At 44.8% G+C, this 230686-nt stretch carries 222 protein-coding genes, 6 pseudogenes and 2 riboswitches (1 of these 230 cut by a window edge); of the genes and pseudogenes, 112 read left to right on the top strand and 116 right to left on the bottom strand.

What is annotated here, in order from left to right; translation table 11 throughout:
• Together R7F64_RS10015 and R7F64_RS10010 are read right to left on the bottom strand one after the other, a co-directional pair.
• A protein-coding gene (locus R7F64_RS10015) for a DUF3541 domain-containing protein (protein ID WP_085569244.1) crosses the window boundary here: on the bottom strand, positions 1-119 show its start. The gene continues 970 nt to the left of window position 1, outside the view; the window shows 119 of its 1089 coding nt (coding positions 1-119); the start codon lies at positions 117-119; its stop codon lies beyond the left edge, outside the window.
• A gap of 69 nt (positions 120-188) precedes the next feature.
• Positions 189-794, bottom strand: coding sequence for an alpha-ketoglutarate-dependent dioxygenase AlkB family protein (locus R7F64_RS10010; protein WP_005374161.1), 606 nt, complete (start codon positions 792-794; stop codon positions 189-191).
• 132 nt (positions 795-926) lie between these two features.
• On the opposite strand from R7F64_RS10010, the gene R7F64_RS10005 reads away from it, so the two are divergent.
• Complete coding sequence (locus R7F64_RS10005) at positions 927-2282, top strand: diguanylate cyclase (RefSeq protein ID WP_021035911.1); 1356 nt, start codon at positions 927-929, stop codon at positions 2280-2282.
• A 387-nt stretch (positions 2283-2669) separates the two neighbouring features.
• Here the strand turns inward: R7F64_RS10005 and R7F64_RS10000 are convergent, their stop codons facing one another.
• On the bottom strand, positions 2670-4226 hold the full coding sequence (locus R7F64_RS10000; protein ID WP_005384164.1) for a DUF3612 domain-containing protein: 1557 nt from the start codon (positions 4224-4226) through the stop codon (positions 2670-2672).
• Between the two features lie 174 nt (positions 4227-4400).
• Here R7F64_RS10000 and R7F64_RS09995 point away from each other — a divergent pair, with 174 nt between their 5' ends.
• Complete coding sequence (locus R7F64_RS09995; RefSeq protein WP_005374156.1) at positions 4401-4979, top strand: malate synthase; 579 nt, start codon at positions 4401-4403, stop codon at positions 4977-4979.
• Positions 4980-5069: 90 nt separating this feature from the next.
• Here R7F64_RS09995 and R7F64_RS09990 read toward each other — a convergent pair whose 3' ends face one another.
• Complete coding sequence (locus R7F64_RS09990; protein ID WP_005374150.1) at positions 5070-6083, bottom strand: GGDEF domain-containing protein; 1014 nt, start codon at positions 6081-6083, stop codon at positions 5070-5072.
• 349 nt (positions 6084-6432) lie between these two features.
• Between R7F64_RS09990 and R7F64_RS09985 the strand changes: the two genes are divergently transcribed.
• The 3 genes from R7F64_RS09985 to R7F64_RS09975 are packed head-to-tail and all read left to right on the top strand — an operon-like array spanning position 6433 to position 10036.
• Entirely contained in the window at positions 6433-7785 is a 1353-nt protein-coding gene (locus R7F64_RS09985; RefSeq protein ID WP_005384162.1) for a DASH family cryptochrome, read from the top strand.
• Positions 7785-9329 (top strand): cryptochrome/photolyase family protein, encoded by a 1545-nt coding sequence (locus tag R7F64_RS09980; protein ID WP_005374147.1) that lies wholly within the window; start codon positions 7785-7787, stop codon positions 9327-9329. The genes R7F64_RS09985 and R7F64_RS09980 overlap by 1 nt, the downstream gene beginning before the upstream one ends.
• Positions 9329-10036, top strand: a complete 708-nt coding sequence (locus R7F64_RS09975) for an SDR family oxidoreductase (RefSeq protein ID WP_017819732.1) — start codon at positions 9329-9331, stop codon at positions 10034-10036. The genes R7F64_RS09980 and R7F64_RS09975 overlap by 1 nt, the downstream gene beginning before the upstream one ends.
• A 61-nt stretch (positions 10037-10097) precedes the next feature.
• Here R7F64_RS09975 and R7F64_RS09970 read toward each other — a convergent pair whose 3' ends face one another.
• Both R7F64_RS09970 and msrB read right to left on the bottom strand, forming a co-directional pair.
• Positions 10098-10244, bottom strand: a complete 147-nt coding sequence (locus R7F64_RS09970; RefSeq protein ID WP_005374142.1) for a DUF2256 domain-containing protein — start codon at positions 10242-10244, stop codon at positions 10098-10100.
• Between the two features lie 33 nt (positions 10245-10277).
• Positions 10278-11420, bottom strand: coding sequence for a peptide-methionine (R)-S-oxide reductase MsrB (gene msrB, locus R7F64_RS09965; protein WP_005374134.1), 1143 nt, complete (start codon positions 11418-11420; stop codon positions 10278-10280).
• 202 nt (positions 11421-11622) lie between these two features.
• Here msrB and R7F64_RS09960 point away from each other — a divergent pair, with 202 nt between their 5' ends.
• Positions 11623-12021, top strand: coding sequence for an OsmC family protein (locus R7F64_RS09960; RefSeq protein ID WP_005374132.1), 399 nt, complete (start codon positions 11623-11625; stop codon positions 12019-12021).
• A 129-nt stretch (positions 12022-12150) separates the two neighbouring features.
• A complete protein-coding gene (locus R7F64_RS09955) occupies positions 12151-12705 on the top strand; it encodes a sugar O-acetyltransferase (protein ID WP_318071654.1) in 555 nt (184 codons plus the stop codon).
• An 87-nt stretch (positions 12706-12792) separates the two neighbouring features.
• Here R7F64_RS09955 and R7F64_RS09950 read toward each other — a convergent pair whose 3' ends face one another.
• The 6 genes from R7F64_RS09950 to R7F64_RS09925 all read right to left on the bottom strand — a co-directional run bounded on the left by R7F64_RS09950 (position 12793) and on the right by R7F64_RS09925 (position 17170).
• Positions 12793-13173 carry a hypothetical protein gene (locus tag R7F64_RS09950; protein ID WP_005374128.1) on the bottom strand — a complete coding sequence of 127 codons (381 nt, stop codon included), beginning with the start codon at positions 13171-13173 and terminating at the stop codon, positions 12793-12795.
• Positions 13161-14222, bottom strand: a complete 1062-nt coding sequence (locus R7F64_RS09945; RefSeq protein WP_241669997.1) for a glycine zipper family protein — start codon at positions 14220-14222, stop codon at positions 13161-13163. Before R7F64_RS09945 ends, R7F64_RS09950 begins: the two co-directional genes overlap by 13 nt.
• Positions 14223-14735: 513 nt before the next feature.
• On the bottom strand, positions 14736-14918 hold the full coding sequence (locus R7F64_RS09940) for a hypothetical protein (RefSeq protein ID WP_064369688.1): 183 nt from the start codon (positions 14916-14918) through the stop codon (positions 14736-14738).
• A 164-nt stretch (positions 14919-15082) separates the two neighbouring features.
• A complete protein-coding gene (locus R7F64_RS09935; RefSeq protein ID WP_318071653.1) occupies positions 15083-15769 on the bottom strand; it encodes a YafY family protein in 687 nt (228 codons plus the stop codon).
• Positions 15770-15816: 47 nt separating this feature from the next.
• Positions 15817-16131: a hypothetical protein gene (locus R7F64_RS09930; RefSeq protein ID WP_104973374.1), complete on the bottom strand. Its 315-nt coding sequence runs from the start codon at positions 16129-16131 to the stop codon at positions 15817-15819.
• A gap of 115 nt (positions 16132-16246) precedes the next feature.
• Complete coding sequence (locus R7F64_RS09925; protein WP_053307145.1) at positions 16247-17170, bottom strand: LysR family transcriptional regulator; 924 nt, start codon at positions 17168-17170, stop codon at positions 16247-16249.
• Between the two features lie 138 nt (positions 17171-17308).
• Between R7F64_RS09925 and yjjG the strand changes: the two genes are divergently transcribed.
• A complete protein-coding gene (gene yjjG / locus R7F64_RS09920) occupies positions 17309-17983 on the top strand; it encodes a pyrimidine 5'-nucleotidase (RefSeq protein WP_005374109.1) in 675 nt (224 codons plus the stop codon).
• Between the two features lie 51 nt (positions 17984-18034).
• Positions 18035-18574 (top strand): NUDIX hydrolase, encoded by a 540-nt coding sequence (locus R7F64_RS09915; protein ID WP_318071652.1) that lies wholly within the window; start codon positions 18035-18037, stop codon positions 18572-18574.
• A 79-nt stretch (positions 18575-18653) separates the two neighbouring features.
• Here R7F64_RS09915 and R7F64_RS09910 read toward each other — a convergent pair whose 3' ends face one another.
• The 4 genes from R7F64_RS09910 to R7F64_RS09895 form a co-directional block, all read right to left on the bottom strand.
• On the bottom strand, positions 18654-19088 hold the full coding sequence (locus R7F64_RS09910; RefSeq protein ID WP_318071651.1) for a hypothetical protein: 435 nt from the start codon (positions 19086-19088) through the stop codon (positions 18654-18656).
• A gap of 20 nt (positions 19089-19108) precedes the next feature.
• Positions 19109-19660 carry a YtfJ family protein gene (locus tag R7F64_RS09905; protein WP_318071650.1) on the bottom strand — a complete coding sequence of 184 codons (552 nt, stop codon included), beginning with the start codon at positions 19658-19660 and terminating at the stop codon, positions 19109-19111.
• 79 nt (positions 19661-19739) lie between these two features.
• The gene (locus tag R7F64_RS09900) at positions 19740-20459 is read right to left on the bottom strand and encodes a carbonic anhydrase (RefSeq protein ID WP_213885411.1); all 720 of its coding nucleotides are present in this window, start codon (positions 20457-20459) and stop codon (positions 19740-19742) included.
• A 78-nt stretch (positions 20460-20537) separates the two neighbouring features.
• Positions 20538-21881 carry an OmpP1/FadL family transporter gene (locus tag R7F64_RS09895; protein WP_301577303.1) on the bottom strand — a complete coding sequence of 448 codons (1344 nt, stop codon included), beginning with the start codon at positions 21879-21881 and terminating at the stop codon, positions 20538-20540.
• A gap of 772 nt (positions 21882-22653) precedes the next feature.
• On the opposite strand from R7F64_RS09895, the gene R7F64_RS09890 reads away from it, so the two are divergent.
• The 3 genes from R7F64_RS09890 to R7F64_RS09880 are packed head-to-tail and all read left to right on the top strand — an operon-like array spanning position 22654 to position 27186.
• Positions 22654-23829 carry an efflux RND transporter periplasmic adaptor subunit gene (locus tag R7F64_RS09890; protein WP_085569216.1) on the top strand — a complete coding sequence of 392 codons (1176 nt, stop codon included), beginning with the start codon at positions 22654-22656 and terminating at the stop codon, positions 23827-23829.
• Between the two features lies 1 nt (position 23830).
• Positions 23831-25795 carry a MacB family efflux pump subunit gene (locus R7F64_RS09885; protein WP_318071649.1) on the top strand — a complete coding sequence of 655 codons (1965 nt, stop codon included), beginning with the start codon at positions 23831-23833 and terminating at the stop codon, positions 25793-25795.
• 14 nt (positions 25796-25809) lie between these two features.
• Positions 25810-27186 carry an efflux transporter outer membrane subunit gene (locus R7F64_RS09880; RefSeq protein WP_318071648.1) on the top strand — a complete coding sequence of 459 codons (1377 nt, stop codon included), beginning with the start codon at positions 25810-25812 and terminating at the stop codon, positions 27184-27186.
• A 96-nt stretch (positions 27187-27282) separates the two neighbouring features.
• On the opposite strand, the gene R7F64_RS09875 is transcribed toward R7F64_RS09880, so the two are convergent.
• Positions 27283-27825 (bottom strand): carboxymuconolactone decarboxylase family protein, encoded by a 543-nt coding sequence (locus tag R7F64_RS09875; protein ID WP_005374097.1) that lies wholly within the window; start codon positions 27823-27825, stop codon positions 27283-27285.
• 111 nt (positions 27826-27936) lie between these two features.
• Here R7F64_RS09875 and R7F64_RS09870 point away from each other — a divergent pair, with 111 nt between their 5' ends.
• Entirely contained in the window at positions 27937-28539 is a 603-nt protein-coding gene (locus R7F64_RS09870) for a TetR/AcrR family transcriptional regulator (protein WP_318071647.1), read from the top strand.
• Positions 28540-28690: 151 nt separating this feature from the next.
• Here R7F64_RS09870 and R7F64_RS09865 read toward each other — a convergent pair whose 3' ends face one another.
• Positions 28691-29947: an SGNH/GDSL hydrolase family protein gene (locus R7F64_RS09865; RefSeq protein WP_017635085.1), complete on the bottom strand. Its 1257-nt coding sequence runs from the start codon at positions 29945-29947 to the stop codon at positions 28691-28693.
• 466 nt (positions 29948-30413) lie between these two features.
• Here R7F64_RS09865 and R7F64_RS09860 point away from each other — a divergent pair, with 466 nt between their 5' ends.
• Both R7F64_RS09860 and R7F64_RS09855 read left to right on the top strand, forming a co-directional pair.
• Positions 30414-32444 carry a S8 family serine peptidase gene (locus tag R7F64_RS09860; RefSeq protein WP_238967318.1) on the top strand — a complete coding sequence of 677 codons (2031 nt, stop codon included), beginning with the start codon at positions 30414-30416 and terminating at the stop codon, positions 32442-32444.
• A 9-nt stretch (positions 32445-32453) separates the two neighbouring features.
• The gene (locus R7F64_RS09855; protein WP_318071646.1) at positions 32454-32816 is read left to right on the top strand and encodes an ATPase; all 363 of its coding nucleotides are present in this window, start codon (positions 32454-32456) and stop codon (positions 32814-32816) included.
• Between the two features lie 85 nt (positions 32817-32901).
• Here the strand turns inward: R7F64_RS09855 and phnX are convergent, their stop codons facing one another.
• The 3 genes from phnX to phnW form a co-directional block, all read right to left on the bottom strand.
• Entirely contained in the window at positions 32902-33717 is an 816-nt protein-coding gene (gene phnX / locus R7F64_RS09850; RefSeq protein WP_213872746.1) for a phosphonoacetaldehyde hydrolase, read from the bottom strand.
• An 80-nt stretch (positions 33718-33797) separates the two neighbouring features.
• Positions 33798-35177, bottom strand: a complete 1380-nt coding sequence (locus R7F64_RS09845; protein ID WP_318071645.1) for an aspartate aminotransferase family protein — start codon at positions 35175-35177, stop codon at positions 33798-33800.
• Between the two features lie 26 nt (positions 35178-35203).
• Positions 35204-36307: a 2-aminoethylphosphonate--pyruvate transaminase gene (gene phnW / locus R7F64_RS09840; protein ID WP_167415749.1), complete on the bottom strand. Its 1104-nt coding sequence runs from the start codon at positions 36305-36307 to the stop codon at positions 35204-35206.
• Positions 36308-36572: 265 nt separating this feature from the next.
• On the opposite strand from phnW, the gene R7F64_RS09835 reads away from it, so the two are divergent.
• The 5 genes from R7F64_RS09835 (at position 36573) to R7F64_RS09815 (ending at position 42369) form a co-directional block, all read left to right on the top strand.
• A complete protein-coding gene (locus R7F64_RS09835; protein ID WP_005384363.1) occupies positions 36573-37583 on the top strand; it encodes a putative 2-aminoethylphosphonate ABC transporter substrate-binding protein in 1011 nt (336 codons plus the stop codon).
• Between the two features lie 260 nt (positions 37584-37843).
• Positions 37844-38950 carry a putative 2-aminoethylphosphonate ABC transporter ATP-binding protein gene (locus R7F64_RS09830; RefSeq protein WP_318071644.1) on the top strand — a complete coding sequence of 369 codons (1107 nt, stop codon included), beginning with the start codon at positions 37844-37846 and terminating at the stop codon, positions 38948-38950.
• A gap of 8 nt (positions 38951-38958) precedes the next feature.
• Positions 38959-40683, top strand: coding sequence for a putative 2-aminoethylphosphonate ABC transporter permease subunit (locus R7F64_RS09825; protein WP_318071643.1), 1725 nt, complete (start codon positions 38959-38961; stop codon positions 40681-40683).
• 9 nt (positions 40684-40692) lie between these two features.
• Positions 40693-41397: a phosphonate utilization transcriptional regulator PhnR gene (gene phnR, locus R7F64_RS09820; protein WP_005374048.1), complete on the top strand. Its 705-nt coding sequence runs from the start codon at positions 40693-40695 to the stop codon at positions 41395-41397.
• A 66-nt stretch (positions 41398-41463) separates the two neighbouring features.
• Positions 41464-42369, top strand: coding sequence for an EamA family transporter (locus tag R7F64_RS09815; protein ID WP_005384368.1), 906 nt, complete (start codon positions 41464-41466; stop codon positions 42367-42369).
• A 68-nt stretch (positions 42370-42437) separates the two neighbouring features.
• Here R7F64_RS09815 and R7F64_RS09810 read toward each other — a convergent pair whose 3' ends face one another.
• Both R7F64_RS09810 and R7F64_RS09805 read right to left on the bottom strand, forming a co-directional pair.
• Positions 42438-42989 carry an outer membrane beta-barrel protein gene (locus R7F64_RS09810; RefSeq protein WP_005374044.1) on the bottom strand — a complete coding sequence of 184 codons (552 nt, stop codon included), beginning with the start codon at positions 42987-42989 and terminating at the stop codon, positions 42438-42440.
• Positions 42990-43001: 12 nt separating this feature from the next.
• Complete coding sequence (locus R7F64_RS09805; RefSeq protein ID WP_318071642.1) at positions 43002-43928, bottom strand: VirK/YbjX family protein; 927 nt, start codon at positions 43926-43928, stop codon at positions 43002-43004.
• Between the two features lie 412 nt (positions 43929-44340).
• Between R7F64_RS09805 and R7F64_RS09800 the strand changes: the two genes are divergently transcribed.
• The 5 genes from R7F64_RS09800 to R7F64_RS09780 all read left to right on the top strand — a co-directional run bounded on the left by R7F64_RS09800 (position 44341) and on the right by R7F64_RS09780 (position 50061).
• A complete protein-coding gene (locus R7F64_RS09800) occupies positions 44341-44700 on the top strand; it encodes a DUF3316 domain-containing protein (protein WP_017819758.1) in 360 nt (119 codons plus the stop codon).
• Positions 44701-44917: 217 nt separating this feature from the next.
• Positions 44918-46318, top strand: coding sequence for an FAD-dependent oxidoreductase (locus R7F64_RS09795; protein WP_042523350.1), 1401 nt, complete (start codon positions 44918-44920; stop codon positions 46316-46318).
• Positions 46319-46431: 113 nt separating this feature from the next.
• Positions 46432-47556 (top strand): M14-type cytosolic carboxypeptidase, encoded by a 1125-nt coding sequence (locus tag R7F64_RS09790; protein WP_318071641.1) that lies wholly within the window; start codon positions 46432-46434, stop codon positions 47554-47556.
• 454 nt (positions 47557-48010) lie between these two features.
• Entirely contained in the window at positions 48011-48991 is a 981-nt protein-coding gene (locus R7F64_RS09785; RefSeq protein WP_005374035.1) for an OmpA family protein, read from the top strand.
• A gap of 200 nt (positions 48992-49191) precedes the next feature.
• Positions 49192-50061 carry a LysR substrate-binding domain-containing protein gene (locus R7F64_RS09780; protein WP_053349355.1) on the top strand — a complete coding sequence of 290 codons (870 nt, stop codon included), beginning with the start codon at positions 49192-49194 and terminating at the stop codon, positions 50059-50061.
• Between the two features lie 68 nt (positions 50062-50129).
• On the opposite strand, the gene R7F64_RS09775 is transcribed toward R7F64_RS09780, so the two are convergent.
• Positions 50130-51005: a LysR family transcriptional regulator gene (locus R7F64_RS09775; RefSeq protein ID WP_318071640.1), complete on the bottom strand. Its 876-nt coding sequence runs from the start codon at positions 51003-51005 to the stop codon at positions 50130-50132.
• Between the two features lie 248 nt (positions 51006-51253).
• On the opposite strand from R7F64_RS09775, the gene R7F64_RS09770 reads away from it, so the two are divergent.
• The gene (locus tag R7F64_RS09770) at positions 51254-51490 is read left to right on the top strand and encodes a hypothetical protein (RefSeq protein ID WP_005374030.1); all 237 of its coding nucleotides are present in this window, start codon (positions 51254-51256) and stop codon (positions 51488-51490) included.
• Between the two features lie 121 nt (positions 51491-51611).
• Here R7F64_RS09770 and R7F64_RS09765 read toward each other — a convergent pair whose 3' ends face one another.
• Positions 51612-52982 (bottom strand): L-serine ammonia-lyase, encoded by a 1371-nt coding sequence (locus R7F64_RS09765; RefSeq protein ID WP_053349354.1) that lies wholly within the window; start codon positions 52980-52982, stop codon positions 51612-51614.
• A gap of 131 nt (positions 52983-53113) precedes the next feature.
• Between R7F64_RS09765 and R7F64_RS09760 the strand changes: the two genes are divergently transcribed.
• The gene (locus tag R7F64_RS09760; RefSeq protein WP_161440985.1) at positions 53114-53956 is read left to right on the top strand and encodes a YdcF family protein; all 843 of its coding nucleotides are present in this window, start codon (positions 53114-53116) and stop codon (positions 53954-53956) included.
• On the opposite strand, the gene R7F64_RS09755 is transcribed toward R7F64_RS09760, so the two are convergent.
• Positions 53946-54602, bottom strand: coding sequence for a hypothetical protein (locus R7F64_RS09755; RefSeq protein ID WP_005374025.1), 657 nt, complete (start codon positions 54600-54602; stop codon positions 53946-53948). The genes R7F64_RS09760 and R7F64_RS09755 overlap by 11 nt on opposite strands.
• Before the next feature lie 249 nt (positions 54603-54851).
• A complete protein-coding gene (locus R7F64_RS09750; protein WP_005374023.1) occupies positions 54852-55118 on the bottom strand; it encodes a DUF333 domain-containing protein in 267 nt (88 codons plus the stop codon).
• 277 nt (positions 55119-55395) lie between these two features.
• Here R7F64_RS09750 and R7F64_RS09745 point away from each other — a divergent pair, with 277 nt between their 5' ends.
• Positions 55396-55914, top strand: a complete 519-nt coding sequence (locus tag R7F64_RS09745; protein ID WP_017635106.1) for an NUDIX hydrolase — start codon at positions 55396-55398, stop codon at positions 55912-55914.
• Between the two features lie 435 nt (positions 55915-56349).
• Here R7F64_RS09745 and R7F64_RS09740 read toward each other — a convergent pair whose 3' ends face one another.
• The 4 genes from R7F64_RS09740 to flgA all read right to left on the bottom strand — a co-directional run bounded on the left by R7F64_RS09740 (position 56350) and on the right by flgA (position 58750).
• Positions 56350-57096: a lytic transglycosylase domain-containing protein gene (locus R7F64_RS09740; RefSeq protein ID WP_025768021.1), complete on the bottom strand. Its 747-nt coding sequence runs from the start codon at positions 57094-57096 to the stop codon at positions 56350-56352.
• On the bottom strand, positions 57077-57514 hold the full coding sequence (flgN, locus tag R7F64_RS09735; protein WP_005374018.1) for a flagellar export chaperone FlgN: 438 nt from the start codon (positions 57512-57514) through the stop codon (positions 57077-57079). The genes R7F64_RS09740 and flgN overlap by 20 nt, the downstream gene beginning before the upstream one ends.
• 20 nt (positions 57515-57534) lie before the next feature.
• Complete coding sequence (gene flgM / locus R7F64_RS09730; RefSeq protein ID WP_017635108.1) at positions 57535-57816, bottom strand: flagellar biosynthesis anti-sigma factor FlgM; 282 nt, start codon at positions 57814-57816, stop codon at positions 57535-57537.
• 136 nt (positions 57817-57952) lie between these two features.
• Positions 57953-58750 (bottom strand): flagellar basal body P-ring formation chaperone FlgA, encoded by a 798-nt coding sequence (gene flgA, locus R7F64_RS09725; protein WP_005384406.1) that lies wholly within the window; start codon positions 58748-58750, stop codon positions 57953-57955.
• 77 nt (positions 58751-58827) lie between these two features.
• Between flgA and flgB the strand changes: the two genes are divergently transcribed.
• From flgB to R7F64_RS09665, 12 genes are read left to right on the top strand one after another with little or no spacing between them, the layout of a single operon-like run.
• Entirely contained in the window at positions 58828-59190 is a 363-nt protein-coding gene (gene flgB / locus R7F64_RS09720) for a flagellar basal body rod protein FlgB (protein ID WP_005374013.1), read from the top strand.
• A gap of 2 nt (positions 59191-59192) precedes the next feature.
• Positions 59193-59627: a flagellar basal body rod protein FlgC gene (flgC, locus tag R7F64_RS09715; RefSeq protein WP_005374012.1), complete on the top strand. Its 435-nt coding sequence runs from the start codon at positions 59193-59195 to the stop codon at positions 59625-59627.
• Positions 59627-60310, top strand: a complete 684-nt coding sequence (gene flgD / locus R7F64_RS09710) for a flagellar hook assembly protein FlgD (protein WP_005384410.1) — start codon at positions 59627-59629, stop codon at positions 60308-60310. The genes flgC and flgD overlap by 1 nt, the downstream gene beginning before the upstream one ends.
• Before the next feature lie 27 nt (positions 60311-60337).
• On the top strand, positions 60338-61534 hold the full coding sequence (gene flgE / locus R7F64_RS09705; RefSeq protein ID WP_017635110.1) for a flagellar hook protein FlgE: 1197 nt from the start codon (positions 60338-60340) through the stop codon (positions 61532-61534).
• A 12-nt stretch (positions 61535-61546) separates the two neighbouring features.
• A complete protein-coding gene (flgF, locus tag R7F64_RS09700) occupies positions 61547-62278 on the top strand; it encodes a flagellar basal-body rod protein FlgF (RefSeq protein ID WP_005374009.1) in 732 nt (243 codons plus the stop codon).
• Between the two features lie 24 nt (positions 62279-62302).
• Positions 62303-63088: a flagellar basal-body rod protein FlgG gene (gene flgG / locus R7F64_RS09695; protein ID WP_005374008.1), complete on the top strand. Its 786-nt coding sequence runs from the start codon at positions 62303-62305 to the stop codon at positions 63086-63088.
• A gap of 32 nt (positions 63089-63120) precedes the next feature.
• Positions 63121-63792 carry a flagellar basal body L-ring protein FlgH gene (gene flgH / locus R7F64_RS09690; RefSeq protein ID WP_213972258.1) on the top strand — a complete coding sequence of 224 codons (672 nt, stop codon included), beginning with the start codon at positions 63121-63123 and terminating at the stop codon, positions 63790-63792.
• Entirely contained in the window at positions 63777-64913 is a 1137-nt protein-coding gene (locus R7F64_RS09685) for a flagellar basal body P-ring protein FlgI (RefSeq protein ID WP_086026720.1), read from the top strand. The genes flgH and R7F64_RS09685 overlap by 16 nt, the downstream gene beginning before the upstream one ends.
• 10 nt (positions 64914-64923) lie before the next feature.
• The gene (locus R7F64_RS09680; RefSeq protein ID WP_005374002.1) at positions 64924-65472 is read left to right on the top strand and encodes a rod-binding protein; all 549 of its coding nucleotides are present in this window, start codon (positions 64924-64926) and stop codon (positions 65470-65472) included.
• Complete coding sequence (gene flgK, locus R7F64_RS09675) at positions 65473-66846, top strand: flagellar hook-associated protein FlgK (RefSeq protein ID WP_005374000.1); 1374 nt, start codon at positions 65473-65475, stop codon at positions 66844-66846.
• Between the two features lie 13 nt (positions 66847-66859).
• A complete protein-coding gene (gene flgL, locus R7F64_RS09670; RefSeq protein WP_005373998.1) occupies positions 66860-67759 on the top strand; it encodes a flagellar hook-associated protein FlgL in 900 nt (299 codons plus the stop codon).
• Positions 67760-67777: 18 nt separating this feature from the next.
• A complete protein-coding gene (locus R7F64_RS09665; RefSeq protein WP_042523339.1) occupies positions 67778-68818 on the top strand; it encodes a flagellin in 1041 nt (346 codons plus the stop codon).
• A gap of 88 nt (positions 68819-68906) precedes the next feature.
• Here R7F64_RS09665 and R7F64_RS09660 read toward each other — a convergent pair whose 3' ends face one another.
• A complete protein-coding gene (locus tag R7F64_RS09660) occupies positions 68907-71570 on the bottom strand; it encodes a DUF2339 domain-containing protein (protein WP_318071659.1) in 2664 nt (887 codons plus the stop codon).
• Positions 71571-72010: 440 nt separating this feature from the next.
• On the opposite strand from R7F64_RS09660, the gene R7F64_RS09655 reads away from it, so the two are divergent.
• The 4 genes from R7F64_RS09655 to R7F64_RS09640 all read left to right on the top strand — a co-directional run bounded on the left by R7F64_RS09655 (position 72011) and on the right by R7F64_RS09640 (position 76176).
• A complete protein-coding gene (locus tag R7F64_RS09655) occupies positions 72011-73810 on the top strand; it encodes a cation:proton antiporter (RefSeq protein WP_005373994.1) in 1800 nt (599 codons plus the stop codon).
• Positions 73811-74048: 238 nt separating this feature from the next.
• Complete coding sequence (gene fni / locus R7F64_RS09650; RefSeq protein WP_042523335.1) at positions 74049-75068, top strand: type 2 isopentenyl-diphosphate Delta-isomerase; 1020 nt, start codon at positions 74049-74051, stop codon at positions 75066-75068.
• Positions 75069-75262: 194 nt separating this feature from the next.
• Positions 75263-75526: a DUF3012 domain-containing protein gene (locus R7F64_RS09645; protein ID WP_005373992.1), complete on the top strand. Its 264-nt coding sequence runs from the start codon at positions 75263-75265 to the stop codon at positions 75524-75526.
• A 251-nt stretch (positions 75527-75777) separates the two neighbouring features.
• Positions 75778-76176 (top strand): GFA family protein, encoded by a 399-nt coding sequence (locus tag R7F64_RS09640; RefSeq protein WP_042523333.1) that lies wholly within the window; start codon positions 75778-75780, stop codon positions 76174-76176.
• Between the two features lie 93 nt (positions 76177-76269).
• On the opposite strand, the gene R7F64_RS09635 is transcribed toward R7F64_RS09640, so the two are convergent.
• Complete coding sequence (locus R7F64_RS09635) at positions 76270-76620, bottom strand: rhodanese-like domain-containing protein (protein WP_042523331.1); 351 nt, start codon at positions 76618-76620, stop codon at positions 76270-76272.
• Between the two features lie 267 nt (positions 76621-76887).
• On the opposite strand from R7F64_RS09635, the gene R7F64_RS09630 reads away from it, so the two are divergent.
• The 3 genes from R7F64_RS09630 (at position 76888) to R7F64_RS09620 (ending at position 79119) form a co-directional block, all read left to right on the top strand.
• Positions 76888-77178: a co-chaperone GroES gene (locus R7F64_RS09630; RefSeq protein WP_005373989.1), complete on the top strand. Its 291-nt coding sequence runs from the start codon at positions 76888-76890 to the stop codon at positions 77176-77178.
• A gap of 33 nt (positions 77179-77211) precedes the next feature.
• Positions 77212-78810 (top strand): chaperonin GroEL, encoded by a 1599-nt coding sequence (gene groL / locus R7F64_RS09625; protein WP_318071639.1) that lies wholly within the window; start codon positions 77212-77214, stop codon positions 78808-78810.
• Between the two features lie 99 nt (positions 78811-78909).
• The gene (locus R7F64_RS09620) at positions 78910-79119 is read left to right on the top strand and encodes a hypothetical protein (protein WP_005373984.1); all 210 of its coding nucleotides are present in this window, start codon (positions 78910-78912) and stop codon (positions 79117-79119) included.
• 131 nt (positions 79120-79250) lie between these two features.
• On the opposite strand, the gene R7F64_RS09615 is transcribed toward R7F64_RS09620, so the two are convergent.
• The gene (locus R7F64_RS09615; protein WP_017635118.1) at positions 79251-79862 is read right to left on the bottom strand and encodes a LysE family translocator; all 612 of its coding nucleotides are present in this window, start codon (positions 79860-79862) and stop codon (positions 79251-79253) included.
• Positions 79863-79971: 109 nt separating this feature from the next.
• Here R7F64_RS09615 and R7F64_RS09610 point away from each other — a divergent pair, with 109 nt between their 5' ends.
• On the top strand, positions 79972-80862 hold the full coding sequence (locus tag R7F64_RS09610) for a LysR family transcriptional regulator (RefSeq protein ID WP_017635119.1): 891 nt from the start codon (positions 79972-79974) through the stop codon (positions 80860-80862).
• A 59-nt stretch (positions 80863-80921) separates the two neighbouring features.
• Positions 80922-81293, top strand: a complete 372-nt coding sequence (locus tag R7F64_RS09605; RefSeq protein ID WP_005373979.1) for a VOC family protein — start codon at positions 80922-80924, stop codon at positions 81291-81293.
• A 98-nt stretch (positions 81294-81391) separates the two neighbouring features.
• Here the strand turns inward: R7F64_RS09605 and R7F64_RS09600 are convergent, their stop codons facing one another.
• Positions 81392-81613 carry a hypothetical protein gene (locus tag R7F64_RS09600; protein WP_017635120.1) on the bottom strand — a complete coding sequence of 74 codons (222 nt, stop codon included), beginning with the start codon at positions 81611-81613 and terminating at the stop codon, positions 81392-81394.
• Positions 81614-81735: 122 nt separating this feature from the next.
• Here R7F64_RS09600 and R7F64_RS09595 point away from each other — a divergent pair, with 122 nt between their 5' ends.
• The gene (locus tag R7F64_RS09595; RefSeq protein WP_042523328.1) at positions 81736-82263 is read left to right on the top strand and encodes a TetR/AcrR family transcriptional regulator; all 528 of its coding nucleotides are present in this window, start codon (positions 81736-81738) and stop codon (positions 82261-82263) included.
• 44 nt (positions 82264-82307) lie between these two features.
• On the opposite strand, the gene R7F64_RS09590 is transcribed toward R7F64_RS09595, so the two are convergent.
• Positions 82308-83258: a helix-turn-helix domain-containing protein gene (locus tag R7F64_RS09590; RefSeq protein WP_042523326.1), complete on the bottom strand. Its 951-nt coding sequence runs from the start codon at positions 83256-83258 to the stop codon at positions 82308-82310.
• 184 nt (positions 83259-83442) lie between these two features.
• Between R7F64_RS09590 and R7F64_RS09585 the strand changes: the two genes are divergently transcribed.
• From R7F64_RS09585 to R7F64_RS09570, 4 genes are all read left to right on the top strand, one after another.
• Entirely contained in the window at positions 83443-84855 is a 1413-nt protein-coding gene (locus R7F64_RS09585) for an ethanolamine ammonia-lyase subunit EutB (RefSeq protein ID WP_005388715.1), read from the top strand.
• The gene (eutC, locus tag R7F64_RS09580; protein ID WP_104980409.1) at positions 84848-85732 is read left to right on the top strand and encodes an ethanolamine ammonia-lyase subunit EutC; all 885 of its coding nucleotides are present in this window, start codon (positions 84848-84850) and stop codon (positions 85730-85732) included. The genes R7F64_RS09585 and eutC overlap by 8 nt, the downstream gene beginning before the upstream one ends.
• Positions 85733-85743: 11 nt before the next feature.
• Positions 85744-87147 carry an ethanolamine permease gene (gene eat / locus R7F64_RS09575; protein ID WP_213872737.1) on the top strand — a complete coding sequence of 468 codons (1404 nt, stop codon included), beginning with the start codon at positions 85744-85746 and terminating at the stop codon, positions 87145-87147.
• Between the two features lie 187 nt (positions 87148-87334).
• Positions 87335-88390, top strand: coding sequence for an NAD(P)H-dependent flavin oxidoreductase (locus tag R7F64_RS09570; protein ID WP_054579243.1), 1056 nt, complete (start codon positions 87335-87337; stop codon positions 88388-88390).
• A gap of 38 nt (positions 88391-88428) precedes the next feature.
• On the opposite strand, the gene R7F64_RS09565 is transcribed toward R7F64_RS09570, so the two are convergent.
• A complete protein-coding gene (locus R7F64_RS09565; RefSeq protein WP_318071638.1) occupies positions 88429-88908 on the bottom strand; it encodes a peptide-methionine (S)-S-oxide reductase in 480 nt (159 codons plus the stop codon).
• 217 nt (positions 88909-89125) lie between these two features.
• Here R7F64_RS09565 and R7F64_RS09560 point away from each other — a divergent pair, with 217 nt between their 5' ends.
• Positions 89126-89866: a DNA-binding transcriptional regulator YciT gene (locus tag R7F64_RS09560; protein ID WP_017635127.1), complete on the top strand. Its 741-nt coding sequence runs from the start codon at positions 89126-89128 to the stop codon at positions 89864-89866.
• On the opposite strand, the gene R7F64_RS09555 is transcribed toward R7F64_RS09560, so the two are convergent.
• The 4 genes from R7F64_RS09555 to R7F64_RS09540 all read right to left on the bottom strand — a co-directional run bounded on the left by R7F64_RS09555 (position 89867) and on the right by R7F64_RS09540 (position 92712).
• On the bottom strand, positions 89867-90760 hold the full coding sequence (locus tag R7F64_RS09555) for a DMT family transporter (RefSeq protein ID WP_025768008.1): 894 nt from the start codon (positions 90758-90760) through the stop codon (positions 89867-89869). It lies immediately after the preceding gene.
• Positions 90761-90914: 154 nt separating this feature from the next.
• A complete protein-coding gene (locus R7F64_RS09550) occupies positions 90915-91271 on the bottom strand; it encodes a VOC family protein (protein WP_042523322.1) in 357 nt (118 codons plus the stop codon).
• Positions 91272-91300: 29 nt separating this feature from the next.
• Positions 91301-91954, bottom strand: coding sequence for an isochorismatase family protein (locus R7F64_RS09545; protein ID WP_033906301.1), 654 nt, complete (start codon positions 91952-91954; stop codon positions 91301-91303).
• Positions 91955-91986: 32 nt separating this feature from the next.
• Positions 91987-92712 carry an NUDIX domain-containing protein gene (locus tag R7F64_RS09540; protein WP_005373953.1) on the bottom strand — a complete coding sequence of 242 codons (726 nt, stop codon included), beginning with the start codon at positions 92710-92712 and terminating at the stop codon, positions 91987-91989.
• Positions 92713-93010: 298 nt separating this feature from the next.
• Here R7F64_RS09540 and pncB point away from each other — a divergent pair, with 298 nt between their 5' ends.
• The 4 genes from pncB to R7F64_RS09520 all read left to right on the top strand — a co-directional run bounded on the left by pncB (position 93011) and on the right by R7F64_RS09520 (position 96684).
• Positions 93011-94321, top strand: a complete 1311-nt coding sequence (gene pncB, locus R7F64_RS09535) for a nicotinate phosphoribosyltransferase (protein ID WP_021035923.1) — start codon at positions 93011-93013, stop codon at positions 94319-94321.
• Positions 94322-94641: 320 nt separating this feature from the next.
• Positions 94642-95001, top strand: a complete 360-nt coding sequence (locus R7F64_RS09530; protein ID WP_005373947.1) for a hypothetical protein — start codon at positions 94642-94644, stop codon at positions 94999-95001.
• A 214-nt stretch (positions 95002-95215) separates the two neighbouring features.
• The gene (locus R7F64_RS09525) at positions 95216-95734 is read left to right on the top strand and encodes a glycine zipper 2TM domain-containing protein (RefSeq protein ID WP_064369415.1); all 519 of its coding nucleotides are present in this window, start codon (positions 95216-95218) and stop codon (positions 95732-95734) included.
• A gap of 170 nt (positions 95735-95904) precedes the next feature.
• Positions 95905-96684: a methyltransferase domain-containing protein gene (locus R7F64_RS09520; protein WP_054730619.1), complete on the top strand. Its 780-nt coding sequence runs from the start codon at positions 95905-95907 to the stop codon at positions 96682-96684.
• 63 nt (positions 96685-96747) lie between these two features.
• Here R7F64_RS09520 and R7F64_RS09515 read toward each other — a convergent pair whose 3' ends face one another.
• Positions 96748-97629, bottom strand: coding sequence for a DMT family transporter (locus tag R7F64_RS09515; RefSeq protein ID WP_005373940.1), 882 nt, complete (start codon positions 97627-97629; stop codon positions 96748-96750).
• A gap of 93 nt (positions 97630-97722) precedes the next feature.
• Here R7F64_RS09515 and R7F64_RS09510 point away from each other — a divergent pair, with 93 nt between their 5' ends.
• The 3 genes from R7F64_RS09510 to R7F64_RS09500 all read left to right on the top strand — a co-directional run bounded on the left by R7F64_RS09510 (position 97723) and on the right by R7F64_RS09500 (position 101230).
• On the top strand, positions 97723-98607 hold the full coding sequence (locus tag R7F64_RS09510) for a LysR family transcriptional regulator (protein ID WP_262656165.1): 885 nt from the start codon (positions 97723-97725) through the stop codon (positions 98605-98607).
• Positions 98608-98787: 180 nt separating this feature from the next.
• Positions 98788-99402, top strand: a complete 615-nt coding sequence (locus R7F64_RS09505) for an outer membrane beta-barrel protein (protein ID WP_005373936.1) — start codon at positions 98788-98790, stop codon at positions 99400-99402.
• Between the two features lie 160 nt (positions 99403-99562).
• Entirely contained in the window at positions 99563-101230 is a 1668-nt protein-coding gene (locus R7F64_RS09500) for an ABC transporter substrate-binding protein (RefSeq protein ID WP_017819787.1), read from the top strand.
• Between the two features lie 75 nt (positions 101231-101305).
• On the opposite strand, the gene ompV is transcribed toward R7F64_RS09500, so the two are convergent.
• The 4 genes from ompV to R7F64_RS09480 form a co-directional block, all read right to left on the bottom strand.
• Entirely contained in the window at positions 101306-102082 is a 777-nt protein-coding gene (gene ompV, locus R7F64_RS09495) for an outer membrane protein OmpV (protein ID WP_054576164.1), read from the bottom strand.
• A 222-nt stretch (positions 102083-102304) separates the two neighbouring features.
• Complete coding sequence (locus R7F64_RS09490) at positions 102305-102838, bottom strand: copper resistance protein NlpE (RefSeq protein WP_005373930.1); 534 nt, start codon at positions 102836-102838, stop codon at positions 102305-102307.
• 261 nt (positions 102839-103099) lie between these two features.
• The gene (locus R7F64_RS09485; protein ID WP_005373928.1) at positions 103100-104329 is read right to left on the bottom strand and encodes a quaternary amine ABC transporter ATP-binding protein; all 1230 of its coding nucleotides are present in this window, start codon (positions 104327-104329) and stop codon (positions 103100-103102) included.
• A complete protein-coding gene (locus R7F64_RS09480; RefSeq protein WP_005373926.1) occupies positions 104322-105221 on the bottom strand; it encodes an ABC transporter permease in 900 nt (299 codons plus the stop codon). The genes R7F64_RS09485 and R7F64_RS09480 overlap by 8 nt, the downstream gene beginning before the upstream one ends.
• Before the next feature lie 499 nt (positions 105222-105720).
• Between R7F64_RS09480 and R7F64_RS09475 the strand changes: the two genes are divergently transcribed.
• Genes R7F64_RS09475 through nqrM form a run of 3 tightly spaced genes read left to right on the top strand, consistent with a single transcriptional unit; the run spans position 105721 to position 106725 of the window.
• Positions 105721-106011, top strand: a complete 291-nt coding sequence (locus R7F64_RS09475) for a DUF134 domain-containing protein (protein WP_005373924.1) — start codon at positions 105721-105723, stop codon at positions 106009-106011.
• Positions 106008-106514, top strand: a complete 507-nt coding sequence (locus tag R7F64_RS09470) for a NifB/NifX family molybdenum-iron cluster-binding protein (RefSeq protein WP_005387209.1) — start codon at positions 106008-106010, stop codon at positions 106512-106514. The genes R7F64_RS09475 and R7F64_RS09470 overlap by 4 nt, the downstream gene beginning before the upstream one ends.
• Position 106515: 1 nt before the next feature.
• Entirely contained in the window at positions 106516-106725 is a 210-nt protein-coding gene (gene nqrM / locus R7F64_RS09465; RefSeq protein ID WP_017635136.1) for a (Na+)-NQR maturation NqrM, read from the top strand.
• Here the strand turns inward: nqrM and R7F64_RS09460 are convergent.
• Entirely contained in the window at positions 106703-107515 is an 813-nt protein-coding gene (locus R7F64_RS09460; RefSeq protein WP_318071637.1) for an aminoglycoside phosphotransferase family protein, read from the bottom strand. The genes nqrM and R7F64_RS09460 overlap by 23 nt on opposite strands.
• Before the next feature lie 187 nt (positions 107516-107702).
• Between R7F64_RS09460 and R7F64_RS09455 the strand changes: the two genes are divergently transcribed.
• Positions 107703-107897 (top strand): hypothetical protein, encoded by a 195-nt coding sequence (locus tag R7F64_RS09455; protein ID WP_005373920.1) that lies wholly within the window; start codon positions 107703-107705, stop codon positions 107895-107897.
• Positions 107898-107972: 75 nt separating this feature from the next.
• On the opposite strand, the gene fusA is transcribed toward R7F64_RS09455, so the two are convergent.
• The 5 genes from fusA to R7F64_RS09430 form a co-directional block, all read right to left on the bottom strand.
• Positions 107973-109997, bottom strand: a complete 2025-nt coding sequence (gene fusA, locus R7F64_RS09450; RefSeq protein ID WP_318071636.1) for an elongation factor G — start codon at positions 109995-109997, stop codon at positions 107973-107975.
• Positions 109998-110290: 293 nt separating this feature from the next.
• On the bottom strand, positions 110291-111283 hold the full coding sequence (gene dgcA, locus R7F64_RS09445) for an N-acetyl-D-Glu racemase DgcA (protein ID WP_213903205.1): 993 nt from the start codon (positions 111281-111283) through the stop codon (positions 110291-110293).
• A 50-nt stretch (positions 111284-111333) separates the two neighbouring features.
• Positions 111334-112338, bottom strand: a complete 1005-nt coding sequence (gene dgcN / locus R7F64_RS09440) for an N-acetyltransferase DgcN (RefSeq protein ID WP_262671753.1) — start codon at positions 112336-112338, stop codon at positions 111334-111336.
• A gap of 101 nt (positions 112339-112439) precedes the next feature.
• Positions 112440-113321 (bottom strand): LysR family transcriptional regulator, encoded by an 882-nt coding sequence (locus R7F64_RS09435; protein WP_047102778.1) that lies wholly within the window; start codon positions 113319-113321, stop codon positions 112440-112442.
• A 153-nt stretch (positions 113322-113474) separates the two neighbouring features.
• Positions 113475-114683: an MFS transporter gene (locus R7F64_RS09430; RefSeq protein ID WP_318071635.1), complete on the bottom strand. Its 1209-nt coding sequence runs from the start codon at positions 114681-114683 to the stop codon at positions 113475-113477.
• A gap of 201 nt (positions 114684-114884) precedes the next feature.
• Here R7F64_RS09430 and soxR point away from each other — a divergent pair, with 201 nt between their 5' ends.
• Positions 114885-115319: a redox-sensitive transcriptional activator SoxR gene (gene soxR / locus R7F64_RS09425; RefSeq protein WP_005373898.1), complete on the top strand. Its 435-nt coding sequence runs from the start codon at positions 114885-114887 to the stop codon at positions 115317-115319.
• Between the two features lie 9 nt (positions 115320-115328).
• Here the strand turns inward: soxR and R7F64_RS09420 are convergent, their stop codons facing one another.
• Positions 115329-115724, bottom strand: a complete 396-nt coding sequence (locus R7F64_RS09420; protein ID WP_318071634.1) for a DUF2391 family protein — start codon at positions 115722-115724, stop codon at positions 115329-115331.
• Between the two features lie 13 nt (positions 115725-115737).
• Positions 115738-116583 (bottom strand): tetratricopeptide repeat protein, encoded by an 846-nt coding sequence (locus tag R7F64_RS09415; protein WP_005373890.1) that lies wholly within the window; start codon positions 116581-116583, stop codon positions 115738-115740.
• Positions 116584-116783: 200 nt separating this feature from the next.
• On the opposite strand from R7F64_RS09415, the gene R7F64_RS09410 reads away from it, so the two are divergent.
• Entirely contained in the window at positions 116784-117254 is a 471-nt protein-coding gene (locus R7F64_RS09410) for an ASCH domain-containing protein (protein WP_318071633.1), read from the top strand.
• A 55-nt stretch (positions 117255-117309) separates the two neighbouring features.
• Here R7F64_RS09410 and R7F64_RS09405 read toward each other — a convergent pair whose 3' ends face one another.
• Together R7F64_RS09405 and R7F64_RS09400 are read right to left on the bottom strand one after the other, a co-directional pair.
• Positions 117310-117897, bottom strand: coding sequence for a class I SAM-dependent methyltransferase (locus R7F64_RS09405; RefSeq protein ID WP_318071632.1), 588 nt, complete (start codon positions 117895-117897; stop codon positions 117310-117312).
• 90 nt (positions 117898-117987) lie between these two features.
• Complete coding sequence (locus tag R7F64_RS09400; protein WP_132936994.1) at positions 117988-119505, bottom strand: phospholipase D family protein; 1518 nt, start codon at positions 119503-119505, stop codon at positions 117988-117990.
• Positions 119506-120023: 518 nt separating this feature from the next.
• Here R7F64_RS09400 and R7F64_RS09395 point away from each other — a divergent pair.
• The 4 genes from R7F64_RS09395 to R7F64_RS09380 all read left to right on the top strand — a co-directional run bounded on the left by R7F64_RS09395 (position 120024) and on the right by R7F64_RS09380 (position 126203).
• Positions 120024-121181 (top strand): efflux RND transporter periplasmic adaptor subunit, encoded by a 1158-nt coding sequence (locus R7F64_RS09395; protein WP_318071631.1) that lies wholly within the window; start codon positions 120024-120026, stop codon positions 121179-121181.
• 13 nt (positions 121182-121194) lie between these two features.
• Positions 121195-124353 (top strand): efflux RND transporter permease subunit, encoded by a 3159-nt coding sequence (locus R7F64_RS09390; protein WP_149192154.1) that lies wholly within the window; start codon positions 121195-121197, stop codon positions 124351-124353.
• Positions 124354-124677: 324 nt separating this feature from the next.
• Entirely contained in the window at positions 124678-124944 is a 267-nt protein-coding gene (locus R7F64_RS09385) for a hypothetical protein (protein WP_005373876.1), read from the top strand.
• Between the two features lie 395 nt (positions 124945-125339).
• Positions 125340-126203, top strand: a complete 864-nt coding sequence (locus R7F64_RS09380) for a hypothetical protein (RefSeq protein WP_054577715.1) — start codon at positions 125340-125342, stop codon at positions 126201-126203.
• A gap of 483 nt (positions 126204-126686) precedes the next feature.
• Here the strand turns inward: R7F64_RS09380 and R7F64_RS09375 are convergent, their stop codons facing one another.
• From R7F64_RS09375 to R7F64_RS09335, 9 genes are all read right to left on the bottom strand, one after another.
• Positions 126687-129788: an efflux RND transporter permease subunit gene (locus R7F64_RS09375; RefSeq protein WP_318071630.1), complete on the bottom strand. Its 3102-nt coding sequence runs from the start codon at positions 129786-129788 to the stop codon at positions 126687-126689.
• Positions 129785-131113, bottom strand: coding sequence for an efflux RND transporter periplasmic adaptor subunit (locus R7F64_RS09370; RefSeq protein WP_262642759.1), 1329 nt, complete (start codon positions 131111-131113; stop codon positions 129785-129787). The genes R7F64_RS09375 and R7F64_RS09370 overlap by 4 nt, the downstream gene beginning before the upstream one ends.
• Complete coding sequence (locus tag R7F64_RS09365) at positions 131100-131756, bottom strand: TetR/AcrR family transcriptional regulator (RefSeq protein WP_005387092.1); 657 nt, start codon at positions 131754-131756, stop codon at positions 131100-131102. Before R7F64_RS09365 ends, R7F64_RS09370 begins: the two co-directional genes overlap by 14 nt.
• Positions 131757-131948: 192 nt before the next feature.
• Positions 131949-132608 carry an HAD family hydrolase gene (locus tag R7F64_RS09360; protein WP_213895374.1) on the bottom strand — a complete coding sequence of 220 codons (660 nt, stop codon included), beginning with the start codon at positions 132606-132608 and terminating at the stop codon, positions 131949-131951.
• A gap of 2 nt (positions 132609-132610) precedes the next feature.
• The gene (locus R7F64_RS09355; RefSeq protein ID WP_005373862.1) at positions 132611-133630 is read right to left on the bottom strand and encodes an ABC transporter ATP-binding protein; all 1020 of its coding nucleotides are present in this window, start codon (positions 133628-133630) and stop codon (positions 132611-132613) included.
• Positions 133627-134415, bottom strand: coding sequence for an ABC transporter permease (locus R7F64_RS09350; RefSeq protein ID WP_005373859.1), 789 nt, complete (start codon positions 134413-134415; stop codon positions 133627-133629). Before R7F64_RS09350 ends, R7F64_RS09355 begins: the two co-directional genes overlap by 4 nt.
• Before the next feature lie 2 nt (positions 134416-134417).
• On the bottom strand, positions 134418-135308 hold the full coding sequence (locus R7F64_RS09345; protein ID WP_130546422.1) for an ABC transporter permease: 891 nt from the start codon (positions 135306-135308) through the stop codon (positions 134418-134420).
• The gene (locus tag R7F64_RS09340; RefSeq protein WP_318071629.1) at positions 135305-136129 is read right to left on the bottom strand and encodes an alkaline phosphatase family protein; all 825 of its coding nucleotides are present in this window, start codon (positions 136127-136129) and stop codon (positions 135305-135307) included. Before R7F64_RS09340 ends, R7F64_RS09345 begins: the two co-directional genes overlap by 4 nt.
• Before the next feature lie 12 nt (positions 136130-136141).
• Positions 136142-137209, bottom strand: coding sequence for an ABC transporter substrate-binding protein (locus R7F64_RS09335; RefSeq protein WP_005373851.1), 1068 nt, complete (start codon positions 137207-137209; stop codon positions 136142-136144).
• 210 nt (positions 137210-137419) lie between these two features.
• Between R7F64_RS09335 and R7F64_RS09330 the strand changes: the two genes are divergently transcribed.
• On the top strand, positions 137420-138148 hold the full coding sequence (locus R7F64_RS09330) for a UTRA domain-containing protein (RefSeq protein ID WP_005387087.1): 729 nt from the start codon (positions 137420-137422) through the stop codon (positions 138146-138148).
• A 62-nt stretch (positions 138149-138210) separates the two neighbouring features.
• On the opposite strand, the gene R7F64_RS09325 is transcribed toward R7F64_RS09330, so the two are convergent.
• Complete coding sequence (locus tag R7F64_RS09325) at positions 138211-139797, bottom strand: BCCT family transporter (protein WP_005373846.1); 1587 nt, start codon at positions 139795-139797, stop codon at positions 138211-138213.
• Positions 139798-140100: 303 nt separating this feature from the next.
• Between R7F64_RS09325 and R7F64_RS09320 the strand changes: the two genes are divergently transcribed.
• On the top strand, positions 140101-142509 hold the full coding sequence (locus tag R7F64_RS09320; RefSeq protein ID WP_318071628.1) for a beta-mannosidase: 2409 nt from the start codon (positions 140101-140103) through the stop codon (positions 142507-142509).
• A 101-nt stretch (positions 142510-142610) separates the two neighbouring features.
• Here R7F64_RS09320 and R7F64_RS09315 read toward each other — a convergent pair whose 3' ends face one another.
• Complete coding sequence (locus tag R7F64_RS09315) at positions 142611-142865, bottom strand: hypothetical protein (protein ID WP_318071627.1); 255 nt, start codon at positions 142863-142865, stop codon at positions 142611-142613.
• A 167-nt stretch (positions 142866-143032) separates the two neighbouring features.
• Here R7F64_RS09315 and R7F64_RS09310 point away from each other — a divergent pair, with 167 nt between their 5' ends.
• Complete coding sequence (locus R7F64_RS09310) at positions 143033-143392, top strand: DUF6559 family protein (protein WP_253657270.1); 360 nt, start codon at positions 143033-143035, stop codon at positions 143390-143392.
• Positions 143393-143529: 137 nt separating this feature from the next.
• Entirely contained in the window at positions 143530-144564 is a 1035-nt protein-coding gene (locus tag R7F64_RS09305) for a spermidine/putrescine ABC transporter substrate-binding protein (protein WP_318071626.1), read from the top strand.
• 105 nt (positions 144565-144669) lie between these two features.
• Here the strand turns inward: R7F64_RS09305 and tyrS are convergent, their stop codons facing one another.
• The 4 genes from tyrS to ppsA all read right to left on the bottom strand — a co-directional run bounded on the left by tyrS (position 144670) and on the right by ppsA (position 150334).
• Positions 144670-145929 (bottom strand): tyrosine--tRNA ligase, encoded by a 1260-nt coding sequence (gene tyrS, locus R7F64_RS09300; protein ID WP_318071625.1) that lies wholly within the window; start codon positions 145927-145929, stop codon positions 144670-144672.
• Between the two features lie 82 nt (positions 145930-146011).
• Positions 146012-146818: a response regulator transcription factor gene (locus R7F64_RS09295; RefSeq protein ID WP_021707696.1), complete on the bottom strand. Its 807-nt coding sequence runs from the start codon at positions 146816-146818 to the stop codon at positions 146012-146014.
• 193 nt (positions 146819-147011) lie between these two features.
• Positions 147012-147791, bottom strand: a complete 780-nt coding sequence (locus tag R7F64_RS09290; protein ID WP_318071624.1) for a hypothetical protein — start codon at positions 147789-147791, stop codon at positions 147012-147014.
• 170 nt (positions 147792-147961) lie between these two features.
• Complete coding sequence (gene ppsA, locus R7F64_RS09285) at positions 147962-150334, bottom strand: phosphoenolpyruvate synthase (RefSeq protein WP_005373822.1); 2373 nt, start codon at positions 150332-150334, stop codon at positions 147962-147964.
• 251 nt (positions 150335-150585) lie between these two features.
• Between ppsA and R7F64_RS09280 the strand changes: the two genes are divergently transcribed.
• Entirely contained in the window at positions 150586-151422 is an 837-nt protein-coding gene (locus R7F64_RS09280; protein ID WP_005373820.1) for a pyruvate, water dikinase regulatory protein, read from the top strand.
• Positions 151423-151498: 76 nt separating this feature from the next.
• Here the strand turns inward: R7F64_RS09280 and ansB are convergent, their stop codons facing one another.
• Together ansB and R7F64_RS09270 are read right to left on the bottom strand one after the other, a co-directional pair.
• A complete protein-coding gene (gene ansB, locus R7F64_RS09275; protein ID WP_318071623.1) occupies positions 151499-152563 on the bottom strand; it encodes an L-asparaginase 2 in 1065 nt (354 codons plus the stop codon).
• Between the two features lie 369 nt (positions 152564-152932).
• Positions 152933-154189 (bottom strand): adenylosuccinate synthase, encoded by a 1257-nt coding sequence (locus R7F64_RS09270; protein ID WP_318071622.1) that lies wholly within the window; start codon positions 154187-154189, stop codon positions 152933-152935.
• A 105-nt stretch (positions 154190-154294) separates the two neighbouring features.
• On the opposite strand from R7F64_RS09270, the gene R7F64_RS09265 reads away from it, so the two are divergent.
• From R7F64_RS09265 to R7F64_RS09255, 3 genes are all read left to right on the top strand, one after another.
• A complete protein-coding gene (locus tag R7F64_RS09265; RefSeq protein WP_005373812.1) occupies positions 154295-155164 on the top strand; it encodes a LysR family transcriptional regulator in 870 nt (289 codons plus the stop codon).
• Between the two features lie 19 nt (positions 155165-155183).
• On the top strand, positions 155184-155576 hold the full coding sequence (locus R7F64_RS09260; RefSeq protein ID WP_054577722.1) for a ribosome recycling factor family protein: 393 nt from the start codon (positions 155184-155186) through the stop codon (positions 155574-155576).
• A 77-nt stretch (positions 155577-155653) separates the two neighbouring features.
• Positions 155654-156268, top strand: a complete 615-nt coding sequence (locus R7F64_RS09255) for a LysE family translocator (RefSeq protein WP_017633575.1) — start codon at positions 155654-155656, stop codon at positions 156266-156268.
• A gap of 92 nt (positions 156269-156360) precedes the next feature.
• On the opposite strand, the gene R7F64_RS09250 is transcribed toward R7F64_RS09255, so the two are convergent.
• The 6 genes from R7F64_RS09250 to doeA all read right to left on the bottom strand — a co-directional run bounded on the left by R7F64_RS09250 (position 156361) and on the right by doeA (position 163027).
• Positions 156361-156882: a DUF2058 domain-containing protein gene (locus tag R7F64_RS09250; RefSeq protein WP_053307193.1), complete on the bottom strand. Its 522-nt coding sequence runs from the start codon at positions 156880-156882 to the stop codon at positions 156361-156363.
• A gap of 171 nt (positions 156883-157053) precedes the next feature.
• Positions 157054-158457 (bottom strand): aspartate aminotransferase family protein, encoded by a 1404-nt coding sequence (locus R7F64_RS09245; protein WP_053304591.1) that lies wholly within the window; start codon positions 158455-158457, stop codon positions 157054-157056.
• 41 nt (positions 158458-158498) lie between these two features.
• Positions 158499-160019 carry an NAD-dependent succinate-semialdehyde dehydrogenase gene (locus R7F64_RS09240; RefSeq protein WP_137282805.1) on the bottom strand — a complete coding sequence of 507 codons (1521 nt, stop codon included), beginning with the start codon at positions 160017-160019 and terminating at the stop codon, positions 158499-158501.
• A gap of 155 nt (positions 160020-160174) precedes the next feature.
• Positions 160175-160654 carry an Lrp/AsnC family transcriptional regulator gene (locus R7F64_RS09235; RefSeq protein WP_033906328.1) on the bottom strand — a complete coding sequence of 160 codons (480 nt, stop codon included), beginning with the start codon at positions 160652-160654 and terminating at the stop codon, positions 160175-160177.
• Positions 160655-160777: 123 nt separating this feature from the next.
• Positions 160778-161785: a N(2)-acetyl-L-2,4-diaminobutanoate deacetylase DoeB gene (gene doeB, locus R7F64_RS09230; RefSeq protein WP_005373782.1), complete on the bottom strand. Its 1008-nt coding sequence runs from the start codon at positions 161783-161785 to the stop codon at positions 160778-160780.
• Between the two features lie 54 nt (positions 161786-161839).
• On the bottom strand, positions 161840-163027 hold the full coding sequence (doeA, locus tag R7F64_RS09225) for an ectoine hydrolase DoeA (protein ID WP_005373780.1): 1188 nt from the start codon (positions 163025-163027) through the stop codon (positions 161840-161842).
• Positions 163028-163312: 285 nt separating this feature from the next.
• On the opposite strand from doeA, the gene R7F64_RS09220 reads away from it, so the two are divergent.
• Positions 163313-164746 carry a PLP-dependent aminotransferase family protein gene (locus tag R7F64_RS09220; protein WP_005387040.1) on the top strand — a complete coding sequence of 478 codons (1434 nt, stop codon included), beginning with the start codon at positions 163313-163315 and terminating at the stop codon, positions 164744-164746.
• A gap of 20 nt (positions 164747-164766) precedes the next feature.
• Here R7F64_RS09220 and R7F64_RS09215 read toward each other — a convergent pair whose 3' ends face one another.
• Positions 164767-165789, bottom strand: coding sequence for a helix-turn-helix domain-containing protein (locus R7F64_RS09215; RefSeq protein WP_318071621.1), 1023 nt, complete (start codon positions 165787-165789; stop codon positions 164767-164769).
• A 131-nt stretch (positions 165790-165920) separates the two neighbouring features.
• Here R7F64_RS09215 and R7F64_RS09210 point away from each other — a divergent pair, with 131 nt between their 5' ends.
• The 3 genes from R7F64_RS09210 to R7F64_RS09200 are packed head-to-tail and all read left to right on the top strand — an operon-like array spanning position 165921 to position 168298.
• Positions 165921-166682 carry an SDR family oxidoreductase gene (locus R7F64_RS09210; RefSeq protein ID WP_318071620.1) on the top strand — a complete coding sequence of 254 codons (762 nt, stop codon included), beginning with the start codon at positions 165921-165923 and terminating at the stop codon, positions 166680-166682.
• A 40-nt stretch (positions 166683-166722) separates the two neighbouring features.
• The gene (locus R7F64_RS09205; protein ID WP_064354540.1) at positions 166723-167235 is read left to right on the top strand and encodes a 2,4'-dihydroxyacetophenone dioxygenase family protein; all 513 of its coding nucleotides are present in this window, start codon (positions 166723-166725) and stop codon (positions 167233-167235) included.
• 4 nt (positions 167236-167239) lie between these two features.
• On the top strand, positions 167240-168298 hold the full coding sequence (locus tag R7F64_RS09200) for a zinc-binding dehydrogenase (RefSeq protein WP_053307200.1): 1059 nt from the start codon (positions 167240-167242) through the stop codon (positions 168296-168298).
• Positions 168299-168380: 82 nt separating this feature from the next.
• Here the strand turns inward: R7F64_RS09200 and R7F64_RS09195 are convergent, their stop codons facing one another.
• Together R7F64_RS09195 and grxB are read right to left on the bottom strand one after the other, a co-directional pair.
• On the bottom strand, positions 168381-169505 hold the full coding sequence (locus R7F64_RS09195; RefSeq protein ID WP_318071619.1) for an alkene reductase: 1125 nt from the start codon (positions 169503-169505) through the stop codon (positions 168381-168383).
• Between the two features lie 10 nt (positions 169506-169515).
• On the bottom strand, positions 169516-170145 hold the full coding sequence (gene grxB / locus R7F64_RS09190) for a glutaredoxin 2 (RefSeq protein ID WP_318071618.1): 630 nt from the start codon (positions 170143-170145) through the stop codon (positions 169516-169518).
• A 198-nt stretch (positions 170146-170343) separates the two neighbouring features.
• Between grxB and R7F64_RS09185 the strand changes: the two genes are divergently transcribed.
• The gene (locus R7F64_RS09185) at positions 170344-171279 is read left to right on the top strand and encodes a LysR family transcriptional regulator (RefSeq protein WP_318071617.1); all 936 of its coding nucleotides are present in this window, start codon (positions 170344-170346) and stop codon (positions 171277-171279) included.
• On the opposite strand, the gene R7F64_RS09180 is transcribed toward R7F64_RS09185, so the two are convergent.
• Entirely contained in the window at positions 171232-172143 is a 912-nt protein-coding gene (locus R7F64_RS09180) for a LysR family transcriptional regulator (RefSeq protein ID WP_213876869.1), read from the bottom strand. The two genes, R7F64_RS09185 and R7F64_RS09180, sit on opposite strands and share 48 nt — an antisense overlap.
• A gap of 220 nt (positions 172144-172363) precedes the next feature.
• On the opposite strand from R7F64_RS09180, the gene R7F64_RS09175 reads away from it, so the two are divergent.
• A complete protein-coding gene (locus R7F64_RS09175) occupies positions 172364-175243 on the top strand; it encodes an MGH1-like glycoside hydrolase domain-containing protein (RefSeq protein ID WP_318071616.1) in 2880 nt (959 codons plus the stop codon).
• A gap of 106 nt (positions 175244-175349) precedes the next feature.
• Here the strand turns inward: R7F64_RS09175 and R7F64_RS09170 are convergent, their stop codons facing one another.
• Complete coding sequence (locus R7F64_RS09170) at positions 175350-176918, bottom strand: DEAD/DEAH box helicase (protein ID WP_025767967.1); 1569 nt, start codon at positions 176916-176918, stop codon at positions 175350-175352.
• 285 nt (positions 176919-177203) lie between these two features.
• Complete coding sequence (locus R7F64_RS09165; RefSeq protein WP_149192141.1) at positions 177204-177914, bottom strand: biotin/lipoate A/B protein ligase family protein; 711 nt, start codon at positions 177912-177914, stop codon at positions 177204-177206.
• A 224-nt stretch (positions 177915-178138) separates the two neighbouring features.
• Between R7F64_RS09165 and R7F64_RS09160 the strand changes: the two genes are divergently transcribed.
• On the top strand, positions 178139-178477 hold the full coding sequence (locus tag R7F64_RS09160) for a DUF4156 domain-containing protein (protein WP_285335142.1): 339 nt from the start codon (positions 178139-178141) through the stop codon (positions 178475-178477).
• A gap of 67 nt (positions 178478-178544) precedes the next feature.
• On the opposite strand, the gene R7F64_RS09155 is transcribed toward R7F64_RS09160, so the two are convergent.
• Both R7F64_RS09155 and R7F64_RS09150 read right to left on the bottom strand, forming a co-directional pair.
• Positions 178545-179573, bottom strand: a complete 1029-nt coding sequence (locus R7F64_RS09155; RefSeq protein WP_062731060.1) for a hypothetical protein — start codon at positions 179571-179573, stop codon at positions 178545-178547.
• A 411-nt stretch (positions 179574-179984) separates the two neighbouring features.
• Complete coding sequence (locus R7F64_RS09150) at positions 179985-181133, bottom strand: PLP-dependent aminotransferase family protein (RefSeq protein ID WP_017819834.1); 1149 nt, start codon at positions 181131-181133, stop codon at positions 179985-179987.
• A gap of 125 nt (positions 181134-181258) precedes the next feature.
• Between R7F64_RS09150 and R7F64_RS09145 the strand changes: the two genes are divergently transcribed.
• Both R7F64_RS09145 and R7F64_RS09140 read left to right on the top strand, forming a co-directional pair.
• The gene (locus tag R7F64_RS09145; protein WP_005387011.1) at positions 181259-182128 is read left to right on the top strand and encodes an AraC family transcriptional regulator; all 870 of its coding nucleotides are present in this window, start codon (positions 181259-181261) and stop codon (positions 182126-182128) included.
• 80 nt (positions 182129-182208) lie between these two features.
• Positions 182209-183111, top strand: coding sequence for a LysR family transcriptional regulator (locus R7F64_RS09140; protein WP_086047522.1), 903 nt, complete (start codon positions 182209-182211; stop codon positions 183109-183111).
• A 77-nt stretch (positions 183112-183188) separates the two neighbouring features.
• On the opposite strand, the gene R7F64_RS09135 is transcribed toward R7F64_RS09140, so the two are convergent.
• Positions 183189-183992 carry an SDR family NAD(P)-dependent oxidoreductase gene (locus R7F64_RS09135; RefSeq protein ID WP_318071615.1) on the bottom strand — a complete coding sequence of 268 codons (804 nt, stop codon included), beginning with the start codon at positions 183990-183992 and terminating at the stop codon, positions 183189-183191.
• Positions 183993-184220: 228 nt separating this feature from the next.
• On the opposite strand from R7F64_RS09135, the gene R7F64_RS09130 reads away from it, so the two are divergent.
• Positions 184221-184460 carry a YdcH family protein gene (locus tag R7F64_RS09130; RefSeq protein WP_005373737.1) on the top strand — a complete coding sequence of 80 codons (240 nt, stop codon included), beginning with the start codon at positions 184221-184223 and terminating at the stop codon, positions 184458-184460.
• A gap of 73 nt (positions 184461-184533) precedes the next feature.
• Here the strand turns inward: R7F64_RS09130 and R7F64_RS09125 are convergent, their stop codons facing one another.
• Complete coding sequence (locus R7F64_RS09125; RefSeq protein WP_318071614.1) at positions 184534-185205, bottom strand: cupin domain-containing protein; 672 nt, start codon at positions 185203-185205, stop codon at positions 184534-184536.
• Positions 185206-185413: 208 nt separating this feature from the next.
• Here R7F64_RS09125 and R7F64_RS09120 point away from each other — a divergent pair, with 208 nt between their 5' ends.
• The 4 genes from R7F64_RS09120 to fabG all read left to right on the top strand — a co-directional run bounded on the left by R7F64_RS09120 (position 185414) and on the right by fabG (position 189289).
• Positions 185414-186556, top strand: a complete 1143-nt coding sequence (locus R7F64_RS09120; protein WP_086047622.1) for a hypothetical protein — start codon at positions 185414-185416, stop codon at positions 186554-186556.
• On the top strand, positions 186546-187472 hold the full coding sequence (locus tag R7F64_RS09115) for a metal ABC transporter solute-binding protein, Zn/Mn family (RefSeq protein ID WP_238952752.1): 927 nt from the start codon (positions 186546-186548) through the stop codon (positions 187470-187472). Before R7F64_RS09120 ends, R7F64_RS09115 begins: the two co-directional genes overlap by 11 nt.
• A gap of 3 nt (positions 187473-187475) precedes the next feature.
• The gene (locus tag R7F64_RS09110) at positions 187476-188270 is read left to right on the top strand and encodes a metal ABC transporter permease (protein WP_005373725.1); all 795 of its coding nucleotides are present in this window, start codon (positions 187476-187478) and stop codon (positions 188268-188270) included.
• Positions 188271-188569: 299 nt separating this feature from the next.
• The gene (gene fabG / locus R7F64_RS09105) at positions 188570-189289 is read left to right on the top strand and encodes a 3-oxoacyl-ACP reductase FabG (protein WP_318071613.1); all 720 of its coding nucleotides are present in this window, start codon (positions 188570-188572) and stop codon (positions 189287-189289) included.
• A gap of 261 nt (positions 189290-189550) precedes the next feature.
• Here the strand turns inward: fabG and R7F64_RS09100 are convergent, their stop codons facing one another.
• Complete coding sequence (locus R7F64_RS09100) at positions 189551-191155, bottom strand: S8 family peptidase (RefSeq protein ID WP_213905970.1); 1605 nt, start codon at positions 191153-191155, stop codon at positions 189551-189553.
• Between the two features lie 394 nt (positions 191156-191549).
• Between R7F64_RS09100 and R7F64_RS09095 the strand changes: the two are divergent.
• The 9 genes and pseudogenes from R7F64_RS09095 to R7F64_RS09060 all read left to right on the top strand — a co-directional run.
• A pseudogene (locus tag R7F64_RS09095) lies at positions 191550-191874 on the top strand (IS1-like element transposase); the annotation flags it as partial.
• A gap of 271 nt (positions 191875-192145) precedes the next feature.
• Positions 192146-193135 (top strand): annotated as a pseudogene (locus R7F64_RS09090) (IS110 family transposase).
• 140 nt (positions 193136-193275) lie between these two features.
• On the top strand, positions 193276-193416 hold the full coding sequence (locus R7F64_RS09085; RefSeq protein ID WP_318071612.1) for a hypothetical protein: 141 nt from the start codon (positions 193276-193278) through the stop codon (positions 193414-193416).
• Between the two features lie 30 nt (positions 193417-193446).
• Positions 193447-193625, top strand: a pseudogene (locus R7F64_RS24515) (transposase); the annotation flags it as partial.
• 46 nt (positions 193626-193671) lie between these two features.
• A pseudogene (locus tag R7F64_RS24510) lies at positions 193672-193839 on the top strand (IS5/IS1182 family transposase); the annotation flags it as partial.
• A 486-nt stretch (positions 193840-194325) separates the two neighbouring features.
• Complete coding sequence (locus R7F64_RS09075; protein ID WP_318071611.1) at positions 194326-195030, top strand: hypothetical protein; 705 nt, start codon at positions 194326-194328, stop codon at positions 195028-195030.
• A complete protein-coding gene (locus tag R7F64_RS09070) occupies positions 195014-195727 on the top strand; it encodes a hypothetical protein (protein WP_318071610.1) in 714 nt (237 codons plus the stop codon). The genes R7F64_RS09075 and R7F64_RS09070 overlap by 17 nt, the downstream gene beginning before the upstream one ends.
• A 579-nt stretch (positions 195728-196306) precedes the next feature.
• Positions 196307-196932: pseudogene (locus tag R7F64_RS09065) on the top strand (winged helix-turn-helix domain-containing protein); the annotation flags it as partial.
• A 678-nt stretch (positions 196933-197610) separates the two neighbouring features.
• Positions 197611-198984: a carbohydrate porin gene (locus R7F64_RS09060; protein WP_205461122.1), complete on the top strand. Its 1374-nt coding sequence runs from the start codon at positions 197611-197613 to the stop codon at positions 198982-198984.
• A gap of 63 nt (positions 198985-199047) precedes the next feature.
• Here R7F64_RS09060 and R7F64_RS09055 read toward each other — a convergent pair whose 3' ends face one another.
• Positions 199048-200034, bottom strand: coding sequence for a LacI family DNA-binding transcriptional regulator (locus R7F64_RS09055; RefSeq protein WP_005373712.1), 987 nt, complete (start codon positions 200032-200034; stop codon positions 199048-199050).
• Positions 200035-200269: 235 nt separating this feature from the next.
• Here R7F64_RS09055 and R7F64_RS09050 point away from each other — a divergent pair, with 235 nt between their 5' ends.
• From R7F64_RS09050 to R7F64_RS09040, 3 genes are all read left to right on the top strand, one after another.
• On the top strand, positions 200270-201709 hold the full coding sequence (locus R7F64_RS09050) for a sucrose-specific PTS transporter subunit IIBC (RefSeq protein ID WP_025767958.1): 1440 nt from the start codon (positions 200270-200272) through the stop codon (positions 201707-201709).
• Between the two features lie 166 nt (positions 201710-201875).
• Positions 201876-202799, top strand: a complete 924-nt coding sequence (locus R7F64_RS09045) for an aminoimidazole riboside kinase (RefSeq protein WP_170893111.1) — start codon at positions 201876-201878, stop codon at positions 202797-202799.
• A gap of 31 nt (positions 202800-202830) precedes the next feature.
• Positions 202831-204285 carry a sucrose-6-phosphate hydrolase gene (locus R7F64_RS09040; protein ID WP_318071609.1) on the top strand — a complete coding sequence of 485 codons (1455 nt, stop codon included), beginning with the start codon at positions 202831-202833 and terminating at the stop codon, positions 204283-204285.
• A 64-nt stretch (positions 204286-204349) separates the two neighbouring features.
• On the opposite strand, the pseudogene R7F64_RS09035 reads toward R7F64_RS09040, so the two are convergent.
• Positions 204350-204469 (bottom strand): annotated as a pseudogene (locus R7F64_RS09035) (dihydrofolate reductase); the annotation flags it as partial.
• 253 nt (positions 204470-204722) lie between these two features.
• Here R7F64_RS09035 and yghU point away from each other — a divergent pair.
• The 3 genes from yghU (at position 204723) to R7F64_RS09020 (ending at position 208551) form a co-directional block, all read left to right on the top strand.
• Positions 204723-205580 carry a glutathione-dependent disulfide-bond oxidoreductase gene (gene yghU, locus R7F64_RS09030; RefSeq protein WP_005373705.1) on the top strand — a complete coding sequence of 286 codons (858 nt, stop codon included), beginning with the start codon at positions 204723-204725 and terminating at the stop codon, positions 205578-205580.
• 1181 nt (positions 205581-206761) lie between these two features.
• On the top strand, positions 206762-207931 hold the full coding sequence (locus R7F64_RS09025) for a D-alanyl-D-alanine carboxypeptidase family protein (protein WP_053304564.1): 1170 nt from the start codon (positions 206762-206764) through the stop codon (positions 207929-207931).
• A 212-nt stretch (positions 207932-208143) separates the two neighbouring features.
• Positions 208144-208551: an SPOR domain-containing protein gene (locus R7F64_RS09020; protein WP_005373701.1), complete on the top strand. Its 408-nt coding sequence runs from the start codon at positions 208144-208146 to the stop codon at positions 208549-208551.
• Between the two features lie 50 nt (positions 208552-208601).
• Here the strand turns inward: R7F64_RS09020 and R7F64_RS09015 are convergent, their stop codons facing one another.
• The 5 genes from R7F64_RS09015 to R7F64_RS08995 form a co-directional block, all read right to left on the bottom strand.
• Positions 208602-209075: a peroxiredoxin gene (locus R7F64_RS09015; protein ID WP_053304562.1), complete on the bottom strand. Its 474-nt coding sequence runs from the start codon at positions 209073-209075 to the stop codon at positions 208602-208604.
• Positions 209076-209200: 125 nt separating this feature from the next.
• Positions 209201-210217: an adenosine deaminase gene (locus R7F64_RS09010; protein WP_005373696.1), complete on the bottom strand. Its 1017-nt coding sequence runs from the start codon at positions 210215-210217 to the stop codon at positions 209201-209203.
• A gap of 89 nt (positions 210218-210306) precedes the next feature.
• Positions 210307-210406, bottom strand: a riboswitch (purine riboswitch).
• A 237-nt stretch (positions 210407-210643) separates the two neighbouring features.
• Complete coding sequence (locus tag R7F64_RS09005) at positions 210644-210784, bottom strand: PA3496 family putative envelope integrity protein (RefSeq protein ID WP_017633782.1); 141 nt, start codon at positions 210782-210784, stop codon at positions 210644-210646.
• Between the two features lie 50 nt (positions 210785-210834).
• Positions 210835-211044, bottom strand: coding sequence for a hypothetical protein (locus tag R7F64_RS09000; RefSeq protein ID WP_005373692.1), 210 nt, complete (start codon positions 211042-211044; stop codon positions 210835-210837).
• 240 nt (positions 211045-211284) lie between these two features.
• Positions 211285-211494, bottom strand: coding sequence for a cold-shock protein (locus R7F64_RS08995; RefSeq protein ID WP_005373691.1), 210 nt, complete (start codon positions 211492-211494; stop codon positions 211285-211287).
• A 401-nt stretch (positions 211495-211895) separates the two neighbouring features.
• Between R7F64_RS08995 and R7F64_RS08990 the strand changes: the two genes are divergently transcribed.
• Positions 211896-212744, top strand: coding sequence for a pirin family protein (locus tag R7F64_RS08990; protein ID WP_017635146.1), 849 nt, complete (start codon positions 211896-211898; stop codon positions 212742-212744).
• Between the two features lie 142 nt (positions 212745-212886).
• Here R7F64_RS08990 and R7F64_RS08985 read toward each other — a convergent pair whose 3' ends face one another.
• From R7F64_RS08985 to R7F64_RS08940, 10 genes are all read right to left on the bottom strand, one after another.
• Positions 212887-213735: a patatin family protein gene (locus R7F64_RS08985; RefSeq protein WP_213963456.1), complete on the bottom strand. Its 849-nt coding sequence runs from the start codon at positions 213733-213735 to the stop codon at positions 212887-212889.
• Between the two features lie 257 nt (positions 213736-213992).
• Positions 213993-214331, bottom strand: a complete 339-nt coding sequence (locus R7F64_RS08980) for a hypothetical protein (RefSeq protein WP_017635147.1) — start codon at positions 214329-214331, stop codon at positions 213993-213995.
• 692 nt (positions 214332-215023) lie between these two features.
• Positions 215024-215455: a YccF domain-containing protein gene (locus tag R7F64_RS08975; protein ID WP_005373685.1), complete on the bottom strand. Its 432-nt coding sequence runs from the start codon at positions 215453-215455 to the stop codon at positions 215024-215026.
• 218 nt (positions 215456-215673) lie between these two features.
• Positions 215674-216606 (bottom strand): Gfo/Idh/MocA family oxidoreductase, encoded by a 933-nt coding sequence (locus R7F64_RS08970; RefSeq protein WP_318071608.1) that lies wholly within the window; start codon positions 216604-216606, stop codon positions 215674-215676.
• A 123-nt stretch (positions 216607-216729) separates the two neighbouring features.
• Entirely contained in the window at positions 216730-218385 is a 1656-nt protein-coding gene (locus R7F64_RS08965) for a phosphoethanolamine--lipid A transferase (protein WP_318071607.1), read from the bottom strand.
• A 21-nt stretch (positions 218386-218406) separates the two neighbouring features.
• Positions 218407-218763, bottom strand: coding sequence for a diacylglycerol kinase (locus R7F64_RS08960; protein ID WP_017635149.1), 357 nt, complete (start codon positions 218761-218763; stop codon positions 218407-218409).
• A 127-nt stretch (positions 218764-218890) separates the two neighbouring features.
• Complete coding sequence (locus R7F64_RS08955) at positions 218891-219283, bottom strand: hypothetical protein (protein WP_005385575.1); 393 nt, start codon at positions 219281-219283, stop codon at positions 218891-218893.
• Between the two features lie 119 nt (positions 219284-219402).
• On the bottom strand, positions 219403-220701 hold the full coding sequence (locus R7F64_RS08950) for an ATP-binding protein (RefSeq protein ID WP_213879782.1): 1299 nt from the start codon (positions 220699-220701) through the stop codon (positions 219403-219405).
• A complete protein-coding gene (locus R7F64_RS08945) occupies positions 220701-221414 on the bottom strand; it encodes a response regulator (protein WP_104980484.1) in 714 nt (237 codons plus the stop codon). Before R7F64_RS08945 ends, R7F64_RS08950 begins: the two co-directional genes overlap by 1 nt.
• A gap of 213 nt (positions 221415-221627) precedes the next feature.
• On the bottom strand, positions 221628-221924 hold the full coding sequence (locus tag R7F64_RS08940) for an isoamylase early set domain-containing protein (RefSeq protein ID WP_005373671.1): 297 nt from the start codon (positions 221922-221924) through the stop codon (positions 221628-221630).
• A gap of 278 nt (positions 221925-222202) precedes the next feature.
• Here R7F64_RS08940 and R7F64_RS08935 point away from each other — a divergent pair, with 278 nt between their 5' ends.
• Both R7F64_RS08935 and R7F64_RS08930 read left to right on the top strand, forming a co-directional pair.
• Positions 222203-222583 carry a hypothetical protein gene (locus tag R7F64_RS08935; RefSeq protein WP_005373669.1) on the top strand — a complete coding sequence of 127 codons (381 nt, stop codon included), beginning with the start codon at positions 222203-222205 and terminating at the stop codon, positions 222581-222583.
• Between the two features lie 83 nt (positions 222584-222666).
• Entirely contained in the window at positions 222667-223266 is a 600-nt protein-coding gene (locus R7F64_RS08930) for a thiol:disulfide interchange protein DsbA/DsbL (protein ID WP_005373667.1), read from the top strand.
• 70 nt (positions 223267-223336) lie between these two features.
• Here R7F64_RS08930 and R7F64_RS08925 read toward each other — a convergent pair whose 3' ends face one another.
• The 9 genes from R7F64_RS08925 to R7F64_RS08885 all read right to left on the bottom strand — a co-directional run.
• Complete coding sequence (locus tag R7F64_RS08925) at positions 223337-223582, bottom strand: hypothetical protein (RefSeq protein WP_005373664.1); 246 nt, start codon at positions 223580-223582, stop codon at positions 223337-223339.
• Positions 223583-223734: 152 nt separating this feature from the next.
• A complete protein-coding gene (locus R7F64_RS08920; RefSeq protein ID WP_005396352.1) occupies positions 223735-224178 on the bottom strand; it encodes a DUF3429 domain-containing protein in 444 nt (147 codons plus the stop codon).
• Positions 224179-224188: 10 nt separating this feature from the next.
• Complete coding sequence (locus tag R7F64_RS08915; RefSeq protein WP_005373657.1) at positions 224189-224734, bottom strand: glutathione peroxidase; 546 nt, start codon at positions 224732-224734, stop codon at positions 224189-224191.
• Between the two features lie 104 nt (positions 224735-224838).
• On the bottom strand, positions 224839-225495 hold the full coding sequence (gene ribB / locus R7F64_RS08910; protein ID WP_005373655.1) for a 3,4-dihydroxy-2-butanone-4-phosphate synthase: 657 nt from the start codon (positions 225493-225495) through the stop codon (positions 224839-224841).
• 113 nt (positions 225496-225608) lie between these two features.
• Positions 225609-225749, bottom strand: a riboswitch (FMN riboswitch).
• A 104-nt stretch (positions 225750-225853) separates the two neighbouring features.
• On the bottom strand, positions 225854-226471 hold the full coding sequence (locus R7F64_RS08905; protein ID WP_005385580.1) for a cob(I)alamin adenolsyltransferase/cobinamide ATP-dependent adenolsyltransferase: 618 nt from the start codon (positions 226469-226471) through the stop codon (positions 225854-225856).
• A 117-nt stretch (positions 226472-226588) separates the two neighbouring features.
• A complete protein-coding gene (locus tag R7F64_RS08900) occupies positions 226589-228442 on the bottom strand; it encodes an MFS transporter (protein ID WP_258456922.1) in 1854 nt (617 codons plus the stop codon).
• Between the two features lie 146 nt (positions 228443-228588).
• Positions 228589-229347, bottom strand: coding sequence for a helix-turn-helix domain-containing protein (locus tag R7F64_RS08895; RefSeq protein ID WP_054574577.1), 759 nt, complete (start codon positions 229345-229347; stop codon positions 228589-228591).
• A complete protein-coding gene (locus tag R7F64_RS08890) occupies positions 229348-229986 on the bottom strand; it encodes an HD domain-containing protein (protein ID WP_115386528.1) in 639 nt (212 codons plus the stop codon). It lies immediately after the preceding gene.
• 228 nt (positions 229987-230214) lie between these two features.
• Positions 230215-230686 (bottom strand): IS3 family transposase (locus tag R7F64_RS08885; RefSeq protein WP_318071606.1); only part of this gene is annotated, 472 nt, incomplete at its 5' end.

The following is a 230686-nucleotide window of genomic DNA, read 5'->3' as shown; positions in this document are numbered from 1 at the left end:
CGAATCAACTGCGCTGATTGAGTATTATCGAGAAGCGGTACGTCTTCCTGTGATGCCTGAGCAGCAAAGGTAAGTGAGCAAGAGAGTAAGACCGCTAAGCTAAGAGGTTTAATACGCATAAATCCATTCCCTATGAAGTCCTGAACCTAAACCTACCATCAATATTAATTGAGAATGTAAAAGCTGAGTCAATAGTTGAAAATTTGCCTAAAAGTCAGGTTGATACGTTCATCTTTGGTTTTCGCGGTTTTTGGTACGCAGTGCTTCCAGTGATGCTGAAGCTCGCCAGCCATAATCAGTAAGGAGCCGTGAGAAAGCTCATATTCAATCTCAGTTTTACAATGTAAATTTCTAAGCAAAAATCGACGTGTTTCACCTAAGTTCAAAGATGCGATAACAGGGTTTCTACCTAACTCTGGTTCATTATCTTGGTGCCAGCCCATTGAGTCTTGACCGTGTCGATATAAGTTAGCGAGAACAGAATTAAAAGTGACATCAGCAACTGATTCACAACGCACTTTCAGCTGAGTTAACTCAGGAGTCCAAGGGTGAGGCTGCATGGTTAAGCCTGAGTAAGTATATGCTGCATCACCGTGCCACGCTTGTAAGCGAGGTTGAAGTACTGACTTGCCGAACATAGTAATGTGTTCTTGGTGCCATGGCAGTGTCTTTCGAAGTTGGTCAAAGTAATTATCCGCCTCAAGATGGCTAAGAAAATGAGGATCATAATAAAGTTTTCCTCTTTCTACTTCTTGCCATAGATCGCCGCCAAATAAATCGCCTTGTTGATGCATCATCTCACACCTAAAACATAAAAGTTGTCAATCACTGTTACCTTTCTGATTATGATTGGTTATTCTTGTGATAATAATAATTTTAACAATAAATAAAAAATCTCGTAGTTGTATACGAGTTGTGGGGAGAAAATGCGTTATTTACCCAGAAAGCGATGCTATTTTGCATTGTTCTTCCTCACCTTTTTCGCTTTGTGTATTGGGGTTATCGAGCTGTTAAATCGAAACCAGCAAGAGCTTCACAAAGAGCGAGTTCAAGTTGAGGCCAAAGAACAACTTTCCATTCTCCGTTCCAATTTGGAAGCGGTACTTATGGCGGATATCTACAAAGCCAGTACTTTAGCGACACTCATTACGTTACTTCCTAAAAATCAAGAAGAAGAATTGAGTATTGCCGCTCACCGAATCCTAAATAAAAGTAAACATATTACAATCATCGGTATCGCAAAAAATGATGTAATTAGTCATGTATTTCCACGCCAAGGTAATGAGCGCCTAATCGGCCTTGATTACCGCGCAGTGCCACAGCAGTGGGTACAGGTGCAAAAAGCCAAGGATGTACAAGAAATTTTCATCGCAGGGCCCGTTACATTGATCCAAGGTGGCCGAGGTTTGATCGTGCGTGTGCCTGTTTTTCTTGATCCTCCAATGAATCAGGACTACTGGGGAGTGATCAGTGCGGTGATTGATTTCGATGCTCTGATGAGAGAAACCGGCGTAATTGATTTCTCGTATCGTTACCCTTTAATGATCCGTGGTTACGATAGCGGTGGCTCATTTGGTGATGCTTTCTTTGGCGCGCAAAGTGTAAATAGCATGGTATATGCAAAAGAGATGGTTCATTTTCCTTATGGTGGGTGGAGTATGGTGGTTTTCTCTGGAGGCAAAGCTGATCGCCAAATCTCTTGGCATCAGTTGCATTTAGCTAGAGTAATCGGCTATCCCATTATATTCGCACTTAGCCTCGCGCTGTTCGCCATTTATCGACTGTATACCATTGCAGATGACAGAGCTTTACACGATGAACTCACGAATTTACCAAACCGTCGCTATTTTATGAAGTTTTACAAGCAGCAGTTCGAAATAGCGAAACGTTATAAAAAGCGTTATAGCTTCGCCTTAATTAATATTGACCTAGATAGGTTTAAACACATTAACGACACCTATGGTCACGACGCAGGTGACAAAGTTTTAATCGCTACGGCTGAAAGGGTAAAAAGCTCTCTGCGTAAATCAGACATCGTGGCCAGAATGGGCGGTGATGAGTTCTTAGTTGTAGTTCATCACCCAGGAACGGAAGAAAATGTTCAGTCCCTTCTACAAAAACTTCGATTAGCGCTATGCTCGACGCCCGTCATTTACGATGAAACGCTTATCTATTTGAAAGCCAGTATTGGGTACGCGATATTTGACCCGAAAATGTCATCTCCTGAGCAAATGATGAAAATAGCCGATGAGAGAATGTATCAACAAAAGCATGGCGGATGAGCCTGAACCCAGTTTCAATAAGGGGTTAGAGGAATGGTAAAGTTGGGAGCCCGAAATCTCATCATCATTGAGGTGCAAGAATATGTGACTTCATATGTTCACAGACACTTTGCTGAGAGAGTCGTTATTAGCAGTGCATTAAGTGGCATATTTGCATAATGTTGCATTTTGCAAATGCAGTTTGCGAAATTAATGGTTAATAAAGCAACGATATGCATCTGGATCTATTAAAAAACGGCTTTTTTAAAGTTGGCACGCATCGTGCTTTACTTAGAGTGACCCTTATTAAGCCGAGGGTCACCTAGCCAACTGACGTTGTTAGTGAATACAAATTGTTCACAAGTATATACCGCCAATCACGTTTATTGTGATTGGCGTTTTTTCTTTCTAAAGCCCGATGATATTCACATCGTTGCCCGTCTCATCAGCTTCTCCGCACTTGCTGTAACAACTAGGTTGTCTTGGACAAACCGCACCTCTGGAGCAGATCAACCTTGCTTGGGTTTGAATCCCGCGCTCTATCCAGTTGATGTTTAATATCTTAGCGATAGTCGTTAAGTCTTTTTTGATGTGGGGAGGAATAACACTACTTCCGCCGGAAGCGACACAAAGGGACTTAAGTTCTTCCGCTATGGAAACGGCATCGCCACCTTGTGCAGAAATGGCAGGGTTAAGATCAATACCGGCACATAGCACCCGATTATTCCCCGCAGGATCAAATACGTTGACCGATTCGCAGCAGTAGATACGTGGCTCGTCACCAACATTTAAAATCGAAATTTGCGCTGAACTTGTATCCAAAGGCTGGGAAAGGCGTCGGAATACCGCCCAGTGCTGGCAAGGGTCGTTCACTTTGCGCATGTTGCCCCAAGGCAATGGAATACCATTTCCGCGATACACGGCTTTTAACTTGCCAGGGCCATAGGCATCAAAATAGTGCCAATGAGGGTAAGGCGAGACCACCGTCATGCGACGCATTGCAACAGAAGGAGAAACTCCCGCCTTTTTGTGAACATCAATCTCGTAACCAGAACGGTCAAGCAACTGACGAAAGGGTACTTTGGGGCAGAGTAGGGCACCGGCAAAGAAGCTGGACTCAAAATCACGCCAAGCTTGCAGGATATCTTGCGAATTGAGTTCAGAGTTAGACACAGGGCTGTCCATTTGCTCCCAATTGTTTTGATGCCCGATAGATAAAACGTTATTCATTGCATCGCTGCTATGGAGCACTCGATGGCCGATATATACCGCCAAGTCATACTTCAATCGGGTTGGATAGTCACGCATTCGTTTATTGAGATAAATAGTCCCAGGTGGCTCCATGAAAGACGTAATCAACTGTTTGGCGCTGACGCCCAGTTCATCAATCACATCTTGTGGCGCTCGATCTACCCAGCGGATATCCAATCCCATACTCTTTGCAATGTCTACGAGATCTTCTACAGATAGATTCAACCGCTTCAAGCCGACCTCTTCGGCGGCGCGCTCTAAATCAGGAAAATGGTTTTGATGGTTCTCTTGGTGCGCACGGATCAGCAAGTGAGCAAATTGACGACCTGTGATCCCGGTTTGAGACAGCATTTCTGGTATCGCGATTTGAAGAATATCATTGGAAAACAGGAAGCTCGGCTCCAACGCCATGCCACTAATCCCGCCACGATTTCCTTTGTTGGGTGTGATGGCTTCTAATTCGGGTTCATCATCTAAAAACCACGCCGGATCTTTTTGAAAAACTTCCGCGATCACTTCGAGCATATCGATACTCGGTACGCGTTTTCCGCGCTCAATCATCGAAAGGTAAGAAACCGAAGGAGCGTACTCTGGATTAATTCTTACACAACGGGCAGACAAATCTTCCATCGTTAAATGGTTGTTTTTTCTTAGGTTGCGAATTTTCGTACCAAGAAAATGAGACTGACGAATAAGGCTTTTTGACACAGACATTTTGTAAAATTCACATTGTAAAATTTTTGTTGTGAAATTGTAGTCAATATTTCGCTAGTCTACATAATGAGCAGGCAAGGAAATTAACCATCCACTTCACAGAATTGCCTGAAACTTAAATAAAGGATTTAAGTTTTTACTCTAGGACGAGTTTTTAAGTGCGAGGATATGACGATGAATATGCTGAACTTCGATAAAAAAGAGATGCAACAACAACAACGCCCATTTATCGCTGAAGCCGTATTTGCCGTCGAAGCGGTAAGTGCTGAGCAGCAGAGTGAGAAACAAGTAAAAGCGAAGCAACTGCTTGACCGCATGTTCCCATTGGAGAACGGGTCGCACCAAGATGTATCAAGTTACGTGATTGATTACCGCCATGTTTTGGCTTATTTCAAAGACGGTACACACAGCGGCCTGAAAAGCCCAAAACACTTCGTGGCGTACACTGGTGAAAAGGAAGATCCAAAATCGATTTTGTTTAAAGATGATTCGGGCAATCATGTAGAAGTGCTGTTTGGCTGTCATAAAGGCACTGGTTGCGTGGAATTAGTGGACATTGATGATATTCAATTGGAAACTCGCACGACGTTTCATCCTGAACTAACTGGCAATGCACCAACCGCGATGCGCCATTGGATAAGTCTAATCAAAGGCGACAAAAAAGGTAAGCCGATGGCATGCAGTGAAGATAAAGAATATACCGCAAAAAATGGTGACGACTACATTCTAAGTTACTGTTACAGCGTCGATTAAGATAGTCATGATTGGATACAAAACCCCCGCACTTTACAGCGCGGGGTTTTCTTTTTCATCATAAAAGTCGTTTTCGCTTAGCCAGTTTATTTAAATTGGCATCACGCGGTTACGACCGAGTTGTTTTGCTTCATAAAGCTGTTTATCGGCTTTATTGATTAAGGCTTCAGGCGTATCACCCGGCTCAAACTCTGCTACCCCAAAAGAAGCGGTAATGCTGTGAACTTGTGTGCCTGAGCGCTTATCTCTGATACGCAGTTTTTCTATCATGCGGCGTAGTGTGTCTGCATATTGGCGAGCAATTCGCAGAGATTTGTTAGGTACAATTAACGCGAATTCTTCACCACCAAAACGGTACGCACATATCCCATCTCGACAGCTTTGTTGTAGCCGGCGGGCAATGGCTTTTAATACTGTATCGCCAAAAAGGTGCCCGTAATTATCGTTAAATGATTTGAAATGATCGATATCAAGCATGATTAAGGTCATTGCCTGATTTGATGCAATAAGTGAAGAGAGATCTTTGTCAAATGCTCGGCGGTTGTATAGGTTTGACAAACCATCGAACAACGCATCTTGCTGTACTTCAGCCAATTGGTTTTTGAGGCGAGAAATTTCTTCACTCGCGTTAGTCAATTGGCTATTCAAAAACTTTGTTGAGTGACGAATTTCGTGTGACTCTGCGACAAGTTGACGAATCACCACCATCACTTCTTCAATGCTTAGGCTATTGTCCTCAACTTTTTCCAGTTTATTAAAGCTTTTGTCTACCATCTCAGAAAAGGAGGAAGTATCTGAAATCGTATCGCTCATTGAACTGGATACTTCATGTAGCAGAACTTCTACATTGGTTCTAAGATCTTCAAGGCTGGTTTCTGCTTTGCTGGCCACATAGTTGTTGTAAAGCTGCTTATTGGTTGCTGGCGGGCAAATACCGTAGTTTTCTAACACCGTGTCTAACTCAAAGTTGAGTTCTGGAATGGTCTTGTCAACGTAGGTATACCAAAGCGCGTAGTTGGCTGGCGTGGCAGCAACATGGTTTTTGATCATCAGTGGGACCGCTTTTTTTAAATTAGCGGTTGATTTCTTAAACTCGTCGGTCATTTCTGCGATGGTACTAGCAAAATGGGATTGGGCTTAGATTAACGGATATTAACTAATGTCGCTTTAATTTTTATCACTTTTGCATGGTTTATATAGAAAATGAGTGATTAAGATCGTGATCAATACCGTTGGATTCAAATTTTATAAAATATCAGTATGAAACATGTACAGGCATTTGGTGGTATTGCGTGTTTTGAGATATCCAGCAAATGGATTCCGTGTAAACGCTAGTAACCTAATGATCGTCAAACTCTCGTTTTCGTATAAAAGCAAGTAAATCAAAAGGCTTAACGTCAGGGTCTCCGTGAAAAGAACTCGTAGACGAAGAATTAACATCTGAGGGTGCGAATTGAAAAAGAAAATAGGACTTTATTGGTTCACGAACGACTTGCGATTGCACGACAACCCACTGTTGAAAAGCGCCAGTGTAGAAATGGACGAGTTAATTTGCTTGTATTGCTACCCTTCAATGACGCCTTACTTGCATCACTTTGCGCAGGAAGCCTCTTTCGGGCGCGCGAAATTGCAGTTTCTCGACTCATCGCTTAGTGAACTCAATCAATCTTTGAATCACCTTGGTCAGCGATTATGGGCGGTTGAACTAACGCCCGATCAAGCAATCAAGTATGCTGTTAATCGCTTCGGCGTCACACATATATATGCTGACGCCTTTCCCGGTTCGGATGAGCAACAAGCGTTAGATCGCGTAGCTGAAGGCGCTTCTCATGTAAAAATAAAACAGCAAGCAATCCGGACCCTGTTAAGGGAAGAACAACTGCCATTTGACTTGAGCAATCTGCCTACCACTTTCACGCAGTTTAGAAAGCAAGTTGAAGGTTTAGACATCTCTCGGCCCCACGAGAGTATCCGTTCGTTACCTCCAATTCCTTTAGGTGTGAATCTTCCTTCCGTTACTGCATATTACTTTGACGCAAAAGCTGCGTTTCATGGTGGAGAAAGCCGCGGGCTTGAACATTGTCGCCAGTATTTTGCTTCCACACTAGCCAGTGAATACAAACAAACACGCAACGGTTTAGATGGCATGGATTACTCCACCAAGTTCTCTCCTTGGTTAGCTCATGGGTGCGTTTCTCCGAAAACTATTTATGCCATGTTGAAACGTTATGAAGCGGAGAATGGTGCAAATGATTCAACCTACTGGATTTACTTCGAACTGCTTTGGCGTGAATACTTTTATTGGTATGCCCGTCGACACAAGCGACAGCTCTTCCGATTCGGTGGCATCCAAAATCGAGCACCACTCACCAGCTTTTATGCGCACCGTTTTCAACAATGGAAGAAAGGTGAAACGCCATTTCCTATCGTCAATGCGTGTATGCACCAACTTAATGAAACGGGTTATATGTCGAATCGTGGCAGACAGTTAGTTGCCAGTTGTTTGGTGCATGAGCTTGGCCTCGATTGGCGTTATGGCGCGGCGTACTTTGAGTCACAACTGGTCGATTACGATGTGGCATCAAACTGGGGAAATTGGCAATACTTAGCAGGCGTTGGTGCTGATCCGCGTGGTTCACGACAATTCAACCTCGAAAAGCAAACCGAAATGTACGACCCGCACATGGAGTTCATCGATAGGTGGCAAGGTCGTTGTCCTGGCGCGCATTTGGATAGTGTAGACATGGTCGATTGGCCGATTGTGATGGGCAGCAGTGACAAAGCTTCGTCATCGGAGAAACCGTAATGCAATTTGAAACCGTACGATTGATCTTGGGCGATCAACTTAACAGTGAGCACTCTTGGTTTCAGCAACCGGATGAGCAAGTGCTTTACCTGATTGCGGAGCTCAAGCAAGAGAATACTTACGTCACGCATCATATTCAGAAAGTGTGTGCGTTCTTTTCCGCAATGGAACAGTTTGCGAAAGAGCGTCAGAGTGAAGGTCACCAAGTTCTGCACCTCACGTTGGATGACACACAATCCTTCGACGATCTTGAGCAAGTCTTGCAACACTACGCGAGTGAAGTTGGTGCAAGTAAGTTTGAATATCAACGCCCGGATGAATACCGTCTTCTGGAGCAGTTAGCCAAACTAAAGCTTGATGGGGTCGTGACGCGTTGTGTCGACTCGGAACATTTTTTGTTGCCGTTTGAGGAAATAGAATCGCAGTTTCCTCAAGGTAAACACATCATGATGGAGCACTTTTACCGCCGTATGCGCAAGCGCTTCGACATCTTGATGCAAGACGGAAAGCCCGTCGGCGGAAAATGGAATTACGATGCCAATAATCGTAACAAGCTCAAAGCCAAAGACATTGAACAACTGCCACAACCTTTGATGTTCAGTACTGACATCCACGGCATTATTGAGCGGCTGGCACGACATGACATCAAAACCATCGGAAATCTCGAAGGGGACTTGTTGTGGCCGATTAATCGCGCGCAAAGCCTCTCTTTACTCGCGCATTTCTGCCAAGTCTGTCTGCCGTTATTCGGACGTTTTCAAGATGCCATGACAGGCCAGCACGACGCTAAGTGGAGCTTGTATCACAGCCGAATTTCATTCTCGCTTAACAGCAAATTACTGCACCCGAGAGAAGTCATTGATGCTTCACTCAAGGCATTTCATTCCAACGCGGACATCGACATTTCTCAAGTTGAAGGGTTTATTCGCCAAATCTTAGGATGGCGAGAGTACATCCGAGGCGTCTACTGGGCGAACATGCCTCATTACCCGAAAAACAACGAATTGGGCGCAGAAAGAAAGCTGCCAGATTTCTTCTGGAATGGTGAAACTAAAATGGCTTGTATGCGCAATGCGATTGGGCAGTCCCTCGATTACGCCTACGCACACCACATCCAACGATTGATGGTCACTGGTAACTTTTGCTTGCTAACCGAGATCGACCCAGATCAAGTGGATGAGTGGTATCTCGGTATCTATGTTGATGCGATTGAATGGGTCGAAATGCCGAACACACGTGGCATGGCATTGTTTGCGGATGGCGGCATTGTTGGCACCAAACCTTACGCGGCGAGTGGTTCTTACATCAACAAAATGAGCGACTACTGTAAGGGTTGCCATTACGACAATAAGGCGAGGAGTGGGGAAGGATCGTGTCCGTTTAACAGCCTTTATTGGCGCTTTATGAACAAACACGACAAGCGCCTCGCAGCCAATCCACGAATCGGGATGATTTTCCGCTCTTGGGACAACATGGAAGAACAACAACGCCAAGCGATTCTTGATACCGCAGAGCACTACATAGAAAACGTGGAGAACTTGTGATGGAAATACTCATCGTCGGTGGCAATGGTGGAATTGGTTTGGCGATGGTGAGAGAAGCCGCAGCTCGGTTTCCTCAAGCTCGCGTGCATGCCACTTATCGTAAGCAGCAACCAGATTGGCAACACCCAAATGTCGTTTGGCATCAAGTGGATGTATCGCAAGACGAGCAGGTAAAAGCGTTCAGTGAGCAGATTGAACACGTCGATTGGTTGGTGAACTGTGTTGGTATGTTGCACACCCAAGAGAAAGGTCCTGAGAAGAATCTTAGCTCGCTCGACGCAGACTTCTTTCAGCAAACCATCACGGTTAATACTTTGCCAAGTTTGCTGTTGGCGAAATACTTCACGCCCAAGCTAAAGCGCAGTACTGCACCCAAGTTTGCGACCATTTCGGCCAAAGTTGGCAGCATTAGCGATAATCAGTTAGGTGGTTGGTACAGCTATCGAGCATCGAAAGCCGCATTAAACATGTTCCTAAAAACCATGTCGATCGAATGGCAAAGAGTGGTCAAACATGGCACGGTGCTTTCACTTCACCCTGGCACCACAGATACCGCTTTGTCGGCACCTTTTCAAACCAATGTCCCAGAGGGAAAGTTGTTCACGCCAGAGCGAGTTGCTAAGGATTTATTAGGCTTGATAGAAAAAGCAACCCCGCAAGATAGCGGGGCGTTTTGGGCTTATGATGGGACGTTATTACCTTGGTAAGAGAACGCGTACAAACGTTAATACAAATGAAATAACATACTCCAGAGAGGGTCGGAGTGACCTACGTTTTCGTTGATTTATTTCTTCGGCAACGCTCAGAACAATAAACGATTTCCTCCCAATTTCGCGCCCACTTCTTTCTCCAAGAAAATGGGCGCTGACAGACCGGACAGACTTTCATGGGAAGGTTGGATTTAAAACCTTTCATCGCGCTGAATGTTCACTCCTAATTTGGTTAAAACTACTTATCAAATAGGTACAGGTAATCGCCGTAGCCTAAACTCGCCATCTTGTTCACAGGTACAAATTTCATCGCAGCAGAGTTCATACAATAGCGTAATCCCGTCGGCTTCGGACCATCTTTAAACACATGACCTAGGTGTGAATCACCAAACTTACTGCGGATCTCCGTTCTAGGGTAGAGCAGTTTATAATCGGTTTTCTCCACGATGTAACCCGGGTTAATTGGTCGAGTAAAGCTTGGCCAACCTGTGCCAGATTTGTATTTATCAGTAGAAGAAAATAGCGGTTCACCAGTCACAATATCCACATAAATTCCCGCTTCTTTGTTGTCCCAGTATTCATTATCAAACGGACGCTCCGTGCCTTCTTCTTGCGTCACGTAATACTGTAGCTCTGTTAAGTTTGATTTGATTTCAGACTGAGCAGGTTTACTGTACGCTTTCACTTTCGAAAGCAGCTTTTTTTCTTCAATCAACTGTCGAAGTGTTTTAGGACTTTCTTTTCGATCTTCACCAAATACTTCGTCGAGATATTTATCGCGACCTGATGCGTAGCGGTAGTATTTGTACTTCAAGCTACTCTTCTTGTAGTAATCCTGATGGTACGACTCCGCAGGGTAAAACTTTTCAAACTCGATCAGCTCTGTTTTCAACGGTTTTGGATAGATCATCGCCTTGTCGATTTCCATCATAAACTGCTTAGCAATCTGCTTTTGCTCCGCATTATGGTAGAAGATCGCTGGACGGTATTGAGGACCACGGTCAACAAATGAACCTTTATCGTCGGTAGGGTCGATATGACGGAAGAAGTAGTCCAGCACTTGCTCGTAGTTCACGACAGCAGGATCGTACTTCACCTCAATCACTTCAATATGACCAGATTTACCAGAAGAGACTTGGCGGTAAGTCGGGTTTTCAATATGACCACCTGAATAACCTGATACAACATCGATTACGCCGGGCAGTTGCTCTAAATCCGATTCTGTACACCAGAAACAACCGCCAGCTAGCGTTGCGATTCTTGTATTCTCTGAAGCCTTCAGCTTATCCATCGTATCGGCGGTACCTGTTTTACTCAATAGTAGAAACAAGACTGGAAGTGCGAAGGAGAAACCGGCCAATAACTTAGACATATTCTTCATAGCTACCTCATCGTTATTTTTGTAGAAAGTGTTACTTAAATAAAAAGTATTACGTATAGAGAAAGGTAACCGAGCGAAAAAATTACAGTAATGTTGAAAATTCCGTTGCCCTTTTATGCGATAGAGCTAAAGTATCGACAAGAAACACACCGCTAGTAAGGGCAACGATGCCTTGAATAAGCGATGCTAAATGAGGTAAATCATGCAAGCTGAAGTTAAATGGATAGAAGATTTTAAATTCCTTGGGCAATCTCAGTCGGGCCACTCCGTAGTGATGGATGGCAATGGTGGTGCAACCGCACCAAGCCCAATGGAAATGGTACTAATGGCTGCTGGTGGCTGTAGCTCTGTCGATGTTGTTGATGGTTTGAAAACAGCAGGCCAAAAGGTTTCGTCAGTTAATGCCAAGCTAACCACAGAGCGTCGTGAAACCGCGCCGCGTATCTTTACGCAAGTGAATATCCACTTTGAAGTGTCAGGTGACGAGCTTGACCCAGAAGTCGTAGCAAAAGTGGCGGCTGACTCGCTAGAAAAATACTGCTCGGTTTGCTTAATGCTAGGTGAAGGTGTTGAGATGACCCACAGCTGGGAAATTGTGTAAGCCGACAGACTCCACAAAATATAAAAACAGGAAAGAGAAAAGTCCGGGCTTTTCTCTTTTTTTATTTCGCAGTTCACGTACCTTGTGAAGAATCTGAAAGCAGTAATTGCAGGTTGTAGGAGTCTTCCAGTGACAGAACTAGAAAAAATGATGTCTGGCCAGGTCTTTGATGGCATGGACAAAGAAATTGACGCCATTAGAAGCCATGCTCTTCAAGCACTTAGAGCGCTCAATAATAACACCGACGAAAGTCAGCGCGACGAATTGCAAAAGCAGCTATTTGGCAAGGTAGGCCGTTGTATTGTCCAGGCCCCTTTTCATTGTGAATTTGGTAAGACCATCGAAATCGGCGAAGAAACCTTTATCAACATGAACGTGGTCATGCTCGATGGTGCCAAAATTACCATCGGGAACAACGTGCTCATTGGCCCGAGCGTGCAATTGTATACCGCTTCTCATTCTGTTGATTACCGAAGTCGCCGACGTTGGGAAACGTTTTGTAAACCCATCACGATTGAAGATGATGTGTGGATTGGCGGTAACTCCGTCATTAACCAAGGTGTAACGATTGGTGCTCGTTCGGTTATTGCGGCGAACTCGGTAGTCAACCATGATGTGCCGCCAGATTGTCTATACGGAGGCACGCCAGCTAAGTTGATTCGCCGTCTCAACGAAGAAGAGTAGAGGTTAGTATGCAATAACTCTGGCGATTAGAGAGTTCAGACTGAGCTCTCTTCGTCGAGTACATCGTTATATTTTAATGTTAATTCCTCACTCAATTGCTAAAAGAACGGCACCAATTGATAAAGTCAGGGCAACGACAACAGAGTTAACAATGATAATACCCAGTAATAGAATCGACAAATAACGATACCATTTTGGTACTTCTCTAGAAATATTAGGTAATTTTCGCTTTTCACCTGAGCTAGGTTGAACGATTAAACGAACAAACATCAATGTTCGGAAAAATGCGTAAGGCCACCCTGTGAATAAAGAAAGCTCAAATTCATTAAAATATGGTTTTTTAAAATAGTTCCCAACAATCTCCTTCGGCATCAGAAAGTGCATGACACCGATAAAAATGGTTTGTAAGAAAATAATAATCACACCAGTCATTAAAGTGTAAAAAAGAAATGTGATTACTTGCTGCATATAGACTCTATTCCAGTACTAGCGACTAAGTTTGGCTTGCTTTCAATTGAATTATAAAAGCTTTTTGCCACTTTACCGGATGCATAACCTACAGCCGTTGAACCGGCAGCGAGTACAATGGCAGTCCCCCAGCCAATAGGGTTTGATACTAAAAATAGACCGACTAACGCGCTGGTACCCATTCCTACAGCTGTGCTAGTTATTGACTCAACAAAAATTTCATTCTTCTCATGTTGGTCTTGTGTATTCGCAATCTGAATGCAGGAAGCCGTCAGACCAACACCGACTAAAACATGTCCGCCCACTTTAGATGCTTGAGCTATTTTATTCAGTTTTTCGGCTTGTTTAACTATATGAGCATTCGCAGGTAACCCTCCACTTCGAGCTATGCGAATAGACTGGTGAGTCGTTTTGTTGCCAAATAACAGCTTTTCCATAGGGCCAACATTTTTCTTTAGTAGGTCTAAATGTTTTTTACGTCGACCATCATATTGTCCTTTACTTATTACTCCGTTTTTATAGTTTGCGTAAAGGTCGTTGATGTTCTCAATGAGCTTAATATTTCCTTTACTCATCAAGTTCCCTGTAGCACCCATCAAGGTACCTCCTGGAATAGTAATCATATTGGCGTTGTTTTCTAACCATGCCAACGCCCAAAACATGTCAGCATGTTGCGGTGGAACTTGATTTGAGATTGATTTTGGAGGTTGATTGTAGCTGAGAAGATTGGGAGGCAAAACTTTATGGGGAGGAGAGCTGGGCATTTGAGGTTTAGACGCTGGGTAGGTCCCTAGCTTCGCGATACTTTTAGGAGGTAACGCATTGTTACTTTGAGTTTTAAGTTGAGAGCTTGATTTGGGTAGAGCTGATAACCAAATGATATCGCCAGCTCTAATGCGGTTAGGATCTGAAATATGCTTGTTTAATGTCATTATATGAGTCAGTACCATCTGATAGTCCTTGCTACCATATGGAGCACCATACATGTTTAATATAATTGATGATAAGTTATCATGAGTTTTTATTTTATACTCAAATAATCCCGACACAGAGCACCTCTAGCTAATAATTTGTTTGTGCAGATACTAACAAAAAACTATATTTAAAAAGGTTTATTTTTTGCATTCTAGACTTTCATTTTAAAAAGTTACAAATTAGCTGATGTATTTATTATTTGCATGAAATTGTTAATGTGATTTTTTACATTTAAAGTGTGATATCAAACTTGGTTGGATAAGTAAAGGTCATACATGATTTGCTAGTGATAAAAACCTGCGATAAAAAATACAAGTGCTAACATTGTAGAGTTTATGATAATTACCCATATTATTATGAAGGATAATAGGCGGTACCACCTAGGCCCCTCTTGGGATACATCAGGTAACTTTCGCTTTTCACCTGAGCTAGGTTGAACGATTAAACGAACAAACATCAATGTTCGGAAAAATGCTTAAGGCCAACCTCCAAATATAGTTGGTCGTGTATAAAATGGATAACGTGTAATGGCGAGATGTAAGCCTTGCACAACTAACAAAGGTTGGTTAAACAAGGCTAATAGTCGGTTATGGATGAATAACGATTTGTTGCTCCTCAGTCATCACAAGTATCGCTTTGCTTTGTTCGATAAGTTGGGCAGCATAAGAAGGGGTAACGGCCTGCATATCACCTTTAGATCGAAGAGTTAAAGACTCCCACGCTTGATCTCGATATTTCCCTGCTTGGGTGTATTGAATCAGTACTTTCATAGCTTCACGCTCCGGTGTGGTTGACGTGCTACTTAAGTTAACGATCTTAGGTTGGTTGCGCATCTGTTAAAAATGAAACATTAGTTTAACTAAATGTGCCTTTCCAAATATCTCGCATTGAGCAGAGCAATTTAGAATCCTTGTGATGGAAGGATGAAGAACACTCAATCTTTCGATTCATACTGCGCAATATAATGTTTGAGAGATTTGGTTTCCGCACTCTGAAACTCTTCATCGTGCATACGCAGTGCTTGGATACGGTCGAGGCGGAACTGGCGGTAGTCATCGCGCAATTCGCACCAGGCGACCAGCGTCCAGACTTTGCCCCAAAAGAACTGGCCTAACGGTTGGATTTTTCTTTCGGTCACCTGTCCGCTTTCATCTTGGTAATCCAAACTGACCTTAAACTGATGATCAATCGCGTGGCGCAGAAGCTGCCCTCGTTTGGCAGTCTCGGATTGGGTGTGATAATCGGGCACAATCAGCGGACAATCTTCCACTTGTTGTTTGAGCTTATCGGGCAATACCGAAAGTATTTTGGTGGACGCAGAGTGAGACGCTTCGGCGAGTTCAACATCCGACCAGGCTCGAACCATCCGCATACCCAGTTCAAGCGCCATCATCTCTTTTTCTGAGAACATCAAAGGCGGCAGATGAGAGCCAGCTTGCAACAGGTAGCCAGCACCTGCTTCACCTTGAATAGGAACACCAGAACTAAGCAACGACTGAATATCGCGATAAATCGTACGTTCGCTGACTTCCATTCTTTCTGCGAGCTCTTTCGCTGTCACGGCGTAACGCTTTGCGCGCAAAAGCGTCAGTAGCTCAAACAGTCGTTCTGATTTGCTCATGATGTTCCTTATCTAGACCTACTGGTTGTTAGTGGTAGTGCGGCTGATTACTTCTCTAGCTCACTGCACATTTTTAAGTTGTGATGTTTAAGCTCGAAGCTTTCGCAGTCAATCATTGATAACAGAGGCTGAAATTCAGCGGCTTGCTTAAGCTGTTTTCCCGCCTGTTTTGCATCGTCCATTGAACGCCAGTAAATGATGTCTGTCCACACATCGTCCGTCGCTTCGTGACTGAGTGAGCGATACAAAAAGCCTGGCAGATTCTTCACAAACGTTTGTGACTGTTTGGCAGCGGCGATCACGTCTTGCTCTGTTGTGCCTGTGGTTAGACGAAATTGCACAGTTTCGATAACGGTTTCCATATTGTGATTCCTTATTGGTTTTGGCGGATTGCCTGTTGAGTTCCAAATAAGGTTACGCGGATGGAATGTCAGAACATGTCAGTAGTGAAATCTCACTCACTTATCATCAATATGGTTATTTTTCTGGGCTGTTGTAACGATCCCAGTAAGGTAAATCTGTGCCGAGTTTTTCGCTGATAAAATCGATAAAGGCTCTTACTTTCAACGGCATGTGCTTGCGCTCAGGGAACACCGCATAAATGGCGTGTTCTGGTAGAGAATACTCTTCCATCACCGGTTTTAGATTTCCTGCGGCAAAGTCTCTTCCTGCAATAAACGTCGGCAGTTGCGCAATGCCCGAACCTCTTAACAGCAACTGGCGAATGGCTTCGCTGTTATTGACGATAAAGTTTCCTTTTGGAAGCACCTTGTATTCGCTGCCATTGTTGATGAACATCCATTCGACGCCGCCACGGAAATAGGAGTAGCGCAGGCAGTTGTGACCGACTAAATCACTTGGTTTTTGTGGTGTTCCAAACTCCGCTAAGTAATCTGGTGAGGCACAAAGCACACTTTTACAAGGGGCGAGACGTTTTGCGATTAGATTGGAAGAGGTGAGTTCACCAATACGGATCCCCAAATCAAAACCGTCTTTAACCAAATCGACCATTTTGTCTTCGAGGTTTAAATCCACTTCAATTTTCGGGTAACGAGCGAGAAACTCGCTGATCAAAGGCGCGATATGCAGCACACCGAAAGACATCGGCACGGTAATTTTGAGCCGACCTTGTGGAGATCCTTGCAGCTCCGATACCGCGTCCACGCCTTGCTGGGCCAGATTGAGCGCTTGAGAAGCGTACTCAAAATAGCGTTCTCCTGCTTCGGTCAGGCTCAGCTTACGCGTAGTTCGATTAAGGAGACGAATGCCCAAATCGTCTTCTAGTTGGTTGATGCGTTTGCTGATCGCCGATTTCGTCAGATTCAGCTGTTTGGCCGCAAGGGAAAAGCTGCCGCATTCGACAACAGCAACAAAAACGGGCAGGGAGGCAATCGCGTTCACATCAATCTCCTATTATCGTGAAGCATTTATTGTTGAGCACAAGGATACAATTAATTTCCAATTATAGAGATTATCTTCAAGAAGAAAACAATCTAGACTATGCACCAGTATTACGAACTTGATTTTGGGAAGAAGAAAATGAAGTACGATTGGATCCTGTTTGACGCTGACGAAACCTTATTCCACTTTGATGCTTTCAAAGGTTTGCAGCTTATGTTTTCTCGCAAAGGCGTAGATTTTACTGAACAAGATTTTGCTCATTACCAAACCGTAAACAAACCGCTTTGGGTGGATTACCAAGATGGCAAAGTAACGGCAGATGAGCTAAAACATAAGCGTTTTACCGAGTGGGCTGAGAAGTTGAATACCACAACAGCAGATCTCAATAGCGCATTTTTAGAAGCAATGGCCGATATTTGCAGCTTATTGCCAGGTGCAAAAGAGCTGATGGAAGCGCTGCAAGGCAAAGCTAAAATGGGCATCATCACCAACGGTTTTACAGAGTTGCAAGCGATTCGCCTTGAGCGTACAGGGATGACTGAGTACTTCGATAAAGTAGTGATCTCTGAACAAGTGGGCGTAGCAAAACCGGACTTAGGTATTTTTGAATACGCGATGCAGCAAATGGGCAACCCATGCAAAACGCGCGTACTGATGGTGGGTGACAACCTGCATTCCGATATTCTGGGTGGTAATAATTTTGGTATTGAAACTTGCTGGTTAAATACCACAGGCGCAAGCGTTGATGAGCGTATCGCACCAAATTACACCGTTGAGTCTTTGAGTGAACTAAAGAACATTTTGGTGGCGTAACCGAATCGGGTATTATTCCGCAGTAACCCTCGGAAAAATCAAGGAATAACCATGTCAGACATCAAACAGCTAGACAGCAAAGTCGTTTACCAGAATAAGTGGATGACGGTGCGTGAGGACAAAATTTTACGTCCGAGCGGCGCAGAGGGCATCTATGGTGTGGTCGACAAACCTGATTGTGCTGCGATTCTGGCTATCGATAACGGGATGATTCACTTGGTTCAGCAGTACCGTTACACCGTAGGTCAACGTTGTTGGGAGATCCCACAAGGGGCGTGGGAATCAAATCCAGATGCGGAGCATCTTGAGCTTGCCAAAGGCGAGCTGCGTGAAGAAACGGGCATGCAGGCGAGCGCTATGGCGTATGTCGGCGCGCAGTTTATCGCATACGGCTTTTTGAATCAGACATGTCACGTCTACTTCGCCACTGATTTAACGGACGTGGGTAATCAACTCGACAGCGAAGAAGAGGATTTGATCACTCGCGCTTTTTCTGTTGAGGAGTTCGAACAGATGATGATCGACAGCACGATCAAAGATTGTGTCACCATCGCCGCTTATGGTTTGGCGAAGCTGAAGAAATTCATTTAGTTATCCATGACGATTTTTTAATGAAAACAGCGGCCTAGTGCCGCTGTTTTTAGTTTGGGTGAGCTCGTTGAGCCATCGCTTACTCGTCGATTTTCTTACCTAAGATTTCCACTTGCGCTTTTTTGGTCACCCCCGCGACTTGCAGCGCAGTGCTGCCAACCGATTCATAGTTCAACTCGATTTTGTCTAACTTCGCGTTATCTTTTGTTGGTAGGCTTAAGCTTCTTGATGACATGCCTTTAGTCAGAACCCCTAAACTGTCGAACGTCTTTTCCTGACCATCTTTCATGATTACTTTAACGCCTTTCAGATCGACCGTACCTTGCGTACATTTGATTTTTATGTGGCTGAAACGAGCGTTAGCAAATGGTGACAGTGGATTGACTGTGTCGGTTTCCGATTTAAAACTGACGGTCTTATCTGCAATCTTCTCCCAATCGTTGTCTCCTGCAACCGATTGGAAAGAGGCTACAGCCGCTAAAAGACAGAGTGCGATGGTGTTGAACAGTTTCATAGCTTTTCCTTACCTTAGGTTTAGATATTCTGTTTAATCAGTTCGATGACGTGTGTGACTTCGTCTTGAGTTAAAGCCCCTTCTTTCACGAATAAAATTTCGCCTTGTTTATTTTGTACGATAATCGCAGAACTTTCTTGCTGCAGATCCCAAGTTGTTGCTAATACGCCATTTTTGTCTAACACCATGGAAGACCAAGAGAATGTCTTTTTGCTGTCCTCTGCCGACGATTTTACAAATGTACCGGTTCCCCAGATGGCGTCTTCTTGGTTGATCACGGTTGTGGTCTGATACTGATCTTCAGGAAAGTGAGCGGCAGTGATTGCTGACATCAGCGGCGCGTTCATCTCTTTGGCTTTACTACGACCTGCAATGGCTTGTATCACACGGACTTTGCCTAACATCAGCTGAGTTGCCCAAGGTTGATAAGCCACATCGTCTTCTTGCAGCGTCATTTCGCCATAGGTATCAATGCTGACGGATGGGGTAGTTTGACCGACAGAAAGGTTATGAGAGAAGGCGAGTGTCGGGGCGAGTGCGAGTAAGAGTGACAGAACAGATGGAGTTTTCATTGGGGGTTCCTGTAACTAAGTGAGGTTAGAGCGAATCAAAATAAGGGGCAAATACGATGCCCCTTATCGGATTTGGCGATTAGTTAGAAAGTACAACGCGCGCATTTAACGGTTGCAGCGGACGATTGTTTTGTCCCATGACTTCCATCAGTTTCGCGGCTTGATCTTTGGATAAGGTTTGAGTGTCTTTAAGCACAAACCAGCGCACACCTTCTGAACATGGCGGTGTGGTTAAAGAGCCGTTAAATCGATAGTAGTTTGCAGTTTTTGGCAGTAAGTCTTTAATCTCAAACGTATCTTTAAAGAAAGTGGTTTGATTCTCTTGTGGGATTGCGTTGATCAGTTTAGACAGTGCTGCGTTTTGATCGCCAGCATCAAACATCACCGAAATTACCGCCAACTCGCCATCTGCGTTGGCGTGCACAAAGTGCGCTTCAAGTGGATATTGGCGGCCTTTGATTTGGTTTTCTGAAGGTGTGTGGAAATGGAACTGTTGCAGCTCGAACGTCTCGCCATCGATGGTGAAGCTGTTACGTCCGTTCACTTGCGCTTGCAGCGTATGACCATTGTTGGTTAAACCAATGACCTGACCAGTGTACGAAAGGTTCAGTGCTTCCAGTTTTGCATCGGCTGGGTTGTCGATGTTGATTGGGCTTTGGTTTTTCGTGGTTGCGCAGTCTTTGGCGATTTCTCCCCAGTGCTCTGGCCCGTGTTTGTCATTGCCATAGCCCCATTCAGAAGCCTGAGCCGCGCTTAGAGTGAGAAGTGAGAGTGAAAAAGCAAGTAGTGTTTTGTTCATAATAATGTCTCTGTTCGGTCGCTTCGATAAGCGTTGTTACAAGGCAATGACCTAGAGGTTTGATCACTGCCTGACAAATTAGAAACGGTGGCTGAGTTGGGCACCAATTAGGAACGCGTTTGAATGGGTAACGCCCGTCACCATCGGTGCAGGAACACCTTCATACGCGTACTCTTCTACGTTGACATCTTCACCAATCAAGTACGTCATGCCGATGTCAACCGTGGTATCTGATGACCATTGGTAAGAGGCCCCCGCAGATAACCAGTGACGGTTCGAATCTGGGATAGAAAGCGAAGTCAGCTCATCGACAGGTGTTTTGTCGAACATGTAACCCGTGCGAAGTGTCCAACGTTCATTGGCGTACCAAGTCGCACCGATGGAGTAGTGCGCGGAGTCTTGCCACTGAAAATCTTTTAGCAACTGATCATCAGCTTTCAAGCTGTCAAATGCTGACCAACCAATCCACTGCACAGAATAGTGCAGGGCAAATTTAGGTAAGACGCGGTGATAACCGGAAAACTCCGCAATATCCGGTAGCGGCATAGCAAGCGAGTCGTACGATTCGCCAGCAAAGTGGATGTCGCCCTTGGCATTTATGTTAGGGCTGTGCTTGTAGCTTAAACCTAAGCGATGACGTTCGTTAAACTCGTACATCATGCCAATATTCGCACCAAGCCCAATGCCGCCCGCTTCCACATCAAGTGCGTTGCCTTTTACGGATCCACAGCGTTGTTCTAGTTCGTTTCCAAGTATGTTCCCACCAACGCAAACACCCACGTCCATATCGCGGTACAGCTCACCAGAGCCGTAAATCACATCAATACCACCACCGATACTAAAACGGTCGTTCACCTTGTATGCCAAGCTTGCGCCAAGGTTGACACTCGCTACGCTGGTGACACCGCCAAAAACAGGTGCGCCATAGTTTGGTTTAAACTCCATGTCGGTTCCGAAGTTGGAATATGCCGATAAGCCTAGATACCAGTCGTCGTTGATAGGGTGAATAAAGTAAAAATTGGGTACAACGGCTGGTTGACCAACGCCATCGACGTCATCAATGTCGGTCACGGTTTGAGAGAAGGACGGGGTAATGTCAACTTGAGGGGACGGAGGAAAACCGCCCATACCAACATTGACATCTGCATTAATGTTAGCTCGATGATATTGCGCATTTTTAACGGTAACGTCAGGTTTGACGTAAGTGACACCGAACGATAAGGCATTTTGTTTAAACAGCGTCATCGCTGCGGCGTTGCGGCTGACTACAGATGCATTATCACCAATGACGGCATCACCAGCAAAAGCACGACCAAGACCCGTCGCAGAATGTTCGTTAATTTGAAAACCACCGGCATACGCCGTCGAGGAGGCTAACCCGATTAATAAATAAATCGGTGAAAGAGTTAATTGTCGCTGCATGTTTTTCTCATGAATTAATTAGAAGTTGTATTGCAACTAAAATTAGTAAAATAAACAAATCTGACCAGTGTATTTAGGAGTAAAACTAACAGTGTGCTGACAATAAGTAAATTTAACTTAATAAATATTTATTGTTGAATTTATTAATGCTTCATGGCGTGAATATAGTAGTTATTTTAAGTGTAAATTAAACCCTGAACCTCTATTTTTATTTTTGCGGTATTACTTCTCTATTTTTATTGTGCTGACTGTTCCCTAACAAATAGAGGGAAATCCAGCGATAAAGTGTACGTGATGGAAACTCTGAGTCATTTGTATTTCCATTGCATCCCAACGTTGGTAGTTCGAATCAGCAAGAGAACTATCGTTTTAAACCCACATGACACACTCCTCTCGGTCTTACCTGTGTTATGTGGGTATTTTTTATTTAACTTGCCACTTAACTCCTCTTGAAATTCAATAATTAAAAATGGCCATAATGAAATTTTAATGGATTGCATATTTAATAAGTTAAGATTTTTACTGGTTTGTTGATATTTAAAAGTTTTGTTTATAATACTTATAACTTGAATTTCTATATTAAAAATGGTCTTTGCTATACGTATTGAATAATAAAGTTTTGAAGTGACTATAATATCTCTGATTTTTCACGTTAGTGAAGTTATTCATTCAGTTTCTTGACGTTAATTTACCTATCTTTACGTATCGTACTCTGTACGGCTAAGACAAATAGCAGTATAAAATCAAAACGATTATTTACTTCACTCCTGCTATGAAACTCAATAAAAAATGGCTCGTTTTGTGTGGCCTACTTGCTATTGGTGCTGGTGGTTATCACTATCTGCAACGTCCAGAACCCATTTCTCCTTACGCGACAGAAGTCGTTCGCAAAGGCAATATCGAAAAGGCGGTATTAGCTAACGGCATGTTGCAAGCGTCCAAATTGGTGAATGTAGGTGCGCAAGTATCTGGGCAAATTCAACGCCTCGCTGTGAACTTAGGGGATGAGATAAAACAGGGGGACTTGATTGCACAGATTGACAGCCTGACTCAGCAAAACAGCCTCAAAGAAGCCCAAGCGTCTCTTAATAGTCTCAACGCTCAGTACCAGGCAAAGCAAGCGCAGATTAAACAAGCAAACTATGAATACGTGCGCCAAAAAGGCATGTTGGCAGCGAAAGCGAGCTCACGAGCTGATTACGAGAATGCCGAAGCGACGCTCGCCATCTACAAAGCTGAGTTAGCGCAACTGGATGCTGAAATCGAGAAAGCCAAAATCAACGTCGACAATGCGCAGTTAGATCTCGGTTACACCACCATCAACGCACCGATGGATGGCACGGTGGTCTACACCGCGGTGGAAGAAGGACAAACCGTAAACGCCAATCAAACCACGCCAACTATTATCGAGTTAGCCAAGTTAGATACGATGACGGTGAAAGCCGAAATTTCGGAAGCCGATGTGATTTTTGTTCACCCAGGCCAAACGGCGCTGTTCACCATTTTAGGCAAACCGAATCAGCAGTTTAAAGGCACATTGCGCGCGATTGAGCCGGGGCCAACCATCATGGATGGCGATGATAGCGATCTGAGCATTTCAGATAGCGACGCCATTTACTACAACGCTGTATTTGATGTGAAGAACCCGCAAGGTATTTTGCGCATCGGCATGACTGCGCAAGTTTCGATTGTCCTTGAGCAATCGGAAAATACCTTGATTGTCCCTTCACAAGTGCTGCAAAAATCTGGCGGCAAAGGCAACTATACCGTGCCAGTGCTTGAACAGGGCCAAGTGGTGCAAAAGCCCGTGACAGTGGGTATTAACAACAAAGTGAACGCAGAAATTCTCTCAGGTTTGAAGGAGGGCGACCAGGTTGTTCTTGGCAATGCTATGGATGGAGAATCATCAAGCCGAAGTGATCGTCGTCGATCTCCAATGAGGTTCTAAGATGAGTGACGTGCTTTTAAAAGTTGAGGATTTAACTCGACGTTTTGTCTCTGGCGACGAGTCGCTTACCGTGTTGAACCACATTAATTTAGAGATAAAACGCGGTGAAATGGTCGCGATCGTGGGTGCATCGGGCTCAGGTAAATCGACGCTGATGAATGTGCTCGGCTGCTTGGATAAACCGTCCAGCGGTCGATACTTCATTAATGGGCAAGATGTCTCGACGTTGGAATCCGACCAATTGGCGGAACTGCGCCGCGAGTATTTTGGCTTTATATTCCAGCGTTACCATCTGCTGGGGGATTTAACCGCGGTGGCAAATGTGGAAGTACCTGCGGTTTATGCGGGAGTTCCTCATCGTCAAAGAGCGGAGCGAGCGCAGTCACTGTTGGCTCGCTTGGGGCTGGAAGATCGTTTGACTCACAAGCCCAGCCAACTGAGTGGTGGCCAGCAACAGCGCGTGAGTGTTGCTCGTGCACTGATGAACGGTGGTGAGGTGATTCTCGCCGATGAGCCCACTGGCGCATTAGACAGTCACAGTGGGCAAGAGATGATGGCACTGCTTAAAGAATTGCATCAACTTGGGCATACTATCATCTTAGTGACTCATGATATGAACGTGGCGAACTTTGCGGATCGCATCATTGAAATCAAAGATGGTGAAATCATTGCAGATACGCCAAATGCACAAGTTGTAATCAATGAGCAAGCAGCAAAGACACCGAGCGCGTCTTTTCATCGCCCAGCGCAAGCCGCCAGTAAGTGGTGGAAGTGGGACAGTTTTATTGACGCGCTAAAAATGGCGCTGCTGGCGATGTCTAGCCACAGAATGCGCACGTTTTTGACCATGCTCGGCATCATTATTGGTATAGCCTCGGTGGTTTCCGTGGTGGCACTAGGTAATGGTTCACAACAGCAAATTTTGTCGAATATTTCATCCATGGGAACAAACACCATTGATGTCAGGCCGGGCAAAGGGTTTGGTGACCGCCGCTCCGGACGAGTGAAAACGCTAACCGCCGACGATGCTAAATCGTTGGAGAGTCTACCTTTTGTCGACAGTGTCACGCCGTCTTTATCCAACAGCTTAACCGTGCGTTACGCCAATCAGGATGTAACCGCGTCTGTGGAAGGGGTTGGGGAAGATTATTTCCGTGTGCGCGGTTATGAGATCGCCAAAGGTCAGTTTTGGGATGAAGAGAGCGTGAACTCACTCGCCCAAGAAGCAGTGATTGATGACAACACCAGAAAGGAAATGTTTGCGGATAGAAATCCGATTGGTGAAGTGATTTTTCTTGGTTCATTGCCAGTGCGTATTGTGGGTGTCACGCAGAAAAAAGAAGACGCGTTTGGCAACAGCGACGCGCTGAAAATTTGGGTGCCATACACCACCATGTCTGGGCGCATGATGGGACAACGTTACCTCAACGGCATTACTGTACGGATTGATGAGAACGCCCTAAGCGCAGCGGTAGAACAGAGCATCATCAACTTGTTAAAAATGCGCCACGGTACAGAAGATTTCTTCACGATTAACACTGACACCATTCGTCAGAGCATCGAGAAAACCACCGCAACCATGACGTTACTGATCTCAGCGATTGCGGTGATCTCCCTAATTGTCGGCGGAATTGGCGTAATGAACATCATGTTGGTGTCGGTGACAGAGCGCACGAAAGAGATCGGTGTGCGAATGGCTGTGGGTGCGCGGCAAGCGGATATTTTGCGTCAGTTTTTGATTGAAGCGGTACTAGTGTGTTTGTGTGGTGGCATTGCTGGTATTGGCTTGGCGTTTTTGATTGGTTTTGCATTCAGTACAACTGGCAGCAGCTTCCAAATGATTTACTCAATGAACTCGATCATCTGGGCGTTTATTTGCTCAACGTTGATTGGCATCGCTTTCGGCTTTTTACCCGCTCGCAATGCCGCCAAACTCGATCCGATAGAAGCGCTAGCGAGAGACTAAAAATGAGTAACACAATGAAATTCAAAACTCGATTGGTCGCAGCTGCCTTAAGCGCAGCGTGGTTGTCAGGTTGTGGGTCGCTTATGCGTAGCGACTATCAAGCTCCTGCGGTGCAAGTGCCTGCAAGTTGGCAGCAGATGCATGTTGCGGGTGATGTCAGTATGGATCCTTGGTGGTTGGCGTTTAACGACCCAACGCTTAATCAATACATTACTCAGGTGTTGGCTCAAAACAACGATTTGACGCTGGCAACGCTAACGCTAAAGAAAGCGCGTTTACAGCTGGGTTTAGCGCAAGATGACCTTTTCCCTACGTTGAGTTCTTCCACATCAGGACAAGTTCAAAAATCTCTTGATGGCGGGGAATCGGCAGATAGCTACAGCACTAACTTGTCCGTCAATTACGAGTTGGATTTGTGGGGAAAAATCTCGGCAGACGTTGACCAAGCCAAGTGGGCGGCGATGGCAAGTCAACAAGATCGCGAGGTGACCGCACAAAGTTTGGTCGCAACGACGGCATCGTTATATTGGCAAATCGGTTATTTGAAACAGCGCTTAAACCTCAGTCAGCGTAATGTGGCAGACGCAGCTCAAACGCTACAATTGATTGAAAAACAGTACCAACTTGGCGCTGTGGATCAGTTAGATGTACTTGAAGCCAAACGTACGTTGGCAAGCTTACAAGCACAGCAAAGTGAATTTGAACAGAGTTTACTTGAGGCAAACAACGCCTTTGCGATTTTGTTCAATCAACCGCCGAAGAGCATCAGTGCAACCATCCAAATGCTGCCTGAAGGCGATATGCCATCGTTGAGTGTTGGTGCTCCGTCTGATTTATTGATCCGCAGACCCGACATTAAAGCAGCGATTTATGAAGTCAAAGCGGCGTTAGCAAATAAAGACGCAGCAGATTTGGACTACTTGCCCAAGCTGACGCTCACTGGGGCTTTGGGGGGATCGTCACAAGCGCTCAAAGACCTGCTTTCCAACCCGATCGGCAGTTTAGGTGCGGATATGACGCTACCGTTTTTGCAGTGGAATGAGATGAAAAACAGCCAAGCCATTGCCGATGTAGACTATCAATCGGCCATTGTGAGCTATCGCCAAGTGTTGTACGCCGCATTCCAAGATGTCGAAAATGCCTTGTCAGCACGCGAAAAATTGAAGTATCAGGCGGCGCGTTTACAAGAGCAATATGATGCCGCAAGTGCTGCTGAGTCCATTTATGCTGCGCGGTATCAGTATGGCTCGACATCGATCATGGACTATTTGAATGCACAAGAAGATACCAGAAACGCGCAAGCTTCTTTGTTGGCAAACCGCTACAACCAGTTTCTCACTCAGGTTACGCTTTACCAGTCTTTAGGAGGAACCGACGTTGCGCCGTTGTAATTAGGGATCAGCGCACACTAGCGAAGCGTCATGCAACAAAGCCTTTTTTGAAGGTATTACTGGTCCCATCAATGGGACCAGTAATAAAAGCTTAAGTTACTTGGCGAACTTCTTGAAAGGTGCATCAACCGGGGTGTCAGCTAGGTGATTGGTGTAGTTACTCATCACTTTTTGCGCTAGACCAAGTACAATTTCAAGCAGTTGCTGCTGTCCGTAACCTGCCGCAAAGAATTTCTCTATCTGAGACTCTTCCACTACACCACGTTGACGCACCATTTGAAGCGTTGTTTCTCGTAGTGTTTCAAGTTTTTCGTCTGCCAATGGTGTTTGGTTGACGAGAGCATCAACAATCTCCTGATCCACTTTCATTGACGCCGCGATCGCACTATGAGCAGGAACGCAGTAGTGACAACCATGTTCAACGTTGATGGTTTGCCATACGACGGTCAATTCTTCTGCGTTAAATGATGTTTGTTGAAAGAGCTCATGCACAACTTGATAACCCTCAAGCAAGGTTGGCGCTTCAGCCATAACAGCATGAAGATTTGGTAGCATGCCAAACGCTTTGACTGAATTTTCAATCAGATGCTTTGATCCTTCGGGTGCGTTTTCTGCGGTATACAGTTTAAATTCTGCCATGTTTAAATCTCCTGTAATTGGATATGAACGAATTAGGCAAGAACAGGATAGTTGATTTTGAGCGGTCGCTCAATATAAAATTGAGCATATGTTCAAAATTGATAATTGCTCATGGCGAATACAAAGAAATTCCAACGTGATGAAGTGGTGAAAGCCGCCTCGGATCTATTCTGGAAGAAAGGTTTTCATGCAACATCTACACGTGATTTGCAAGATAGCGTTAATCTGCGTCCTGGAAGTATCTATGCGACGTTTGGGTCAAAAGAGGGGCTATATTGTGAAGCGCTAAAAATGTACGTTGCGAACTTACAAGCCCTGTTTGAGTTGCATTTAGCTCAGAACACAACGGTTCTAGATGCAATAGAAGCTTTCGCGATTGATGTGGTTATCAATCAGCGAGACTCCAATCCCAGTGAAGTGTGCATGTTAGTCAAATCAGCAAGTGAATTTGCTGAGGATTTTAATGCGCTGCGCAATCAAACAAACAGCTTAGCAAACCAATTTGAATCTTTTCTTGCAAAGCTGTTTGAGCGAGCAATCGAGAATGGCGAAATTGAAGCCCAGGATACATTGCTTCTTGCTCAGTTGTTCCAGGTTCAGTTTACGGGTATACGAGCCTACTCATACCGCAGTGATGATGAAACCTTAAAGACGTTGATCTCTATTATGATGAACAGCTTCCGCGGTAACGTACCAAAACAGAACGCTGAATGAGACTGCTCAAAGTCAACGTCTCTAAATCAACGGCTTGAACTAAGCGAGCTCAAATAAACCCGTTATCAGGGGTCGATATCGATAAAAAATGACCACGAAGCATCGTGGTCATTTTTATGCAGATTAACTTGCAATGAACAACAACGGCTTATTAAAAGCGAAACTCTTCTAAGTTATTGCTGCTTTCTAACATTTTTTCAGCCACATAACGATGCGTTGCTGTGGTTGGGTGAGTCACATCCCAGAACACGAACTTATCTGCGCCAGATGCTGCACATTCAGAACGTAATGAGTGAGTGTACATGTAGTCAACAGAAGATGAACGGTTGATGTCTAAGCAAGGGTCGCTTGCATTTACGAAACCGTGTTCTTCTGGTGCCGAGGTTAACTTCTCAAACAGTGCGTGTGTATCAAACAATGCGATGTTGTAGCCTTGGGCTTTGTAGTACATCGCTTGTGCTTTGATGAACTCGTTCATCTTCAATACTTTCGCACGAATCGTTTCAATTTCTTCCTGTGTTGAGTATTTGAACTGTGGTGCTTTGGTTGCATCAGGCAGTGTCATCAACATGAAGTTCTTCGCGCCAGCGTCTGTTAAACGAATCAGAGCTTCAGCGTAATCCGCTTTTACTTCCGGCACGCTACGGTTGTAGTTCATGAAATCATTTAAACCAAACTCTAACGTAAACAATGTGTTAGCAGGGTTGTAGTTCTTCGCCAGCTTTGTGTAGGTTAAGTAAGAAGAAACTTGTTCGCCGACACCAGTTAGCGCGATGTATTGGTTTTCACCTGCTGCGCCACCAACTGCCCAGTTGTATAGCGGTAAGTTTTTGGCTTTAGCAACGTATTCCGTCCAAACAAAACCGTTTGAGAAGTGACCCAAGAACCAGCTATTCGGGTTAGGGAAGCGCCATTGGGACGCGTTAAAGATGTTGCCTGTATCAGACAAGCTATCACCCAAAGCCACTACCTTGTTGATTTGATCTGGTTGCATTGCAGCATCATTGCTCCAGATCGTGTGGTTATAAGAATAACGATTGTCAGCAGCAAAAAATGTAATGTCTGCGTTCTCGCTCGCTAGATCTAGTGTTTCTTCACAACGCTGGCGAATTACGTTTTGTGAGGTATTGGTGTAGAACATGTTTTTAAATGAGACAGAGCTCCACCAATAACCATCGATAGTGAAGTCACTACCATCTTGGTTTTTTGCCCATTTCCAATCGGTAGCCGCATCGTCCTTAGAGTGGCTCGTACGATACCAGCATCGAACGTACGTATAAGTTTGATTTTCTTGCGCGCTAACCACTTCAGCCGCAGAAACCATTGCTGGTGATAAAGTTGGCTCCTCTGCAATGGCGGAGGCAAGCGGAAGTAATGCAGTTAATAGTGTGATTGTTTTTTTCATCATTCACTCTTCTTGTAATGGTTATTGTTCCGAATGCGTGAATACGCTCGGCTATAACAGTATTTAGATGAGAATTTTTCTCACTAAACCTTCTAATTCTGAGTAAATGCTCAAGACAGTCAACAACTAAATATTCAATATTTCAGTTTTGGCACCACGGTCAAAAAATCCATTCAGCATAGCAATCGATTAAATGGGTGATATTTAGAATAATTACTCACTAACATTAATTTAACATTCACTTTTTGTTAATTAAGTAATTGCTTTATAAGGTTTTGTCGGTGATTTTTAATGTTAACTTAAAGTGTTTATTGAATGATCTTTTGTACAAATTTGTATATTCATGAAACAAATTGTTTGGCATTTTTGCTCTGTAAACTATAGCTGAAGCTCTCATGCAAACATCATGATGATGACTTTTCATGAGAATATAGTGAATAAAAATTAGCTCAAATAAGGAATAGGGCAAATGCACTACACAACAAGTAAAAAACAAGGCTTATTTTCGTTGTCTGCCGTAGCAATAGCACTGACCACTTCGATGTCAGCGTTTGCGGCTCCACCAATGGGATTTGATGAATCTAAGTTACCGACGAAGTACATCGTCAAATTCAAAGAAGATGCAGTCAGCCGTTCTTCAATGGGTGGTAACTCATTCTGGGGGCCACGAATCGCGCAGGAGTCTGTTCTAGAACAGGTGAAGGCACGTAAGGTGGAAAAACTGGGCAATCGCGCCATTTACAGCGTTGAACTGGATGGCGATGACTTAGAGCCGCTTCGCAATCGTAGTGATGTGGAATACGTGGAAGTCGATCCACCTCGCTATTTGCTCAGCGAAACTACCCCATGGGGATATGAAGCGGTTAATGCTCAACTGCTAGCTGACTTCAATGCGGGTAATCGCACTGTATGTATTATCGATTCAGGGTACGACATTTCGCACAACGACCTAAGCGGTAACCGCGTTGCTGGTACTAACGATAGTGGTACGGGATCATGGAGTGATCCGGGTAACAACAATGCCCACGGTACTCACGTCGCGGGTACGATTGCTGCGATTGCCAACACCGAAGGTGTAAAGGGTGTGATGCCAAACCAGAATGTGAATTTGCACATCGTGAAAGTATTTAACGAATCGGGTTGGGGTTACTCATCTGGGCTTGTTAAAGCAATCCAGACCTGTGCCGATAATGGTGCTAACGTTGTGAACATGAGCCTTGGTGGTAGTCAATCAAGCCGAACTGAGCAAAATGCACTGCAAAATATTTACGATCAAGGCGTTCTATTGATCGCCGCTGCGGGTAATGATGGCAATACAGCGCACAGCTATCCAGCTTCTTATGACTCAGTGATGTCTGTTGCGGCCGTTGATAATCAAAATGATCATGCAGCGTTCTCACAATCTACTAATCAAGTTGAGATCTCAGGCCCGGGTGTGGCGATCTTATCAACGGTTACGGTAGGTGAAGGTAAACTTTCTGATATTACCTTGAATGGTGTCAGTCAGTTTGATCGTGGGATTGTTCCTCACAATCGTTTGATCAATAACGGTTCTTCGTATGTTCCGGATCCAATCGCGGGTTCAGTAACGGCAACGCTAGATAGCTGTGATGTCTCTGGCGGTAACGTTAACTGTGGTGATATGTCGGGCAAAATTTGTTTGACTGAGCGTATTGGCAACCAGTCTTCAGGAAACTACCCTGAAGTGGATGCGGTTCAGGCTTGTTACAATGCGGGTGCGCGAGCTGCAATCGTATACAGCAACTCTGAACTACCTGGTTTACAAAACCCATTCTTGGTAGACACAAACAACGCTTATCGTATGGTTTCGGTAACGGTTGATCGTGCATTTGGTCAAGAGCTGTTGGGGTATGTTGGTCAGGAAATTACTGTTGCAACAACCTCTGGTGAAGATTACGAATACTACAATGGTACATCAATGGCGACACCGCACGTAACGGGCGTAGCTGGCTTGGTGTGGAGTTACCACCCAACCTGTACAGCAGCGCAAGTGCGTAATGCCCTAGTGAAAACTGCAACAGATATTGATGTTGCTGGTCGAGACAACCGTACTGGCCACGGCCTAGTTAATGCTGAAGCGGCGAAGCTGTTCTTGGACGCTGGCTGTAATGGACCTGATGGTGGTAGCTCTTCGGATTCTAGCTTCTCAAATACCAGCCCTGTCGCGATTCCAGATAATAAATCTTCTGGCGCAATCAGTGCAGTAGAAGTCGATCGCTCTGGTGATTCAGGCACAGTAAGTATTGACGTTGATATTAGCCACACTTACATCGGTGATCTACGAGTGACTTTAACGTCACCGACTGGTGGAGAAGTTGTACTTCACAATAATACCGGCGGCAGCGCTAACGATATAAAAAATACGTTCCAAGCGGACTTCTCTGGTTTTGAATCACAAGGCACATGGGAACTTAAAGCGGTGGACAATGCCAGAAGAGACACAGGCACCATCAACAGTTGGACTCTGACCTTTCAATAAGGAGTGACTATGAAGAAGTTGACCTTACTTTCTTTGTCTGCGGTAGGCGCTACCGCACTATTGGCAATCGGACTGAGCTCAAGCAGCTTGGCAAACAATCAAGGATTTCCTCTCGTGGATGAACGCCAAGATCAAGCCGAGCAGCAACCTGCGCGCTACTTTGTTAAGTATCATGAAGGGAAAGAGAGCGAAGTGAGAGCGCTTCTTCGTCAGCACAACATTGAAGTGGTCGACGCTCTGGTGAAACAACACGTGTTGGTTGTGGTGGGTGAACAGGTGGAAGTCGATAAGCTCGCGGATCACGATGCGGTCGAATACACCGAGCAAGAGCCGACAAGAAAGCTGCTATCTAACGGAACTACGCTTCAATAAGCCAAACTTCCTTGAGATAGTGCCAAAAAGAAACACGCCCCTCACGTGAGGGGCGTTTGTTTCATTTGTTAGTGGAAGATGAAGATTACGGACGTTCACCTGCTGCTAGACGACGTTCGATATCTGCAACCACTTCTGGGAAGTCAGCAATGGTGTCGATGAGATAGTGCGGCGAGCTCTTGATCAATTTTGCACGCGCTTTTTCACGAGCGGCATCAAGCGTTGCTTCGTCCGCGGCTTGGTATTCTTCAAACGTTAGACCCGCTTCGTTACCAGAAAGCAGCAAACCAACGGTCCACATACCGGCGTTGTGACCTTCATCGATGCCCGGTGCTGCGTCATCCACTTTGATGCACGCATTAACGTCAGTTACATTCAGCTCAATCACATTCTTCAGTGCCATAAATGGTGCCGGGCGACCACCTTGAGGCAGGTCATCCGTTGCTACCACGTAATCCGGTTTGTAGCCGTAATCCGCTGCAACAGGAATCAGCACATCCATCACTTCGCGAGGGTAACCAGAACAAGAACCGATCTTGATGCCTTTGTCTTTCAGACCGTTCACAACTTCAATCGCATTAAGGATTGGGTCTGCATGGTCTGCCACTTTTGCTTTTTGCAGAGGCATGAATGCTGCGTAGATAGCGTCGATGTCTTCGCTGGTCATTGAGCGACCAAACTTCTCATTCCAACGCTTATCAACCGCAGGGATGCGACCCACAGCTTGGATGTGATCCCACTTACCAAGTCCCATTGGTTCGCGCGCTTCTTCAAGGTCGATTTCAAAATCAAAGCCTTGTTTGAATGCTTCCACAAAGATGCTGGTTGGCGCAAAAGAGCCGAAATCGACGATAGTGCCAGCCCAGTCAAAGATCACTGCTTGAATTGGTGAGTTGCTCATGTTCAATCCTTTTTCTTGCTTGCTAGAGCGCTTGCCTACACGTCGGAACTGCGCTCAGGATAAATTGGTTTTTGTTGAGGTTAGAAGTAGTTAAAGTCTTTACACACTTTGGCGATGGCTTCTTCGAAAATTGCCAACGCTTCTGTCAGTTGTTCGCGAGTGATGATCAGCGGTGGGCTGAGTTGAATCACATTGCCTTGCGATACCTTGAAGCTCACGCCATTGTTGAGGCATTGGTACAACACAGCTTCCGCTTCGTCATACGCGCGTGCTTTGCTTTCGTGGTCAGTGACCAACTCAATGCCCCATAACATGCCGATGCCACGTACATCGCCAATCACAGGGTACTTGGCTTTCATCTCTAGCAGCTTTTCACGCATAAACTGGCAGTCGGCTTTGGCTTTATCTAGCAAGCCGTCTTGCTCAATGGCTTCCATGGTTGCCAGTGCTGCAGCACAACCGATAGGGCTTTTCTCATGAGTGTAGTGACCCATGGAGATTTGCTCGGCGGTGTTGTATTTGTCTTTGGTTACCATGGCTGCGATAGGCACTAACCCTCCGCCCAAACCTTTACCGATGCAGAGCATATCTGGCTCGATGTCGTAGGCTTGGTATGTGAACCATTCACCGCTGCGACCCATGCCATTCGGGATGTCGTCGATGATCAACATGACATTGTGTTTGTCACAGATTTCGCGAATGCGTTTCCAGTAGGCTTTGCTCGGTACTTGTACGTCGGTATTACGAACTGCTTCTGCGATAAACGCGCCCACGCCGCCTTCTTTCTCAATCACGTATTCGAGGTAATCGGCGTAATGCACATCGCTGCCGTCCGCGACTGGGAAAGCACCACGGTAAGATACGGCTGGTGGGATGCGCTCAACACCTGCCATTAATGGCCCCATGCCTTGTCGGAAACACGCTTCGCCACCTACTGAGATGGCATCCAATGATGCGCCGTGGAAGGAATCCCACAGAGACACCACCTTGTAGTTGCCCGTGATGTGGCGCGCTAGTTTAAGTGCCATGCCAACCGCAGATGTGCCACCCGGAGCAAACAATACACGGTTCAATTCACCGCCACAGATTTGGGTGAGCTTTTCGGCACATTCAATCGCGGTCTCGTTGGTAAAACGACGTGGTGAAAACGGCAGTTTGGCAATTTGCTCTTGCACGCGTTTCATCACATGCGGGTGACCGTAGCCCAACTGGTGGACGTTATTGCCATGGAAATCCATGTACTTTTTGCCCGTGGCATCTTGGATGTAGATGCCTTCTGCTGCTTCCAAGGTATCTAAGCAAGGCGTCGACATAGCTTGATGAAGAAAGACCTCCGAATCACGCTTCAATAATGTTTGCGTGCGTTCGTCATCCATCGATGCATTCCAAGCTTGGCGCGCTGGTGTTGTGTTGACATCGCCTTCGCTGCGGAAATGGGTCGGTTTGATATTCTGAGTCATAACGCTCTCTCAATCAGAAGGCTGCTTTACGCAACTTGCCAGTACATTGCTTTTTCAATTGCACCGATTAAGCGCTCGATATCTGCTGGGTAAACTTCACCAATGTTGCCGATGCGGAAGCAATCTGCGTTCGATACCTTACCCGGATAGATCACGAAGCCCTGCTCTTTCAAACGTGTGTAGAACGCTTTGAACTGGTAATCACTGTGCGTCGGAGAGTAGAAAGAAGTGATGATTGGCGAGTGTAGGTCATCACTCAGTAGTGGCTCAAACCCCAAAGAACGCATACCTGCAACCAGTGTTTTCTGGTTAGTTTGGTAACGGTGATGACGAGCTTCAATGCCGCCTTCTTGCTCCAGCTCTAATAGTGCTTGGTAGAAAGCGCGAACCGTGTGCGTTGGAGACGTGAAACGCCATTTACCGTGGTTCACTTCCATGCAGTGCCACTGGTCGTAAAGATCAAGGCTCAAAGAACGTGCCTGACCTTGGCACTTTTCGAGCTCAGTTTGTTTTGCAATCACAAAGCCAAAGCCCGGCACGCCTTGAATACATTTGTTTGCAGAGCTGATCATAAAATCGATGCCTAGCTCTGCGATATCGATAGGAATGCCACCAAAGCTCGACATGGCATCGAGAATCACCACTTTACCGTGTGCTTTTGCTGCAGAAGCAAATTCCTCAATTGGGTTAAGCATGCCAGTGGTTGTCTCGCAGTGAACAATCGCCACGTGTGTGATCGCAGGATCCGATGCCAATGCAGTTTCCACCTCGTTCAAGTGTGGCTGTGATGTTTCGCCTGGGGAAACTACATGGCATGGAATATTTAGGTAATCAGCGATCTGAGCGATACGTGCACCGTACGCACCGTTGTCGACAACTAACAACTTTCCATCTTTGCCAATGGCGCTGCCAATTGTCGCTTCTACTGATGCGGTGCCGCTACCTTGCATTAGTACGCTGGTGTAGCCGTCTTGTTGAGTTGCCAGTTTTACAAGCTTAGTGCGGATCACTTCTACAATGTCTTTGTTGTATTCATCATCCCAAGTACACCAGTCTTTTAGCATGGCTTCACGTACTGTTTCAGAAGTAGATAGAGGACCTGGAGTCAGTAGTAGGTATTCGTTTTTCATCTCGATTTCCATCAGAATAAGCTAATTGGTCTACACCAAATTTCGAGTTCACTCTAGCGAGGAAGAAAAGGGCAGTAAATAGGCGAATCTCCAATTTCATAAAACTTTAATATCCAGAAAATGGCGGATCAATTGAACGATTATTCATCGCAAATTTTCGTAAAACTGCCATTTAATGGTCATGATTTCGTCACAAAGGCTCAGTAGGGTGTATATCGTCAACTGGTACAGACCAAATGAAGCTTAGCCAAATTAACTGGAGAAAATGATGAAAAACCGTTTGATGAAAGGATCGCTGGCTGCACTTGTCTCTCTGCTAGCTACGAATGCAATGGCAGCACAGGAAGTCACGGTTTACACCGCTTTCGAAACTGACATTCTTGCTAAATACAAGTCTGCGTTTGAGAAAGATAACCCAGATATCAAGATTAAGTGGGTTCGCGATTCCACCGGTATCATGACGGCGAAATTGCTGGCCGAAAAGAACAACCCTCAAGCGGAAGTGGTTTGGGGTCTTGCTGGCTCGTCAATGGCACTGCTTAAAGATGAAGGTCTTCTTAAGCCTTACACACCAAAAGGTTTGGAAGAGCTGCACGCGAACCTAAACGACCCTCAATCAAACCAAGCTTGGTTCGGTAACGATGCGTTCTTTAACGCAGTTTGTTTCAACGAAGCGGTAGCGAAACAACTTAACCTACCGAAACCAACGTCTTGGGAAGACCTAACGAAGCCGGTTTACAAAGGTCACATTGCAATGCCGAACCCAGCGTCTTCAGGCACTGGCTACATGCAGGTTTCTGCTTGGCTACAAAACATGGGTGAAGATCAGGCATGGAACTACATGCGGGACTTAGACAAGAACATTGCACACTACACTCACTCTGGCTCTAAGCCATGTGTTCAAGCGGGTATGGGTGAAGTGGCTATCGGTATTTCTATGGCGAGCCGCGGCGCGAAGCTGAAAACACAAGGTGCGCCACTAGCGGTTATCACACCAAAAGGCATCGGCTGGGAATCAGAAGCCGTTGGTCTTGTAAAAGAGTCGGATGCAGCGAAGCGCGTTGTCGACTGGTCAATCTCTAAAGCAGCAAACGAGCTTTACGTAGAAATGTATCCGGTGGTTGCACATAAAGAAGTGAAAGCGACTGTGTCTAACTTCCCTAATGTTCAAGAGAACATGGCGAAGATGGACTTCGCGCAAATGGGCAGTAAGCGTGCAGAGATTCTAGCAGCATGGTCTGAGAAGTTCGATGCGAAATCAGAGCCAAAATCTTAATTGAATTTGCTTTGAGTTGAATGCTGAAATCCACCTCGGTTGAGGTGGATTTTTTGTTTTCTCTGTTATTTCAGAGTTTGCTGCAAGTAGATTCCTAGTCTCACCTAGGTTCGCTGGAATGACGGACTTAAGAAAGTCGGGAATCTCTAATTACCACTCTCATCTCCCTTCATCTATTTGTCATCTTCTGGCTATAAATTTGTCATTGGAACGTAACACTCCAAAACTAAAGTTGGTATATACCATTTGGAGCGTGTGTTATGTCAACTAACCAACATTACCTAAATATCGAAAATGTAGTGAAGCAATTCGGACAGTTCACTGCATTAAAGAAAATCTCGCTAGCGATTGAAAAGGGCGAGTTCGTTTGTTTTCTTGGTCCTTCTGGCTGCGGTAAAACCACTCTGCTACGTGCCATTGCAGGTTTAGACTTGCCAACGTCTGGTGCGATTTTTCAAAACGGTCAAGAGACCACATTCCTACCACCAGAGAAGCGCGATTTCGGCATCGTATTCCAATCTTATGCTTTGTTTCCGAACCTAACTGTGCAAGAGAATATTGCAGTGGGTTTGAAGAACCAAGGTATGTCGACCAAAGAAGCGCTAGAGAAAGTAGATTACTGGTTAGAAACCATTGGTCTTCCAACCTCTGGCGAGAAATTCCCTAACCAACTTTCTGGTGGTCAACAGCAGCGTGTAGCACTCGCTCGCGCATTAGCGTTGTCTCCGGGTCTACTGCTACTTGATGAGCCGCTGTCAGCGCTGGATGCAAAAGTACGTGTTCACTTACGTGACGAGATTTGTAAGCTGCAACGTAAGCTTGGCATCACCACCATCATGGTTACGCACGATCAGGACGAAGCGCTGTCGATGGCGGATCGTATCGTGGTAATGAATCATGGCGTGATTGAGCAAGTCGGCACACCTCAAGAGATCTACCAACAACCAGCCACGCGCTTTGTCGCTGAGTTTGTCGGCAGCATGAACTTTATTGAAACCTCAGTCGCAACGGATTCCCAAGTACGCATTGCAGAAACCTTAATGCCAGCGCCAAGCTTGACCAATCGTAAGATCGAACGTGGTGACCGCTTCGACCTTGCGGTGCGTCCTGAAAGCATCAAGTTTGTTGAAAACTACAACAACTCTTTACCAGTGCGAGTTACCGCAACCGAGTTTCTGGGGGCGTTTTTCCGCATTGATTGTGTATTGCAAAACGACAGCTCAACGAAAACCATCGTAGTGGATGTGCCTGTGGAAACGGTTCAAAAACTCAATATCAAGGCGGGCGATGTACGTTACATCCAGTTTGCTGAAGAAGGGCTGCATGGTTACGCCATGCCCTCGGTTGATAAAGCACTAGCGGCGTAGGTGTAAACATGGATGCGAAGACAATGACGATGAATAGCCTGACCACACAAGACAAAGCAAAATCCTTACTCGGACGTGTTAGCCGCGACAACCTTGTGTTGTTTGGTTTGCTCGCTGGCTTGTCGACCATGATGGTGCTGTTCATCTTAATGCCGCTTTGGGCAATGTTGACCAAGAGTGTGCAAAATACCAATGGCGAATTTGTCGGATTGGCAAACTTTGCGACATACTTTTCCTCTTCAAGCTTGTGGGTGTCGGTGGGAAACACCTTCACTTTGGGCGTGATTGTGACCTCGGTAGTGGGTGTGCTTGCGTTTGGCTATGCCTACGCGCTGACTCGTTCATGTATGCCGTTTAAAGGTTTGTTCCAAATCCTAGGTACTGCGCCAATCCTTGCGCCCTCGTTGTTGCCGGCGATCAGTTTAATCTTCCTTTTCGGTAATCAAGGCATTGCCAAAGAGATGCTGTTAGGAAACTCGGTTTACGGCGTGATTGGTATCTCGATGGGTTTGATCTTCTGGACCTTTCCTCATGCATTGATGATCTTAACCACTTCGCTGCGCACTTCAGATGCTCGCTTGTATGAAGCAGCCCGCGCACTTAAAACCTCACCAATCAAAACCTTCTTTATAGTGACGTTACCTGCGGCGAAATACGGTTTGATCAGTACGCTTATCGTCGTCTTTACGCTGGTTATCACGGACTTTGGTGTGCCGAAAGTGATTGGTGGCAGCTATAACGTTCTGGCGACTGACATCTTCAAGCAAGTTGTGGGACAGCAAAACTTTGCCATGGGAGCGGTAACCAGCATTATGTTGTTGTTCCCTGCGGTAATGGCGTTCGGCGCAGACCGCTGGGTACAGAAAAAGCAGAAGAGCTTATTCGATACACGTTCAGTACCTTATCAGCCAGAACCTAACAAAGCGCGCGATAGCATCTGTTTGGTTTACTGTTGCATCATTTCTATCGCGGTGCTGGCGGTGCTTGGCATGGCGGTGTATGGCTCGTTAGTTACGTTCTGGCCTTGGAACAAAGTGCTAACGCTAAACAACTACAACTTTGCCGAAATGAGCACTTACGGTTGGAGCCCATTCTTCAACTCACTAACACTGGCAGGTTGGACAGCGGTTATTGGTACAGCCATCATCTTTGTCGGTGCTTATTGCATTGAGAAAGGGCGTGCGTTTGGTCCAATTCGTCAGGTGATGCAAATGCTCAGCGTGGTGCCAATGGCGGTTCCGGGTATGGTGCTTGGCTTGGGTTACATCTTTTACTTCAATGACGCGAACAATCCTCTGAATGTGCTTTATGGCACCATGGCATTCTTGGTGATTAACACGGTAGTGCATTACTACACGGTGGGTCACATGACAGCCCTGACAACGCTAAAGCAGTTACCATCGGAGATTGAAGCCACGGCAGCATCGGTGAAGCTTCCTCAATACAAGTTGTTCTTTAAAGTGACATTACCTGTGTGTTTACCTGCGATTTTGGACATTGCGACTTACTTGTTTGTTAATGCATTGACCACCACTTCTGCGGTAGTATTCCTTTACTCAACCGATACGATTCCGGCTTCGGTCTCGATTCTGAATATGGACGATGCAGGTCAAACTGGCGCTGCAGCAGCGATGGCTGTGATGATCATGATGGCTGCCGCAATTGCGAAGATTGTTCAGATGACTTTGGGTAAATTGTTAGAGAATCGCACACAAGCTTGGCGCAAAAGATAAGGACACTTCGTGCAATACGTAAAAATTAAAGATTCGATTGTTGAACAGATTGAAGCGGGCATGCTATCGCCGCGTCAAAAACTGCCAGCAGAGCGTAAGTTGGCGGAGTCGTTCGATACTACACGCGTCACTCTGCGTGAAGCTTTATCACTGCTGGAAGCAGAAGGTCGAATCTATCGCGAAGATCGCCGAGGTTGGTTTATCTCACCCGAGCCATTGCGTTACGACCCAACCCAAACTCTGAACTTCCCGAACATGGCGAAAGCGCAAAATCGCGTGCCAAAAACGGAGTTGGTCGCAGCAAAAGGAACGTTGGCAAACAAACAAGCTGCGCGCTTGCTGGACTTGCAGCCTTTCTCGGACGTGTATCGAGTCGACCGTGTGCGATACCTTGAAGATAGACCTGTAGTATTCGTAACAAACTATATTCGCCCAGAGCTGTTTCCGAATCTGCTGGACTATGATTTGTCAAACTCACTGACGGACATTTACCGCGAGCATTATGGCGTGACGTATCAAAAGATTCGCTACCGCATTTCAACCAGCACTTTGTTGGGTGAAATGGCTCAGGCACTGCGCGCGACAGCCGGTACGCCAGCGATGGTAGTGGAGCGCATCAACTACAACCAGCACGGTGAGTTGATTGATTGCGATATCGAATATTGGCGACACGATGCCATTAGCATTGAATCTCTGGCGGAACTCAATCGTTAAGTGGATTTTCTCATTATCTAAGGCTCCATCTCGGGGCCTTTCTTTTATTCAGACAGGAACATTGAAATGGATTTGTTGGCGATTGGTCTCGTCGTTTTCTCTGCTGTTCTTCATGCAGGCTGGAATATCCTTGGCAAAAGCAACTCTGGGTCAGGGCTCGCGTTTACCATGGCCGCCAGCTTTTCTGCATGTTTCATTCTTACCCCTTATTTGATTTGGTATTTGGCAACCATTGGCTGGACATCATTACCGAGTGAGTTTTGGGGATTGCTGTTCATTAGCGGCATTTCACAAATGGTTTATCTGGTTGGTTTGATTGTCGCTTATAAGCACGCTGATGTGGGGGTGGTTTATCCGATTGCTCGGGCACTGCCTGTGATGATGGTCGGCGCAATCAGTGTTGCATTGGGACATGAATTATCTAGTCAGCAGTGGCTTGGATTCTTACTAATTACTCTTGGTTGTATGCTTGTACCACTGACGAATTTTCGTCAGATGACATTGGGCTCTTATTTGAACGTTGGTGTGTTCTGGGCATTGATTGCCGCAATAGGCACAACGGGTTACTCGGTAGTCGATAAAGAAGCGCTGAGTTTACTCACAGGACAAGCATCAGAGATCTTGAATGATCAGTACAGTGCAATCTTCTACTTGGGCGTGCAGTTTTGGGCAATTGGTATTCCTGCCCTTGTGTGGTGCTTAGTTACGGACAAGCCAGATGAGATTAAGACAGCGTGGCAGATCCGCAAAACAGCCAGCATGGCAGGGGTAATGATGGCATCCACCTACGGCTTGGTGTTGTTTGCGATGACCATGACCGACAACGTAAGTTTGGTGGTGGCACTAAGGCAAATCAGCATCGTGTTTGGATTGTTTATGGGGATTTGGTTTCTGTCTGAGAAATGGTATCTCACCCGAGGGCTTGGCGTTACTTCTATCGTGGCGGGGATCATTCTCGCGCTTACGTATTGACCTATATTCACGAAAAAAGGCAGCGAATGAGCCTCTCGCTGCCTTTTGTATTAACTTGTAAGCCTTGTTTAAAAACGCAGTTGCGCACCAAACATCACGCCGCTAGAGTCAAAATCGCTGTTTTTTGAGTACACATATTCTGCATTCAAACCAAAGTGTTTATAGCTCCAGCCGATACCGCCAGCCGCTTCACCTCCGACACTTGAGTGTTCGATGTTCTTGCTCTGACCGTTCACTTTATAAGTGTATTCGAGAGTGTAGAGAGTGACACCTGCCTTGCCGTACAGTTCGAAACCTGAACCCAGAGGATAGCTAGCATAGCCACTCAAGCGAGGTCCGGAGAAGCTCGTATCGGTGACTTCTGAAATCGGACTCACGAGTATCGAGCCGATACCGTCAAACGCGCCTTTATAACCTGCTTCGATACCAAAGTTATGTGTTGGCATGTAGCGGTAATATATTTCACCTAAGAACATGTCGCCTGATTCTTTGCTTGTCGGAGCATCGTAGTTCACATCGCCATAGCCAATGTTTGTACCTATGATGTGCTCACTGGTTTCTGCATTGGCTGACAAAGAAAAAGCCGACAACACTAAAGCAGTAATGAATGAATAACGCATGAACGCTTCTCCTTAGCTTTTAGCTTGCTCGCCTTTTAATATTTGTTCGAAAGTGATCTTGGTGTTGTCTAGCCATTCATAACGGCGACGATACATCGAACGCTTAGAGCGCGACATGCCTTCGATATCTCGACGGGGTGCATTTACATCAATTGAGTAAAAATGACGATTGTATTCGGTGCCGCCTAATTCTTGCCAGAGTGCATCGTAATCTGTTTTGATTCGCCCTTTGCTGTAGCGCTTAGCTGCGTAAGTATGGGACTGCGTTTTCACTGCTAGAATCGTGTTCACTTCCCAAATTTGTGCGAGCAAAGTGAGCAAGCTCACCATCAAGCTTTTTGGTCTCTGTCCGTAAAGCTTACGAGTTAGCTTTTTAATTTTCGCGTTGTTTTCTTCACTGCTTCGCGGTCCTTGTAAGCCGCCAATCATAATGCTGCGTCCAGATTCGATGTGACCTAGCGTAAAAGAGAGCGTGTAGAAGTTGCCATCTTCAGCGCAGTGCAGCACCAGGCTCATGTCGCCTTCTTTTTGATAACGTGCTTCGTATACTAATCTCACCGAGTACAGTATTTCGTCAATCTCAAAAGAGGCTAATGTTAGGCCTTTCGAGTCTGTGTAGATTTCTTCGATTGTTTGTTTAGAAAACAGTTCTGAAATCGTTTTATAGTGATCAACCACCAAGTTAGAACGATCGAACGCTGAGTTGTTTTTGATGATATACGGACGAAACGGCTTCTCTAAAAATCGATGCGTACGTGTACAAAGCAACTCTAACAATGACGATTCAATATTGTCTGAAAGGTGCTTAAACGCACGTTTGTAATAAAGCGCACGTAAGATGAACTTAGCTCTGTAGGTCCAAATTGGCTTGTAGACATCAGCATAATCATCTGAGTAAATCGATTTGCTATGGTAAAAAATGGATTTGTTCGCGGTCATTTTCACTCCAGATTAACTTGTGCTCAATAGCGACAATTAAGAACCGACGGACGAGCAGCGAAGAACCCGAAAAGGAGGAATGCAAAGCACGACTGAAAAGAGGTGGTTTTTGCTGTGTCCGACGTTTGTGTAAGGTTTTGAACACTGTTCTTTTGCTGGAATTCTAAGAGAAAATTGACCTTAGGTATTGTATGGTTTGGTAAGGAAGTGTCAGGTTGAAACCCATTGTTCTAAATGAAGAAAATGCGAATGTAGGCTGAATATGACGTTGAGTTGCTAAGTTAATGTGAAATAAGTTGAACGAAAATTGAACATTATTTGAAATTGTTTTGACGTGTTTTAGGTCTTTATACGTACCTTATAAGTATCGAGCCAATTTTGGCCCGATGTAAAGGTAAGTAAGGAGAGGTTTATGAAACGCTTAACAACTTTAGCAAGTACGATTGCTCTGATTGCTGCACCTTCTATGGCTCTTGCTGGTGGTTATCAGTGGACAAACGATACTGAAACTATCCATGGCGACGTAATGGATAGCAAACAAGCGGCTTATGAAATGGGCCGAGACATGATCCAAAGCTACCAAAATAAATCATCTGGACAACTCCGTGATGAGTTTACGAGCCTTACAACGTATGTTGATCGCCAATCGTTTTCTATCACTGACTCAAAAGTCATGGTAAATGAGTTCTTGCAAAGTGACGGGCAAGTTGTTTACCAGCCTATTCTCAATGTTCAATACGAGTACCGCATGCGTGATACCGGTAAATACTAACCAGTAAGACGGACTTGAATTGTTTACCACTAATATTTTTTGCTGTTTGTTTTGGGGAGCCACGAGCTCCCCATTTTTTTTGTCGAAAGCGAAAATTTTCACACTCTCAGTGCAACATTTTCTATCGCTCAGCGTTAGATTTTCTTGCTCGTTGATTGTCATCATCGTTTGTAAAGTGTTTGCGGAAATGGATGTAACGCACTAACGAGGATACCCGATGACACATCATTCATATTGGTTCAAGCAGGCAATTGAAGCTGAGCAACCAGAAACGCCACAACCGTTACAGCAGAACATTAATACTGACGTTGCGATTGTTGGTGGCGGATACACCGGACTTTGGACCGCGATTATGATTAAGCAGCAATCTCCGGAAAAAAAGGTAGTCGTGATTGAAAAAGGCCTTTGTGGCAGTGGTGCATCGGGCGCAAACGGCGGTTGTATGCTGACTTGGTCTACCAAGTTTCCGACATTGAAACGGTTATTCGGTGAAGAACATGCTGCTTGGTTAGTAAAAGAGTCGGAACAAGCAGTGCTAGAGATTGACGACTTTTGTCAGCAGCACAACATTGATGCGCACTTATCGTTGAAAGGGGTTTATTACACTGCAACCAATCAGGCTCAAACTGGGGGAATGCAGCCAGTTGTGGACGAGTTAAAGCGATTAGAAGTGAACAGTTGGCGTCGTTGCTCGGTGGAGGAACTGCGTGCCAATGCGGGTTCACCTCGACATATAGAAGGCTTTCACTCTCCAGTTGCAGCCAGCGTTCAACCTGCATTATTAGTGAGGGGGTTACGCCGTGTTGCTATTGATCTGGGTGTAGAAGTTTATGAGAACACGCCGATGACGCGTCTAGATTATGGAAAACCTGCCACTGTCTGTACACCTAAAGGAAATGTTCAAGCGCAGCAGGTGGTATTGGCATTAAATGCATGGATGGTGGAGCAGTTTAAACAGTTCAAAAACAGTATCGTGGTGGTCTCTTCCGACATGGTGATCACCAAGCCGCTTGGTGACGCACTACCTCTATCTGGTTGGCAGGCAGGTTCTAGCGTGTTGGATTCACGTATCTTCGTCCACTATTACCGAGATACGCCAGATGGCCGTTTGATGTTGGGGAAAGGCGGCAATCAGTTTTCTTTCAATAACCAAGTCGACGCAATGTTTAACAAGCCAACACGCTACCAAGGTCTACTGCGCAAGTCGTTCGATAAGTTGTTTCCTCATTTGAGAGGAGAGGAGTTTGCTTATTCATGGACGGGGGGCTCTGATCGTTCTGCTACTGGTTTCCCTTTTTTCGGCGAGCTAGATAAACAGAGCAATATCTTTTACGGATTTGGTTATTCAGGCAATGGTGTAGCGCAGACTCGAATGGGCGGAAAGATCTTATCTTCATTGATATTGGGAATCGATAACGAGTGGACGAACAGTGGTTTAGCCAAAGGACCGTTGGGGTATTTCCCACCAGAACCGCTTCGCTGGACCGGGGCTATGATAGTGCGCAACGCGGTACGTCGAAAAGAGGAAGCAGAAGATAACGAGAAAACGCCGTTTATCTGGGATAAGTGGCTAGCAAAACTCGCGGGACCAGCAGGCAAAGCGGATAAGCTTGACTAAACTGAAGACTTTAGCCACAAACGAGACAGTTTGCAGTGAAAGTCATTGGGGCGCGATGAAGCCTTGTGTTAGCCTCTGTCTTTCAAGCTCAGATTTAAAAGGTGAGTCATAAAATGAAAGTATTCAGCAACTTCGATGGCGGCAGCATTCACGTAGTGAAAGCGGACGACAAAAACGACATCCAACTCAAAATTCCTAACGACAATATGTCGGAATTCTACCAGTGGTTCCACTTCCGTCTTGAGACAGAAGCCGAGCAATCACACACCATCAAATTGCTTGATTTGGCTAAATCGGCTTATCCAGAAGGATGGCAAGGTTACGATGTGGTTGCGTCTTACGATCGTGAAGAATGGTTCCGAGTACCGGCAGAGTTCGATGGCGACACGCTGACTTTCACTGTAATCCCTGAGCGCAGCTCAATTTACTTCGCGTACTTTGCGCCATACACGTACGATCGTCATTTAGACTTGTTACACATGGCACAAAGCGAGCACCACTGCCAACTAGAGACGCTTGGTCATACGCTAGATGGCAATGACATGAGCTTGCTTACTTTCGGTGAGCCAGAAGAAGGCAAAAAGAAAATCTGGATGATTGCACGTCAGCACCCAGGTGAGACCATGGCGGAATGGTTCATGGAAGGTATGATCCAACGTCTGTTAGATGAAAACGACACGGTTGCGCGTGCATTGCTTGAAAAAGCGGTGCTTTACGTCGTACCAAATATGAACCCAGACGGTGGTATTCGCGGTCACTTGCGTACCAACGCAGTAGGTGTAAACCTAAATCGTGAATGGCAAACGCCATCAATGGAAAAGAGCCCAGAAGTCTACCTTGTGCGTCAGCGCATGCTGGAAACGGGTGTTGACATGTTTTTAGATATTCATGGCGATGAAGCGATTCCGTATAACTTCGTCGCTGGCTCAGAAGGTATTCCTTCTTACGATGAAAATCTTGCCGCTTTAGAGACATCATTTAAGCAAGCGTTACTGACTATTACGCCAGAGTTCCAAGATGAGATTGGTTACGATAAAGATGAGCCTGGTAAAGCGAATTTGACGGTGGGTTCAAATTGGGTTGCAGAGCAGTTCAAATGCTTGTCTTACACAATCGAAATGCCATTTAAAGATAACAACAATCACCCAGATCCACTTTACGGTTGGTCTCCTGAGCGTAGTGTCTTGTTTGGGCAAGATGTATTAGCTGCAACGTTAACCGTAGCGGATAAAATTTAGCGCGACGAGTTAACGCTTTTTCATTATTTCGAAAACAGCTCATTTAAATGAGCTGTTTTTTTGTGCTCTCCAGATCCACGCTCCCCTGTAAAAATTTGTTGCCATTCACAAGCTTAAATGATGATTCTTAAATTTGAGAAAGTGGCTTTTTATAGTGATTTGCGTCACAGAAAGTTGGCTTCTTTGTGATATTCTCCGCAACGAATTGACTATGGCTAAACCAACGCAACGAACTTTGTTTTTCGGTTGGGTATGCGGATGAAGCTCATGAATAGATGGTCTTGAGGTTACCTTTTTCCGTTTTACGTCATTGGCGTTTGAATATCATTTTTGATTCTTTCCTACGCTATTTAGCTATTTCTATTCGAAGAAAAGAGAAAGTTACGGCTTCATATTTTACGGCAGTATGCTGCCGCGGTGTGTTGCTTTGTGTACAAGAAAAAGGAAAAGAATAATGAAAAAAATCGCTATAGCAGTGGCTACTGTACTTGCTGGTGGTGTGATCTCAAACGTTGCACTTGCTGACACTTACATGGGCGGTAAAGTAGGTTACAACTCTCTAAACGATGCGTGTTACCTAAACGAACCTTGTGACGACGACAGTTTTGCAGCATCTATGCACTTAGGCTACAGCTTCAACAAGTACGTTGCAGCAGAGTATGGTGTTGATTACCTTGGTGACTTCACTGCAAACTTCAAAAAGCCTGGCCTAAACACCGTTGATGGTGATCTTTGGGCGTTGACGCTTGCTCCTAAATTTAACCTACCGCTAACGGATTCTTGGAATCTATTCGCGAAAGTTGGTGCTGCATACATGATGGCTGGTGACGAGAAAGATTTCGTACCAACTGGCTCTCTGGGTGCTGAATACCAAATCAACTACAACTGGAGCCTACGTGCTGAATACCAACGCTACCAAGATATGTCTGATGATGTAATTGAAGACATGGATTCAGATTTCTTCGGTATCGGTTTCAACTACAAGTTTGGCTCTGAGCCTGTCGTTCAAGAAAAAGCCGTTGAAGAGGTGGTAGAAGCACGTCCTGCAACACGCATTGTAGATCACGTTTACCCTGCTCAAACAACAGCGACAGTACAATTCGACTTAGAAAGTGCAGAAGTGAAAGACGCGTCGAACCTTTCTGGTACCGTTGATTTGATGAATACTTACCCACAAGCTCAAGTTGAGATCACGGGTTACAGCGATACGACAGGTTCTGCTGCTTACAACAAGCAACTCACAGAAAAACGTGCGAAAGCCGTTGCTGACGAGTTCCAAGCAAAAGGTATTGCGGCTGAGCGTATGACAGTGAAAGGCATGGGTGAAGCTAACCCAGTGGCAAGCAACGAGACACGTCAAGGTCGTCAAATGAACCGTCGTGTTGAAGTGGTTGTTCCTGCGTTTGAATACCAAACAACTGAAAAAGCAGAATAACTCCTGCTTAAGATAAAGTTCCAAAAGCCAGCGTGTATCACGCTGGCTTTTTTGATCCCGCTTAACAAACTAAGTAGTTGTGTAGAAACATAGTTATATCGGGACGCTTTGACATATGCTCAACATACGTAAACTCAGCACCTTCATCAATTTGTCATCACCAGTTCATAGCATGACAGCCAAGTGTTTGGGAGAATGATATGCAAAGTTTACCGCCGCTCAATTTGCTCCGAGCTTTTGAAGCCACGGCGCGACTACAGAGTTTTACAAAGGCCGCAGAGGAGCTAAATGTGACTCGTGCGGCCGTCAGCCAACAGGTGAAATCGCTAGAGTCACAGCTCAATGCGACGTTATTCGAGCGCAAGGGCACGCACCTTACGCTGACCTGCTCAGCACAAGAATACTGGCCTGTGGTTAATCATGTGCTTCAAACATTATCGACCACGACGCAGCATTTATTTACTCGTCCCAAGAATACGCAAGTTAACTTACATGTCGCTCACAGCTTTTGCTCTCAGTGGTTAATGCCAAGATTGGCTGATTTTCAGCGACAATTCCCAGACATCTCCTTTAAAATCTCGACTACTGCTAATACAGTTCCAAGCGCCAGTGCGATTGCGGATATCGAAATTATTAACGGAGATGGAGATTGGCAAGAGCAAGAAGCCATACGATTAACCCAAGAAAACTGGATCGTTGTCGCAAGCCCCGGCTTTATGCATTTAAACCCGATAAATGACCTCTTGCAGTTAGCTAAAGCGCCTAAAATTTGTACTGGCGGTTATCATGAATCTTGGCAAGAGTGGCTTACGCACCAAGGTTATCAAGGGAAGGTGAGCAAAGTCGTCGCCGAGTTTGAACACTCATTGCTTGCTATTCATGCTGCGATGAATCAACTTGGCGTGTTGCTGGTAAGAGACTTTCTTGTTGAGGATGAGCTGCAACAGGGCGTATTAGTCCAGGCTGGAAATTGGAATATGCCAAGTTCTGGTGCACATTATATGATGGTTCGAGCATCCGAAAAATCACACGTAAACACCTTTGCTCAATGGTTAATACAGAGTCTTTAATGTTCGTTCAGCGAGTGAGTAGAGCGCATGTGTGGTTTGGCTATTATTAGCAGTAGCAAGTCATCAGTCTAGGACTGAGCGACATGCTTAATGATATCTAATAACCACTGATTTACCGGAGCTTGCTGTTGAGAGCGACGACAGCTCATCACGTAGCGAACATCAAGCTCTAGCCCAGCAGGAAGCGCGATACTTCGGCAACCCTTAGGAACATGTCCACTCATCGTTATGCCAAAATGATTCGTTTGCAGAAGCACTTTTTGAATCATCGCTGGGTGCTCAATTTCCACTTTAGGTGTGGTTCTAAAACCCATATGTTTGAGCCTTTCCAACACAGGGTATCGGTAGTCGTTCCATCCCGGCGTTTTAAAAAGTATAAAAGGGTATTCTTCTAGCTCTTGGGAGTTTTGAGCGGGATGATCTTGTCGAACAAAAAATACCGCTTTTCCTCGCCCCAGTTCGGTCTGAACAATTGACTGTGGCAGATCTTCATCAAAGTAATGAATCGCAATGGCGTTTTCACCGTCAATTAATCGTTTTTTTGCTTCGCTACCCCAGCGCAAACATGAGAATTTTGCTTCTGGAGCGTGCTTTAGTAACTCCAAGTAAAACTTGTCACCGAAGTACTCCCAAAACAATGTGTTGGCATAAATAGTGATTGAGCCGTCAAAATGAGCTGGTGAAAAATGCTGTGGTTTGATGGAATCAATACTGTTGATTATTTGCTCAAAATGCGCAATGTTCGCTTCCACAAAAGCTGTTGGTTCAAAGCCATTTTTGGTCTGAACGAATAGCGGATCATTGAGCTGAGTTTTCATCTTTGTCAGATTTTTGCTGATTGCTCCTGACGTTTTACCGAGTGATTCTGCGACTAACCGGACGTTACGTAGCTCATACATCCGTTTTAATACCAAAATGTTTTGAATATCCAGATTAACGCTCATACATTCTCTCGCTTGGCTTTTGTCGACAAATCATATCGCTGAATTTCTTAAGAAAAGACAACGCTCGGTCAATTTAAGTTGCGGCCTTATCCCTGATTTATTGAAGGTAACGATAAGTTATTCTTGGTTACACCAGTTTATTAGCATGGATTTCCATTTGGTAAATAATGGCTTTCCTCGTATGAGCGCGTTTCTGTTGTTACAGTTTTTCCACCGAAAGAAAGTTAGAACGATAATAGAGGTGATGTATGAAAAAACTAATCGCACTTGTTTTGATGGTTTGCTCAACAAACGTAGCATTTGCTGGCGATGGGTCATACACGGGCACGATTGATATGACGATGGCAACGAAAAATCAGGTTGACGTAGAGCGTGCAGATTCTCAATTGACGCTGAAGGGTCGCAATGAAATGGCCTATGGCGGTGTAACAATCCATTCGGATGCTGCAACTCAAAAAATTGAACTTCGTGGTCGACGTGATTAATCGAATAGTTTCTTGTTAAGAAAATGCCGCGAAGAACGCGGCATTTCTATATGTAATATCATCAGATCACAATTACCAGATAAGCGTATGGTGAGAAGCTAAGCGCAATGACCACTTGCCATTATTCGCATGGCGGTGCCATATGAATGACAGCTAAGCCCCCCAAAGAGGTTTCACGGTATTTTTTATTCATATCTTTACCAGTCTGATACATGGTTTCGATAACTTTATCTAACGAAATTAAACATTTACTTGTGCGCTTTAATGCCATACGCGATGCATTAATCGCTTTCATTGCTCCCATGGCATTTCTTTCAATACAAGGTACTTGAACCAAGCCGCCAATCGGGTCACAAGTCATACCCAATGAATGCTCCATCGCAATTTCCGCAGCAATACAAATCTGCTCGTTACTGCCCCCTCTTAGCGCTGTTAAGCCAGCGGCAGCCATGGATGAAGAAACCCCAACTTCTCCCTGACACCCCACTTCTGCACCAGAAATTGACGCGTTAGTTTTATATAAGATGCCGATAGCGCCAGCGACTGCGAGAAAGTCTTTTAGCTGTTTAACATCGAGCTCTTTGATGAAGCGATGGTAGTACATCAATACCGCCGGAATCACCCCTGCTGCACCATTCGTTGGAGAAGTGACGACTTGCCCTCCTGCTGCATTTTCTTCACTAACCGCAAAGGCGAAGAGATTGATCCAATCCATGATCTCCATCGGATCGTTTTCAACTGCAGCGTTGGCTTCGAGCTTTTTCAAAAGGTTTGGTGCTCGACGAGTGACATTTAGACCACCTTCCAAAATCCCTTCCGTGTCGAAGCCACGTTGCATGCAGAGCGACATCACTTTCCAAATTTGCTCTGCTCTTTGGTTGATTTCTTCGTCTGAGCGAAATGCGAGTTCGTTTTGGAGGATCATGCCTCCCAAGCTGAAACCGTTCGTCTCGGCTTTTTCCAGCATCTCATCTGCGGATGTAAACGGAAATGGTACTGCGACCTCATTTTGTTGCGTGCCGTTCTCTAGTTCGTCGGCGGTGGCGATGAATCCGCCCCCAATGGAGTAATAAATTTCAAACGCTACTTGATCTCCAGCTGCGTCTAATGCCGTAATCGTCATACCATTTTCATGCAGGGGAAGGTTGTCGCTATGAAAGACGATGTCATGGTCGTAGCTAAACTCAATCTGGTGTGTACCGGCGAGCATGAGCGTATTATTGTCTATGGTATTTTGTAGCGCACTTTTGGCACTGCTCATTCTGATGGTATCAGGTTTATTTCCCATCAAACCAAGGACCGTGGCTCGGTCTGTATGGTGCCCTCGACCTGTCAGTGACAATGAGCCATAAAGGTCCACTTGCACCCGATGCACTTTCGCCATAGAGTCGCTAACTAGCTGAGTGAAATGGAATCCGGCAAGCATAGGACCATTAGTGTGGGAGCTGGATGGCCCGACACCAATTTTAAATATATCGAAAATCGACAGCATAATTGACTTCCTTTAGCAGTGAACCTTTATAAAGGTCTCTAGAACAGTGTTGTTAACTAGATGTTAAAGCTTGTGGGTCGGGAGTGAAAGAAGATTTTTGTAACACTGCCAACTAAGCGCGAGATTTTAAAATGAAGTTAGACAACATCGTCATCGTTTTAGGTAAACGCCTCGTCAATAACAGGTTGACCTCTGAGGGCATAACCAGAGTCGAAGCTTTGTCTTGTAGGACTGCATCACTACCGATAGAGCGAACGGTGATTGTTTTTTGTGGCGGAGTAACGCAAGGACAAAGTGTTTCTGAAGCAGAGGCGATGTACGCGTATTTTAGAACCCTAAACGCAGACTCTGTGAATCCGTTCCCTGAACGTCATATACTCTTAGAAACGGAGTCGTTGAACACGTTTCAAAACATGCGTTATGTTTCCCAAGTTTTGTGCAAAAGTGGGTTGTTCGAGTTATGGTTGGGGCATCCGGTTGAGGTTATCTTGCTGTCTAATGACTACCACCTCGAACGAATCATTGATATCCAGAATTTGATGGATGAGCAAGGCTTATTACGAGTACTTAAATCCGATTGCGAATCCATGGGGGTGACCCTCAATATTCCACTGGATATCAGCAAACATATTAGCGTGCCATACCCACATAAAGGGCTTATGGCGGAGACATTCTTGCTACTCGATGAACTCACAACCTACCGAGTTTATTTAGAAGGGGTCAAGCATGGCGTATTTTTCCGAGATTTATCAATTGTCCGAAAAAAGCCACTTATGATCGCAAGAGATACTATTCACAAATTGCTCTCTTTACCGCTCGATAAAGAGGCTTTGCAACATATTGAAGAAATGAAAAAGGCCGTCGAAATGACGGCCTTGGATGAATCTGTAGGTGCTGCGGAAAAGGCATTAAGTATCTTCCATCCGATACTGACGGCATTGAACCGTCGCTTTGACCCAGAGTCTATTCATTAAGCTCGCGTTTTGTGCGGACGGCGCTTAATGCGATCAAACAGTAGCAAAGCAGTTCTATACCTTCTTCTGAGATATTTTTAACATCACGGATGTAATTTTCGTCCATCACTTGTTGCCAAAAACTACCCATACCATACAAACGAGAGAAGACTAATAATAGCATTACAGCACCAACTAATAGCTTCATATGTGGCACCGTTAAAATGGTCGCCATTTCGTTCATGGTACCTTTACCACCTTGGTAAGCTTTGGCGCAAGCCAGTGCGGTGACAGCAAGTGCTGGGAAAACCCAAGAGCCATGATGAATCATGTCTGTCCAATAGTCCGTTTCGCGAATAATCAGTACTGCAAAAAATCCTGCAATCAAAATAGCCGCATGCTTTAGCTGAGGCTGTTGTTTCGATAAGCTGAAAAACGACCATGATGCAATAGCAAGCATCACAAGCTGGAGCGTTTCTGTAACGGAAAGCTCGCCAAGGCTTGATCCCAACACGACATAATCAAGACGAAGACTAAGGTTAACGAGAATACTTATAGCGACAATCATCAAGGCGTTTAAGCTTGATTTATAAATAATGCGCTTTGATTTTTCAGTAACAACGTTGCTTGGGGCTGACTCGGCTTCTTTTACTATTTGTGTTTTCATCTTGCTCACCTGTCCCAGAAAATGTGGAAGAAATGTGAATTAGTGTGATCTGTGTTTGGAATTTTATTGTCCAAGTGGAAAGTTATGTCAGGGGAATGTCAAGAATAGAACACTGTTCGATATAGGGTCGATGTGCGGTAAAGTCAGAGGTATGTAAAAACAACGTAAGAACACTTTGATAAATCAAATAAAAAAGGAGCCCAAAGGCTCCTAAGTGATAGAGGGAAGGTGACGTATCGATAAAAATAATTAGTAGTTGTCACCCTCATTTTCTTTGTGATTCTCGCGATAGTATTCCCATTGCTCGACGCGTTCATTGTCCGACAGCACACAGTAAGTGACACGTTCGCCGTTTTCCGACACGGTATCCAGCTCACCACCTTGCTGAACACAGTATACGGCTGCGGGATTTGCAACGGAGGTATACTCAGTTGATCGGGTCGCTCCCTCGTAAGTTGAACAACCAGCCAGTACCAATGTTGCAGCCATAGCCATCATTAAATTTGTCTTTTTCATTCTTTATCTCCGCATGGGGTGGGCGAGTATTGTATTGATTATAGGCAACTTTAAGAGATTATTGTCTTATCGATGTTAAAAGTAAGAGGGACGTATAAGAATTTAGATATTCTCATTTATTGCTGATTAGCACGTCACACTTCTGTTCTTGGCGTATTGTTGTGAAGGTCATATCAATCACTTCCTGACAAGCGCTCGAACGTACCTGGCCTACAACAATGATTTAAAGTGTGAAATTCGGTAATATGCGCACAAAACATTGACCGTGGTATTTTCGATGAGACATTTAAAATCGACCGTTCATCCAGACATAGAGCATTTGGATGACAAAATTGTTTTTCAGCGCAATGCAGCGCGAGCCATTGTACTTGATGGTGAAGATGTGCTGTTGCTCTATACAGAACGTTACCATGACTACACGCTACCAGGCGGTGGTATTGATGATGGTGAAGATGTCATTGCTGGATTAGTCCGTGAATTAGAGGAAGAAACGGGCGCCCAAAATATACATGGTATTAAGCCTTTCGGAATCTTTGAGGAGTTTCGTCCGTGGTACAAGGATGACGCTGACGTGATGCACATGGTGTCGTATTGTTATACATGTAAAATCGAACGTGAGCTAGGCGAAACGGCGTATGAAGATTACGAAGTTAAAAATGGAATGCGCCCGGTATGGATGAACGTACACGAAGCAATTGCACACAATGAAAAAACGATGGCAGAAAGCCCGAAAAAAGGCATGAGCATTGAGCGCGAAACGTTTTTACTTCAGTTGATTTCTAAAGAATTACTATAAACAGCTAGTTTGCATCATTACGACTTAGCTTCTGTTGGCTCTATTGTGGGCAAAGATTTTAGAGCAATAAAAAAGTCCGGACTCCCCCCCGGAACCCGGACTTATTCCAGACGCGCAAGCGAAGCGTCATCTTGATATGTTAGATTTGTTTCGAACTATGAAAACAATAGCTGTTTTACATTTAGTGTGTAAATAATTATTAGGTCTGACCATTGGTTTTCATGTTTTTTTGCAAACGCAATGTGACGCATATCTACCCAATTGCCAAGCGCAATTGGGGCGCTTTTTAGTAAACCACTACTCTTTCTTATCTTTGAGATACCTTACCTCAACTTTTTTGCACACGTTTGCATAGAGATCACGAGTTTTCAAATCCGCCGAACAGGATCTTGTGATTTTACGTTTCTCTGACATTGAGCTCTGTCGTAGCTTTTATCACAAATTAACTAGCGGAGGCAGTCGGCTAAAGTCGACCAGCGGTTGTGAAATCATAGGAGTGTCTGGAGCAAACAAGAGTAAAGGTTGAAATGATGAGGATTGTAACTGACCGATATCTATCAACTTTTCCAATGCATAGAAGCGGCTGACGTATTGGCGAGTCTCGTTAGGCAGCGTGAGTTGTTGGAAATCTCGACTTCCTGCTCGCTGAATAGCACGTGCAACACGTCCTTCTCCGGCATTGTATGCAGCTAAAGTGAGAGCCATATTTTGATCGAATTTGTTGTATAAAAACGCCAGGTACTTGAGCGCGGCCGTTGTGCTGGCTTCTGTGTCAAAGCGATCGTCTTGTTTTGTATTTATCGTTAATCCGAATCGTTTCGCTGTGGCTGGTATCAGCTGCCAAAGTCCGGCGGCGTTAGCGTGAGAAACGGCTTTGGGGTTGTAAGAAGATTCTAACATTGGCACTAAGGCTAGGCTATTTGGTAATGAGTGGTTTTGAAGCTGTTTGAAAATGTGGTTAATTACCGGCTTGGATGAATCGAGACGCTTGGCAATTTGTGGCTTGTATGGGGCTAATACTTGATACTGCGTTTGAATATCGACAGCATTTGGTTTTGCCTGGCATGTGAATGGAAGGTAGGACAGAAAGGCAATAAAAATAAAAAGGCCTACAGTACTCAGCCGAGATGGCGACTGAATCTGTAGGCAAGACGAACATCGTTTAGAACGATTTATCTTCATAAGTGTGTTGCACAGGTTGTTTGAGTTGACTGACCAACTCATGGAACGCCGCAGAGCTGTGGCCATTGCTCTGATTGTATTGTTGGCACTGACTTACCAACGTTTCCAATAGCGCCCATTGTTTTCTAGCTTGCATACCTATTTGGGCAGGCAAAGCATTGAAAATTCGTTTTACGCTGGCGTCATTACACGCTAACCCCAGCGCTCGCATACACTGGCTTCTGTCATTGGCGGAGCGGCTGAGTTTATTGAGTATCGGCATTTGTTTCTGAACATTGTCGTTCAGTGCCTCTCCATCAAACTTTAAGTACAATACCTTTTGCTGCTGAAGCAAAGGAAGCAGTTGTTGATAAAGCTTAATATCCTCAGATATAGAGCGAACAAATTGTTGAATTCGCTGCGATACTGCGCTTGCCATGATGTCTTCCTAGCGTTTTATTACTCGTGACCTGTATGGAACTGCATGATTGCCTTGGATAGCACTTTTGTATCTAGGCTAAGTTCACCACGCGCTAATGCGTTGCGTACTTGTTCTACTTTTTCCATATCAACATCAGGTAGTGATGCCATTTCAGCTTGAGCGCGATCTATCGCTACGGTATTCGCTTGAAATGCAGGCTCGTGTACTTTGCTCTGTTCGACGACGTCGAGAGGCTGTTTGCTTGCTTGCTGTAATTTTGTTTGTGGGACATGACCGCCCGCGACTTTGTCGATTTTCATGCTGTGGTCCTCATCATCATGTTCTAAATTAAGTAGGCGGTTAGAATGTGATAAACATTAAATATTTTTTTTGTACTCGAAGTTCAGTGTTACTGACGAGAGCCAAAATTAAAAAATGTTACCCCGAGTCAAAAAATCAAAATTGAGTATGAACCTGGTTTAATCCAGTTACGACTGCTCTTATGACCTTGCCCGAACTTGGGTTTTCCACGTCAATTTGTTGCCCTTTCGCTCCATCTTCTAAGGCGACTCCTTTTGTGCTGGCACTAAATCCATTTTTGCTCGCAATGACTATGACTTCATTGCCTTTCTCGATTAGAGGTGGGGCCGACAAATTGGATGGATTAACCACTTGTCCAGCCCTCAAACGACGAGAGGTTTCTAAGCCTACTGCTTGCTCGGGGCGAGTATAAAAATCGTCTTGGCGAGAGATGGTTCGGGTTTCAAGCTTTATGTGTTTAGCCGTTACGACTTCATTTCGGCCAACCGTGGTTGTCGCGACCAAAACAGGCAGAGTCAGCGAAGACTTTATCGTAACGTTAATTCGCCATGGTGATGCGATATTGTCGCAGCTGACTGAGCGCTTGAGGTTACCGACTGGCAACGTGTTGTTGTCACGACCTGTGATAACTAAAGGCGATTCACATTCTGGCAAGTGATTGGCTGAACCGGGCACCCACATGTCGAAGTCCAGTTTGTACTTCCCCCACTGATTGGAGAGCGCTACGCGATCCACCTCTTGTTCGAAATCCGTTGCTACAACGGACCTTATCTCTTCAACGCTGAGGGTTTTGTCATTGGTGTTGGCGAATGCTTGTTCTGATGTCAAAGCGAGTAACGTCAGCATTATTGTTGAGGAAGTAGACACTTTCCTCTTGTTTTTAATGCTTTCCGAGAACCGGAAGTTTGGCTTCCATCCTTGTTTGTAAATCATTGATATATATGGCTATTTTTTATGGCACGTATCTTGTTTGTATGTTGGCGTATTCGAGCCAACTGTAAGGAAGATGCATGGCGATCACATTTGAAAATGCTTTAGGAGTACATCCAGAGGCACTTAATTTTCGCGTTCAGCGTACCAAAGTCCTCGCCAGTAACCTAGCAAATGTTGACACCCCTGGGTATTTGGCGAAAGACCTAAGTTTCACCACCGTAATGAACCAAGTAACGGCAGGTGGTGTGAACAAACCGGTGCCAAAGTTCCAGGTTCAGGCCCAATACTCGGTGCCTTACCAGAATAGCAAAAATGGCAACACCGTAGAGCTTGGTGTTGAACAAGCAAAATTCACGCAAAACAACATGGACTTTCAAACTAGCCTGACGTTTCTCAACATGAAATTTAATGGCTTAGCGAAAGCGATTGAGGGACGTTAATTATGTCATTCACTGATATTTACTCGATCACTGGTTCCGCGATGACAGCACAAACTGTGCGTCTGAATACGGTAGCCAGTAACTTAGCAAACGCAGATGCAGTATCTGCAAATCCAGAAGATGCTTATAAAGCGCTTAAGCCAGTATTTGCGACTGTGTACCAAAAAACGCAAATGACAACAGAAAATGGAGCTTATCCCAATGCAGAAGTTCGCATTGTTGACGTTGTTAAAAATGCTGGAGATGCAGAGAAGCGTTTTGAGCCGAACAACCCACTGGCTAATGATGAAGGCTATGTGTTTTACCCAGATATTGATGTAGTTGCTGAAATGGCAGACATGATGTCCGCAACACGCAGCTTCGAAACGAATGTTGAAGTATTAGCCAATGTAAAAAGTATGCAGCAAGGTCTGCTTAGATTAGGGCAGGGTAGCTAATGAGTATTGCACAATACACCCCTTTATCGTCTGACGCTCCAGTAAATACAAAAGCAAAAGACAGCAACGGTATCTCACCAAACCCTAAAGACATGAACAGTGCTTCTTCATTGGAGAATGAGTTTATTTCTTTGATGGTGGCTCAAATTCAAAACCAAGACCCACTTAATCCCCTTGATGGTACGGAATACGTTGGTCAATTGGCTCAGTTCTCGCAGGTACAAAGTACCGAGAATATGTCTAAGACAATGCAACAGAGCATGGTGTTACTGGACAACATGCAAGTGCTGTCAACAGCGGGCCTTGTTGGGCAAACGGTTTACGTCAATGCGGATGAATTTCAGCTTGGTGAAGACGTACAAAACGGAAAAATCGAACTCGCTCATAGCTCAAACCAAGTCACGTTAGTTGTTAAAGATGAATTTGGTCAATCAACTAAAGTGCCACTAGGTGCTCACGGCAAAGGTGACGTCGACTTTTCAATTAATCCTGAAGAACTTGGTCTTAAACCAGGCAAATACTCAGTGGCCGTAGAAGTGCAAGAAGGGCAAGCAAGTCCAAATGTGCTGATGGCAGGCACTGTTGAGCAAGTGCGCATTCCTAATACCGGTGGCGCAGCATTAGTCAATGTCCATGGCGTTGGCAACGTTCCTTTCTATCAAATCACTCAGTTTGGTGCTTAACCAAATACGGAAATCAGAGGTCTATTTATGAGTTTTAACATCGCACTAAGTGGTCTGGACGCGACCAACACAGAGCTAAACACAATCAGCCACAACATTGCCAACGCATCAACGTATGGTTTTAAAGGTGGCCGCACAGAATTCTCCGCTGTATATAACGGCATGCAACCTGGTGGTGTGGAAGTCGCGTCAATTTCACAGAACTTCGACAAAGACGGCAGTATCACAGGAACTGGCCGTGCGATGGACCTAGCTATTAATGGCGGTGGCTTTTTTGTTACTAAAGATAATATGGGCCAAATGTTGTACACACGTTCAGGTGTGTTCTCAACGGATAAGAACAACTTTGTTACGGCTAACAGCGGTGCAAAGCTTCAAGGTTACAGTGTCGATAGCAACAACAACCTAATGACAGGTTCTGTGGGTAATATTCAGGTATCGACTTCCTCACTGAATGCTAAAGCAACAGACAGCTTAGATTTTGTTGCGAACTTCGACGCAAGCGCGTCTGTTATTGATAAAGCCGTAACGCCATTCAATCCAAAAGATCCAAGCTCATTTAACTCGTCTTACACAACAAAAGTCTACGACTCATTGGGTAACTCGCACACGGTAACTCAGTACTTTACTAAGACTGCTTCTAACTCGTGGGAAGTGAACGTTCAAGTAGATGGCGGTACGACGCCAGTAGCAACTGTGCCTGTAACGTTTGGTAAAGACGGCTCGCTTTCAACACCAACTGCGCCGTTTAATGTTTCATTCCCTGCAGCAGGTGCGAACGCGATGAGTGTAGACATTAACCTGAAAGGCAGCACGCAATTTGGTGCAGCTTTTGGCGTAAGTACTAATAGCCCTAACGGTTACACATCAGGTGAACTTGCAGGTGTACGCGTTGAAGGTAACGGCATGGTTTACGCGACTTACACTAACGGCCAATCACAGCTACAAGGTCAGGTTGTTCTTGCTGATTTTGCAAACACACAAGGCTTAGCGAAAGTGAGTGGAACATCATGGACTCAAAGCTTTAGCTCAGGTGCTCCAATTATGGGTGTTCCGGGGTCAGGTACGATGGGTGACCTAACTCCGGGTGCATTAGAAGGTTCTAACGTTGACTTAACCAGCGAGCTTGTTGCTCTAATGACTGCACAACGCAACTACCAAGCAAACGCAAAGACAATTTCTACCAGCGACAAGCTTACTCAAGCTTTGTTTAACGCGGTGTAATGGGAGTTTTGCATGGATAGTTTGTTATTTACGGCAACGTCGGGTGCCAGCCGAGTTCTTAAAGCGCAGCACGTTCGTTCAAACAACTTATCAAATGCTGATACTGCGGGTTTTCGAGCGGATATGGAGCGTGTGCGTAGTGTAGAGATGCAAGGCCCAGGTTTTGATGGCCGCACTATGGTTGTGACCAACTCTGCCTCAACACGTTTCGACGCTGGCGATATTGTGAAAACAGGACGTCCGTTGGACGTTGCGGTTATGGGTGAGGGGTATCTCTCTGTAGAAACCCCAGCGGGTAACGAAGCTTACACCCGTGCAGGCAATATTCAGGTCGATACTTTTGGCGCTCTAACAATCAATGGGTTCCCTGTCCTCGGTGACAATGGTCCTTTGGTTGTGCCGGATTATCAAAAGATTGAAATCAGCGAGCGTGGTCAAGTCTCAGTGATCCCACCAGGTGGCGGCGCAGAAATTGTGGCAGGCACTTTGAAGTTGGTTAAACCGGAAATTAATCAACTGCAAAAAGAGAGCGATAGCTTGCTGCACAGCGTAGATGGCGTGCCATTCGCGGCAGATGAAACCGTGCAACTCTCTCCTGAGCACATTGAGGGCAGTAACGTATCTGCTATTGATGAATTGGTTAGTGTGATGTCGCTGACGCGCAACTTTGAAATGCAAGTTCGCATGATGAAAACGGCGGAAACTTTAGCAAAAGCTGGTAACAAATTAATGGCGGCGAGCTAAGTCTCGCCCCGCAAGGAGTAAAAAATGCATTCAGCATTATGGGTAAGTAAAACAGGCATGGCAGCGCAAGACACGAAGATGACTGCCATTTCTAACAACCTAGCAAACGTAAACACGGTTGGCTTTAAGCGTGACCGAGTTGTATTTGAAGATCTTTTCTACAGCATTCAGCGTCAACCAGGCGCTCAAGTAGACCAAGTTAACGAACTACCAAGTGGTATTCAGCTAGGTAGCGGTGTTCGCGTTGTTGGCACACAAAAAGTATTCACTCAAGGTAATACCCAAAACACAACGCAAGAGTTGGATCTTGCTGTAATGGGTCAGGGTTTCTTTCAAATAGAAAACTCGGACGGACAGATCATGTATACACGTAATGGTCAGTTCCATAGAAACTCAGAAGGCTTAATGGTGAACAGTCAGGGCCTGCCTTTAGAGCCTCAAATCCAGATCCCAGACAATGCGGTCTCTTTCTCTGTGGGTGTTGATGGCACCGTGACTACAACAACAGCAGACGATCCAACACCTCAGCAGCTTGGTCAAATTACACTTGCAAAATTCATCAATCCAGCAGGCTTAGAGGCCATGGGTGGCAACTTATTCCGTGAAACGGAAGCCAGCGGTCCAGCTGATGAGCTGATTGCAGGAGCTGATGGTGCCGGCATTATCAAGCAAGGTGCACTGGAAGGGTCAAACGTACAAGTAGTAGAAGAGATGGTCGACATGATCACCACTCAACGTGCGTATGAGATGAATGCGAAAGTGGTCTCTGCTGCAGATGACATGCTGAAGTTTGTTTCGCAATCAATGTAAGTATGAAATTGGTGATGATGAAGGAAAAAGCAATGAAATGGCTTTCTAAGAGTTGGGCAGTAGCCGCCGTGTTGCTGGTGGGATGTGCTGGCCGTCAGGAATTTATTCCGCCTGAGCCGAATGCTGAGGAATATGCACCACCAACGCTCGATTACACGCTGCCGGAAACCCAATCTGGTAGCCTTTATCGTCACCAATACACGATGACCCTGTTTCAGGATCGTCGTGCTTACCGAGTTGGCGATGTATTAACGATTCAATTATCAGAAGAAACCTCATCGAGTAAAAATGCGGGTACTAAGTTCGGTAAAAGTTCAGCAATTAACTTTGTGGCTCCGACCATAGGCACGAAAACTATCGATGAGTTAGGGGTTAGCGTGGATGGCAAACGTAACTTCGATGGCAGTGCATCAAGTTCACAAGGCAACAAGCTTCAAGGTGCCATTACGGTAACGGTACACGAAGTATTACCTAATGGCGTATTGCGTATCAGCGGTGAAAAATGGCTTCGTCTGAATCAAGGCGACGAGTTTATTCGTCTAACCGGTATCGTCCGTGTGGATGATATTAACCGCAGTAACCAAGTTTCTTCTCAACGAATTGCTGATGCAAGAATTACCTACGCAGGTCGCGGAGCGCTAGCTGACAGCAACGCAGCCGGGTGGCTAACTCAGTTCTTCAACAGCCCATGGGTACCTTTCTAATGAAGACAATGCAATCTTTCTTTATGTCTCTCCTATTGGTGTTGACCTTGGGACTACCAGGCACTTCACGTGCTGAAGCGGAAATTCCGATCATGGACTTGGTCGATGTTCGCGGCATTCGAGAAAACCAACTGGTTGGTTATGGTTTGGTAGTTGGCTTAGCCGGCCAAGGTGACCGAAACCAAGTGAAATTTACCTCTCAATCTATTACCAACATGCTACGTCAGTTTGGGGTTCAAATTGATGACAGTATGAACCCTAAGCTACGAAATGTGGCTTCTGTGAGTGTGACAGCGTCCGTTGACCCAATGGCAGGCCCAGGACAAACGTTGGATGTGGTTGTGTCTTCAATCGGTGATGCAAAGAGCCTTCGCGGTGGTACGTTATTGCTAACGCCTTTACGTGGTATTGATGGCGAAGTGTACGCGATTGCGCAAGGTAACGTGGTTGTGGGCGGCTTATCTGCAGAGGGGCGAAGTGGCTCCAAAGTAGAAGTAAACACACCAACGGCGGGTCGCGTTCCGAATGGTGCGACTTTAGAGAGAGAAATCAAAACCGATTTCAACCAACGTGATGAAATCACCCTAAACCTGCGCAAGCCTAGCTTCACTACAGCAAAAAATATTGCGCGTGAAATTAACAACACTTTTGGGCCTAACGTTGCAGTTGCGATCAATAAAGCGCGCATTGATATGCGTGCACCAAAAGATACACAGCAGCGTGTCGTCATGATGTCGATGCTTGAAGAAATGAGCGTCGTTGAAGGCCGTAAACCTGCTCGTATTGTCTTTAACTCTCGCACTGGCACCGTAGTGATCGGTAAGAGTGTCAAAGTGAGTGAAGCAGCAGTAAGTCACGGTAACTTGACCGTGCGAATTTCTGAATCACAACAAGTTAGTCAGCCTAATGCGTTTGCAAATGGCGATACGAAAGTCGTTAACCAAACGGACCTTGATGTGAATGAAGATCTCGCTCAGATGGTGATTTGGCCTCCAGGCACGGAACTTAACACCATAGTTAATGCGGTAAATAGTTTAGGTGCCACGCCTACAGACTTGATGTCTATCCTGCAAGCTTTGAGTGAAGCTGGTGCATTGAACGCTGAATTGGTCGTGATATAAGGAGTTAAGGATGAAGCTAGACAGTACCAATGAACAAACTCAGTTAAATTCGATGCTTTATCACGACAATAGTGCATTGGCTAACATCAAGCATAGTCGTGATCAAGAAGGCGCACTTGAAGTCGTCGCAGGTCAATTTGAGGCAATGTTCCTACAAATGGTGTTACGCCAAATGCGCAGCAGTAGTGATGCTCTTGCTGATAAAGACAGCCCGTTCGCCAGTCAGCAACAAGGGGTATTCCGTGATATGTATGACGGTCAGCTGGCGATGGAACTAGCAAAGAAACAGAGCTCAGGCATTGCCAATATGCTCATCCAGCAGCTGAGCCCGTCTATGCGTGAGGTTGCTTTCGATGCTGCGCGCAACATCTCATCCGCTAACGATGGTAAAGCTTCGAATTCTGAATCTATCTCACAAGTAGATTCTAAAGAGGTGGAGAAGAATTCAAGCCTATTTAATACCGCTTCTCAAGCCGTCGCCTCTGTTAAACAGGTATTCGGTGAGGCCGGTATGACTACCGCGTTTTCTCAGCCGTTGATCAGAAAAATGGAGCTGTAAATGAACCTAGTTAATATTGCCCTTTCAGGTTTAGGCGCGAACCGTGTGGCCCTAGACGTAACCGCGCAAAACGTGGCAAACGTGAATACCGTGGGTTACAGTCGTCAACAAGCGTTGATGGCGTCTGTCGATGATGGTAAAGCCAATCGCTTAAGTCCAGGTTTAGGGGTAGAAGTCACTAGCATTCGCCGCGTTACTGATCAATTTCTGATTAAGCAAACGTGGTCGACTAACAGTATGGCGGCATACGCATCTGGATACACCAGTAACATGAGTCAGCTGGAGAATACGCTTGGTGCCGATGGTTTCAGTATATCGGCTGGCTTGGACTCACTAAACGCCGCGCTTAACGATGCGACCGTTAAGCCAGAATCCATACCCTACCGCCAGCAGATCATTAACGAATCTGAAGCTTTGGCCCGCCGTTTTAATACGCTTACCGAGTCTTTATACAATCAACATAAAGACATGAGCGACCAACGTAATGCAGCGCTTAACCACGCGAATAGCCTTATGGAAAATATCGCGAAGGTGAACAAGCAACTGGTAGAGATGCAAGGTACAGGTGGTAACCCATCACAGTTAATGGATGAACGAGATAGGTTAATCGGTGAGTTATCTCAAACCATTGAAATCAAAACAACACAGCAGCATGACGGCAGTGTTCAGGTCACACTAACCTCTGGTCAACCGCTTGTGATGGGTACGGACCATGGCAAACTGGAAGCCATTCCTGACCCGAGTGATCCTTACTTGGCGGACTTACACGTCACGTTCTCGAATCAAAGCTTTGCGATTGGTGACTCGCTTGGTGGCAAATTAGGTGCGATTAATGACTATCAAACCGAAGTGTTGAAACCAAACCAACTGGCTCTGAATGACATGGCGAAAGCTCTCGCGGATGAATACAACGCCGTGCTTGCGACTGGCAAAGACTTAAATGGCAACCCAGGTAAACCTTTGTTCAGCTATGACCCAGCAAACCCTGCAGCCAGTTTGGATATTACCAAGCTAACTCCAGATGAGCTTGCGTTCTCAAGTGATGGAACACCTGGTAACGCAGATGCGTTGCAATCATTGATCGAGTTAAGCAACAAGCCAGTGGCGGTATCAGGTTACGGCTCAGTAAGCTTGAACGATGCCTTTAGTTCAATGGTGGGTCAAACCGCAATTAAAGCACGCCAAGCTAATGCTGATTATCAAGCGAAGTTAGCCATGAACAAGCAAGCGCACGCAGCTCGCGATAATGTTAGTTCCGTAAACAGCGATGAAGAAGCGGCTAACCTAATGATGTTTGCTAATGCGCACAATGCCAACATGAAAGTGATCAGCACAGCAAATCAACTGCTCGATTCTATTCTGCAGTTATTCTAAGAGGAAAGTTTAGATGCGAATTAGTGACAATCAATTTAGTCAAATGATGTTGCACAGCTTGCAGAGCAATAGCGCGGGATTAGGCGAAGCTCTGCAACAGATGTCTACTGGCAAGCGCTTGACCAAGCTGTCTGACGATCCAATGGCTTCGATCAAGTTGCTTAACTTAGACCGAGAAACCAGTGCGATTGCTCAGTACAAAAACAACATTGAAAACGTAAAAACGACGCTATCGAGTCAAGAAACCCATTTAGATTCGATCAAAGAAAGCTTAAAAAGCATGCGAGACATCGCGCTTTGGGGTGCGAACGGCTCTCTTACTGACGAAAGTCGTGGCGGTATGATTACAGAGCTTAAGAGTTACCGTGACTCTATTGAGTCGTCTTTTAACGCGCAGGATGAAGAAGGGCACTACCTTTTCTCTGGTACTAAAACGGATACTGCGGCTGTAAGTAAAGCGAGCGGCAGCTACGTAATTGAAGGTAATAGTGACAAGCGCGTAGTAACAATTGCTAAAGGTGTCACGATGGATTCCAATATGACTGCAAAAGAAATATTGGACCTTGGGGGAGGCCATAACGTGCTTAACCAAATTGATGCGCTGATCAAAGAGTTTGAGAGCCCTACCGCCAACTTCAGAGCTGAAGTTGAGGCGAGTATCAGCGCTATCGACGATACTTTTTCAAACGTACTAGGGACCATGACTGAGATTGGTGGTCGACACAACAACTTAGATCTTGTTGGTGGCGCGCACAGTGAAAACAAGCTGTTCGTTGACAAAGTATCTGGAGACCTCTCTGCTCTGGACTATGGTGAAGCGTCGGTACGATTGAGTAATTACATGGCCGCTTTGCAAGCAACGCAAGCAAGCTATGTGAAGATCGATGGTTTGTCGCTGTTTGACCGTTTATAAGGTTAGGAAGTTCTTTTTATGGTAATGAGTACAGTAGAGGTTAGACCCCATAGCATACGCTTAGGTGGACAAGAACAAGCCTCTATCATGCCGACCCGTTCTGCAGACTCAAGTACGGCAATTAAACCGCGCCCGGCGCAAATTCAGGCTGACACTGCGTCAGCCTACTCTGTATCTGGTATTCAGCTTACGCAGGGTCAGCAGCAAGCCACGGCGGTTCAGATCGCGTCCAAATCGCTGCAGGTGATTGGCAAAGAGCTCACGCAAATTAAACGTGGTTTGACGCAAGCTGTGAATCAAGGCGTACAAAATGTTCCTAGTTTGCAGGATACATTGGTTCGCTCTAAAGCCACCATCCAAAAAGTCGTTGAGCAAGCACGTTTCGATGGCCAGAAAGTCCTAAATAACGAACTGCACTTAAAACTGGATAAAGCGGACATTCGTCGCTTTTCTATTCCAGGTTTGAATGTTCATCGCTTAAGCGACAAGGCCGAGCAAATCCGTTTGGATTTTCCTCAAGGTCAAGCGGTGATGATTCAGTTTGATGGACAATCAGACGGTGAGCGAACGGTCAAAATGCTGGATCGCAGCTTGATTGCGTTAGGAATGCGAGCCTCATTAGCCGATGATGGCAGCATTTTATTTGAAGCCAGAGACAACGCTTATCAACAAATGCAGCAAAAGGTGATGGTAACGGGGGAAGGGCACCGATTCCCTGCGGGGCAGCCTAACGTTTTGAACTTAAAGTCTGAGCCAGATGGTATTGCGGAGCTCGGGTTTGATTTAGGCTCACGCGACGGCATCAAGCAGACGATTGCCAAAGTAAATCAGCATCTGAAACAAGTTCAAACGAGCTTGCAGGAGGCGAAAGCTTTTCATGGTGAACTGAATACTCAAATGCGTTCTATCCAAACCAAAACCGCACAGCTTTCAGTCAATGAGGTGAATGCAAAACTGGATGGATTCATGCAAAAGTCTGGCGAGTTTACTTCGACTTTTCAGGCATTGAATGCGCAAGCAAACGTGCGTCGTCATACCGTGGTCGCTTTACTGAAGTAACGAACACTCCAATGATTCCCGGCTTTACACTGTTATCGTCCCCCAATAACGAAAACAGCGCACTGTCGGGAATCTCTCTTTGACTCGTCTAGGGCTCGAGTGCTTTTGCCACCGAACGATTCAATTTCTGGAATAGCCATCCAAGTGCTATCAAAGATGCACCTAAGCCTAAGAAGCTTATTGCTCGCCAGAACCCATCCAGAGAGCTCACATCCCATAAGAATACTTTCAGTGCGACACCGGCAAGGACCACTAGACCGACACGCTGCATCATCAGCCCCTGTTGGGTCACGCCGCGCCAAGTCAGCAATCCACCTACGAGCAAGCCAGCCACTGAATAACTGAACAACTCTGCCATGCTGGTTGGCTGATACAGCATCATCGATGTGGTTTGCCAGAATTGACGGATAGACATCCCCAACCAAATGGCTGCAAGTAAAAAGCCTAGACTAGCAATCGCAAATCGATGAACTTGCAACGTATTCCAGCGTTTAAAGGTTGCGATAAGCAGGATGCAAGCTGGTAACAGCCAGCCGATACTCAGCATGTTAAAGATGGGAAGTGCTTGTGCCGAGACGTTATCAGTCACCAACGGCGATTCTGCCGTATTAAGCAAAATAATCAATATAGCGAACGCGCACCAAAGCAAGTAACTATAGATTTCGTAGATACGGCTTAAGCGTTGCGCAAATTGGCTGCGGTAGCTGTATACCAAACCCATAACTAATGCTTGATTGGCAAAGACTGCCGCACTTGTGAAGTCGATGTTCCCCAAGTAACCATATTGCCCCGTTAACCAGTAGTTAGTTTGGGTGAACAATGCCATTAAGAATACATGTAAAAACGCCCCTTCAAACCAGTTGGTCAGTTCTCGGTCCACTTGTTTTAGTGTTGAACGAGCATAAGACAAGATGAAGAGAGAAGGCAGATAACTCACCAGAACCCAAGCCCAATGCCCAGCTTCTACCGGTTGCCATTCGGGTATGAAAGGTAGCAGCGTGAGTCGGATAACCAGTATTCCCATTGCCACTTTAATCGCCCAACTCGCAGGTCGAAATAACCCGACTTGAGCCTGTAAGGCCATTATCGCAACTTGTATTGAGATTGCTGTTGTTAACCAAGTATCACTCAACCAAACAAAAGCGATACCTACGATTAAAGCATGCATAACGGCAGAGCATTCTAATGCCAACGAACGTGCACGCTGACCAAGCACAACGTAGTAAGTGGCCATCAATGCGCAGAATGCAGTCCAATACCACAGGTAGCCTTGCATAAATTCGTCAATATAAAACAACGTAATTAAGCTCATCGCGGGAGCCAGTACCAGCAGAAGCAGCCCACTGAGTTGCGAACGGTCACTAAGTGATTGGCAATATGTTCGATAGCAGATCAGCGCAATACTCACCGCCAATGCGAATAGGATGCTAGCTTCTCGCTCTAACATATACAGCGCATTAAAAGCGATGGTAAGAACAATCAGCGCGGTTGCTGAGACGAGAATGGATGGCAAAAATACACGTAATGACCAGCCTGTACGAAGTGCTGGTAGCCAGATGATCGCAACAAGCAGCGTATAACAGTACGCCATTTGTAGAGTGTTCAGATCCGGCATTCTGGTGACGGCAGAAAAGGTCAATAAAGCAGTTGCGAGAGCGGTAGCGGTCGGCGAGTTTGTCCACTTGCTTTGATAGTGACGAAAGCGAGGATTGAGCATCCAACCCATTCTCGGAACCGCGAAAATGAGATACAAAGTGATGGAGAGATAAATCGCGAGCCACGAGAACAACAGTTCTGTTGGTGTACTCTCAATCAACAGCAACATCCAAATGACATGTGGAATCGCGATACTTGGCGTAATCCATGACCTACGCACTTTTTGCATCAATAAGGTCGCCGCGAACGAAATTGCGCAGATGTATCCGGCTAACAAAAAGTAGTTGGGTTCATTACCCCCAATCCACAGTGGTGCTGTGTAGCCACCAATTAAGCCAAGCACGGCCATTAACGGCCCTTGTCGCAATGATAATGCTAAACTGAAAAATGCCGCTGAAGCCAAGATGATCAACGAGATACTCGGCGTTAGCATTTGATAAACCACAAAGGCAAAAATGACGGTGCAGTAAATGCCCGTTAATCCCGTACCGGTAACAGCAGCAGGAACATACGTAAAGCCTTGGGCTCGTGCTGCCCGTTGCGGATTCTGTTGTTCTTTACGGTGAAACCACTCGCCAACAAGCACCATAAGTAATGAGATCACAAAGGCAAAGGACACTCGCATAAATGGCGAAAACTGGATGTGACTACCAATCACCTGTACGAGATAACCTCCACCGATCAGCATGGCCAATGCGCCTACCCAAACCAACCAATTTTCTTGAATGTTGCTAAGCAGGCTCTGAACTTTACTCTGAAGGAATGACTCATTTTCTTGACTAAAAACATCCAGTTGCACTTCTCTTGTCTGGGCGTACCCTTGATTCGCAGCGCTCTGGTCCAAGTCTAGGTTGGCAGCTGGATCATGTTCCCCAGAGGGTGAGACATTTTTCTGTGGTGATTCTATGTGAGGTGACGTCGCTACAGATGGTGTGTCTTTTTCGATGCTGGATTGTTGGTGCGCTTGTGGGTTTGAGCCCCCATGGACACTGGCTCGTAGTGATGTGACTTCCTCACGAAGTTTGGTTAGTTCTTTTTCTAAAAGTGCAGCTCGGTTGGCGGCTTTCACTCCGATGAGGATGGTGAGACACGCCATGAACAGTGCTAGTATTACGTACAATCCATTTCTCCTTGCGTACGTCGCGTGACCCACGATTCTTAACTTTGAGCACTTACGCTAAAGCTTAGTTCATGCTCTATGCCTTAGCCTCATATAGTGCTAGGTTCCGCGCTTTCTTCAGAAATCATTCTACATAATGAAACTCAATGCGTAATGATGAATTCGACAAAGTCGCACACTTGTGTGCCACTTTAAGACCTGATGAACAAAAATGAGTCGTTAAGTCATTGGGGGTCAACTATATTCATAGTTCTGATGCGATCGCCAAAGGACTTCAAACATGTGCGTTTCGTAGCGATGTCATCGAAGGTCAGTCGTTTGATTTGCACGTTCGGTTGTTTCTATTTGACCGTAAGGCTGAATGTATTCGGGTATAGCGCATTCACGCGAAAAAAGACAAAAACAGGTAATTATTGATGCAAGTGGGTAATGAAGCGCTGGTGCTGTCAGCGGTTGGGGTTATTGGTTTAGGTTGCCAATGGTTAGCTTGGCGATTGCGTTTGCCAGCGATTTTATTTTTGTTGTTGGCAGGGCTGATCGTCGGGCCATTTATGCAGTGGTTAAATCCTGATGAGATATTAGGTAATTTGCTCTTTCCGTTGGTCTCTTTGGCGGTGGCAGTGATTTTATTTGAAGGCAGTTTGACCTTAAATTTTAAAGAAATTCGTGGCGTGAGTGGTTCGGTATGGAGCATTGTTTCCATCGGGGCGATCATTTCGTGGGCGGCGACCAGTATCGCAACACACTATTTCCTCGGCTTTACTTGGGAGCTTGCCATGTTGTTCGGCAGCTTAACCGTAGTAACAGGGCCGACGGTCATCGTGCCACTTCTACGAACCGTAAGACCTAACAGTACGCTTGCTAACATTTTGCGATGGGAAGGGATTTTGATTGACCCGCTCGGTGCGCTTTTTGTTGTGATGGTTTACGAGTTTATCGTATCTCACAGCGCGATAAATAGCGTCGAAGTGTTTGGGACGATCATTGCTGTCGGTGTCATGCTAGGTGCGGCCTCAGGCTATGCAGTTGCGACGATCATGCGTCGCTCTTGGCTACCGGAATATTTGCAGCCATTTGCGGTTTTGATGGTGGTTCTAGGTGTATTTTCGGTCTCTAACCACATTGAGTCTGAAGCTGGGTTACTAACCGTCACCGTAATGGGTATGTGGCTCGCAAACGCTAAAGACATCAATATTCAGCAAATTCTGCACTTTAAAGAGCATTTAACCATTTTACTGATCACCGGATTGTTCATCTTCCTTGCGGCTCGAATCAGTCTGGATGATTTTGCTGCGCTAGGTAGCGGTGCGTTATTGTTGTTTGTATTTATGCAGTTAGTGTCGCGTCCGTTATCGATTTTTCTTTCAACCTTCCGCAGCAACTTGCGTCTTAAAGATAAGCTGTTTTTGTCTTGGGTTGCACCGCGCGGTATTGTTGCTGCTTCGATTTCGTCTCTTTTCGCGATCAAATTGACCGAATACGGCATTGATGAAGCGATTTTACTGGTCCCTATGACCTTCATGGTGATTATAGGAACGGTCGTGTTACAAAGTGCGACGGCACGTCCTGTAGCGCTGACGTTGGGCGTTGCAGAGCCAGCACCACGCGGCTTCTTGTTGATTGGTGCTAACCGAGTAGCAAGAGAAATAGGGCAGGCGCTGGCGCGTTATGACCGCCGCGTATTAATGACTGACTCAAACTGGGAGTACATCAGTCAGGTTCGTATGTTGGGGTTGGATTACTATTACGGCAACCCTATTTCTAGTCACGCGGACGACAACTTGAACTTGATAGGAGTTGGACAAGTGGTTGCATTAACGCCCGATCAGCATTTCAACATTATGGCTTGCATGCAATTCGTCGACGAGTTTGGGGAAGATAAAGTTCACTGCTTACAAAAAGTGAAAACCAACGGCAATGGCAGCGAGAAGCACTCCGTGGCTCAGGAGTACCATGGTAAATTGCTGATGGGCGGCAATGTAAGCTATACCCAGCTAGCCAGTATGTTAAGTCGTGGTGCAGAGGTTAAACACACGAAATTGAGCGATAACTTCACGTATCAAGATTATTTAGCGCATCACAAAGGTAGTTCAGTTGTACCGCTGTTCCATGTAGAAGAAAAAGGAAAAATTCAATTCTGTGATGATCCCGAACAGTTTGAACCAACGACGACAAGCACTGTTGTGTCGCTAATTCTGTCGGACAGCGTAAAGTAAACTACAGAGCAATGTGATCCATTTTCATCATGGGTATCGTACGCTGATTATCTCAATTTGAAGAGAAACTTGCCGGCTTGTTTAAAACGGAAAGCGAGTTTCTTTTCTTATAATGTCAGGGGCAGTCGAGATTCATTACTCGTTTCGGAAAAGTAATCCGGCAAATTCACAAAATTCGCATTGACGTTACTGATAAGGATCGCAATACTGCGCGACTGTTTTACTTTAGGGTGACATTATGGCTCCGCAAACTAACCGAAAAGATTTACACCTAGATGCTGTTTTACATCATGATATGAGCATGAAGCATAAAACGGCGGGTTTTGAGTCTGTCGAGTTTGAACACTGTGCGCTGCCAGAATGTGACTTTCACGCGATCGATTTATCGACAGAGTTTCTTGGTCATCAATTAGCGCTACCGTTTTTGATTAGCTCGATGACTGGCGGAGCAAAAGACGCAGAAACGATCAATTGTCGTCTAGCTGAAGCAGCAAGTGAATTAGGTATTGCCATGGGTGTGGGCTCGCAACGGATTAGCTTAGAAGAAAGTCAGCATTCGGGCTTGGGTAAAACCATTCGTGAGTTGGCGAAAGAAGTACCGTTGTATTCCAATCTTGGAGCCGCTCAATTGCTCGATAAAGGTAAACTCGATAATGCGCAACGTGCGGTTGAGGCGATTCAAGCCGATGCCTTGTTTGTGCACGTTAATCCAATGCAGGAAGCGTTTCAGAAAAATGGCGACCACAATTGGGTTGGTGTTTTCCAGGCAATTGAGATGCTTAAATCTCGCGTGAAGGTTCCTATCATTATCAAAGAAGTCGGTTTTGGTATTAGCGGACACGTTGCGCAGCGATTAATTGATGCTGGTGTGGATGCAATTGACGTTGCGGGCGCGGGTGGCACAAGCTGGAGTGCGGTTGAAGGGTATTGCCAAGATAATCCGAAAATGCAGCGTGCAGCCGAGCTTTTCCGCGATTGGGGTGTCCCTACAGCAACATGTTTGGCTCAAATCCGCGCACTGCATCCTACATTACCCTTGATCGCCTCGGGAGGTGTTCATAACGGACTTGAAGCGGCGAAAGCCATTCATTTGGGGGCTAATCTCATTGGGCAAGCTGGTGCGGTATTAAAAGCTGCGACGATCAGCACGCAGTCTGTCGTCGATCACTTTGAACAAATGGCATTAGAGCTGCGTTTAGCGTGCTTTGGTACTGGCTCTTCTAAGGTTGGTGAGCTAACGAAAGCGCGCTGCCTATAGCTTTTAGAATGGCGCGCTTTACACAGAGTCGCTCAATAACTTTTCGGTGTCTTAACACGTAGACTGATAATTTCGTTATAGTTGATACAAAAGTCACTTCAGCTAGTGACGCCTTTATTCAGACATTTGAATGGGCTCGTGTTGAAGAGATTGAGTTTAATTTTACTATTGTTTGCAACTGGAACCTTAAATTTATGAAAAAACTAGTCATGCTGATGTTGGCGGCTTCTGCTTTGACCGCTTGTAGTGATGAAGTGGGCACTGAAGGCTGGTGTAACGACATGCGCGATAAGCCAAAAACAGAATGGACAGCAGACAACGCGGTAGACTTTGCAAAGCATTGTGTTCTGCAAGATGGTGTCGGCAGCGAGCAATGGTGTGAAAACCTGAAAGATAAGCCGAAAGGTGACTGGACTGCAAACGAAGCGACCAGCTTTACTAAACACTGCATTTTTTAAGCACAGCGGAAAGCGCCTTTTCTGAGGCGACATTCTGTGAGGTAAACACCAAGCGTTATTGCTTGGTGTTTTTGTATCTAAAATAGCTCGATTTTTCACGTGTCAGCGCACTTCCCTCTGAATGGAAAGTTTTACATTTTCGTTTCATTTTTGAAAACCTGTATTGCCTGTCTTTAATTTTTCGTATTGCAATGGCATGGTGTCGAGATAGCCATCTAATTCAATTAGACTCATAACAAAAAGGAATTCAAATGGAAGTACTAAAAGGCTCATGTCTGTGCGGCAAGGTAAAGTTGGAAGTGGCAGATGAATTTAAGTACATGGGAAATTGCCATTGCTCTGAATGCCGCAAGTTCACAGGTTCTGACTATTCATCTGCCGGTGGTATTGCGTTGGATAAACTCCTTATTATCCAAGGGAAAGAAGATATTCAAACTTATCAGAAAAGCGAAAATACCATGCTATGCTTTTGTCGCCACTGCGGATCGAGCCTGTATTCGAAAAAGAACAACGGGATCGTCAATATTCGCCTTGGTATCTTGGATGACACACCTTCTCACAAGCCTGATTTCCATATTTTTGTCGCGTCGAAAGCGCCGTGGCTCGAGATATCGGATAATGTGACTCAATTTGATGCAGGGCCAAAATAGAGTTGTTGTAAATAAGTATTTAGAAACAGAGCGCGTTACAATACGCTTGCGACACGCTCTGTGCTTTTACTTTGTATATTAGAACGGAGACGACTATCTGGCGTCTTGTAGTTCTTCTAAGCCACCTGCATTGTGCAGATTCGTAAAGCCTTGCGTTTGTAAGTATTGATACGCTTTGCCAGAGCGGTTACCACTGCGACAGTACAACACGATAGCTTGATCTTTATCGACGTCTTGAAAATGTTTATCAAGTTCAGATAAAGGGAAGTTGACGGCATTATCCAAATGCCCTTCAGAAAACTCTTGCGGCGTACGCACATCGACAATCATCGCGCCCTTGTCAATCAATTGCCACCCTTGTTCAGCGCGTTCAGAAGCCGACACGTTGGGGGAGAGGAAGCCAACGCACAACGTTGCAAGAAATAGAGATACGGCCTTTTTCATTGTTTGATTATCCTTTTTAAGAGTACGTAACCACTCTAGATTTGATTGAGCATATTTTCCATCATAAAGAGATGCTAAGTGGTTGTGAATACGATAATTCGATAGAAAATTTTATTTAATTTAATAAAAAATTTTTATCAAATTCACCTCTTGAACTCTCATTTTTCGACCTTATTATTTTCATCGAAAGCGAGCTGTCGACTCGCAAATCCATCTTGATGTTTATTTTGTCTTTTATTTTTGGTTCCAAGTAGGAGGCACTTAAAAATGAAAATTCGTCCTTTAAATGACAAGCTAATTGTTGAAAGACAAGAGGTGGAAAATAAATCTGAAGGGGGAATCGTTTTAACTTCTCAGTCGGTGAAAAAATCAAACCGCGGGAAAGTCATTGCTGTTGGTTTAGGTAAACGTCTTGAAAATGGCGAACGCGCTGCGATGGAAGTCAAAGTGGGCGACCAAATCATTTTCAATGACGGTTACGGCGTGAAAACCGAGAAAATTGACGGCGCAGAATACTTAATTCTGTCCGAATCTGATGTGTTAGCAATCGTTGAGTAATTATTTTTGTAGTAGTTTTTTGAGGAGATAACCATGGCTGCAAAAGACGTATTATTTGCTAATGACGCACGTCAAAAAATGCTGAAAGGTGTGAACTTACTGGCGGACGCAGTAAAAGTGACACTAGGCCCGAAAGGCCGCAACGTTGTGCTTGATAAATCTTACGGCGCGCCAACCATCACCAAAGATGGCGTGTCTGTAGCGAAAGAAATCGAACTGAAAGATAAGTTCGAAAACATGGGCGCACAAATGGTGAAACAAGTGGCGTCCAAAGCGAATGATGAAGCGGGGGACGGTACAACGACCGCTACCGTACTAGCGCAATCTTTCATCAATGAAGGTCTTAAAGCGGTAGCCTCTGGCATGAACCCAATGGACCTAAAACGTGGTATCGACAAAGCCACTGAAACGGCGGTTGAGAAACTACGTGAAATGTCTAAGCCATGCAGCGACAAAGAATCCATCATCCAAGTGGGTAGCATTTCTGCAAACAGCGATCGCGCGATCGGTGAAATCATTGCAGAAGCGATGGAAAAAGTGGGTCGCAATGGCGTGATTACGGTGGAAGAAGGCCAAGGTCTAGACAACGAATTGTCTGTGGTTGAAGGTATGCAATTTGACCGCGGTTACTTGTCGCCATACTTCATCACTAACCAAGAAAATGGCAGCGTCGAGCTAGACAACCCATACATCTTATTGGTGGACAAAAAAGTCAGCAGCATCCGCGAGCTATTGCCTGTACTAGAAGAAGTAGCGAAATCTTCTCGCTCGCTATTGATCATTGCTGAAGACATCGAAGGTGAAGCGTTAGCGACATTGGTTGTGAACAACATGCGCGGCATCGTGCGTGCGACCGCGGTGAAAGCGCCTGGCTTTGGTGACAACCGTAAAGCGATGATGGAAGACATTGCGGTACTAACTGCTGGTACGGTCATCTCTGAAGAAATCGGCCTAGAGCTCGAAAAAGCAACGTTAGAGCAACTAGGTAGTGCGAAGAAAGTGACCATTACCAAAGACACAACAACCATTGTGGGTGGCGCAGCAGAAGCACGCGCGATTGCTGATCGTGTGGCTTCGATTGAAAAACAAATCGAAACAACCACTTCTCAATACGACAAAGATAAGCTTCAACAACGTGTTGCGAAGCTATCTGGCGGCGTAGCGGTGATCAAGATCGGCGCTGCAACCGAAGTTGAGATGAAAGAGAAGAAAGATCGCGTGGACGATGCACTACACGCTACTCGCGCAGCGGTTGAAGAAGGTATTGTTGCTGGTGGTGGTGTTGCTCTAACTAAGATCGCGAAAGAATTGGCGGATCTAAAAGGCGACAATGATGACCAAAACGTGGGTATCCGAGTTGCCCTACGTGCAATGGAAGAGCCTCTTCGTCAAATCGCAACTAACGCAGGTGACGAAGCTTCTGTTGTGGCGAACGCTGTTAAAGCGGGTGATGCCGATTACGGTTACAACGCTGCAACAGGTGAATACGGCAACATGATCGAAATGGGCATCTTGGACCCTGCTAAAGTAACACGTTCAGCGCTTCAATTCGCAGCGTCTGTTGCTGGCTTGATGATCACCACTGAAGCGATGATCACCAACCACGTTGAAGACAAAGAACTTGATATCTAACGTCATCAACCGTTAGTGATTAAGTAAGCGTTAAAATAACATTGCAAAACCTAAGCGGGCTCGCTTGAGCCCGCTAATCAGTCATTTGAGGTAAGTGTTATGACCCGTTTACCTGCGTTTTCTTTCTCAATATCTGAGCCGGGCGGTAATGAAGCTTCGTCAACGTGGCCGACTGCTATTCACTTCCCCCTCGTTCCAGCTGGGCCAGAGTTTTCGATCGAAAATGCTCTGCCTAAACGTCCGACAGTGACGATATTCACTATCGATCTGTCTCAGTTATTTAAAGGGGACGCTCGGGTCATCCATTAACTGTATCGAAACAGCCAGCGCACGTTGGCTGTTTTTTTCTAATTTAAAGTATTGATAATGTAGATTTTTATTTGATTACTGCCACTTGTTCAATGATCAATTTGAACTGGGGTAATCGGACCGCAAGCGCACTACACCTTTAAGCCCAGCATTGCGCCGAAAATGATTAATCCCGCCCCACATGCTTGATTGAGTCGATGCTTAATCTTCAACAAGAAAGCTTGTAGCTGGGATGACGTGAATAAAACAGCAACGATAGAAAACCAAATACCATGCAGCGCAATCATATAAATCCCGTAAAACAAGGCGATGTGTTGCTGACTAGAGTCGGGAGAAATCACTTGGCTAAAAATACTCAGAAAAAACAGCATCGTCTTGGGATTGAGTAAATTACACAGAAATCCCTGCATGAAAAATCGCCACATTGAATACTCGCTCTGTTGAATGGTTTCTGAGTTTGACGCAGGCTGCGAGGAGAATATTCCTTTAATCCCAAGGTAGACAAGATAAGCGGCCCCAAGATAGCGCACGAGATTAAACAACCATTCATTTTGTGAAATTAAGTAACTGATCCCTAGCATGGAGTAAGCGATGTGGATGCTGATCGCCATGCTGATACCAATCGCACTGTATACGCCTGCTTTTCGTCCTTGATTTAAGCTATTTCTTAATACCAAAACAAAGTCTGCGCCAGGGCTAATGACAATAAGCACACCTAATAACGCAAGAGTTACAAATTCCATATCGATTTCCTGTTTGAATGATGAAGTCTGGGATGTAGCGGAATTGTAGGCGTCTTTATTACTGACTATAATCGAAAAACATTCCCGTATTGGTGAGAAAAACTCACAGATGCGTCACCTGAAATCTTTTTATGTCTTCCACGTTGCGGCGAGTTCTTCAAGCTACACTGAAGCGGCTGACAAACTGAACATTACCCACGGAGCCGTGAGTAAGCAGATCAAGCAACTTGAGCAATATCTGTCTCAACCTTTGTTCTTCAAAGAGGGCAGGAAAGTCGTGTTGACGGCAGAAGGCGAATTTCTCAAGACATACACAGAAACGGCATTCCAAACGCTAGAAACAGGGGTGAATACGCTTATTCAAGAGAAGCATCAGCATCTTGAAGTGTCTTGTGAACCGACATTAACCATGCGCTGGTTGATGCCAAGGTTGGCCGCGTTTAATGATGAACACCGTGCTGATGTTCGTTTGTCGACGGCTGGTGGCCCGGTAACATTAGGATCAACTGGGCTTTCGATGGCGATTCGTCGAGACGATTTTGCGCAGCATCACGATTACGACAAAACCATTCTTGTGGAAGAGTGGGTGGGGCCGGTATTTTCTCCTGAGTATTGGCAATCCATTAAAGACAATTTGAAAGCAGCTCGATTGTTGAATAGCCAAACCAGACCGAATGCTTGGGCGGATTGGCAGCAATCAACACGTTGTGAAACTTTCAACGGCAACACTCAGCAATCATTCGCGCATTTTTATTTTTGCATACAAGCCGCAGTGGATGGCTTAGGCGTCGCAATGGGATCGTATCCTTTTGTCATGGACGATATTAAGCGTGGTAATTTGGTCGCACCATTTGGGTTTTCTCCATCAAGTTGCAATTACGTTTTATTGAGTCAAGATAAAAAGCGTACAGAACTCGAACATAAATTTATCACGTGGTTACAAACGCAAATGGCAGAGTGTGTGCCACTGTCATCACAGCAGATTACGCAAGGCGAATAGAAGGCATAGAGCGAGATTACGTCAGTCAGTTTTATGGAAAAAGGCTTAGGAAATTGGAAATGGAAAACCTCAATATTGTTGAAATCAAATCATTTGTTCCGGCGAAAGATTACGCGCTATCAAAACGCTTTTATGAGGCGATTGGCTTTGAAATGGCGTCGGACTTCGGTGATGTAGCATACTTCTCTCAAGGTAGCTGCGCGTTTCTTTTACAGAATTTTTATGAGCCAGAACACGGCAATAACTTCATGATGCACTTGCTCGTAGAAGACGCAGAAAGTTGGCATCAGCACTTATCCAAAGTGGGTCATGAAGAATTTGGTTCGCGTTTGACTGAGCTGGTCGAGCAACCTTGGGGCATGCGCGAATGTTGTTTGTTTGACCCTAGCGGCGTTTTATGGCGAATTGGTCAGAACATGAATACTGACTAACGCCAGTCTTATTTTCACCACATCTACGCGCAGGTATTGAGATCTCGATATCTGCGCGTTTTCTTTTTTACTTAGCCTTGCCAACGTTTGTAGCGCACTCACGCCTTTTTCGAGGTGGTGTGCGATGGGCTAACGCCAAAAAACTCCTCAAGCAGCATGGCTTTGAGTTCTGCTCTGACTTCTGCGCCACCGATTAACGCCAAAAGTGCGAGTCCTCCTGGAATAAGGATGACCATTAATATCGGTCTTAAAATATACGAAAAGCAGAAGATGGTCGGGAAGAAAATCAATCCTTGGCCTAGTTTGTTTAATACGTACATGAGCGATTCCTTTTGTTTTTATATAAAATGAGCATGCTCAATTTTATAAATGAGCGCGCTCAATTTGTCAATCTCAACCACGCAAGGTATGATCCTTTCAGGCTCATTAAGCAGACACATCAATGACGAAGCGACAACAAACCAGAGATAAAATTCTAAAAGCCGCATGGGCATCTTTTGCTCAAAATGGCTATGACATGACGACCACAAGGCAGATAGCGAGAGAAGCAGGAGTAGCCGATGGCACAGTGTTTAGCCATTTCCCGACTAAACTGTCGATTTTGCGCGAAGGGATGCTGGCGCAACTGCAACAGATCAGCCAAGAAACGCTAGTCAGTGTGGAAGGTAAAACCGATATCGACATTGGTTTGGCGCTGACGGAGAAATACTATCGCTACTATTTTGCGAACGTTGAGCTGAGCCGAGCTTTGTTGAAAGAGGTGATTTGGGATTTGGGTTATTATCAGTCGTTTAACCAAGCTTTGTTTCAATCTGTAAACGGAAGCTCCGTCCTTGAGGGAAAAATACCGCTGATTTTTGACTGCTATTTTATGACGTTAATCTCGCACTTGAGCCGTGCAGAACCGGATGTTGAAGCGGCACTTGAAGAGCTTCATGCTAAGTTTCAGCAAATCATTGCGACTGCATAACATGGCCCCAACGCAGGATCTGAAAGAATATACTGCCTGTCATCTTATTTGCTGGACTCCCATTTTCTCGTTTCAGTTGGTGTCTCACCAAATAGCCGCTTGTAGCTTTGACTGAACTGCCCGAGATGGAAAAAACCAAAGTCAAAAGCGATTTCTGCAATTGTTCGATTATCTTCAGGGCTTTGTAGCACTCTACGTACTTGATTCAGGCGCATTCGATGTATGAACTGCTTTGGGGAAGTATTACAGCAATGTTCAAAGGTGTACTGTAGTGTGCGACGACTGACGTGTACTGCATCACACAGTTCACTGACGGTTATCGGTGTACGGTAGTCTAGATCCTGTAGCTGTTGTTTTATACGGTGCATCACGTGTTGACGATGAGAGATTGATATCGGATGGCTCGTGTGCAGTGAACTGAGTGAGAACAGCTCCAGCACAATATCTTTTAAGATTGCTTGATGTGTGGTTTCAGACCATCTTGGTTTGGCGGAACCAAGTAACATGCCTAAGTAGTATTTAAGTTGTTGAATGTGTTTTTCCGTCAAACCCGTTAAGTGTAATGTGTTGTTTTGGATACTCCCAAGCTCAAGTTGATTTTCTATGATGTGAACGAAGTTTTTGTCGAGCACTATTCCATAGATAGAAAACTGCTCCGGTGTCATTAACTCAAAATCAGCGCCACCTTGCCTAAGCAAAAGTTGGCTTGAATTAAACTGACTGTGATTTAGGTGTAGCGGCTTATTTTCCGCACTCAAACCCAACCAAATACCTCCCTCTTCAACCCTGCATTGCTGTCTTAGCGAGCGGTTACTGTCTTCACGAAACACATGGAAATTGGGAAATCGTCGTTCTCGAATTTGACCTAAAAATCGACCATCGCTGAGTTGGTCATATTCCTGTTGCCAGTTTATCAGACTCGCAGCTTGTTGGTTTGCATCCTTAGTGTGATGGATGCACAGCATTGGTGCAGTTTGGGGCATTTGGTTACTCATCCTTGTGATGCTCATTCCTTTTTTGTGAGTCATGTTGGATCAGTATTTACATAACTCATTGTTTATTATTGGTTTATAAATGTTGCCAGTTTTTGATAACGCTACGGAACACATTTGGCAATACTTTCTTAAAGCTTATTGATGGTTCAGCAAAAAGCGAACCAAATAGTGAAGAGGAAGAGCAATGACGGCAACTTATCGTCGGCAACAAGGAAGTAAAGTCTATACCTTTAAGTCATTAGCTGACTTGATGGCGAAAGCGACACCGGAGCGCTCAGGCGATGCGTTAGCCGGGGTTTGTGCTCAGTCAGCGGCAGAACGTGTAGTCGCACAAATGGCGCTGTCTGAGTTACCACTTAAAACGTTTCTTAACGAGGCGGTTATTCCATACGAAAGCGACGATATCACTCGCCTAATTATCGATACGCATGACCTTGAAGCCTTTAAGCCGATTGAGCACTTGACGGTCGGAGATTTTCGAAATTGGCTGCTGAGTGAAGAAGCCGATGGTGAAACGTTGGCTAAAATTCGTCAAGGTTTAACACCAGAAATGGTGGCCGCAGTCAGTAAGATTATGCGCAACCAGGATTTGATTCTCGTTGCTAAAAAATGCCAAGTTGTCACGGCTTTTCGGAATACGATTGGTTTGCCGAGTCGCCTGTCTACTCGCTTACAGCCGAATCATCCCACTGATTCTCTCAACGGTATCGCAGCGACCATTTTTGATGGTCTGATGTACGGAAATGGCGATGCGGTTATCGGTATCAATCCGGCAACAGATAATGTACCTCAAGCTATTAAGTTAATGAACTTAATGGATGAGGTGATTCAACACTATCAAATACCGACTCAGTCTTGTGTGTTAACTCATGTCACGAACACGATCGAAGCCATTGAAATGGGTGCACCAGTCGATCTCGTTTTTCAGTCGATAGGCGGCACGCAAGGGACGAATGATACCTTCGGAATCGACTTGTCGATTTTGAAAGAGGCCCATGAAGCCGCGTTGTCTTTGAATCGAGGTAGCGTAGGAAACAATGTGATGTATTTTGAGACCGGACAAGGTACAGCGCTGTCTGCGAATGCGTTTCATGGGGTCGATCAGCAGACTTGTGAAGCCCGCGCTTATGCTGTCGCGAAACAGTTCGATCCTTTGTTGGTTAATACTGTCGTTGGGTTTATTGGCCCTGAGTATCTGTTTGATGGCAAACAGATCATTCGTGCTGGGCTTGAAGATCATTTCTGTGGGAAGTTGCTTGGTTTACCTATGGGTTGCGATATCTGTTACACCAATCATGCCTATGCCGATCAGAATGACATGGATAACTTGCTGACACTATTAGGTGTGGCCGAGTGCTCGTTCATCATGGGTATTCCAGGGTCTGATGACATCATGCTCAACTATCAAACTACCTCATTTCACGATGCCCTTTACGCAAGAAAAGTACTCGGTTTGAAGCCAGCACCAGAGTTTGAACAATGGTTAATGGAGATGCAGATTTTCGAGAGCGTGCAAGACGTTCGGTTAAGTGAGCAAATCTCTCGCTCGTTTTCGGGAGCAATTAACCAACTGAATAAGGGGTATTCTCATGGGTAAAGTAATCACCATTGCTCAGTCCCCACAAGATGAGTCTGAAGTTGTCACACATAACCCTTGGGGCAAGTTACGCGACTTCACCTCTGCTCGGATCGCTCTGGGTCGCAGCGGGAACAGTGTACCAACCAACGAGTTACTCTCATTTCAGCTGGATCACGCCCAAGCTATGGATGCAGTGCATTGCAGTTTGAATATTGAGTCTCTCGTTGCTGGTTTGTCGGACTCTTACTCGATTCTTGAAAATACCTTAGAACCTCCAGTGGTAGTGAGCAGTCAAGTGAGTGACCGGCTTATGTACCTGCAAAGGCCCGATTTAGGAAGGCTGCTTGATGAATCTTCTTGGCAAACGCTCAACTTGATAGCAAATGAGCATAACACTGACATTGATCTTGCGATTGTTATTGCTGATGGACTTTCTTCCGTCGCAATTCAAAACCATGCCGTGCCTGTTGTTACTCGATTGATTTCTCTTTTAAGCGCTGATGATGAACATCAATGGAAATTCGCACCTATCACAATCGTAAAGCAAGGAAGAGTAGCGGTAGGGGATGATGTTGGTGAATGTTTTAACGCCAAGGCCGTGCTGGTTTTAATTGGAGAGAGACCCGGTCTAACTTCTCCGGATAGCATGGGTATGTATCTCACTTGGGGGGCTAAACGAGGCTCTAAAGATTCCCAAAGAAACTGCATTTCCAATGTGCGCCCTCAGGGGCTCAACTATGACGATGCCTGTGAACGCGCATTTTACTTGCTCAAGGAGGCTCGAAAATTACAACTGTCAGGAGTGAACCTGAAAGATCGCTCCGATATCAATGAGCCAAGTGGCGCAAGCGTTGAAGATAAACACAGCGACAACTTTTTAATTTCATCAAAGTAGAAGGATTTACTATGTCTAAACATCAGGAGTACTTGGCCAAAAGGCAGCTAAAAAGAGGCACCGCAGGTTGGATTTTACTTGCTGGCTTAGGTGTCTCGTATGTTATATCTGGTGACTTTGCCGGTTGGAACTTTGGCATCGCTCAAGCAGGATGGGGAGGATTTCTTATTGCTGCTATCGCGATGGCAATAATGTATTTCACGCTAGTATTGTCTTTAGCTGAAATGTCTGCGGCGATTCCTGCTGCGGGTGGTGGTTACAGCTTCGCAAGACAGGCGATGGGGCCGACAGGTGGCTTTTTCACTGGCTTATCAGTTTTGATTGAATATGCGCTCGCACCTGCTGCGATAGTAATTTTTATTGGCTCAGCAGTGAATGAATTGGTTGGTATTGATGGCCCTGTTGTTTACGCACTTTTCTACGCCGTCTTTATCGCTATTCATATGGCAGGGGTAGGCGAAGCTCTCAAAGTAATGATGGTCATCAGCGGTTTGGCTGTGCTAGCTATTCTAATTACTGCTGCTGTGCTTATTGGTCATTTTGATGTTAACAACTTATTCGATATTGCTCCGGCGACGGCTCAGGCAACAGAAATCTTGCCGTTTGGGTGGTATGGCGTATGGGCTGCGTTGCCATTTGCAATGTGGTTGTTTCTTGCGGTTGAAGGTGTGCCTTTAGCGGCAGAGGAGGCAAAAAATCCGGCAAAAGATGTTCCCAAAGGCATCATTGGTGCGATGCTGTTTTTATTGCTAACCGCAACTATCGTAGTCGTCCTTTTGGCTGGTGCGGTTGGCTCAAAGGTCATAGGCGATAGCGCGGTGCCATTAGTTGACGCCCTAAAGCTTACGGGCAATTCAACGGTAGCAATGGCCGTGAACTTACTTGGATTGGCTGGCCTTATCGCTTCTTTCTTTTCAATCATTTATGGTTACAGTCGCTTGGTGTTTGCGCTTTCCCGCGCGGGTTATTTACCGCAAACTTTGTCATTAACCAGTGACAAAAAAGTGCCTTCTCGTGCGCTTTTGGTTCCGGGCGTTTTTGGGTTCTTGGTTTCACTTACGGGTGAGGGGGACTTAATCTTGGCGATGGCTGTTGTCGGTGCGACTGTATCGTACGCATTAATGTCCTTGAGCCATATTTTATTGCGAATTAAACAGCCGGAATTAACTCGTCCATATAAAACGCCTGGTGGGATAATTACGTCGAGTATTTCTCTGGTGCTTTCTTTGATCGCAATGACAGGTGTTTATGCTTTTGATCCCTCAGCCTTTTTCATGACAATGGGATTGTTTCTTATCGGTGGTGTTTATTATGGGTTATACAGCCGCAACAAACTGGTGGCAGCAACCGCCGAGGAAGAGTTTGCCATGCTGTCTGTAGCAGAGCTAGAGCTTGAATCAGATGTCGTACGATAGTCACTTTGATTCTTGTTATTCAGCATATTAAGGGAGCCATAGGCTCCCTTTGTCATTTCTATCAAAAGTGCATAGCGCACAAATGCATCACTTTAACTTTATAAGCGGTTAATCATGTGAAAGTCTAGTCTGGATAACGATGGCGAAGATCCATCACAGGTAAAGGTTAAGTTTTCAAGGAAAGAGCATGATAAACAAGGTATTTAATACACTTTTGGGAACAGAGTTACCGATTATTCAAGCGCCAATGGCTGGTGTGCAAGACAGCCAAATGACCATAGCCGTCAGTAATGTTGGCGGGCTTGGCTCGTTACCTTGTGGAATGCTGAACAAAGACGCCATCGTAAAAGAACTTCAACTTATCAAGCAGGCAACTAACCGACCGTTTAACCTCAATTTCTTTTGCCATGAAATGCCGGAGTATGACGCCAACAAGCACGAAAAGTGGCAAAAAACGCTGCAACCGTATTTTTCCGAGGTTGATGCAACCGTTCAGGCTCAGCCAAACGCTCCGACAAGGATGCCTTTCAATCATGCTATTGCTGACGCGATTGAACCATTTGCACCGCCAGTGATCAGTTTCCACTTTGGTTTGCCAGACGATGATCTGTTAGCTCGAATTAGAGGGTGGGGAGGGAAGATCCTTTCGTCAGCGACCACGGTGGACGAAGCACTTTGGCTAGAAGCAAAAGGCGTTGACGGTATTATCGCCCAAGGCTTGGAGGCTGGTGGACACCGAGGTATGTTTTTATCGGATGATTTAACTACTCAATTAAGTTTGATGGCGTTATTACCACAAATCGCCAAACGGGTGAATTTGCCTGTTATTGCTGCAGGCGGAATCGCTGATAGAAGTGGGGTGGAAGCCGCGTTGAGATTAGGAGCGAGTGCCGTTCAAGTTGGCAGCGCCTATTTGTTGTGCGATGAGGCGAAAACATCGTCTTTACATCGATATGCCATTGCCAGTGAACGCGCTCAACATACCGCTTTGACCAATGTTTTCTCGGGCCGACCAGCGAGAGGCATTGTGAATCGCGCGATGTCGGAGCTAGGCTACATCAGTGAGTTTGCGCCGAAATTCCCATACGCCTCCATTGAAATGGCTCAACTTAGAGCGCTTATGGAAAAGCAAAACCGAGATGAATTCACACCGTTGTGGTGCGGACAAAACTCGTCGGGTTGTAAGGAAATATCGGCGGCAGAAATGACATTGTCATTAGTGGAAGGCATCGATTTAAACTGATATGCATCTTGCCTTTTAAAGCGATGCTGACTGAATGGTTACGAGTTATCCCTGTATTTATGTAGTAAATCTAATGGGATGTGGCAGTAATCATTCTGAAAGTTTGTGAGTCTGTCTTGGTGCTCATCATCACTTGACACATAATTTGTGAGTGGCAGTACTTCTACGGCGATCTTGTCGGCGTCCGGTCGTACTGCGATACACGCTTTCGCCATGGTGAGATGCTGTTCGTTTTGGCTATAAACACCAGTACGGTACTTCTCACCTACGTCTTCACCTTGCTTGTTAACGCTGTAAGGGTCGATTATCTCAAACAAATACCCCATTAAAGTTTCAACCGAAACTTGCTCAGGGTCGAACTGGGTTTTCACGCACTCTGCGTAGCCATCGTATTCGGATTGAGTGTTATCCGTTGTGCCATTTGCTCGCCCGGCTTCTGTGTTGATTACGCCCGGAAGGTGGCGCATAAATTCTTGCACGCCCCAAAGGCAACCGCCTGCGAAGTAAATTTCTTCCATTACTTTTATCCTAGTCTTTACCGTTGTTGGGATGTAGGGAGTTAACCCCTCTTCTTCCATCCCATTTTCGTTGCCCTATTATCTGTTGATGGGAGCGATATTCGCAAGGTACAGCTTGGCTAATCAGACCACGCGTTTTTTCCTTTTTACTTTCAAGTTCTTTTCATATGAAACATCAGGTGAGTATACTGTAAGCTCATCAATAAGGAGCGAACCTGTGAACCCAAGACAAAATGAAATCCTGCAATTAGTGAACGACCGTAAACGCGTTCAAGTCACAGAGCTTTCTGACATCATTGGCGTGTCGGGTGTGACCATCAGACAGGATTTGAACTTTCTGGAGCAGCAGGGCTACCTAAAGCGCGTTCACGGCGCAGCTACCGCGTTGCAAAGTGATGACATTGATGCCCGCCTAGAAGTACGTTTCGATATTAAACAATCGCTCGCAAACCAAGCTGCGGATTTGGTCGCACCTAATGAGACAGTGCTGATTGAAGGAGGCAGTGCCAATGCGTTGTTGGCTCGGACATTGGCTGAGCGCGGCGATGTGACCATTATTACGCCATCGGCGTATATCGCCCATCTCATCCGTAACACTTCTGCCAACATTATCTTGCTTGGTGGCGTGTATCAGCACCAAGGCGAGAGCTTGGTCGGACCGCTGACTAAGTTGTGTATTGAGAACATTCATTTCAGCACGGCCTTCTTGGGTATTGACGGCTTCCATCAAGACACTGGCTTTACTAGCCGCGACATGATGCGCGCTGAGATCGCAGAAACCATCATTGCGAAAAAAAGGCGCAATATTGTTCTAACGGATTCTAGTAAATTTGGGCAAATTTATCCCTCATCAATTGGTAAGACTGACGAAATATCAGTGCTGCTGACTGACAAAGCCGCTCCGAAAAGCGACCTTGAACAAATCAAAAAGCGAGGTGTGGAAGTTATATTAGGCTGATTAAGCCACGCTTCGTTTTCGCTTCGCGAGCATTGCTGTTGGGGAGAAACCGGTGACTAGCATAGTGCCGCTAAGCACTAGAATTGTTCCTATGATGGTGTTAGAGCCGACGGGCTCATCTAGCACCAAGTAGCCCCATAAGATACCAAAAACAGGAACAAGAAAAGTGACAGTCAGTGCTGACGCTGGGCCGATATCAGAAACTAAGCGGAAATAGAGCAAATAAGCGAACCCTGTGCATACAACGCCGAGCGTGACAACAGAGCTCCATTCGAAATGACTTGGTTCTGCACGCATTGGTAAGAATGGTAGCAGCGGCAGTACCCAAATAACCGCCGCCCACATGCTGCCGTGAGCATTGTCAAAAGCTGGTACTTGTGGCGCATTTTTAGTGTAGTTGGTAGCAATGCCATAGCTGAAAGAAGCCATCAAACTGGCGGCAATAGGGAGCATGGCTTCTTCACCTATGGTTGAAGTATCTAAGCCGACCAAGACTGCAACGCCTCCAATGCCTATTAGCATACCGAGAACAGGTTTTGCTGTGAGTGGGCTGCGGTACCAAGCAAAGCCAACTAGTGCTCCCCATATTGGGGCGGTTGAGTTCAATATTGCTAAAGTTGATGCATTCAGGGTCTGGGCTGCGTACGCAAAGAGTAAAAATGGAACTGCGCTATTGAATAAGCCAATAATAAAGAAGTGTTTAGTATGCGCAGTTAACGTGAGTTTCTTCTTCAAATATACGGCGATCAATAACAAAGCGACGGCGGCAAATGTAACTCGAAATTCGATTAAGTAAGCTGGCCCGAATGTGTTGGCGGCGACTCGCATAAACAGAAACGAGCCACCCCAAATAGCAGCGAGGCAGAGTAAGCGAAAAAAACTGACGGCAGTCATTTGACATCCTTGGTCGAGGTCTAGCGCCTCATCGATTAATTGTTGCGCTAACAGTGAATTAAACCAAGGATGAGGTCAACCAGAAATGTAATGCCAGTTCCGGATCTGGCTAGCTTGGACTCACGTTGATGGTGTGTTGTTGATGTGTGATGACTTAATGGCTCTCTGACCATACTGCGAATTCATTTCCACTCGGTTCAGTGAAGTGGAATCGACAGCCGCCGGGGAATTCGAAAATAGGGCGGATAATTTTTCCACCATGCTGCTCTACTTTTGTCTGAGTGGCCTGAATGTCTGAGCTATAAAATACTAAAAGTGCGCCACCATTTGCGGTTTGGTTTATAAACTCAGATTTGAAGAATCCGCCATCCAATCCTTGTCCTGAAAATGCAGAATATTCTGGACCATAATCGGTAAAGCTCCAGTCAAAAGCACGCTCAAAAAATTGTTTGGTCGCACTGACATTAGTGGAACCAAATTCAACGTAATTCAATTTTTCATGTTGATGCATGGTGAAATCCTTCTCGGTTACTATCGTTTCTAGGCGAACTTTTCTACGATGATGTCGTCCGCTTTTTCGACAAATAATGCGCCATTATCTCTGAGCTCTGTCAGCACATTCTCTACATTATCAGGCAGCACCGCACGAGTTGAAGCAAGATTAACTACCACATTGTAGCCAAGTTCCAGCGCTTGCATGACGGATTTTTTCACACAAAAGTCTAAGGCAAGGCCACCGATAACTAAGGTATCAATCCCGTTGAACTTTAGAAATTCATGCGCGCCTGTCGTTTTGGTGTCGGCAATATCATGGAAAAAAATACCGTAAGGGTGCGCGTCAGGATCCATACCTTTATTAACTTGAAAATCGTAGTCCAACACGGGTGGTAAGCCATCTAGCAGCTCAGAACCTGTTGTGCCAAGCACACAGTGACGGTTCCACTTTATATCCACATTCGGTAAACCAACGGGCTCAAGCATATTGGCTGGCGATTCTGCATCCCATTTTGCTTTCGGTGGGTGCAAGTCACGACTGACCAGCTTTAATCGGCCTTTGGCATGATTGTTCAAAAGCTCCGGTACGATTTCCAACGCACCTGCAACGGGCAGTTCATTTGGACATAACTCACTAAAGCCTTTCTCTGGATCAACGTCGATCACTGCTGTAGTTTGATAGTTTACTCGAACAGTCATGGCAGACTCCTTGTCTGTCTGATTGTCTGCGTTTATCCACGCAAACAGTTTTGAAAAAAGGTTACTTCGTCGCTAGTCAGCGTATATACCATTGCGGGTTTTCCACCTTTGCCTTTGTTGGTTGAAGCGACTTTATTAGTGGGTTTTAGTACGCCTGAATCTATCAAGCGGCGCTTAATCGTCATTCGGCTGATATCAATACCAAACTCTTGATAAGCAGAAATGATGTCCGCAACCAAAAACTCTTTGTCTAATGCAAACAAAAGAACCGATGTGTATTCAATGGATGCACGAAGCTTTTGCCACGCTTTTTCAATGGTTTTTTGATGATCAAATGCGAGGGTTTCTTCTCCATTGAGAATAGCCTGTAGCGAAAACCATTTAAGTTGGCATTCCGGTACACCTGCATTATTTATTTGCTCTACATTGTTACGATCAACTAAGGCGTAGTGCGTAATGTTTAAGCTCCAGTCTTCTGGATCGCGCTTTGGATCACCGTCGATAAACGCTTCGCTAAAATGGCGAGGGTAGGTATGGATTTTCTCACGGCAAATTCGGCGACGCGCCGCTTCAAAGTTTTCATCGGCCGGGCGTCCGCCTTCACTGGTTAAGTCTTTATCAAAGACAAATCCGCCCGGTAGTGCCCAGACTCCATGGTATGGCCGATTTGGATTTGAACGTTTAATCAACAACACTTCCAATCCCTTATCGGCACAGCCAGATAGCCTGAATGGAATAATGTCGACAGATACGATCATGGTTGGGTCCTAATATTGATTTGTAAGTAATCTAGCGCATAACAAGTGGTCAATCAATGGGTAAGTAACGAGTTGTTAGAAACGTCTTTGGTAGTGTTAGTAATACGGTTTGAGCATAAATTTACGGATGACTCTGACTTATTCACAATGCTTGCTCGAATTCTAGACAAAAAAACCTTATAAAAATGAGTGGTTAGTAACAAAAGTTGACAAACTATAGATGGGTGTTTATTGTTTACGCAAATTAGTTAGTAACAAAAAGTTATATACCCAGGAAGGGCATGTAGAAGGGCACCTAATGACCACCAAACTATTTTCTTCCCGCATCATTCAAAGCGCTTTGGATTTCGATGTCTACAAAGTCAATATGATGAGCGCTGTAACAGCGCTTTACCCTGATGCGATGGTGTCATATAAGTTTATCGTGCGCAGTGAGGAAGACCTCTCTGAGCTTTTGCCCGAGGTAAAAGCCGAAGTCCTTAAACTGCAAGATATTCAATTTACGCAAGAAGAAATTGAATATATTAAGCGTGTCGCGCCTTACCTGAACCCTGACTTTGTTGATGCACTGCGCCATTTCCGTTTCAACCCACAAAGTGATGTCTCTTTCCATAATAAAGCCATGGCTGATGGCTCAAGCCAGTTAAGAATTACCATTAACGGTTTGTGGCGAGATACCATCTTGTACGAAACGATCATCATGAGCATCGTGTCTGAAGTTCGTAGCCGTCAGCGTTGGTCAGATATCCCTGTTGTGCAATTTACCACTGTTTTAGAAGAGAAAGTTCGGCACCTAAAGTCGGAACTAAAACGTCGTAACATCACTAACTTTAAATTTTCTGACATGTCGACGCGTCGACGTTTTTCCTTCCAAGCTCAGCGCACTATGCTGGAATATTTGTGCCAGGAAGTGCCGGAATGTTTGACAGGAACAAGCAACTATCACTTAGCAAAAGAGCTAAACTTGACGCCTATCGGCACCGTTGCTCATGAATGGTTTATGGGACACCAAGCTCTGGTGAATGTGCGAGATTCGCAAAAAGTGGCGTTGCAACGTTGGCAAAAAATGTTTAATGGTGCACTAGGCATTGCGTTAACCGATACGATTGGTATCGATGCTTTCCTTAAAGACTTTGATGAAGAACTAAGTAACGCGTACTTCGGTGTACGTCACGATAGTGGTTGCCCTTATAGCTGGGGTGAAAAAATGATTGCACACTACCAGTCACTGAATATAGACCCATTAACAAAAACACTGGTGTTTACCGACGGACTTAACTTCGAACAAGCGTTAGATATTTGCGAGTATTTCCAAGGACGTATTCAGGTGAGTTTTGGTATCGGTACTTTTCTTGCCAATGATATGGGTGATTATGTCAATAAAGATGGTGAAGCCTACCAGCCACTTTCTATCGTGATAAAAATGGTCACGTGCAATGGTTCACCGGTCGCCAAAATCAGTGACGAACCTGAGAAAGCCATGTGTGAAGATATCTTCTTTTTGATGAATCTCAAGCGCCGCTTTGAACAACCTCTTGATTTAAATGAGTGTCGTAAAATGATTGATCGTTTAGAAACTGAAGGTCAAAATTATCTCATCGACGCGTAGGCGTTATCCTCTCTCCATGATAAGCACCCTCTATCGTTACGACAAATTTATATAGGTAAACGTGGAGGGTGATTTCGTTATAGTAATATACAGAAGTAACCAGATACAGCGCAGGAAAGCACTCAAAAGTTGATGTGTTATCTGCCTTTGATTGGTGTAAATCGATACGTTACAGCATCGTGGACGGTGTATCTCATCCGACACTAAACTCAGTCTAATCACGTAGTTTATTCCCACGTACCATGAGCTCACTCGGGTATAGACGTCTATCTGCTTTTATGACTTTGGGCTTCACGTAGTTGCTTGAATCAGGAGTCAAAATGAACCTAGTAGTACATTTGCAAAAGAAAGCGATCCGAAAATATGGCTATGAGATGGCCACTCGCCAAGCATGGAAGTGTGGTATCAAGGCAAATCTTGTAAAGCGCGTGATTGGCCTTTTTAAAGGACAAATTGTTTGTGTGGTTGAAGGTTGCCGAGCAGAGTTTTCTTCTCCTCTTAATAACCCCCTTCACGAAGATGACAAGCAGGGGCGATATGTGTTTGTTGGCGGTGTATGCTGGGAACCAAATAACATTATAGCGCCTGGTTTCCCTGATTTTATGTTTATGCACGTGCGTAATCTAAGCCACCGCCATAAGTATTTAACGGATGACGAACTATTTTTGAGCTTGGCTTAAAAATAAATCTCATAGACTAGTCCAGCCCAATCATAATCAGTAGTGATACAGTTTTAGCTCTGTTGACATTCTGCTGAGTGTTTCTTGACGTACCTCTTATAAAACAGTGTTTCTTTACTTGTTAATAACAAAGGGTTTGTTTTCGTCTGATGTGATTTCCCTTTTGCGATTTACCATAACGCTCATCAAAGCAAACCATACTGGGATGTAAATCATGAATATGAAATCTATCGCAATTGCAACGGCAGTTGTTGCTGTACTAGCAGGCTGTAAAGACAAAACGCCACCAGCTCCAACTCAAGCAAACATTACTTTGGTTGAAGCGGTGACTGAAACGGTGAAAAAGCCGCACCAAGTATGTAAAGACGTGGTAGTAACCGAGCAAGTTACCCCTGCGGATGACAATAAAATTATTGGTACGGTTGGTGGCGCAGCAGCTGGAGCTGCGCTGGGCAACCAAATCGGTGGTGGCTCAGGTAAAGTGATTGCAACTGCAGCTGGTACGATTGCTGGTGCACTGACAGGTCGTAAGATCCAGGAGAATGTGCAAAAAGGTGATGTAGTAACAACGACGAAAAAACAGTGTCATACAGAATATACGACATCTGATAAAGTAGTGGGTTACGACGTCACTTACGAAGTTTCAGGTGCACCAACGACGGTTCGTTTGGCGAGCAAACCAGCGACAAAAACGTTCCCAATTCAAGATGGTAACGTTGTTCTACCACAATAGTTAGCGACTTAACCGAAGCGATTAACAAGCCCTTTTATCTTTGAGATGAAAGGGCTTTTTCACATACGCGGCGTTTTCATCTGTTTTCCTATTGGAATGTGCGGCCAGAAATACCCGTTAATTTCCGCGTTCGATACAATCACTTTTCTAAAAGTACGAACGGAAAAAACATGGAAGATTTTTACCTGACCGAGCACGGTCTGGCTGGTTATTTCGAAGCTCAATGGTTCGACAAGTTCATTGAGGATCAACAGATTGAGATGATAACCAGTCGCTCAAAACAAGTCCCACTTTCTTTTTTGTCATCACCTCACTGCTCCCAAGTTGCTGATTTTATTGCGCAGGCGGTAATCGAAAGCAGCGTTCAGCCGTATTCCCTACTTGAGGTTGGGGCGGCGCTGGGAAGAAATTATTATGAGTTAGTGCAACGCTTACCTAACCTTAAAGAAGCGACGCTTGTGGAGCCTTCAAATAGGTTAATGGATGGCTTGAAGCAACTGTTAATAGAAGAACAACGCGTCGAGCTTACTTACCTTCACGATGTGAACACCTTAAACACTTTAGAGGTTGAGAATAGAGATATCGTACAGAAATGTGCTCATGTTGATTTGACGCTAATTAACCAGCCTTTTGAGCTCGATACTCTCCAATCTCGCTTTGATTTAGTCGTATGTTTAAATGTGATTGATCAATGTGAGTCGCCACTTAGCGTGATCAATGCTCTAAAAAAAACCACCAAGGTGGGTGGGCTGATCGTTGTCTCTTGCACTTATCAGTGGAACGCGAAACACATCAAAAATAAAGAAGAGGCGGTTGATGATATCAAAGAATACTTTGCTGAAGGCTGGCGTCTAGTGTCGGAAGCCGAGCATGAATATCGCATCCGGTTTAATGATCGCTTTGCAAGGCAGTTTTTATCTCACGTAGTCGCTTACGTAAAAACCGATTAGAGCCACATAAAAAAACCGAGCACTTACGGCTCGGTTTTTTAGTCTTTGGGTTAGAGCACAACTTTAAGTAACGTGCGCTTCTTGTTGCTCTTGCAACTTTTTCTTGCGACGCTCTCGTTTAGAAAGCCAAACCAGAGGCACAACAATCATAATGGTTCCTATTGCCATAAATATGTCTGGCACTTCTCCAAACCAAATCAATCCCACAAACACGGCACCAATTAAGCCACTGTATTCAGCGCTGGCAATTTTGTTGCTATCGATCGAGCGGTAAGCGATGACACATGTTGCTGCATAAATCATGATGAACAAACTTGAGCCAGCAGCAACAGGGAAAGCACTCCAGTCCCAAGGTTCTGCTTCGATCAGAACAAGCAAGAAGGCTACTGGAATACCTGCCAAGTTTGTCATCAATAACGTTTGCATCACAGACTGATTTTTTGGCAGTTTTCGAATGAGCAAGTTATTGATTGCTAAAGTAATTGCAACAACTAAAGCTGAAATGGCTGCCCAATCGATTTGGTCTGGACGAATGATGACCAATACACCGGCAAAGCCCATTATCGCTGCGGCGACCGATTGCTTAGACAACTGTTCTCCAAAAAAGATTGCTGCAAGCGGCAACATGATCAATGGCGCGGCGTAAAAGATCGCGTTCGCAGTTGCGAGCGGTAAAGATGAGATCGCCAAAACCATGAATATTGCACCAAGTAACCATACGTGAGCGCGAACAGCATGCCACTTAAACCCTTCAAGAAAAGGCGCATTTTTTGTTAGCAAGTAGACTGGCAGCAGGAAAAGCACCGCTGAAATTTGTCGGAAAAAGACAAATTGAAAAATAGGCACTTCATTTCCGACACTTTTAATTAAAGAGTCCGAAAGCACCGCAATGAGATTTCCAACAATTAATAGCAGCATCGCTGCTCCGACCGATGTAACTTTCACTTTTTCCTCTCCTCTTTCTTTGCCAAAGAGTAGGTGATGTCATAGGATGAAGTGAAGTGATATTTATTAGTTTAAGTATGAGATTTTTAGATAATGAAATTGCCACCACTCAGAGCGGTTCACTGTTTTGAATCTGTTGCCAGAAACTCTAGCTTTTCGCTTGCTGCTGAAGAACTCAATGTGACGCAAAGTGCCGTTAGCCACCAGATACGATTATTAGAAGATTATTTGGGTGAATCATTATTTATCCGTCAAGGCAGAAAGCTCTCTTTGTCCGATACGGGCGCACGCTATTTAGAGGATATTAGCCCAGCAATTAGCTCAATTGCGATGGCCAGCCAAAAGGTGCGAGAAGGGGACAAAGGCAGCATACGGTTGGCGATTTATAGCTCGCTTGCCGTAAAGTGGCTTATTCCGCGTTTGTCTGATTTTAAGCGCTTACATCCAGAAATCGATCTGACACTCAATATGGTCGTTGGTGATCCTGAACAGACAGACAGCGTTGGCGATTGTTTTATCACGGTAGAGAAGCCAAAGCGAAACTACATGTCGGTAAAGTTATACGCGGAGACGTTGTATCCGGTCTGCAGCCATAAAATTTGGAAAGAGTTGCAAGATCAAACGATTCCAGAGGCGCTTTGGCGATACCCTATTTTGTCGACAGACTCAATTTATCGAGAGAGAGGAAAAGATTGGGCTGAGTGGTGCAGAGCGGGCGCTTACACCTTGCCGAAAGATGTCGATGTTCAACATTTTAGTCATATGTTGTTGGCAATAGAGGCGGCGCGTTATGACCAAGGCATCGCATTTGCGAATGATTTTATGCTCAATGAAAGAGATAAAGCGCACGATTTGGTGTACATCCCTTCTCATGGATTGGAAACCGGCGACAGCTTTTATTTTATTCATAAAAAGAGTCGAGCCAAACAAGCGGAAATCATCAAACTCACTAACTGGTTGAAGCAGCAATGCTTGTGAAATGACTAAATTGTCAAAATTAAGAAAGAAAGTGGCAAAGTTGTGTCTAAATATTTCATGTTTTATTGAGTTTTTATTCATTAACATCCACTTGGTTTTGAAACCAAGTGAAATGGATAGCATGGCATGCTTAAGGATGGGCAAAACACAACCTCAATAATTAACAGGCAGTGAAATACAATGTTTAAAAAAACATGGCTAATGACAGCCCTTCTAGCAACATGTTCTGTTGCAAACGCAGCTCCTTACGTTGGTGCATCTGTAGGTCAAGCATCGTTTGGTGATGTTAATGGCTCTATCAATGGTGGTGGTACTAACGCTAGCACTAAACTTAAACTTGAAGATGACTCAAGCCTTTCAGGCAAAGTATTCGGTGGTTACAAATTCAACGAATACATTTCTCTAGAAGCAGCCATTGGTGGTTACGATGCTTTAGACGGCAAAGTTGTTACTGTTGGTGATATGAAGTATCTATCGATTCAGCCAAAAGCGACTCTACCGATTGGCGATCGTTTCAACCTTTTTGCTAAAGCTGGTCTTTCTTACTTCAATGCTGAATTCAAAATTAGCAACTCTGTGATTGACGGTAGCGCAGGCCATACCACCATTTCTGACAGCACTGTAACAGGCATGTACGGTTTAGGCGCAGAGTTCGCTATTACTGAAAACTTTGCTCTACAAGTTGAATGGGAATACATGATGCCTGAGCTAGACATTGCGAAATTTGGCAATGAAAAAGTAACGGTTGATGCAGACATCAATGTATTCTCTGTAGGTATGAGCTACCGTTTCTAAGAATACTTATTCAAGTTACCTCTTGGCTTAGTAAACGTTTTTGACTTCTGTTGGTCGAGCTGAGTCCAAGCTTTGAATTTGTTTAGATATAGCACAGGAAGTTTAGTTGCTAAGCGTCCTGTGCTATTTTTTTGCTTTGGAATAACTCTTAGGAATCTTTGTGAACGATGTCAATCTTAGGTATCTGGATCTACTGTTAAAGCACTTTGAACCTCACCAGTATCACCTTGTTACGCTTTCTGAGCTAGAAGCGGTGATTTGCACGTCGAGGCGCAATGTTTCTATTGTGATGAAAAAGCTTGCCACTTACGATTGGGTCGATTGGCAACCTGCGATTGGCCGAAGTAACGCTAGCCGTCTCAGTATTAATATTTCCCTCCAACAAGCGATGACCGAGTTTTTGGTTGAGGAGCTTGGCAGAGGAAGAATGAACTCAATAACGAAACTTATTGATTGGTTCGGTCAAACCGCGGTTAGAGCACTAACTATCGCTTCTGAAAAAGTGAATCGATTGAATGAATCAAATAACGCTATTTTGATTTCTTCTTACCCTTGGGTATCCAAAATCGACCCTGCGAATACTTACCGTCACACTGAATTACACGTCGCGAAAAGCGTTTATGACGTATTGCTGACCCAAAATTCCAATGGTGGTATCGAGCCATCGTTAGCACACGAATGGAAAATGGAAGGCAAGGTAATGACGTTATGGTTGCGGCCAGGCATATATCGCCATGATGGCGAGCCCCTTAACATACAGGATGTGGTTTGGAGTATAGAAAGACTCAGGGAGATAAAAGGACCAGTTCACGAGCTCTGGCAATGCATTGATAGCGTGGTTGCAGAAACATCTAACTGCTTAAAAATTATATTGAAGCATCCGAACAAGTTGTTTCCATACATGCTAGCAACTCCTCATGCGTCTATTCTGTGTCGAGATGTCGTCTCTTTCGGTTCTAGTTATTCCTACCACATAGGGACTGGACCATTTAAAATCAGCGGCTGGAACCAGGAGAGTATGACTCTTGAAGCGCACAAAGAGTATTTTTCAGCACGCGCATTGTTAGATCAAATAACGCTGTCTCATGGTGATGTTAAAACCTTAAATATGTTGAGCTTTAACCAAAGCTCCGATCACGTTGAAGTGGAAAAAATTAGCGCATTTTCATATGTGACCTACCGCGAACGCGCGGAATCCCAACTCACAAAAGAAACTTGGTATCAACTCGCTGATTACATCCATGTGCAAAAGCGAATTTATGATGCGCCAAGTGCCGTTGACAGCATTCAGTTAGAGACTCACGAGCAAGATTTATCAATAACAGATGGTGTTGTGATACCTAAACTGAAAGGTAAAGTGGTATTAGCTGAACCTGTCTGGACGATTCCGAGTTTAATTCGTCATTCCGAATGGTTGCACAGTGTGATTCGTGCAACGGGATTAGAGTTAGAGATCATTGTTATTGATGACATTAGTTTTCCTGAGGTAGTGTCTCACCAAGCAGATTTGCTCTTCATTGAGGAAGTCATGGAAGCACCATTTGAATATGGCATCTTCGAATGGCTGTCGATAGCAACTGGACTGCGTTTTAGTTTTGATCAAAGCCAGATGTTAAGCCATAGAGAAAAGGTTCGCAGGGCGATGGCAGATGATCACTCGCTACAGTCTTTATTAAACCTAGAGAAAGCGCTGCGCGATCAGTACCTATATTTGCCTTTGTTTGTTGGCTACGAAGAAGTGACAAAAACACAGCAAGTGCGAGGTGTGCAGGTGAAGAATACAGGCTATAGCGATTTACATAGGTTATGGATTGCTCATTCACACTAGAGTCGGTGTTCAAGATTATGCAAATGTCCAACGCATAAAGCCATCGAAATGATGGCTTTATAAGGGCGTATCGGATTAGAAGTTGTACGACACACTTGCGCCAACAACCCATTGGTTTGCGCTATCAACGATAGAAGAGTCGCTGATACCGCTGCCTAGGCGCGTGTATTGTGTCATTTGGCTTACTTGCCAGTTGTCGTTGATTGGCATAACAAGTTTGTAGCCCACACCATAGCTTACCGTTGAATCACCTTTGTATGCTTTGCGGTTTGCGTTTGCTTCGCGTTGTTTCACACCAAAGTAGTAATCTACGTAGTCTTCACTTTGATAAGTTAGGTTAGCAAAAGGAACAAAATCAACACTACCGAATTTCATGATGTGGAAGTAAGTCGCGCCCGCTAAGTAACCTTTGTAAGCACCGCTGATATCGTGCTGAAGGTATGTAGAAATGACGTTGTTTTGATCCAGTGTAAAGTCTGCGTTTAAACCTAGATCGACGGCGAAACGGCGTTTATCTGTGCCTTTCAGGCTTTTCGCTGTATCACCGTCGCGCATTACACCACTACCTACAAGGTAGGCACTCATGTTGATTAACTCATTGGTGTTACCGAAGAAGCGGTAGTTAATGCCACTTAGGTCGGCATTAAAGTCGTCACCATGGTAACCACCGTTGAGAATTGGTGCTGTATTATGCTTTTGATCTTTGAAAAGATCGCTGCCTTGAGCCACACCAGCTTCTACGTTCCAACCGCCTTCGTTGTTGTAGATGTTACCGTTACGAATGTAAGTATCGCCAGCGAAAGCTGAGCCAGCAGCTGTCAGAGTAAGTAGTACAATTAATGTTTTTTTCATCATTTTTCCGAGTTGTTCTGTTTTGTTTTGAACACTGTACAAAATGACGTTGTAAGCATCTATCGGCAAAGCGTATGGAAATGTAATGAACAATCAGGGTAAGAAGCAGAATGTTGCTTCAGAATAGAAAGGTTGCTGGAATAGCTTTCGTTAAAACAGCGAAAAAATCCGAGCTGGGGTGGCTCGGATTTGGGGTATTTATCAGGTATTGATACTAACTTCTTACTGTTTCGTTAAGTTGTATAGTGGTGCTAGGTCACCCGTTACTTTTTCGCCATTCATGTCTAGCTTCATAAGTACGTTTTCACCAACAAAGTATTGGTTTGGTGCATCTTCATTTGTCAACGTTACGATGCTGCCATTTGCGTCCCAAGTGAATTGACCTTCAGATTTTGATTGACCGTCTTCTTTGTCTTGGTAGCTTTCTTCAAGTACGTAAGTGCCATCTTGATTTAGTGTGATGGTCATATCGATACCAGCACAATCCGCGCAAGGTAGTGTTCCTTTGTAGGTGCCGTTCCAGTCCAGAGCACTTTGTGCGTTGTGTTCAGAGTCTACAAATGTCTCTTCAGTAATTACCTGTTCTTCTTCTACTGGTAACGTGTCAATTGTCTCAGTCGTAACGTCTGCACTGGTGGTGACTTCAGTTTCCGTTGCCTGAGGTACTTCAACTGCGCTTGTTTCGGCAGGTTTCTCATCTTGACAGCCTGCAAGAATGATTACCGCGCCTGTTAGTGCCAACATTGTCTTTTTCATTTTATCCCTCTTTAAATCAAGATTTTGTATGAGAGTAATAGTAGACATTTATCGAGGATTTGCGTCATCAAAAAGCAATAGAATGATCTAACTATGTCAATAAAACCGGATATGAGCATGAAATTGTCAGGAAAATCAGAACAATGTAAATGTTGCTTTGGGTATCAAGCTTGAGCCCACAGATAAATATCTAAAAAGGGGAGTGGGAGTGAGTTAATTGATAACAGCCCACATTGTTGTGAGCTGTATTATCAACATCATCTAAGAAACGTTATTGAAGCTTGAGCGTGAAGTGCCTCGTTTTGTGCTTCGTTGATCAGAAAACAGCTCCGCAATAACCTGACGATTTAATTCGCCTTTCAAATGGCCGTGCTCATCGATGACGGGCAGTGAATGTTCACACGACATGACTTCAGTCAGCACTTGCTCAATGGCTAAATGTGGAGAGATGATAGGCACCTCTTCATAGATATCATCACGCCAATCTGATATATGAGTTAACTTCGCTGCGTTTAGCAATCCTTGCTGTGTTATCACGCCTTGATAGCCTGCATTGGTCTCATGGTAGGCATAATCACGTTTAACACGTTTCATTTCACTTAGTGCATCTTCAATGGTTTCAGCGCGAACACAGTACGAAGGTGGCTGCATCAGCGTTTCGACTGTCAGTGCTCGCGCTCTATTGACGTCTTTTACAAAGGCTTCAACGTACTCATCGGCAGGATGCAGTAAAATTTCGTCTGGTGAACCTTGTTGGACAAGTTCACCGTCTTTAAGAATCGCGATGCGATCGCCAAGTCGAAGCGCTTCATCTAAATCATGAGTAATGAAAATAATGGTTTTGTGCAGCTTCTGTTGCAGCTCTACCAGCTGATCTTGCATTTCGCTCCGAATCAGAGGGTCCAATGCTGAAAAAGCCTCGTCCATCAACAGTATTTCGGCGTCGGTAGCCAGTGCCCGTGCAAGGCCCACACGCTGTTGCTGTCCACCCGATAGTTGAGCAGGATACTGGTGCTTATAACCCGTCAGTCCAACGGTTTCTAACCATTCATTTGCTTTTTCTAAGCGCGCCTCTTTATTCATTCCCTGAACTTCCAAACCATATGCGATGTTGTCGATAACAGTGCGATGAGGCAGCAAACCAAAGCGCTGGAACACCATAGACATCTTGTGACGGCGAAACTGTTCAAGCTCTTTGTTCGAAAGTTGCATGACATCCACCCCTTCTACCAAAATCTGCCCCATGGTTGGATCGATTAATCGGTTGAAGTGGCGAATCATGGTGGATTTTCCAGAACCGGATAATCCCATAATGACAAAAATTTCACCCTTTTGAATTTGCAGGTTGATGTCTTTTAGTCCGACCGTGTGGCCCGTTTCCGTTAAAACCTGCTCTTTACTATGTCCCAACTTAACGCGCTCAATCACGCTATTGGGCTTGGGGCCGAAGATTTTATACAGACCGCTGATTTCGATAAGTGGACTAGTCATGTTTTGAGTCTCCTAAATGAGCTTGAGTGCGTTTCGCATACGCTTGTGAAGCACGATCAAAAAGGATTGCTAGGGCGACAATTGCTAAACCATTGAGAAGACCAAGAGTGAAATATTGATTGGTAATAGACTTTAGAACAGGCTGACCTAAACCTTTTACCCCAATCATTGATGCGATGACCACCATTGACAGTGCCATCATGATCGTTTGGTTAATTCCCGCCATGATGGTTGGCATTGCAAGCGGAAGCTGAACCCCAAAAAGCCGTTGCCGAGTGCTGGCACCGAATGCGGTTGCGGCTTCCAATACTTCTTTATCAACTAGACGAATGCCCAAATTGGTTAAACGAATAACCGGTGGAATCGCGTAGATCACTACTGCAATAAGGCCAGGAATTTTCCCGATGCCCAATAACATCACAACTGGAATGAGATACACAAATGCCGGCATGGTCTGCATGACGTCGAGTAATGGTGTTACCACCGACTGAATGCGATTAGAGCGCGCCATAGCGATACCGATAGGGATACCGAGTGCAATGGCAAGCATGGTACACACAGTGATGATACTGAGCGTGCGCATAGTGTCTTCCCACATTCCGAAATAGCCAATCAGAATCAGCGAACCAAAACATGCAGCGGCCAGTTTCCAAGAGCGGCTGGCGGCATAAACGAGAGTGGTGCAGACACCTAAAATAATGAACCAAGGTGTAGAAATCAGAAGTTTTTCAAACCAGACAAGAAACGCAAGGAGCGGATCAAACAGAGACTCAATGAGTTCACCATACTCGCGAGAGAAATCTCTGTAGGCGCCGTCGAGTGTTTTGCGAATCGCCCTGAGATCAGAGGCATCCATTTCCGGGAATTCGCTGAGCCAATTTGAGTCAGACATATGTACTTCCTTTTTCTGATATACCTAAGCGCTTTCAAGAAACTTAATTTGGCAAGAAGAGTAGGGCACCTAGGCCAAGTAATGGTCGTTCGACAGGTTCTTTATCGAACGTATTACTCTTTAAGCTCAGGCGAATATCGTCAAACTTCTCTTTTTCGTTCCTTAGGTATACATCCTTTAAATAAAACAATCATTAGTGTTCAAACTAATGATTTGCTTGGATTATAGTTTTTCTTCTTCAATAAAATGAACACATTAGCGTGTATTTGTATGAAAAATCTGCGCAAATTAACGTTTTTATTATCCGGTTAATTAGAATTGATCTTTTTGCTCGTTTGTCATCGAAATTTCTAAATTATTAGATGTCTAATTAATGCTGATGTATTACGTATTTGTCGTGTTGATTTTTGCAAACTTAGTTTATTGGCATATGCTAAAAATGTTATTGGCATATGCCAGTTTAAGGCGTAATTTGACTCTGTGTTTTTGAGGGACAATGATGGCAAGACCAAAGATAGAAAGACGAATATGCGGACGTGCGGCTCACCACTGCTTTAAGCCCAATGGCATTCCATTTAATCAGTTGGAGCAAGTCGCCATATTACCAGAAGAGTTAGAAGCGCTACGTTTAGCCGACTTAGAGGGGCTTAGCCAGCAGCAAGCTGCGGAGCAGATGGGCGTTTCTAGACAAACTTTTGGTAACACAGTAAAAAGTGCAAGATTGAAAGTCGCAAAAAGTTTAGTTGAAGGTCATGCATTAGTTTTTCCGAATGAGGAGTCAAACTTATGATTTATGCTATTCCTAATGATGGTGAGCGGGTGGCAAACCACTTTGTAAAAGCACCATACATCGCTATTTATTCTGATACTGACGGTATGCTAAAAAACTTAGCGAACATTGCTTCTATGCCACAAGCGGGTTGTAATGCGAAGTCTCAGTTGATTCAGTCTCTACAAGGGTACAATGTGGATGCTGTTCTTGTGCGAAATATTGGTGAACGTGTATTGGCAAAGCTACTTAGCAGTGGCACGCCAGTATTTAGGCTGTCTACTCGTAGTTCATTGGAAGATGTGCTTGCGGTTCCAAGAGAGCCTTTGATTGAGCCCTCTCAAGGACGCCCATCAAACAATCATAAGAAAAGTGTTCACAAACAAAAAGGCGGCTGCGGCTCCTGTGGTTGTGGTGGCCAAAAATCTAAACCCTCCTTGTTGGCAAGACCTAAAGCGCTACTCAAAGCAACATCTAGCCCTGCTATACTTAAGCTAGAGTCGATGGCTAATAAGGCAGGTTAATATGGTTTGGTTATTTACCTTTCTTGGTTTTCTCGCAATCATTTTGTTGATGTCACTTGGCGTCATTTTTCACAACAAGCGCATTCAAGGGAGTTGTGGTGGTTTGAATAATGTCGGCGTTGACAAGGTGTGCAATTGTGAAACCTCATGCGCAGAACCTGAAAGGCGTTTATATCAAATCTCAGAGCCTAACTCATCACCTGAGCGCTAAGGCTTTTGGCCCATTTCGGCAAGGTTTGCCGAAACCAGTCCAAATACTTGCTGGTCTGCGGATTCTCTCTGGAGACCAGTATGTTGACTACCTCGACAACGATCCACGTTTTTGCTAGTCCGATATCGCGCGCCAATTCTGTTGTTTCACCTTTCTCTGCGCACTCTATATACTTGCCTGCTACGTTCAAGTAATCATCAAATGTGCCCATGCCCTCGATGAGCGGCGCTAAATCTATCGCGACATGCCCTGTAGAAAAGCGCTCCCAGTCGAACAGCACCAGCTCGCCATTTTGGCGCTGTCCCCAGTTTCCTGCATTGGTGTCTCCGGAGACCAAGTTCTGCCCATCGAAAAGGTGCGCCGATCGTTGTTGTAGCTGGTGGAAGAACTGTTCTGTCTCTGAGCCCAGTTTAAGTGTAGTGAGTGCTTGTTGAGTCGCTTGTGGTGTCCACTGGTGGCGGTGATAAACACCATCTGATGTTGGTGGAAGTCGGTGCAGTTTGACGAGTTGTTCAATGACTCGATCATCTTCAAGTAAGAATGCTTGCTCGACTGCGTGGGGAACGTATTCAATGTACAGAACGTTTTTCTGGTCGTCGAGTTGAATCAAGCGCGGTACGTGTATTCCAAGCGCGTTAAACTGCTCGGCATAGCGTTGATAAAACGCCACTTCTATTTGAGTAGGGTTACGTTTTTCTATTACTTGGACGCCATCTTTTTCGATGAGAAAAACTTTGGCACTGCCCATTTGGTTGAGTTCTTGTTGCGACACCGGACTTCCTGTCTTCATGTAGAGAGAGCTCACCTTAATCGCTGCACTCACGTTTTCCAATAGCCACGACAAAGTGCCTCAAAAATATTAAATGCAACCGTTTAAATATGATTTTGCTGTGAGTGTCTAAATTTTACACAGTCTCGCCTGTACTCCGATAAATTCGTTCTACGCTTACTATTCGTCTTAATAAAGGAGAACCAAAATGGCTGTAATGAAGCAGGATATTCCAAATCGTGTAACGGTTTACCATGACAATATCGATCAAGAACAAGAGCTGAAAAATGCGATGCTGCCAGAGAAACCGCGCTACTTTAACGGTGCTCCGACTTACAAAGCGAACAGCATCGAAGAGTTTGAAAGCAAAATCAGTCAGATAGGTTTGTCTCTCGATAAATAATTTTTCTTTTACCTAAAAGCGCCCTCAAAATGAGGGCGCTTTTTTGTTTATGTGATTGATTTGAATCTTAGGGAATTAACCTTTTTGTGTACTGCCTTGGCAGACCTGTTTTTGCACTGCTGGTGGCGCAGGCTCGTAATGGCTTAAGGTCATACTAAAGCTGCCTTCACCACCAGTGATAGAGCGTAATCGACGAGCGTAATCTTGCAGCTCGTTTACAGGTGACTTGGCTCTGAGTAAGGTGAAGCTGCTGTCGATTGGCTCGGAGCCTTCGATTAAGCCTCGGTTGCCAGATAAATCACCAGAAACATCGCCAACATTCGCGGTTGGGATGTGCAGTTCCATCTGGACAATGGGTTCTAGCACAATAGGATCGGCGTTGTTAATCGCATCTAAAAAGGCTTTCTTACCTGCGATGACAAACGCAATTTCTTTTGAATCGACGGGGTGATATTTACCGTCATAAACGGTGACTTCCACATCCTTAATTGGGTTGCCAGAAATCGCACCTTCCTCTAACGCTTGCAAAATACCTTTTTCAACAGCAGGAATGAGCGCGGTTGGGATGGCGCCACCCACCACTTTGTTGATGAACTTAAATCCGGCACCACGTTCGAGTGGACGAACCTTCAATTGCACTTCACCAAACTGGCCTGCACCGCCACTTTGTTTTTTGTGTCGATAATGCCCTTCGGCAGGTTTGGTGATGGTTTCAAAGTATTCGACGCTTGGTTGGCAGGTTTCGACGTCCAGTTTGTACACGTTCGCCATCTTTTCTAATGCGACTTTGAGGTGAAACTCCCCTTGGCCGCTGATGATGGTTTCGTTGGTGCGAGCGCGATGTTCGATGCGCAGCGAAGGATCTTCACTGGCAATTTTATTCAGCACATCTCCTAATTTTTGCTCATCTCCACGCTTAAGAGGCTTCAAGCACAAAGAATACATGGAGTCAGGAAGGTCCAACGTCTTGAGTTGAACACCATCTTCTTCGTGAGAGTCATGAACGATTGAATCGAATTCGAGATCATCCACTTTGGCTAAAACGCAGAAGTCGCCCGCAAGCGCGCGAGGGATCTCGGTTCTATCTTTGCCCTGCAGTTGATATAAGTGCCCAACTTTAAATGCCTTGTTGCTTTCGCCAATATAAAGCTGGCTGCCCGCATTGATTTCCCCCTGATACACACGTAAGTAGGCAAGTTTTCCCATATATGGGTCGACGCTGACTTTGTACACGTGTGCGACGGTGTGCTCTAAGGTTTCGCAATTTACTTTGATTTTTTTGCCGTTCTTTTCCAGTTGAGGAGGGTTACCTTCGTTTGGCATGGGCATGATCTCCGCCAAGGTGCGTAGCAGCAGCTCGACGCCCGCCCCGGTTTGTGCTGAGACAAAACAGACCGGAATCACATGTCCAGTTCTCAGTGCTTCTTCAAACGGATCATGCAGTTGCTCTGCGGTGAGTTCGGAGCCTTGTTCCAGATACAGTTCCATCAGTTCTTCATCGACTTCGATGACTTGGTCAATTAAGGTCTCATGAGCTTCATCTACCGTCGTAAGTAAGGTTTCTCGTCCCAATTCTGGTTCGAAATAGCAGTCAACTACAGATTCCCCGTCAGCCGAAGGTAAGTTGATCGGCAAGCAGTGGTCACCAAAATGCTCAACGATGTTCTCCATCAATCTTTCTAACTGATTACCGTGGTTATCGAGCTTATTGATGATGATCATCTGACATTTTTGCTGCTCTTTAGCAAAGGTGAATAAGCGATCGGAAGTTTGGTTAAGCGGTGTTTGAGGGTCGATGACAAGGGCGGATGTTTCAACGGCGGGAAAAACGCTGATCGTACGGCCAAGTAACTCGTTTTGTCCCGGAGTGTCGATGATATTGAGCCGGTGTTTATTCCAGCGCAGTGCGACTGGCGTTGCTTCAATACTGTGTTGATATTGGATGGATTGAGGGTCGAAGTCGGTAACGGTATCGCCTTTTTCTACGCTGCCTAAATGGTGGGTGGCATCGCAGGTGAAGAGCAATTTTTCTATCAGTGTGGTTTTACCGGTCCCGGTTTGACCGACAAAAGCGATATTGCGTATTTTATTGATAGGCATAGAGCCTCCTTGCAAGATGGCGTGAAAAACCTACGAATTGCTAGGAAGTGGGTTGTTATAGAAACCCACGCACTGCATTGGAGTAGGGCGGGATTACCGCCTATTCGTTTTCCACGTCATTTTCCGGATGACTCGATGCATAAGATCACCTTCTTGGACTACTGGAATCTTAGCATGCCTCAATAACCATATAATTTATGTGACTTATTTCATGATGGGGCTGATTATTTTTTAATCGAGATCATAAACTCAGAGGTTCTGACTTTTGGAGCAAAACCTCTGGATTGTTTAGGCTATTTGGAAAGAACGATTTCGCCGTCGCGATAAACCAAGCTTGGCGTTACATCTTGTCCTAGTAACACCGGGCCATCAAGATCGACAACGCTCGCCTGAGCTGCAATAGGTAACGCGGCTCGCATCGCCAGCGACGTCCCCAACATACAACCGGACATGAGGCTAAAACCGAGTTTTTGGGCGTCGTCGGCTAATAATAGTGCTTCAGTGAGCCCGCCAGTTTTATCTAGCTTAATATTCACCATTTCATATTTGCCAACCAACTGATGCAATTGCTCTCTGGTGTGACAACTTTCATCGGCGCAAAGTGGAATGGGGTGTGGAATGCTGGCGAGTACGTCATCGCAGTCTTGTGGCAACGGTTGTTCGATCATGGTGATGTCTAACGGTTCGAGTTGAGCAAATACCGTCGCGAGATCGAGGCTTTGCCATGCTTCATTCGCATCTAAAACAATTTGCGCGTGCGGCGCGGCATCGCGTACTGCTGCAACGCGCTCAATCACGTTTTCACCATCCAGTTTTACCTTAAGCAGTTTTGCGCCTTGGCTAAGGTAAGCTTGCGCCTGTTTGGCCATCGCTTGCGGCGTGTCGATAGAAACCGTCATCGCCGTCACAACCGCCTCAGGTAACGTAAAGAGGTCGTGAACCTGCTGCTTGTGGCTCAAAAGCGCGTGAAGATGCCAAAGGGCGCAATCCAATGCATTTCTTGCCGCCCCTGCGGGCAATAACGATTGAAGCTTGCTTTTGAGAGCCATGACATCAGCTTCGCCTTTGGCATACAAACTTTGCAGTTCATGTGCGGCGTGAGAAATCGCCTTAATCACCGACTCAACCGATTCACCATAACGAGGGTATGGCGTGCATTCACCTTGGGCGGTCATGCCTCGATGTTCAATTGTCACTCGGACTACGTGGCACTCTGTCCGACTGCCGCGAGAGATGCGAAATGGTGTCGCCATGGCAATCGTGACAGGTTCTACATGAATTTTCATCTCACTAGTTTCCCCTAAACCGCAGTTATTTTCTAAACCGTAAATGTTTCCTAAATCGTAAGAAGCCTATCTGCAACCGCATCAACGCCAAAACGTACAGGGTCGGTGACGGGCACTTGGTATTTGTCGCTCCAATCCTGGCATAACTGGGCTGCATCTTCTTCGCTGAGCGCCGAAGTGTTTAAGCAAATACCCACTAATTGAGCGTTTGGATTTGTTAGGCGAGCAGCGGCCAGATTCGCTTCTATCGTTTGTTCAATGGTTGGCAAGCTCGCATGTGGTAAGTTGCGGATGTGCGGGCGACCAATCTCATGGCACAGTATCAGAGCGTCAGCTTGTGCGCCGTGAAGTAAGCCCAAACTTACGCCAGCAAACGAAGGGTTAAACAATGAACCTTGCCCTTCGATGATGTCCCAATCGTGATCGGTGAACTCAGGGCTGATCGCTTCTACTGCGCCGGAGATAAAATCGGCAACTACAGCATCAATCGAAATGCCACTGCCTGCGATGAGAATTCCGGTTTGACCCGTTGCTTTGAACTCTGCACGACAGTTTTTACGCTTCAATGCATACTCAATGGCAAGGGCAGAGTACATTTTGCCAACGGAGCAATCTGTTCCTACAGTAAGTACTCGCTTGCCTGCACGAGCTTTGCCATTGCCGACCTTGAGCGGGGCATCATAATGGCGAACATCATACAGTTTGGTTAATCCGCGTTGTTCTAGATCGGCAAGAGGAGAAAATTCCGCCAAACGTTGATGCATGCCCGATGCAATTTCAAATCCCATCTCTGCCGCTTCAAGTAAGGTTGCTTGCCAAGCTTCGGGAATGACGCCTCCTGGATTTGCCGTGCCGAGCACCAGCGTTTTTGCTCCTTGCTGCTGCGCTTGTTGTATTGTCATGTCGGTTAAACCAAGCGATACGGTTTCTGGCGTCAGGCGGATTTGGCCAAGGCAAATCTCAGGTCGCCATTGGTAAATGCCACGCGCGGTTTTTGCTGCAAGTGGATCGGTTACATCGCCAAGAAAAAGTAGGTAAGGTTGAGCAATTTGCATGATGGTTCCCTTCGTCATCGTTATTGCTCATTAATTTAGCCAGACTGATTTAGGAAACCGAATGCTTATTTGTTAGGCAGGTATAACTTCAGGTTATACCTTTAAACCATCTGTTGTTTTAGAGCGGTGATAAATTGCTTTGTCGCAATGGATTGAGGTGTGTGCTCTGCGAATAAAATAGAGACAGAGAAGGACATATTTGGCTCCAAAGCATGCACGGAAACGGCATTATCTTGGCGATATTGTTTTGCAGTCCAAGGGTCTACAATCGCGAATCCTGCTTCGTTTTTCACCAGTTCAGCCGCCGCGGAGTAGCTGCGGACGGTGATGGCATGTTGATAATGCTCGTCACGCGCCGATAAGGTTTGATGCAGCAATAAGCCCAGAGGGTCTCGGCTATCTAAACCGATAATGGGTAAATCGTGACTGATGAGTTCTTCTAAAGTGACGGTTTTTTCTGTGGGTATCGCTGCGCTTTTAGGGGCAATTAGTGCCAAGTTTTCTTTTAATAACATGTGTCCCATGATCGCTGGTGGCGTTTCTTCACCGAACGCAATGGCGACATCCAATTCATGTTTCAGTAAACCTGAGCACAGCTCATCGCGATTAGCCGTTGAGAGCTCAAAGGAGATGCCGTGCTCTTTCGACAGCAACGCGACAGTCGGCGCTAACAAGTGTGCGGCCAAAACAGGCGGAGCACCAACTCGTAAATGTTGAGTTCCCTGTTTGACTTTGTTGGTCAGAGAGCGAAATTGTCCGAGTTGTTGATAGACTTTTTCAGCCTCTGGCAATAAGGCTTTGGCTTCTTGAGTGGGAACGAGGCGACCTTTTACACGCTCAAATAAAGCGAAGCTCAGTTGTTGTTCTGTATGGGCGAGAACTCGAGTGACATTAGGTTGGGAAACGTGCAGTAAGCGAGCCGCGCCTGACACCGTTCCTGCTTGCATAATGGCGTAAAAGACTTCTAATTGCCTTAAGTTCACTGCGATTTCCCCCTGCTCATGTTGGTCACCTCAGAATACCTAACCTTGCTGATAAGCGATAGAGGCAAAAGTGCTGGCGTAAAAATAGGAAGACGATGTTGGTTGCCTTCCTATCTCGCTTTTTCAATTTCTCAACTTCTCAATTTCTATGCTTCACTTTGCTGCTGCATGAAGGGGCAGGTCGTTAAACGGCTCGACGTCTCGACTGAGTAATCCCATCAAAATCACTGCTAATACCATGACAACAGCTGCTATTGCAAAACCGTATTGTGTTAGCTCGTAATGACTCAATATTGCAATCAGGACGTAACTGAGAGATTGAATGGTGGTGGCAAACATGCTGATGCCGCCATCGACGCGACCTCGTTGATGAACCGCTACGGTGTGATGCATCCAGTTGACTCTCGCAATGCGATTTAGCGCGTTAAATACGCCAAACAGCGCCGTAAACAATAAGATGGTCAGCGGGCTCATCGCAAAACTCATCCCGATAAGCGCAAAAGAGACCATAACCATCGAAGCGAACATAATGTGGCTATGGGAGGCACGGCTTAGCACTTTGGTGACAATGAAGCCGGTTAGCAACGAGCCGAGGCCAAAACTGATGTTGAACCCTGCAAACCAATCGCCAGAGATGCCTTGTTCAGAAAACCAAATCGGCACCAGTTTGCTCAAATACGTCAATGCAGGATAAGAGAGGCAAGAGAGCAGAATAAAGCCATAAAATCTGGGTTCGAGACGGAATATTTGCTTGCTCTCTTTGAGTTGCGCGATGAAAGCAACGGATTTTGATGCCCTTAATTGTTGGGTATAAGGCGTCAGAATATAGAACATCGCCGCTAACGCAGAGGCGCTGGCCGCAAACAAAGCAAACTCTTTCATACCCCACATTTCAAGCAAAACAATACCCAACGCGCCAGCTCCGAGGGTCGTGGATTGCATTACAATTTCTTGCTGACCCGAAATTTTCGCATACTCATGGTGCTGATAATTTTCTTGGGTGAAGGCGTTGTTGGTCGTCCATGCAAAATTACTCGAAACCCAATACACCAATTGCGCAAAAGCCAGTAACCAGTGTGACTCAAACCCTAACCAATAAGCAATGAACACCACCAAAGCCATACCCGATTGAATCCATTGATTGAGCACGAGTAGTACTTTGCGTGAATGTCGGTCAATTAAAGTGGAAAAGAAAGGCGTTGCTAGAAAAGAAATCGCGGTGCAGCTCAGAGAAACTAAAGCTACGAAAGTGCCCATGTTAGGTTCGGAAAGCATGACCCATGGCAGCGCCATCATGAATAAGCCAGAGGAAATGCTGTCGAAGAAGCGGCCAGCTAAGTACGGCTGAGTTTTATTTTTCATTATGTTTGCCTCTAACTCCCGATGGATTTCAAAAGGTTGATGTCCAACTGTCTTGTGTTTAACAACCAAGTCGTTCGCGCTGAACACATTATCTTGAGATCGCCGGGGTTTAGCGTTAATTAAGATGGTGCAACTTTAAAACCTCAAGTAAACTTGAGGTAAAGCATTTTTTTAACAAAATTGATACACAGGGAGTCAAGGATGGAAATCAGCGTAGGAGAAGTGGCAAAACGTTCTGGAGTGAAAGTATCTGCCCTACATTTTTACGAGCAAAAAGGACTGATTTCGAGCTGGAGAAATCAAGGTAATCAGCGTCGCTACCATCGCAGTGTGTTGCGCCGTGTTGCGGTGATCAAAGCAGCGCAGCAAGTTGGGTTGTCGTTAGAAGAAATTAAACATGCGTTAGATGAACTGCCGAAACACCAAGCCCCTAACAAAGCGCAATGGGAAGAAATGGCAAGCCATTGGCATGAACAGTTAGAACAAAAGATTCAAAAACTTAAAGCGTTGCAAAACGATTTAGGCGGATGCATTGGCTGCGGGTGCTTGTCGTTAGAAACCTGCGCACTGCGAAACCCAGAGGATGTATTAGGGAAAGACCACTCGGGGTCGAACTTAACGTTAGAAGAAGAGTAGCGATTATCTCTATTCTTTGTCGAAACTGTCGACTACGATCGCGCCCATCGAAGCAGGCATTGTGATGACGATAACGCGTTTTATCGCAACCAAAGGCTCATTCATGAGTGGCAGTTTATCAAGACAGAAAAGAACTAACGCTACCACAACGGCCGCAATGAAGTACGCGATAACCACACGAAAAATAAAGATGGATACGCGATTCTTGATGTGGCTTTGAAACACGCTTTGATACGCGAAAAAACTGAGGAAAATGACAGAAAGACTTAACAGCATGAGCAAGTTTGCCATTGGTAGGCTCTCACCCAATCGCCACGCTTCCTCCGAAAATGAGATCGGGACTGCTAGGGCAAAAGCACCAACCAATACTTGGCTAGCGTCTTCTAGATTAAAGTGGCTGCTCATGCTGTTTATTCCATTATTCGCTTGCTAGATGTAAGAGCTTTTCAAAACGCTCATTACCGTGCAGCAATTCGAGGTCTCGTTCTTCGGCAAGTAAATCACGAATGGATGGGCTGTATTCAATTGCGCGTTCCAAGTCTTCAATAGCTTGCTCTTCGATACCAAGGCGAGAGTATGCACACGCGCGTTGATACAGTGCAGGGCCGTTGGTGTAATCGACTTCAAGTACGCGGTTACAAATGCTAAGTGCCCAATGGTATTCGTTGATTTCCATCGCTGCGTCGGCTTTGTAAGTCAACGCTTCTAAATCACCTGGACGAATTAATAAGATTTCATCATAGATTTCAATACGTTGTTCTGGAGTTTGAGAGCTTTGTGCACGTAGCCATAAGTTATGGATCTCGTTGATTTTCTCAATCTCTTTGTTGTTTTCGCTGATAATGCGAGTTTTGCGTTTTAAATCTCGCTCAAGGGCGACAAACTTTTTCTCATATTCTTGGGCGATCTTCTCCAATCGTTTATCAGCCATCTCTTTGGTGTTGTGTTTAAACTCGCGCAGAGATTGCCATCCGACAAAGGCAATCAGCGATGCGACACCAGCAATGATGTAGAAGAAGTATGTAACGGTCACGTTGGCATAGTTCAACGATTTATCTGCGACCGTTAGCTCGCGATCGGTGATCTCTGTGATCATTCGCTTTTCTAGGCTTTGATAGTCCTGACGCAGCGCTTTTAGTTCATCTAAAATATAGCGTTCCATTAATGGTCTATCTAACAGATCCGATTCTGAATACTTTTCCTCCGATGCCATTGTTGGCAAGGCAAGTATCAGCGAGAAAAAAATACCAATAAATAAGCGCATATAACGTCCTTTCACGAGAAGAGTACAGATAGACCATGCAACAATAGCAAATAGCACAAACGTTTAGCAAAGTTATTACAAAAGAAATAACTGTCGTCTTCGTAGAAGTCATATTCTTGTTGTTTTTCAGTTTGTTCCTGGTGGTTATTTGTTGTGATATCTTTTATCCTCCTTGCGAATTTATGATTAATGGAGTGAGCATGGACGCGCGAGCTAAGGATTACTTAGAACAATTCCTAGAATTATTATCGCCAGAACAAAGGGAAGCTGTACCATCAGTCAGTGCTGACTATTATTGTGCCGATGAACACAACGCGAATGTATGTGCAGACTTGGTTCGTATTGGACAGAAAACTGCATCGTGCAGTTTGGAGCTTTGGTATCGAGATCGTGGTGAAACCATGCCCCAAGTCGGTCATTTACAAGTAGTGACGAATTGGGATGGGGACCCGGTTTGCGTGATACGAATTACTGACGTAAGTACATGCAAATATGAGGATGTAACCGCAGAGTTTGCCTACGCAGAGGGCGAAGGTGATAGAACCTTAAACTGGTGGCGTGATGCTCATACTGCATTTTTTAAAGCTGAATGCGATGAGTTGAACATCGATTGGCATGAGAAACGTACGCTGGTTTTAGAGCGTTTTGAAGTGGTGTATCCCGTCAATTAATCTCTGATAGCAGCACTGATTTGAAGTGCTGCTTTCTTTATTGAGAGACCATTTTTTAGCGCTTTCGAGCGGTCACACTAAACATATGCCAATGTTTTTGGCTTCCTACTACAGTGGTCCCGTCTTCATCTCTTTCATGCAATGAAATGAGGTCGTAACCCTCGAATAAGCTTTCCACTTCCTTTTTTGTTAATGCGGTAATGTTTGGATGCATTTCGGAGGTAACCCAGGAGTCTTTCACTCCCAAGAAATCGCCGCAGAAGATACCGCCCGGTTGTAATGCGCTGTCTATTTTTTTCCAGACTTGTTTGAAGCCTGTGTCAGGGCAAAAGAACAAACTGGTATTTGCGATAACCAAGCTGCACTGAGGGTAATTAAATTCAGTAAAACAGCACTGCGAAACCGAAAATCGCTTATTACCTTCAAAGCGTGTTAAACAAGTTTTTACTGCATCTTCATTGCTATCACATGCGTGAACCTTAAATCCCTGTTCGAGTAGAAAGTGGCTGTCTCGACCTATTCCGCAGCCAACATCAAGAGCGACTTTGCCCTCTATCTTAAGCCGGTTTACGGCATTTTCCACGTTTGGGCGGTGAGGTTGGCTTAAAATTTTCTGATAGTATTCATTCCATTGCGCTGGCATTGAACTTCCTTATGTTGGTTGTGTCCCCTGCCCAAAACTAGCGTCCATTTTGTTTTGCTTGACTGGGGAGGTTTGCAGTATTGGCAGCTGTTATAGCTGATCTTCAATCGGTAATATTCCGGAGAACCAAGCGCCCATTTTTCGCCATACTCCTGCTTCTGGTTCGGAGTCGTATTCTTCGCCTGTTTTTACGTCGGTCCAGACAATGTCCCCGTCGCGCAGAGTTAAGGCATAGGCGTTACTCGACAGTTGATTCGGCAGTTGTTCCAGAAACATTTGCACATATTCTGGCTGTTCGATAACAACGGCCATTTCGGTATTCAAAGCGGCCGAACGTGGGTCCCAGTTCATCGAACCAACGAAAAGTGTTTTGTTATCAATTGTCATTGCTTTAGCGTGTAAACTTGCTCTGCTACTCCCCGTGAGGCTCCACTTACTTTTGAGTTTCGCGCTCGCTTTTACTTCCCAAAGCTTGATTCCAGCTTCGAGTAGATCTTTTCGATATTTTGCGTACCAACCATGCACGGCAAACACATCGTTAGACGCGAGGCTATTGGTCACAATCGTGATATCAACGCCTCGCTTGGCCGCGTTACTTAATGCTTGAGTACCTGCTTCAGTTGGAACGAAATAGGGAGAAATGAGCACAAATGAATCCTCAACACTTTTAACCAATTCCGACAAATTATCAATAAGTTGGCTCTCTCGGGTCGCGACTTTATCGGGCAGATCAAACCATACTTTCGCTTCTCCCCAGTAGAGCTTGAGTTTGCCTTGTTTTAGATCTTGGTACATATCCAGTTGAGTGAAGTCATAGCGGCCGGTTGAAAACTTTTCCTCTAACCGGAGTTTATTGACCTGCTTTTGAATCGCTTGGTCGGTAATTTGCTGTGAATTCGGTGTAATCCATTCCATTGGTATCGAATAGGCGCTATTCCAGTAGAGGTCGAACTGATCGGCAGTTTGTTGTACCGCCTCACCATAGAGCAGAAGATCAAAATCACCAAACTCAACTTGCGATTCAAAAGAGAAGTATTCATTGCCGATATTTCTACCTCCGACAATGGCGGAAACACTGTCTGCAATCAGAGACTTATTGTGCATACGACGATTAAGGCGTTTAAAATCGCTAGCAAGAGCGAACCAACGGGAGTCGCGATACTGATGCGGGTTAAATAAGCGGATTTCTATATTAGGATGTGCATTGAGGGCAGCCATCACATCGTCGTTTCGCTTTTGCATATCGTCAAGCAACAGCCTTACTCGAACACCACGCTTTGCCGCTTCATACAAGCGCCACGTTATTAGCTGACTCGTTTCGTCACCACGGTAAATATAGTATTGAAGATCAAGGCTTTTCTGGGCGGACTCGATCAAAGAGGTTCGAGCAAGAAGTGCATCGTGTCCCTGATTTAACGGTGCAAAGCCAGTTATGGACTTAGGGTCTCTCCCGTAAGCTTCAAAGTACTGCGCAAGAACAGAATCCTTTTGATAACCGAGCTGAAAGCTGGTGGACTTTTCACTGGCGTCATTCAACGATACGGATGAGCATGCCGATAAAATAGTGAGCAGCGAGGGGAAGAGCAACTTGGCGAGCGTTTGTAACAAAGCACATTTCCTTGTCTTACAGAGTGTTACCTACTCCAAATTATAGACTTAAGCTGACGCCACATGCACCCAGAACCGTTTGATAACGAGCGATTAATCAATGAATTGCCATAGAGCCTGCACTAAGTTCAACTTTTAGAGCGCAGATAATCATTTATTTTAATTATCATTATGGCCGTATTGGTCATAATCACTAATATCTGGTGATTATGACCAATAGCACACTGGATAAAATAATGGTTTTTATATAACCATATGATTTCTAATAAATAAATGCTTGGCATGTCATTTGCTGTTTAGAATAAAAGTTAAGTCAGAGCAACTTGCGCAGTTGGTTAATTTTTTGTTAATTTTATTAACTTTGAATTGGCAATAACTATCTAGTTCGCTGCTTAAAAGACTAGGCAAGTGCCGCTTTGATGTTTATTCAAATTCAATTCTCTCACCACCATGCTTACCGGGAGCAATGGACTGAATAAAAGTGTGGTGTTGAAAACAACAATAAAAAAGGATTTTCGATGTTAGCAAAACCCATATTACGTTGGCTTTTACCCTTCGTCGTCGTTGGAGGCTCTTATGCAGGATATGCTGCAATTGCCGCAACTGCGCCGGAAAAAGAGTCAACCAAAGATGCAATTACAGAGCCTACTGTTCAGGCTTCTTCTCTTTTTCCTACCGATCACAAAGTGGTGATTACCAGTCACGGAGAATTAGTCCCTTTTGAAAAAACACACCTTTCCGCGCAAGTTAGTGGTGAAGTTACAAGTTGGCACCCGAATTTTGTGACGGGTGGCATCGTAAAACGAGGAGAGGTTCTTTTCACAATTGAAAGTGACAACTATGAAGCGTCGGTTTTACAAGCTGAAGCCGATTTAGCTAGTGCACGCGCAAACTTGATTGAGGAACAAGCGAAAGCCGAAGTGGCAAAACGTCAGGCAAAGAGACTGAGCGATAAGCAAGTGACGGATCTGTATTTACGCAAACCTCACGTTTTGAGCGCACAAGCCCAAGTGAAGTCGGCTCAAGCGGCACTCAAACGAGCAAAAAGAGAGTTAGAAAATTGCAAAGTCGTTGCACCTTACGATGCGCTGGTTGTTGAGCGTGATATTGGTGTTGGTCAATTTGTTACATCTGGTTCTCGAGTTGCCACGTTAAACAACATCGAAGTGGCAGAGGTGCACGTACCCATTGCCGGTTTTGATAGTGCATTTTTACCTGAATCCATTGGTGAACTCACTGCGACAGTGACGCAGCAAGGTGTGTTTTCTACCACTAGAGAAGGTCGAGTAGTTCGTGATCTAGGCATGATTGATAGCGCTACCCGAATGATTAACATGGTCATTCAAATCGCGGACCCATACGGTGTCGATAACCAGCTGCCTCCAATTAAATTCGGCTCCTACGTTGAAGTGAGCTTCACTGGTAAGGAACTTAAGCACATCTACCGCTTGCCACAGGAATTAGTTAAAAACCGTACCGTGTGGGTGGTGAATGGCGATAATCAACTTCAACCCAGAACCGTCACGGTTTTGAGAGCAGAAGGTGAGTTTTTGCTGGTTGGCGAAGGTTTAGAGCAAAGTGATAAGTTGGTACTGACCTTACCAGAGTACCCTCAAAAAGGCATGGCGGTACAAATCGCAAAAAAGAGTGACGACTCCGAAACCGTCGTACAGTAAGTAGGAGTATGTCATGGAAGATACTAAACAAAAGGGCTTAATTGCCTATTTTGCGAATAATCCCGTCGCTGCCAACCTTTTGATGGTGTTCATCATTATCATGGGTGTGGTGAGTTTTCTCTTTATTCAAAGGCAGATGTTTCCGAATATTGAGGTGAACTACATTGATGTTCGTGCGACTTATCCTGGCGCTTCTCCTCAAGAGATAGAAGAGAGTATTCTCGTTAAGGTCGAGGAATCGATTAAAGACGTCACCGGGATTAAAAAAGCAGTCTCAACGGCCTCTAGAGGTAGCGCGTATGTTTCCATCGAGGTAGACGTTAATGCCGATATCAAGCGTGTCTTGGATGATGTAAACCAACGTATTGATACCTTGTCTAACTTACCAGCGGGTATGGAACCAATCAATGTCTACCAAGTTGAATGGCGCCAAGATGTAATCGAAATGGGGTTAGTTGGGGACCGACCGCTCGAGGAGCTTAAACTGCTTGCTAAGCAAATCGAAGATGAATTACTTCAGTTAGAAAACGTCATGCTGGTGTATCTGAGTGCGCCAGAAGAAGAAATAGCGATTGAAGTTGACCCACTTGTTCTTCGTAAATACGACCTGACGTTGAGCGATATCAGCAGCGCGATCAGCCGTTACTCAGCCAACTTTTCTGCGGGCGAAGTAAAAACAAACTCAGGGATGATTGCAGTAAGGATTGAAAACCAATACTACCGTGGTGATGAGTTTAGAAATATTCCTGTAAAGCTTGGCGCAAATGGTGCAAAGGTTCTGTTGCAAGATATTGCCACAATAAAAGATGGCTTTACGGAAGAAGAGCGCTACTTTGAATACTCAGGTCAGAATGCGATCTACATGTCTGTTGAAGCAACTCGTGACCAGAACATTATCCCTGTTGCACAGTCCGTTCGTAATTATATTGAAGCAAAAAACAAGACATTGCCGCAGGATGTTAAGCTCAAAGTCTTAGTTGATACGACTTACTATTTAAATGGGCGTCTCGACATGATGTTGAAAAACTTGCTGCAAGGCGCTGCATTAGTCGCGATTATGCTGACCATTTTCCTACGTTTCCGCTTGGCTATGTGGGTAATGATTGGGCTACCTGTCTGTTTTCTCGGTGCCGTAATGATGATGCCTGCATTAGGGATCACGGTAAACATCGTGTCTCTTTTTGCCTTCATTATGGTGCTCGGTATTGTAGTTGATGACGCCATCGTGATGGGAGAAAGTGCGTACAGTGAAATCGAAGAAAAGGGCGGTGGCGTCGAAAACGTGGTTCGTGGTGTAAAACGTGTTGCCACACCAGCCACTTTCGGTGTGTTAACCACAATTGCTGTGTTTGCCCCTTTCTTGTTGTCTAGCGGTATTGATAGTGCCTTCTTTTATGGTATCGCGGGGGTCGTGATTCTTTGTTTGATCTTCAGTTTGATTGAATCGAAGCTGATCCTACCAGCGCACTTGGCGCATACCCATTTTAAGCCAGTTAAACCAGGTGGCTGGCGTGACCGATTTAACCAACGTTTTTTTGGTTTTGTAAATGGTCCATATCGTAACTTTGTAACAACATGCACCCATTGGCGCTGGACAGTGTTTGCGGTGTTCTGTGGTTTACTGCTGATCAGCGCGGCTTTGATCAACGCGAATTATGTTCGGGTGATCCCTAACCCTAAAGTGCCGACTGACTATCCTGCGATCACTATTGAAATGAATGATACCGTTTCAAGTGAGCAGACAATCAGTGCACTCAAGACTATTGAACGTGTCATGCAAAAGATCGAATCTGAGACCATTGCGGAACATGGTCAAGGAATGATTCGTGATGTGCTGTCGTACAACAGAAGCCGCACCGAAGGTCGAGTATTAGTACCTCTTGTTGATGAAGAGTTACGCCCGTTCAATACATTTGAACTGGCTCGACGTTGGCGTGAAGCTATGCCTGTTATTCCAGGTATGAAGAGCATCAAAATCCGCGAGCAGAGTGCGGGTGGTGGTGACAGAGATGAGTTTGGTTACTTGTTGTTTGGTTCTAACATCAATGAGCTCAACGAGGCTGGGCGTTACTTGATAGAGCGTTTACAGCAGGAAGAAGGGTTATATGATATTTCATCTTCTATTGATTCTGGAAGCAAAGAAGTACTCCTGTCTCTTGCGCCTGTAGCGTACGATCTCGGTCTGGATCTCACCATGATCGCAGAGCAAGTTGGTGGCAGCTTTTATGGTGGCGAAGCACAGCGCATTATTCGTGATGGTGAAGAAATTAAAGTTATGGTGCGTTACCCGCAATTGACGCGTGAAGCATTCTCATCATTGCGTTACGCTGTGATTACCACACCAGCAGGTAAGAAGGTCATGCTAGGTGATGTGGTGAAGATCAATGAGCAGCCGGGCGTGAGTAGCATTCGACGTGAAGGCGGGTATCAAACCGTTTATGTTTATGGTTCCATAGACGAAGAATTGGTTGAGCCTCAAGAAATCGTTAAGGTCATTGACGACAATATCTTGCCGGATATGAAGCAAGCGTTCTCGAGTGTGAAAACAGAATTGGGTGGTGATATTGAAGAGCAGGCTGCGCAGCGTAATGAACAGATTTTGTTCTTTATTGCAGGCATGATCATCGTCTACATCTTGTTAGCTGTACCGTTAAAAAGTTATACCCAACCTTTGATTGTAATGTCCGTCATTCCGTTTAGTCTGACGGGGGCGATTTGGGGCCATTTCTGGCTAGGTTTAGACATCAGTATGATGTCGACATTTGGTTTGATCGCCGCTGCTGGCGTGGTTATTAACGACTCTCTGGTTATGACAGATTACGTAAACCAAGTGAGAGAAAAGGGTATGAACATCAAACAAGCGGTTGTTGAGGCGGGTTGTGCTCGTTTTCGAGCTATCACGCTCACCTCAATAACGACGTTTGCGGGTGTATTGCCGATAATGTTTGAAACGAGTTTGCAGGCGCGTTTTGTCATACCGATGGCTGTCGCTTTGGGCTTTGCGGTGTTGTACGCAACGGTTCTGACTTTAGTGTTGGTGCCTTGTTTGTATTTAATGCTTGAAGATATTAAAAATATTTTCAGATCGATTAAGAGGTTTATCCATCGTTTGATTAATCGTTTCAGAAAGTCGCCAGTGACGTCGAGCGTTGAAGCAAGCGTATCGAGTTAACAAGCTTGATGTTAACGATTAGGAGCAGCCTTCGGGCTGCTTTTTTGTTTCCGCATTTTGATTCAAAGTGATTTTTTAGTGGGCAGTTACGTAATTATCTGATGAGAAAACTGCCTGACAAAGCATTTCTAATATGTATGTTTCTAATGTTTTAAATTCGCATGGTTAATTTGACACTTGGTTAGCGAAATTTACCAGACGAAGATAACGTTGAATATGAGGTTTTATTTAAGTTGTTGAAAAATAACAAAATAAAAGTTGGCATCGTATGTGCAATATATGAATTGTAATTAAAATTAACTGCTAATCCTCAAGGAGCTTATTATGAAAAGCGTATTTCTATCTACTCTAAGTCTTATTGCTGTAATGTCATCACCAATCGCTGCTGCTAACACTTTAGACAAAGAGGAGTGGAGCTCAGATTTACGTCAGGACTTTTCTGAAATGAAACATGAAGCTATAGCAGATATTCAGCAAATGAACATGGATGCCATTCACGCACGTGATGAGCGTATCGTGAAAAACATTAAAGATGAGCAAGAACAGTTAGTAAAGGTAACGTGCCACAAAGAGAAAGCAAGCAAGTCATAAACGCCGATAAAAGAGACTAACAGACGAAAATGAATCCAATACGAGTTCGGTGTTAGTTAGCAGTAAGCACTGACCTTGTTGCTCTACTTGCCAGCCTTTTAAGGCTGGCTTTTTTGTTTCTCATTTCATGGGTGGAGATCAGATCCTCAAGCCTATTATCAATAGTTGGCGTGTTTGATGAGCTATTGCTGGATGGAGCGGATGTAACTTTTAAAAGTGTAGATTTCAGTAAAGTGGAGGTGATGTTAGATATTTAAAATTTAGAAAAGATCCGATCTCCTTTTTGACCTTCATAATACCTTAGTATGTGGCTTACCTTTACTTGAATTAGAACTCATATTGCAGGCTCTCGTTTAAAGGTATTGATGCATATTTGAAGAATAAGAGATAGACATATGAGTTTTATTAAAATGTGTAAAGATGGTTTTAGAGGAAAACCAGATTTTGCACACTTGTTACATAATGTATTCCAGATAGATGACTTAGTACTATCATTTGAATGCCCGAACAATATATATGAAGGTCATGTATACCAAGATTTTATTGAATTACAACGGTTCAATATTGATTCAAAAGTAGAGCGACATGAAAAGTGTATAAAATTGGCCACGATTTATTTCTCTTTTCAAAATAAAATAATAAATCCACTATTACCAATCAATAAACAAGGTGGCTTATATATTCGGTTAAGGATTAAATCTTCAGATAAATATATTACTAGTGTTAATCAACTATCTTCATTTATAGAGAAAGAGTACGTGGATTTTTATCATGCTGTAGAGTCACCTGACGGCTCTCGAAAAGGTGATCATACAGAGTTGATGAATGATGCCATTGCGTATGCAAATCATCGTTGGGGAATGGACCCGATAAACGAAGAAAAAAAGAGAGCGAAAGAAGAGTTCCTTGTAGGAGAGTTTCTTCGTGGTTATCCTCCAATCAAATGCCAAGATATCAAGATTGGTGAAAATACATTTTCAAAATATGTAGAAGGAAATTTGGAGTATAAAAAAGACTATCGAAGAGTGTACAATTTGCCTATCAAAAATGAGTTTTACTTTAGTATTGAATTTTTATATGAAATCGAGCCTATATTTGCTCAAAAAAAGTTTTTAGATTGGGTAAGACACGCGGATGAAATCTTTGAAAAAAACGTTTTAGAGTTGCTAGCACTGTCTCCGCTTATTGATTCGCATACTACCTCCAAATCCGAAAGGTTGGCAAAAAAAGTTGATCCAGAGCGTTCATACTTAACTTAAAGAAAAAAGCCCGCGAAGAATGCTTTCACGGGCGAAAAAAGGGCACCAAATTGGGTGTCTATTCATTTTGGAGGTGGTCGAACGTCCATATAAAACTGACAATAGGCTTGGTGAGAGGCTTACCACCAGCGCGACCAACGAGGCTAAAGTTAACATTGTTGTAATGATTGTTAAAATGTTAATTCTTCAATCAATGTTTTCATTATCGTGAGTTTAAATTGTGAATGTGTTGCCTACGTGTATTTTTACTCTGTGAAATGCCGTTTTTGACAATAAGACATATTATAAATCTTGTGTTGGTTATTTGATTTGGTTATATAAAACTCAACATACTTAATCCTTAACTGTTCATATTCACACTTAATGAGATACAATAACCCTCTGTTTGTTAAGTGATTGTGTGTTTTTTTAACGTATTGGTATCGAACAAAAAGCGACCTAAGCCGCTCTTGTTCATTTTGATAAATGTACTTATCAGTCGTTTTAGATTTCTTCGTGTTTATGGACTAGGCCGAAGTCAGCTAAAATGGCATACGCGGCAGGGATCATAAACAACACCAGCAGAGTGGATGCGAAAATACCAAACACGATGGAGATAACCAGTGGTTGGATAACCTGTGCTTGCAAACTGGTTTCAGTCAGCAACGGAAGCAAACCTGCTGCAGTGGTCATTGATGTTAGGAATACTGCTCTAAAGCGTTCCCGACTGGCTTTGACTACCGAGTCATGCACATTATCCCCTTCATCCACATGATGGCGTATGTACTGAACTAACAGAATCGAGTCATTCACCACAATCCCTGCTAATGAGACGAAGCCCATCATACTTGGCATACTTAATGAGTGACCGAGTAGGATGTGTCCCCATACCACGCCAATAAAAGCGAGGGGAATCGCAAGCATGACGACGAATGGTTCCAAATAACTGCGGAATTGGTAACTCAGAATCGCAAACACGCCAAACAAACCAAGCAAGAAGCCTTTACCCATTGATGCGCCAGTTTCAGCGGTATCTTTGGCTTCACCTTCAAAATCAAAGCGAAGACCTGGATACTTTTGCATAAGCTTTGGCGCCTCATCCTGTTGGAACTGACGAATAATGGCGGTTGAGTTGGCTTTCGTATTGTTGATATCGCCGAACACGCTCACAGTCCTCAAGCCATCAATGCGCTGGATTCTTACGTAATTACGTTGGAAATCCAAAGTCGCAATGGTTGCGAGGGGGATTTGACTGCCATCGGACAAGATAATCGGAAAGTTTGCCAATTGCTGTAAGTCACCGGCTTGTGCTTTATCGAGGCGAACTTCGATTGAAATGTTTTCTACCCCAACTTGGATCTCGTCTGCGGTTTGGCCAAAGAAAGCTGCACGCAATTGATTGGCGATGAGTTGGCCGTTAATCCCGTAAGCTTCTGCGCCCGGACGCAGTTTTACCAAGACTTCTTCTTTACCCATACGCATGTCATCCAACACGCCATGGACACCGTCAAACTCATTCAAGTATTGCTGAATGTCGATAGAGGCCGCTTTGAGCGCATCCAGATCATCATGTTTCGCTCGAATTTCAATCGCTCGTCCACCTGGCCCCATGGTCGGTTGTTTAAATACCAGTGAGATTGGATCGGCAAGTTCACCGATGTCTTCGCGCCATGCATCGATAAATTCATCGATGAGTGTGTTACGACTCTCTGCACCCAGCAAATCCAGACGTACCGTGGCAATGTGAGGGCCAGATTCATTCGCGTCGGCGTTAGCGTTGAATTGACTGGTGATGTGCAGAACCAATGGATTGCCGTCTTCCACTTTCTCTGTCCATTCTTTATCTAGCTTTTGAGCGGAAGCGAAGATCTTATCGACGACAGCTTCCGTTTGAGACAGAGAAGAACCCGGAGGAAGAATAATACGCGCTTCTGCAATGTCGCCATCCAGTTCAGGGAAGGGTTGGAACTTGAGTAAACCACCTACTAACGTGGCTGCGGAGATAAGAAGCAAGGCGACCACGCCACCCATAAAGGCATAGCGATACTCGACCACTTTATCCACTGCATTGACCAAGGTGGTGTTGCGGAAGTTTTCAAAAGAAGCGAGCAGCTTTTGTTTGAACTTCGGTGTCTTTCGCTCTTGCTTTTGTTTATGCAGTGAATGAGAAAGGTGGTTAGGTAGGATCAAGAAGGCTTCCACTAAACTTAAGCTCAATACGAGGATCAGAACTTGAGGAACTGCTTTAAGTACCGCACCCATTTCACCTTGCAGGAATAACAAGCTACCAAAAATACACACCGTAGTTAGGAAGGAAGAAATTACCCCCGGCAGTACCTTTTTCACCCCTTTAGTTACGGCATCATCGATCTCTTCTCCTCGGTCGAGGTGAGCGGCAATCGATTCGGCAATAACGATGGCGTCATCCATCATGATACCGATGGCCATGAGTAACCCGACCAAAGACATGATGTTGATGGACAGGCCAAGTTGCGCCATCAAAAATAACCCACCCAAGAAGGCAACGGGCAAACCAGCCGCGACCCAAAAAGAGTAGCGAAAACTAAAGAACAACCACATGGTGGCGAAGACCAGAATGATACCTTGCCAACCGTTTTTGACCATCATGGTCAGGCGATCCCAAAGTACGGATGAAAGGTCATTGGTCATTTGTAGCATCACACCGTCTGGCGCGATAGCTTGTTGTTCTTCTACAAATTGAGCAACCCGTTCCTTGATACGCAGTGCGTCATCTTCTTTGTTTTTGCTGACTTTTAGTAGGGCAGAAGGGTGACCATCGAAGAGGACTTTCTGTTCGTCCAATTCAAACCGGTCGGTAATCGTCGCAATGTCTCTTAGACGGATGATTGATCCATTTGGACCAGAGCCCACGACGATAGTCTCAAGTTCTTCTGGCGTAACGCGACGTTCGTCGAAGCGGATCAGAAAGTTCTTATCTGGTGTTTCGACATTACCACTTGGCAACTTGACGTTTTGACGACCAATCTGCTCCGCAATATCACCAACACTCAAACCAAGTTGTCGGATAGCTTGAGTGTCTAACTCTACTCGGTATTGGTGGTCAGAGAAGCCAGCAACTTCAACCAAAGAGACATCGTAATCGATTTTTAACGTGCGTTTAAGCTGTTCGGCATACGCTTTTAGCTCTGGCCATGTGGTATCTGCGGTGATGGCGACATCCACAACTGGCTCATTCCAATCTAGCTCTTGGACCACAGGAGACTCAATTTCTTGTGGGAAGTCATTAATCGAGTTGATCTGAGTTTGAACGTCGACCAGCATGCGCCCGATGTCGGCTTCTTCATTCAGTTTTAAGATAAGACGCGCAGAGCCTTCAATCGCTTCACATTGCGTTTCTTCAATGTTAGCAAGACCATCAACAGCATCTTCCATGCGGACACAGATACTCTCTTCGACTTCTTGCGGGGAAGCGCCAGGGTAAACCACACCAGCTAGGATGTAGGGCGGATCAAACTCAGGAAAGGTTTCCCGCTTAATCGTGGAAAGTGAAGAAATCCCCAATATCAGCAGCGTTAGCATCAGCAAGTTGGCTGCTGTTGGGTGCTTGGCGAAGAATCGGATCATGAATCAGACTCCTCAATAGCCGTTTCTGACTGTTCAGGTGACTCTTTCAATAGCATGCCGTTAATCGCAGGCAGCAAATCGTTGATGATCAGTTTCTGACCTTGCTCCAATTCGCCATCGATCACCACTTGGTTATTTCGGCGATATAACACTTCAACCGTCACGACTTGCAGACGATTGTCATCGCCCATCAGGTAAATCTTATCGCCATGAAGCGCACGCTCTGGGATGACCCAACTCGGGTTCTCTTGTCCCTCAATCAAGGCACGCACAAACATGCCGTTCACCAATGGAGGCGCAGACGTTGGGTTTAATGCACGGTAGTCTTGTTCAATTTCCAGAATCACACCGGCAGTCGCTTGGCTTGGATCAACCGTTTCACTGATGCGTGCAACTTTCGCAGGCCAGCTTGCAGAGAGGTTACCGCTGCTGAGTTCAATGTTGGCATGAATCGCATTCATATCAGGTTGTGGAATACCAGATTCATCGCGGACAAACTCACCGATGCTCGCCGCCAAAGTTTGCATGTCATGAATGGACAGTTGAGCTTCCACTTCCATGACATCAATACCATGTCCTGTCACCATGGTTTGTTGGAGGTTAACCACTTGCTTTTTCTCAATTTCTACGTCAGCAATACGCAAATCGTAAGGAAGCGTGATGATGGTTTTATCAAGCGAGCGTTCGGCCTCATCCACTTTTGATGCATTAACTTTAACTAGGGCTTCCGCGACTCGTTTCTCATCCGGCATCAAACCAATTTGATTTTCAATATCCAGTACTAACTTACGTTGAGAGAGCGCGCTTTGCTCTTGCTGATCTACATCCGATTGCGAGGTTAAGCCTTTCTTAAGTAGGTTTTGTTTACGGTCTAACTCTTTGTTAGCGATAACCAGACGGTTGGCTTCTATCTTGAGTGTGCTTTTGAGATTCGCTTCTTCTTGGTTCAGCTTAGCCAGAGAGGTTTGAGCAGATTTGAGATCGGCTTGAGCTTGAACCAGTTTCAACTCGTAATCGAGTGGGTCGATTCGCAAGATTTCCGTTCCTGCTTGCAGCACTTGTCCTTTTTCCAGTTGCGGATGACGGTAGACCACTTTACCCGTCACTTCGGCTATCGCTTTCCATTCCACTTTTGGGGCGATCTTGCCAAACCCTACGGCTACTGGAGCAATGGCTTTGAGCTCAAGAGGAATTGTCTCGACCAACCGTGCACGATCTCCTGCGGGTTTTACGGGCAAATCTGGTTTGAGGCTAATCGCCAAAAACAGAATGACGCCCCCAACCGCAAGAGCAGGAAAGAACAGCAGCTTTTTATTTATTTTCATATTGGTCGCCCGAGTCTAAAAATCCATGTTTCATCAGTTGTATGTTGTGTTCGAATAATCGGTTCAAGAAGGCTTCAGAAAGTTCAATACCATGAATGGCGAGCAGTGCTGGTGGTGCCATAAAAGGAAATACCATCAAGCTGATGTAAGAGACGCGACAAAGTTGAGGGTCGGCGTCTTTTCGTAAAACGCCACTGTCGATCAACTTATCAAAGATCACGCCTTGCATTGGCTTGCTGATATCTGCGAAGACTTTTTCGAGCAGTTTGCGTTGGGTTTCCGATGGGGGCATATTCATAACTTGGGCAACTAAGCGTGGGAACTGTGGTACCTTGATCATTTCGCGGTAGTAGGTGCGCATTAGATCGAGAAAGTTTTGCTCGTTACTGTTGGATACCAACGTCTGCATCTGCTTTTGCATCGGTGACAGTGTTTCGCGCAACATGGTCTCGAACAAGCCTTCTTTGTTGCCAAAGTAGTAACGAATCATCGCCACGTTCACGCCTGCTTTCTGCGCGACTAGGCGAGTAGAGACCTTGTCATAAGCCATAATGGTGAAGAGTTCGCGCGCGTGGAAAATCAGTTTTTCCCGTGCGTCGATATTATCTGTGGGTCTTCCCGCCCTTCGATGCGCTTCCGTCACAATCTTCTCTCAAAATATTAAACATTTGATTAATTATAAGACGCTGATTTCTCATGCGACATGTGAAAAATTAATCAGTATTTAATCAAGTGATTAATTTGTGATGAAGAGAAGTAAAAAAGAGCAGAAAGAACTGCTCTTTGAACAAATAGAAAAGTATTTACTTAGGAAGAACGGCCTTTTGAGGCTAGATCACCCCCAACTTAACACACTCCAATTCGGTCTGTTGGCGTGTTCTTTTAGTTGTGGGCATGGATTTACCAGATAAGCGTAGTTCGCGTATTCACAAAGCGGTAAATCGTTGATTGAATCGGTATAGAAATGGATTTCGGAATAAGGCTCAGGCTGATTTTCTAGCCACTGTTTTAATCGCGTGACTTTGCCTTCACGATAACTCGGGATACCGTCGATTTCAGCAGTATAACGGTTGTTTTTCTCGATTAAATCAATTCCGAGTGCGGTTGGAATATTAAGACGGCGACCAACGGCTTCCACCAAAAAAGTGACGCTGGCAGAGATGATAACCATATCTAAACCATCACGAGACAGTTGCTCAATCAGGGTTTTGGCTTGAGGGAACTGTTTAGGCAAAATATGGCTTTCAACACATTCTTCAACCAAGGCGTTTACTTCTTCAATCGGCATGTTTTCTAGTGGCTTCATGGAGAACGCTAGGTAATCTTCCATGTCCATTTTGCCTTCAGAGTACAAGGCCATTAGACGCTGATCTTCCTTAATAAATAAAGGGTCAGTCGCGATGCCTCTCTCAACCATAAACTCGTTCCAAATCATTGCGCAGTCAGCGTTTATTAGGGTTTCATCCATATCAAAAACATACAAAGGTTTGGACATGTTTAGGCTCTCACTGGTTGAATTTCGTTTAGGTTAAAGAGTAGCTCTAGTTGGCTGCCATTCGCTAGTAAGCGTTCTGAAGAGCGGTTAAGCAAGTCAACAGTGAGCTCACACTCTTCAACGTTCACTTGATAGCGAATAACATTACCTAGAAGCTGGTGGTTGGTGATCGTACCTACTTGTGGCGCTGAGATGTGGCTATCATATTGACGACCTTGCTCTTTTACATATATAGACTCTGGGCGAATCGCTACTTTCCATTCGGTATCAATGTTGAAGAGTTGCTTGGCTTTATTGGCCTCTACAAGGTTGTAGTGCCCCATGAAACCGGCCACAAACTCGTTAGCAGGATGAGTATAAATTTCTTCAGGTGTTCCTGCTTGAACAATTTCTCCTTTACTCATTAGGAAGATACGATCAGACATAATCATCGCCTCTTCTTGGTCATGAGTTACGAAGATAGTGGTGAGATTCATCTCTTTCTGAATATCTCGGATTTGCTGACGAAGGTGTTTGCGGATTTTGGCATCAAGCGCAGAAAGTGGTTCATCAAGCAATAATATGCGAGGTTTCACCACCAACGCTCGAGCGAGTGCGACACGCTGGCGCTGACCACCAGAAAGTTGATGCGGATAGTGTTTTTCTTTACCTGCCAGATCCACCAGTTTGATGACTTTAGCCACTTCACGTCGAATATCATCATTCGCAAGCTTTTTCATTTTTAAGCCAAATGCAATGTTGCCTTCGACGGTCATATTGGGAAACAGCGCATACGATTGAAAGACCATCCCAATACCACGCTCTTGCGGGACTTGATGCGTGATATCTTCTCCGTTTACCCAAATCTCGCCTCCATCGACAGGGTTAAGCCCAGCAAGGCTGCGAAGTAGTGTCGATTTACCACAACCGCTAGGGCCCAAAAGCGTAATGAATTCACCTTGCTCGATGTTAAAGTGAATGTCCTCAAATACGGTGTTATCACCAAAACGTTTAGTCAGATTTTTCGCTGTTACGTAGCTCATTGTTTGACTCCTCGGCTGAAACGACTTGCCAACCAAGTCAGTAAAAAAATAAATAGGAAGTAGGTCATCACTAAGGCAGACGTAAAGTGGCCGCTCGTCTGACGCATGTTATACAAGTAGATTTGCAGGGTTTCATAACGTGTGCCGACTAAAATATTGGCGAACACAAACTCTCCCAATAGAAATGAAAATGAAAGGAAAAGCGATGCCATCAGTCCTTTTTTGAGGTTAGGTAAAATGACCATCAAAAACGCTTTGGTTGTGCTTGCTCCTAGCAAGTGTGCAGCGTCCATTAAATCGTTAAGGTTAATTGCTTCGAAGCTATTAGAAATCGCACGATACATGAACGGTAACGCGATGGTGAAGTAAGTACCTACTAGAATCCAAGGAGTACCGATAAGGGAGATTTCACTGTCAGCATAAAGTTGAAGCAAGCCGACGGAGGACACCACTGGTGGTACAGCGAATGGTAGCAAAATCAATACGTTCATGAGCTTATCGAGCCTTGGAAAGTAGTAAAACACCACGAATATCGCTGGCAGAACTAGAATCACACTGAGGGTTAGCGAAGCAATACAAATAAACAGCGAACGCCCAAATGCTTGCAAAAAGCGTGGGTCGGTCAGCAATTTAACGTACCAATCAAAAGTGAAACCATCTGGAAGCACCGTGGCGCCCCAGCGTGATGAAAGCGAATAGACAAAGGTCGCTAAAATCGGGATGAGCATGATCCCAACAATGGAATAAACCACCGTTTTATGGAATCGAGTATTAACGTTGTTCATGACTACTTCCTACCTGCATAGCTTTTCGAAATGAGCCATTGGTTAATCAATGTGATAAAGGCAAGTAACACCATTAGAATCACCGAAATTGCAGCGGCGAGATTAGGTTCAAGGAACAGGTCTCCCGATACCAGACTCGCAATTCGAATTGTGATGACGTTATAGTTACCGGAGGTCAACGCATAAACACTCGCATATGCGCCGATTGCGTTGGCTATTAAGATAATAAAGGTACCGAATAAGGCTGGTGAGAGCACTGGCAGCGCGATTTTCGCCCAATACTGTGATGTTTTGGCTCCCAGTAGCGCAGCAGCTGCTTGCCAATCATCACTCAACGCATCGAACGCAGGGTAGAGCAACAACACCGCCAGCGGGATTTGGAAGTAGATGTAAATGGCCAGCAGACCCCATTTACCATAAAGGTCGAAATCACCGAGTAAGCCATACTGCTTGAGCAAAAGGGTAATCGCCCCATTGGTGCCCAAAATAATGATAAAAGCGAATGACAGAGGTACGCCTGCAAAGTTGCTGCTCATGTTCGTAAACGCAATCACACCGTCGCGGACTTTAGAATCGACTCTGCGTAGAGAAGAGACCAACAGAGTCGCAATGGCTAAGCCAAAAATGCTCGACCATACAGCTAACCACAAACTGTTGCCAAACGCCTGCATCATAAAGGCGGAGTCGAGCACTTCAATGTAGTTATCGAAGGCAAACTCGCCATCGTAGATAAAGCTGTTTAACAGCACCCAAATCATCGGTGCGAGTTGAAATAGGTAGAAAAACAGCGCGAAAGGCACCAACCAAATGGCTGGCTTAAAGCGCTTTAACCAAGTACTTGCCAAATTTGAGCGTGATTCGCTGGAGCTTGGGGAGAGGACTGAACTGCTCATAGTGCTAACAATTCCTGAGTGTATGGCTTCGTGTGGTCAAGGTTTAGCAATTGACAAACGGTGCCACAAATATCAGTTTGCTTAATATGACAATCTTGATGAGTAAACTTATCACCAATGACAAACAGGGGAACTTCTCGCTCTTCAGGTAAAATCCCACCGTGAGAAAGATCGTTGTTCATGCCATGATCGCTGGTCACAATGATTTGATACCCATCAGCAAGCCATTGATCGATGTAGTTGGAAAGAATAATGTCTGCACCTCGCGCACAATTGCGGTATTGGCGAGAGTCTAGGCCAAACTTATGTCCTGTATCGTCGATATTCATCGGATGGATCAGTAAGAAATCAGGTTGATAGTTGCGGCGTAAATACTCTGCGTCCAGGAACAAGGCTTCATCAGGATAATGATCCCAATGGTAAAAGCAGCCGTGCTGGATATTCAGGGTTTCATCATGCGTGAAACGATCGCGAACAGGTTCAAATGGCGCGCGATTATAAAGCTCACTTACCCAGTGGTAGGCAGCCGCAGCGGTCACTTTTCCTTGGGCTTTTGCCAAACTGAAAATGGAATCGTGTTTGGATAGACGAACGATATTGTTGTTTACGATGCCGCTTTCTAAAGGGCGAACGCCCGTTAAAATGCACTCACAAAGTGGGCGAGACATAGAGGGCAGCTCACACTGCACAGGATAAAGCGTTGCGCGAGTTTCTTGTTGGGAACGACTTTGTTCTAGAAGACCATTGAGGTAGCCCATGCAATCACGGGCTACCTGATAGTTCAGTCCATCTAGAACAACAAGGATGACCTTATTGCTCATAACGACTTACTCTTATTGCTGGTGGATTAAGACACTTTCTTGCCATTGACGTGGCAGCTTACGTGCGGACTTTTCCCAAGCTGAGAAGTCAGTCACTGGGTGAACATTGCTGTATTGGTCATTAGCAATTAGCTTGTCTTGCACTGCTTGAGGCAGTGTGATGTTGGTGCGGATTGGACGCGCATAACCTTCTGCTAAGTTGATTTGCCCTTGATCGCTGAAGATGTATTCACGAGCAAGCTTTGCTGCATTAGGGTTCTTCGCGTATTTATTGATTATGGTTGTATAACCAGAAATCACAGAGCCATCTTGAGGAATGCTCACTGTAAAGCGGTCGCGGTCAATTTTGTCGCGGTAGTTCAATGCATTGAAGTCCCACATGATCGCCACTTCCACTTCGCCTTTTTCTAGGTTGGCGATGTTCGGATCGGTAAATGAAAGACGACCTTGCTTCGCGAGTTCAGAAAAGAATTTGAGCGCAGGCTTGAGGTTGGATTCGTCCCCACCGTTGGCGAACGCTGCGGCGAGAACCGCGTTGTTTGCCTGTGCTGCTACGCCTACGTCACCTACGGTCACTTTGTAGTCGCCTTTTAATAGGTCATCCCACGTTTTTGGCGCGTCTTTTACGAGGTTATTGTTGGAGATAAAAGAAATAGTGCCAGTGTAAGCAAGTGCCCAATGACCATCTTCGTCTTTTGCCCAATCTGGGATGTCATTCCAAGTTGTTGGTTTATATGGCTGAGTGACGCCTTTTTTTACCGCTACACGTGCGAAGGCAAAGCCTACGTCACCAATGTCTGCGGTCGCGTTTTTCTTCTCAGCTTCGAATTTTGCGATTTCTTGAGCCGAGCTCATATCCGTGTCTTGGTGCTTAAGGTTGTAATTTGACTTTAAATCAGCCCAAGTGTCTTTCCAGTTTGCCCAACTGTCAGGCATACCCACACTGTAAACCGCCCCTTCTTTTTGTGCTGCTGCTACCAAAGATTCAATATCGGCTTCTTTCGCTACTGTTGGCGTAGCGAGCGTTACCGCAATGATTGCCGCTGGTGCGGTAATTGAACGACTTAGCAAAGTTTTCATTGTCTCCATCCTTCTGGACTAGGTCAGTAAGTTCGCTTTGTATGCTATGGATGGAATGTGACGATTTAGCGCAAGTAATTTGACAGTTTTGCTGATTTTATATGGCACTTATATTTCATACGTTCAGTATGTGTTCTGTTGATTAATGTCATATTTTTGTTACGTAAACGCCTTATGTTATTCGTCAAATTATCCTTGGACTAGATCAGAATGAGAGCGACAGGCACCGGACAATTTGGTACCCAATTAGGAAAAATTAGAAGCAGCTTAAAACAGCAGATTCTTTCCGGCATCATGTCGGAAGGACAAAAACTGCCGTCAGAGAGAGAGCTCAGTGAGCTGTTTTCTACAACTCGAATCACTATCAAAGATGCGTTGGTGTCTTTAGAAACTGAAGGTCTTATTTATCGAGAAGAGCGCCGGGGTTGGTATGTATCTCCTGAGCGTATCTGTTACAACCCGTTGTCTCGTTCTCACTTCCATCAGATGATTCGAGAGCAGCATCGTATTGCAGAAACTAAGTTACTCAACGTGCGAAGTGAAATGGCCGCAGGTGAGTATGCCAAATCGTTAGAGGTGGAGCGAATTACCCCAATTTATGTAATTGAACGGTTACGTTTTATTGATGGGCGAGCGGTATTGTTTGTTGAGAACGTGCTCAAAGCGGCACTGTTTGAGGGTATATTGTCTGAGAACCTCACCATGTCCCTGACGGGCATTTATCGTGAGAAGTATGGTTACGAGACAAAGCGCTCTCGTTTTGATGTGATTCCCACGTCAGCTCCTGCTCATGTCGCTAAGGCGTTGAACCTAGCTGAAGGACAACCCGTTCTGAAAATTCGGCGGGTAAACTACAAACAAGATGGGCATTTAATGGACTGCGAATTCGAGTATTGGCGTCCAGACGCAGTGATGATTCGCATTGATAGCGTAGGATAAAGCGCAGAATTAAAAAGAGCCCAATGAAGGGCTCTTTTTCGCATATTGGTTAGAGAGGCGGTTTAAACGAGGCCTTGCTCTTTCGCCATTCTGCTTGCAATGCCGGGTGCTTTCCAAATGCTTGGCAGCAAAATGAAAGACACAGGCACGGCGGTAATCACAATGAAAGACTGCAATGCAGAAATACCACCAGAGCCCATTGAGATAAGCGCAATAGCGACAATACCCATAATCAGACCCCAGAACGAGCGAATCACTGCGTTTGGTTCTGTTGAGCCCGTCATCACTACACTGATTGTGTAAGTCATCGAGTCACCCGTCGTCACGATAAATGTTGTCGTTAAGATCAGGAACAGAACCGAAATGATCATTGGGTAAGGTAATTCACCAGTAATCGCTAGCAGTGCTGCAGGCAAGTTAAAGCCTTCAAACGCAGATGAAATCAAACCAGGGTTATCAAGTTCAAACGCAAGGCCACTGCCACCAACGATACTAAACCAGAAGCAAGTAATCAGCGGTGCCGCGATGCTAATAGACATGATTAATTGGCGAATTGTACGACCACGAGAGATACGAGCAATAAAGATCGCCATCATTGGGCCATAACCGATAAACCAACCCCAGAAGAATACTGTCCACCAACTTAGCCAGCCTGTATCACCACGGTAAAGTGCCATAGGGAAGAAGTTATCCACCATACGACCAACGCCTTGCACGTAACCATCAACGATAAAGCTTGTCGGCCCGAAGAACAGGATGTAACCAATTAATAGTACAGACAAAATGATGTTGTAACGACTGACGATTTGAATACCCTTGCTCAAACCGCTCAGTGCGGAAAGGGTATACATCAGGATCGCCGCCATGATAACCATGCTTTGCGTTACGAACGTATCTGGCAGGCCAAACAATGAGTTTAGCGCGTAGCTAATTTGTAAACCTAAGAAGCCGATAGGACCGATGGTTCCTGCTGCTACTGCAATGATGCTACATGCGTCAGCAACATCACCAATCCAGCCTTTAATGGCTTTATCACCAAAAACAGGGTAAAGCAGAGTACGCGGCTTAAGAGGCAGGCCTTTATCGTAATGCAAGTGCATTAAGACAATGGAAGATAGACCACCAAGGATCGCCCAAGCTAAGAAGCCCCAGTGCATAAAAGACTGAGATAGGGCATTGATTGCGGCAGTTTTCGGTGAGGCTTCCCCGTATAGAGGCGGAGCAGTCACAAAGTGCGCGATAGGCTCAGCAGCGGCCCAGAACACACCACCACCTGCAAGTAGAGTACAGAGTACGATTGACAACCACTTAAAGTTATCAATATCAGGTTTCGCTAGACCACCTAGGCGCACATAACCAGTGCGACCAAACGCAAGAGCCAAACCAATTAGGAAATTCAGAAGAAGCAGTACTTGCCAGTAAGCTCCGAAATATTTAGTAGCAAAGCCGAAGCCGGTGTTAACCATTGCGGTTAGAGAGTCGGTATTCGTTAGAGCAAGTAAAACGAATAGAGTGAGGAAGCTACCACTTAACCAAAAGACAGGATTGGTGAGTTCGAGGCGCTTGAGTAAAGATGGGGGATGAATAGCAGAATAGTCAGCATCCTGAATAGGCGCTGTGTGGGAGGCGGCATTCGTCATATTTGACATAATTACTTCGCTTTTTAGGGCTATGAAGCCGTGCATTTCCCCTCACATCGTTTCAACGAAAAGTGTGAGGATGTTCAAAAAGCCGATGATGTTAACATGTCGAAGTTGCAAATATAACCTTAGATTTCGATTAATTTTTAACAGGTTAGCCAAGTTGCTGATTTTTGGGTAGAGATCAAAAGAAAGAGTTTTTACGTGAAATGCACCGCATTTCGTATGTAATTAACATTTCCCTTGTTTTTGCATGGAATTATCAGGATTACATTGAGAAAACATGTTTTTCCCAAGCTAAGGTTTAACTCAATGGCTCACTTCGAACTTAACGGGCAGTGGATGCTTACCTCGCCACAGCGTCCCGATCTTGAAATTCCAATGTTTATTCCGGGCGATAATGTGTCGGCGCTTTTACAAGCAGAGCAGATTCCAGATCCTTATTTTGCCGATAATGAAAACAAAGTTCGATGGATTGAAGAGTGTGAGTGGCATATCTCACGTGAGTTTGAAGTCGACGCGTTTACGTTGTCTGCCAAGCAAATTTGGATGACGCTAACTCGTGTCGATACATTGGCAACCTTCTATGTTAATGGTGAGCTAACACTAACTTGCAGCAACATGTTTACCCAGCAACGTGTGGATATTAAACCGCATTTAAAGCAAGGTACTAACACGATTCGGGTTGAGTTTGCTCGGGCGGATTTAGAAGGTATCGCAAGAGCAAAAAAACTGCCATTTCCTATTCCGTCGGCAATGGGCAACAACCAAATTCCACACATGAACTTGATCCGCAAAACACAATGCCATTCCGGATGGGACTGGGGCATTTGCTTGATGGTATCGGGTATTTACGACCCCATTCAAATCGACATTGTGAATGAGCTTTGGCTCAAAGGCTTCTCGACAGAGCAGCAATGGCAAGCCGATGGGAGTGTGTTTCTTGATGTAGTAGTTGAAGTGGAAACGGACAGTCAACGCCATGAAATGATGGTTGAATTTAATGGTGAGCGTCAATGTATTCAAACAAAAGGAAGTGGTCACTATCATTGCCAGTTCCACATTTTGGAGCCTCAACGCTGGTGGCCATCGGGTTATGGCGAAGCGTATCTCTATCCCATTACCATTTCTTGCAGAGAGCAAAAGTTAACGCACAACATTGGTTTGCGTCAGCTAACTCTAAATAATCAAGCTGATGAGCACGGCTCTGCAATGGAATTTATCGTCAATGGCGTACCGATTAATGCTAAAGGTGCCAACTGGATCCCTATTGACGCAATGCCGGGGCGAGAGTGCGAAACACGTTATCGCAACCTTTTGCAAAGTGCGGTTGACGCCAACATGAACATGATTCGCGTATGGGGCGGTGGTCAGTACGAGAGTGAAATCTTTTATAACCTTTGTGATGAACTTGGCTTGTTGGTGTGGCAAGACATGATGTTCGCCTGCTCGTTGTACCCATCAAACGACGAGTTTTTAAAAGAGGTAGAAGAAGAACTTAGATTCCAAATCCCTAGGCTCAAGGAGCACCCATCAATCGCACTTTGGTGTGGTGACAATGAAGTGATTGGAGCTATTGGTTGGTATGACGAATCTAAGCGCAGTAAAGTCAAATACACGGTTAACTACGATCGCCTCAACCGCATGATTGAGAAGGAGATTACCGAGCAAGATAGCACTCGCCGTTTCTGGCCAAGTTCCCCATGTAATGGTGAACTGGATTTCGGTGATGCGTGGCATGATGATAGTAAAGGCGATATGCACTTTTGGGACGTTTGGCATTCAGGAAAATCATTCAGTGCCTACCTTGACGTGAATCCTCGTTTTTGCTCTGAGTTTGGTTTTCAATCTTGGCCATCTTTTGCTGAAGTTAAGCGGTTTGTCCCTGAGCAAGACTGGAATATTACATCCCCAACTTTCGAACAACATCAGAAGAACCCTCGAGGTAATAGTATTATCACAGAGATGTTCACGCGCTATTTTCGTTTTCCCTCTGGATTCGAGAGCATGCTGTATTTAAGTCAAGTTCAGCAGGCAATCGCGATCAAAACTGCATGCGATCATTGGCGTGCCATTTCTCCAGTTTGTCGCGGCATGCTGTACTGGCAACTCAACGACAATTGGCCTGTCAGTTCTTGGTCTAGTTTGGAATACAGTGGTCGATGGAAGCAGTTGCACTACCATGCGAAGCGATTTTTTGCGCCGCAGTATTTGGTATTTTCCGAGCATACAGGCAAGTTGAGCCTACATTTGCTCAATGATGCCAAAGAGTCCGCAAGCGTCAACGCACTGCTTAAGTGGGTAGATTGGCAAGGGGAAGAAAAGCAATGTTGGAGCTTAGAACAAACAGTCATAGCAGACAGCAATACGATTTTGTGGCAGTTGGATGAATTGATCGAGAAGGATGAACTTACGTCAGGCTTCTTCTATGTTGAAGCGCAAATCGGTGAAGACAGAATAAGCAACACATGGTTTAGTACTCACGAGCTAAAAACCTTGCCGATAGCGAAAGCCAATATAGATGTCTCTATTGAAGGGAGGCGAATTACATTGATTGCGGATAAGCCTGCGTTTTTTGTTCATTTGGAGAGTGATGCTGATGGAAGGTTCAGTGACTCTAGCTTTACTCTGTTGGTCAAGGTTCCAATGACGGTTGAGTATTTAGGTGATGATGTTTCAGGTATGCAGCAGTCGTTGAGGGTATGCCACCTTAATGATTAAAGCGGGCATAGAACATCTACATGCTGGTAACTAAAAAGGGAGCGTTTGCTCCCTTTTTAGTTACCAAGTATCCGTTATTAAGCTCAGGTTGAGACAGAAGTTTATTTAAGTTTCTGATGGACCCGATAGCTAACGACAAAGCCAATGTAGAATAGTGCAGCAAGAGTAATCACTGCCGTCGCGTACGCCAGCAGGCTGTTTAACCCTAAACCAAAAGCCAAAGTGAAGGCGATACCATGAATGGCTTCCGCAGGGATTCGGTACCAAGCAGCGTAGACGGAAGATCCGAAGAGGATAAAGGTACTAAGTAAGACAATCGTGCCGCCTATAAAGCCGACCCATCTGCTGTTGTTCATGTTGCAGTCTCAGGGGTTACCGAGGTAACGTAACAAAATATTTCAGGATCGTATTATACAACCGATCATCGCGAAAAGCGCTAGAGAAATTTCGCGGATAAAACAGAGTGTTTTAATTCGAACAAAAGAATACGACCATAGCCAACTTAATACAGGAATAACAAAACATGTTGAGATTTATACAACGTCGTCGCATTAAGAAAGTGATTAAACTAATGAGTACCAGATTGGTGGTGGGATACGGCAGTCGTGAGTATTTTTCGGTTGGTCAGGTAAAGACGAGCACCAGTGAGTTAAGCGCGTGCCAACAAAAAATTGCGTTGGCATTATATGCGGATCCGCAAGATCTTGATTTGGAAAATCAACCAGAGTTGCAAGCAATACGCTCAGACGTGGCGCATGATTTCTTTTCTGGTGCCGATTATACCGCTCAAGATGTGCTTCATTTACTCGGCTCTGGTGGCTGGAAAGGTGGCCGAATGGAAGATGGAATGTCTCATCATTTTGGTATGCACAGTCGCTATTAAAAACATGCGTTAATTTTATAAATTCGATAAATATTTTTGCTGTTAAAGATTAATTAAATTTTCTTTCAATTGGGTAACAATTACCTAATTATGCACCCGAATCCCAGCGCGTCGCTGGACTGGTTGGATTGCATACCATGAAATTAATCATCAAAGGATTGGGGCTGAGTGCTCTTGTGCTCAGCATGTTTGCTCATGCAGATAGCAAAACGTTGAACGTTTATGCATGGGGTGGCTATTTGCCGGAAGCATCGTTAAAAGTGTTTGAAAAACAAGAAGGCGTTACGATTAATTATTCGACCTTTGAGAATAATGAATCAATGTACACCAAGCTAAAATTGCTAAAAGGTTCTGGTTACGATGTGGTTTTTGCTTCTGCGTACTTCATTGAAAAAATGGGTCGAGAAGGGCTGCTTTCGAAAATAGATCACGCTCAAGTGCCAAACATGCAAGACACAATGGACGGCTTACTTGGCCAAGCGCACGATCCTAAAAATGATTACTCGCTGCCTTATATTTGGGGCATTACCGGGATCAGCTACAACGAATCCATGGTTGAGCAACCAGTGACCAAATGGGCAGACTTATGGGAGTCTCAGTACGAACAACAAGTCATGCTCATTGATGACGTTCGCGATGTGTTCGGTATGGCGCTGAAGAAAAATGGCCATAGCGTGAACACAAAAGACGAAGCAGAAATCAAACAGGCTTTCGATTCTTTAGTGGCACTGAAAAATAACGTATTGCTGTACAACTCAGATGCACCTCAAGTCCCTTACGTGTCCGGTGAAACATCGGTCGGCATGCAATGGAACGGCAACGCATTCCAAGGGCAGGTTGAAATGCCTGAGCTGAAGTTCGTGATGCCGGAAGAGGGCGCGGTATTGTGGATGGACAACTTCACTATTCCGTCTGGCAGTAAAAACAAAGCATTGGCGCATAAATTTATTAACTTTATGTACCAATCAGAGAACCAAGCGGAAATCGTGACCAGTTTGGGTTATGCGTCGGCAACGAACGCTGGGCGTGACAAATTGCCAGAAGAGTTGAAAAACAACCGTACTATTTTCCCTTCATCAGAAGACATGAAAAAAGGCGAGTTTATTAATGATGTTGGCGCAGAAACGTTAGCGATTTACGAAAAGTACTGGCAACGTTTAAGAACGCAATAAGCGACGTCTTTGCCTATTGTTAGGCTTAAAATCGTTCAAGTTTGGATTCCCCTCATCACGAAAGTGGTGAGGGGAATTTTTATAGGCTTTGTACTGCGAGTGTTGCTACGCGGCACGCTTTACGAGGCAGAAGTGCTTTTTACCGCGTTGCAATAACCAGTATTGATCGAACAGTGGGAAGCTCAAACTCGGGTTATCAGCCGACATTTTTTCTCCGTTTACACTGATGGCGTTGTTGCTGATGTGTTCGCGTGCAACACGCTTTGAGCTTGCTAAGCCCGACTCAATCAACAGCTCAACCAAATCTTGTTGTGCGCTCTCAATGCTTGGTAAACCATCCAACTCCAATTGTTTTAATTCACCCAAACTCAGTTGTTGCACATTACCGCTGAATAAAGCTTGAGTGATGCGCTCGGCACTAGCTAGGCCTTCTTCGCCATGAACAAATCGCGTCATTTCCTCAGCGAGAATACGTTGTGCTTGCGGTTTACCTTGGCTTGCTTGGTCTTGCGCTTCAATGCTGGCAATTTCTTCGCAGCTCAAGAATGTGTAGTAACGCAAGAAGTGGTAAACATCGGCGTCTTCTGCGCCAAGCCAGAACTGGTAGAACGCGTAAGGAGAGGTCTTGCTAGGATCTAGCCATACTGCACCACCTTCAGTTTTGCCAAATTTGGTGCCATCGGATTTGGTGATCAGCGGCAGAGTTAAGCCAAATACTTGCTCACCATTTTGACGACGAGTTAAATCGATCCCGCTAACGATGTTCCCCCATTGGTCATTGCCACCGATTTGCAAACGGCAACCGTATTGACGGTTTAGCTCGGCAAAATCGTACGATTGCAGCAGAGCGTAGCTAAATTCGGTGAAGGAGATACCTTGGTCAGGGCGTTGCAGGCGTTGTTTTACCGATTCTCGGTTGATCATCGTATTGATCGAGAAGTGCTTACCCACATCGCGGAAGAACTCGATCACATTGATCGCTTTCATCCAGTCAGCGTTGTTTACCATGATCATCGGCTTGGCCAGTTGGTGATTCATCAACTGCTGAATTTGATTAGAAAGATCGTTAACCCAGCCTGAGACGATTTCCTCTGAGTTCAGACTGCGCTCAGTCGCTTTAAAGCTTGGGTCACCAATCATGCCCGTTGCACCGCCAATCAAGGCAACAGCTTGGTGTCCGGCATCTTGAAAGCGCTTAAGCATAATCAAAGGCACGAGGTGGCCGATATGTAAGCTGCCAGCTGTAGGATCGAAGCCGCAGTAAACGGTTTGTGGCTGTGAGAGAAGTGTCTGAATTTCTTCCAAATCGCTGGCTTGTGCAATCAAGCCGCGATCTTGTAAATCTTGCAGTAATGGTGTCGTCATTCTTTTTGTCTGTTTTAGTGGTTGTTACATTCAGACTAAAACGCGACACCTTTTCTCGATATATCCCTTAAGGGACAGTTTTTTATCTTGAATGGAGAATGAGGTGATTGAGGAAAAGCTGGAATAACTCACTCAATGAAGACACATTTAATTGCGAGTAAATTCGCTTTCGATGATTTTTGACCGTGCCTTGAACTAAGTGTAACCGCGCGGCAATTTCTTTGGTGTCAAACCCTTGAGCGAGAAGCGAAGCCACCTCTTGTTCGCGACGGGTGAGTGATTCTACGCCAAACGTTGCTAAAGCTTGCTCAATGGCTAATCGCATACTGCCAGAATAAGCACTCTGTGCAAAAACAGGCTCAGAAAAGGTAAATTCCGTTTGTTTCCAATGCTGCTGACAAAGCGACTGAATTATCGGGAAATAGGGCTTTAGCTTATTTATTTGTTGCTGAGAAAAGTATTTTCCATCAGTCATATATCCGAAGTACAGCATGACCCAACGGCCAGATTCAACTTCGACTAGCATGCTAAGCTCGTCTTTCCACCCTGTTTGATGATAGAACTGCTCGCAGTATGAGGTGAAGTCAACGCCTTTACGCGCCACGTCTTTGAGCGTAAATACGCCTTGTTGCTTTGTCTCGTTTAGTTTGAGAAAAAAAGGGTCATTTTGAAATGAGTCAGTAAGGTAGCGTTGAAAAAGTAACTCTCGCTCGTTCTCAATTGAGTCGTAGAGATAAATAGGGTGTTTACCTTCTCGGTAACCTAAAATAACTGCGCAATCAAAATGAAAAAGAGTGCGAATGACACGCATAAGTTTAGGAGTAAAGTTAGGCGTGTTAAGAGCAGAAATTGCTTCTGCTAGCAGATTATTAAAGTTATTGTCAGGCATGGGATACCGAATTGCAGGTGGTTTTGCGCAAGCATAACCAAAAGCAATCCAACGAGAAAGGGAAGTCGCCATCTTCTGGTGACTTCCATAGAGAAAGTTGCGTAAGTGCTCAGTTTTGAGGAATCATAGCCCCGTTAACTTATTGATAAGGGTGCATAACAACGGTTTTATTTAAGCAATTAGTTGCTATGCATTACTGCGAGTTAGTGAGCTCTTCATTAACCCAATATTTAGAACCAGACACGTTAGCATCGATGAGCAAACCTTTAGCGTTCAGCTGATAGACGGCGACGCCGCTGTTAAATTGTTTTGAAAGTTGCTCTGAATCTTCGCCCGCAACAGCAGAGGCTTCACTTGTGGCCTCCCATCCTTCGTTGACGAACGTATCAAAGTCTTCTTTGCTCTCAAACAGAACCACTTGTTGGTAAAATTTGCCGCCAGCCCCAAGTGCAACGCCCAAACCAAACATATTCATATAAGTGCGTTCTTCTGTTTCCTTATTCACTGCGACTCCTGACCCTGAGTTGGTGTGAAACAGCAAAGATAATTTACGAGAATCAAAGACCGCGTAGCCGTACGCGTTGTCGTAAATAGCTTTTGCCTCCGGCTTTTCATTAAATAACTTGAGCAAAGCGCTATCTGCCATTAAGTCCACGGCTTGGCGAGCTTCTTCTGGCGTATCGCCTTCCATCAGCTCATCAATTTTTTTGTCGGCAGCATCTATCCATTCTTTGCTTTTCTCGATGCTGACTTCTGTCCATTCGCCTGCGGTATTGATCGCTTCCTCGGACCAATTCGTGAAATCTTGCCACGCTTGTTTTGAAAACGCTTTGGTGTCGTCCCAAGCATCTTGGGCAGTATCAGAAACTGCGTCGCCAAGCTCAGACATTTTATTGGAAATTTCATCCCAATCGGCATAAGCAGGGGATGCCAGGAGCATCAATGTAGTAAGGAGTGCGATAGGCTTTTTCATCAAATTCTCTCTGGAGTTATCAATATACCATTCATTTTAGGTCATCAGACTTTGATAATGAAATTGACTAAATGACGAACTTGAGAGAGGAATCACGAACTGATTGTGAAATGACGTGTGAATAACAAAGCCCTCACAAGGGGAGTGTGAGGGCTAGAGTTTATCGTGTGTTACTTGCTGCTAACTTTACCGAGTTTTAACCAAGTATCGATAACCGTATCTGGGTTTAGTGATACAGAGCTAATACCTTGATCCATTAGCCATTCCGCTAGGTCGTCGTGGTCTGATGGGCCTTGACCACAAATACCAACGTATTTGCCTGCTTTTGTTGCCGCATCAATCGCCATCTGAAGCATCACCTTAACCGCTGGGTTGCGCTCATCAAATAGATGTGCGACATCGCCAGAGTCACGGTCAAGACCAAGCGTTAGCTGAGTCATGTCGTTTGAGCCAATCGAGAAGCCATCAAAGTACTTCAAGAACTCATCGGCAAGGACCGCGTTGGATGGCAGCTCGCACATCATGATGACTTTAAGACCCTGATCGCCACGGCGCAGATCAAACTTCGCTAGCAAATCAATCACTGATGCTGCTTCGCTTGGTGTACGTACAAATGGGATCATGATTTCAACGTTTTTCAGACCCATTTCGTTACGAACGCGTTTGATTGCTTGAGTTTCTAGCTCGAAGCAGTCTTCAAACACTGGAGAAATGTAACGAGACGCGCCACGGAAGCCCAGCATTGGGTTTTCTTCATGCGGTTCGTAGGCTTTACCGCCAACCAAGTTGCTGTATTCGTTAGACTTAAAGTCAGACATACGAACAATAACGCGTTTCGGCCAAAATGCCGCAGCAATGGTTGCGATACCTTCTGTCAGTTTGCTTACGTAGAAATCGATAGGATCTTTGTAACCACGAATACGCTGAGTGATTTCTGCTTTTAGCTCATCGCTTTGTGCATCAAAGTTAAGTAATGCTTTCGGGTGGATACCAATCATCTTATTGATGATGAATTCAAGACGAGCAAGACCAACACCTTCATTTGGAATTTGTGCGAAGTCAAACGCGCGATCAGGGTTACCCACGTTCATCATCACTTTTGTTGGTAGCAGTGGCAGTTCATCAACAGAAGAGCGTTTTACGTCAAACTCAAGTTCACCTTGGTAAACGTAGCCCGTTTCACCTTCAGAACAAGATACGGTCACGGTTGCACCATCGGTTAACTTGCTTGTCGCATCGCCACAGCCAACGATCGCAGGAATACCAAGCTCACGAGCGATGATGGCAGCGTGGCAAGTACGGCCACCACGGTTGGTTACGATTGCAGATGCTTTTTTCATCACTGGTTCCCAATCTGGGTCAGTCATGTCTGTAACTAGCACGTCACCTTCTTGGACTAGAGACATTTGGTCCAGAGAGTCAACCAAGCGAACCACGCCTTTACCGATGCGCTGACCGATTGCACGACCTTCAACCAAAACATCTGCTTTGTTTTGTAGTTCGTAGCGCTCAATCACATTTTGTTCCGTTTGCGAACATACGGTTTCAGGACGCGCTTGAACAATGTACAGCTTGCCATCAATGCCATCTTTTGCCCATTCAATGTCCATTGGACGCTGATAGTGCTTTTCGATGATCATTGCTTGCTTTGCGAGCTCTTTGATCTCGTCGTCGTTCAATGAGAACGTGTTGCGCTCTTCATCAGAAGTATCAACGATATCAACTTGTTTGCCGATTTCTTGGTTATCTGAGTAGATCATTTTGATCAACTTAGAACCAAATGTTTTCTTAACGATTGGGTGTTCGCCTGCTTCAAGCATTGGCTTGTGAACGTAGAACTCGTCAGGGTTTACTGCACCTTGAACGACCATCTCGCCTAGACCCCATGAAGAGGTGATGAAGACAACTTGGTCGAAACCCGATTCAGTGTCTAGTGTAAACATAACACCCGACGAGGCTTTATCTGAACGCACCATACGTTGGATACCCGCAGATAGCGAGATGCCACGGTGGTCGAACCCTTGGTGAACGCGGTAAGAAATCGCACGGTCGTTAAATAGAGAAGCGTAAACGTGCTTAGTTGCTTCTAGTACTGCGTCGATGCCTTTCACGTTCAAAAACGTTTCTTGCTGACCAGCAAAAGAAGCATCAGGTAGGTCTTCTGCCGTAGCAGATGAACGAACTGCGACTGAAAGCTCAGGATTGCCTTCGATCAGTTCTTGGTAATTTTCACGAATTTCTTGTTCAAGGTCCGCAGGGAAAGGGGCCTCTAATACCCATTGACGAATGTTTGCACCTGTCTTACGCAGAGCTTCTACATCTTCAACGTCTAGTTCATCGAGTAATTGGTGAATACGCTCATCCAAACCTTCGTGGTCAAGGAATTGGTTAAACGCGTATGAGGTTGTCGCAAAACCATTTGGTACAGAAACGCCTGCGTTTGCTAGGTTAGAAACCATTTCGCCAAGTGAAGCATTCTTACCGCCGACTTTGTCGACATCATCCATGGATAGGCCATTGAACCAGAGGGTGTTCTTTTGCATGTCTTTCTCCAGAAACATTGCAGCTTAGTAGGGGGACTTAAATCGATCTAAACAATCGCATGTTGGCTGTTATTACACGTTGACCATACATTGCTTCATTTAGATTGATATCAAAGGCAAACGATTACGTTCTGGCTGAAAAAAATTCAAAAGAATTTTTAAAGCTGTGGTGAACCTAACTGAAAGCCAAACTGATTTATTAATATTATGTGTACCATCCTACTCAAAAGATTTTGAAAAATTAAACAGAAATGCAAATAAATAACCAAAGTCGTGATGTGTTCTATGTTTCTGACGGTACGGCGATAACATGTGAGACATTAGGGCATGTTGTTCTCGGTCAATTTCCGTTCATTCCTAACGAAAAAACCTTTCCGTTTGTTGAAAGCCAGGACAAAGCTACTGACGTAGTCAAAGAAATTGAAACTTCCTACCAGCGCAATGGCGTCAAACCTCTGGTCTTTTTCTCAATTGTCGTTCCAGAAGTACGTGAAATGCTGCTTGAAGCGCCAGCATACAGTTACGATGTGTTGGAGAGTATTGTGCAGAAAGTGCAAGACGACATTCAGATGGCACCAAAGCCTAAGTTGCAGCGTTCTCGCAGTGTGGGGAAAGATTCCGACACCTATTTTGACCGTATTGCGGCTATTGAATACACATTGGCGCATGATGATGGCATCACGCTAAAAGGGTTGGAGCAAGCTGATATCATCTTACTTGGCGTATCGCGCAGCGGAAAAACGCCGACTAGCTTGTACATGGCGATGCAATTTGGTTTACGTGTTGTGAACTATCCGTTCATTGCGGAAGATGTGAAGATGATGCGTTTGTTGCCTGAATTTGAGATCCATCGTCATAAGTTGTTTGGGCTGACGATCGATCCCGAGCGCTTGACTGAAATCCGTGAGAATCGTTTGTCTGGAAGTGATTACGCTAGCACAGAGCAGTGCAAGCTGGAGCTAGACACTGTTGAGGCTTTGTTTAGAAGAGAGGCGATCCCATATATCAATACGTCCTCTCTGTCTGTTGAGGAAATTACTACGCGTATTCTGGAAAAAGCAGGAATGAAGCGTCGCTTGTTTGGCTAACAAGAGACGCTCATGTCGCTATGTGTAAGAGGAGGTGAGGTGTGTACCTCCTCTATCGAATGAACCTTAGACAGAATTAATAGTATTGGAACATCTTTTGGATGTCTTGATAGTTTTTGGTCTGAGTCAGTGACAGCATCAGTAAGATACGTGCTTTTTGTGGGTTCAATGTACCAGCGGCAACAAAGCCGTATTTTTCGTCATCAATTTCAGCATCCAAAGTGGTTGAGCCGCTAGGCGTTCGGGAGCTTCTTACAACAACAACGCCATCTTTACTCGCTTTCTCTAGCTCATCAAACACAGTGTGGTACAAGTTACCATTACCGACACCAGCACTTACGATGCCGTCAAACTTCGCATCCACAAAGGCTTTCACTGGCAAATTGGAGGCATTTGCATAGTTATAAACAATACCGACCTTAGGCAACTTAGTAAGCTTTGATACATCGAATGGGGTTTCTGTCGTATGTTTACGCTCTGGGCTTCGTTGATATTTGGCATCGCTATTATGAATGTAGCCGATAACACCAAAGTTGGGTGACTGGAAAGTGCTGACGGAGGTTGTATTGGTTTTTGTCACATCTCGCGCATCGAAAATCGTGTCATTCATTGCGACTAGCACGCCACGTCCTTCTGAATCTTCATCGGTGGCTGTTACGACTGCATTGTATAAGTTGACTGGTCCATCAGCACTCATTGCGGTGGAAGGACGCATTGCACCAACGATCACGACAGGCTTTTTGCTCTTGACGGTCAGATCAAGGAAGTAAGCGGTTTCCTCTAACGTATCCGTACCATGAGTAATGACGATGCCGTCAACATCATCTTGAGCGAGTAGCTCATTAACTCTTTTCGATAATTTTAGCCACACTTCATCATTCATATCTTGTGAACCGATACTGACCACTTGCTCTCCAGAAATATCGGCAATGTTGGTCATACTCGGCACCGCAGAAATCAATGATTCAACGCCGACTTTACCTGCTGTGTAGTTTGACTCTGTTGCAGATTGACCTGCGCCTGCTATGGTGCCGCCAGTGGCAAGAATTTTAATGTTCGGAAGATCGGATTGCGCGAAAGACAAAGAACTAAGGCACAAACCAAGGGTTATCGTACTGAGGCGGAAAAGATTTTTCGTCATGGGAATCACCTGCTGTTAGGTTGGATGTTGGGGAACTCATCTATCCTAAAAACAGCGGGTTAGATTTTTTGAGTACTAGTTCAACAAATTGCAGATGAAGATCGTGATCAACTAATCACTTAAAGAATATCAAATCAACCATTTAACCTAATTGACGTGCTTCTTTAACAAGTGAGATGTGCTAGTAACGTGCACAACGTGTTAAGCCCTATAATTTATTGATTTATAAATAAAGGAGGTAGGAGTCTCGTGATGAGGTTACTAAACATGAATTTAGCCGTGCAATTTTCCAAAGTTTACAGTGTAAAAAAAGCGGCTTTACCCCGGAACAGATAAAAGCCGCTTGCCAATGATGTGTTAATTCACATCTTATCGCATAATCATTTGTTCACGACCAGGACCCACAGACACCATTTTTACTGGTACGCCCATGAGTTCCTCAATGCGTAGAACGTATTTCTGTGCTGCTACTGGAAGCTCTTCAAACTTACGACAACCAGTGATGTCCTCGCTCCAGCTTTCCATTTTCTCGTAGATTGGTGCAAGAGAGGCAGTTTGAGGCCAGATTGGGTTTTCGTTGTGGTCGCCTTCGTAGCCAACACAGATTTTCAGATCGTTAAGGCCAGTCAAACAGTCTACTTTAGTTAGCGCAATTTCAGTTGCTGCTTGCAGTTCAACACCATTCTTAGTAGCGACTGCGTCGAAGTAGCCCATATCGCGTGGACGACCTGTAGTTGCACCGAACTCGCCTGCAAGTTCGCGGAAAGCATCTTGCTCTTCCATTGCAGTGATCAACGTACCAGTACCTACTGATGAGCTGAATGCTTTTGCAACCGCAATAACGCGCTCAGGGCGAAGTGCCGGAAGACCACTGCCGATACCCGCGTACATTGATACAACGTTAGAAGATGTTGTCCAAGGGTACTCACCGTAAACAAGGTCACGACCTGCGCCAAGCTGTGCTTCGAACAATAGTGTTTTGTCTTTCGCTTGTAGTTCTTTTAGAGGAAGCGTTACGTTGCAAATTGAATCGCGCCAAGGTGCAGACACTTCTAGCAACCAGTTCGCCATTTCTTCAGCGGTTTGTTCGAACTCGAACGTCGGGTAAAGCGCACGCAGTTGCGGCAGTTTCCAATCCATCATGAATTGAAGGCGTTCAACCAATACTTCTGGTTGCTTCAACCAACCAACAAGGATGCCTTTCTTCATTACGCGGTCACCGTAAGCAGGTGCAATACCTTGACGAGTTGAACCGTATGCTTTGTCGCCTAAACGCTGTTCTTCTAGCGTATCTTCTAGTGCGTGTAGAGGTAGACACAGTGTTGCGCGATCAGAGATGCACATATTCACTTTTACGCCCGCTTCTTCAACTTCCGCAATCTCCTGAGACAGCAACGCAGGGCTGATAACCATACCCGGACCTAATACTGCCAAACAGTCTGGGTTGAAAACGCCACTTGGTAGCTGGTGCAGCTTGAACGTACCTAGGTCGTTAACCACGGTGTGACCCGCGTTGTTACCACCTTGGAAACGAATGCTCGCAGAAGCTTGCTCTGCCAAAAAGTCAACGATGCGGCCTTTGCCTTCATCACCCCAGTTTGCACCCACAACAACGATAGACGACATAATTTAATCTCCAAAAACAGATGCAAAAATCTTAAGGTGTTCGCCATAATAAGAGAAATTAATTATACTCATTAACTTGATAAGAATCTCATATCGGAATTGGCAATGTTAGATTTGAACTGGCTGCGAACCTTCGTCACTCTTGCAGAGGTAAAACATTTCGGCAAAACAGCGACGGAACTGCACATGACACAGCCGAACGTAAGTTTGCATATCAAGCAGTTGGAGCAGGCCACGCGCACGAAATTGATTGAGCGAAACCCTGTACAGCTGACGCAGGCGGGGAAGCGTTTGTTAGCTACGGCGCAGCGGATGCTCAATGAGCTGCAAATTTGTCAGTCGGATCTCAATGCCATCAACGATCTTACGCAGGGGACGCTTTCTATTGCGGCGAGCGATATTGTTTCACGTTTACTGCTTATCAAACCATTTCAGCAATTCAAAAGTGAATATCCGGGGATCGACTTGGCATTGTTCAATACCACATCTTCTCAAGCGGTGGATTTGGTGAAAAGTGCGCGTGCCGATATCGGCTTTGTTATCGCACAAAAAGAGAGTCAACCGCTGCATTTTACGCCTCTCACGCAGATTCACTGGTGTGCGTTTGGCGATAACATTTTTGAGTGGCAAGACAATCGAAAAGAGAGCCAGACGCTGATCCTGCTAGGGCACGATACTCGAACCCGAGAGCTGATTGATGCGTCTTTACCTGAGCTAAATCTGCCTAAGCATCGCGTGATGGAAGTGGGCAGTGTGGAAGCACAAATCGACTGGGCGGAAGCGGGGTTTGGGACTGCTATTGTGCCGGATTTCTCGCTCGATCCGAGATTAAAGCTTTCTCGTGAAGTTACGCCTTTGCCAAGTTTTCCAAACACTGATTTCGGCTACATCGTGCGTCAAAATCAGGTGTTATCCAAAGCGGCAAAACAGTTGCTGGCTTGGGTTGGCGAGAATGTGTCGGTGGTTGAGGGCTAAGACGATGAAAGAAAAGGCCATGAAAGAGACGAAGATTACGATTTCGCTCCCATCCTTGATTCACCGTATTGGGGGCGACCATGCCAAGCGAGCGAAAACACTCGCAGCAGAAAAACAGTGCGATCTTAAGCGAATTAGACGATCTCGTCACTGGCAAATCTCGGGCGAGGCTTTGGATGTAAAAGCGTTTTTAGAGCTTCTCAAAAACGAAGAAGCAGAGACGATGCGATTTGCGATCAACAAAATCGAACAAGCTCTACTTGCTCACCAAGACAAATTGGAACCTTTGGACGTGAAGTTGATACGTTTGGTGAGACAAAACCCAAACATCACCTTAGCGGAGCTGATGGCTGAAACGAACTGCACGTTAGTTCAAGCTCGCACGGCACGATTTGATGCTGAGTTGCTTTAAGATCGGTTTGTGGTTTACTCACTTTATTAACAGATGTTAGGGTACCGATCAAAATCACTCACTAAGACCATTTTATTATGGATATTTGGCAGCTTCTCCTTTTTATCCCTGCTTGCTTTGCTCTAAATATGGCTCCAGGCCCAAACAATTTATTGGCAATGAATAATGCGCGTTGTTACGGCTTTAGGGCCGCGTTTACGGCTAGTTTAGGCAGAATTGCCGCTTTTTCAGCAATGATTGCGTTGTCTGCATCAGGTCTGGCTGTGATTTTGTATACGTCAGAAATGCTATTTTTGGCAATAAAGCTGGTAGGGGCGCTGTATCTACTGTGGATTGCGTTTAACCTTTGGCGTTCAGAGTCCAGCCCGATCTCTGACTTGGACAATTCGCGCAATTACGCAGGACTTGCGAAGCAAGAATTTACGCTTGCTGCTGGCAACCCGAAAGCGATACTTATTTTTACTGCATTCTTGCCGCAATTTGTTGATGCCAATGCCAACGTTCAAGAGCAGTTTTTTGCCCTTGGCTCGACGTTTTTGATATTAGAAATGGTTGCCATTTCAATCTATGCCATCTTTGGTTTGTACTTGAGGCACTGGTTTTCAAATCCAAAAATGGCGAAACGTTTCAATCGCGGATGTTCGTTGTTTTTAGCCGCATCAGGTGCGAATTTGCTACTAAGTAAGCAATAACAACACATCATCTCCGTAGATTATTTTTCTATAAAAAGAGCCGCTGATGTTACATCAGCGGCTCTTTTAGTTGATGCATCGATTATTTATTGTTACCACATCAAATCGTCAGGCACGACGAAATCTGCGTATGGATCGTCTTCTGCTGGAATGTCAGATTCTGCTTCTTTCTGTTCGATGATGACGGACTCATCACGTTGAGCAATTTTATTCGCTACTCCACGTGGAATGACAACATAGCTTTCACCAACAATTGCGATTGCCAAAATACCTTTGATCAACTGCTCGCGGATAAGTGAATCTACATAAAGAGATTTCACTAGCGTACCGTGAGTGAAGTTGTATTTGATGTCGCCATCTTTTAAGTCGATCTTGTTCATCTCAATCAATTGATTGATCTGCGCTTTGATCTCTTTATTTAATCGCTCAGCATTTTGCTGCTCGCTCAATTGTTTATCACGCTCTAACTGTTGGCGTTTATTCTCTTCAACCGCCGCTTTTACTTCGCGTGCTTGAACGCGTGATTTTTTAGAGCCTTTCTTCGCTTTCTTTAGTTTCTTTTCATTAACTAAGCCAGCTTTCAGCATTTGTTCTTGAAGGGTAAGTTTTGCCATGTTTTATCCAGTTAGTGCGCAATTTTGGGCATTTTACCCACTATTGCCACTTGTAGTAAATAATAGTGCTTCCTATGGGTCTAAAATGTTTGGTTGGCTTGTTATCTCTTTAAGGAAAGTGCAAAGCGGGCCTTCTCCAAAGCCCGCGAGCGTTACTGAAATCTAGGTGGGTTATGGCTGCCACTGTTTAGATGTGACGAGGTTATCCATCACTTTGTTTACCGCTTGATGCGCTTTGTCGACAATGGTGTCTATATCGTTACGATTCGCGATAAGCGGTGGAGCAAAACCGAGGATGTCACCATGTGGCATAGCGCGAGCGATTAAGCCTTGCTCTAAACAGGCCGCCGCGATTTGCGGGCCTACTTTCAAGTTTGGATCAAAGTGTGCTCGGCGAAGCTTGTCTGAAGAAAACTCCAACGCATGCAACAAGCCAACGCCACGAGTATCACCGACTAATGGATGATCGTTAAACGTCTCTGCCATACGTTGCTGCAAGTAAGCGCCGACTTCGGCCGCGTTTTGCACTAAGCCTTCACGTTCAATGATATCGAGGTTGCAGTTCGCGGCTGCCGCTCCCATTGGGTGACCAGAGTAGGTATAACCGTGTCCGATAGCGCCCCATTGGTCGGTGCCGTTTTCTAGCACACTCCAAACTCGTTCACCGACGATCACGCCAGACAGCGGTTGATACGCTGAGGTTAACCCTTTCGCTACCGTGATGAGATCTGGTTTCATGTCGTAGTGCAGTGAGCCAAAATCGGAGCCGAGGCGACCAAAGCCACACACCACTTCATCCGCAATCAAGAGTACATCGTATTTGTCGAGCACTTTGCGAATCGCCTGCCAGTACCCTGCTGGTGGTGGCACAATACCGCCAGTACCGAGCACTGGTTCTGCAATCATTGCTGCTACCGTTTCTGGGCCTTCTTCCAAGATCATCGCTTCGAGTTGATCTGCGCAATATTGAGAGAATTCGAGCTCAGACATACTCTCGTCTTCACGGCGATAATAATATGGCGCGATGGTGTGTTTGATACGCTCAAGTGGTAAATCAAAATGGGCGTGGAACAGCGGCAAACCTGTCATTGAACCGGACGCGATACTTGAACCATGGTAGCCGCGGTCACGCGAAATGATTTTTTTCTTCTCTGGTAGACCACGAGCATTGTTGTAATACCATACCAACTTAAGTTGAGTTTCGTTCGCGTCGCTGCCTGACATGCCGTAGTAAACTTTGCTCATGCCTTCAGGCGCCATTTTGATGATGCGATCTGACAGTGTCACGAGCGCTTCGTTCGTATGACCGACGTACGTGTGGTAGTACGCCAGTTCTTTGGCTTGCTCATAAATCGCATCGGCCATTTCGGTCCTGCCATAGCCAATGTTTACACAATACAACCCGGCAAAGCCGTCTATCAGCTCGATGCCTTCTGAATCGGTGATGCGTATTCCGCTTCCGCTCGAGATAATTCTTCCCGGAAGCTCCCCGGCCGCATACTGCTTCAGGTGGGTTGAGGCATGAAATACTCTCTGACGATCGATCTCTAAAAGTTGTTGGGTTTTGTTACTCATGATCCTTCTCCTCGAATAATTGGATATCCATATTTCGTGCCTCAACTGCCACTGACGGTTGGTAAAGCGCCTAAGCAGCAGTATTTGATTTCACTGTATTCTTCAAATCCGTGACGGCTTCCTTCTCGTCCAAGACCAGACTGTTTCACGCCGCCGAATGGGATAGGGTGCCCTGTCATTTTGACGGAGTTCACGCTCACCATGCCAAACTCCAAACCGCGCATGCAGTGCCAAATTTGGTGAATATCGTGACCATAAACATAGGCAGCTAAGCCGTACTCAGTGTCGTTGCTCATTTCAATCACGGTATCTAAGTCTTGGTAAGGCAATACGCCTGCCACAGGACAAAAATTCTCTTCGCGATACACCGCCATTTCAGGGGTTACATCGGCTAGCAATGTCGGCGCGAAGAAGTTTTCGCCTGGTACGGGCTGGTGGTATCCCGCTACCAATCGCGCGCCTTTGTCGAGCGCGTCACGCACCAAATCATGCGCTTTATCCACCGCAGTGCGATTAATAAGCGGTCCCATGGTGGTTTTTTCGTCTAAGCCATTGCCCAAAACGATGTGGCTCATTTCTTTGGCAAACGCTTCCAAAAACGCTTCGTACTTATCGTCAGGGACGAAAATACGGTTTGCGGCCAAGCAGTCTTGTCCTGCGGTTTGAAACTTCGCATCCACGGCGGCTTTGGCTGCTTGCTCGACATCCATATCTGGCAGCACGATGAAAGGGGCGTTACCACCGAGCTCCATACTGCACTTCTTCACGGTTTGTGCCGCGTCGCGTAGCAACAGTTTGCCTACTCGAGTTGAGCCTGTGAACGAGAGCGCTTTGACTTTATCGGAGTGGCACAAGGTTTGTGACACCATCACCGCATCGCCAGTGATCACGTTAAATACACCAGATGGAAAGCCAGCTCGGTCTGCTAATTCTGCCAACGCTAACGCAGAAAAAGGCGTTTCACTGGCAGGCTTAATGAGCACCGGACAGCCTATTGCTAGTGCGGCAGCGGCTTTGCGTGTGATCATGGCATTAGGAAAGTTCCAAGGCGTAATCAGTGCTGCGACACCAATTGGCTCGCGCACCGTTGATAGCTGCGCATTCGGAATATGACTTGGGATGGTTTCGCCATAACAGCGGCGTGCTTCTTCGGCAAACCAACGAACAAAGGATGCGCCGTAGTCAATCTCACCTACAGCATCACCTAGTGTTTTTCCTTGCTCCATCACCATCAAATGAGCAAGATCTTGCTTTGATTCTAGAATCAGGTCGTGCCAACGCATGAGAATTTCAGCGCGTTCTTCTGCTTGCATTTTTCGCCATTGACGAAAGGCTTGGTCGGCTTCATCAATCGCTTGATAGAGTTGTTGCTGAGATAGCTTGGTAATGTAGCCGATGACAGTACCATCCGCTGGATTATCCACCGGATGAAATTGGTCACCAGTTACCCATTTGCCATTTACGTACGCTAAACCTCTCACCAAACGTACGTCTTTCATTATCGCCATCATGTCGTGCGAGGCTTTTAATTCCTCAGCATGTAAGCTGTGCAGTGCTGTCATGAGTCCTTCTCCCAGCATCGTTGTCCATAATGAAACTGTAATGGAGAAGTGACCGAAATAATTTCTGATACCGAGGTTTAAAACGTCAGAACTTTCTTTTTAGTGCCGTTAAATATGGTGTTTTTTCTGTTCACGCCTGATACGCATTTTCCCTTTTATAACAAAGCGTTTTGGTTTACTTCGAATGTGTCCGCATCACGTTTGATTGTTTTTGTCACAATGTAAGTAAAGTAGCGCTCAATGCCCACATCTGAGTCTAACCAGTTGTCGATAAGCCGCTGATATTGGTCGATATCTTCTGACTGAATTTTAAGGATGTAATCGACACCACCGCCCGTGGCATAGCAATCAGTGACTTCTGGTGAATGTTGAACCAGTTGCTCGAAGCGTTTGAACGCTTGGGCGTTGTGTTCTTTGAGCGTAACTTCAACCATAACTGACGTTCGTTTGAACAAAATATCGGTATTTACTTTTGCTCCGTAACCTTCAATGATGCCTGCTTCTTCCAGTTTTTTGACGCGCTCCCAGCAAGGGCTCACGGATAGGTTGATGGCCTCGGCAAGGTGAGATTTGGTGATACGACCATTATCATGAAGTATTTGTAGAATTTTTACGTCGTAGCGATCGAGGCGCATTATGAGTCTCCCTGTTGAATACTAATCATTTCATAAAGGCTGATGACTGGTCGCTGTTATAAGGTGCTTTCCAGTTTGCTTCTGGTATGCCATTTGTTTTGATTTCTTTAGTTGGCTTTTCAATCAGCCTATCTCGCCGCAGTCTTCGGCTATAACTGCGATAGTGTCACCGATATTCACCATAGCAGGAAAACGACGTGCCGCGAAAATACCATTGCGCTGTGACTTGTACTCAACGGGGGCGGTACCTGTGCGCTCGGTCGAGAAGATTCTCACTAATACATCGCCCTTTTTGACGGTATCTCCAAGATCAAATAAGTATTCTGTGATGCCGTGGTGCTGGCTTTGCACATAACAACTTGCATCAGGCATATCTAATAACTTAGTTGGTTGGGTTGGTTGTTCGTAGTCACCGGGCAAGTTGCCTGAGAAGCGTAAGAAGTTGCGAATGCCACGGTCGGAATAAGCGATGGTTTCTGGAGTGCTGGTTCCGCCTCCTCTTAGTTCGGTGGTAACAAAGATTTTTCCCTGAGACTCCACGGCAGTGTCATACAGGCTGGTGGCGTCCATTTCGAGCAAGATCATGGTGTAAGGTGCGCCAAACAGTTTTGCACCTAATATGCAGGCTTCTTCTTGATCGAGATTGTCGAGACGATGGGCAGCGGCGAACGGCACGATATCTAACGTTTTACCACCTGAGTGAATGTCTAACGCAAAATCGCACTTAGGAACTAGGTAACGAGTAAAATAATCCGCAATTTTCTCGGTCACTGTGCCTATGGGGTTGCCGGGAAAGCTGCGATTTAAATTCCCTTTATCGATAAACGACGTACGTGAGGCATTTTGTACCGCAGGTAAGTTCATCATGGGTACAATAATGACACGACCTTGGATTTGATCTGCCTGAAGCGAGTTCGTCAATTTTAGCAGGCTGGTGATGCCTTCGTATTCGTCTCCGTGATTACCGCCAGTAAGCAGTGCGGTTGGTCCGTGACCATTTTTGATCACGGTGATAGGTATCATAATACTGCCCCAAGCGGAGTCGTCATGTGAATAGGGCAGCGTTAAAAAGCCGTGCTGTACACCTTCTCGGTCAAAGTCTATGGTGGCTGTGATCGAGCTTTTTTGCATATCAAGTCCTTTTAGTTCTCAGACCTGGCTCAACAGAGCTTAAGGTTTGAAAAATTAGTGTTTAACAAATAAGTGGCGTGGAAAGTCACACAATGTTTTTGCTCCATCATGGGTAATGACGATACTTTCCGTTGTTTCTAACCCCCAATCTTTGAACCACAGCCCCGGCATAAAATGGAATGTCATGCCTTCTCTCAAGATGGTTTTATCGGTGTCTCGCAAACTCATGGTTCGTTCCCCCCAATCTGGTGGGTAGCTCAAACCTATTGGGTAGCCACAACGGGCACCTTCGCGTGAGAATCCCGCTTTATCGAGAACCTGGTTTAGTGCATTGGCGATGTCGGCGCAGGTATTTCCGGGCTTTGCCACTTTCAAGCCCGCTTCAAGTCCTAGAGTTAGGGCTTCGTCGGCTCGTTTAAACTTGTCGTCAGGCTCGCCAAGAAAAATAGTGCGTGAGAGTGGGCAATGGTAACGGCGGTGCGCCCCTGCGATTTCAAAAAACGTCCCTTCGCCTTTCTTGAAGGGTCTGTCATCCCAAGTCAGGTGAGGTGCGGAAGCATCAGAACCTGATGGCAAAAGCGGCACAATCGCGGTGTAATCGCCAAAGTGGTCTTCATGCCCGAGCACGGCTTGACGGTTAATCTCGGCAACAAGGTGGTGTTTCGGTAATCCTGGTTCAATCATGTCGAACGCGACACGGTGCATGTTTTCAACAATGCGAGCGGCACGGTACATGTATGCCAGTTCTTGATCGGATTTAACGGCGCGGCACCAGTTGACTAGTCCGGTTGCATCGAGAAGTTGAGCATTCGGTAGGTGCGTAGTGAGTGATTCGTAAGCGGTGGCGCTAAAGTAATAGTTATCTTTTTCTACACCGATACGACCACGATCCCAAAGGCGCGGAGCCAGTACGGCTTCGACCAGGAAATCCATCGGGTGTAGCGGCGGATTCATTACATAATGGTCTGGATAGTAGGTGATGTTTTCTGCCGACATATACGCAGTCCTGTATGCTCCGTTGGCATCTTGGCAGCGTCCAAACCAAACGGGTTCATCAGATGGACCAACAACGACACATTGTGGCACGTAAAAAGACCACCCATCATAGCCTGTCAGCCACGCCATGTTAGAAGGGTCATGAATGATAAGGACATCCAATTCTCTTTCTTCCATCGATTGCCGAACTTTCGTTAACCGATCCTGGAACTCATCCAGTGTAAAATGCAAAGCAACGCCTCTCATATTTTCTCCTTGTTAGAAATCCGACGCCTTATGGGCCTTCGGAGACGCTGAGGTATTTCTACCTTCTACCAGCTAGCCAGATCTGCGTTAAAAAATGATTGCAATTTACCTCTGGGGTTGTATTTGGATTAAACGATGCTGTTTAACATGTTTGTTTAACATGTTTGTTTAACCCATACATTTCATGTCAATCATTACAATTGTGGTTTATTTTTGTGCATTTCACCTCGTTTTGTGAGTTAAAGTTCGCCATTTGTTAAATGGAAGTTACAATGAGCGTTAAAAATGAATCAATTAAAATATTGTGTCATGACAATTTCTTTGAACCCGATCATTCGGCCAGGCACCGCTAAATACATCTCCATTGGTAACTATCTTGTCGAATGTGTCCGCAGTGGTTATCTAAAACCGGGGACTCGATTACCCACACATCGTGAGTTTGCAGAGCAAATTGGCGTCAGCGTACAAACGGTGAGCCATGCATATGGTTATGCAGAGAAAAAAGGGGCGATCGAGTCTTGGGTTGGGAATGGTACTTTTGTCAAATCAGGTTTTGTGGATGAAAGTACGGACACGGAGTTCATGCTGACACAAGAGATGAAAGAAACGCCGGATGAAATTGATATGTCGATTGCACATCCAGTGGTGACCGATCGCCACATTACGCTTTTTAATCAGGCGTTAATGGAGATTGCTGGGCAAACAAACAATCGTGGTTTGATCAGTAAAGCAAAGCCGGTAACAGGTCAGCCTCATCATATTGAGTCAGGAGCACGATTTCTAAGTAGCCAAGGGCTGGATGTGGGTGCCGATCAAATATTACTCACAAATGGTGCATGCCATGGTTTAACGTTGGCTTTAAGCACAGTTGTTGAACACGGTGATGTAGTTGCTTGTGGTCACTTGGTTGATCATGGCTTGATCTCTCGCTCGAGAATGCTTGGATTTAAGTTGCAACCACTTGAAATGGATGAGTTTGGTATAACGCCGGATGCATTTGAATGGGCATGTAAACACAAACCAATCAAGGTATTGTGTTGCACACCGAGCATGGCTAACCCGACTAGTGCGCATATGGATGTTGAACGCCGAGAGGCGATAGCGAATATTGCGCAGCAATACGACATCTATGTCATTGAAGATGACGTGTATGGAGCACTAGAACCTAACCGTGTCCCACCCCTTGCCACATTGTTACCCGAACAAGCTTTCTATGTCACCAGTTTAACCAAAGTTGTAGCGCCAGGCATGCGCACTGGCTATCTGACGGTCCCACGTCATTTTTTGCAGCACGCGATTGGTCGTTTAGCGGCAACGAGTTGGTCTGCGACTCCATTACCATTTGAAGTCGCTCATTTGTGGATCGAAAACGGTACGTTAAATCGACTTATTCGCTTTCAAGTCAATGAGTTTGCTAAGCGACAGCGAATAGCAAAAGCCGCTTTAGAAGGGCATGTTTATAGCTCGCACCCGAATGGACAGCATATTTGGTTGAGACTACCCGAGCAGTGGAATAGCGATGACCTGGTTGCTTCGGCTAAGCGTTCAGGGGTGCAGATCACTGGATATAAACCGTTTGTTCTCGATACAAATCAGCCAATGCCTTACGTGCGAATCAGTTTGGGAGCAGAAACAAACCGAGGCTACATCAAACACGGGTTATCTGTGATTGCTGAAATTCTCGATACCAACCCTCCCACCTCACACTTTTTGGTCTGAGCGATAGGTTATTTATGCTTTTATCTGATGGGCTTAAACGTTTGTAACTGAGTTTTTTCTTGTCGCCATTGTCTCGGCGATTTCCCCGTCCAACGGCGAAAGTGGCGGCTGAAGACCGCAGTTTCTGCATAGCCCAGTTGCAACGCGATATCGGTAATACTCTGAATATTCTCATGCAATCGCTGTTCGGCGAAATCCTGACGCACTTGTTGTAAAAGCTGCCGATAATTTGTGCCCTGTTGTTTCAGCTTGTTTTGCAGCATTCTCGGATGCAGGTCTAATGCTCTTGCAACGCGCTCAACGCTGCGTTCTCCGGTTGAGAGCAGACGGCCAATCATGTTTGCTGCTTGGTCACTGAGATTGTTGGGGTAACGGGTTTGCAGCTCTTTGAAGTGCTGTTGAAAATGGCGCTCTAGTGCGTCTTCATCTTGGTGGTTCTTAGCGTTAAGCAGAGTCGCTTTAAGTAGGATACCGTCAAACTTATCACCGAAACGCAGTTTGTTCTGCTGGGCAAATTCGCTCTGTTCTGTCTCGAAGCTCGCGTGTTGGGTGAGGTGTAAACAGAAGTGACTTGCTTCAATATCAAGTAAGCTCGCAACAAACATGGCTAAGTGCGACACACTGAGCTGCATCAGCTGTGCTATACCTCGTTCGCTGTGCACATCAATATTGAGCGACAACCGTACCCAATCATCTTGTGGCGTCATGTTGAGAGTGACCCCTGACGAATGCAGATAGAGAAAATCATTCACCCGCGCCAAGGCTTCACCGACCGTTTGCGCCCGGGAAACCAGCATTGGCAAGTCTCCCAAGCTCTGTAGGTTTTGACGCTCGGAGAGCAACACGCCAAACAGCGGTTGCTGACAACGAGCAGCCGCTTCCTCCAGCAATTCAGCCAGCCTAGGGTAGGCGAGATACGTATCGGGATTGCGAAACTGCGCCGCAGACAGGCCAACAGCGGCCATTATCTCTTGCGGATTCTGACCTAATTCTGAAACCAAGCTATCAAATTTATCAGCAGCGCCACTTCGTACGATATACATGTCTCGATTTTAAAATGTTAACAGGTTGTAAATCGCAATGTATCAAATTTACTTCGTAAAAGGTCAAGTGAGTGCCAGTGAGTTGATCTAAGTTACATTTCGATAACAACAACGCATGGATGAGAAGCAGTATGGAACTTATCAATAAAACTGCCATTGTGACTGGGGCAGCTGGTGGAATTGGCCAAGCCATCATTGCAAAGCTGAGAGAGCAAGGAGCCAAAGTGCTTGCTGTCGATATTTCAGAACAATCATTGCAAATGTACACAAGTTTTGACCCAAAGCAGTTGGGAACCTTTGTCGCGGACGTCACCGATTACCAACAAGTTGAAGCTATGGTGAAGTGCGCGGTTGAACAGTTTGGCTCGCTTGACATCATGGTCAACAACGCGGGCATCGGTGCACCGAAACCTCTGCTTGACCACGACCCAATTGCCGATTTTGAGCCGATCTCTAAGGTCAACCAAAATGGCGTTTACTACGGCATTCTTGCCTCTGGAAGACAATTCCAAGCGCAAGGCACGCCGGGCGTGATCCTCAATACTTCTTCTGTTTACGCACGAATGGCGTCTGAGATGACCTTTACCTACAACGTCAGTAAAGCCGCAGTCGATATGATGACCAAATGCGCCGCATTAGAACTCGCACCATTGGGTATTCGTGTTTGCGCTGTCGCTCCGGGACGCGTTGATACTCCGATGTTAAGGCAATACGAAGAGATTGGCCTGTGGGGCCACATCCGCAAAGAACAGATGCGTCAAAACTTCACACAACCAGAAGAGATTGCTGATGTGGTGGCGTTTCTGGTCAGCGAGAAAGCCAACTGTATCAACGGTTGTACCATCAGCGCATCTGACGGTTTCGAGAATTTTAAGTACCCACTTATGGGATAGGCGAGTACGCCACATTACAGCAATAGCGAGGATGTAAGTTATGTCATTACCAGAAGTTATTCAGCACCAAGATTTCTTATTAACTCTTAATACCAATGAGGAGTCGCTCATCAAAGACGCGCTACCGGGTGTGGATGTTTACCCGTTGTTTCTTGACCCAGAAAACGGTACTTGGGTGATTCGTGCCAAATTCAAACCGGGTATCACTCTGCCTAAGCACTTCCACACTGGTGTGGTGCATTTCTATACGCTGAGTGGCGCTTGGCACTACATTGAATACCCAGCTCAAGTCCAAACCGCTGGCAGCTACTTATATGAGCCGGGCGGTTCGATTCATACCTTCCACTGCCCTGAAAGCTCAGGCGGTGCCGACGGTTTTATGGTGATCACTGGTGCAAACATTAACTTTGACGAAGAAGGTAACTTCATCAATATCATGGATGCGGGTTGGATTGAGCAAGTTGTTATTGCAACAGCGAAAGCACAAGGCTTCACTGCGCGCTACATCAAACCGGGTGCGATTGCTGGCCTAAGCGATGAGCTAGCGGAGTAACCCCATGCAACAGATGAACAGTATCATAATGCAGGATGGTAGTGTCCGCCTGAAGCAAGTCGAAATCCCCAAACCTGCAGCGGGACAAGTGTTGGTTCGTAGTCTAGCTTGTGGCATTTGTGGCTCCGACCTTCACATTACTCGACACGCGGATGAGGTATTTGATGTATTCCACCAGCTCGGGTTGATGCCTGATGAAGCCGGTGAGCACGCTCAAGTGATGTTGGGGCATGAGTTCTGCGCGGAAATTATCGAATACGGTGCCGATACGCAGCAAACGTTGTCCGTTGGTAGCCGAGTCACCTCAGTGCCGATGTTGCTCAGTCAAAATGGCGCGGGCGTTGGTGTTACTCCGGGTACTTATGGCGCTTACTCTGAGTATTTCCTGCTTGATGAAGCGTTATTGCTACCTGTGCCAGACGGAATGCCGTCTGAGGCGGCGGCATTAACCGAACCACTAGCGGTCGGTTTGCACGCGGTCAACCGCAGTGAAATCGAAACGGAAGAAACAGCGCTGGTTGTCGGTTGCGGCCCTATAGGGCTGGCGGTGATTGCTGCACTGAAACAACGTGGCGTCAGCAATATTCTTGCGGTCGATCTTCAGGAAGAAAAGCTGCAACTTGCCAGCGAGTTTGGCGCAAATCGATTGATCAACCCGACCAAGGAAGACGAGATCGCCGTCGGGGCACAGTACGCGATGAATTCACGCTTGGTCATTTATGAGTGTGTTGGCAAGCATACCTTGATTGACGATTTTCTGCGCCGCGCTCCTGCCCGAGCGCGAATCGTCATCTCGGGTATCCATACGACACCCGCAATCATTAACTACGCGTACGCGACGGTAAAAGAGCTCGACTTGAGATTCTCTTACTACTACCAACCGCACGAGTTTGAGCAATGCCTACAAGCGATTGCCGAACATAAGTTGCCTTGGCAGAAAATGCTCACTGCCAAAGTAGGGATCGATGGTGTGGAAGATGCGTTTAGACAGTTAATGACTCCCAATGACCACATCAAAGTGGTTATCGAACCTTGGCGCAGCGGCGCGTTAGAAGTGATTTAACTCTTAGCCAGATTAAGCTAGCTAAAACCAATTTTAGTTTGGTGACAGCCCCAACCGTAGCAGCTAGGTTGGGGCTTTTTTGTTAGGCCTGTTCTGCGCATTCCTGTTGCAGAGCAGGGTAATCGGTGTAGCCTCGTTCGTTTCCGCCAAACAACGTTGAGCCATCGAGTTCTGCCAACGGATGGTGATGTTGCAAGCGAGAGACTAAGTCTGGGTTTGCTACGAATGGCCGTCCGAATGCGACAAGATCCGCGTAGCCTTTCTCTAATACTTCGTTTGCTCGTTGAGGATCGTAGCGACCGGCAACAATAATAGCGTTGCGAAAGCGCTTTCTAAGTTCGATTCGAAACGTCTCAGGAATCGTTGGTGCATCGGCCCAATCGGCCTCGGACAAGTGCAAGTAGGCAATGTGGCGCTCCTGTAGCTGTTTTGATGCTTCCAAGATTGTTGGAACGATATCTGGGCAGTCCATATCTTTAAACGTAATGAATGGTGCCAGTCTCACTCCAACTCGATGCGCACCAATAGCGGCGATAACTGCATCCACTACTTCGATAAGAAAACGGATACGATTTTCTCGTGAACCGCCGTAGTTGTCTATTCGATGGTTTGAGTTGGTTCTTAAGAACTGATCGATCAGATACCCATTCCCGCCGTGGATTTCTACACCATCAAAACCCGATTCAATAGCGCGTTTGGCTGCGTTCGCGAAATCACCGACAACTCGGTTGATATCCGCTTGTGTCATGGCGCGTGGCTCAACACAATCGACCATATTGCCGTTGCCTTGTTCATCTGCAATCCAAACTTGCGTCTCTACCGGAGCGAGCGCAGATGGCGCGATAGGCTGTTCACCATTTTGGAATGTTGGGTGAGACACTCTGCCCACATGCCATAGCTGACAAAACATCGCTGCGCCTTGTGATTTGACCGCTTGGGTCACACCCTGCCAGCCCGCCACTTGCGCATCGGTGTAAACGCCAGGGGTGAACGAGTAGCCTTGAGAATCGTCCGAAATTTGTGTGGCTTCGGAAATGATCAGCCCGGCAGAAGCGCGCTGTTGATAATACGTTGCCATCATCTCATTCGGGATGTTGCCCGGCTGAGTGGTGCGTGCGCGAGTCATTGGTGCCATGACAATACGGTTTTGTAGTGACAACGATTTCAGTTGAGCTGGTTCAAACAGCTTATTTGTTCTTTGTTTCATGTTGCGCTCCTCAGATAAGCACTGGCACGTTGGTCGCTTTACGAGCGGTTGCCATCCAGTGAAGTACGGTTGGATCCCATTGCACTTCGGAAGCACTGAAGAAACCGCGCAAAATGGAGAACATAATGGCTTGATCAACCAGTGATGTTTGCTTTTCTGAACTTAGGTTGAGCAAGGGTTTGGTTTGTTCTATCAAGGCGGCGACTTCTTTCGCAATCGCAGGTGTATCGTTAATCAAAGCTTCAAAATTTAACGCTTCGGTTTCTTTTTTTGCACGCCATGCTTGTTTCGCGGTTTCTGTTGCAAATTCCGGTAACGTCATGTTTGACCAACGCGGATACCCGACTTTTTGTAGCGGTAAAAACGCTTGTTTTTGCCAGTCTAAAACCGGTGTTGAGGGTTGGCTGCTTTCATTGGAAGATGCCAATTCAAGGAAGTAGTTGATGATGTCTAAGCTTTCCGCCATGGCTTCACCATCGTCTTTGATCAAAAGAGGAACTTGTTTGGCGCCGATGATGTTTGTGGTGGTGCTCTCGTCGTCATAAGCAATGTTGACGACGTCGAGCTGAATATTCAGCATGCCTGCAACAAAACGGACGCGGGCGCTAAAGGGGCAATGTTCATAAATGTACAGTTTCATGTTTTGTTTCCTATCTCTGGCTGGGCAGGGCGTGTTGTTGTGCGTTGTACAGCGTTACGGCGTTTAACTTTGCCCTGTCACATAACGTTCTGGGTCTAAACAATGTCGATAGGGTCAGTATATGGATTCGATTTAATTTGATAATTGGGTAATATCTGAATTGATTATTCAGTTTTTCCAAACAACAAGGGCGCGAAGATGGATAAGTTTTCGGATATGACGTTGTTTGTCAGCATCGTTAAACATCAAGGTCTGGCAGCGGCGGGAAGGGAGTTAGGTTTGTCTCCGGCGACGGTAACGGCAAGGCTGCAAGCGATAGAAGAACGCTATGGCGTAAAGCTGCTCAACCGAAGCACACGCCACGTATCACTGACAGACGCAGGGGCAATGTACCATCAAGCTTGTCTGAACATCATTGATAGCGTGAAAGAGACGGAAAACTTACTGCAAACGGGTATTTCGGAAGTGCGCGGAACGTTGAAAATTTCAGCTCCACGAGATATTGGCAAACAAATTATTTCGCCGATGGTGTCGGCTTTTTCTGAGCAATATCCGGATGTGACGCCTTATCTTTATCTTAATGATAATTTATCGAACTTGGCTGAATCGGGGCTCGATTTAGTGATTCGTTACGGTGAGTTAGCGGACAGCAATCTCATTTCGCGCAAGCTGGCGTCGAGTCAACGTGTGCTGTGCGCGTCACCTGATTATTTGTCGAAGCAAGGTATCCCAAACTGCCCACAAGATCTCGCGGACCATCGCTGCTTAGCCATGGTGCGCAGCAATGAAGAATTAAAAACGTGGCACTTTAAAGATGAAGAGTCTCACCAATCGATCACGGTCACGCCAAAGCGATTTTCTGATGATGGTGAAGTGATTCGACAATGGGCGTTGGACGGTGCGGGGATTGCGTTGAAATCGATTTTAGATATTCAGCAAGACCTCAAAAAACAACGTTTAGTAACGGTTTTGGATGGGTATATGAAAAACTTCAGCGCCTTTTCGCAAGGCGCTGAAGCGGATCTACATGTCATTTATCAAAGCCGCCAATATCAACCGAAAAGAGTTCGCCTGTTTTTGGACTTTCTAATTGAGCAATTTAGCGCGCTGAGTGATACCAGCAATCAGATCTAGATGCGATTCCGAGGTTTCTCGGCGGTGGCGATAAATCCCGACGGTGCCAGGGTTTGGTTCGTTTTCCATGGTTAAGCATCGTAAGCCAAAGGATTCCAAATACGGTTTGAGGTGGCCGGTATAAGACATCACCGCGACGCTTTCTTTCAGTACATCAATGCTGGCGAGCAGAGAATCCACTTCGTAAGTCGGTCTGTCATCCAGTTGCTGCCTTTCGCGTTCATTTTGCTTCGGGATTGGGTTATCGATGACGTGAGCGAATTTCTTAGCGTCATAAGTGACCGAAAGAGCGGGGTATTCGTGCAGCATATCTTCGGTGACGGTTTTCCCTAGAAGTGGGTGGTTTGGGGAAACAAAATAGGCATCAACCGTTTGAAATAGTGGAATAAACGTAACATCGCATTTAGACGACAAGCCGACAATCTCGTGGCCGATGAAGAATTCAATCTGTTCGTTGATTAATGAATCCATCAAGCCTAAGTGGTTGCCAAATTCGACGTGCGTAGATGCTGATGGCTGCTCGGTCAGATGTTCATTGAGTGCTTGTTTGACGAACAGCGGCCACCACGCATCGCCAGTACCCATTTTAATTTTTCCGACTTGGTACTGTTTCCGTTCATCAATGCTTTGCATCATTTGGTTGTATTCATGCTGCATCGCGTTGCTATGGCGATAGAGGATGCGTCCGTATTCGGTCAACACCATGCCATTAGGATGGCGTTCAAACAGCGTTACGCCGAGATTCTCTTCCAGCTTCTTTAAATTGCTTGTTACCGTTGGCTGGCTTAACCCTGCCATTCTTGCCGCAGCGCTGATGCTTTGGCAGCGTGCAACCAGTAAAAATTGCTGCAGAGATTTGTCCATTTTCTTTCCCCTCTAAGAACGAGGGGTATTTTGCACAATTTCATTTATAAATCACAAATCTGTAATCTCATTTGATTGAAATTATGCGCATTTCATAGATCTACATCACTGTTGGGGTTTGACGTATAGATGTTATCTATAGCTCGCTCCTGACTTCCTATTTTCCCCTCAAAAAGGTGTTCTTTAGACTGTCGCCAAAACAACAATCTAAGGGATGAACATGAAACCGAGTTTTATTGCGCTTGCTGTCGCGTCTTGTATTGGTCTTGCTGGATGTGGGTCAGATTCCTCTGATGCGCCTGTGCCGGTCGACAAACCAATTATTTCAGCCGACTTATATTTACGTGGTTTAAATGGGGATTGGGGCACGGCAGAGCATGCCAAGCTAAACTATTTGGGTAATAACGAGTACGAAACCGTACTGCGCGTCGCTCGAGGTAGCAATCAGTTCAAGATTGCTGATCCGGGTTGGCAGATCCAATACACCTATTTTGAGGAGCCCGCGGCGTTCGATAAAGCTCAGGAGTACCTGCCAAAACCAGACACGAATGAAGCGTGTATGAACGGTGATTGCAACTCTGAGATCACGTTTGAAGACAAAGGGTATTACAAGTTTTCTGTGAGCTTTGCCGATGAAAGTCGCGCGACAATGACTGTGACGAAAGCAACGCAAGAAGAAGCGGAAAAATACTACTCTGATGCGATTCTCGACCCTGCAATGGTGCATGAAGGGCATCAGAATAAAGAAGTGAAACTGTTCGCCAATTACGATGACTCGAGTGATACCGTGATTTTTTCGGTGAAAGATCCTAAAGCTGAGCTGCGTGAATTTGGTATTTCAACGACGACAGAATTGCGTGATGCGCTCGACCAAGGCTTAGTGATCAATGAACAAACAGGGCCGCGAGTGGTGTCGGGCGATGTCGCGTTTGACGCGTTGTTTGCGTTGACGATGAAAGAGCTAGACCAGCTTGCCGTTTCTGAAATCAAAGACGGCAATTACAACTACAACAACCCAATCAAAGCGGAAGTTTTTGAGACGGGCGCGAAGTGGCATTACGTATGGACGCGTGATTTGGCGTACGCAGCAGACCTTTCGCTTGCATTGATGAATCCAACTCGCGTGCAAAATGGTTTGAATTTCAAATTGTCCGCCTTCCGCGATACGACCGATCAGCAATACGATGGCGAGCAGATTGTGCAAGACACGGGCACTGGCGGTAGCTGGCCAATCAGTACCGACCGCACGACTTGGGCGCTTGGTGCAGAACGCTTACTTTCGGCATTGGATGGGGAAGAGTACAACCAATTTGCCGAGCGCGCTTACAAAGCGATCAGTAATACACTTGAAGCCGATCGCCTGGCGGCTTTTGATGCGAAATCTGGTTTATACACTGGTGAGCAATCATTCCTTGATTGGCGTGAGCAAACTTACTCAACGTGGACGCCAAACGATGTCAACGCGATTGGTAACAGCAAAGCGTTATCGACAAACGTGGTTCACTACCGCGCGATTCAGATCGCGGCTAAGTTGGCAGAGAAGTACGATTCAACCAACGCGGTCAAATACACCGAGTGGGCTGCACAGCTAAAAACCGCTATCAACGATCAGTTTTGGAATGCTGCACGCGGTATGTACGTGAGTTATTTGTTTGATAATGGCAAAGACATCGCGGTCGACAAATATGACATGTTGGGCGAAGCACTGGCGATCATCAGTGGTGTGGCAAGTGATGCGCAGGCGAAACAAATCATGGCCAATTACCCACACAGTGAGTTTGGCGTGCCGGTTTACTTCCCTCAACAACCGGACGTGCCTGTGTACCATAACCGCGCAATTTGGCCATTTGTTACCGCGTACAGCTTGCGCGCCGCGCATCAAACACAAAACGTGGCTGCGGCGAACAATGCGATTCAATCGTTGGTTCGTGGTACGGCAACCAACTTATCCAACATGGAAAACTTAGAGTGGCTTTCTGGTAAGTCATTCATCATCCATAGTGATCATGGTGAAGATCCAAGCATGGATGGCCCAGTGATTAACTCTCAGCGTCAGCTTTGGTCTGTGGGTGGCTACTTGAACATGGTGGTAGAGACCCTATTTGGCATCCATACCGAAACAGGTAAGTTGGAAGTGAAGCCATTTATCACAAGTTGGGTGCGCAATAAGTTGTTGGCTCAGTCTGAACAAATCACGTTGGAAAACTTTGCCTTTAAAGGAAAGAACTACTCGGTAACCATTGATTTGCCTGAAGTAAGCAAAGATGAAACAGGTTACTACCCAGTTGAAAATGTCACGATGGACGAAGAGGGGCATTTCCACGTGACACTGGGCGCGCTTGTGAATGTAGATAGCAGCATTACTTTAGTTTCTGGGGTGAAACCGTATGTGAGTGAAGACAGTCGCGTTTATTCTCCGCAAGAGCCAACATTGGTGGTAAAAAGCGTTGATAATTCGGTTTCGATTGACGTGACGAGCAAGTACAACGTGAACTTGTATCGCAATGGCGAGCTGATTCAAAAGAACGTGATTGCTCAATCTTATTCCGATACGCCAACAGGTTTTGCTTGTTATTTGGCTGAAAGCATTAACGATAAAGGCTTCCGTTCTAACCCAAGCCAACCGGTTTGTGTCGGTGAAGAGATCCGCATCAAACTTGATGGCGAATATCAGCCACTCAAAGACAATGTCTCAGTGGTTACGGTGAGCAAAGACAGTGGCATCGTAAAAGGTGCAGAGTCGTTTACAGCTCCTGTAACGGGCACTTACCAGTTCGATGCTTGGTACAACAATAACCTAGGACAACTTAATACTGGCATCACGAACACCGTGAAATTGTTAGAGGTATTGGATGATGCAGGTAAGGTGGTTGGCCAAGGTTACTTGCAGATGGGCCATATTGGTGAAAACCAAGGTATGCGTTACTCAACGCCAATTGAAGTGGCGTTGGAGCAGGGGGAAACCTATCAGATCGCGCTGAAGGACCACTTCAATATGAGTTACCTCACATCGAATGAAACCTACATCTACGCTGGTGGTATTGAGGGTGAAAAGAACGAAGCACAAATCGCAGATATTCGAATCACACCTTTAATGTAGGCTGTTTTAACAAAGCTGTGTTTTAGAAAACTGTGTTCTAAGAAAGACAAAGCCGCTGAGATTATCAGCGGCTTTGTTGTATTTGCTATCGGTGGCCGTTTACAGATTAGTTTGCAGCCTGCGGACGAGGTTTACGGCGCTGACCTGACGGTTTGTTTCCTGCAGGCTTAGCATTGTTTGGCTTGCGGTTACCAGACGGTTTACCAGCGTTGCCACTCTTATTACCGTTTGGTTTATTTCCACTCGGTTTATTGCCATTTGGCTTGTTGCCGTTAGGTTTACGGTCATCTGGTTTACTGTTTGCACGACCTTGGCCTTCACGGTTGCCTTTAGGCTTGCCCGCACCGCCTTGGTTGGTGCTGTTTTTGTTGCCGTTGTTACCACCGTTGAAGCGACGTTTAGGTTTGTTTGCACCATTGCCTGCTTTCTTTTCGGCTGCTGGGGCGTTTTCACTTGCAGCATTTGGCGCTTTTGGTTTTTTCGGCTTCTTAGGTTTTTTCGGTTTGATTGGGCGAGTATCCAGTTTAGATTCTGGCACCACATTGGTTGGCGCAAAACCTTCCAACTCTTTACGTGGTAGTACTTCTTGAATCAAACGTTCAATCGCAAACAACTCAGATGCTTCTAGCGCACACACCAGTGAAATCGCTTTACCTACTTCGCCCGCGCGACCAGTACGACCAATACGGTGAACGTAGTCTTCTGCCACTTTCGGTAGCTCAAAGTTCACCACTTGCGGTAATTGCGGAATATCAATACCGCGCGCAGCAATGTCCGTCGCGACCAAAACACGAATTTCACCCGATTTGAAATCCGCCAGTGCTTTGGTACGTGCGCCTTGGCTCTTGTTGCCGTGGATGGCAGCAGCCGGTAGATTTTGTTCGATCAGGAACTTCGCTAGACGGTTTGCGCCGTGTTTCGTTTTCGTAAACACCAGCACTTGCTTCCAATCGCCGTCTTTGATCAATTTAACCAACATCGGTGCTTTTTTCTTCACGTCTGCTGGGTAGATGCTTTGCTCAACCGTTCTCGCCGTCGAGTTTGCCGGGTTCACTGAAATCTCAACCGGGTTGTTCACCAAGCCTTTCGCAAGATCGCGGATCTCATCCGAGAAAGTCGCCGAGAACAGTAGGTTCTGACGTTGTTTTGGTAGCAGAGCTAGGATCTTACGAATGTCACGGATAAAGCCCATATCCAACATGCGGTCAGCTTCATCCAGTACCAGAACTTCTAGTTGGTCGAACTTCACTGCATTTTGGTTGTACAAATCCATCAGGCGGCCTGGTGTTGCTACCAACACATCCGCACCTTTGCGAAGACGCAGCATTTGCGGGTTGATCTTCACACCACCAAAAACAACCGCACTGCTTAGTGGAAGATGACGGCCGTACATAAACACGTTTTCTTGCACCTGAGCCGCAAGTTCACGCGTTGGCGTCAGGATAAGTCCACGAACTTGGTTAGCACGAACGCGAGGGCCGTTCGATAAACGCTCAAGAATCGGTAGCGTAAAGCCTGCAGTTTTACCTGTACCAGTCTGCGCTGCTGCCATTACGTCTTTCCCTTCCAAAATAGCAGGAATTGCTTTTGCCTGAATTGGCGAAGGGGTGTCGTAGCCTTTCTCTTGAATAGCTTTAAGGATTGGAGCAGATAGACCTAACGAGGTAAAACCCATATGTATGATTCTCAATTGTAGAGTTAGATAACAACGCGCCGAAAACAAATCGGTGCGAAAAGTGCGACATTCTGAGGCTTTTACGCGCAGGCTTCAACTAATTCCGTCATGGATAAATATTTGAACTGGATCTCATTTCTTTTTGGCAGGCAAAACTGATAACTGGTTTGGTCGATCGATTGAATGGTTTTACGTTGGCGATGCCCATTCTTACATCGTTATCACGGCATGCAGTTTTAGTTTATCAAATGCTGTTCGGAGTGTGGGGGAGGCTTGCTCCTTTCATTACTCCGCTTTTGCATGCGTTAAAAACGCACTCGTCAATTGCTGAAAGAGCGAATCTACCGATGGGCGGTCGGATACATGATGGAAGAGCGGTGTGTGGACATCACCACGAATATCATCGTCATGACCACAAAACTGATTACACATTCGTACTGGTTCGACAATCTTCTCGACGTCGGCATCAATCAGAATGCATGCTTGTGATAACACCACTTGCCCACCGCCTTTTTTCAGTAAAACGCGCTGCGCGGTTCCCACGACTTTTTGCCCGCCAATGTTGAGGTTGTACTCGCCATCGCAGTAGGAATAAGGCGTAGCATGAACATCCACTTTCACGCCGAGCTGTTTAAAGAAAACCGTTAATATCGCACATAAATCGAGATACGCTTTTTTGATGTTGTAAGGCTCGCCTTCTGGCCAGTGGTAAATGTGGGATAGATTGATAATACCTGGCACCTGAGGGACTGGGGCACCACCGGTTTTACGAGAAAAGAGCTTCCAGCCAGACGTATTTAACGCATGTTCTAACTCATTAGACACTGGCCATTTCTTACCCGCGGGAAGCACGAGCGTTGGACTTTTTACTTGCCAAAGCAATAGCACTTGCGAGAGTTGGTTGGACTGAACTTGTTTAATGAGCTCATCTTCTTTGTCAAATGCATCAGCGACTTCCGTAGCTGTGTAGCGAATTAGCTTATTTTTAGCAACCAAACTCTATCCCTCGCGGCTATTTAATCGTTACTGTTGTATCTCAGATACAGCTTTATTGCTAGGTCTGAGTGATTAGGTTTTTGCTCGCTAGCTGCATGATCACCTTTTGGATCTTTTCCGTTGTCCATTAATTCTACTTGAACACGCGATAAAAAGTTTTTGCTAGTCATCACATCAGCCATTCATAAAATCTGCCATCTATGAAAAATTTTGGCGATATAAGTATGAAAAAGCGAGTGATGACTCTCGCGTTAGCGGCATCATTAACGGGATGTGTGACGTTCCCAACTCAAGAATCTGAGCAAGTACAGGTGCTTTGGGACAATGTGAATGCGATTGAAAACTGTGAACTAATGGGTACCGTGATCGGCTCAGAAGGACACTTTTACGACTACTGGCTTCACGCCGATAAAGACATGGTTTGGGGGACGCTAAACCAAATGCGCATCAAGGCGGCAGATTTAGGCGCAGATACCTTGTACTTATATCAACCGTTGAGCTTTTCTACGTCAGTGACGATGTTTGCAAATGCTTACAAGTGCAAACAGTTGCTATTGGCTTGATCATAATTGAAAGACAGGCGCTGCTCGCCTGTCTTTGATGCGCTCTACAAATACTGGCTACCTTGCGTTAATTGACGTTTGCTGTCGCCACCGCTGATGTATCAGAAAACGACAATGTAAAGTCTCGCTCAGTATTAAGCACTTTGGCTGGAAACTCTAAGCTCAACTGCGTATGTGGCGCGACTTCTGAAGCAATGCTAGTAACGAATTTTCGGGTTTCTCCAGGAGAGATCGATATGTCACTTCCACCTTGTGATGAGAGCTCAGCGATACCCATTGTCTCAAGTGTGTTACCTGCAGTATCCGCCAGGTGTAATAAAGACTCTGACTTGTAGATTAATTCTCCACTTTCTGTGCGATATGCATTAAACGAGTTGAAATTTGGTTGCAATGATCCTTGTGAACCAATGTTAGTAACGGAAAATGTCACATTAGCGCCATCAAAGTTCTCGACTCTTACAAGTACGTTACTGTCTTGGTAACGAGCGGCTGCCGCCGCAGTTGCTTGCTGTTTCTGCCTCTGTTTCTCTTTTTCAATGTCGCTTAACTGTTTCTGCTCATTAGCGATTCGATTCTTTGCCATGTAGTACGACTGATCGACCATTGCTATTAAAGCGGGGATTGAATACAAAGTGAGGCCTTCCAAATGGTCAAAGTCGATTTTGGCATGTTGAGTACGTTTATGATTAGAAAATTGGCAGTAACCATCAATCAAACTGATTAAAGCCACTTCAAAAGTGCCCTGTAATCGGCTTACTTCCTGTGCTGCTTTCTCTAGATTTGAGCGGACTTTCCGAATCTCTTCCAAACTCTTTTGTGAAAGACGACCGTTTGGCGATACGTCGTTAGAAACCGAAACCAGTTCTTCGGTCACAAATGGATTGTTTTCGGCAGGAATCACCGTAGTGATACGGTTAGATTTGGTGATGTCTTCGCCTAATAAAACTATCATTTTTTGCGATGCGGCGGTTGTGTTGCCCACTAATACGTCGCTACAGTTTGGCGAAGTATTGGCATACGCGGCGAATGCGGTAAAAAGTGAAAGTGTAACGGACCAGCCGATGGTGACGAGTCCTGTCGTGGTTCGAGTATTCATCCTGATAACCCCTCTGTCATTTGGTGCGACTCACTGACGTAATTGCCAATCAAAAGATTGGCTCGCGACATTCAGAATGGTTCTGGTCAACCCTTCGTAGTGGGTATGCCCACAGATGCTTTTTTAGTCGTTTATCAACCGCTAAGCCACGATTGATAAAGTGTCTGAAATTGAGAGCATTAACGCTGCGAAGTTGATGTCTTTGACTGAAAGATAGACGTAACTTTTCCAACCATCAAATACGTGATTGAGTTCTCATTTTTATATGAGTGAGAGGTTCAAGAGAAAACAGGCACTTACTGTAGAGAGTTGATTTGAAGGAAAAATATAAATTTTTTTGGGGAACTTTTTTGATGCTGCCTTTGAGACTTTTTTTGAATCTCAAAGGCAGGTTCTTACACTCGCGTTCAATTACAATGTGTTGAGGACATCCGCGAGTCGAGAGACAGCTGTCGTCAGTTCTTCTGGTGTAGCATTGGTAAAGTTAAGACGCAGAGCGGCTTTTACCTTTGAACCTTCTGGATAAAAGACCGGGCTCGGCACTACAGCAACCCAGTTTGCGAGAAGGTTTTTCGCCAGTTCGAAGGTGTCGCATTCTGGAATCTCGACCCAAACGAACATACCACCATCGACGGGTTTGAGTACGCAACTTTCTGGCAGCTGTTTTTGCAGTTCAGCAAACATGACATCGTAACGTGATTTGTAAAGAGCACAGATGGTTGAAATGTGCGTTTCGAAGTTGTCATGTTGCAGTAGACCATGCAGCAAAGCTTGCATAGGAATACTAGAGTGCAGATCGGCACCTTGTTTAATTTTGATAAGTGGCTCAAGGTAGCTGCTTTTGCCCGTAACTACACCAATACGCAAGCCTGGTGAAGCTATTTTGGAGAAAGAGCGCAATACGATGGAGTGTTGCGGGCAGAAATCTGAAACTAGCGGTAGTGCTTCACCAGAAAAACGCAGCTCACGGTATGGTGCGTCTTCAATGAATGCAACGTCGTATTGGATACAAAGCTCGGCAACTTTTTGGCGAGTCTCTAGCGCCCAGCATACGCCCGTTGGGTTGTGAAAATCGGGTACGGCGTAGAACATTTTTGGTTGCTGCGTGGCAAAGCATTGTTCGAGTTCTTCTAGGTTTGGGCCACACTCGGTTTGTGAAACGGTCACGATGTTGGCTTGCACTAGACCGAATACTTGCATAGCACCAAGGTAGCTCGGTGCTTCCATCACCACTTTATCGCCCGGATTTACGTACGCACGCGCAATCAAATCTAGCCCTTGCTGAGAGCCCGTTGTGATCATAGCCAAATGAGATTCCGGCAGCTGGTAATAATCGGTCAAAAAGTTAAGTAGCGGGGCGTAGCCTGCTGTTGCGCCATATTGAAACACCTCTGGCATATTAGCGAGGTTTTCGAGCGTCGGTTTCATTAAGTCGATCGGGAAGGTTTTTTCGTCCGGCAAGCCACCTGCAAGAGAAATGACGTTCTTATCGCTCGCTGCTGCGAGGATCTCTCGGATGTAGGATGACTTAGTTTGTTGTAATGACTGTGCGATTTCCATGTGCTGTGCTTCTCGTAATTGTCTTTTTTTATGTCAGAAATAGTATAGGTAAATTGCCAAGCTTGGTGTGTCCATTTATGCTGTTAAACATGTCCATTTATGCTATTTAGGCGAAAGTTTACTCCGTGAGCCATCAACAAGTTTCCAGAATCAATGACGTGCTGTTTTACATTCACCAGGACATTAGCAGAGATTTATCGGCTAAAGAGCTAGCAGATGTAGCAGCCTATTCTGAACAGCACTTCCATCGTATTTTTAAAGATGTGGTAGGGGAGTCTGTCCATCAATATATCCGTCGAACAAGAATGGAATACGCCGCCAATCAACTGATGTTTGATACCAGCTCATCGGTGTTAGACATTGCTAACAAGTGCGGCTTTAGCTCGGTATCTTCTTTTAGCCGAGCGTTTAAAGCAACGTTCGCTATGTCTCCTGGCGCGTGGCGAAAGCATGATTTACAAGTCGCAGAAAAGCCGTATCTAAAAGATCCAGAAGTGGCTGCGGGTTATCATCGGGTTGCTAAACGCGAGTTGCCAGAACCTAAAATTATGGAGGTTCCACAACGCTTTGCGGCTTATGTGCGGCATGAGGGTTATAGCCGTTCCATTCGTAATGCGTGGCTGATTTTGAAGGCGTGGGCAAGCTCTGAGAATCGGGACTTTTCGGTTCAATACGGTTTGCATCACTCCAACCCCGCTTGGGTTGAGCTCGATAAGTGTCGCTATGTGGCTTGTATGGCGATTGATAAGCCGCTTAAAGTACGCGGTGTCGTGAATCAAATGACGATTCCGGGTGGTTTGCATGCTGTTTTTCGCTTAACAGGGGTATATGGAGAGCTTCTTCCTCAATTGAGTATGGTGTTAGAAAAGTGGTTGCCGAATTCAGGCTTTAAGCAGCGTTCTACTCCCGCTTATGTTCACTATCATAAAAACCATTTCCTTAGCCATGATGAGGCGTTTGAGCTGGACTTCTATCTGCCCATCAGTTTTTTCTAACTGGAGTATTTATTTACTATCCGTAAGGAAGAAAATGCTAAGCTCTATATGGTGATTTGTTACAAATAATTGAAAATTAAATGAACATCGATCATGTAAAGCTATTTGTCCGTTTGGCTTCGACACACAACATCAGCATGGCTGGTCAGGAGCTTGGACTTTCTCCTGCTGTCGCTAGTGCGCACATCAACAAACTTGAGGACAGCTTAGGAGTTCGTTTAGTTCATCGCACCACACGCAAAGTTTCCTTAACTGAAGAAGGGCAGGCTTTTTTACCTCACGCGGAGGAGGTCCTTGCAACAGTGGAGGCAGCAAGGGGAGCTGTTGGCTCAGGGCAGAGTGCGCCAACGGGAGTATTACGTATAACCGCCTCTGCAACTTTTGGTCGCTTGCATATTGTGCCCGCATTAAAAGGTTTTATGGCGCGTTACCCAGGGTTAACCGTGGACTGCCGATTTTCTGATTCCATTATTGATCTGGTTGAGGGAGGTTTCGATGTCGCCATTCGTGTCGCTGAGTTGAAAGATTCTTCATTGGTCGCAAGAAAGCTTGCGCCAGATCGTCGTATTATCGTTGCATCACCAGATTATATTGAACAATTTGGGAGACCTAACAAGCCCCAAGACTTGACGAATCATCAATGTATTAACTTAGTTGGAATGAATAATTGGTCATTCAATACAAAAGATGGAATGGTCAATGTAAGAACTTCTGGTCGTTTTAAAACTGATAATGGTGATGCGATGAGAGACGCGACGGTAAACGGGTTAGGTATTTCTATCAACTCGGTTTGGAGTGTTTATCAAGAATTACAAAGTGGTCAGCTAGTGGAAGTACTCGAAGATCACCCTTTAGCGATGGATGCTGGGATTTGGGCTGTGTACCCAAGCTCTCGTTTAATTGCGCCTAAGGTGCGTGCCTTTATTGATTTCTTTGCTGAATACTATGGCACGCCACCTTATTGGGAGTTTGCGGAAAAGTGATAACAAGTTTCACTTATCGAATACATTGTTTTTAAGGTCCGAATAAAAACGAACCTCAAGATAATTCTTAATTGTTATTAATAGAGTTTGCTTAAGATTAATTCAATAGTATCAATTATCTGCTGTGTTTTGCTTTGATCTAATGCATCAGGGTGTGGGGGCGCGAATGCTTCAATGTCATTATCGAAGTACATACCATGCGCTTGAGCAAACTCTTCTGATAGCGCAGCGCGAGTTAGAATATCTGCTCCTAAGCGGATATCACCACCAGCAACCCCATAAGCATCTTTAACCATCTTACTACCTAGGAATGATTTTGGGTTTACTGATACCAACATAGGGCCAGTGTTCTTAAGCTTTAGTCCGATTGCTCGTGACCACATCGTTAATGCCAATTTGCTTTGGGCATATGCTTCGCCATCTGACAATGGTTTGTTACCGAGTAAAGCGCTAGTGTTTACTGTTGTTTGTGCAGCTGAAGACAAATTAACCACACGACCCGTATCTCCGAGCAACGGCAATAGCTCTCTAGTGAGTAAGTAGGGAGCAATGGTGTTGACTGCGAAGCGTACATCAAGACCCTCTTTAGTTCTTGGATTTGGTGTTGCGTACACACCAGCATTGTTAATGATGACGTCTAAATGATTGAACCGTTCTGTTATCTCCATCACTATCTGTTTTACCGCATTGGGAGAGGATAAATCAGCAACAAGGCTTTCAACTTTACCACTTTTCATCTCCCTCAAACTTTGCTCAACTTGTTGAACTTTCTCTATATTCCGGCCATGGATTATTACGTGTTGTTCACGGTTAATTAACATTTTCGCGGTTTCTAAACCAATACCGTCAGTAGATCCAGTAATTAGAATTGTCTTTCGCATGATCGCTCTCATTGTTGAGGGTTAATATAGAACGATCATAGTGGCATCTTTTGCATTCGACTATTGAGACTAAAAAGAAAACACTTTCTAGGAAAAATTGAAAATAACTTTGTTGTTCTTTTTGTGGACGGTGCGACGAATTAACGTCTCATTAGATGCTACGGTTATACATATGGTGCTCAAAAATTAGGCACTATTTTGTACTCAAATAATAGCCAAGAGGTCTCTATGTTAGGTGAAAATCACTCATTAACTCATGAATTCCCAGAACATTTGGATACCATTACTCAGCTTACCGAAAACGATGCATCATTTGCTGAAACCGTTAAAAACTACAATGCTTTAGATAAGGAAATCCGCGTACTAGAACTTCAAGGAAGCCCGATTGATGATCACGAAATGAACGTGTTAAAACATAACCGGGCTGAGCTCAAAGACTGGCTCCACTCGCGAATAATGGGTTCTTAGTGACGAAATGATCATCGGCTCGTAAATTGCGGGCCGATTTTAGTTCCAATGGACGATGCCAAGTGTGCAAACACTAGAAGTGCTGAGCAGGAGCTTGGAGCGGCAGGTGACCAGTTTTTACCCAAATGATCGTTTCTTGCTCTACAAAAGGAAAATGCTCACTCATATGTGGGCTTCGAATCCAAGAGAGAGCGGGATAGGTACCTAGCTCGTCTCTAAACTCTCCTGACAATACGAAAATTTCTTCACCACCAAAGTGACGGTGTGGTTGAAACTTCTTACCTTTTGGCCATTTAACCAATGCGACATGTTCGTGCTCAAAATTATGCAGCGGCATGACTTGCAACCCACCGACACCACTCTGCCAGCTCGCTTGGTTTGTATTAATGCGAACTGTTTCAAGATCCTCAGATTCGAACTGATTTAGTTTAACTAAAATCACACAGCCTTCTTTGCTAAATGGTGCGTGTTGACTTCCTGGAGGGTTACGAAGGTAAGTGCCGGCAGGATAGTCATCGTATTCGTCAGAGAATACCCCCTCGAGCACCAATATTTCTTCTCCTTGAGGGTGAGGATGAGTCGAAAACTGCGAATTTGGCTCGTACTTAACGACGCTGGTGGTATGCCCTGATTCTTTGGCTTCTCGTTCCAAAGGTTTGCGCCACACACCTTTGGAAGGGCTGGCGATCCACTCCTGTTGAGCAGTATCTATCACGATTCTTTTTGAAAAATCCATATTCAACATATTGAAATTCCGTTACTTATTTAATTACTAATTCTCATTAGTATACGTATAAAAAACATCAATTGATTCATTTGTTGATAGCCCAATTCATGGATTGAGTACGAACATGAAATCGGAGCCTAATTTAAATTTCTGCTTGTGTAATGAGAATTGTTATATTATAACATCGCAAAATTAAATGTTATAACATAACAAAAAGGAAATAGTAGTGAATAAGAAATTGGTGTCTCTCGTGATCGGTAGCATTTTTGCATCCCCTGTTTTTGCCGACACACTATCGAACCCACAGATTGGTGTTGTTGTTGATGGCTACTACCAAGATGGCCAACGTCATAATTCTGAGCGCGAAGAAGGCTTTGGTCTAGGCCATACGGAATTAAACTTCTCATCAAATATCGACGACAAGTTTTACGGCGCATTGACCGCGGTTCTTGAAAGTCATGGTGATGAGACAGAATTAGAGCTTGAAGAGGCATTCATCGAAACTTTGGCATTGCCATATGGTGTAAACGTGCGCGCTGGCCGATTCCTATCTGACTTTGGTTACCTGAACAACCAACACATGCACACCGATAGCTTTGTTGAGCGTCCAATTGCTTATCGTACTTTCCTTGGCTCGCACTACTACGATGATGGTGTACGTGCAAACATCGTGTTGCCAACCGACCTTTATGTAAAACTTGGTGTAGAAGCGCTCAGTGGTAGCAAAATGTCTTCTGTCGAAGATGGTTCTGAAGTTGGCGTGTACACCACGACGCTGAAGCTTGGTAGTGACTTCTCCGAATCTTCAAGTTGGCAGTTTGGTTTAAGTTACCTGCGCAACGAAAACGGCAAGGTTAAAGAATTCGAAGATCACGACCACGGTCATGAAGAAGAGCATGATCACGATCACCATCATGGCGCAGCAGTGACAGGTGCGAACCTTTACGGTGCTGATTTTGTTTGGAAATGGGCACCAGACGGTAATTACAAATACAGCAACTTCACGCTATCGGCTGAATACATGCTGTTAGACGGTGTGGTAGATAGCAAATATAAAAACGATGCAGAGTCACCAGACAACTTAAGCGCTTACTATGTTTCGGGTGTTTATCGCTTCAACCCAAGCTGGTCAGCAGGTCTACGTTACGGCGAAGCAGAAAGCTACGATGGTCATGCACATGGCGACCACATGCATTTTACTGAGCTGAATGATAAAGAAATGGATGCGATGATCGCATGGGATTCTTCTCACTTCGGTACTATCCGTGCGCAATACACTCGCATTGATAACCAAGACAGTGAGACAGACAACGTGTTCACTCTGCAATACGTGATGACATTTGGAGCGCACGGTGCTCATGCGTTCTAAGCTGACATTAAATAAATGCAGTTTGGTGATGATGGCGGCAGGAGCTGCCATCATTGCTTCGCCTGCTTCGGCTCTAAACATTTTCGTTTGTGAGCCAGAATGGAAAGCCTTTCTTGAAAGCCACGCGCCAGATGCCAGTATTTATTCAGCGACAACGGCTAAGCAAGACCCACATTACGTACAAGCTCGTCCTTCTTTGATTGCGAAGATGCGCCAAGCGGACATGGCAATGTGTTCGGGCGCAGAGCTAGAGGTGGGGTGGTTACCTATGCTGCAAGTTCGTAGCAGCAATGCGGCGGTGCAAAATGGTGCGCCGAGCATGATCTACGCGACGGACTTCGTGCGCATGTTAGATACTCATGCTCACGTTGACCGTAGCATGGGAGATATACACGCTCACGGTAACCCACATGTTCAATTTGCGGCAAATGACATGATTCCATTATCTCGTAAAGTCACGGAGCGCCTAAAAGCGATTGATCCCGACAACGCACAAAGTTACCAAGTGAATGGTATGAAGTTTCGTGCTCATTGGCGTAAAAAGCTTAAAGAATGGAATGAGAAAGGGGCTGCTTTAAAGGGTAAGCAAGTTGTCGGTTATCACGCGACGTATCGTTATTTGTACGATTGGCTCGGAATGAAGCAGATTGCCGATCTAGAACCTAAACCGGGCATTTCACCGACCACATCTCACCTGCAATCACTTACCAAGTTAGATGCTGACAGTTTTGATGCGATTGTTTACTCCTCTCATCAGGATCAGCGTCCAGCGAACTGGTTGCAAGATCATACTGACAAACCTGTGATTCAACTGCCATTGACCGTTTCTGAGGGTGAAAACTTGGATGAGATGTACGATCAGGTCATTGATGATTTACTGGATGTGTTAGTGCCGCCCGTTCCTGTGAAGATCTGAGCCATGGCTGATTATGCATGGCTTTTACCTGCGGTTTTGTGTGGTTTAATTGCGTTAGTTGGCAACATCGTTCTGGGGCAACAAGTTCTTAATCGTCAGATCATCTTTATAGATTTGGCGGTGGCGCAAGTCGCGGCATTGGGGGCAGCACTTAGCCACTACTGGTTGAGCCAATACGCGCTGTTCTCAGGCTCATTCTTTGGCGAAATGATTGGCCCTTGGGTGATGTCTTTGATGCTTTGCGGTTTGATCGCCCTTATGGAGAAACGATACCAGCAGCATTTAGAGCCCATGATTGGCAGCTTGTTTGTCGTGTCTGCATCGCTGGCAATCCTGCTGGTGAGCAAAGACCCACACGGCGGAGACTTTATTCAAGGCATTCTTAATGGGCAACTGTTATGGGCGACTTGGGCAGACGTCTGGCCTTTGGCACTCATTACCGCTGCGATGTTGCTATTGGTTTGGTTAAAACCTGCGTTTATGCGCGGTAGTGGTTTTTATCTGATCTTTGCTATTCTGATGCCCATTACGGTCAAGTTAACCGGCATTTATTTAGAATTTGCTTTGTTGGTGATTCCAGCTTTATGTGCGGCAGCATTGAAGGGAACTCGATTCTTTGTCGCCAGTATCAGCATTGGTATTGTTGGGATCTTATCGGGTATTGCCGCATCGGCTCGCTATGACTTACCGAGTGGTGCGAGTATTGTGATCACCCTGTTTATTGCTGGCATGTTGTTTAATCTCTTGCTTCAGCCTTTTCTGGTGAAAATAACAAAACCAGCTTTTGTAAGAGATTAAGAGACAAGTAATATTGGTCTGATGAAGTAGTATTTGATTAATCAGACCAATACTTTTCTATCCAAGCCCTCCAATCGTGTAACTTTGCGCCTTCCAACACACTTTCTTACGTTGATCTTGCCATAGTCATCAAGTTGCCTTGATTAGTTCACATCCGACTCCCAGACTGTTTCTATAGTTTTTATAAGATATAAAAGACCCTGCGTATGAGAAGCGCAGCTGTAACGCGACTAGGCATAAAAACAAAAACGCTAGGGATACAAGCGAATTTGTAATCTCAACATTTAAGGAAGACCAAGATGAAACCGGATAAAGTAGCAGTAGTCACTGGTGCGGCTCGTGGTATTGGCCAAGCGATTTGTGAACAATTACTGGAGGATGGATTCCACGTAATCGGGCTAGACATATCGCCCGTGGAATGGAGTCAGTCGGCGCAGCTAAGCAGTTATCAAGTCAACTTGTGTGATGCCGAAGCCGTAAGTGAAGTAGTAGAAAGTGTTGTAGAGCAGCACGGAAGAATCGATGCTCTGGTTAACAACGCGGGCATCACTCGAGATGCATTGTTGCCAGATATGTTAGAGCAAGACTGGGACAGCGTGATCGACGTGAACCTAAAAGCGGTGTTCTTACTCACCCAACGTGTTGCTCCTGTCATGCTAGAGCAGGGCACAGGCAGTATTGTTAGCATTTCTTCTATAGTGGGAACGGATGGTAATATCGGCCAGAGCAACTACGGCGCAAGTAAAGGCGGCGTCATCTCAATGAGCAAAGGCTGGGCGAAAGAACTTTCAAGAAAGGGTGCACAGATACGCGTCAACTGTGTCGCGCCAGGCTTTATCGCCACCGACATGACCAAGAACCTGCCAGAGAAAGTCATTCAAATGATGGAAGGCAAAACCCCATTAGGGCGCATGGGCTCAGTTCAAGATATTGCCAATGGCGTCTCTTTCCTAACCTCAGATAAGAGCGCCTACATCACAGGCCAAGTGCTCAAGATTGACGGTGGGCTGGTGTTATAGCTCGCTAATCAAAACGTCAAATAACAAACGCCCTTTACTTATATGAAGGGCGTTTTTGTTTGAGGAACCCGACTTATGTGAGTACTACTAACTACTAATAGAAAGCTTCGATGCCGCTTCGAGTTGAGTTTTTGAAGCAAAAGGCCAATACGTTTGAATAGCGTCTCCTCTTAAACACTGCATTCCCTAAAGCACAGTATTCCCAAAAGAAAAGCCCACCGAAAAGCGGGCTTTGTTCTCTTCTAATAACGAGAAAAATAACTAGTAGCTCGCTTGAATGCTGACACCGCTATAGTTTGAGTAACCTTGAATCATGACGTGATAACGTCCACTTTGCGTCGCACTGACCGTACATGTTTCATTGTTACCGTATTTGAAAGGTCGGCAGTCCCATGCATTCAGTGCTGGTTTTGCTCCAAAACGGAGATACAAATCCGCATCGCCACTGCCACCATACATTTGTACGGTTAAGCGCTGCCCAGCTTCTACATCAACATAGTAATACGCTACTTGACCAGTTGAACCACTTAAACCACTTACTGGCACGCCCGAGGTTAATTTGCCTTCTGGGTCCGGTGTTGGGTCTGGGCCACCGCAGTCTTGGCCACAATCTGCATCCGTTAAGCTATAAAGTAGCTTGTTCACGCTGCCTCTTGTGTCCGTCACTTTTCCGCTAGTTGCGCGGCTAACGATCAAGGCCTCTACTTGGCTTGGAGACAGTGAACTGTTTTCTTGAAGATACAATGCTGCTACACCCGCCACATGTGGCGTCGCCATCGAAGTGCCACTAATGGTTTTGTAGCCACCGTCATACCATGCAGATTTGATTTGTGAACCTGGCGCAAATACATCCACACAACTGCCCCAGTTTGAAAAACTCGAACGTGCATCCGTGCTAGTGGTCGATCCGACAGTTACTCCGGAAGCAACGCGTGCTGGAGAATAGTTACACGCATCGGCGTTGGAGTTACCTGCTGCTAGCATAAAGCTGACACCTGACTGAACCGCACTTTGCACCGCACTATCCAGAGCGACGGATTGACCGCCGCCTAAACTCATGTTGGCGACTGAAGGTCCGGAAGCGTTCGCAGCCACCCAGTCCACACCGGCAATAACACCAGAAGTAGAACCCGATCCGGTACAGCTCAATACTCTCACGCCGACAAGGTTGACGTTTTTCGCAACACCATACAAGCTGCCGCCAATGGTGCCCGCTACGTGTGTGCCGTGTCCATTACAGTCACTTGCATCTGCATCGTTATCGACAAAGTCATACCCTGAAACTGAGCGACCACCGAACTCAACATGCGCGTTATTCACACCAGTATCGATGACATAAGCCGTTACCCCAGTCCCATCAAAGTTGGCACTGTAGTTGTTATCGAGTGGCAAGTTTCGTTGGTCGATTCGGTCTAGTCCCCAAATGGCATTGGTTTGATTTGCGTCTGCCGAGACTATTGGGTCAAGCGATAGGATTCTGTCTTGCTCAATGTAGTCCACACGAGGATCAGAACGCAGATCTTTTAGTTGCTCAGGACTCAAGTTAGCGACAAATCCACTTATCGAGTGGTCAAAAACCGACTCCACTTGTATCGAATACAAACCAGACATGCGGTCTACGGATTGTTGCGTGAATTGCTCGAATTCCGTTGAATTGCTCACCATCATTTGCGGCTGTTGAAATACCACAATATAGCGATCTGCAATGGCGATGTCGTCCGGTGCAAGCATCAAAGTGGCAGGCAATGTGTTGGGAGCTTGTTGTAACTCTGCACTGTCCGCAAGCTCATTGGGTTGCGAAAAAGCGAGAGAAGAATGAAAACAGAGCGCGGAGGTGATACAACAACTTAGTAGTTTCTTTAACATAAAATGTTCCTTGAAATCATAGTCTTGTTGATTTTTACCTAGTACCAAACTGTCAACACGAAAACACAGACAATCAGCGTAGTACGTGCTGAAGTGACGTTACACAAGTCAAACTAGACAATGAGCAATCATATGCATAACTGATAATAATTCGCATACTCAGAAACATGATCAATAACCAAGCTTTATTGAAATTGAAATGCAAAGATTCATTTAGACTTAGAGCAAAATCCCTAAAATAGAATAATTCTACACACCTGACATATTGCCTGTTATATGACTTCATCTTACCTATAATTTACGCAATAAAAACCTAACTATCCTTTTATTGGTCATAACTCAAATCGGTTGATAGATGTTAATATAGCCACCTGATTTCTGATGTTTTTAACTTATGGTTACTATCCAAGTTCAATATCGTTTCTGTAATAAAACCAGAGCCCGTTCGTGAACATGGAAAAGGGCATTCTGGCTTTCCTCGCTCCAGATGTATCGAGTGTCGAAAGAGCTTTAACTCGATTACGTTTACGAAGCCCGCAAGCCAGATGTAAAAGAAAAAATTGTCGATATGTCAATCAATAGCTCTGGCGTTAGGGAAACAGTACGAGTGTTGAATGTCGCATACGACACGGTATTGAGTACTTTAAAAAATCTCGCCAAGGTAAGTAACCTCAATGCCTTTCGATAAAGCAAATATAAGACCAATTTGTAAACTTGAAAGGCTAGCTGTATTGGTTGAGGAATATGAGGAAAACACTTCCCCATTTAAGAACTGAAACACACTTTTGCCCCTAAACGTGTTTGAACTACGAATCTTATGGCGTCTCAGTAGATAGTTGTAGATTACTAGAACTTTTCATCAATTTGTGATGAACCTTCATGAATTTTAAAATAAGAATGATTCTTGGCTTTGATGTTATGGACGCACATCCCTTCTAACATTGCTGTACCACACTACAGATACAGCTATTAAGATCAGGAGTAACAGCCATGTCCATTAAAGTTGTCGGTATCGATTTAGCTAAGAACTACTTTCAAGTGTGCGTATTGAATATTGACGGTACTATCTCGTCAAATCGTAAGGTTGCTCGAGTTAAACTGCTCCATAAAATCCGTCAGCTTCCAGATAACACTCCACTGGCTATGGAGTCATGTGCTTCATCACACTATTGGGGACGAGTCTTTTTAAGGTTTGGTTTTAAGGTATCACTCATTCCAGCACAGCATGTTAAGTCTTTCGTAGGTAGACAAAAGAACGACGCAAATGATGCAAGAGCCATTTGTGAAGCTTATTCGAGACCTGATATTCATTTTGTGCCAGTTAAAACTATCGAACAACAGGACCTGAAAGCTTTGCGCAATGTTCGATCTCGCTTAGTCGAACAAAGAACTGCTCTTGCTAACCAAATCAGAGCATTGCGTAATCACTTACCGTTAATCATTGAAGATGCAGAGAATGAGTTATCTTATGTTATGAGAAACTTACTGCAAAACTTATACTGTGGTTTTACCAGCATCAGCAGCAAGATCGATGATGTAACTCAGGACATAACTTCGCTGAGTCAGCAGAGTCCGCACTACAAGGCGATTAAGAATATCCCTAGCTTTGGCCCGATCTTAACGGCTGCGATTGTTAGTGAAGTTAGCTCTGGTGAACAGTTTCAAAATGGTAGACAGTTTTCGGCATGGTGTGGGTTAGTTCCCAAGCAGAATAGTACAGGTGGAAAGAATAGCCTTGGAGCTTTATCAAAGAGTGGAAACTGAGACCTAAGGACACTACTAATTCCTGGTGCTAGAGCTGTACTACGTTGCAGAGCTTCAAGCACGGACCCTATGGGAGCTTGGTTACGAGGGTTAATTGAACGACGTGGTAAGGCTAAAGCCATAGTGGCTTTAGCAAATAAGCTTGGGCGTATAGTGTGGCGTGTTCTAGCTACCGATTGTGAGTATGACGTTAATCGTGCTTTCAAGCCTATATAATTGAAACTTATATGTTTTATAAGCAAATCAGCTTGCAATAGCTGATGAAAAAACGGTGAACCATCCTTACTACACTCTGATTAAGCAACAGGTTAGTTGAAACCGTGGCTTTGAATAGACAGTAAGGAGCGGAATACATCATGGCGCAGGTCGCACAAATGACCAAGAAAGACGTCGGATATATGTTAGCGACCGTATCATTGAATCAGCCATTGCATCCTGAGGTGCGTCCATATATGTTGCTTAAATCGATGAAACTAAATCAAGAGGCTTCGATCTGATCGGCAACATCCGTTAACCATCGTAGCCTCATGCCTAAACCTCGTTACAAAACAACCTACTGGAAGCAATACAATAAAGCCTTAACCAACCGTGGTTCTCTGACCTTTTGGATTGATGAGGAAGCGATAGCCGAATGGAAACAAAGCAAACAATGCAGCGTGGTCGACCTCGCCGATTCAACGACTTAACCATTACCACCGTACTGATGGGAAACGCAGAGTCTAGCGTAAGCTGAATATCACAGTAGATACAGGCACCCACGGTCATTGGCTGAGACTACGATGTATCGTTACAAGAAACTGCTTAGTGGGCAGGTGACATTGAGAATATACAATGGCCAAGTAGGTGAAGTTTGGGCTAACGTTAAGGCGTTGAACAAACTCACTGGGCTTGGTATGCCTGTACGTCAGAGACTGAGCTAATATGCAGCAGCTCAGCAGATTCAATATCTCTCAAGGCTGAATTGATTAACAACTCCTCCCTGATTTAAGAAACAAAGCTCCCCTAAGTAGAGAGTTCCACTAAATTTACGTTTTAATATAAACTTTTTATCTATCAGATGAGTAATATTTTAAAATAATAAAATCCAAAATAACAATAATAAGAAATCAATACCCTATTAACATTGTTGTTATTATTGATTGTTATTGCAATGTTAATATTTTAGTTGTAGATTAAACCCGTGAATAAAACAGTCACACAAAGTTCATTAATTATATAAAGGAATATATATGAAAATTAATAAAGATAAGCTTAACAACTTGAACTTAAAATCAAAATCACAAGAGGAAAAAAAAGGTAATAAAATTTTGGGTGAGTTGATTGTAGTTTACGTCTTCACGAGATAGTTTAAATGAGATCTCTATTTCATAGGTGAGTTAATACTCACCTTTATTAACGTGACTAGTATGAATTTATTAATAAAAATAATCCAAGAAATTAGAAATGAAGGCGGATTTTCATCATGTAATGAGTTAAAAGGAATGAGCTTTGAGAAACTTAAAGAGTTAGTAATATCTTATGGTAATGCCAAGTTCGTTTCTTATGATGGAATATGCCTATATATAGATAATGACATATCAATCGAAATATCCTACCTTAGTTCAATACTAAAGAAAGGGATTTTAAGTGGCAAAACATTTGATTTATATGTAGTAAACGGGAACAACGTTCTAGTTTCAGATGACAAAGATAAGGATTATGAACCTATCAAATTAGCTCCTGGCTCTACATTAAGTTATAGTTCTTATAGCAAAAAATGGAGATTAATGTATGAATCAAGAGTGCTTTGCTTAGTTGTGAACAAACTAAAATCATGTGAGAGTGATATTGAGGATTTAGGTAATAGTCTTTCATATATTGATTTCAACAAAGATACAAGCAGAATAAAAAATATTGTTTCTTTATCAGAACACTATCCTGATGTATTTATTAATCATACAAATTACTTCCTGAAGCATTGCGACCACTCTGTAAGGTTACAGTATATGATAAATTACTTAAATGGAGTATATGGACTTATAGAAGACAGAGTCTTAACCTCTTTCTTGAATGATGAATCTGACATTATAAAAAATATCATGAAAGGTGTTATATATGATAATAATAAATAAGAAAGAAAAAAAAGGAAACAAAACTCTTGGAGAAGTTATCGATCACTTCAGCCATGATGTTAACCTATCCTCCCTAGAAGAAATGAGAGCCTCTTTACCCGTTTTACAATCGCTGTCAAATGATCTTTCATGGCTTGCTGACTACGCTAGGAAATTTTCTATTGGAGATTTATCTCATAATGAGATAAATAGTGGTAAATTTATGACTAGCAATTCGTATTTAATACCTACTAACACCAATAAGTTTGTAATGCGTTGGAATTATTGGGATTCATGTGATAATAATCAATCATATGAATCAAATAAAATAAAATATGCCGCAGACGCAATTCATAACCATGATTTCCACCTTTTGACGACTTGTGTATTAGGGCCAGGATACCACTCAACTATATACAAAACAGAGTTCGAGCAGAAAAAACTATTATTAAATCAGACAGTAGATTTAAAACCATTAGGAACTCATCAGTTAAGTTGTGGTGAGGGTATGTTTATGGAAGCTCAAAGAGAATACCATATGCAACACTTACCTTCAAAGCCATCTGTAACCGTAAACATAATGGTAAATAATTCTTTTGGAGAACAGTATTGCTTGAGGAAAAAAAATGGTCAATATTCTGTTTCGGAGATATTAGCCACTAATGAGACTCGTGCTGAAAAAATAAACAACGCAATAGTGAGGTTTATGCATGCGTGATTTTTTAATTAGAAATAAATATAGAATATTGGCAGTAGTACTAATATTTACCGTCAATCCTGCATTATTACCCTTCGCATTAGATTACTTAGTGTTTATTGAGGTTATTGGGTTGGCTGGATTTTCATCTTCAGTATTGTATTACTATAGATACTTTTTATTAGGATACTATGATAAAGTTCTATTGTACTTCAAGAGCTTAAAGTGATTTTATACGTTGTATAAATTACTTTGATATGCCATATGTCCGAGATTCTGCAGGTATTTTAGACTTGATTTTCGAAGCTTTTATCGACTTTTTCTAAGAAGATTCAGACTTTGAACTATTAGTTATTACTCAGTAAATTTCCCCAAAAACCTCAAATAACGTACGTAGTTATAATTCCCAAAGAACTGAGTTAAAAATCACATTTTAAAATACCTTATAGGTGAGGAATGGCGGATAAAGTGAACCATTAAGAGATATATAAGCTGTTTATTATTTATGTAGGTTTGTTTGCTTTAATTTCATCCATCAATCAGTAAACACAATATCCCCGTGATCATTGAAGGTGATTGATTTTCTTTAGAATCAGGATCATGCTATACACCATGCAAATTACACTGACTCCTCAACAAAACTACAACTCGAACAAATGCACGGTTCTACTCGTGATGGTCGAGTGTGTAACCCTATTAAGGCTGTTTTACTAGCTACTGAAGACTGAAGTCAAGCTATGACTTCACAAGCCCTTCGTATTCATGAATCGATCATTGCCCGTCACCTCAGTGACTACGTTCTTTCTGAAAAACTTAAGCCTGAAATAGCGGAAGCCAAAGCAAGCTTTCTGCTATCCAAGCCATGCACCAAATCGAGCATTTGACTGAGAAAACCTACTCTCACGCTCATCAAATTATCGCCTACGTTAAAGAGATATTTGAACTTGACTATAAGGTCTCTGATATGAACAAATGGCCGCACCACAATGGCTTTAGTTACAAGCACCGAAAGGCGTTACACACAAGTTTGATGAAGCAAAACAGCAAGCATTCAGAGAGGCTTATGAAGCTCTAAAGGCAAGCTGTGGCAAGGATTAATCGATAGTCTTTATCGACGCTGTTCACCCAACCTTATCACAAAAATATCTCATGACTGGATACGTACTGGTCAGGATAAAATGATTGAAACCACGGGCAATCGTAGTAGGGTGAACACTATCGGTGCATATTTCGGAGCGTTCCGATCAGACATTTCCGCTGTTTTTCAAGCAATTAACACCTCACAACAAATTTGCTATACTTTAAGTTATTCATACTTTGCTAATGTTCGATTTTCCGAAACTCATTTTTGCCCAAAAATGAGTTTCGTTAGCTTGAACTAGAATAACAAAGCGCTCTTCACAGAAAGTGAAGGGTGTTTATCTCGTCTTAACTGCCTTTCATGTCTTTTGAACCAAGGTATCGAGATCCGCTTCGCTCCTAGTTACGTTCAACCTTAGCTGCTACTTTTCATCAACAAATAGAGATGAGTTACCATCAAGTAGCATAGGGAAGCGCGTGAGCACTATTCTCTCAAATGAACACTAAACTCCTTCTTTGTAGCCTGTCACCTTCAAACTACTTCCTTTAGGGCTAACAATTAACTCAAATGTGCGCTGGTTAATGATTTTTCTGTAAGTAACACAATTGAACGTGATAGAAGTAACAAAATGGCCTCTTAACGGTAACGTTCCCGAAAGATTTATATATTATCGCCCTCATTGATACAAGTAGTAGAGACGCTGTGAGCCTGAGCGCTCTGAAATTCAGGCTTTAGATGGACATTTAAAGTCACCATAAGTTTGCGATTTTTCTTGGGAACGTTTGCAATATGCCTAAGTATAAATTTACGTGAGACTATGGAAATGAAACTACACACTTTGACGATGGCAGTAGCGCTTGGACTGGTTACTGTACCTGTATTCGCAGCAACAGATGTTGACGCTCTTGAAAAGCGAATTAATGAATTAGAACAGAGACTTGAGCAGACGGAAAAAGCATCCACAGAAGCAAATGAGAAAGCCTCAAGCTTTGAGTTTCATGGCTACGCTCGTTCCGGGCTACTGATTAATGACGATCTGAATGGTGCAGTGGGCACTGGTCCTTACATGACGGCAGCTGGTGCTATTGGCGCTCCAGTTGGGCGATTAGGGGTAGAGGATGATCATTATGTGGAAGCAAACCTTATTCACAAACGCTTTGCAGATGATGGTTCCAGCGCATTGTTCCGAATCATGTTGGCAGATAGTACGGAAACCAATAACGAATGGACAGCGAGTGAGAGTCAATTAAACGTTCGTCAGATATATGCTGAGCTAAACAAGTTGAGCATGTTCTCTGAATCAAGTGCGTTTGCTGACGCAACGTTTTGGGCAGGTAAACGATTTGACCGTGATAACTTTGACATTCACTTCTTTGACTCGGATATCGTTTTCTTATCTGGCACTGGTGCTGGCGTGTATGACGTCCAAATGAGCGATTCGTGGAAAGCAAACTTCTCGATCTATGGTCGTGATTTTGGTGAGATTGATAGCTCGTCAACGGATGTTGAAAACTATATCGCGACAATGAACAACCGCTTCGGTAGTTGGCAATTGATGCTGAGCGGCATGACGTCAGCTGATAACAATGATCGCGTAGAAGGCTCAGCGGACAAAGGTTTACATGCGATGTTTGCTTACCATGGCGATAACTTCTTTGGCATGAGTGAAGGCTTCTCTAAAACCGGTATTTTGATGGGTGATGGACTGGGTGCGGAACTTAAAGGCATCGGTTCAAACGGAGATTTGTTAGAAGACGCAAAAGCCGTACGCTTGTTCAGCTATGGTGTAACACGCATCGGCGACAACTGGCGTGTAGCACCTGCGTTGCTAGCAGAACACAGCCAAGATCGCTTTGCTGAAAATGATGAATTTACGTGGGCATCGTTCAACATCCGCTTAGCGCAAGAGTTTACGCAGAACTTTGAGATGGTTTATGAAGGCTCATACCAATACATGGACCTAGACAATGCGATTGATAAAGCAAGTGGCAGTTTTTACAAAGCGACAATCGCACCAACGCTTAAGATGTCTACCGCTGCAGGTTTCTTTGACCGTCCGGAGCTACGTTTTGCAGTTAGCTACGTTGATTGGAGCGAAGACTTGAATGGCTACTCGATTAGCCAGGATGCGGGTGCTGCAACGATGGGTGATGGTGGTGAAGTTTTGTTTGCACTGCAAATGGAAACTTGGTTCTAAAGGGATCTAACCGACAAAGAGTAATAAGAAAAGCGCCAACTGATTTCAGTTGGCGCTTTTTCATTAACAGGACTGACGCTCAATTGTTTTGAAGGTTAGTACCATCTTACTCATTTCAAAACTTCTGTTGGCAATTCTATCTAGTAGCAGTTTCGCACCATTTTCACCTGCTTTATCAAATGCATAGTTAAATGTTGATAAGGTTGGGGTGCACACTGATGCGAGCTCATCATCACCAACTCCTAGCACTAAAACGTCTTTACCCGGTGTTAACCCGAGCTCTTGAATCGCTCTCATCGCACCGATAGCAATACGGTCTGTCGCACAGAACAAGCCATCTAGCTTAGGGTTCTTTGTTAAGTGTTGTTTTGCCAATGAATAGCCAGAATCGATTGTAAAGTCACCACGAGCATGGAAGGCGATCTCAAAACCATGGTGTTGCAGCGCTTGAACAAACCCTTCAGAGCGTTGCTTATCTACCGCGATATCGTCACCTTGCACACCAATAAAACCCATGGTTTGGCAACCTTTTGCAACCAGTCTATTTCCTGCTTCAAACCCTACTCGTGCGTCATCATGAATGATGCTTGGAATATTAAACATGGAACCATCTTGACCGACGAGCACAACTGGGACGGCTGAGTTTTGAATTGCTTTTACCAGCTTGGAATCGAGGTGGGTGGCGTAAAGAATGATCCCTTCAACCCGTTTTTGGTTAAAGATCTGAATGTATTCCAGTTCTTTTTCGTGGGCTTGGTGAGTGCTAGCAAGTAAGACATGTTTCCCTGCTTTTTCAAGGACATCTGTTAATCCATCGACACCTTGGGATGTGGCATGAGAGGAAACCCGAGGAACAATGACACCAACCAGATTGGTCTTTTGAGATTTTAGATCTTTAGCGACTTGATTTGGCACATAGCCACACTCCGCTACTGCTTGGCGGACCTTCAGTTTTGTCGCTTCTTTTACGCCATATTCATCGTTTATAACCCGTGACACTGTTGATTTTGATACGCCAGCCAGACGGGCGACATCATGCAGACTCGCCATTGTTCCTATCCATTCTGTTTTTCGTTTTTGGGATTGTTTGCAAAGAGAAGATGAAAAGCTCTTTGATAAGTAGCGATTCTAACCTCCTATACTGCTCTTAGGGAGAGAATTTGACGATCATTCTCACATTCTCTCTGCTTTATCTTTGATCATTTGGTTTTATTGAGCAAAAATCTGTTTTGCAAACGTTCCCGAAAATTTCGCAAGCTCAGATAATAATCCAATGGGGTATGAAATGAATTATCCGGCAGTAGCAAAAGAGTTGTTAACTCTATTAGGTGGTAAAAGCAACATCACCGCACTTGCGCATTGTGCGACACGCTTACGCCTTGCCGTTGCAGATGAGCAAAAAATAGATGAACAAGCGATTGATAGCCTTGAAGGAGTAAAAGGGCAGTTCAAAGTTGCGGGTCAGTACCAAATCATTTTTGGATCAGGCATCGTAAACCAAGTTTATGCAGAAATGGCGAAGTTGACGGGGATGAGTGAAATGTCCACCAACGACGTTGCGTCTGCTGGCGCAGAGAAACAAAACATTGTTCAGCGCGCGGTGAAAGGGCTGTCTGATATTTTCGTCCCAATCATTCCCGCAATCGTCGCTGGTGGTTTGTTGATGGGTATCTATAACCTATTGACTGCTCAAGGCTTGTTCATTGATGGCAAATCTTTGATTGATGCCAACCCAGGACTGACAGACTTGGCGAACATGATCAACACGTTTGCGAACGCGCCGTTTGTTTACCTGCCTATTCTGCTGGCATTTTCAGCCAGTAAGAAGTTTGGCGGTAACCCATATTTAGGGGCGGCGCTAGGTATGTTGATGGTTCACCCTGACTTGCTGAATGGTTGGGGATTCGGCGGCGCATCTGTGTCTGGCAACATTCCGGTTTGGAATATTCTTGGCTTTGAAATCCAAAAAGTGGGTTACCAAGGTTCGGTGTTACCGGTTTTGGTATCGGCATTCATTCTTGCGAAGGTTGAGCTAGGCTTACGTAAAGTCATACCTTCTGTTTTAGACAACCTTTTAACGCCATTACTGGCGATTTTCATAGCGGGTTTGCTAACGTTTACTGTCGTCGGTCCGTTCACGCGTGATATCGGTTTCCTATTGGGTGATGGTCTGAACTGGCTATACAACACAGCTGGCTTTGTTGGTGGTGCGGTATTTGGTCTTATCTATGCTCCATTTGTTATTACTGGTATGCACCACAGCTTCATTGCGATTGAAACTCAACTTCTTGCGGATATTGCGACGACGGGCGGCACCTTTATCTTTCCTATTGCGGCGATGTCTAACGTTTCTCAAGGAGCGGCAGCGTTGGCGGTGGGCGTGATGAGCAAAGATAAGAAGATGAAAGGTATTGCGATTCCATCTGGTGTTACGGGTTTGCTGGGTATTACAGAACCGGCTATGTTTGGTGTTAACTTAAAACTACGTTACCCATTTATTGCGGCAGTTTGCGCTGCGGCGTTATCAAGTGCGTTCATCACAATGTTTAATGTGAAAGCTCAGGCATTGGGCGCAGCTGGTCTTCCAGGCATCATTTCCATTACGCCAGAGAAGATTGGGTACTACATCGCGGGTATGGTGATCGCGTTCTTGACCGCATTTGTTCTCACCATTGTTCTTGGTATGCGTGACCGCGCTAAAGTCGGTAGAAAAGCAGCGGCTTAATCTGAACTCCTTAGGGGTGGAGTCCCCCAAAATCCACTTCTTTTCCTAAATGTTTTGGGGTGCTAGCCAAGCACTAATGGCTTGGCTAGCCTTTTTCAATTTTTACTTGGTAGTGAAGGTGTTCAACACGTTGGACTATCAGGGCTTTAATTTCAAGGTAAGCAAGATGAATCAAGTGTGGGTAACTGGTGATGCAGTTGTCGATCTAATACCGGAATCTGAGACTTCTTTACTCAAATGTCCCGGTGGTGCACCAGCGAATGTCGCCGTAGCTATTGCTCGTCTATCTGGTAAGAGTGCGTTTTTTGGACGTGTAGGTGATGACCCATTTGGTCGCTTCATGCAATCAACGCTCGATCAAGAGGGCGTGAGCACGGAGTTTCTCGTTAAAGATCCTGAGCAAAGAACATCAACAGTGGTGGTGGATTTAGACGAGCAAGGTGAGCGCAGTTTTACGTTTATGGTAAAACCGAGCGCTGATCAGTTTATGTCTGTTGAAGACATCCCTAACTTTAAGCAAGGTGATTGGCTGCATGTCTGCTCGATTTCACTGGCAAATGAGCCAAGTCGAAGCAGCACATTTGAGGCGATCAAAAGAGCAAAAGCCGCTGGTGGTTTCATTAGCTTTGACCCTAACTTGCGTGATGAAGTGTGGCAAGATCAATCAGAAATCCAAGCTGTCGTGATGAAGGCTGTAGCGATGGCCGATGTGGTTAAGTTCTCTGAAGAAGAGCTTTTGTTCTTAACTGACTCAACATCGATGGCGCAAGGTTTACAACAAATAGCCGCTTTGAATATTGCTTTGGTCTTGGTGACACAAGGTGCGAAAGGTGTTTGGCGCGTCTTTGAAAGTCAGAGTGAACTGATCACAGGTCAAGTCGTTAGTCCGATTGATACCACAGGTGCGGGTGATGCTTTTGTCGGAGGGCTACTGGCATGCCTGTCTCGGCATGACGATTGGAAAAATCATCCTGTTGTTAGCTCTGCGATTCAATGGGCAAATGGCTGTGGTGCATTAGCGACGACGCAAAAAGGCGCAATGACCGCGCTTCCGACCCAGACAGAATTGCTGCAATTTATTGGGCAATGATCTTCAGATCCAATTTCAGTTGAGAAAAATTATGAGCTTAAACAACCGTTGGACTGTAGAGCAAAGATATCGCCGACTTGAGCAAATCCCTCAGTGTGATATCGAAGAAATGACACTTTCACGTCAGCAAGATAAAGGCTTTCCTAGTTTTCATATCGCCCCTAGATTTGGGCTGTTAAATGACCCAAATGGGTTGTGCTATTTCAATGGTGAGCACCACATCTTTTACCAGTGGACGCCTGTGGGACCAGTCCATGGAATGAAATATTGGTACCACCTTTCTACTAACGACTTCATCCATTTTACTGATCATGGTGTTGGTCTTCATCCCGACCAAGACTACGATTCACATGGTGTTTATTCGGGTGGCGCTTTGGTGGAAAACAACAAGGCTTTGCTGTTTTTTACTGGCAATAAGCGTGACCAAAACTGGAATCGAATCCCAACACAGTGTTTTGCCACCATGGATTCAGACGGCAGCATTGAAAAGCACGGTGTAGTCATTGAGAACGAACATTACACGGAGCACTTTCGTGACCCAAAAGTTTGGAAGAAAGGCGACGACTATTTGATGGTGGTGGGAGCTCAAACCAAAACTGAGCATGGCTCAATGGTGCTCTATCAAAGCAAAGATTTGAAAACGTGGCAGCATAAAGGTCCTATCAAGACTAAGTTTTCTGACCTTGGGTACATGTGGGAGTGTCCTGATTTCTTTGAGATTAATGGTCAATCGGTGATGCTGTTTTCTCCACAGGGCGTGAGCAGTAATAATCCTTATGATTTCAAAAACATCTATTCTGTTGCGTATATCGTGGGTGATCAGTTGAACCTAGAGTCGATGATTTTAGAAAACCACCAAGATATTTTGCAGCCAGATTATGGGTTTGATTTCTACGCCCCACAAACCTATTTAGATGAGAATGGGCGTCGCATTCTTATTGCATGGATAGGGTTGCCAGAAATCGACACACCATCGGTCACACACCAGTGGGCAGGAATGTTGTCTCTTCCTAGAGAACTAACGTTGAAAGATGGTTTTCTTGTTCAAACTCCACTCCCTGAATTGGAGAGTTTAAGAAAAGAAGAGGTGGTCTTTGCACAATCCCATACACTGGAAAGCACAAGTTGTTTGATCCAATTAGACCTTGAGGGCGATGGCTTTGAACTTGAGCTGAGTAACCTCAAAGGTGACAACATCGTCTTTAGTGCGACAGAGCACGAGTTTATGCTGGACCGTCGTCACATGTCTCATTTGTACGCAGAAGAATTTGGTAGCATTCGAAAAGCACCAAGATTGGACGCTAAGCAGACGATTGAGATGTATATCGACAATTCTGTCATCGAGATTTTCATTAATGGCGGCAAACACACGATGACCAGTCGTTTCTTTATTGATGACCTTAGTAAAGTAATGTTGATAGGGTTGGAACAAGCAAGGCTTTTCCCTTTGAAAGGTATAACGGGTTTGTTTGAATCAGCTAAGTAACGGTTTCGAATACATTAAAACGCCCTTCATTGATTTAGTGAAGGGCGTTTTTCTTTCTAACTATCTAACTTAACTGCCTATCACGCACGTAAGTTGTTTGAACTAAGGTATCCAGAACAACTTCATTCTTGGTGACTTTGAAGTTTAGCGGTTGTTCTAAATCCCCAAATAGAGGTGCGCCGCCGAGTGTAGCTTACTCATCGTTGGCATCTCGAACCTAGTTCACATTATCGCGACGTTTTTACTTATAGCGTGAAAGAAAATCCCATAACCAAAGGTTCTAACTAAAAGAGATAGCAGGACTTTTATTTAGCGAATTCGACCTAATATCTTGAGTATGCCTAATCGCAGTTGGCGAAGAGGTGATGTTAATAATGCTTGCTGGCGCGTAAGACCCGTCAGTTTGAAGATGCATTCAAACACAATAAGGGAAAACAATGGCTAACGAATACATTCCACCAAAAGTTTGGACAAACGATAATGAAAACGGCGGTCAGTGGGCGAGCATCAACCGTCCGGATTCTGGCGCACGTCATGAGCAAGAGCTTCCAGTTGGTGAGCACCCATTCCAACTTTACTCAATGGGTACCCCAAATGGTCAGAAAGTGACGATCATGTTTGAAGAGCTTTTGGCGGCTGGCGTAACGGCAGCAGAATATGATGCATACCTGATTAAGATTGGCGATGGCGACCAGTTTGGCTCTGGCTTTGTGGCTGTTAACCCAAACTCTAAAATTCCGGCATTGGTTGACCGTTCGGGTTCTGAGCCAGTGAACGTGTTTGAATCTGGCAACATCTTGTTTTATCTAGCAGAGAAGTTTGATCATTTCTTACCAAAAGAAGGCGCTAAGCGTGCTGAGGTAATGAACTGGTTATTCTGGCTGCAAGGTTCTGCGCCATATCTAGGCGGTGGTTTTGGTCACTTCTACGCGTACGCACCAGAGAAGTTCGAGTACCCAATCAACCGCTTTACAATGGAAGCAAAACGTCAGTTAGATGTATTAGACAAGCGTCTTGCGAACAATGAATTCCTAGGTGGCGATGAGTACAGCATCGCTGATATCGCAACATGGCCATGGTACGGCAACCTTGTGTTGGGTCGTGCTTACGATGCGGCTGAATTCTTAGACGTAGAAAGCTACAAAAACGTTGTGCGTTGGGCAAAAGTAATTGATGAGCGTGAAGCGGTAAAACGTGGTCGAATTGTGAACCGTTCATGGGGTGAAGAATGGGAGCAGTTACCTGAGCGCCACAGCGCAGAAGATATTGATAAAGTATTGAAACTTAAACCATAAGCAATCTTGGCCTAGCTACGTCAAATGAGTTTAGTTTTATCTATGCTTATACAGTGACCTTAATCAAATCTATAGCGCACCATATACGGTGCGCTATTTTTATTCTCATTTAGTCTCGAAATGCTAATTTATATCACCTCTTGAAGAGCATTTAGTTCGTAGATGAATCTTTAATGTATTTATATATTATGATGCAAAAAAAGCTCATATTTCCATGTTAAATATGGACTGGTTATACTGCTTTATAATAATTAAATTATTTAAAAATTATAAACTGATTTTATATCCATTATAAATAAAATTAATGATAATTAATATTTGACATAACCACTAAATTTGTGTGGAATATGTGGGTTGATTTTTTTGATGAAATAAAATTAATTTCTAATAATTTTATTTATGACAAGCTTAGCTTTTAGCGATGTTTAATTATTAATGCTTATATCATGAAAGAGGATATGTATGATGTCGTCGTTTGAGTCGTACTGGGTTGGGATACGTCAAAGAATAGCCGCACAAACCGAAGGTAACCGCAGTTTAAAGTCTCTAGTCATTAAAAAGCAGCGTGTGAACTTAAATAACAGTGGGTTATCCTTTCGCGCTAAGTCCGGATGCCTTATCCCTCACTGTTATACCAAGTTCTCTGATGAGATAAACCTAAAAACATCGAAAAAATCGTCTCTTAGTTTTAAGAAAGGAAAGCTGTATTTTTCTCCGATTTAATAATAAATGAAATTTACATAAATTATAATCTGAGGTTTTTAAATTTATCGATAATTAATTACGATTTTATGATGCGTTTTCAATATGTTTTCTTGGTAAGTAATTAACTGGACTTATTGTTGGTTGTTTTTGTTGTTTCCTATTTAGATATGGATAAAAGCTCAACTACTTTTCCTATACCAACTTACTCCCTGAATTGACTTGTGCGCTTTTTCTCTCCTCTCAAAAAACATAGCGTTACGGAATTATTTTCGCTCCTGTTTCATTCTTCAAGACGAAAGCTCTACCTACCTCTCATTATTTTCGACAAACATTGAGTAAAAGTAACCAATCGTAACAAGGTGGCTGTAACTGAGCGCCGTTTCAATATACTCGTTTTTTAACTAGGTAATCCCGCGCTTTGAATTCATTCGGGTACCGTTTGTAAGCCTTAAATGCTACTAAGATAAGATGTCATGATGAGAAAAAGTACTATATTACACACAGTGTTAATTACAGGGTTCGCTGCTGTATCCTCGTTGGCTTATGCTGCGCCTTCAGTTGTGCCAAATGCGCCAGAACTCAGTTCTCGTGGTTATGTTTTGATGGACTTCCATACGGGGAAAGTACTGGTTGAACGTGATGCCCACAAACGTTTAAACCCTGCGAGTTTAACGAAGTTGATGACTGCTTATGTAGCTGGTCAAGAAATTAATACAGGCAATATTACGTTGAATGATGAGGTTGTCATCAGCAGAAATGCTTGGGCAAAAAATTTCCCAGATTCTTCAAAAATGTTTATTGAAGTCAATACTTCCGTTTCTTTGTCTGACTTATACCGTGGTCTGATTGTTCAATCTGGTAACGATGCCAGTGTCGCTATTGCTGAGCATGTTGCGGGAAGTGAATCAGGGTTTGTGAGTTTGATGAATAGTTGGGCCGCCAAGCTTGAATTGTCTAACACGGCATTCACCAACCCTCACGGCCTAGACAGTGACGGTTTATATTCGACACCTTATGATATTGCCAAATTGGGCCAAGCGATTATTCGTGACTTACCTGATATCTATCCGCTGTATAGCGAAACCTCGTTTACTTACAATGGCATCACTCAATACAACCGTAATGGCTTGCTTCGTGATCGTAGTATGAATGTCGATGGCATGAAAACTGGTTATACAAGTGGTGCGGGTTATAGTCTAGCGACTTCTGCAACACAAGGTGATATGCGTTTGATTGCTGTAGTGATGGGAGCGAAGAGTGAGAATGTTCGTGAATCAGAAAGCAAGCAGCTGTTAAGTTATGGCTTCCGCTTTTACGATACGGTAATGCCGACTGAGGCGGGTGCGGAACTTGCGAAAGCTCGAGTTTGGATGGGCGAAAAAGACGAGCTTACTGTCGGCGTAGCTAACGATGTTTATCTCACTTTGCCAAAAGGAGATGTAAAAAATCTGCAAGCGGAAGTTGAATACAACGGTGATTTAGTTGCGCCAATTTCTGAGCAACAAGTGGTTGGTAAAGTGCTTTACAAAGTCGAAGGTAAGGTCGTAAATGAAGCCGAGCTCGTTGCATTGGAGTCCGTGGAGGAAGGCAGTTTATTCAAGCGAATTTTAGACTGGTTTAAGCAATTGGTCGCTAGCTGGTTCTAAACAGTAGCGAACTTCTGTCTATATCACTCTATCTTGTTAATGTTCTATTAAATCAATTTACTAAGGCGACCAACGTGGTCGCCTTACGTTTTTGGAATACTCGTTGCGTTAAAACACAGGCCCTCTTGTAAGGGTGTGTTTTTACCTGACCAAGAGCGTTTTGTGTTTTTGGGTGCGAGAGAAAAGAAACTAGAACAAGAATGGAGTGACACGTGCACAAGATTTTATCTTTGACATTGATTTTATCGCTCATGGGCTGCGCTATGCCTTACCAGCAGGAGGTCGATAGCGGCCAATGTGTTGGAGTCATGACCTCTCAGGATGCATATGGTTATTTAAACCCAAACCATTACACGATGCAGGTACTCGCGCTAAAGCAAGAAAAAGATGTGAAAGATTATATTCGCTATATCGATCCTAAGCATCCGGTTTGGGTTAACTGGAAAAACAGCCGAGGCACGCGTTGGTATACGGTAACTGTTGGTGATTTTAAAACGAAGCAGGATGCCTACAATGCGCTTTCTTCATTACCAAGCCGTGTAAAGCAGTCATCCCCGTTTGTGCTGACTTTTGCGGAAATGCAGCGTAAGCAACAAACGAGTGTTGTGAGAATGCGTTAGCCAACAAAAAACGGAAGCGATGGCTTCCGTTTTTGTATTTAGGAGTAAGCTTAAAGCGCCGCTAAAATCGTTTCTGCTTTGCTTGCTTCAAACTCTTTTGGCTCTTCAACGTTAAGCTTAGCCACTGTGCCGTTTTCAATGATCATCGCGTAACGTTGTGAGCGAATACCACCAAAGCCGCCTGTATCCATTTCAAGACCCAATGCTTTAGTAAAGCTAGCGTCGCCATCACCCAACATCAGAATCTCAGAAGCGTTTTGAGCTTCGCCCCACGCTTGCATCACAAATGCATCGTTTACAGAAACGCACGCAATTAAATCAACACCTTTTGCCTTTAGCTCATCAGCTAATACCACATAGCCTGGTAGATGAGCTTCTGAACAGGTAGGGGTGAATGCGCCAGGTACAGCAAAGAGTACGACTTTCTTGTTCGCAAACAGTTCTGTAACGTCGTGGTTAACCATACCATCGGCAGTCAACTCACTTAGAGTTGCAACTGGTAGAGCTTGGCCTTGTTGAATCATGATTCTATTCCTTTTTGTGTGCTAGTTTAGCTTTCTCAGTCTAGCGTTTATAAATGCGGTTAACCACAGAGTCTTTGTAGGGTTTTAATACCTACGCGTTTGACCTAAGGCGTGGCACTATGCCTTTATTGCAACGCTTCGTGCTGGTTTACGTATTGGCTAACAAGGTGACGATATTTCGCCTTTAACTCGTTATCGATAAAGCTGGCATCAATCGCGTTCATTGTAAATTGGGCAAGTTCACTCTTACTCATTGGATGTGCGTTGTTGACGGCCAGAAAGTTATCCGTCATGTAGCCACCAAAGTACACAGGATCGTCTGAGTTAATCGTTACGGCGACACCTTTTCGTAGCAAATCCACAATATTGTGATCTTTCATATCGTCGAATACACATAGCTTAAGATTCGATAACGGACACACTGTCAGTGGCATTTGGCTTTCGATTAAGGATTCAACTAATGCTTCATCATCAACACAGCGAACACCGTGATCCACGCGGCTCACGTAAAGCATTTCAATTGCATCGCTAATATTTTGTGCGGGGCCTTCTTCACCTGCGTGAGCAACGGTAAGTAAGCCTTCTTCTACTGCTTGTTTAAATACGCGCTTGAATTTAGCTGGCGGATGACCTTGTTCTGAAGAATCTAGTCCAACACCAATGATCTTATCACGGTGTTTCAGAATAGCCTGTAGGGTCTCTATGGCGCTCTCTTCTGAAAGGTGACGGAGAAAACACGCAATAATTTGCGAGGTAATGCCAAGTTTTTCGTGACCATCTTTTAGCGCGCGAGCGATTCCATTGATAACAGTGTCAAAGTCTATGCCGCGTTCTGTGTGTGTTTGAGGGTCAAAAAAGATTTCGGTATGAACAACGTTGTCTTCTTTACAGTGCAGTAAGTATTCCCAAGTGAGATCGTAAAAATCTTGCTCCGTACGCAGAACTCCCGCTCCTTGGTAATAGAGGTCGAGAAATGATTGTAAGTCTGTGAACTGATATGCGCTGCGTAGTTCACTCGGAGAAGAGTAAGGGATCTCGATGCCGTTTCGTTTTGCTAATTTGAATAAGAGTTCCGGCTCAAGTGAACCTTCGATATGTAAGTGCAGCTCTACTTTTGGAAGACCTTGAATAAATGCGTTCATATTCCACCTTATGTGTATTGTGGATGCAGTTACTCTAAGAATAGGTATAGATAGAAATAAATCGAACGCTATCACAAAGAGTAAGACCCACGATGATCTCAACTCTTCGTAATCAGCACTTTGCGGGAACTGGTAGAGACCCCCAAACCATATCATTGGGGTTATACGAAGCAAACGAGAGGGATTATACGCAAAAATATCGCTTTGGCTATCCGCAAATAACCTAACTGTCATTAGCCACGGGTTTTCCTGTGAGCGAAACGACTATTTGCAAGTCACTTGAGTATAGAGGAGCCAGTTGTTTTTGCGTGTGTGAGAGGCACGTGTAATTAGAAGAGTAGTCTAAAAGAGTGGAGATTCGTTTGAGCAAAGGTAGGTGGCGGTACCTTGCACAACGATAAAGGCAGAGAAAGCACTAGAGAGCATTTATAGATCGAATAACTTATCAAATTCTCTTTGTTCCATAATGTCTTCTATGCGGCGTCGAGTTTTCTGCTTTACCGCCGCCGCGTTTTGTTCAGACTCTTTTTTGTCTTTTTCTGACTGCTTCTTACTTTTTCTAGCCATTGGATACCTTCCAAATTAGTTGCATTATCCATTAATGCATGAAAACTGAATCAGTTAACAGTAAAACTTCCTAACTTTGAACCTGAATCACAGAGAATAGTTCCAGATTGCGTTTTCTCACAATATTCAAAATCGATCATGAAGCTATGAGAAAGAAGTTTCGGTAATACGTGCCTTCGTAAAATATCACCATTTAATTGATGTATTTTAGCGTTCCAAGAGGTTTGAGGTTGTTCTAAATTAAATTCAATTTCTAACATTTATTCTCCTGTTTTTTAGTGATTTTCTCTTTGTTAAGTAATTGATACCAATGCCTTTGACGGCCAGTTCTTTTTGAGGACATGATTTTTCCTATAAATAATAAATTAAGCAGTACTATTCAGTTTATTTTAGATAGCACAAAGCAATGCCTAAAATTAGGCTGAGTGATTGATGAAAGAATATTTTTGAAGGAGAGAGGTTTGGTGCAGCATGGGCATGCTACACCAAGAAAAGCAGTCTTATAGAGGAGTTACTTCAGTCGCTTGAGGACCTTTTTTACCTTGCTCTACATTGAAGCTTACTTTCTGACCTTCAGTCAGTGTTTTGAAACCGTCAGAAACGATAGCGTTAAAGTGTACGAATACATCTTGGCCGCCGTTGTCTTGAGATAGAAAACCGAAGCCTTTAGTTTCGTTAAACCATTTTACTGAACCAGTTACTTTAGACATAAAAATACCTTTGAATTAAACATTAAAATTATGATTTGTTTTGTGGATCTTTTCTAAGCTATTGAATGTTCAATCAAGAGGAAGTTGTACGCAGGTGTCTGAATTGGGGATTCAAGATTTTACTGAGAGGAAACTTAAACTAAATGTTGCATTAACAGCTCTCTTCTAAGAGCCAAGGCACACTATACACCTTGTTTAGAAAATAGCTACATTTATTTTAGATAAATTAAATGTGCTCATTATTAACTCGATAAATTGTATTGTTCGAAAAAGTTGAATAAGTAGAACGAATAGTATGGCTCATAATTTTAGCTCATCAACCTAAAATAGAACCTTATCGATAGCCATAGATTGAACATGCGATTTGCAAGCGGTCACAAAGATAAACTAGGAGAACTAGTATGAGTACATTCAGAGAAATTCGTCAGCTTATTCCTGCGCAACCTACTGCTGATGGTGATGGAGTGAAAATTCGCCGAGTAGCGGGTTTCAATCATGCTAGCTTTTCTCCATTTTTGATGATGGATGAACTCAAATCAGAAGACCGCGCTGACTATATCGGCGGTTTCCCTCCGCATCCGCACCGAGGTATTGAGACGCTTACTTATATGTTGAAAGGTCATTTCCAGCATCGTGATCATATGGATAATGTTGGTGAGCTTCGTTCCGGTGGTGCACAGTGGATGGCGGCAGGAAGAGGCGTCATCCATAGCGAAATGCCTATTATGAAGGAAGGCGAATTGCATGGTTTCCAAATTTGGATTAACCAGCCTGCGAAAAATAAGATGCAGCCAGCTCAATATCATGACTTTCAACCTGAAACGATCACTGAGTTTGATACTCCGAATACGGGGGTTGTACGTTTGATTGCGGGTCATATGACTATAAACAACGAACGAATTCAGGGGCCGCTAACAGAGACAGGTGTTGCTGCCACGGTAGCCGATTGGAGAGCGATGGGGGGGCAAGCTTTGAATTTGAACACGGATCAAGACAACAACATGATGCTCTATGTCTATAAAGGTCGTATTCAATTAAAAGGTCGTGAGATCAATCAAGGCGAAATGGCCATTTTATCGAAAGGTGAATGGGTTGAATTGCAGGCCGAAAAAGAGAGTGGTGCACTGATCTTTATTGGTGAGCCAATTAATGAACCCGTGGTGCATTATGGCCCTTTTGTCATGAATAGCATGGAAGAGATAGAACAAGCCATCCAAGATTACAACTCTGGGTTGTTTGAAACTTACTAGTTTGGACTGCCTACTCGCTTTTTCAGTTAGCGAGCAAATTAAAACAGTTTTGAGCCTGAATATTGGGCTCGACCAGAAGCAAATACGATAATCCACTGCCATCGAATTTGCGTTAGCCACGTTTAATCCACGTGGCTTTTTTCTACTTCTGACTCCAGCGTATGATGGCTTCCTTTCCTGCTTCAATTCCTAACTCATAAGCATGACGCAGTGGTGCTGGCGATCGACTCAGCCGTTTCAACTTGAATGTTTCAGGAGGACACACTTGAATGATTTCGATACCAGGTGGTGGGTTGTTGATCAGCGCTAAGGTCTGATTGTAGCGAACTTCACGTGTCAACATAGGTTCAATTAATCCGGGCGTTTCTTTCAACATCCTCCTAGTTAGGGCGCTGAATCTTCCTCTTGGCTTTTGATAGCTTGCGGGCTGACTGCGTAAAACCATAATCTTTTTGGCTCCTCGCTTTATTGCTTCTGCAACAGGAAGTGCGTCTGAGACGCCACCATCAACGTATTGAATTCCGTTCAGTGATACGCCATTTCGGTAAAGTACAGGCAGTGCGCTGCTGGCTTTCATTGTTTCTGCCAAGTCGTCGACATCAGGAAGGTGGTACTCCGCTTGCCCATTGTCTTGACGCGTCACGCCTAAAAAGAAAGGTCGTGAATCAGCTTTGAGCGCAGATTTATCGATGCCAAGTTCTTCGAGGGTGACATTCCACATCCAGTCTAAGTTCATCATATCACCACCACGTAGAAGTTGAGATGGAGAGAAAAATTCTTTTCTTAAGCTGTAATCGAGGTAGATTTTTAAGTTACGTCCGGGCATTTTAGCTAAGTAGGCAGCCAAGTTGCTGGCACCCGCAGACACTCCCCAAAAGCTATCAAATGGAGAGAACTCGCTAGCAAGAAAATGATCGAGTATGCCGCATGAAAATACGCCTCGCATGGCTCCACCTTCGACAATCAATGCTCGAGAGCCTACTTTTTCCATCACTTCGCTCCACTCTTTATCAATCGGATAATAGCGTGCAGCTTAACGCATAATGGTTTTATACCCAAGTGGGCCAAAGGTCTAGGTTGCGTTCCTTTGAATAAAAAGGGCATCAACGGATGCCCTTGTCACTTTTAGCCTATGGAATTGCGGGTAATTGAGTCGCTAATTTAGTGAAGGAGACCGAGCCAATTAGCCCCCTTACATAGAGCCATACCTGTAGTCCCATACTGATCGTTGTTGGAATAGTTTGATGATCACTTGTTAAATAGGCATACAAACACTATCCAGAGCGTTGTAAGCAAAAGTAATGGGGTGAATACTTTCTGGATAGAAGCGCCATCAGTTAAATTGTAAATTTTGATGGATTCATTATAGAACGCTCGTTTGAATTCTTTGAAGCTAATGTCGCTCTTCGCATGCGACTGTTCATAGTGCTGGTGCGCTGCGTCCGATAGTTGGTATTCCAAGTCTTGGAGCTCGTACTCCTTGTTAAAAAACGCATCCCAAGCCGAAAGGCGGGCTATCGTTTTAGGAGATGGATCTCCATTTAGTTTCTCTAGACGTTTAGCATAAGCTGCTTGATATTTATCCACGGTATATTCCTGTCTGAATAGACGTTGAGTTAGAACATATGTAAAAAAGAAAAATAAGTAATAAAAGGTTTTTTACGTTCTATACCTGTGATAAATGCTAAAAATTTCAATGCTCTAGCACTCCGATGTCGCAAATGATATTGATGGAATTGCTCTGCGACAAATAAAATAATTACTCTAGATAACAACGAATTTTTGTTGTTTTTTTTAAAAACTGATCATGAGATTGAGTGGGGATTTTTACCGAGAAGAATTTCGCTACTGTAACTGTCTATATTTACTCAAAAAGAGAAAATCTTAGAAGCTTTCTTTGATTGATGTGAGATATTTTAGGTCGAAAAGCATTAATTTTGGCTATGCTTATAGTTCGTCTTTTTTGTTGTTGAACTCTACTTCGAGGGGGAAAGAACCCATATTTCGAGCATAGGATAGCTCGCTTTTTCGTTACGTCGTTCTTGGAGTTTGAATCAGTGACGACGCTATGAGTCTAGCATCTTGAACTCACTTGGGTGTATTGATTAATTATAAAAGTAAAGCAGTGCTGAGCTAGGATAAACTTCAACGTAAAGGTGACGGTATGAATATACAATCAGCCATTATTGAATATGCGATAGCGATTATAGGCTTACTTTTGACGGGCGTTACCCTCTGAGCATGACTGCCCAGAGGATAGAAAGTGCATTAGCCGATCGCTAACGATTGATGTTATATCGAGCCATTGCAGCTTCTTCAGACGATACAACCGTTTTACCAATTGGTGCGAGTGAAATAACCGCTAGTTTGAGGTGTTGGAGCGCAAACGGAATGCCGATTATGGTGACAAAGCATGCTGCTGCAGAAAGTACGTGACCGATAGCTAACCAAAGGCCTGCAAACACAAACCAAAGGACGTTACCAATAACGCCGAGCGGACTCGTGCCAATGTCCATTTCATTGGTCAATTCATCGCGTGAGATGGCCTCTTTACCGAATGGGAAAAAGGAAAAATTACCCATAACGATACACGCACGCCCCCAAGGTATTCCGATGATGCTAATAAAGGCCAAAATACCAAAAAACCACCATAGCAACCCCATAAATACGCCACCAAATACAAACCAAATGATGTTACCAAGTGTTCTCATTCTATTTCCTTTATTCTTGAATGTGATGATTCAGATACGTGAGAGCAGCGTAAAACAAATCTAAACCGTCTGTTTTGTCGATGTGTGCTTTCGTGCCCTCATTGACCTGATTGATAGAATAATCGCCGTAGTCTTAACAGAGAATGAATGCCTTCCCTAAGGCAAGTCTTTTTAGTATAGAGCGTAATACTCAATCAAGCATATAGCCAAGAATCGCATTATCTAGAGACAACTTTCTCGAGATATTGACAAATTTGCTCTGCCAATCGATGGCTGGCAACGTTGCGTGTTACTACTTCATCAGCAATATTTCCAGACTCAACGACGCCAAACCAATCGAGCAACATCGAATGGAAACCTTTACTCGTCAGCATTGGCGTCCAGTCTTTCAAATTGATTTTTTGCTCTTGGTTAGCTTGCCATAGTTTGCCTTCAACGAAGGAGTCGAACTCAACTGCCTTGTTTGCATAACAAGCTTGAACGCGCTCTGTAGTGATACCGAAGTGGCGATTCATCGAGGCGTGGAGCAAAGTATCTCCATGTTGCCACTGAATATCTAAACGCGCCAACTGACCACCTTCAAGTTGATGAGTTACATAAGCATCTTTTAGATCTGCTTTGGCTGTGACGTTAACGCTGTCTAATGGGTGAATAAAATCATCAAATATAAAGGTACGAACATCCCCCGGTAGTTGGTGACGGTTCTTTTCCCAGCGTAGCGACTTTAAGTCAGATATGTTGCCTTGCTGCACTTGTGGCATATGTTGGTTATAAAGTGGAATGTGACGACGGTTAAAGCCCACATAGAGTGGCTGTCTCTCTTTTTCGGCAATATCGTACAGCTTTTCGACGTCATCAGCACTGTTCGCTAATGGTTTGTCGACAAAGGTTGGGATTCCATGTTGCAGAAAAAATGCCGCTATTTGAAGGTGTACGCTTGTTGCCGCATGAATCATGACGGCATCGACGCCAAAGTGCAGAAGTTGTTGGTAGTCCTGGCAGATCTCTGAGATTCGATACTGCTTAGCCAGGCTCTCAAGTGTGTTTGGGTTGCGGGTACAAAATACAAGTTCGATATTTGGAAGCTGAGTGATAACAGGAAGGTATGCTTTCTGAGCGATATCCCCTAGACCAATAATACCAATTTTCATCCTAGTCCTTATCTCGATGTATGGATCGCGGACTGTCAGTATAACGCTTGGCGCGGCGATGAGTTTAAATACCTTGTTAGAAAAAGCCTGATTCACACTTTGAGCCAGGCTTTATTGAATGATTTAGGAAACGGCTCGGCAGGCTTTGAATATATCTAACTTGCTATCGTAGGCTTGAGTTTGTACATCCATAATGCCTAATAAAGAGTGGAACACGTTATCATGTGAGTATTGGCCTGCATTCTGTGCTTGTATATACAAACAGTCGGTATTGATCTGCTTCGCTTGTTTAAAGCCCGAAGACAGCCACATAATCAAAGGAACGCGTTTTTGGAAATCTGGTGCAAGGCCATAAGGCATACCATGTAAGAACAATCCGTTTTCGCCTAGTGACTCACCGTGATCCGATATGTAAATTAGCGCGGTATTATACTCAGACTCTAACGCTTTAAGTTTTTTGATGGTTTCTGCCAATACAAGATCGGTGTAGCGTATTGTATTGTCATATGTGTTCACTATTTGTTCGATGCTACAGTTTTCGATATCTGCACGTGGACAGTCTGGTTTAAAGAAGGCGTTGTCTCTTGGGTAACGCTGAAAGTAGGTCGGACCGTGGCTTCCTATAAGGTGCATGGCGACCACTCGGTTACCGTGCATATCCGCGACTTCCTGATCAAAATGATCTAATAGCGCCATGTCGTAACAAGTTTGGCCATTACACATAGGGCTTACTTGCTTTCGATCCACTTCGATTTTCTTGATCTTGTGGGCTACTTCTTTATCCCCACCGTCATTTTCTTTCCAAATGAGGTCAACCCCGGCGCGCTGCATTATATCGAGAGCATTGTCCTGGTTATCCGCTTTGGCGCGTTCAAACTCGTTTCGCGTGAGCTGTGAAAACATACAAGGCACAGATACAGCAGTCGCGGTGCCACAAGACGCGACGTCTTGAAATGAGATAACATCCAGTTTACTAGTATAAGGGTTTGTCTCTCGTGTATAGCCATTGAGTTGGTAGTTCTGAGTTCGAGCGGTTTCTCCTACGACAAAAACCAGTAGTGTTGGTTTGCTCTGTGCTTGCTGTACGGCGCTATTTGACTGCTTTGCATCTGTGCCGATTTCTCGATATGGCTCTGGCGTGGTGAAATATTTTTCCTTCACATACCCGGTCGCGCTGTAAACGAACTGGGTGGGTATGATGATTTTTTTTAGGTGGCTATTGTTGCGCCCTACAGATGCGTAGTCTTGATAGTACACGCTGGCAATGACGGCGATGACAGCTAGCGACGACAGCATCGATACTAATTTGGTAACAGAGAAGTACAGTAATTGGTGACGTTGAGATTGCAGCTTGACCCTAAAGACAATTATCGCTGGGATAACTCCCATAATCAGCGTCCAAATTACAGAGTGAGCACTCAGGTAAGAACTCGCCTCGCTCGAATCGGTTTCAACAATATTGGCAATCATTCCAGAATCGAAAAGTGTGCCATAGTTATAGCTTGCGTAGCTCACCATACTTGAAACAATGATTAAAATTATAAAGAACGGCTTGCCGATCCAAGGCCAACTAAATAAATTAAAAAGGAAATTGAGCGCGGCAAGAAAGAAAATTGGTATTGTGATAATAAATCCAATCTTGACATTATCTAAGTGTGTAAAGATGCCGATCAGTTCTTTATAAATAGGGATATTTACGACGAGAGCGAAATACAGCGCCAACAGGAAAGTAAAGGTAACGTAAGAGATACCTCTCTGTTGTAAATCATGTGTCTTCATTATGAGTGTCTTGAATAAAAATTAGAGCAAGAACGAAGCCCAAATAAAAAGGGCAAGAGTTAACGCAACAAATACTGCTGCTGAGCCAATATCTTTGGCTCTACCACTGAGCTCGTGCCAGTCATCGCTAACACGGTCGACAACCGCTTCTACGGCGGAATTAATGAGTTCGACGATCAATACCAAGAACAGGCTACTGATCATCAGCACTCTTTCGTATGTGGTGACAGGAAGGAAAAAAGCACAGACGGAAAGCACCAAGGCGAGAATCAATTCTTGTCTAAAAGCGGCTTCGTGTGTCCATGCGGCTTTCAATCCTTGAAATGAATAGCCGGTCGCATCCATGACACGGCGTATACCTGTTTTACCTGGCTTCAAAATATGACCTTACTATTTAAGCATTGGGATGGAACACATATCCCAGAGAGGTAACGAGATTAATCGTTACAGCGTGAAACATTTGTGAATAGAATCCATCGCGCGATAATTTAAGAAAAGTGCTTATTTAATCAAGATCGTAGACGGTATAGCCTTTGTGCTGGAGGCATTTACGCAATACGAGAGATTGAGTTTTGGTTGAATCATTTGTTCCACTCAAAGCACCAGCTCCAGCTCCTACAGCACCGCCGGCAGCAGCACCGACAGCCGCTCCACCTAATCCGTCTTCTAGCGCACCAGCAGCTGCGCCGATCAATGCGCCTGTAACTGCCCCATTAGTGGCTTCAGATTTCGCTGCCTCTGATTTGTCGACATTTTCTGCATAGCCTTGGCAGTAAAGAAAGTCTTGTTCATATGTACTAGGGTCGACATTGGTCATGTCGACGACAGGTTTTTGGTTGTAGGCGCAAGCTGTAAGCGTAGAAGTAAGCGCCATAATCAGGATAAAAGATTTATACATGAGTACTATCCATTTAGTGTGTGAATCTTATGGATTAAATGTACACTGTTTTATTGTTGGGCTCTGTCGCTTGAGTGTATTGAAGTGTCGTCTTCTGTAAACGGGGTAGGAAGGTTAAGTTAACTGTCTGATTTTTTGAGGCTAAGTGTGAAGCAAGCTCCTCCAAGTGGGCTATGGTAAATCGAAACTTCTCCACGTTGAAGCTCCATTATCTGTCTGACAATCGCCAAACCGAGCCCAAACCCGCTCGTCTTTTTGTTGCGAGATTCATCCGCGCTGTAAAATGGTTCGAATAGATGAGGCCAATGCTTTTCTTCAATACCTATGCCATCATCATGAACATTGATGAAGCAGCGGTGCTGATCGTGTTTTATCTCTACTAAAATCTGCTTATCTGCGTACCGCATTGCATTGCGCAGCAAGTTATCTAAGGCTCGCTTTAACAATTTTGGGTCAGCAAACGCAAGAACGTTTTCTGAGTTTACTTCTTGAAGCGAGATAGCGAGCGTAGTCTCTTTTTGCCATCTCTGTCGTAACTCTTTGACTAAGTTGAATAGGACGACTTCTTCTTGAGTTTGTAATGCTGTGTCAGGACGCTCCATCTTTGCGTAGTAAAGCAATTCTTCAACCATTTCTTCCATCTCGTCAATGTCTTCGACGATACTGTAAACATACTTTTTCTGTTGTTCAGTTAAGGTTGAATCCGATAACAAATCTGCTTGCCATTGTAAGCGGAAGATTGGGGTACGCAATTCATGTGCAACGGCGTTAGTTAGCATTTTATTGCTAGTGATCAAGCGAGATACTTTATCGGCCATCGTGTTAAAGCTTTTGTTTAACGTCCCAACAGACTTAGCGCTTGAGGTACTAGCTCGAGCCTTGAAGTTACCTGAGGCAAACTCAACGGTCACTCTCTCTAGCTCTCGAATCCGACGGCTTAAGAACCAGATCAACAATATGCAATACAGAGCAAATCCAGCTAAAAAGAACAACCAAACGATATTGTCATCAAAGTTGGCAGCTTTAACCACAGGACTATTCGGATTATCGCTCATTTTAAAGATAGGCGTGCTCGCATCTAGGCGGAACCAGATATCCCTTTCTTCATCGTAAGCGACGTTAACGGAGGTATCACTTTCAAACGCCTTTTTGATGTCTGTTGGAAGCTCTTCAAGCGTATGAGGCACCAACAAACGATGGCTTGATGTGGCAAATTGTTCCAACTGTTGTTGAGTATATTCTAATCCGTGTTCTTTATAGATAGGGTAGATCAGATCGTGAAAAGCTTGACCCTCATGCTCTTGTAATAGGTAGTCATAATCTGTGTTGATCTCATAAACTAAGAACTCGTATCCCCACAAGCTAGCCATAAACAGAATGATAAGGCCAACAAAGCTTTCCAGATAAATCCGTCTCATTATTCATTCCATGCATCAGGCATAAATAGGTAGCCTTTGCCGCGAACGGTAATGATTTTTTGTGGTGAGCAAGAAGCATCGCCTAGCTTCTTTCTCAGTGTCACTATGCGATTATCAATGGTGCGGTCTGTTCCATCGTATTCAATACCACGTAGTGTTTTGGTCAGCCACTCACGTGATAGTGTTTTTTCAGCATGCGTAGCAAGAACCCACAACAAATCGAACTCGCCGTCTGTCAGCGCAATTTCTTCTTGGTTCATTACGCACGATTTACGCAACCGGTTTAAACACAGAACACCAATTTGTAGGCAGTTTTCGGACTCGGTAGGCGCCGCCTCTTTTCTTCTTAATAGCATGCGAATACGAGCTAGCAATACGCGAGGTTTGATGGGTTTAGTAACAAAGTCATCTGCGCCTATTTCTAATGCGGCGACATGATCGAAGTCATCATCACTTGCTGTCAGCATCAACACTTTGCCTTTGTAGCATTCTCGGATTTGACGACATACACTCAGACCATCTTGCCCGGGTAGCATCAAATCTAACAGCACTACGTCTGGTTGTGTGTCAATAATCGCATTAGGTGCGTCCGTCCCATTGTCGATACATTTGACCTGAAAACCTTGTTCAACAAAATACTCACCCAACATAGTTTGTAATTTGGGATCGTCTTCCACAATGATTAGAGATGGTTTGATTTGTTGTGCGTTCATTTAAGTGATGTATACAATATTTAATATCAATGGAACTTAAACAAATTTACGAATTATTTCAAATAAAGCTTTCTCAGAATAAGGTTATCGGATGAGTTAATTGGATAAAATTGCCAATTAATGATTTAAATCTAATCACCTATCACATTTAGAGAGATGCAAAAAGGCGCAACGTTTGCGCCTAGGTATGGAATCTTAAAGCGAAATTACCGCTTATTCGGTGGTACACACGACGCTGTTGTCGCTGCCAAATGCATTTGGAACGTAAGCATCAGCTTGTGGGTCATTTTCCCACTTCGCGTCATCGAGCAAGTAACGGAACTGAACGTTCTGCGCTTTAGGTAAGCGGGTTTTAAATTTAAACTGACGACTTTTCTTCACTAATTTCATCGGTTCTGGCTGCCAGTTGTTGAAGTCTCCAGCAATTTGGACAGAGTCCCACTGATCTTTATCTAGCTCGAACGTGACTTCGACTTCATCTTTTGTCTTAAAGAATCTCTTTTTAAGCATTGATCTTTCCTTGTTCGTACAAAAACCGTTCTAACTATTACTCGTGTTTCATAATGATTTCAAGTTTTATCGAATTGTTGCTGGTATCTGATGAGGGGAGTATCCGAACGGTGAATAGCTCGTTGTCCTGGTTTCGTGTACTGAGGGAGCGTTAGAGAGAAAATTCACTAGCCTAAAATAGTCAAAGAACAGAGTTTGTTAGCGAGCCGAGAGTCCGTATCTTGAAGTCAAATCGTTATCATGTATTATCTTAAATCACCATTTTCCTTGATGTAGCTATGTTGAAGTTTAACCGTACATTGTTGACTGCGATAGTTTGCTTAGTTGCTATGCTTTTGAGTAGTGTCGCTCCTGTGGCGCAGGCTTCCGCTCCGATGAAAACAATTGAAGTACGCGATCTTATTGTTCAACAGGCTGCTCTGCACAAACAACTTGGCGTCAATGACGACTGCGTAGAATCACATCACGATGAGTCAGCCATCAATAAGGCACAACAATCTCACACGAGTTGTAGCTCTTCCTGCATGGTCAAAATTCCCGCCAACTTATCTCAAAACGACTTACTGCTTCTTCCTTATAGCCTTGCCTTGATTGATAGGCCTCTAGTCGAAAAAGTAGTGACAGTGATCACCAAACTTTATCGTCCTCCGATTGTTTAATTCCTCATCTCAAATTACTTGGGGTTTCCCCCTTTTTACCAAATGAAATGATTTGGCATTTGAATGCCATAAGGAAATAAACAATGAAAAAACTACTTGCCTTATGTAGTGCACTTTTACTGACTTTTACCGCTCATGCAGCGCAATTTGAAGAAGGGAAGCACTACAAAGTTCTGGATGTTAAGAAAGCATCGAAACCTGTTGTGACGGAATTCTTTTCTTTTTATTGCCCACATTGCTACAAGTTTGAGTCGCTTATTGAGCGTTTAAAACCTGCTCTGCCAAAAGAGGCAAAGTTTGAAAAGGTACATGTGGGGTTCATGGGCGGAGATATGGCGATTCCGATGGCCAAGTCCTACGCGACGATGGTGTCGCTAGGAGTTGAAGATACAATGATTCCTGCTATGTTTGCCCAAATTCATCAAAAGCGACAAGCGCCAAAAGACGAAGCTGAGCTGAAACAGCTGTTCGTTGATAATGGCGTCGAAGGTAAGAAGTTTGATGCGGCGTACAATAGTTTCGCCGTAAACTCAATGCAGAAAGGTTTTGATAAGCAATTCTCTGCCAGCACGTTGAGAGGGGTTCCGGGTGTGGTTGTGAACAATAAATACATTGTTTTGGCCAACGAAATTCGTACTTACGACGAGTACAATCAATTAGTTAATTACTTATTGACGCTGTAACTGTAAATAGCATTGAAGCTTAAAAATGGCGACGGTAGAGTCGCCATTTTTTATGCTTATCACTTTCGTATTATCTAAGAACGCTTGTACATGCTTGAGTCGGAACACTAGTCATAAATATGGCATGCGGATAAAACAAGCTAGCAGCAGTGATTGCAACATTACATGGCTGAGCAATCGTGGTTTTAATCACATTGGTAAGCACGGCGCCTGTATTATTTACTGTTTGAGCGGCGGCTTGTTGTGCCTGGTAAGACACGCAACCTGTCGTTGCATTGATCATCGCAGTGCTAAACAAAAGTTTGCGAAAAAACATATTCATATCCTTTGTGAATGCTTTGAATTACTTATATGTGGATTGATTCATAAATGAAACAAAACAGTGTTCAAAATATGTGTGCATTCACGAAATGAACATTGTTTTATAAAAAGACGTTTTTTTGTGATCTTAGTACTGGACAGACCAGGTTATGAAACTAAAGCCAATCCGTGCATTACGATTACGCCGAAGGTCAGTTTGCTCCTCATTCCTTGATATCCCTTGGGCTCGGCGTCTTGTTCGACTTTCCTCACGAGCTTTTCTGCATACCAAACAGCAAGGTACCCAATTGCTAAGAGTAGGGTTGCGACTGCGTAATGTTTGTGGCCCTGCAGTAATGCGCCCCAAGCCAGTAAGACAAAAAGGTTGCTGAGAATTAATATATTTCGGCTAAGGCGATGGTAGTAATGCTCAATGCCATTACCCCAAAGGATGCCGGATAAAAAACTTAATATAACGGCGCTATATGCGATGAAAAATTGCTGACCACTTAAATTGAAGAGTGAGATGTCAGTGAAAATCAGCCCTAAACTAAACACAAATGGAACCAGGCCTAAGTAACCGAGTTGTAGCATGGTTGAGCGTGTTGTCATGGTCGTCACCTTATAATTGTTGCTCTATCATATTGGTAAGCGTAGTACTTGTCGGTGATGTGGAGCTTGGAAAAGTAGCAATAACTTTACCTTCAGAGCTAATTAGAAACTTGTAGAAGTTCCATTTTGGTTTTATGCCTGCTTGGTTAGTAATCTGGTTGAAGACTGGGTTCGCATCTACACCTAATACTGAAGAGCGAGCCATCATTGGAAAGGTTACCCCGTAATCGAGATAACAGACTTTCGCAGTGTTCGTTTCGCTTCCTCTATCTTGTCGAAAGTCATTGCTCGGGAAACCGATAACGGTGAAGTTTTGGTCTTTGTAAGTTTGATAGAGGGTTTCTAACTGTTCGAACTGAGGAGTGAAGCCGCACTGGCTTGCTGTATTGACGATTAGTAGTGTCTTTCCCTTAAAGCTTTCGCATAGATCGACTTCTTCCGTTGAGTTTAACAACCTTTGCTTACCTTGAAGAATATCAGGGCACTCAGATGCAAGAGCAAGCGAATTCATGGAGAGAAAGCTAACGAGAGCGGCGAAGTTCAGTAATCCTTTCATGGTGTTGTTCCCCTTGTTTTCAATAAGTATAACTACTTAAGTGCAAAGAGGATCGATCAAAAAAGCCGCACAAATGCGCGGCTTTTTCAAGAGCTGAGATCTGACTATGCCAGTTTCAACTCGAACTGGTTCAGGTACATTACCATGTCTTCAATCGTCAGTACCGGCATGTTGTGCAGGCGACCGAATGCTACGATCTCCGGTGCCTTTGCCATCGTGCCATCTGGATTGGTCACTTCACACAGTACGCCAGCGGGTTGAAGCCCTGCCATTTGCATCAGATCAATCGTACCTTCTGTGTGACCACGGCGAGTCATTACACCACCTGGACGTGCGCGCAGAGGGAATACGTGACCCGGGCGAGCAAGATCTTCCGGTTTTGCGTGCGGGTTTGCCGCCGTTTTAATGGTCGTTACGCGGTCTGCTGCTGAAACACCCGTTGTTACACCAACTTTCGCTTCAATAGAAACCGTAAATGCGGTTTGGTTTGCGCTGTTGTTGTTTACCACCATTGGAGGCAGTTCCAGTTTGTCTGCTTGAGCATCTGTTAAGCACAAACAAACGATGCCGCTACATTCGCGGATCATCAATGCCATTTGCTCGTTAGTGAGGTGCTCGACTGAATAAATGATATCGCCTTCGTTTTCGCGATCTTCATCATCAAGAAGCAGTACGCCACGGCCTTCTTTTAAAGCGATAAGTGCGTTTTCAACGCGAGTAATTGGGTCGCCGAATTCGGCAAGTAGTGATGACTGATTCATGGTTAACTCCTAAATTTCACCAGAATCAGGGCGGTATGAGAGATCGCCGTAAAATACGATCAAAAAGAAGTGCACCAGCATTCTTAGCGATCTGACTCGCTATGCTGGTGTATTCTTATTCTCTTTCATCCGGACTATAACCGTCGGCTCTGGCATCTCACCAGATCTGCTGACCTCGACGAATCGAGCGCTCGCGGGCTCACTTGAAAAAGTATACCGCCGGTGGGGAATTTCGCCCCGCCCTGAGAACAATTAAAAATGTACCACTTCATCCAAGTTGTGAAGAAGTGGAGCTAGGATAGTACTGCGAACTGAATAGCTTGGAAAGTCGATTCCATCTGTATGATGGAAAAGTGTGCTATCGACGGAAATAATCTGTGCGAATAAAGTGATCAATCTGCTGCGGCACGAAGGTGTTGTAAATCAGGCTCGTATGCGTTTGCTTCACTTCGATATGATCTTGCATACCGTCCAGTCTTGTCTCTTCCACGGTAACGGTACCGTCCGACATGGTGTTGTCATTACGGATCAACAATGGGCGAGCACCAATCGGCATCGTTCCTGCGATACTGCCGAGTTTTTGAGGGAGATCCCAAGCGTCATCATGTTTGTTTAATCCGTGGTGTGGCGAATTGCCTAAAATTGCACCCAATCCGAGATCTTGAATTCGGCCTACAATGGACGCGCCTTTAAGAGGCGAACCGATAGCGACAACATGAGAGATTAAGTTAGTGCTCGGTTTTCTGTTGGCGAGATAGCGCTTAATCATCAAGCCTCCCAAGCTGTGTCCCACGAGGACGTTTGTGGTCAGTGGATTAAGCGAATGATCAATAGAATCAAACAGTGAAGACTCATCGATAGCAACAGTGTTATAGCTGAGTACTTGCGTTTCGTATCCGAGTTTTCTCAGCTTTTGGCTAAGAGGCTGCATGACCAGCCCATGCATATAAAGACCATGTAAGATGATGATTTTCATAATACCTCCTAGATTTATGACGTCGTAGATATCCTACTCTAATTGACAAGAAACTACTTGTGCTTTGTGGTGCATATTTACGTTTTGCTGCAAAGTTTGACTGCTGTAGCAAGCGACTCAGCCCAGTAAATCCTGTACTTGTTGTTGCAATTGATGACGATTTAAAGACGCAGGACTTAACACTTCACCGATAACAACATCCACTTTTGACCAAAAACGAGTCGGTCGTTTTGTGAGAGCATGTCCGCCTTTATGGCTGAAAAAAGAACCCCAAAGCCCTTTTAACGCCATAGGGATGACAGGAACAGGGTTACGTTCAAGGATTTTCTCTACACCAGGGCGAAACTCACCCAATTGACCGTTAGACGTTAAACGACCCTCAGGGAAGATACAGACAACCTCACCGTCGTAAAGTGCTTGTTCAATCTGTTCAAATGCTCGTCGGTAAGTGTCGGCACACTTACGTGGAGAACAGATCGGGATAACACCGGCATGACGGAATACATATTTAAGAACAGGTAGCTCGCTGATGGACTTGTCCATCACAAAACGAACCGGGCGAGTAGAGGTTCCCATCAAAATCAACGCATCGACATAGCTAACATGGTTAGCCACGATTAACACAGCACCTTGTTCAGGAATATGTTGACGCCCCTTTACAGACACACGATACATACAATGGCTGAGTAAATAACTGATAAAGCGTTGTGTGAATTCCGGTACTTGACGATAGACATAGACTGCCACGAAGAAGTTACCTATTGCCATCATGGCAAACAGTTCCACAATAGAAAGCTCTAGTACGCTGAGTACAACGATCGAAACCAAAGCAGACACCACCATAAACAATGCATTCATGATGTTGTTAGCAGCAATGGCACGTGCACATTCCCCTTTGTTTGAACGCGATTGGATGAACGCATAAAGAGGAACAATAAAGACACCGCCGCTTACACCAACAAGGAACAGGTCAATCATGACGCGCAGATGTTTGGATTCAGCAACGAAGCTTTGCACATCATAAAAGTGCACCGGAAGCGATGGATAACTCGGGACTGCCCATAGCAAGTCGACGCCAAACACAGTCAGTCCAAGGATACCGAATGGCAAAATACCAAGCTCAACGTGGTTGAAAGAGAGCTTTTCACACAACCAAGAGCCTGTCGCGATACCAATGGAAAACAATGCCAACAGTAAAGAAACGACAGTACTGTCTGCAAACAAATGTTCGCGTGCGAAGTTAGGGAATTGAGTTAGGTAAGTCGCACCCATGAACCAGAACCAACTGATGGCAAGAATAGACATCCAGATGCCTCTCTGCTTTTTTGCCACTTTTAACGTGTTCTTTAAACCAGAAATCGGCTCAAATTTCGCTTTGTCATTCGATTGGCTAGGCATCGCTGGAATATTCACGCTGCTCATGAACCCAAGCAAAGACAAGGCAATCACTACACAAGAAGCAATCAAGGTACCATTAGGAATGGATAGCAGCAGGCCTGCACTAAGCGTACCTATAAGAATCGAAAGGAACGTGCCCATTTCAACCCAAGCATTTCCTTTAACAAGCTCATTTGGTTTGAGCGCTTGTGGTAGTAAGGCGTATTTCACGGGGCCAAAATAGGCCGATTGAGTGCCTGTCATAAACAGCAGAACCAGCATCAGCATGGCACTTTGGGTGGCAATAGCGGTTGCTGCGCAAGACATGATAGCCAGCTCGATGAGCTTTAGACGTCGGATTAATTTGGCTTTGTCCATGCTGTCAGCGACGGCACCAGCATGCGCTGAGAATAGAAAGAAAGGTAGGATGAATAAGCCTGCCGCCAAATTAACGAATAGATTGACGGATATTGGTAGGTTATCAATTTGGCTGTATGTGACCATCAATAACAGAACGTTTTTGTAGATGTTGTCATTGAGTGCGCCAAGGCATTGCGTCACAAAGTAAGGAAAAAAGCGTTTTGAGAAAAACATACGGGCCCCGATTAAACAAAGTCGAATGAGATGGGAGCACTTTATGCTCAATGAACGATTAAACCAGCTTTCTCTTTCAAGTGACGTTGTACGCCACCAAAAGTAACAAAATTCGTTACTTTTATTTCCATTTGTTTATTGAGTTACTAACTGCGAGACTTGTTGGGGAGTTTTCTTTCCCATGGTTCAAACAAAGGGAACGTCCAGCGACGCATCGCAATAATCAGAGAGGTGCCGTGTTTTTCGTCCATATCGAGAGAGCTATCATTTTGGCAAGCCTGATAAAACTCATCGATGACCTTTTGCAGTTTCTGTTGTAGCTTCTTGTTGGTTGGTACACTCATCAATCCTGTTGCCATGGAGAACTTTTCATCTTCACCAGAAAAGTAGCTTTGGAAAAAGGCGTCTTGAACTTGCTGTTGGAAGAACCGTTGAATAGGGCCGCCCATCTGCCACTTAAATGTCGGAGATATACGCAAACGAATTTTGTTATTTGGCTGCAAGTCGATGATGTTCAGACGATCCAAATGAGCAAGCTTTTGCACCAGTTCCAACTCATTGAAGGTGTATTGCTGAACGATTTGCTCAAACTGATAGCCATTTACAACACAGATTGCCACGAGTAGCAGGGCTTTATCATCAACCAACTGCTTTTCTTGCTCTAACGTTAGCGACTCTAGACCTTTATTGTGCGCAGCCGCAAGCTTAAACAGGTCCGCCATTTCTAAACCAATCAATTGGCAAATGCGTTCTAAGCGTTCAAGACTAATGTGTTGACCTTCAGCGAGTAAACGTTTGACGCTTCCTTCACTTAAATCAAGGTGTTGTGCAACATCCGCATAATGCAGCCCAGCTAACTTTAGTTGGCGTTTAAGCTCTTTAATTAACGTATAGCTTTCTGACATTTACGCTGTTACCTCGTCGTGTAACTGCTCTAGGTACGTTTGCATAAAGGTTTTGCGTTTTTGCGCTTCGCGTCTTGCTGACTCTGTGTTCATAGTTTCGGCGATTTTGAATAACTTGGTCTGAAAGTGATCCAGAGTGAATTGTTTATCGTTAAGTTCACGTTCTTCGGCAAATATATCGCTGTCGTTGTAAAGTTGCGCGTTAAATTGAGTGCTGACTTGAATGCATCGCGTCACGCCAATTGCGCCTAAAGCGTCCAGACGGTCGGCATCTTGGACGATTTTGGCTTCTAACGTATTTGGCCTGATGTTTGCGCTAAAGCTGTGTGCCTCTATCGCATGAGCAATGGCATCATGATATTGCTGCGGATAATCGATACTCTCTAAAAATGCGACCGCTTTTTTGGCTGCGATGATTGAGCTCTCTTTGCGATTTGGGTGATCTTTCGGGTAAGTAAAGCAATCATGCAAATAGGCAGCCGGTAATACAATCGCGATGTCTGCACTTTCTTCTTTGCAGAGCTGTTTCGCTGTTTTGACCACGCGTTTTACGTGTTTAAGATCATGAGCTGCATCCACTTGCATCTCTTGCTGCATAAATTCCAAAAATTGCGGTTCTATCTGGCTTAATGACGTCATGGTTCATATCTACAACTAAAATGAAGTCAGAAGTATGCCCAACGCTTAGAATAATTTCCAAGTGCGATGGTGTAATTGAGATTCAGCCACCAGAACCTTGTGCAACGTTTGGTACTGAGCCGTTTTATATGGCCTTTCAATGTGTTCAGCGGTTTATGAGACAAGAATAGACAGAGCGAGCAGTGATGTTTACCATGACCCGTCCTGATATGGGTTGACACTTTTTAACTAAAACGCTCGATGTACTTCATCGGGCGTTTTGTATTTTAAAGCCGTATGAGGCCTCATTTGATTATAGATATCTACGGACTCTGCTACCATCGTCCTTGCTTCTTTCAGATCTTTCGGTTTCTTCAGCAAGAGCTCCATTTTGAGTATCCCATTTACACGCTCAGCTAAAGCATTCTGATAACAGTCATTCCCGTCTGTCATTGAGCAAGTCACTCTATGTTTCTTATGGATATCTTGATATTCCTTCGAACAGTATTGTGAGCCTCTATCTGAGTGGTGTATTAGCTTTTCTTCACTCTGCCGTTGCCTGAGAGCTGAGATAAATGCCCGCTTAACTGATTGAGTTTTCATGTTGTCATCCACATAAAAACCAACAATCTTCCTTGAATAAGCGTCTGTAACCAAGCTGAGATAACTCTCTCCATTTTGAGTTGGCAAGTAAGTAATATCAGCAACCCACAGTTGTTCT

Origin of the sequence: Vibrio sp. Vb1980, assembly GCF_033338615.1 — a bacterium.
Lineage (GTDB): Bacteria > Pseudomonadota > Gammaproteobacteria > Enterobacterales > Vibrionaceae > Vibrio > Vibrio alginolyticus.
This window is presented reverse-complemented; position numbering and strand designations above follow the sequence as displayed.

Bases quoted from the DNA above. Each gene is read 5' to 3' on its own strand.
- R7F64_RS10010 (WP_005374161.1), bottom strand. From the start codon at position 794: ATGCATCAACAAGGCGATTTATTTGGCGGCGATCTATGGCAAGAAGTA.
- R7F64_RS10005 (WP_021035911.1), top strand. From the start codon at position 927: ATGCGTTATTTACCCAGAAAGCGATGCTATTTTGCATTGTTCTTCCTC.
- R7F64_RS10000 (WP_005384164.1), bottom strand. From the start codon at position 4,226: ATGTCTGTGTCAAAAAGCCTTATTCGTCAGTCTCATTTTCTTGGTACG.
- R7F64_RS09995 (WP_005374156.1), top strand. From the start codon at position 4,401: ATGAATATGCTGAACTTCGATAAAAAAGAGATGCAACAACAACAACGC.
- R7F64_RS09990 (WP_005374150.1), bottom strand. From the start codon at position 6,083: ATGACCGACGAGTTTAAGAAATCAACCGCTAATTTAAAAAAAGCGGTC.
- R7F64_RS09980 (WP_005374147.1), top strand. From the start codon at position 7,785: ATGCAATTTGAAACCGTACGATTGATCTTGGGCGATCAACTTAACAGT.
- R7F64_RS09975 (WP_017819732.1), top strand. From the start codon at position 9,329: ATGGAAATACTCATCGTCGGTGGCAATGGTGGAATTGGTTTGGCGATG.
- R7F64_RS09970 (WP_005374142.1), bottom strand. From the start codon at position 10,244: ATGAAAGGTTTTAAATCCAACCTTCCCATGAAAGTCTGTCCGGTCTGT.
- msrB (WP_005374134.1), bottom strand. From the start codon at position 11,420: ATGAAGAATATGTCTAAGTTATTGGCCGGTTTCTCCTTCGCACTTCCA.
- R7F64_RS09960 (WP_005374132.1), top strand. From the start codon at position 11,623: ATGCAAGCTGAAGTTAAATGGATAGAAGATTTTAAATTCCTTGGGCAA.
- R7F64_RS09950 (WP_005374128.1), bottom strand. From the start codon at position 13,173: ATGCAGCAAGTAATCACATTTCTTTTTTACACTTTAATGACTGGTGTG.
- R7F64_RS09940 (WP_064369688.1), bottom strand. From the start codon at position 14,918: ATGAAAGTACTGATTCAATACACCCAAGCAGGGAAATATCGAGATCAA.
- R7F64_RS09935 (WP_318071653.1), bottom strand. From the start codon at position 15,769: ATGAGCAAATCAGAACGACTGTTTGAGCTACTGACGCTTTTGCGCGCA.
- R7F64_RS09930 (WP_104973374.1), bottom strand. From the start codon at position 16,131: ATGGAAACCGTTATCGAAACTGTGCAATTTCGTCTAACCACAGGCACA.
- yjjG (WP_005374109.1), top strand. From the start codon at position 17,309: ATGAAGTACGATTGGATCCTGTTTGACGCTGACGAAACCTTATTCCAC.
- R7F64_RS09915 (WP_318071652.1), top strand. From the start codon at position 18,035: ATGTCAGACATCAAACAGCTAGACAGCAAAGTCGTTTACCAGAATAAG.
- R7F64_RS09910 (WP_318071651.1), bottom strand. From the start codon at position 19,088: ATGAAACTGTTCAACACCATCGCACTCTGTCTTTTAGCGGCTGTAGCC.
- R7F64_RS09905 (WP_318071650.1), bottom strand. From the start codon at position 19,660: ATGAAAACTCCATCTGTTCTGTCACTCTTACTCGCACTCGCCCCGACA.
- R7F64_RS09900 (WP_213885411.1), bottom strand. From the start codon at position 20,459: ATGAACAAAACACTACTTGCTTTTTCACTCTCACTTCTCACTCTAAGC.
- R7F64_RS09895 (WP_301577303.1), bottom strand. From the start codon at position 21,881: ATGCAGCGACAATTAACTCTTTCACCGATTTATTTATTAATCGGGTTA.
- R7F64_RS09890 (WP_085569216.1), top strand. From the start codon at position 22,654: ATGAAACTCAATAAAAAATGGCTCGTTTTGTGTGGCCTACTTGCTATT.
- R7F64_RS09885 (WP_318071649.1), top strand. From the start codon at position 23,831: ATGAGTGACGTGCTTTTAAAAGTTGAGGATTTAACTCGACGTTTTGTC.
- R7F64_RS09880 (WP_318071648.1), top strand. From the start codon at position 25,810: ATGAAATTCAAAACTCGATTGGTCGCAGCTGCCTTAAGCGCAGCGTGG.
- R7F64_RS09875 (WP_005374097.1), bottom strand. From the start codon at position 27,825: ATGGCAGAATTTAAACTGTATACCGCAGAAAACGCACCCGAAGGATCA.
- R7F64_RS09870 (WP_318071647.1), top strand. From the start codon at position 27,937: ATGGCGAATACAAAGAAATTCCAACGTGATGAAGTGGTGAAAGCCGCC.
- R7F64_RS09865 (WP_017635085.1), bottom strand. From the start codon at position 29,947: ATGATGAAAAAAACAATCACACTATTAACTGCATTACTTCCGCTTGCC.
- R7F64_RS09860 (WP_238967318.1), top strand. From the start codon at position 30,414: ATGCACTACACAACAAGTAAAAAACAAGGCTTATTTTCGTTGTCTGCC.
- R7F64_RS09855 (WP_318071646.1), top strand. From the start codon at position 32,454: ATGAAGAAGTTGACCTTACTTTCTTTGTCTGCGGTAGGCGCTACCGCA.
- phnX (WP_213872746.1), bottom strand. From the start codon at position 33,717: ATGAGCAACTCACCAATTCAAGCAGTGATCTTTGACTGGGCTGGCACT.
- R7F64_RS09845 (WP_318071645.1), bottom strand. From the start codon at position 35,177: ATGACTCAGAATATCAAACCGACCCATTTCCGCAGCGAAGGCGATGTC.
- phnW (WP_167415749.1), bottom strand. From the start codon at position 36,307: ATGAAAAACGAATACCTACTACTGACTCCAGGTCCTCTATCTACTTCT.
- R7F64_RS09835 (WP_005384363.1), top strand. From the start codon at position 36,573: ATGATGAAAAACCGTTTGATGAAAGGATCGCTGGCTGCACTTGTCTCT.
- R7F64_RS09830 (WP_318071644.1), top strand. From the start codon at position 37,844: ATGTCAACTAACCAACATTACCTAAATATCGAAAATGTAGTGAAGCAA.
- R7F64_RS09825 (WP_318071643.1), top strand. From the start codon at position 38,959: ATGGATGCGAAGACAATGACGATGAATAGCCTGACCACACAAGACAAA.
- R7F64_RS09815 (WP_005384368.1), top strand. From the start codon at position 41,464: ATGGATTTGTTGGCGATTGGTCTCGTCGTTTTCTCTGCTGTTCTTCAT.
- R7F64_RS09810 (WP_005374044.1), bottom strand. From the start codon at position 42,989: ATGCGTTATTCATTCATTACTGCTTTAGTGTTGTCGGCTTTTTCTTTG.
- R7F64_RS09805 (WP_318071642.1), bottom strand. From the start codon at position 43,928: ATGACCGCGAACAAATCCATTTTTTACCATAGCAAATCGATTTACTCA.
- R7F64_RS09800 (WP_017819758.1), top strand. From the start codon at position 44,341: ATGAAACGCTTAACAACTTTAGCAAGTACGATTGCTCTGATTGCTGCA.
- R7F64_RS09795 (WP_042523350.1), top strand. From the start codon at position 44,918: ATGACACATCATTCATATTGGTTCAAGCAGGCAATTGAAGCTGAGCAA.
- R7F64_RS09790 (WP_318071641.1), top strand. From the start codon at position 46,432: ATGAAAGTATTCAGCAACTTCGATGGCGGCAGCATTCACGTAGTGAAA.
- R7F64_RS09785 (WP_005374035.1), top strand. From the start codon at position 48,011: ATGAAAAAAATCGCTATAGCAGTGGCTACTGTACTTGCTGGTGGTGTG.
- R7F64_RS09780 (WP_053349355.1), top strand. From the start codon at position 49,192: ATGCAAAGTTTACCGCCGCTCAATTTGCTCCGAGCTTTTGAAGCCACG.
- R7F64_RS09775 (WP_318071640.1), bottom strand. From the start codon at position 51,005: ATGAGCGTTAATCTGGATATTCAAAACATTTTGGTATTAAAACGGATG.
- R7F64_RS09770 (WP_005374030.1), top strand. From the start codon at position 51,254: ATGAAAAAACTAATCGCACTTGTTTTGATGGTTTGCTCAACAAACGTA.
- R7F64_RS09765 (WP_053349354.1), bottom strand. From the start codon at position 52,982: ATGCTGTCGATTTTCGATATATTTAAAATTGGTGTCGGGCCATCCAGC.
- R7F64_RS09760 (WP_161440985.1), top strand. From the start codon at position 53,114: ATGAAGTTAGACAACATCGTCATCGTTTTAGGTAAACGCCTCGTCAAT.
- R7F64_RS09755 (WP_005374025.1), bottom strand. From the start codon at position 54,602: ATGAAAACACAAATAGTAAAAGAAGCCGAGTCAGCCCCAAGCAACGTT.
- R7F64_RS09750 (WP_005374023.1), bottom strand. From the start codon at position 55,118: ATGAAAAAGACAAATTTAATGATGGCTATGGCTGCAACATTGGTACTG.
- R7F64_RS09745 (WP_017635106.1), top strand. From the start codon at position 55,396: ATGAGACATTTAAAATCGACCGTTCATCCAGACATAGAGCATTTGGAT.
- R7F64_RS09740 (WP_025768021.1), bottom strand. From the start codon at position 57,096: ATGAAGATAAATCGTTCTAAACGATGTTCGTCTTGCCTACAGATTCAG.
- flgN (WP_005374018.1), bottom strand. From the start codon at position 57,514: ATGGCAAGCGCAGTATCGCAGCGAATTCAACAATTTGTTCGCTCTATA.
- flgM (WP_017635108.1), bottom strand. From the start codon at position 57,816: ATGAAAATCGACAAAGTCGCGGGCGGTCATGTCCCACAAACAAAATTA.
- flgA (WP_005384406.1), bottom strand. From the start codon at position 58,750: ATGATTTACAAACAAGGATGGAAGCCAAACTTCCGGTTCTCGGAAAGC.
- flgB (WP_005374013.1), top strand. From the start codon at position 58,828: ATGGCGATCACATTTGAAAATGCTTTAGGAGTACATCCAGAGGCACTT.
- flgC (WP_005374012.1), top strand. From the start codon at position 59,193: ATGTCATTCACTGATATTTACTCGATCACTGGTTCCGCGATGACAGCA.
- flgD (WP_005384410.1), top strand. From the start codon at position 59,627: ATGAGTATTGCACAATACACCCCTTTATCGTCTGACGCTCCAGTAAAT.
- flgE (WP_017635110.1), top strand. From the start codon at position 60,338: ATGAGTTTTAACATCGCACTAAGTGGTCTGGACGCGACCAACACAGAG.
- flgF (WP_005374009.1), top strand. From the start codon at position 61,547: ATGGATAGTTTGTTATTTACGGCAACGTCGGGTGCCAGCCGAGTTCTT.
- flgG (WP_005374008.1), top strand. From the start codon at position 62,303: ATGCATTCAGCATTATGGGTAAGTAAAACAGGCATGGCAGCGCAAGAC.
- flgH (WP_213972258.1), top strand. From the start codon at position 63,121: ATGAAATGGCTTTCTAAGAGTTGGGCAGTAGCCGCCGTGTTGCTGGTG.
- R7F64_RS09685 (WP_086026720.1), top strand. From the start codon at position 63,777: ATGGGTACCTTTCTAATGAAGACAATGCAATCTTTCTTTATGTCTCTC.
- R7F64_RS09680 (WP_005374002.1), top strand. From the start codon at position 64,924: ATGAAGCTAGACAGTACCAATGAACAAACTCAGTTAAATTCGATGCTT.
- flgK (WP_005374000.1), top strand. From the start codon at position 65,473: ATGAACCTAGTTAATATTGCCCTTTCAGGTTTAGGCGCGAACCGTGTG.
- flgL (WP_005373998.1), top strand. From the start codon at position 66,860: ATGCGAATTAGTGACAATCAATTTAGTCAAATGATGTTGCACAGCTTG.
- R7F64_RS09665 (WP_042523339.1), top strand. From the start codon at position 67,778: ATGGTAATGAGTACAGTAGAGGTTAGACCCCATAGCATACGCTTAGGT.
- R7F64_RS09660 (WP_318071659.1), bottom strand. From the start codon at position 71,570: ATGGCGTGTCTCACCATCCTCATCGGAGTGAAAGCCGCCAACCGAGCT.
- R7F64_RS09655 (WP_005373994.1), top strand. From the start codon at position 72,011: ATGCAAGTGGGTAATGAAGCGCTGGTGCTGTCAGCGGTTGGGGTTATT.
- fni (WP_042523335.1), top strand. From the start codon at position 74,049: ATGGCTCCGCAAACTAACCGAAAAGATTTACACCTAGATGCTGTTTTA.
- R7F64_RS09645 (WP_005373992.1), top strand. From the start codon at position 75,263: ATGAAAAAACTAGTCATGCTGATGTTGGCGGCTTCTGCTTTGACCGCT.
- R7F64_RS09640 (WP_042523333.1), top strand. From the start codon at position 75,778: ATGGAAGTACTAAAAGGCTCATGTCTGTGCGGCAAGGTAAAGTTGGAA.
- R7F64_RS09635 (WP_042523331.1), bottom strand. From the start codon at position 76,620: ATGAAAAAGGCCGTATCTCTATTTCTTGCAACGTTGTGCGTTGGCTTC.
- R7F64_RS09630 (WP_005373989.1), top strand. From the start codon at position 76,888: ATGAAAATTCGTCCTTTAAATGACAAGCTAATTGTTGAAAGACAAGAG.
- groL (WP_318071639.1), top strand. From the start codon at position 77,212: ATGGCTGCAAAAGACGTATTATTTGCTAATGACGCACGTCAAAAAATG.
- R7F64_RS09620 (WP_005373984.1), top strand. From the start codon at position 78,910: ATGACCCGTTTACCTGCGTTTTCTTTCTCAATATCTGAGCCGGGCGGT.
- R7F64_RS09615 (WP_017635118.1), bottom strand. From the start codon at position 79,862: ATGGAATTTGTAACTCTTGCGTTATTAGGTGTGCTTATTGTCATTAGC.
- R7F64_RS09610 (WP_017635119.1), top strand. From the start codon at position 79,972: ATGCGTCACCTGAAATCTTTTTATGTCTTCCACGTTGCGGCGAGTTCT.
- R7F64_RS09605 (WP_005373979.1), top strand. From the start codon at position 80,922: ATGGAAAACCTCAATATTGTTGAAATCAAATCATTTGTTCCGGCGAAA.
- R7F64_RS09600 (WP_017635120.1), bottom strand. From the start codon at position 81,613: ATGTACGTATTAAACAAACTAGGCCAAGGATTGATTTTCTTCCCGACC.
- R7F64_RS09595 (WP_042523328.1), top strand. From the start codon at position 81,736: ATGACGAAGCGACAACAAACCAGAGATAAAATTCTAAAAGCCGCATGG.
- R7F64_RS09590 (WP_042523326.1), bottom strand. From the start codon at position 83,258: ATGAGTAACCAAATGCCCCAAACTGCACCAATGCTGTGCATCCATCAC.
- R7F64_RS09585 (WP_005388715.1), top strand. From the start codon at position 83,443: ATGACGGCAACTTATCGTCGGCAACAAGGAAGTAAAGTCTATACCTTT.
- eutC (WP_104980409.1), top strand. From the start codon at position 84,848: ATGGGTAAAGTAATCACCATTGCTCAGTCCCCACAAGATGAGTCTGAA.
- eat (WP_213872737.1), top strand. From the start codon at position 85,744: ATGTCTAAACATCAGGAGTACTTGGCCAAAAGGCAGCTAAAAAGAGGC.
- R7F64_RS09570 (WP_054579243.1), top strand. From the start codon at position 87,335: ATGATAAACAAGGTATTTAATACACTTTTGGGAACAGAGTTACCGATT.
- R7F64_RS09565 (WP_318071638.1), bottom strand. From the start codon at position 88,908: ATGGAAGAAATTTACTTCGCAGGCGGTTGCCTTTGGGGCGTGCAAGAA.
- R7F64_RS09555 (WP_025768008.1), bottom strand. From the start codon at position 90,760: ATGACTGCCGTCAGTTTTTTTCGCTTACTCTGCCTCGCTGCTATTTGG.
- R7F64_RS09550 (WP_042523322.1), bottom strand. From the start codon at position 91,271: ATGCATCAACATGAAAAATTGAATTACGTTGAATTTGGTTCCACTAAT.
- R7F64_RS09545 (WP_033906301.1), bottom strand. From the start codon at position 91,954: ATGACTGTTCGAGTAAACTATCAAACTACAGCAGTGATCGACGTTGAT.
- R7F64_RS09540 (WP_005373953.1), bottom strand. From the start codon at position 92,712: ATGATCGTATCTGTCGACATTATTCCATTCAGGCTATCTGGCTGTGCC.
- pncB (WP_021035923.1), top strand. From the start codon at position 93,011: ATGACCACCAAACTATTTTCTTCCCGCATCATTCAAAGCGCTTTGGAT.
- R7F64_RS09530 (WP_005373947.1), top strand. From the start codon at position 94,642: ATGAACCTAGTAGTACATTTGCAAAAGAAAGCGATCCGAAAATATGGC.
- R7F64_RS09525 (WP_064369415.1), top strand. From the start codon at position 95,216: ATGAATATGAAATCTATCGCAATTGCAACGGCAGTTGTTGCTGTACTA.
- R7F64_RS09520 (WP_054730619.1), top strand. From the start codon at position 95,905: ATGGAAGATTTTTACCTGACCGAGCACGGTCTGGCTGGTTATTTCGAA.
- R7F64_RS09510 (WP_262656165.1), top strand. From the start codon at position 97,723: ATGAAATTGCCACCACTCAGAGCGGTTCACTGTTTTGAATCTGTTGCC.
- R7F64_RS09505 (WP_005373936.1), top strand. From the start codon at position 98,788: ATGTTTAAAAAAACATGGCTAATGACAGCCCTTCTAGCAACATGTTCT.
- ompV (WP_054576164.1), bottom strand. From the start codon at position 102,082: ATGAAAAAAACATTAATTGTACTACTTACTCTGACAGCTGCTGGCTCA.
- R7F64_RS09490 (WP_005373930.1), bottom strand. From the start codon at position 102,838: ATGAAAAAGACAATGTTGGCACTAACAGGCGCGGTAATCATTCTTGCA.
- R7F64_RS09485 (WP_005373928.1), bottom strand. From the start codon at position 104,329: ATGACTAGTCCACTTATCGAAATCAGCGGTCTGTATAAAATCTTCGGC.
- R7F64_RS09480 (WP_005373926.1), bottom strand. From the start codon at position 105,221: ATGTCTGACTCAAATTGGCTCAGCGAATTCCCGGAAATGGATGCCTCT.
- R7F64_RS09475 (WP_005373924.1), top strand. From the start codon at position 105,721: ATGGCAAGACCAAAGATAGAAAGACGAATATGCGGACGTGCGGCTCAC.
- R7F64_RS09470 (WP_005387209.1), top strand. From the start codon at position 106,008: ATGATTTATGCTATTCCTAATGATGGTGAGCGGGTGGCAAACCACTTT.
- nqrM (WP_017635136.1), top strand. From the start codon at position 106,516: ATGGTTTGGTTATTTACCTTTCTTGGTTTTCTCGCAATCATTTTGTTG.
- R7F64_RS09460 (WP_318071637.1), bottom strand. From the start codon at position 107,515: ATGAAGACAGGAAGTCCGGTGTCGCAACAAGAACTCAACCAAATGGGC.
- R7F64_RS09455 (WP_005373920.1), top strand. From the start codon at position 107,703: ATGGCTGTAATGAAGCAGGATATTCCAAATCGTGTAACGGTTTACCAT.
- fusA (WP_318071636.1), bottom strand. From the start codon at position 109,997: ATGCCTATCAATAAAATACGCAATATCGCTTTTGTCGGTCAAACCGGG.
- dgcA (WP_213903205.1), bottom strand. From the start codon at position 111,283: ATGAAAATTCATGTAGAACCTGTCACGATTGCCATGGCGACACCATTT.
- dgcN (WP_262671753.1), bottom strand. From the start codon at position 112,338: ATGCAAATTGCTCAACCTTACCTACTTTTTCTTGGCGATGTAACCGAT.
- R7F64_RS09430 (WP_318071635.1), bottom strand. From the start codon at position 114,683: ATGAAAAATAAAACTCAGCCGTACTTAGCTGGCCGCTTCTTCGACAGC.
- soxR (WP_005373898.1), top strand. From the start codon at position 114,885: ATGGAAATCAGCGTAGGAGAAGTGGCAAAACGTTCTGGAGTGAAAGTA.
- R7F64_RS09420 (WP_318071634.1), bottom strand. From the start codon at position 115,724: ATGAGCAGCCACTTTAATCTAGAAGACGCTAGCCAAGTATTGGTTGGT.
- R7F64_RS09415 (WP_005373890.1), bottom strand. From the start codon at position 116,583: ATGCGCTTATTTATTGGTATTTTTTTCTCGCTGATACTTGCCTTGCCA.
- R7F64_RS09410 (WP_318071633.1), top strand. From the start codon at position 116,784: ATGGACGCGCGAGCTAAGGATTACTTAGAACAATTCCTAGAATTATTA.
- R7F64_RS09405 (WP_318071632.1), bottom strand. From the start codon at position 117,897: ATGCCAGCGCAATGGAATGAATACTATCAGAAAATTTTAAGCCAACCT.
- R7F64_RS09395 (WP_318071631.1), top strand. From the start codon at position 120,024: ATGTTAGCAAAACCCATATTACGTTGGCTTTTACCCTTCGTCGTCGTT.
- R7F64_RS09390 (WP_149192154.1), top strand. From the start codon at position 121,195: ATGGAAGATACTAAACAAAAGGGCTTAATTGCCTATTTTGCGAATAAT.
- R7F64_RS09385 (WP_005373876.1), top strand. From the start codon at position 124,678: ATGAAAAGCGTATTTCTATCTACTCTAAGTCTTATTGCTGTAATGTCA.
- R7F64_RS09380 (WP_054577715.1), top strand. From the start codon at position 125,340: ATGAGTTTTATTAAAATGTGTAAAGATGGTTTTAGAGGAAAACCAGAT.
- R7F64_RS09375 (WP_318071630.1), bottom strand. From the start codon at position 129,788: ATGATCCGATTCTTCGCCAAGCACCCAACAGCAGCCAACTTGCTGATG.
- R7F64_RS09370 (WP_262642759.1), bottom strand. From the start codon at position 131,113: ATGAAAATAAATAAAAAGCTGCTGTTCTTTCCTGCTCTTGCGGTTGGG.
- R7F64_RS09360 (WP_213895374.1), bottom strand. From the start codon at position 132,608: ATGTCCAAACCTTTGTATGTTTTTGATATGGATGAAACCCTAATAAAC.
- R7F64_RS09355 (WP_005373862.1), bottom strand. From the start codon at position 133,630: ATGAGCTACGTAACAGCGAAAAATCTGACTAAACGTTTTGGTGATAAC.
- R7F64_RS09350 (WP_005373859.1), bottom strand. From the start codon at position 134,415: ATGAACAACGTTAATACTCGATTCCATAAAACGGTGGTTTATTCCATT.
- R7F64_RS09345 (WP_130546422.1), bottom strand. From the start codon at position 135,308: ATGAGCAGTTCAGTCCTCTCCCCAAGCTCCAGCGAATCACGCTCAAAT.
- R7F64_RS09340 (WP_318071629.1), bottom strand. From the start codon at position 136,129: ATGAGCAATAAGGTCATCCTTGTTGTTCTAGATGGACTGAACTATCAG.
- R7F64_RS09335 (WP_005373851.1), bottom strand. From the start codon at position 137,209: ATGAAAACTTTGCTAAGTCGTTCAATTACCGCACCAGCGGCAATCATT.
- R7F64_RS09330 (WP_005387087.1), top strand. From the start codon at position 137,420: ATGAGAGCGACAGGCACCGGACAATTTGGTACCCAATTAGGAAAAATT.
- R7F64_RS09325 (WP_005373846.1), bottom strand. From the start codon at position 139,797: ATGTCAAATATGACGAATGCCGCCTCCCACACAGCGCCTATTCAGGAT.
- R7F64_RS09320 (WP_318071628.1), top strand. From the start codon at position 140,101: ATGGCTCACTTCGAACTTAACGGGCAGTGGATGCTTACCTCGCCACAG.
- R7F64_RS09315 (WP_318071627.1), bottom strand. From the start codon at position 142,865: ATGAACAACAGCAGATGGGTCGGCTTTATAGGCGGCACGATTGTCTTA.
- R7F64_RS09310 (WP_253657270.1), top strand. From the start codon at position 143,033: ATGTTGAGATTTATACAACGTCGTCGCATTAAGAAAGTGATTAAACTA.
- R7F64_RS09305 (WP_318071626.1), top strand. From the start codon at position 143,530: ATGAAATTAATCATCAAAGGATTGGGGCTGAGTGCTCTTGTGCTCAGC.
- tyrS (WP_318071625.1), bottom strand. From the start codon at position 145,929: ATGACGACACCATTACTGCAAGATTTACAAGATCGCGGCTTGATTGCA.
- R7F64_RS09295 (WP_021707696.1), bottom strand. From the start codon at position 146,818: ATGCCTGACAATAACTTTAATAATCTGCTAGCAGAAGCAATTTCTGCT.
- R7F64_RS09290 (WP_318071624.1), bottom strand. From the start codon at position 147,791: ATGAAAAAGCCTATCGCACTCCTTACTACATTGATGCTCCTGGCATCC.
- ppsA (WP_005373822.1), bottom strand. From the start codon at position 150,334: ATGCAAAAGAACACCCTCTGGTTCAATGGCCTATCCATGGATGATGTC.
- R7F64_RS09280 (WP_005373820.1), top strand. From the start codon at position 150,586: ATGCAAATAAATAACCAAAGTCGTGATGTGTTCTATGTTTCTGACGGT.
- ansB (WP_318071623.1), bottom strand. From the start codon at position 152,563: ATGACGAAAAATCTTTTCCGCCTCAGTACGATAACCCTTGGTTTGTGC.
- R7F64_RS09270 (WP_318071622.1), bottom strand. From the start codon at position 154,189: ATGTCGTCTATCGTTGTTGTGGGTGCAAACTGGGGTGATGAAGGCAAA.
- R7F64_RS09265 (WP_005373812.1), top strand. From the start codon at position 154,295: ATGTTAGATTTGAACTGGCTGCGAACCTTCGTCACTCTTGCAGAGGTA.
- R7F64_RS09260 (WP_054577722.1), top strand. From the start codon at position 155,184: ATGAAAGAGACGAAGATTACGATTTCGCTCCCATCCTTGATTCACCGT.
- R7F64_RS09255 (WP_017633575.1), top strand. From the start codon at position 155,654: ATGGATATTTGGCAGCTTCTCCTTTTTATCCCTGCTTGCTTTGCTCTA.
- R7F64_RS09250 (WP_053307193.1), bottom strand. From the start codon at position 156,882: ATGGCAAAACTTACCCTTCAAGAACAAATGCTGAAAGCTGGCTTAGTT.
- R7F64_RS09245 (WP_053304591.1), bottom strand. From the start codon at position 158,457: ATGAGTAACAAAACCCAACAACTTTTAGAGATCGATCGTCAGAGAGTA.
- R7F64_RS09240 (WP_137282805.1), bottom strand. From the start codon at position 160,019: ATGACAGCACTGCACAGCTTACATGCTGAGGAATTAAAAGCCTCGCAC.
- R7F64_RS09235 (WP_033906328.1), bottom strand. From the start codon at position 160,654: ATGCGCCTCGATCGCTACGACGTAAAAATTCTACAAATACTTCATGAT.
- doeB (WP_005373782.1), bottom strand. From the start codon at position 161,785: ATGCAAAAAAGCTCGATCACAGCCACCATAGACTTTGACCGAGAAGGT.
- doeA (WP_005373780.1), bottom strand. From the start codon at position 163,027: ATGAGAGGCGTTGCTTTGCATTTTACACTGGATGAGTTCCAGGATCGG.
- R7F64_RS09220 (WP_005387040.1), top strand. From the start codon at position 163,313: ATGAATCAATTAAAATATTGTGTCATGACAATTTCTTTGAACCCGATC.
- R7F64_RS09215 (WP_318071621.1), bottom strand. From the start codon at position 165,789: ATGTATATCGTACGAAGTGGCGCTGCTGATAAATTTGATAGCTTGGTT.
- R7F64_RS09210 (WP_318071620.1), top strand. From the start codon at position 165,921: ATGGAACTTATCAATAAAACTGCCATTGTGACTGGGGCAGCTGGTGGA.
- R7F64_RS09205 (WP_064354540.1), top strand. From the start codon at position 166,723: ATGTCATTACCAGAAGTTATTCAGCACCAAGATTTCTTATTAACTCTT.
- R7F64_RS09200 (WP_053307200.1), top strand. From the start codon at position 167,240: ATGCAACAGATGAACAGTATCATAATGCAGGATGGTAGTGTCCGCCTG.
- R7F64_RS09195 (WP_318071619.1), bottom strand. From the start codon at position 169,505: ATGAAACAAAGAACAAATAAGCTGTTTGAACCAGCTCAACTGAAATCG.
- grxB (WP_318071618.1), bottom strand. From the start codon at position 170,145: ATGAAACTGTACATTTATGAACATTGCCCCTTTAGCGCCCGCGTCCGT.
- R7F64_RS09185 (WP_318071617.1), top strand. From the start codon at position 170,344: ATGGATAAGTTTTCGGATATGACGTTGTTTGTCAGCATCGTTAAACAT.
- R7F64_RS09180 (WP_213876869.1), bottom strand. From the start codon at position 172,143: ATGGACAAATCTCTGCAGCAATTTTTACTGGTTGCACGCTGCCAAAGC.
- R7F64_RS09175 (WP_318071616.1), top strand. From the start codon at position 172,364: ATGAAACCGAGTTTTATTGCGCTTGCTGTCGCGTCTTGTATTGGTCTT.
- R7F64_RS09170 (WP_025767967.1), bottom strand. From the start codon at position 176,918: ATGGGTTTTACCTCGTTAGGTCTATCTGCTCCAATCCTTAAAGCTATT.
- R7F64_RS09160 (WP_285335142.1), top strand. From the start codon at position 178,139: ATGAAAAAGCGAGTGATGACTCTCGCGTTAGCGGCATCATTAACGGGA.
- R7F64_RS09155 (WP_062731060.1), bottom strand. From the start codon at position 179,573: ATGAATACTCGAACCACGACAGGACTCGTCACCATCGGCTGGTCCGTT.
- R7F64_RS09150 (WP_017819834.1), bottom strand. From the start codon at position 181,133: ATGGAAATCGCACAGTCATTACAACAAACTAAGTCATCCTACATCCGA.
- R7F64_RS09140 (WP_086047522.1), top strand. From the start codon at position 182,209: ATGAACATCGATCATGTAAAGCTATTTGTCCGTTTGGCTTCGACACAC.
- R7F64_RS09135 (WP_318071615.1), bottom strand. From the start codon at position 183,992: ATGCGAAAGACAATTCTAATTACTGGATCTACTGACGGTATTGGTTTA.
- R7F64_RS09130 (WP_005373737.1), top strand. From the start codon at position 184,221: ATGTTAGGTGAAAATCACTCATTAACTCATGAATTCCCAGAACATTTG.
- R7F64_RS09125 (WP_318071614.1), bottom strand. From the start codon at position 185,205: ATGTTGAATATGGATTTTTCAAAAAGAATCGTGATAGATACTGCTCAA.
- R7F64_RS09115 (WP_238952752.1), top strand. From the start codon at position 186,546: ATGCGTTCTAAGCTGACATTAAATAAATGCAGTTTGGTGATGATGGCG.
- R7F64_RS09110 (WP_005373725.1), top strand. From the start codon at position 187,476: ATGGCTGATTATGCATGGCTTTTACCTGCGGTTTTGTGTGGTTTAATT.
- fabG (WP_318071613.1), top strand. From the start codon at position 188,570: ATGAAACCGGATAAAGTAGCAGTAGTCACTGGTGCGGCTCGTGGTATT.
- R7F64_RS09100 (WP_213905970.1), bottom strand. From the start codon at position 191,155: ATGTTAAAGAAACTACTAAGTTGTTGTATCACCTCCGCGCTCTGTTTT.
- R7F64_RS09085 (WP_318071612.1), top strand. From the start codon at position 193,276: ATGGCGCAGGTCGCACAAATGACCAAGAAAGACGTCGGATATATGTTA.
- R7F64_RS09075 (WP_318071611.1), top strand. From the start codon at position 194,326: ATGAATTTATTAATAAAAATAATCCAAGAAATTAGAAATGAAGGCGGA.
- R7F64_RS09070 (WP_318071610.1), top strand. From the start codon at position 195,014: ATGATAATAATAAATAAGAAAGAAAAAAAAGGAAACAAAACTCTTGGA.
- R7F64_RS09060 (WP_205461122.1), top strand. From the start codon at position 197,611: ATGAAACTACACACTTTGACGATGGCAGTAGCGCTTGGACTGGTTACT.
- R7F64_RS09055 (WP_005373712.1), bottom strand. From the start codon at position 200,034: ATGGCGAGTCTGCATGATGTCGCCCGTCTGGCTGGCGTATCAAAATCA.
- R7F64_RS09050 (WP_025767958.1), top strand. From the start codon at position 200,270: ATGAATTATCCGGCAGTAGCAAAAGAGTTGTTAACTCTATTAGGTGGT.
- R7F64_RS09045 (WP_170893111.1), top strand. From the start codon at position 201,876: ATGAATCAAGTGTGGGTAACTGGTGATGCAGTTGTCGATCTAATACCG.
- R7F64_RS09040 (WP_318071609.1), top strand. From the start codon at position 202,831: ATGAGCTTAAACAACCGTTGGACTGTAGAGCAAAGATATCGCCGACTT.
- yghU (WP_005373705.1), top strand. From the start codon at position 204,723: ATGGCTAACGAATACATTCCACCAAAAGTTTGGACAAACGATAATGAA.
- R7F64_RS09025 (WP_053304564.1), top strand. From the start codon at position 206,762: ATGAGAAAAAGTACTATATTACACACAGTGTTAATTACAGGGTTCGCT.
- R7F64_RS09015 (WP_053304562.1), bottom strand. From the start codon at position 209,075: ATGATTCAACAAGGCCAAGCTCTACCAGTTGCAACTCTAAGTGAGTTG.
- R7F64_RS09010 (WP_005373696.1), bottom strand. From the start codon at position 210,217: ATGAACGCATTTATTCAAGGTCTTCCAAAAGTAGAGCTGCACTTACAT.
- R7F64_RS09005 (WP_017633782.1), bottom strand. From the start codon at position 210,784: ATGGCTAGAAAAAGTAAGAAGCAGTCAGAAAAAGACAAAAAAGAGTCT.
- R7F64_RS09000 (WP_005373692.1), bottom strand. From the start codon at position 211,044: ATGTTAGAAATTGAATTTAATTTAGAACAACCTCAAACCTCTTGGAAC.
- R7F64_RS08995 (WP_005373691.1), bottom strand. From the start codon at position 211,494: ATGTCTAAAGTAACTGGTTCAGTAAAATGGTTTAACGAAACTAAAGGC.
- R7F64_RS08990 (WP_017635146.1), top strand. From the start codon at position 211,896: ATGAGTACATTCAGAGAAATTCGTCAGCTTATTCCTGCGCAACCTACT.
- R7F64_RS08985 (WP_213963456.1), bottom strand. From the start codon at position 213,735: ATGGAAAAAGTAGGCTCTCGAGCATTGATTGTCGAAGGTGGAGCCATG.
- R7F64_RS08975 (WP_005373685.1), bottom strand. From the start codon at position 215,455: ATGAGAACACTTGGTAACATCATTTGGTTTGTATTTGGTGGCGTATTT.
- R7F64_RS08970 (WP_318071608.1), bottom strand. From the start codon at position 216,606: ATGAAAATTGGTATTATTGGTCTAGGGGATATCGCTCAGAAAGCATAC.
- R7F64_RS08965 (WP_318071607.1), bottom strand. From the start codon at position 218,385: ATGAAGACACATGATTTACAACAGAGAGGTATCTCTTACGTTACCTTT.
- R7F64_RS08955 (WP_005385575.1), bottom strand. From the start codon at position 219,283: ATGTATAAATCTTTTATCCTGATTATGGCGCTTACTTCTACGCTTACA.
- R7F64_RS08950 (WP_213879782.1), bottom strand. From the start codon at position 220,701: ATGAGACGGATTTATCTGGAAAGCTTTGTTGGCCTTATCATTCTGTTT.
- R7F64_RS08945 (WP_104980484.1), bottom strand. From the start codon at position 221,414: ATGAACGCACAACAAATCAAACCATCTCTAATCATTGTGGAAGACGAT.
- R7F64_RS08940 (WP_005373671.1), bottom strand. From the start codon at position 221,924: ATGCTTAAAAAGAGATTCTTTAAGACAAAAGATGAAGTCGAAGTCACG.
- R7F64_RS08935 (WP_005373669.1), top strand. From the start codon at position 222,203: ATGTTGAAGTTTAACCGTACATTGTTGACTGCGATAGTTTGCTTAGTT.
- R7F64_RS08930 (WP_005373667.1), top strand. From the start codon at position 222,667: ATGAAAAAACTACTTGCCTTATGTAGTGCACTTTTACTGACTTTTACC.
- R7F64_RS08925 (WP_005373664.1), bottom strand. From the start codon at position 223,582: ATGTTTTTTCGCAAACTTTTGTTTAGCACTGCGATGATCAATGCAACG.
- R7F64_RS08920 (WP_005396352.1), bottom strand. From the start codon at position 224,178: ATGACAACACGCTCAACCATGCTACAACTCGGTTACTTAGGCCTGGTT.
- R7F64_RS08915 (WP_005373657.1), bottom strand. From the start codon at position 224,734: ATGAAAGGATTACTGAACTTCGCCGCTCTCGTTAGCTTTCTCTCCATG.
- ribB (WP_005373655.1), bottom strand. From the start codon at position 225,495: ATGAATCAGTCATCACTACTTGCCGAATTCGGCGACCCAATTACTCGC.
- R7F64_RS08905 (WP_005385580.1), bottom strand. From the start codon at position 226,471: ATGAAAATCATCATCTTACATGGTCTTTATATGCATGGGCTGGTCATG.
- R7F64_RS08900 (WP_258456922.1), bottom strand. From the start codon at position 228,442: ATGTTTTTCTCAAAACGCTTTTTTCCTTACTTTGTGACGCAATGCCTT.
- R7F64_RS08895 (WP_054574577.1), bottom strand. From the start codon at position 229,347: ATGTCAGAAAGCTATACGTTAATTAAAGAGCTTAAACGCCAACTAAAG.
- R7F64_RS08890 (WP_115386528.1), bottom strand. From the start codon at position 229,986: ATGACGTCATTAAGCCAGATAGAACCGCAATTTTTGGAATTTATGCAG.